This is a genomic window from Subdoligranulum sp. DSM 23681 (assembly GCF_057005535.1).
Genome location: NZ_CM168050.1, coordinates 628,175 through 858,860 on the forward strand (window position 1 = coordinate 628,175; position 230,686 = coordinate 858,860).

188 protein-coding genes, 1 tRNA gene and 2 pseudogenes (2 of these 191 cut by a window edge) are annotated in these 230,686 nt (G+C 59.9%); 39 read left to right on the forward strand and 152 right to left on the reverse strand.

The annotated features are described in order from the left end of the window. Positions 1-887: the 5' portion of an MFS transporter gene (locus AC127K_RS03115; RefSeq protein ID WP_483721529.1), read on the reverse strand. The gene continues 346 nt to the left of window position 1, outside the view; only the first 887 of its 1,233 coding nucleotides appear in the window; the start codon lies at positions 885-887; its stop codon lies off the left edge, out of view. Next, on the reverse strand, positions 871-1,611 hold the full coding sequence (locus tag AC127K_RS03120) for a hypothetical protein (RefSeq protein WP_483721530.1): 741 nt from the start codon (positions 1,609-1,611) through the stop codon (positions 871-873). Before AC127K_RS03120 ends, AC127K_RS03115 begins: the two co-directional genes overlap by 17 nt. A gap of 264 nt (positions 1,612-1,875) precedes the next feature. On the opposite strand from AC127K_RS03120, the gene AC127K_RS03125 reads away from it, so the two are divergent. Further along, positions 1,876-1,951: transfer RNA gene (locus tag AC127K_RS03125), tRNA-Met, on the forward strand. A gap of 138 nt (positions 1,952-2,089) precedes the next feature. On the opposite strand, the gene AC127K_RS03130 is transcribed toward AC127K_RS03125, so the two are convergent. Beyond that, complete coding sequence (locus AC127K_RS03130) at positions 2,090-2,572, reverse strand: hypothetical protein (protein WP_483721531.1); 483 nt, start codon at positions 2,570-2,572, stop codon at positions 2,090-2,092. 167 nt (positions 2,573-2,739) lie between these two features. Between AC127K_RS03130 and AC127K_RS03135 the strand changes: the two genes are divergently transcribed. Both AC127K_RS03135 and AC127K_RS03140 read left to right on the forward strand, forming a co-directional pair. Then, positions 2,740-3,654, forward strand: a complete 915-nt coding sequence (locus tag AC127K_RS03135; protein ID WP_483721532.1) for a hypothetical protein — start codon at positions 2,740-2,742, stop codon at positions 3,652-3,654. A 417-nt stretch (positions 3,655-4,071) separates the two neighbouring features. Further along, the gene (locus AC127K_RS03140) at positions 4,072-4,611 is read left to right on the forward strand and encodes an S-adenosylmethionine synthetase N-terminal domain-containing protein (RefSeq protein WP_483721533.1); all 540 of its coding nucleotides are present in this window, start codon (positions 4,072-4,074) and stop codon (positions 4,609-4,611) included. A gap of 104 nt (positions 4,612-4,715) precedes the next feature. Here the strand turns inward: AC127K_RS03140 and AC127K_RS03145 are convergent, their stop codons facing one another. Together AC127K_RS03145 and AC127K_RS03150 are read right to left on the reverse strand one after the other, a co-directional pair. Next, positions 4,716-5,903 (reverse strand): IS256 family transposase, encoded by a 1,188-nt coding sequence (locus AC127K_RS03145; protein WP_483721534.1) that lies wholly within the window; start codon positions 5,901-5,903, stop codon positions 4,716-4,718. A gap of 99 nt (positions 5,904-6,002) precedes the next feature. Then, positions 6,003-6,449: pseudogene (locus tag AC127K_RS03150) on the reverse strand (transposase); the annotation flags it as partial. Between the two features lie 64 nt (positions 6,450-6,513). Here AC127K_RS03150 and AC127K_RS03155 point away from each other — a divergent pair. After that, positions 6,514-6,747, forward strand: coding sequence for a hypothetical protein (locus tag AC127K_RS03155; protein ID WP_483721535.1), 234 nt, complete (start codon positions 6,514-6,516; stop codon positions 6,745-6,747). 430 nt (positions 6,748-7,177) lie between these two features. On the opposite strand, the gene AC127K_RS03160 is transcribed toward AC127K_RS03155, so the two are convergent. From AC127K_RS03160 to AC127K_RS03170, 3 genes are all read right to left on the reverse strand, one after another. Beyond that, on the reverse strand, positions 7,178-8,869 hold the full coding sequence (locus AC127K_RS03160) for a hypothetical protein (protein ID WP_483721536.1): 1,692 nt from the start codon (positions 8,867-8,869) through the stop codon (positions 7,178-7,180). 328 nt (positions 8,870-9,197) lie between these two features. Then, positions 9,198-11,255: an N-6 DNA methylase gene (locus tag AC127K_RS03165; protein ID WP_483721537.1), complete on the reverse strand. Its 2,058-nt coding sequence runs from the start codon at positions 11,253-11,255 to the stop codon at positions 9,198-9,200. Further along, positions 11,252-14,356, reverse strand: a complete 3,105-nt coding sequence (locus AC127K_RS03170) for a type I restriction endonuclease subunit R (protein ID WP_483721538.1) — start codon at positions 14,354-14,356, stop codon at positions 11,252-11,254. Before AC127K_RS03170 ends, AC127K_RS03165 begins: the two co-directional genes overlap by 4 nt. A gap of 1,197 nt (positions 14,357-15,553) precedes the next feature. Here AC127K_RS03170 and AC127K_RS03175 point away from each other — a divergent pair. Then, positions 15,554-16,429, forward strand: coding sequence for a DUF4238 domain-containing protein (locus AC127K_RS03175; RefSeq protein WP_483721539.1), 876 nt, complete (start codon positions 15,554-15,556; stop codon positions 16,427-16,429). Between the two features lie 94 nt (positions 16,430-16,523). On the opposite strand, the gene AC127K_RS03180 is transcribed toward AC127K_RS03175, so the two are convergent. The 3 genes from AC127K_RS03180 to AC127K_RS03190 all read right to left on the reverse strand — a co-directional run bounded on the left by AC127K_RS03180 (position 16,524) and on the right by AC127K_RS03190 (position 19,460). Continuing rightward, positions 16,524-17,573: a tyrosine-type recombinase/integrase gene (locus tag AC127K_RS03180; RefSeq protein WP_483721540.1), complete on the reverse strand. Its 1,050-nt coding sequence runs from the start codon at positions 17,571-17,573 to the stop codon at positions 16,524-16,526. 376 nt (positions 17,574-17,949) lie between these two features. Further along, on the reverse strand, positions 17,950-19,062 hold the full coding sequence (locus AC127K_RS03185) for an RNA-guided endonuclease InsQ/TnpB family protein (RefSeq protein WP_483721541.1): 1,113 nt from the start codon (positions 19,060-19,062) through the stop codon (positions 17,950-17,952). Continuing rightward, the gene (locus tag AC127K_RS03190) at positions 19,059-19,460 is read right to left on the reverse strand and encodes a hypothetical protein (protein WP_483721542.1); all 402 of its coding nucleotides are present in this window, start codon (positions 19,458-19,460) and stop codon (positions 19,059-19,061) included. Before AC127K_RS03190 ends, AC127K_RS03185 begins: the two co-directional genes overlap by 4 nt. A gap of 180 nt (positions 19,461-19,640) precedes the next feature. Here AC127K_RS03190 and AC127K_RS03195 point away from each other — a divergent pair, with 180 nt between their 5' ends. Continuing rightward, complete coding sequence (locus tag AC127K_RS03195) at positions 19,641-19,853, forward strand: helix-turn-helix domain-containing protein (RefSeq protein ID WP_295341990.1); 213 nt, start codon at positions 19,641-19,643, stop codon at positions 19,851-19,853. 100 nt (positions 19,854-19,953) lie between these two features. Here the strand turns inward: AC127K_RS03195 and AC127K_RS03200 are convergent, their stop codons facing one another. From AC127K_RS03200 to AC127K_RS03245, 10 genes are all read right to left on the reverse strand, one after another. Next, positions 19,954-20,583, reverse strand: a complete 630-nt coding sequence (locus AC127K_RS03200; RefSeq protein ID WP_483721543.1) for a DUF1643 domain-containing protein — start codon at positions 20,581-20,583, stop codon at positions 19,954-19,956. A gap of 56 nt (positions 20,584-20,639) precedes the next feature. Further along, positions 20,640-22,157 (reverse strand): site-specific integrase, encoded by a 1,518-nt coding sequence (locus AC127K_RS03205; RefSeq protein WP_483721544.1) that lies wholly within the window; start codon positions 22,155-22,157, stop codon positions 20,640-20,642. After that, positions 22,157-23,833, reverse strand: coding sequence for a hypothetical protein (locus tag AC127K_RS03210; protein ID WP_483721545.1), 1,677 nt, complete (start codon positions 23,831-23,833; stop codon positions 22,157-22,159). Before AC127K_RS03210 ends, AC127K_RS03205 begins: the two co-directional genes overlap by 1 nt. A 376-nt stretch (positions 23,834-24,209) precedes the next feature. Then, entirely contained in the window at positions 24,210-25,394 is a 1,185-nt protein-coding gene (locus AC127K_RS03215; RefSeq protein ID WP_483721546.1) for an IS3 family transposase, read from the reverse strand. Between the two features lie 740 nt (positions 25,395-26,134). After that, entirely contained in the window at positions 26,135-26,647 is a 513-nt protein-coding gene (locus tag AC127K_RS03220) for a hypothetical protein (RefSeq protein WP_483721547.1), read from the reverse strand. Further along, entirely contained in the window at positions 26,644-27,177 is a 534-nt protein-coding gene (locus AC127K_RS03225; protein WP_087183219.1) for a hypothetical protein, read from the reverse strand. The genes AC127K_RS03220 and AC127K_RS03225 overlap by 4 nt, the downstream gene beginning before the upstream one ends. Before the next feature lie 17 nt (positions 27,178-27,194). Further along, on the reverse strand, positions 27,195-27,641 hold the full coding sequence (locus AC127K_RS03230; protein ID WP_483721548.1) for a hypothetical protein: 447 nt from the start codon (positions 27,639-27,641) through the stop codon (positions 27,195-27,197). A gap of 244 nt (positions 27,642-27,885) precedes the next feature. Further along, positions 27,886-28,317: a hypothetical protein gene (locus AC127K_RS03235; RefSeq protein WP_087308269.1), complete on the reverse strand. Its 432-nt coding sequence runs from the start codon at positions 28,315-28,317 to the stop codon at positions 27,886-27,888. A 29-nt stretch (positions 28,318-28,346) separates the two neighbouring features. Beyond that, positions 28,347-29,495 (reverse strand): DUF5104 domain-containing protein, encoded by a 1,149-nt coding sequence (locus AC127K_RS03240; protein WP_483721549.1) that lies wholly within the window; start codon positions 29,493-29,495, stop codon positions 28,347-28,349. An 18-nt stretch (positions 29,496-29,513) separates the two neighbouring features. Further along, positions 29,514-30,809, reverse strand: coding sequence for a hypothetical protein (locus AC127K_RS03245; protein ID WP_483721550.1), 1,296 nt, complete (start codon positions 30,807-30,809; stop codon positions 29,514-29,516). Positions 30,810-31,140: 331 nt separating this feature from the next. Between AC127K_RS03245 and AC127K_RS03250 the strand changes: the two genes are divergently transcribed. The 5 genes from AC127K_RS03250 to AC127K_RS03270 all read left to right on the forward strand — a co-directional run bounded on the left by AC127K_RS03250 (position 31,141) and on the right by AC127K_RS03270 (position 34,766). Beyond that, a complete protein-coding gene (locus tag AC127K_RS03250) occupies positions 31,141-31,368 on the forward strand; it encodes a hypothetical protein (protein WP_346667961.1) in 228 nt (75 codons plus the stop codon). A gap of 613 nt (positions 31,369-31,981) precedes the next feature. Further along, complete coding sequence (locus tag AC127K_RS03255; protein ID WP_483721551.1) at positions 31,982-32,230, forward strand: hypothetical protein; 249 nt, start codon at positions 31,982-31,984, stop codon at positions 32,228-32,230. Between the two features lie 13 nt (positions 32,231-32,243). Then, positions 32,244-32,402 (forward strand): hypothetical protein, encoded by a 159-nt coding sequence (locus AC127K_RS03260; protein WP_483721552.1) that lies wholly within the window; start codon positions 32,244-32,246, stop codon positions 32,400-32,402. 367 nt (positions 32,403-32,769) lie between these two features. Beyond that, positions 32,770-33,438: a lysoplasmalogenase gene (locus AC127K_RS03265; RefSeq protein ID WP_483721553.1), complete on the forward strand. Its 669-nt coding sequence runs from the start codon at positions 32,770-32,772 to the stop codon at positions 33,436-33,438. A gap of 335 nt (positions 33,439-33,773) precedes the next feature. Next, positions 33,774-34,766 (forward strand): helix-turn-helix transcriptional regulator, encoded by a 993-nt coding sequence (locus AC127K_RS03270; RefSeq protein WP_483721554.1) that lies wholly within the window; start codon positions 33,774-33,776, stop codon positions 34,764-34,766. Positions 34,767-35,410: 644 nt separating this feature from the next. On the opposite strand, the gene cas2 is transcribed toward AC127K_RS03270, so the two are convergent. The 9 genes from cas2 to AC127K_RS03315 all read right to left on the reverse strand — a co-directional run bounded on the left by cas2 (position 35,411) and on the right by AC127K_RS03315 (position 45,401). After that, a complete protein-coding gene (cas2, locus tag AC127K_RS03275; protein ID WP_483721555.1) occupies positions 35,411-35,731 on the reverse strand; it encodes a CRISPR-associated endonuclease Cas2 in 321 nt (106 codons plus the stop codon). Then, on the reverse strand, positions 35,724-35,966 hold the full coding sequence (locus AC127K_RS03280) for a hypothetical protein (RefSeq protein ID WP_483721556.1): 243 nt from the start codon (positions 35,964-35,966) through the stop codon (positions 35,724-35,726). Before AC127K_RS03280 ends, cas2 begins: the two co-directional genes overlap by 8 nt. A gap of 1 nt (position 35,967) precedes the next feature. Then, positions 35,968-36,249, reverse strand: coding sequence for a CRISPR-associated endonuclease Cas1 (locus tag AC127K_RS03285; protein ID WP_483721557.1), 282 nt, complete (start codon positions 36,247-36,249; stop codon positions 35,968-35,970). Between the two features lie 12 nt (positions 36,250-36,261). Then, positions 36,262-39,498: a type II CRISPR RNA-guided endonuclease Cas9 gene (gene cas9, locus AC127K_RS03290; RefSeq protein ID WP_483721558.1), complete on the reverse strand. Its 3,237-nt coding sequence runs from the start codon at positions 39,496-39,498 to the stop codon at positions 36,262-36,264. 468 nt (positions 39,499-39,966) lie between these two features. After that, positions 39,967-40,491, reverse strand: a complete 525-nt coding sequence (locus AC127K_RS03295; protein ID WP_483721559.1) for a hypothetical protein — start codon at positions 40,489-40,491, stop codon at positions 39,967-39,969. A gap of 146 nt (positions 40,492-40,637) precedes the next feature. After that, a complete protein-coding gene (locus tag AC127K_RS03300; protein ID WP_483721560.1) occupies positions 40,638-41,198 on the reverse strand; it encodes a GNAT family N-acetyltransferase in 561 nt (186 codons plus the stop codon). A 176-nt stretch (positions 41,199-41,374) separates the two neighbouring features. Next, entirely contained in the window at positions 41,375-42,451 is a 1,077-nt protein-coding gene (locus AC127K_RS03305) for an ABC transporter ATP-binding protein (RefSeq protein ID WP_483721561.1), read from the reverse strand. Position 42,452: 1 nt separating this feature from the next. Beyond that, complete coding sequence (locus AC127K_RS03310; RefSeq protein ID WP_483721562.1) at positions 42,453-44,168, reverse strand: ABC transporter permease; 1,716 nt, start codon at positions 44,166-44,168, stop codon at positions 42,453-42,455. Positions 44,169-44,246: 78 nt separating this feature from the next. Beyond that, the gene (locus AC127K_RS03315; RefSeq protein ID WP_483721563.1) at positions 44,247-45,401 is read right to left on the reverse strand and encodes an ABC transporter substrate-binding protein; all 1,155 of its coding nucleotides are present in this window, start codon (positions 45,399-45,401) and stop codon (positions 44,247-44,249) included. A gap of 331 nt (positions 45,402-45,732) precedes the next feature. Here AC127K_RS03315 and AC127K_RS03320 point away from each other — a divergent pair, with 331 nt between their 5' ends. Both AC127K_RS03320 and AC127K_RS03325 read left to right on the forward strand, forming a co-directional pair. Next, a complete protein-coding gene (locus tag AC127K_RS03320; protein ID WP_483721564.1) occupies positions 45,733-46,785 on the forward strand; it encodes a M42 family metallopeptidase in 1,053 nt (350 codons plus the stop codon). A gap of 91 nt (positions 46,786-46,876) precedes the next feature. Further along, positions 46,877-47,125 (forward strand): hypothetical protein, encoded by a 249-nt coding sequence (locus tag AC127K_RS03325; protein ID WP_483721565.1) that lies wholly within the window; start codon positions 46,877-46,879, stop codon positions 47,123-47,125. Positions 47,126-47,245: 120 nt separating this feature from the next. Here AC127K_RS03325 and AC127K_RS03330 read toward each other — a convergent pair whose 3' ends face one another. The 3 genes from AC127K_RS03330 to AC127K_RS03340 all read right to left on the reverse strand — a co-directional run bounded on the left by AC127K_RS03330 (position 47,246) and on the right by AC127K_RS03340 (position 51,370). Beyond that, on the reverse strand, positions 47,246-48,625 hold the full coding sequence (locus AC127K_RS03330; RefSeq protein ID WP_483721566.1) for an aldehyde dehydrogenase: 1,380 nt from the start codon (positions 48,623-48,625) through the stop codon (positions 47,246-47,248). Next, positions 48,582-49,838 (reverse strand): iron-containing alcohol dehydrogenase, encoded by a 1,257-nt coding sequence (locus tag AC127K_RS03335; RefSeq protein ID WP_483721567.1) that lies wholly within the window; start codon positions 49,836-49,838, stop codon positions 48,582-48,584. Before AC127K_RS03335 ends, AC127K_RS03330 begins: the two co-directional genes overlap by 44 nt. Positions 49,839-50,071: 233 nt before the next feature. Next, a complete protein-coding gene (locus AC127K_RS03340) occupies positions 50,072-51,370 on the reverse strand; it encodes a lactate racemase domain-containing protein (RefSeq protein ID WP_483721568.1) in 1,299 nt (432 codons plus the stop codon). Positions 51,371-51,670: 300 nt separating this feature from the next. Here AC127K_RS03340 and AC127K_RS03345 point away from each other — a divergent pair, with 300 nt between their 5' ends. Further along, a complete protein-coding gene (locus tag AC127K_RS03345; protein WP_483721569.1) occupies positions 51,671-52,213 on the forward strand; it encodes an RNA 2'-phosphotransferase in 543 nt (180 codons plus the stop codon). 92 nt (positions 52,214-52,305) lie between these two features. On the opposite strand, the gene AC127K_RS03350 is transcribed toward AC127K_RS03345, so the two are convergent. Continuing rightward, positions 52,306-52,914 (reverse strand): DUF1349 domain-containing protein, encoded by a 609-nt coding sequence (locus AC127K_RS03350; RefSeq protein WP_483721570.1) that lies wholly within the window; start codon positions 52,912-52,914, stop codon positions 52,306-52,308. Positions 52,915-53,158: 244 nt separating this feature from the next. Continuing rightward, positions 53,159-54,073, reverse strand: a complete 915-nt coding sequence (locus AC127K_RS03355; RefSeq protein WP_483721571.1) for a radical SAM mobile pair protein B — start codon at positions 54,071-54,073, stop codon at positions 53,159-53,161. Positions 54,074-54,302: 229 nt separating this feature from the next. On the opposite strand from AC127K_RS03355, the gene AC127K_RS03360 reads away from it, so the two are divergent. Beyond that, the gene (locus tag AC127K_RS03360; protein WP_483721572.1) at positions 54,303-54,668 is read left to right on the forward strand and encodes a winged helix-turn-helix transcriptional regulator; all 366 of its coding nucleotides are present in this window, start codon (positions 54,303-54,305) and stop codon (positions 54,666-54,668) included. Positions 54,669-54,738: 70 nt separating this feature from the next. Here AC127K_RS03360 and AC127K_RS03365 read toward each other — a convergent pair whose 3' ends face one another. After that, positions 54,739-55,431 carry a DUF6198 family protein gene (locus AC127K_RS03365; RefSeq protein WP_483721573.1) on the reverse strand — a complete coding sequence of 231 codons (693 nt, stop codon included), beginning with the start codon at positions 55,429-55,431 and terminating at the stop codon, positions 54,739-54,741. 575 nt (positions 55,432-56,006) lie between these two features. Between AC127K_RS03365 and AC127K_RS03370 the strand changes: the two genes are divergently transcribed. From AC127K_RS03370 to AC127K_RS03390, 5 genes are all read left to right on the forward strand, one after another. Next, on the forward strand, positions 56,007-57,698 hold the full coding sequence (locus tag AC127K_RS03370) for a peptide ABC transporter substrate-binding protein (RefSeq protein ID WP_483721574.1): 1,692 nt from the start codon (positions 56,007-56,009) through the stop codon (positions 57,696-57,698). Between the two features lie 126 nt (positions 57,699-57,824). After that, positions 57,825-58,760 carry an ABC transporter permease gene (locus AC127K_RS03375; RefSeq protein ID WP_483721575.1) on the forward strand — a complete coding sequence of 312 codons (936 nt, stop codon included), beginning with the start codon at positions 57,825-57,827 and terminating at the stop codon, positions 58,758-58,760. 1 nt (position 58,761) lies between these two features. After that, positions 58,762-59,862 (forward strand): ABC transporter permease, encoded by a 1,101-nt coding sequence (locus AC127K_RS03380; RefSeq protein WP_483721576.1) that lies wholly within the window; start codon positions 58,762-58,764, stop codon positions 59,860-59,862. A 13-nt stretch (positions 59,863-59,875) separates the two neighbouring features. Beyond that, positions 59,876-60,979, forward strand: a complete 1,104-nt coding sequence (locus AC127K_RS03385) for an ABC transporter ATP-binding protein (protein WP_483721577.1) — start codon at positions 59,876-59,878, stop codon at positions 60,977-60,979. 1 nt (position 60,980) lies between these two features. Next, positions 60,981-61,913: an ABC transporter ATP-binding protein gene (locus AC127K_RS03390; RefSeq protein ID WP_483721578.1), complete on the forward strand. Its 933-nt coding sequence runs from the start codon at positions 60,981-60,983 to the stop codon at positions 61,911-61,913. Positions 61,914-62,034: 121 nt separating this feature from the next. Here AC127K_RS03390 and msrB read toward each other — a convergent pair whose 3' ends face one another. The 8 genes from msrB to AC127K_RS03430 all read right to left on the reverse strand — a co-directional run bounded on the left by msrB (position 62,035) and on the right by AC127K_RS03430 (position 73,178). After that, positions 62,035-63,024, reverse strand: coding sequence for a peptide-methionine (R)-S-oxide reductase MsrB (msrB, locus tag AC127K_RS03395; RefSeq protein ID WP_483722169.1), 990 nt, complete (start codon positions 63,022-63,024; stop codon positions 62,035-62,037). A gap of 268 nt (positions 63,025-63,292) precedes the next feature. Next, entirely contained in the window at positions 63,293-63,859 is a 567-nt protein-coding gene (locus tag AC127K_RS03400; protein ID WP_294542599.1) for a 6-carboxytetrahydropterin synthase, read from the reverse strand. A 26-nt stretch (positions 63,860-63,885) separates the two neighbouring features. Then, positions 63,886-64,281 (reverse strand): Fur family transcriptional regulator, encoded by a 396-nt coding sequence (locus AC127K_RS03405; protein WP_483721579.1) that lies wholly within the window; start codon positions 64,279-64,281, stop codon positions 63,886-63,888. A gap of 404 nt (positions 64,282-64,685) precedes the next feature. Then, positions 64,686-65,804: an MGDG synthase family glycosyltransferase gene (locus AC127K_RS03410; protein WP_483721580.1), complete on the reverse strand. Its 1,119-nt coding sequence runs from the start codon at positions 65,802-65,804 to the stop codon at positions 64,686-64,688. Beyond that, positions 65,792-66,409 (reverse strand): glycerol-3-phosphate acyltransferase, encoded by a 618-nt coding sequence (locus AC127K_RS03415; protein ID WP_483721581.1) that lies wholly within the window; start codon positions 66,407-66,409, stop codon positions 65,792-65,794. The genes AC127K_RS03410 and AC127K_RS03415 overlap by 13 nt, the downstream gene beginning before the upstream one ends. 144 nt (positions 66,410-66,553) lie before the next feature. Then, positions 66,554-70,147 carry an ABC transporter ATP-binding protein/permease gene (locus AC127K_RS03420; protein WP_483721582.1) on the reverse strand — a complete coding sequence of 1,198 codons (3,594 nt, stop codon included), beginning with the start codon at positions 70,145-70,147 and terminating at the stop codon, positions 66,554-66,556. 330 nt (positions 70,148-70,477) lie between these two features. Beyond that, the gene (locus AC127K_RS03425) at positions 70,478-71,959 is read right to left on the reverse strand and encodes a glycoside hydrolase family 32 protein (protein WP_483721583.1); all 1,482 of its coding nucleotides are present in this window, start codon (positions 71,957-71,959) and stop codon (positions 70,478-70,480) included. A 130-nt stretch (positions 71,960-72,089) separates the two neighbouring features. Then, positions 72,090-73,178: a type 2 periplasmic-binding domain-containing protein gene (locus AC127K_RS03430; protein WP_483721584.1), complete on the reverse strand. Its 1,089-nt coding sequence runs from the start codon at positions 73,176-73,178 to the stop codon at positions 72,090-72,092. 362 nt (positions 73,179-73,540) lie between these two features. On the opposite strand from AC127K_RS03430, the gene AC127K_RS03435 reads away from it, so the two are divergent. Both AC127K_RS03435 and AC127K_RS03440 read left to right on the forward strand, forming a co-directional pair. After that, positions 73,541-75,541, forward strand: a complete 2,001-nt coding sequence (locus AC127K_RS03435; protein WP_483721585.1) for a glycogen synthase — start codon at positions 73,541-73,543, stop codon at positions 75,539-75,541. Between the two features lie 182 nt (positions 75,542-75,723). After that, on the forward strand, positions 75,724-76,233 hold the full coding sequence (locus AC127K_RS03440; RefSeq protein ID WP_483722170.1) for a class B sortase: 510 nt from the start codon (positions 75,724-75,726) through the stop codon (positions 76,231-76,233). 63 nt (positions 76,234-76,296) lie between these two features. Here AC127K_RS03440 and AC127K_RS03445 read toward each other — a convergent pair whose 3' ends face one another. Continuing rightward, the gene (locus AC127K_RS03445; RefSeq protein ID WP_483721586.1) at positions 76,297-77,172 is read right to left on the reverse strand and encodes a LysR family transcriptional regulator; all 876 of its coding nucleotides are present in this window, start codon (positions 77,170-77,172) and stop codon (positions 76,297-76,299) included. Positions 77,173-77,295: 123 nt separating this feature from the next. On the opposite strand from AC127K_RS03445, the gene AC127K_RS03450 reads away from it, so the two are divergent. Continuing rightward, positions 77,296-77,883 carry a chromate transporter gene (locus AC127K_RS03450; protein ID WP_483721587.1) on the forward strand — a complete coding sequence of 196 codons (588 nt, stop codon included), beginning with the start codon at positions 77,296-77,298 and terminating at the stop codon, positions 77,881-77,883. Next, complete coding sequence (locus tag AC127K_RS03455) at positions 77,880-78,437, forward strand: chromate transporter (RefSeq protein WP_483721588.1); 558 nt, start codon at positions 77,880-77,882, stop codon at positions 78,435-78,437. Before AC127K_RS03450 ends, AC127K_RS03455 begins: the two co-directional genes overlap by 4 nt. 68 nt (positions 78,438-78,505) lie before the next feature. Here the strand turns inward: AC127K_RS03455 and AC127K_RS03460 are convergent, their stop codons facing one another. Genes AC127K_RS03460 through xylB form a run of 4 tightly spaced genes read right to left on the reverse strand, consistent with a single transcriptional unit; the run spans position 78,506 to position 84,587 of the window. Further along, positions 78,506-80,878 carry a phosphoketolase family protein gene (locus AC127K_RS03460; protein WP_483721589.1) on the reverse strand — a complete coding sequence of 791 codons (2,373 nt, stop codon included), beginning with the start codon at positions 80,876-80,878 and terminating at the stop codon, positions 78,506-78,508. A 39-nt stretch (positions 80,879-80,917) separates the two neighbouring features. Then, positions 80,918-82,408 (reverse strand): L-fucose/L-arabinose isomerase family protein, encoded by a 1,491-nt coding sequence (locus tag AC127K_RS03465; protein WP_483721590.1) that lies wholly within the window; start codon positions 82,406-82,408, stop codon positions 80,918-80,920. A gap of 32 nt (positions 82,409-82,440) precedes the next feature. Continuing rightward, positions 82,441-83,082 (reverse strand): DUF4867 family protein, encoded by a 642-nt coding sequence (locus tag AC127K_RS03470; protein ID WP_483721591.1) that lies wholly within the window; start codon positions 83,080-83,082, stop codon positions 82,441-82,443. Positions 83,083-83,102: 20 nt separating this feature from the next. After that, positions 83,103-84,587: a xylulokinase gene (gene xylB / locus AC127K_RS03475; protein ID WP_483721592.1), complete on the reverse strand. Its 1,485-nt coding sequence runs from the start codon at positions 84,585-84,587 to the stop codon at positions 83,103-83,105. A gap of 232 nt (positions 84,588-84,819) precedes the next feature. On the opposite strand from xylB, the gene AC127K_RS03480 reads away from it, so the two are divergent. Continuing rightward, a complete protein-coding gene (locus tag AC127K_RS03480; protein WP_483721593.1) occupies positions 84,820-85,953 on the forward strand; it encodes an ROK family transcriptional regulator in 1,134 nt (377 codons plus the stop codon). A 62-nt stretch (positions 85,954-86,015) separates the two neighbouring features. Here the strand turns inward: AC127K_RS03480 and AC127K_RS03485 are convergent, their stop codons facing one another. Next, complete coding sequence (locus tag AC127K_RS03485) at positions 86,016-86,645, reverse strand: DUF1643 domain-containing protein (protein WP_483721594.1); 630 nt, start codon at positions 86,643-86,645, stop codon at positions 86,016-86,018. An 84-nt stretch (positions 86,646-86,729) separates the two neighbouring features. Here AC127K_RS03485 and sfsA point away from each other — a divergent pair, with 84 nt between their 5' ends. Beyond that, positions 86,730-87,410 (forward strand): DNA/RNA nuclease SfsA, encoded by a 681-nt coding sequence (sfsA, locus tag AC127K_RS03490; protein WP_483721595.1) that lies wholly within the window; start codon positions 86,730-86,732, stop codon positions 87,408-87,410. 74 nt (positions 87,411-87,484) lie between these two features. Here the strand turns inward: sfsA and AC127K_RS03495 are convergent, their stop codons facing one another. Together AC127K_RS03495 and AC127K_RS03500 are read right to left on the reverse strand one after the other, a co-directional pair. After that, positions 87,485-88,699 carry an NADP-dependent isocitrate dehydrogenase gene (locus AC127K_RS03495; protein WP_483721596.1) on the reverse strand — a complete coding sequence of 405 codons (1,215 nt, stop codon included), beginning with the start codon at positions 88,697-88,699 and terminating at the stop codon, positions 87,485-87,487. Positions 88,700-88,865: 166 nt separating this feature from the next. Next, the gene (locus AC127K_RS03500; RefSeq protein WP_483721597.1) at positions 88,866-89,048 is read right to left on the reverse strand and encodes a hypothetical protein; all 183 of its coding nucleotides are present in this window, start codon (positions 89,046-89,048) and stop codon (positions 88,866-88,868) included. Positions 89,049-89,262: 214 nt separating this feature from the next. On the opposite strand from AC127K_RS03500, the gene AC127K_RS03505 reads away from it, so the two are divergent. From AC127K_RS03505 to AC127K_RS03515, 3 genes are all read left to right on the forward strand, one after another. Continuing rightward, positions 89,263-90,498 carry a hypothetical protein gene (locus AC127K_RS03505; RefSeq protein WP_483721598.1) on the forward strand — a complete coding sequence of 412 codons (1,236 nt, stop codon included), beginning with the start codon at positions 89,263-89,265 and terminating at the stop codon, positions 90,496-90,498. Positions 90,499-90,652: 154 nt separating this feature from the next. Continuing rightward, positions 90,653-91,423, forward strand: a complete 771-nt coding sequence (locus AC127K_RS03510) for an ATP-binding cassette domain-containing protein (protein WP_483721599.1) — start codon at positions 90,653-90,655, stop codon at positions 91,421-91,423. 72 nt (positions 91,424-91,495) lie between these two features. Further along, positions 91,496-93,868: a hypothetical protein gene (locus AC127K_RS03515; protein WP_483721600.1), complete on the forward strand. Its 2,373-nt coding sequence runs from the start codon at positions 91,496-91,498 to the stop codon at positions 93,866-93,868. Between the two features lie 78 nt (positions 93,869-93,946). Here the strand turns inward: AC127K_RS03515 and AC127K_RS03520 are convergent, their stop codons facing one another. Further along, complete coding sequence (locus AC127K_RS03520; protein ID WP_483721601.1) at positions 93,947-94,702, reverse strand: 4Fe-4S binding protein; 756 nt, start codon at positions 94,700-94,702, stop codon at positions 93,947-93,949. A 200-nt stretch (positions 94,703-94,902) separates the two neighbouring features. On the opposite strand from AC127K_RS03520, the gene AC127K_RS03525 reads away from it, so the two are divergent. After that, positions 94,903-95,358, forward strand: a complete 456-nt coding sequence (locus tag AC127K_RS03525; RefSeq protein WP_294541141.1) for an Rrf2 family transcriptional regulator — start codon at positions 94,903-94,905, stop codon at positions 95,356-95,358. A gap of 57 nt (positions 95,359-95,415) precedes the next feature. Here the strand turns inward: AC127K_RS03525 and AC127K_RS03530 are convergent, their stop codons facing one another. Continuing rightward, positions 95,416-95,961, reverse strand: coding sequence for a flavodoxin family protein (locus AC127K_RS03530; RefSeq protein WP_483721602.1), 546 nt, complete (start codon positions 95,959-95,961; stop codon positions 95,416-95,418). A 126-nt stretch (positions 95,962-96,087) separates the two neighbouring features. Here AC127K_RS03530 and AC127K_RS03535 point away from each other — a divergent pair, with 126 nt between their 5' ends. The 3 genes from AC127K_RS03535 to AC127K_RS03545 all read left to right on the forward strand — a co-directional run bounded on the left by AC127K_RS03535 (position 96,088) and on the right by AC127K_RS03545 (position 100,224). After that, positions 96,088-96,432 carry a winged helix-turn-helix transcriptional regulator gene (locus AC127K_RS03535; RefSeq protein WP_294541146.1) on the forward strand — a complete coding sequence of 115 codons (345 nt, stop codon included), beginning with the start codon at positions 96,088-96,090 and terminating at the stop codon, positions 96,430-96,432. Positions 96,433-96,623: 191 nt separating this feature from the next. Then, positions 96,624-98,135 carry a GTPase gene (locus AC127K_RS03540; RefSeq protein WP_294541148.1) on the forward strand — a complete coding sequence of 504 codons (1,512 nt, stop codon included), beginning with the start codon at positions 96,624-96,626 and terminating at the stop codon, positions 98,133-98,135. Then, entirely contained in the window at positions 98,128-100,224 is a 2,097-nt protein-coding gene (locus tag AC127K_RS03545) for a dynamin family protein (protein ID WP_483721603.1), read from the forward strand. Before AC127K_RS03540 ends, AC127K_RS03545 begins: the two co-directional genes overlap by 8 nt. 48 nt (positions 100,225-100,272) lie before the next feature. Here AC127K_RS03545 and AC127K_RS03550 read toward each other — a convergent pair whose 3' ends face one another. The 45 genes from AC127K_RS03550 to AC127K_RS03770 form a co-directional block, all read right to left on the reverse strand. Then, a complete protein-coding gene (locus AC127K_RS03550) occupies positions 100,273-102,264 on the reverse strand; it encodes an ATP-binding protein (RefSeq protein ID WP_483721605.1) in 1,992 nt (663 codons plus the stop codon). 31 nt (positions 102,265-102,295) lie between these two features. Further along, positions 102,296-104,839, reverse strand: coding sequence for an eCIS core domain-containing protein (locus tag AC127K_RS03555; RefSeq protein ID WP_483721606.1), 2,544 nt, complete (start codon positions 104,837-104,839; stop codon positions 102,296-102,298). A gap of 40 nt (positions 104,840-104,879) precedes the next feature. After that, a complete protein-coding gene (locus tag AC127K_RS03560) occupies positions 104,880-105,980 on the reverse strand; it encodes a phage tail protein (RefSeq protein WP_294538522.1) in 1,101 nt (366 codons plus the stop codon). A gap of 15 nt (positions 105,981-105,995) precedes the next feature. After that, positions 105,996-108,074 (reverse strand): baseplate J/gp47 family protein, encoded by a 2,079-nt coding sequence (locus AC127K_RS03565; protein ID WP_483721607.1) that lies wholly within the window; start codon positions 108,072-108,074, stop codon positions 105,996-105,998. Between the two features lie 55 nt (positions 108,075-108,129). Further along, positions 108,130-110,997, reverse strand: a complete 2,868-nt coding sequence (locus AC127K_RS03570; protein ID WP_483721608.1) for a baseplate J/gp47 family protein — start codon at positions 110,995-110,997, stop codon at positions 108,130-108,132. A gap of 20 nt (positions 110,998-111,017) precedes the next feature. Further along, on the reverse strand, positions 111,018-111,434 hold the full coding sequence (locus AC127K_RS03575) for a GPW/gp25 family protein (protein ID WP_294538515.1): 417 nt from the start codon (positions 111,432-111,434) through the stop codon (positions 111,018-111,020). 40 nt (positions 111,435-111,474) lie between these two features. After that, positions 111,475-112,263 (reverse strand): phage baseplate assembly protein V, encoded by a 789-nt coding sequence (locus tag AC127K_RS03580; protein WP_483721609.1) that lies wholly within the window; start codon positions 112,261-112,263, stop codon positions 111,475-111,477. Further along, a complete protein-coding gene (locus tag AC127K_RS03585) occupies positions 112,260-113,360 on the reverse strand; it encodes a phage late control D family protein (RefSeq protein WP_483721610.1) in 1,101 nt (366 codons plus the stop codon). The genes AC127K_RS03580 and AC127K_RS03585 overlap by 4 nt, the downstream gene beginning before the upstream one ends. Before the next feature lie 21 nt (positions 113,361-113,381). Next, positions 113,382-114,197, reverse strand: a complete 816-nt coding sequence (locus AC127K_RS03590) for a CIS tube protein (protein ID WP_483721611.1) — start codon at positions 114,195-114,197, stop codon at positions 113,382-113,384. Positions 114,198-114,200: 3 nt separating this feature from the next. Beyond that, a complete protein-coding gene (locus tag AC127K_RS03595; RefSeq protein WP_483721612.1) occupies positions 114,201-116,996 on the reverse strand; it encodes a hypothetical protein in 2,796 nt (931 codons plus the stop codon). 29 nt (positions 116,997-117,025) lie between these two features. Further along, positions 117,026-117,451 carry a phage tail protein gene (locus AC127K_RS03600; RefSeq protein ID WP_483721613.1) on the reverse strand — a complete coding sequence of 142 codons (426 nt, stop codon included), beginning with the start codon at positions 117,449-117,451 and terminating at the stop codon, positions 117,026-117,028. Positions 117,452-117,535: 84 nt separating this feature from the next. Next, complete coding sequence (locus AC127K_RS03605; RefSeq protein ID WP_483722171.1) at positions 117,536-117,691, reverse strand: DUF6760 family protein; 156 nt, start codon at positions 117,689-117,691, stop codon at positions 117,536-117,538. Positions 117,692-117,711: 20 nt separating this feature from the next. After that, positions 117,712-118,083, reverse strand: a complete 372-nt coding sequence (locus AC127K_RS03610; RefSeq protein WP_294538501.1) for a phage tail assembly protein — start codon at positions 118,081-118,083, stop codon at positions 117,712-117,714. Between the two features lie 76 nt (positions 118,084-118,159). Next, complete coding sequence (locus AC127K_RS03615) at positions 118,160-118,609, reverse strand: phage tail protein (protein WP_294538498.1); 450 nt, start codon at positions 118,607-118,609, stop codon at positions 118,160-118,162. A gap of 39 nt (positions 118,610-118,648) precedes the next feature. After that, positions 118,649-120,334, reverse strand: a complete 1,686-nt coding sequence (locus tag AC127K_RS03620; RefSeq protein WP_483721614.1) for a phage tail sheath family protein — start codon at positions 120,332-120,334, stop codon at positions 118,649-118,651. 101 nt (positions 120,335-120,435) lie between these two features. After that, positions 120,436-120,831 carry a DUF4280 domain-containing protein gene (locus AC127K_RS03625; RefSeq protein ID WP_294538493.1) on the reverse strand — a complete coding sequence of 132 codons (396 nt, stop codon included), beginning with the start codon at positions 120,829-120,831 and terminating at the stop codon, positions 120,436-120,438. Then, positions 120,816-121,520, reverse strand: coding sequence for a hypothetical protein (locus tag AC127K_RS03630; RefSeq protein ID WP_483721615.1), 705 nt, complete (start codon positions 121,518-121,520; stop codon positions 120,816-120,818). Before AC127K_RS03630 ends, AC127K_RS03625 begins: the two co-directional genes overlap by 16 nt. 44 nt (positions 121,521-121,564) lie before the next feature. After that, a complete protein-coding gene (locus AC127K_RS03635) occupies positions 121,565-122,143 on the reverse strand; it encodes a Pvc16 family protein (protein ID WP_294538488.1) in 579 nt (192 codons plus the stop codon). Between the two features lie 7 nt (positions 122,144-122,150). Next, entirely contained in the window at positions 122,151-123,980 is a 1,830-nt protein-coding gene (locus tag AC127K_RS03640) for an MORN repeat-containing protein (protein WP_483721616.1), read from the reverse strand. Positions 123,981-124,008: 28 nt separating this feature from the next. Further along, positions 124,009-126,678 (reverse strand): HAMP domain-containing protein, encoded by a 2,670-nt coding sequence (locus tag AC127K_RS03645; protein ID WP_483721617.1) that lies wholly within the window; start codon positions 126,676-126,678, stop codon positions 124,009-124,011. A gap of 21 nt (positions 126,679-126,699) precedes the next feature. Next, positions 126,700-127,593, reverse strand: a complete 894-nt coding sequence (locus AC127K_RS03650) for a hypothetical protein (protein ID WP_483721618.1) — start codon at positions 127,591-127,593, stop codon at positions 126,700-126,702. A gap of 40 nt (positions 127,594-127,633) precedes the next feature. Then, the gene (locus AC127K_RS03655; RefSeq protein ID WP_294538479.1) at positions 127,634-129,442 is read right to left on the reverse strand and encodes a hypothetical protein; all 1,809 of its coding nucleotides are present in this window, start codon (positions 129,440-129,442) and stop codon (positions 127,634-127,636) included. A 45-nt stretch (positions 129,443-129,487) separates the two neighbouring features. Continuing rightward, on the reverse strand, positions 129,488-136,825 hold the full coding sequence (locus tag AC127K_RS03660; RefSeq protein WP_483721619.1) for an FN3 associated domain-containing protein: 7,338 nt from the start codon (positions 136,823-136,825) through the stop codon (positions 129,488-129,490). Next, positions 136,822-138,648 (reverse strand): ATP-binding protein, encoded by a 1,827-nt coding sequence (locus AC127K_RS03665; RefSeq protein ID WP_483721620.1) that lies wholly within the window; start codon positions 138,646-138,648, stop codon positions 136,822-136,824. The genes AC127K_RS03660 and AC127K_RS03665 overlap by 4 nt, the downstream gene beginning before the upstream one ends. Then, on the reverse strand, positions 138,620-139,456 hold the full coding sequence (locus AC127K_RS03670) for a hypothetical protein (RefSeq protein ID WP_483721622.1): 837 nt from the start codon (positions 139,454-139,456) through the stop codon (positions 138,620-138,622). The genes AC127K_RS03665 and AC127K_RS03670 overlap by 29 nt, the downstream gene beginning before the upstream one ends. A 103-nt stretch (positions 139,457-139,559) precedes the next feature. After that, a complete protein-coding gene (locus AC127K_RS03675; protein WP_483721623.1) occupies positions 139,560-141,032 on the reverse strand; it encodes a helix-turn-helix transcriptional regulator in 1,473 nt (490 codons plus the stop codon). Positions 141,033-141,357: 325 nt separating this feature from the next. Further along, a complete protein-coding gene (locus AC127K_RS03680; RefSeq protein ID WP_483721624.1) occupies positions 141,358-142,554 on the reverse strand; it encodes a LuxR C-terminal-related transcriptional regulator in 1,197 nt (398 codons plus the stop codon). A 342-nt stretch (positions 142,555-142,896) separates the two neighbouring features. After that, positions 142,897-143,727, reverse strand: coding sequence for a Cof-type HAD-IIB family hydrolase (locus tag AC127K_RS03685; RefSeq protein ID WP_483721625.1), 831 nt, complete (start codon positions 143,725-143,727; stop codon positions 142,897-142,899). A 6-nt stretch (positions 143,728-143,733) separates the two neighbouring features. Then, positions 143,734-144,024 carry a hypothetical protein gene (locus tag AC127K_RS03690; RefSeq protein ID WP_483721626.1) on the reverse strand — a complete coding sequence of 97 codons (291 nt, stop codon included), beginning with the start codon at positions 144,022-144,024 and terminating at the stop codon, positions 143,734-143,736. A 115-nt stretch (positions 144,025-144,139) separates the two neighbouring features. After that, the gene (locus AC127K_RS03695) at positions 144,140-144,967 is read right to left on the reverse strand and encodes a PTS system mannose/fructose/sorbose family transporter subunit IID (protein ID WP_366776578.1); all 828 of its coding nucleotides are present in this window, start codon (positions 144,965-144,967) and stop codon (positions 144,140-144,142) included. 2 nt (positions 144,968-144,969) lie between these two features. Then, on the reverse strand, positions 144,970-145,815 hold the full coding sequence (locus AC127K_RS03700; RefSeq protein ID WP_294538462.1) for a PTS mannose/fructose/sorbose/N-acetylgalactosamine transporter subunit IIC: 846 nt from the start codon (positions 145,813-145,815) through the stop codon (positions 144,970-144,972). 23 nt (positions 145,816-145,838) lie between these two features. Further along, on the reverse strand, positions 145,839-146,330 hold the full coding sequence (locus AC127K_RS03705) for a PTS sugar transporter subunit IIB (RefSeq protein ID WP_204648031.1): 492 nt from the start codon (positions 146,328-146,330) through the stop codon (positions 145,839-145,841). A gap of 43 nt (positions 146,331-146,373) precedes the next feature. After that, positions 146,374-146,799: a PTS sugar transporter subunit IIA gene (locus AC127K_RS03710; RefSeq protein WP_294538459.1), complete on the reverse strand. Its 426-nt coding sequence runs from the start codon at positions 146,797-146,799 to the stop codon at positions 146,374-146,376. A gap of 294 nt (positions 146,800-147,093) precedes the next feature. Next, a complete protein-coding gene (locus AC127K_RS03715) occupies positions 147,094-148,404 on the reverse strand; it encodes an ABC transporter substrate-binding protein (RefSeq protein WP_483721628.1) in 1,311 nt (436 codons plus the stop codon). Next, positions 148,401-149,069, reverse strand: coding sequence for a response regulator transcription factor (locus tag AC127K_RS03720; protein WP_294538455.1), 669 nt, complete (start codon positions 149,067-149,069; stop codon positions 148,401-148,403). The genes AC127K_RS03715 and AC127K_RS03720 overlap by 4 nt, the downstream gene beginning before the upstream one ends. Beyond that, a complete protein-coding gene (locus tag AC127K_RS03725; RefSeq protein ID WP_483721629.1) occupies positions 149,066-150,391 on the reverse strand; it encodes a sensor histidine kinase in 1,326 nt (441 codons plus the stop codon). Before AC127K_RS03725 ends, AC127K_RS03720 begins: the two co-directional genes overlap by 4 nt. After that, a complete protein-coding gene (locus AC127K_RS03730) occupies positions 150,391-151,362 on the reverse strand; it encodes a substrate-binding domain-containing protein (RefSeq protein WP_483721630.1) in 972 nt (323 codons plus the stop codon). The genes AC127K_RS03725 and AC127K_RS03730 overlap by 1 nt, the downstream gene beginning before the upstream one ends. A gap of 172 nt (positions 151,363-151,534) precedes the next feature. Next, positions 151,535-152,266: a YoaK family protein gene (locus AC127K_RS03735; protein WP_483721631.1), complete on the reverse strand. Its 732-nt coding sequence runs from the start codon at positions 152,264-152,266 to the stop codon at positions 151,535-151,537. A 135-nt stretch (positions 152,267-152,401) separates the two neighbouring features. After that, positions 152,402-153,679 carry a glycoside hydrolase family 125 protein gene (locus AC127K_RS03740; protein ID WP_483721632.1) on the reverse strand — a complete coding sequence of 426 codons (1,278 nt, stop codon included), beginning with the start codon at positions 153,677-153,679 and terminating at the stop codon, positions 152,402-152,404. Positions 153,680-153,686: 7 nt separating this feature from the next. Continuing rightward, positions 153,687-154,787, reverse strand: coding sequence for a GntR family transcriptional regulator (locus AC127K_RS03745; RefSeq protein WP_294538446.1), 1,101 nt, complete (start codon positions 154,785-154,787; stop codon positions 153,687-153,689). 27 nt (positions 154,788-154,814) lie between these two features. Then, positions 154,815-156,689, reverse strand: coding sequence for a hypothetical protein (locus tag AC127K_RS03750; RefSeq protein ID WP_483721633.1), 1,875 nt, complete (start codon positions 156,687-156,689; stop codon positions 154,815-154,817). Continuing rightward, positions 156,670-159,201, reverse strand: a complete 2,532-nt coding sequence (locus AC127K_RS03755; protein WP_483721634.1) for a beta-mannosidase — start codon at positions 159,199-159,201, stop codon at positions 156,670-156,672. Before AC127K_RS03755 ends, AC127K_RS03750 begins: the two co-directional genes overlap by 20 nt. Positions 159,202-159,268: 67 nt before the next feature. After that, complete coding sequence (locus AC127K_RS03760; protein WP_483721635.1) at positions 159,269-160,762, reverse strand: extracellular solute-binding protein; 1,494 nt, start codon at positions 160,760-160,762, stop codon at positions 159,269-159,271. Positions 160,763-160,847: 85 nt separating this feature from the next. Further along, positions 160,848-161,729, reverse strand: a complete 882-nt coding sequence (locus AC127K_RS03765) for a carbohydrate ABC transporter permease (RefSeq protein WP_294538438.1) — start codon at positions 161,727-161,729, stop codon at positions 160,848-160,850. Then, a complete protein-coding gene (locus AC127K_RS03770; RefSeq protein ID WP_294538436.1) occupies positions 161,729-162,655 on the reverse strand; it encodes an ABC transporter permease in 927 nt (308 codons plus the stop codon). Before AC127K_RS03770 ends, AC127K_RS03765 begins: the two co-directional genes overlap by 1 nt. Before the next feature lie 365 nt (positions 162,656-163,020). On the opposite strand from AC127K_RS03770, the gene AC127K_RS03775 reads away from it, so the two are divergent. Further along, positions 163,021-163,524, forward strand: coding sequence for an HD domain-containing protein (locus AC127K_RS03775; protein ID WP_483721636.1), 504 nt, complete (start codon positions 163,021-163,023; stop codon positions 163,522-163,524). Between the two features lie 78 nt (positions 163,525-163,602). Here AC127K_RS03775 and AC127K_RS03780 read toward each other — a convergent pair whose 3' ends face one another. Continuing rightward, a complete protein-coding gene (locus AC127K_RS03780; protein ID WP_483721637.1) occupies positions 163,603-164,592 on the reverse strand; it encodes a Gfo/Idh/MocA family protein in 990 nt (329 codons plus the stop codon). Between the two features lie 157 nt (positions 164,593-164,749). Between AC127K_RS03780 and AC127K_RS03785 the strand changes: the two genes are divergently transcribed. Further along, positions 164,750-165,514: an EFR1 family ferrodoxin gene (locus tag AC127K_RS03785; protein ID WP_483721638.1), complete on the forward strand. Its 765-nt coding sequence runs from the start codon at positions 164,750-164,752 to the stop codon at positions 165,512-165,514. Between the two features lie 42 nt (positions 165,515-165,556). Here the strand turns inward: AC127K_RS03785 and AC127K_RS03790 are convergent, their stop codons facing one another. Further along, positions 165,557-166,906, reverse strand: a complete 1,350-nt coding sequence (locus AC127K_RS03790) for an MATE family efflux transporter (RefSeq protein WP_483721639.1) — start codon at positions 166,904-166,906, stop codon at positions 165,557-165,559. A gap of 219 nt (positions 166,907-167,125) precedes the next feature. After that, complete coding sequence (locus AC127K_RS03795) at positions 167,126-171,376, reverse strand: EAL domain-containing protein (RefSeq protein WP_483721640.1); 4,251 nt, start codon at positions 171,374-171,376, stop codon at positions 167,126-167,128. A 164-nt stretch (positions 171,377-171,540) separates the two neighbouring features. On the opposite strand from AC127K_RS03795, the gene AC127K_RS03800 reads away from it, so the two are divergent. Continuing rightward, positions 171,541-172,347 (forward strand): MerR family transcriptional regulator, encoded by an 807-nt coding sequence (locus AC127K_RS03800; RefSeq protein ID WP_483721642.1) that lies wholly within the window; start codon positions 171,541-171,543, stop codon positions 172,345-172,347. 63 nt (positions 172,348-172,410) lie between these two features. Here the strand turns inward: AC127K_RS03800 and ptsP are convergent, their stop codons facing one another. The 15 genes and pseudogenes from ptsP to AC127K_RS03875 form a co-directional block, all read right to left on the reverse strand. Beyond that, positions 172,411-174,090 (reverse strand): phosphoenolpyruvate--protein phosphotransferase, encoded by a 1,680-nt coding sequence (ptsP, locus tag AC127K_RS03805; RefSeq protein ID WP_483721643.1) that lies wholly within the window; start codon positions 174,088-174,090, stop codon positions 172,411-172,413. Between the two features lie 83 nt (positions 174,091-174,173). Beyond that, a complete protein-coding gene (locus AC127K_RS03810; protein WP_294539052.1) occupies positions 174,174-174,431 on the reverse strand; it encodes an HPr family phosphocarrier protein in 258 nt (85 codons plus the stop codon). Between the two features lie 213 nt (positions 174,432-174,644). Then, on the reverse strand, positions 174,645-175,490 hold the full coding sequence (locus tag AC127K_RS03815) for a Cof-type HAD-IIB family hydrolase (RefSeq protein WP_483721644.1): 846 nt from the start codon (positions 175,488-175,490) through the stop codon (positions 174,645-174,647). 98 nt (positions 175,491-175,588) lie between these two features. Continuing rightward, positions 175,589-177,031 carry a glycoside hydrolase family 1 protein gene (locus tag AC127K_RS03820; protein ID WP_483721645.1) on the reverse strand — a complete coding sequence of 481 codons (1,443 nt, stop codon included), beginning with the start codon at positions 177,029-177,031 and terminating at the stop codon, positions 175,589-175,591. A gap of 101 nt (positions 177,032-177,132) precedes the next feature. Further along, entirely contained in the window at positions 177,133-178,839 is a 1,707-nt protein-coding gene (locus tag AC127K_RS03825; RefSeq protein WP_483721646.1) for a PTS transporter subunit EIIC, read from the reverse strand. Between the two features lie 251 nt (positions 178,840-179,090). Continuing rightward, on the reverse strand, positions 179,091-179,447 hold the full coding sequence (locus AC127K_RS03830; RefSeq protein WP_483721647.1) for a PRD domain-containing protein: 357 nt from the start codon (positions 179,445-179,447) through the stop codon (positions 179,091-179,093). Between the two features lie 46 nt (positions 179,448-179,493). Beyond that, positions 179,494-179,697, reverse strand: a pseudogene (locus AC127K_RS03835) (hypothetical protein); the annotation flags it as partial. 85 nt (positions 179,698-179,782) lie between these two features. Continuing rightward, the gene (locus AC127K_RS03840; RefSeq protein WP_483721648.1) at positions 179,783-180,559 is read right to left on the reverse strand and encodes an HAD family hydrolase; all 777 of its coding nucleotides are present in this window, start codon (positions 180,557-180,559) and stop codon (positions 179,783-179,785) included. A 1-nt stretch (position 180,560) separates the two neighbouring features. Continuing rightward, positions 180,561-181,100, reverse strand: a complete 540-nt coding sequence (locus AC127K_RS03845) for a gamma carbonic anhydrase family protein (protein WP_483721649.1) — start codon at positions 181,098-181,100, stop codon at positions 180,561-180,563. Positions 181,101-181,216: 116 nt separating this feature from the next. Continuing rightward, the gene (locus AC127K_RS03850) at positions 181,217-181,876 is read right to left on the reverse strand and encodes a vWA domain-containing protein (RefSeq protein ID WP_294539037.1); all 660 of its coding nucleotides are present in this window, start codon (positions 181,874-181,876) and stop codon (positions 181,217-181,219) included. A 101-nt stretch (positions 181,877-181,977) separates the two neighbouring features. Continuing rightward, on the reverse strand, positions 181,978-182,982 hold the full coding sequence (locus AC127K_RS03855) for an O-acetyl-ADP-ribose deacetylase (RefSeq protein WP_483721651.1): 1,005 nt from the start codon (positions 182,980-182,982) through the stop codon (positions 181,978-181,980). Positions 182,983-183,109: 127 nt separating this feature from the next. Then, the gene (locus AC127K_RS03860; protein ID WP_483721652.1) at positions 183,110-183,826 is read right to left on the reverse strand and encodes an amino acid ABC transporter ATP-binding protein; all 717 of its coding nucleotides are present in this window, start codon (positions 183,824-183,826) and stop codon (positions 183,110-183,112) included. After that, positions 183,813-184,580 carry an amino acid ABC transporter permease gene (locus AC127K_RS03865; protein WP_294539074.1) on the reverse strand — a complete coding sequence of 256 codons (768 nt, stop codon included), beginning with the start codon at positions 184,578-184,580 and terminating at the stop codon, positions 183,813-183,815. Before AC127K_RS03865 ends, AC127K_RS03860 begins: the two co-directional genes overlap by 14 nt. A 100-nt stretch (positions 184,581-184,680) precedes the next feature. After that, positions 184,681-185,559: a transporter substrate-binding domain-containing protein gene (locus tag AC127K_RS03870; RefSeq protein WP_483721653.1), complete on the reverse strand. Its 879-nt coding sequence runs from the start codon at positions 185,557-185,559 to the stop codon at positions 184,681-184,683. Between the two features lie 254 nt (positions 185,560-185,813). Then, complete coding sequence (locus AC127K_RS03875) at positions 185,814-186,476, reverse strand: response regulator transcription factor (protein ID WP_483721654.1); 663 nt, start codon at positions 186,474-186,476, stop codon at positions 185,814-185,816. Positions 186,477-186,733: 257 nt separating this feature from the next. Here AC127K_RS03875 and AC127K_RS03880 point away from each other — a divergent pair, with 257 nt between their 5' ends. Next, on the forward strand, positions 186,734-187,861 hold the full coding sequence (locus tag AC127K_RS03880; RefSeq protein ID WP_483721655.1) for a Gfo/Idh/MocA family protein: 1,128 nt from the start codon (positions 186,734-186,736) through the stop codon (positions 187,859-187,861). A gap of 71 nt (positions 187,862-187,932) precedes the next feature. On the opposite strand, the gene AC127K_RS03885 is transcribed toward AC127K_RS03880, so the two are convergent. From AC127K_RS03885 to AC127K_RS03920, 8 genes are all read right to left on the reverse strand, one after another. After that, positions 187,933-188,790, reverse strand: coding sequence for a DegV family protein (locus AC127K_RS03885; protein ID WP_483721656.1), 858 nt, complete (start codon positions 188,788-188,790; stop codon positions 187,933-187,935). Between the two features lie 129 nt (positions 188,791-188,919). Next, positions 188,920-189,438: an HdeD family acid-resistance protein gene (locus AC127K_RS03890; protein WP_483721657.1), complete on the reverse strand. Its 519-nt coding sequence runs from the start codon at positions 189,436-189,438 to the stop codon at positions 188,920-188,922. Between the two features lie 60 nt (positions 189,439-189,498). Next, positions 189,499-190,902 carry a DNA recombination protein RmuC gene (locus tag AC127K_RS03895; protein ID WP_483721658.1) on the reverse strand — a complete coding sequence of 468 codons (1,404 nt, stop codon included), beginning with the start codon at positions 190,900-190,902 and terminating at the stop codon, positions 189,499-189,501. 87 nt (positions 190,903-190,989) lie between these two features. Further along, on the reverse strand, positions 190,990-191,385 hold the full coding sequence (locus tag AC127K_RS03900) for a DUF3592 domain-containing protein (RefSeq protein WP_294539014.1): 396 nt from the start codon (positions 191,383-191,385) through the stop codon (positions 190,990-190,992). Positions 191,386-191,401: 16 nt separating this feature from the next. Further along, the gene (locus AC127K_RS03905) at positions 191,402-192,262 is read right to left on the reverse strand and encodes a serine hydrolase (RefSeq protein ID WP_483721659.1); all 861 of its coding nucleotides are present in this window, start codon (positions 192,260-192,262) and stop codon (positions 191,402-191,404) included. 23 nt (positions 192,263-192,285) lie between these two features. Beyond that, complete coding sequence (locus AC127K_RS03910) at positions 192,286-193,278, reverse strand: dipeptidase (protein WP_483721660.1); 993 nt, start codon at positions 193,276-193,278, stop codon at positions 192,286-192,288. 3 nt (positions 193,279-193,281) lie between these two features. Next, complete coding sequence (locus AC127K_RS03915; RefSeq protein ID WP_483721661.1) at positions 193,282-194,370, reverse strand: dipeptide epimerase; 1,089 nt, start codon at positions 194,368-194,370, stop codon at positions 193,282-193,284. Positions 194,371-194,411: 41 nt separating this feature from the next. After that, positions 194,412-195,452 (reverse strand): DmpA family aminopeptidase, encoded by a 1,041-nt coding sequence (locus tag AC127K_RS03920; protein WP_483721662.1) that lies wholly within the window; start codon positions 195,450-195,452, stop codon positions 194,412-194,414. Between the two features lie 88 nt (positions 195,453-195,540). Here AC127K_RS03920 and AC127K_RS03925 point away from each other — a divergent pair, with 88 nt between their 5' ends. Beyond that, entirely contained in the window at positions 195,541-196,161 is a 621-nt protein-coding gene (locus AC127K_RS03925; RefSeq protein ID WP_294538998.1) for a C39 family peptidase, read from the forward strand. A gap of 86 nt (positions 196,162-196,247) precedes the next feature. Here AC127K_RS03925 and AC127K_RS03930 read toward each other — a convergent pair whose 3' ends face one another. From AC127K_RS03930 to AC127K_RS03950, 5 genes are all read right to left on the reverse strand, one after another. Beyond that, entirely contained in the window at positions 196,248-197,117 is an 870-nt protein-coding gene (locus AC127K_RS03930) for a putative manganese transporter (RefSeq protein WP_483721663.1), read from the reverse strand. A 147-nt stretch (positions 197,118-197,264) separates the two neighbouring features. Beyond that, complete coding sequence (locus tag AC127K_RS03935) at positions 197,265-197,669, reverse strand: transposase (RefSeq protein WP_294538992.1); 405 nt, start codon at positions 197,667-197,669, stop codon at positions 197,265-197,267. 19 nt (positions 197,670-197,688) lie between these two features. Beyond that, positions 197,689-201,480: a hypothetical protein gene (locus AC127K_RS03940; RefSeq protein WP_483721664.1), complete on the reverse strand. Its 3,792-nt coding sequence runs from the start codon at positions 201,478-201,480 to the stop codon at positions 197,689-197,691. Between the two features lie 57 nt (positions 201,481-201,537). Beyond that, positions 201,538-202,329 carry a 23S rRNA (guanosine(2251)-2'-O)-methyltransferase RlmB gene (gene rlmB / locus AC127K_RS03945; RefSeq protein WP_483721665.1) on the reverse strand — a complete coding sequence of 264 codons (792 nt, stop codon included), beginning with the start codon at positions 202,327-202,329 and terminating at the stop codon, positions 201,538-201,540. 219 nt (positions 202,330-202,548) lie between these two features. Continuing rightward, positions 202,549-202,770, reverse strand: a complete 222-nt coding sequence (locus tag AC127K_RS03950; RefSeq protein WP_294538984.1) for a hypothetical protein — start codon at positions 202,768-202,770, stop codon at positions 202,549-202,551. A gap of 302 nt (positions 202,771-203,072) precedes the next feature. On the opposite strand from AC127K_RS03950, the gene fba reads away from it, so the two are divergent. After that, positions 203,073-203,936, forward strand: coding sequence for a class II fructose-1,6-bisphosphate aldolase (gene fba / locus AC127K_RS03955; RefSeq protein WP_204646767.1), 864 nt, complete (start codon positions 203,073-203,075; stop codon positions 203,934-203,936). Positions 203,937-204,050: 114 nt separating this feature from the next. On the opposite strand, the gene AC127K_RS03960 is transcribed toward fba, so the two are convergent. From AC127K_RS03960 to infC, 22 genes are all read right to left on the reverse strand, one after another. Continuing rightward, positions 204,051-205,391, reverse strand: coding sequence for an MATE family efflux transporter (locus AC127K_RS03960; protein ID WP_483721666.1), 1,341 nt, complete (start codon positions 205,389-205,391; stop codon positions 204,051-204,053). A 22-nt stretch (positions 205,392-205,413) separates the two neighbouring features. After that, positions 205,414-206,373, reverse strand: a complete 960-nt coding sequence (locus AC127K_RS03965) for a glycosyltransferase family 2 protein (protein ID WP_294538978.1) — start codon at positions 206,371-206,373, stop codon at positions 205,414-205,416. A gap of 70 nt (positions 206,374-206,443) precedes the next feature. Beyond that, the gene (locus AC127K_RS03970) at positions 206,444-208,021 is read right to left on the reverse strand and encodes a glucosyltransferase domain-containing protein (RefSeq protein WP_483721667.1); all 1,578 of its coding nucleotides are present in this window, start codon (positions 208,019-208,021) and stop codon (positions 206,444-206,446) included. Positions 208,022-208,025: 4 nt separating this feature from the next. Further along, positions 208,026-210,332, reverse strand: coding sequence for a hypothetical protein (locus tag AC127K_RS03975; RefSeq protein WP_483721668.1), 2,307 nt, complete (start codon positions 210,330-210,332; stop codon positions 208,026-208,028). A 75-nt stretch (positions 210,333-210,407) separates the two neighbouring features. Beyond that, positions 210,408-212,945, reverse strand: coding sequence for a leucine--tRNA ligase (gene leuS, locus AC127K_RS03980; RefSeq protein ID WP_483721669.1), 2,538 nt, complete (start codon positions 212,943-212,945; stop codon positions 210,408-210,410). A 35-nt stretch (positions 212,946-212,980) separates the two neighbouring features. Then, a complete protein-coding gene (gene rsfS, locus AC127K_RS03985; protein WP_294538967.1) occupies positions 212,981-213,343 on the reverse strand; it encodes a ribosome silencing factor in 363 nt (120 codons plus the stop codon). Between the two features lie 34 nt (positions 213,344-213,377). Next, the gene (locus tag AC127K_RS03990; protein ID WP_483721671.1) at positions 213,378-215,375 is read right to left on the reverse strand and encodes an LCP family protein; all 1,998 of its coding nucleotides are present in this window, start codon (positions 215,373-215,375) and stop codon (positions 213,378-213,380) included. Positions 215,376-215,447: 72 nt separating this feature from the next. Continuing rightward, entirely contained in the window at positions 215,448-216,023 is a 576-nt protein-coding gene (gene yqeK / locus AC127K_RS03995; protein ID WP_294538961.1) for a bis(5'-nucleosyl)-tetraphosphatase (symmetrical) YqeK, read from the reverse strand. 307 nt (positions 216,024-216,330) lie between these two features. Beyond that, a complete protein-coding gene (nadD, locus tag AC127K_RS04000) occupies positions 216,331-216,951 on the reverse strand; it encodes a nicotinate (nicotinamide) nucleotide adenylyltransferase (protein WP_483721672.1) in 621 nt (206 codons plus the stop codon). 3 nt (positions 216,952-216,954) lie between these two features. Further along, positions 216,955-217,266, reverse strand: coding sequence for a YhbY family RNA-binding protein (locus tag AC127K_RS04005; RefSeq protein WP_294538957.1), 312 nt, complete (start codon positions 217,264-217,266; stop codon positions 216,955-216,957). Between the two features lie 27 nt (positions 217,267-217,293). Then, positions 217,294-217,926 carry an RdgB/HAM1 family non-canonical purine NTP pyrophosphatase gene (gene rdgB / locus AC127K_RS04010; RefSeq protein WP_483721673.1) on the reverse strand — a complete coding sequence of 211 codons (633 nt, stop codon included), beginning with the start codon at positions 217,924-217,926 and terminating at the stop codon, positions 217,294-217,296. Then, positions 217,923-218,870 (reverse strand): signal recognition particle-docking protein FtsY, encoded by a 948-nt coding sequence (gene ftsY / locus AC127K_RS04015; RefSeq protein ID WP_483721674.1) that lies wholly within the window; start codon positions 218,868-218,870, stop codon positions 217,923-217,925. Before ftsY ends, rdgB begins: the two co-directional genes overlap by 4 nt. Positions 218,871-218,913: 43 nt before the next feature. Continuing rightward, a complete protein-coding gene (gene smc / locus AC127K_RS04020; protein ID WP_483721675.1) occupies positions 218,914-222,471 on the reverse strand; it encodes a chromosome segregation protein SMC in 3,558 nt (1,185 codons plus the stop codon). 22 nt (positions 222,472-222,493) lie between these two features. Further along, positions 222,494-223,165: a ribonuclease III gene (rnc, locus tag AC127K_RS04025; protein WP_294541648.1), complete on the reverse strand. Its 672-nt coding sequence runs from the start codon at positions 223,163-223,165 to the stop codon at positions 222,494-222,496. 19 nt (positions 223,166-223,184) lie between these two features. Then, entirely contained in the window at positions 223,185-224,201 is a 1,017-nt protein-coding gene (gene plsX, locus AC127K_RS04030; RefSeq protein WP_483721677.1) for a phosphate acyltransferase PlsX, read from the reverse strand. Further along, positions 224,198-225,520, reverse strand: coding sequence for a methylenetetrahydrofolate--tRNA-(uracil(54)-C(5))-methyltransferase (FADH(2)-oxidizing) TrmFO (gene trmFO, locus AC127K_RS04035; protein WP_483721678.1), 1,323 nt, complete (start codon positions 225,518-225,520; stop codon positions 224,198-224,200). The genes plsX and trmFO overlap by 4 nt, the downstream gene beginning before the upstream one ends. A 1-nt stretch (position 225,521) precedes the next feature. Further along, entirely contained in the window at positions 225,522-227,612 is a 2,091-nt protein-coding gene (topA, locus tag AC127K_RS04040) for a type I DNA topoisomerase (RefSeq protein ID WP_294541640.1), read from the reverse strand. 22 nt (positions 227,613-227,634) lie between these two features. Continuing rightward, positions 227,635-228,735: a DNA-processing protein DprA gene (dprA, locus tag AC127K_RS04045; RefSeq protein ID WP_483721679.1), complete on the reverse strand. Its 1,101-nt coding sequence runs from the start codon at positions 228,733-228,735 to the stop codon at positions 227,635-227,637. 6 nt (positions 228,736-228,741) lie between these two features. Next, positions 228,742-229,527, reverse strand: a complete 786-nt coding sequence (locus tag AC127K_RS04050; protein WP_483721680.1) for a TrmH family RNA methyltransferase — start codon at positions 229,525-229,527, stop codon at positions 228,742-228,744. 72 nt (positions 229,528-229,599) lie between these two features. Further along, positions 229,600-229,953, reverse strand: coding sequence for a 50S ribosomal protein L20 (rplT, locus tag AC127K_RS04055; protein ID WP_294541632.1), 354 nt, complete (start codon positions 229,951-229,953; stop codon positions 229,600-229,602). 61 nt (positions 229,954-230,014) lie between these two features. Then, positions 230,015-230,221 carry a 50S ribosomal protein L35 gene (gene rpmI / locus AC127K_RS04060; protein ID WP_204646712.1) on the reverse strand — a complete coding sequence of 69 codons (207 nt, stop codon included), beginning with the start codon at positions 230,219-230,221 and terminating at the stop codon, positions 230,015-230,017. 24 nt (positions 230,222-230,245) lie between these two features. Continuing rightward, a protein-coding gene (infC, locus tag AC127K_RS04065) for a translation initiation factor IF-3 (RefSeq protein ID WP_483721681.1) crosses the window boundary here: on the reverse strand, positions 230,246-230,686 show its 3' portion. Its footprint extends 168 nt past the window's final position; only the last 441 of its 609 coding nucleotides appear in the window; the start codon falls outside the window, past its right edge; its stop codon occupies positions 230,246-230,248.

Here is a 230,686-nt window from a genome sequence, read left to right on the forward strand (position 1 = left end):
AGAGCCAGTACATGCCAGCGACGGCGGCGCGGGAGCGGCACCAGGGCCATCAGGACGGTGGCCGCCAGCATGGCGGCGCTTTCCGCCCCCAGGAACAGGCCGTACTGGGGAATGTCCATGCCCTTATCCAGGCACCAGGCATACACAATGCCGGTAAACCCGCCGCAGGTCAGGTTGACCGCGGCTCCCGCCGCCATCATGCCGGTCAGGCCGGGATGCTGTTTCAGATAGGCAAATTCATCGGCGAAATCCCGGATAAAACTGCGATGTTCTGTCTTTTGCCCATGTGGGATCTCCGGTACCTGGATGAACCATTCGGTGGCGGAGGAAAAAAGAAAGGTGGCCCCGTTGAACAGGATGATTCCCGGCACGCCGAAGATCACCACCAGAAATCCCCCCGCTGCGTTGCCGATCATCTGAATTGCCGACTGAGTGCTCTGCATCAGGGCAGAGGCCCGCATCAGGTTATTCTGCTCCACCAGTTGGGGCAGCAGGGCGTTCATGGCCGGATACAACACCGCGCTGCACACCGAGCTGATGGCCGCCACCACCAGCACCTGCCAGACCTGCATCTTGCCTGCGAGAGCCAGCGCTCCCAAGAGCAGCATGGTCACACCGCAGACCGCATCACTGCCGGCAGCCAGGTTGCGGCGGTTGAACCGATCGGCCAGCACTCCGCCCAAAGGCTGCAGCAGCATGTTGCCGAAATAGCTGATGGCGGTGGTCATGCTCATCCAGGCGGCGGAGTCGGTTTTGTCGTACACCCAGATGCCGATGGCGATGGCATACAGTACGCTTCCGATTTTGGACTCAGCCATGCCTTGCCAGACCAGAAACAGATTCCGGTTGAACCGGCGGCGGGGTGCAGTGTCAGTGTTTGCCGTCATCTTCCTTTACCTCCCCTGCCCGGTAAGAAATCACGTCGAACCGGATCGGCGCCGTTCCCGGGCGCGGTTGGCTGTGCTTATGAAGGTAATCTCCCATCAGGTTCCGCAGTTCCAGCGCCTCCTGCCGGGTAAGATGGATGACGCCGTTGGTCTCCAACAGGCCCCAGGCATCGTCCCAGTCCTGGCTGGGGCTTTCCTGCCAGTCCTTCATCATCTTCAAGGCACCTTCCCGCACCTGTCGGGCGTTTTCTTCCAGCAGAAGCCGGGTGGGGTCCCACAGACCGGTGTTGCACACATTCAGCGAGATGCACTTGTCGGTCATGCGGTAGTAGGTAGCCAGGATACCGTGGATCAGCTCCTGCTGGTCCTTTTCCACCACCCCGATGGATTCCAGCTTGAGCATATGGTGTCGGGCCGAGCTGGGCGCGATGCCCAGTTCGTCAGCCAGCCGCTTGGAGGTCACCGGCTCCGCCAGGATCATCATCTTCTCCAGCATGCGCTGACGCAGCGGGTGCATGAAGATGGACACGTCCTTCTCATCGCTGAGAATCAGCATGTCATCCCGGAAGCGGGGTTTGCAGCCTTTCCCGCCTTCGGCTGGTGTTGCCGGTCCGTTTGCCCCCGCACCCGGTGCATCCGGGACAACCGGCTCCTGTGTCCGTTCTGTGCTGACTTTGGAATCGGTCTTGCAGGAAGTGTCCCTGTGTTGATTTGCCTTGTTCATTGGTATGCCCCCTTCATTACATAAATTATATCGTTACAAATATTGTAATGTCAAGAGGACGGCATCTGTTTTTCCAACCGGATTTCAAAAAAGACGGTCTCCACCGTGTGCAAAATAGCCCCATCACGCCTCATGCAGCGGCCTTTTTGGCCGTGGAAGTGCCCACCGTAAAACTTTTTCATTTTTTTAAGCAAAAACTATTGACAAACCTTAGTGCGTATGGTATATTGATTAAGCTATCTCGAAAGAGACGAAACAAAATATCGCGGGGTAGAGCAGATGGTAGCTCGTCGGGCTCATAACCCGGAGGTCGCAGGTTCAAGTCCTGTCCCCGCAACCACATTGATTGGCCGATTTTACTGTCGGCCAATTTTTTATTGTTGAATCGTCAAAATACGACGTTTTGGAGCCTGCTGAGTGCAGGCTTTTTCCATTACTGTCGCCACCGCTGTCAGGCGGTTTTGGCAGGGATTTCCGTCTATAGAAGGCCGTCAGGCTCCCCTCTTCTGGGAGTTTGGCGGCCTTTTTCGGTTTTAGGCGAAAAAATCGCCGCAGAAGTATGGAAAATTTTCCGGCAGGATTTTGTTGGTTCTGCCGGTTTTCTGATTGCGATAGTGATAACAGCAATTTCATATACGTCTTTATTTATGGCCTGGTATCCGGCATCAGCTGGAGACTGGGCCTTTTGTTTGCTTACGGCACCTTTTTCCTTTGCGGTGAGGATGGCGAGAATTTTTGCAGCCTGACCAATGAACAGGTGGAGCGGTATCTCGCACGATTCCGGGAGCCGGAGATCATCTGTGACATGCCCGATGCAATCATTTGCTTTCCATGCTCCCCGCAACGGTACAGACGATACATGGAGGGGTTGAACATTGGAAATGGGCTGGAGCGACCCGACCACCGGGACAATTCGTCCCGCTGACGTTCGACCATCAGGGGGGCGCAGCCAGGGTGGCATCTTTCAGCGTGCTCCCCCGGTATGCATTTTCGTCGGAAGTTCTTATCGTACTTTCTGCCAAGAAAGTATGGAAAAGTATGGCCGAAGCACCGCCCCGGATCTTTTGCCTCGGGGGTTTCTCTGCGGGCGAAAATGCGGTATAATAGGGGAAACGAGGAGGAAAACCTATGAAATACTGCGACAATCACGGCGCCCCGCAGCGGGATGCCGCCCTGCCTGACCGCTGCTGCAGGGCCAATGTCCCGACTTCCGCCATGCCGGCCCTGTTGGCCTGCATCCTGGCCCTGGCGCTGTGCCTTGGAGGCTGTACAGGTCAGCCCGCCGCCGGGGACACCAACGAGACGCCTGGCAGCGGGTCTGCGGCGGCAGAAATCCCGCTGCCGGAGGAAACGCCCGCCAGCCCGGCGCCGGCATCCCCGCCCCCCGCCGCTTCCGGTGAGGACGGCCCCTCGCCGATGTCCCAGCCGGTGACCACCGAGATGGCGGGCCTGGTACCCGCCTCCAAGCCCTGGCAGGGCGCCTGGGTCAACGCGAAGGACAGCGACGACTTCTTCGTCTTTGAGAACGTCTCCAACGTCAGCGACACCCCCGTCGACAACGGCGACGGCAGCTACTTCATCTACCGCGCCCGCCTCGAGGACAACGCGCTGACCGACGCCTTCCTGTTTGAGCGCAACGACGAACGGGAAATGCTGACCCGGATGGACGCCGCGGGCGATCTGGTGGGCTACTATGTCCGCCCCACCTACGACAGGGCCCCCAGCCCGCTGCCCACGGAGGACTGGGGGATGTACACCCTGGTGACGGATTACACCCAGAGCGAAGAAAACCCGGAGGGCACCCCCAACCCGTTCGGCCCGTTCGACGTTTTTATGATCGACGCGTTCCGCTTCGGCAGCCGCCCCTACCAGCGGCTGGTGGACAACGGCGGCGGGTCCTGGACCTGCGCCTGCGATTTCCCCGAGGGGGAGAACGATCTGGAAGTTAACTTCCGCTTTGAAGTCCAGGGGGACGATCTGTACATGACCATCTACGACGCCGCCGGCAACGCGCGGTATCTCTATGTGCTCGCCGGTCGGTAACCCCCGCCCCGGGCCTGCCCACACCCCAAAAAAGCACGCCCCACGGGACGCGCTCAATCTGTTGAAAAAGGCCACCGTCCGGTGGCCTTTTTTCTCGTAATAGGGAGCAGAATGATGAACACTATCTACGCAATACAGAGGTTTGGCACAGGTGACGAACTGGGTGAAACTTAAATTTGCTGCCAGGAATTTGAAAAAGATGGCCACAAAGAAGCGGAAAACCAAGAAGCCCCCTCACACAGGGAGCTGCAAACAAGCGGTTTTTCTTTCCAAACTACAGCTTCCTTTTCCGGTCTTTTCACCCATTTTACCAAAGTCCGCCTTAGCCCGATCTGGCCATGACGGACTTTTTCGACGAACTGAAGGGGCGCAGTCAGGGCGGCTGCGCCCCAACATTATTATAAAAGGAGAAATTTTATGACCCATTTTTATTCCGCCGAATCGGTGACCGCCGGTCACCCTGACAAACTCTGCGACCAGATCGCCGACACGGTGCTGGACGGGTGTCTGACCCTTGACCGCAACGCCCGCGTGGCCTGCGAAGTGCTGGCAACCAAAGGCCACATTGTCCTGGCCGGCGAAATCAGCACAACGGTCATGCCGGATCTTGGAAAACTGACCCGCGAGGCACTGGAAAACGCCGGATACAATCCCAAGGATTTTGAGATCGAAAGCCTGATCCATCCCCAAAGCCCCGACATTGAGGCCGCCGTCAACGACCCGCTGGACGCCGAATCCGACCCCAACGCCATCGGCGCAGGCGACCAGTGCGTGGTGGTGGGCTATAACCGTGTATATTCGTCGATCGCGGTATACTGGTATAGCCATTTATCTAGCTTTTGCCAAGGATCTGAGCGAGACTATCGATATCATAAATGTTATGTTATATCACAAATTTGTGGACTTGAAGCCGAAAAAGCAATGAATGTCAGTAAAACCGGCCAACCAACACACTAAAAGAGCGTTGGAACGCAAAGTTTCAACGCTCTTTTCTTTTTGCCTATTGGGGAAAAGGCTGCGTCAAGTATTGTTCACAAAAAGGGTTCCTGTAAAACAAGAAGTTAAGCCGCCGGTTGCAGTATGGCTTGAACAGACTGTTCGCTGAGGTACGCTCTGGAGGCGGACCAGTCTTCCGCATATTCCATGAGGTAAGTAGTAACCAGTCTGGTGTAGGCATCTGCACTGGGAAATATTCCTACCACACTGGTACGGCGACGGATCTCCCGATTCAGCCGTTCCAACACGTTGGTAGAAGAAATCTTTCTTGCATCCAACTGTGGAAAAGTATAGAACAACAAAGAGTCCTCCAAACCGTCTTCCAGGCAGCAAATGGCTTTGGAAAAACGGTGCTCGTACCGCCTGCAGATTTCTTCAGCCAGTTTGCGAGCTTGTTCTCTGGTGGGAGCCAGCCAGATAGTCTTGAGATTCTGAGCAAAGGCATCTTTGTCCTTGTGAGGAATATGCGCCAGAATATTACGCATGAAATGAACCTTGCACCGTTGCCAGCTTGCTCCTGGGAAGCCTTTACGGATAGCCGCAACAAGTCCGGCGTGCGCATCTGAAACAACCAGTCGAGGCGTACAAAGTCCTCGTTCCTGCAATCCTCGAAAAAGCTGAAGATACACTTCTTCCGACGCTTCCAACATGGGCTCTATCGCCAGAATGTCTCGCTGGCCATGCTCATCCACACCACAGACCACCAGTATCGCCATACTTACAATTCTGCCGTCTATACGAACTTTTTCGTACAGAGCATCCACCCACAAAATGGGATAACTGCTTTGGGAAAGAGAGCGGCTGCGGAAAGCATTTACCTGCTCGTTCAAGCCTTTTGTCATCTCACTGACCTGACTGCGGGACAGGCTTTCAATTCCCAGGCTCTTGGCCAGTTTTTCCATCTTACGAGTGGATACGCCCTGCACAAATGCCTCCTGCACCACTTGGATCAGTGCCGCTTCACTGCGTTTGCGCTCCGTAACAAAGAACGGTATGTAACCGCCCTGACGTACCTTCGGCACCATGAGATACATGGTGCCCATTCGGGTATCTAGTCTGCGAGGCCGGTAGCCACAGCGATACCCGCTGCGGCTTTCGGCGCGTTCGCTTTTCTCCGCTCCCAGCTGCTGGCTTACTTCGGCCTCCATGAGCTGGGCACACAGCCATTCCAGCATACTCAGCATGGGATCCGGTTGTGCTACACATTGCAGTAGCAATTCGGTCAGATTTGTGGTATGATTCTTTTGAGCCATTAGGGTTTTCTCCTTTGTATCGTGATTGTCTGGACAACTTTCATTTTACAGGAGCCCTAATGGCTTGTCTATTTTTTATTTGCTTTTGCGAACTCGATTATACGCTATCATCTGCTCGTTCAAGCCTTTTGTCATCTCACTGACCTGACTGCGGGACAGGCTTTCAATTCCCAGGCTCTTGGCCAGCTTTTCCATCTTACGAGTGGATACGCCCTGTACAAATGCCTCCTGCACCACCTGAATCAGTGCCGCCTCACTGCGTTTGCGTTCCGTAACAAAGAATGGGATGTAGCCCCCATGCCGTACCTTCGGCACCATGAGATACATGGTCCCCATCCGGGTATCCAGTCTGCGAGGCCGGTAGCCACAGCGATATCCGCTGCGGCTTTCGGCACGTTCGCTTTTCGCCGCTCCCAGCTGCTGGCTTACTTCGGCTTCCATGAGTTGGCTGCACAGCCACTCCAGCATACTCAGCATGGGATCCGGCTGTGCCACGCATTGCAGTAGCAATTCGGTCAGATTTGTGGTATGATTCTTTTGAGCCATTAGGGTTTTCTCCTTTGTATCTTGATTGTCTGGACAACTTTCATTTTACAGGAGCCCTAATGGCTTGTCTATTTCTTATTTGCTTTTGCGAACTCGATTATACGCTATCAAAATGTGTGTTGGCCCTGATAAGCAAAGTCGTTTTGTTATCAGAGATCTTCCGGAACTGCTATTCCGTTTGCTTGATTTGCCAGAACTAACTGAACAAGAGCGTACAGACTTTTTATCGTTATTTGATTTGGCCTATCAGCATTCTGCAATTACGACCAACGACCTTCTACAGAAAACGCAGAAGTAATAGCCGTTCTCCTTGAGGAACATACTCTAGTTTTGTCTATAAGGTAGAATAAGTTTCGCAAAATAAAAGACATGGTTTACAAATCTCTGGTTGAATGAAGTTGCTACACTAACCATTCGACAGGAGAAAGCAAACCATGTCTCTTTTTATTCACTTTTCGATTTGCAAAACTTATTGTGCCTTATCTGATAAAGGAGGTTACCACAGAGCGAGGATAGAAAAAAATACCATATCGAATTCGTGGCAAAGTACCACTGGCAAAGTATCAACAAAAAATCAAAGTGGATATAGGAAATCACGCAAGAAAAGGAATGGAGAGCATGGAGGCAGCGTGCTGTCAGAATCATATATACCTTTGTAAGAGACACTATTGCATTCTAATATAAAAGAAATTTTCCAACACAAAATCTTTTTCATTTTTAAGTAGCCATTATTGGCTTGATGCGACCTTTTGGTACATGATATCTTCGATGACTGTATAGTTGGTTGTGTTTATATAGGTGAAAGGAACGTCCGAATGTTCTAATTTCTCCATCAGCTTATAATACGTGGAATGGCTCATATTCTGTACAAAAATAAATACATGGTCCGCGTGCTCTATTACTTGAAAATCCTGCGTATTTAAGGTGCCATCTAGAACAAGAAATGTTGGATACATTTTTTTTAATTGCTTTCGAAATTGTATGTGCCCTCCTACTGTAACAATTCGTTTCTCCGAAAGTACTCGTTTCCTTTCTGTGCTCACCTCCATGTCGTCAGACACAAAACGATCCGCTTCTTGTAGTGAAAAGAAGAAATCTCTTAGTTGCAGCAGCTCCTGACGATTTCGCTGCAAGAAAGATATTTCTGTTTGCATTTCTGAAATCCTTGTTTTGTAATTGTTTTCCAACCCCCACTGTTGCATACGGGAATCTTTTTCATATCCATGCAACTTTTTGTTTGCAACTTCCAACTCGAAATTCAGAGATTTATTTTTTGCTTTTTCTTGTGACAACTGTTCTTTCAATAACTGAATCTGATCCTCTGCTAGATTCAATGCTAATTTTTGACTCTCAGGGTTTAGTTTTCGATAATCTTCTTTCAGGGCCTGATATTTTCGGATAACACATACTAAACTATATAAGCACGTAAAAAGTTCCGGATCAAATTCATAAGCATTTTTCTCTTGGGAATATCGGCTACTGAATTTTGCGGCTTGTCCATTGGCTCCATCGAATAATTTATTCTCGCTAAAAAAACGCCAGTGGTTTATTCCTTCAAGCTCCAAAAGGCCATGAATTCCTTGAGTTGCAGAAAAGGTTTCTGCCAAAGCGTCCCTGTCGGAGAAAACAGATTCTTTATATCTTTCTAATGCTTGGGAAAGGTCTCCATATACAACATGTTTTTCCTGATAAGGATCATGATAGCCTAACGAAAGAGAAAACAGATCTTCTGGATTATGGGGTGTATTGATAACGATATTCTCCGACTCACTGGTTGGATATCGTATTTTTTGAATATATTTTTCTGTTTGCGAAGAACTCATTTGGAGGGCATTATGGGAAACGATTTCTAGGATTTCGTCGCAGCGGGTTCGGATCACACTCCATGCCAAACGCGAATCGGAAAAAGAAGCAACATCAGCGAGTTTTCTTTTGGCTAAATTTTGTAAATCAGAAAAGGAAGGGCTTTTCATCAAGCGATCAAACTGGTCATCTGACAGCAGCTTGTCTGCAAGGTAAATAGTTATGCAATCTGTTGAGTGAAGACCATACACCGGTGGACTGGACATGGAAAACTTAATGGCTGTCTTATTATTGAATTTTGAAAAGAATTCATAACAGACAGGATCAAGATGTTTGATCACCTTTAGGATTTCCTTTTCGGCCTCAGTACATTGTTCTGCGGTATATAAAACGCCCAACGCTCTTTTAATGTTTTCTTCTGTCAAAATAGGATAGGATGTAATTTCACTACAAGAATAGTAAGGTGACATCTGAGCGTTTTGATAGTATAGCAATGGATTCGTATCATAGATTTTGTTGATCATACGAACGGAAGCGTTGGAGGAAGCAATTATTTCTGCGATGTTAAGCAATGCATACGCCCATTCTTTTTCACTCAACCCCATTTTGTGAGACATAATGTAGCCCTCCTTATTATAAATATAAATTTTAATAAAAATATTTACATCCTTATGGCTAGTACCGCTGTTTTGAATTGATATAAAGTATGCTTGAAAGCCATTTGTCTTAAACATTGGAGCGGGGGCTTGGAGGCAATAGCAGCGGGAGAAATTTGTGGTACAGGTCCGTTGGGTCCCCATGCGTTCACAACCATGTCCGAATTTTATGAAGGAAAATCCCCCCGGCCAGTATTGCGCAATCAGAAATACTCCGAATAGTTTCGAGGCAATTCTAAACTTTACTTAGAAAACACCCTAATTGCCTGAAAAGTATGGTCACCTGTTTTTATGCTTCCAATCCCAAGTATGGGCCAAGATTCTCTTGCAATTGTTCCAGAATATCTTTAAGTTCTGTCGCCGCAATCCATTGTACAAAAATTTCCTCAATCATATGAGAAAACTCTGAATCTTCTTCGCTCGGCAGATTAAACTCGAATCCTAATATATCATCGGTTCGAAAACGATTTTGGCCAGATGCACCTCGAAGAAGTTTTTTGGCGTTCTGGACAGCATATAACACTACAAAGAACAGGATTCCCATGCCAATCTCAGAAGATTTTTTCCGTAATACAAGTAAATTTGTATTATAGACAGCAGGAAGATCGCACTCCCTCGTTAGCGCCATCTTTCCGATAGACGCCCCCGTTCCGATATTAGCAATCATAATATCATTTGGTTGCGCCAGATACTTTTCGAGTTTGTGGGGTTTAACGAAGTCATTTCTAATCCATGCAACCGTATCACGGTTTGTCAGTCCAAAGTTGAAATTACTGATTTTCAGGTATCGTAAACTATCTCCAGACGGCATAGACTCTACCACTTTTCCTGGACCTACCACAGGTATTAACTCTACAAACTCTGAAAGCACTGCTCTTCTGCCACTTAATTGAACCTTATTTTTACCGCACAGTAATTTTTCAATTTGGTTGCCAAGCGCATTTTGTTCAAATTTTGAGGAACATCTTTGATATGCTGTAAGTAGTTCCGAGGCTTCGAAATCAGAATTCTTTGAAGAAACGACGTATCTTGAGGGTTGAAGTAAAAACGAGTGTTGCTTTACTTCCTCTAAAGGAACGCTACGGCAAAAATCAGTCTCATCACAGTAGTTCTCCCCATTTTTCCACGCACGATACTTGTTTACGATTCGATGAATGAGAGACTCTGTAAGGATATATTTGGAGGGGGAAATCTTCTCACCGAGAGCCGAAGCATCCACAAATAAGATGTCTTGTGCACGCGTCGTCCTTCTTTCCTTGTTTCGGGACAAAATCCAAAGGTTGCAGCCTACATTAGTATTCGAGAACAAATTAGATGGAAGTGCAATGATACACTCAAGTCGATTGTCCCTTAAAATTCCGGCTTTGATATCACTGCACCATTTCTGTACTTCCGCCCCGCAACTTCTGCTGGTAATAACAGCTGCTACACCTGCAGGACTAAGCTTAGACAAAACGTGCTGAATCCAGGCATAATTTGCATTTCTTTCCGGTGGGCGGCCATATACCCAACGCGAATCGTCAGCAACCTTGTTTGCATCCCAGGACTGCCCGAAAGGAGGGTTTGCAAAAATGTAATCTGCCTTTAGCAGCTTGTGCAAATCATTGGTGAGAGTATTATCAGGATTACTGCCAAGATCCCCATCAATGCCGCAAATTGCAAGATTCATTTTAGCAAGTTTCCAGGTGGCAGCATTGATTTCCTGACCATAAACATGAATAGCATCTGTACGGTGGCGGTGAGCCTCTACAAATTTTGCTGAACGCACAAAAATACTACCCGAACCAAAACAAGGATCGTAAATTCGTCCAGAATATGGTTCTAACAATTCAACCATAAGATCCGCCAGACAGGTCGGGGTATAAAATTCACTTTCTTCTGTACCAAAGCGGTGGAGCAAAAATTCGTACATGGTTCCGAGAACGTCCCCGCCTTCCTTTACTTCAAAAGAAAGAAGGTCGATTAAGTCTCCTAGCTGAGAAGCACGAAGTTCTGGCCGAGTATATATTGTCGGCATCACACCTTTGAGCGTATTGTTGCAGCGTTCAATCTGTATCATGGCATCGTTGATTTTTCTGCCTATTTCGGGGGTGTGAGCCTCGGCGCGGAGAACACTCCAACGAGCTTGCGGCGGAACAAAAAAGATGTTATCGGCTAGATAAGCATCTTCGTCCTCCTCAAAGCCCTCTCCTTCATCGAGAAGAATATAGTATTTTTTTTCAAACACTGACGAAATATAGCGCAGAAATACTAGCCCCAATATAACCGACTTATAGTCTGATCGATCAATACTGCCTTGCAGTTCTAGGCTCTTGTTCCATATATACTGCATCATTTCCTGATTCATATCGTATTTTCCTCATATACTTCTTCGTATTGCTTGACCAGCATTTCTGCCAGATGGTTAAATTCTTCTGCGGAATATCCGTGTTGTTTAAGTAAGCGTTTAGCAGCCATCTTCATTCTGGCACGGACATTCCTACGGGAGATCCAGTCAATGCAATAAAATTGCGAGAGCGTTTGATCCACTTCGACAGAAAGTGCACTGGCATCCTCGCCGGGTCGGTTCTCTTCAAGAATTGACCGGAACGCCGATTGTGTTACGGTCAAGCCATCTGCAGCTTGTTCATCGTATTTTTCTTTCATCTGCTGAGCAAGATTGAGTAGATCCTGAAGAGTTTCTGTTATGGAGACGGACCGTATCTGATACTTCTCTATAGCCTTCGCCAATAGTTCTGTAAAACGGTGGCGCTGAGCCATATTTCTTGAGAACATATCCGAGATGGATTGCTTCAGAAGTTTATGAATCGCATAAACCGCTAGGTCCTTCTTTTCCAACTGTTTAATGACCTCTTCTGAAAGTGCTGAAATATCAAGCACATCGGTACCATACGGCCCTATAATGTCAATGATTCCAGAGGATGCCACCGCACGGGATAGAAGCTGGTTCATCTCGAAGTCCAGTTGAGTGCTCGTCTTTTTGCGCCCGTTGTCTTCTGTCACCAACTTAACAATTCCCGCCTTTACTGCTCGGTAAAAGCTTATTTCTTCATTCAAACTTGTGCAGCGGGAAGAGGCAGCACATAAAGACCAACGCTTTAGTACTTCCTCTGTTAGGCGCAGAAAGTCATTTTTTCGAGTTTCACCGAGTGACAGTACAAAATCAATTGCTGTCGCAAGCGCAGTAAATCGACTGCTCGGATCTTCAGAAAAAAATCCTTCTACAGGGCAGCCATGCAAAAGCTCCCGCAAAAGTTGGCACTTTTCCTCCAACTGGTTTTCTACTGCGGAAATGTCTGATTTTTCGTTAGGGTCTTCTCTGTCGCGATATGTATAGGCAGAGATGGCTTTTTTTAGCGACTCGCCAATTCCGATGTAATCAACAATTAGCCCGCCATTCTTGCCTTGAAAAACGCGATTCACCCGCGCGATTGCCTGCATAAGATTATGCCCTTTCATTGGCTTATCTATATACATGGTGTGCATACTCGGAACATCGAACCCTGTAAGCCACATATCCCGGACGATAACCAACTGAAGTTCATCGCGCGGATTTTTCATCCGTTGCGCCAGCGTTTCACGACTGGCTTTATTACCGATATGCCGCTGCCATTCTGGTGGATCGGAAGAGTTTCCGGTCATTACAACTTTGATCACGCCATGGTTTAAGTCGTCACTATGCCATTGTGGCCGAAGCTTTATGATCTTATTATAAAGCTCCACGGCAATTCGGCGGCTCATCACTACAATCATTGCCTTGCCACCATTGTACTCCTGCGATGCCTGGCGCATTTCAAAATGGGCAACAATGTCTTCTGCAATAGCGGATAAGCGGGCCTGTGCGCCAGCAATAGCTTCCATGCTTGACCACTTGGCCTTTAGTGCTTCTCGCTGAGAATCTTCTTGTTGACTGGTGATTTCCTCGTATTCCTCATCGATTGAGTCAATCATGTTTTCTGGAAGTTGCAGTGAAGCCATCCTACTCTCGTAGAACAGACTGACAGTAGTTCCATCTTCAATGGAGCGGGACATATCGTAGACGTCAATATAGTCACCAAACACAGAAACTGTATCGTGATCACCTTGAGAAACAGGTGTTCCTGTAAAACCAATGAAGGATGCATTTGGCAAAGAGGCGCGGAGGTAATGCGCATAGCCGTAACGAAGCGCTGCGTTCCCATTTTCAATTTTCACTTTCGCAGAAAGTCCATACTGGGAGCGATGCGCCTCATCAGCGATGACAATTACATTGCGACGCTTTGTGAGAGGTTCTACTGATTCGCATCCCCCATCTGGTTCGAATTTCTGGATAGTGGTAAAGATTATCCCACCGCTGGTACGGCCACGTAAGAGTTTTTTTAATTGTGCTCGGCTTTCGGCATGCTGTGGTTGCCCTAGTAAATATTCAGAGGACGACGAAAAAGTTTGAAATAGTTGATCGTCCAGATCATTTCTGTCAGTAATTATTACCACTGTCGGATTGGAGAGGGTTGAATCTGCAAACAATTGGCGAACATAAAATACCATGGAGAAACTTTTTCCGCTTCCCTGTGTATGCCATACAACACCAATACGTTGGTCTCCACCTTCCGCTACAGCGCGTCTGGTTTGTACAAGGGCTTTTTCTACAGCGAAGAACTGGTGATAAGACGCAAGAATTTTTCGTGGACCAGAAGATGTATCTTGAAAGAACAGATATGAACTAATGAGACGAAGAAAATGCTCTGGCGTAAACATACCTTTGATCAGAGTTCGATAACTGGGGGTACTACGGTCATCTCTACGCTCTCCGTCTATACTTCTCCAGGCCACAAATCTATCCTGCGGAGAGGTTATTGTCCCAACGGTAGAATTAATCCCGTCACTCACAACTAGAAAAGCGTTGCTAAAAAAGAGTGTTGGGATGCTGGACATATAAGTTTGGAGCTGATTATAGGCTTTTGTTAAATCTGCTTGTTCATTACCTGCGTTCTTAAGCTCCCACACAGCTACAGGTAGCCCGTTGAGGAAAACTACTAAATCGGGCCGTTTTACGGCCGATCCATTTTGTACGGTAAATTGATTTACCGCTAAAAAGTCATTGTTTTCAGGATTTGAAAAATCGACAAGCCGACAATAGTGTTCTGATACTTCGCCACTCTTCTGGTTTTGCTCACGTACCGGTACACCGGAAATTAAGAAGTTGTGAAAACGGCGGTTTTTATCCAAAAGAGTGCCAGAGTTCAACTGCAGAGAGCGGATAGCTTCGCGAATAGCTGCTTGAGACCGCTCTGGATTGAGGCGACGCAATGAGCACAGCAAACGTTCCTCTAGTATTACTGATTCATAGGACTCTCGTTCAGGTGATTCTCCTCCTTGGCTAATCTCTGGGCCATATGCTGTTTCATAGTTGACTAAGTGAAACTCTTGGAGTACAGCTTGCTCCAAATCGTTTTCTGAAATCGGCATGGAAATTTCTCCTCTCCCAAAGTGACTTGATTACTTTATGATTCAGTTAGAATTTTACATAGACAAAAGATATTGTTTTCTCGCATCGTGTAATACATATGATACATGGTCTAATAGATACTGACATTTACCAAAGGATAGAAGTTTTACCGTAATACTGCGGGCTCATTTTTGATAGAGTTATTATTTTGTGCCTACTATTTACGATAGCCGACTCGTTTTTACTGCACAATTGATTGCAGAAACGCTGTGATATAGGCTATAATCTTCTATGAAAAAGTGAGATAAAAAATCCGATGGAATTTTTACTAATATTATTGGATCAGGGTGATTTTTGGTTATTATACTACCACTTTTTTATAAAACAATAAAGCAAAATAAATCATGTCGTGCTACCCTCATCTTCCGACTACAAACTAGTGGTAGTCCTTCCTCAGAAGATATTCTGTGGTTTAAATACTAGAGTACTTCCCACGGCGGTTATAGATTCTGAATAAGGTACATCAACACATGTCAACTCAATGGAACGTTTCACAAATAAACGCGAGAAATTTGATCGTTCCCCAAATAGCACACCCCGCGATATACAAAAAAAGGATGAACAGAAGCTTTTCCTTCATTTTACTACTCCTTTCAAGAAATCAGACAATATCTACTATTTACATTTATTATAACAGATCAACAATCCTTTAATTCGGACTTTTATCTACTTTAATAACGATTTTTCGGCAGTTCTCGTTTGTTTCTTATTTATTCCACTGCAGTTCGTTATGTACAACTAGAAAGAAGTAAAACATGTATTTCAACCTCATCAAGTAAAACTTCGATTCATATGCACAGAACGTTTTCTTCCTTATGGAAATCTATTTCGCCCGGATGTGTAATCGCCTCCATCCCAGATTTCGCCAAACTATAAATCTTTATCGACACCGGTGGCAATGCCGAAACACATGATAATTTTGGCTGTTTGATTTAGGGAAATCAAATCATCGCTTATGCCTAATTTCTGCGTCTAATAGAAAACCTCAGATTTTATGTGGATGTCCGGTTGAAATATTGTCTAGACAAAGATGGCACCACTGAAGCCGTAATCTTGTTGAATTTCAAGCAATTCTGTGATAAATTTTAAAGATATTTTGATAGAAACCGGAGGTTTTTAAAACGGGGAAATGCAATAATCCTATTAGGCAACATCATGTGCCTAGAGCATATCTTAAATACTTTTGTGCTCCTGATAAGTCTATTTCCGTTCTTGATACTAAGACGGGGAAAATATTCACTACTGGTATAGAAGCAGCTGGTGTAGAAAATAATTTTTATACTCTAACAGGTGCGGAGGATCCTTTTTGTTGGGAAAAAAGTTATGCTCAAAGCGTAGAGCCGCTTATAAGCAAAGTTTTACCACAAATAATTGCACCCTCCAACATCATGGCGCATGATGGACAATATGTTATTACTGAAGAAGAAAAGGCAGAGTTGGCAACAATTATGATTGTACAGCTGCTTCGTGGCAAGCAAAGTAGAGAATACGAACGTGAACTGTTTCATAAGTTGATACCCGAAGTGATTGAAGAAACCCAAAAACGATTTGAAGAATTATCATCATCCCAGCTGAAAATGTTGCAAAGTTTGGAACAAAATGAAACACTGTTTCGCGCACTGGAAATGGAGGTCTCTCTGGATCCAAAGAGAATTATTCGCTATTCACAAGAACTTTGTAAAAGAACTTTTATAGTTTTTAGGTGCGCAATGAAAGGCGTGGAATTTGTCACAAGTGATAACCCGGTGATGTTTATCAACAGTGAAACCGCAGATGCGACGCCATATACAAATGGAATCATTTATCCCAAAACACTGTTATATTTCCCTTTAAGCCCCTATTTGATATTGGCTGCTTATCACCCTGATTCTTTTTTTGGAAAACTTCAGTCATATGATCGTAAGTTGATTGATTTAAGGGGGGATAGAAACAGGAGCTTTATAAAAACAATAAACAGAAAACAAATGGAGCAGTGCTATGGGCAAGTCTATTCAAAGAAATCAGTAATTCTTCAAAAGCTCAAAATGAGTTAAAATAAAGATAGACACCACCCCTTTTGAGGTGGTGCCTATTTCACGTGGATTTGTCGAAATTCAAATTAAGAATTGTTAGGCTTTAAGAAAACGTTTATGCTCCGTTCCCGAATTTCGCTGTTCCTACCGGTACGATGCCACGCATAGCGGCTCGCATCGCTTCATCCCGAGGATGAACATAGAAGTGAGTGGTAGTTGTCACATCGGCGTGGCCTAGCAGGCCCGATACTGTTGCGACGTCGATGCCGTTTTCGATAGCACGTGTCGCAAACGTGTGTCGCATGGCGTGAAATTTGACATGCTCCAGGTGAAGCTGGCGAAGAATCCGAGAAAAATAATGGCTGAGGTTGTCCGGGTCCATCACACGGCCGCAACGATTAAAAACGATAAAATCTTCGTCGCCGGCTTCATGACCAAATTCTTTTGCGAATCGTTCGCGCTGCAACTTTAACAATTGCTGTACTACATCAGGCATATATAACTCTCGTTCCGAGGAAGTGGTCTTTACAGAACCGAATACCAGTTGTGTCTTTGGGGCTGTCGGGCTTGAGTCGATATCACTGATGCGGCGCACGGTACTTTCAACTGAGAGCATCCCGGTGGATTCCTGATAATTTTTCCACCGCAGGGCGCAGATCTCGCCCAAACGCATACCCGTGTACAGTGCCAGTAGAATGCCGGCTTCTTTGTGGCCGAAATGTTCAAACAGATATGTTTCCAAGGCCCTCTGGGAGTCATTGGTCATGATTTGAACCCGGCGGCTTTTCACAGACTTGATTGCGGTCAGCGGGACAGGATTGCTAGGCATCAATTCTTCGGCCGTAGCAAGCTTCAATGCAACATCCAACACGGCCCGCATATTGCGCAGGCTCTTTGTGGACAGCGGTCCCCCGGTACGAAGATTGCCTGTCCGTGCCTGCTCGTTAAAAAAGCGCTGCAACACGCGTGGCGTCAAGTTTCCGAGCTGGATTTCTCCGATTGCGGGGATGATGTGTTTTACGCAATTATCTCGATAGTGCTCATAGCCGGACGGTTTGGAAACGGGCTTTACATAAGCATCAAGCCAATACAGCAGCCAATCTTCCAGAATGGTTTCTTCGGAAAAGTCAAGAACACTATTTCCATTGTCTTTTGTAACCTTCATAATGTGTACTCCTTTTATCGGAAAACACACGGCACAGGTCAATTTGTGAAACAAACACATCAGCCTTGTCATACCATAAGAACGCTGCTATACTGAATTCGGTACGGTGCAGCAAGTCTGTTGTGTAGGTGGTCGCATCACCTGCGCAGGTAAACGGGAGGGTCCAGCTTCCGCTTACCGCCGTGCTGTTTTTGTGCTTATAATACGAATTGTATAGAAACGTGAGCGTATAACTATTCGGCGTTTCGTTCGCATGGCTCACTGCATGCGCGTTTTACCCGGAACGCCCGGGCGAGCAGGCAGAATTCATTCCGGCACAATTTCGCACGGCCTGCCTGTGCGCAAAAGTTCCCATGTGCCCAAGGAATGGAATTTCTTATTTTGCCTGACGCAGTCCCTCATGCAGAATGTTTTTGGCGGCATTAAGATCCCGCTGCATTTGCGTTCCACATTGTGGGCAACGAAAAACGGAGAATGCCAAGGGAAGTTTGCCAAGATGTGCACCGCATGCCGAGCAAATTTGCGAGCTCGGATAATAGCGGTCGACTCGTACGACACGTTTTCCCTGCATGATAGCTTTACTTTGCAGCTTTTGCAAAAAGGCGGGGTACTGATTATCTTCTATTTTGGGGGTAAGGCGAGGATTTTGACGCTTCATACCCACAAAATCCAGATTTTCGGTGGCAATGAGGTCGTGATTCTGTAGGAGACGCTTAGATTGTTTGTATTGCCAATCACGACGTTGATTTTGAGTATGGCGGTCCAACTTGGCCAGTTTGGCGCGCAGGGCACGCCAGCGTCGGCTGCCGGTGTGTGCACGGGACAGAGCTTGCTGCAAGGCTTCCCGTTTGGGTTTGGATTTTGCCGCGAATCCGGGATATTCGGCACTGTGACCATTAGAATCACGGTATAGACCGTCTTGTGCGTAATCCAGACCGATGGCCCGGTCATAGAGCACAGGCGTGATAGGGACCGGCAATTTTGCCGTGTACACGATAAGTATATGAGCGTAGTAGCGCCCTTCATAGGTGCTGTAAAAGATTTGGCCGCTGAGTGCTTTTGCACCGGCCGGGAGCGGGCGATGAGTATCGCGCAGGATTGTCCCGATAGTGGGAACAACAATATGGAATTCGCTGACCGCCATTGTTTTGAAATAGAAGCAGCGCTGATTCCGTGTAACCGGGCGCAAATAAATCTTGTTGAAACTTCCCTGCCATAATTTTTGCACTGCCTGGTACAGTTCCTTTCGGGTGTGATCCAGGGAGCCTTGGTAGTCGATACCGGGGCAGGAAATACTATATTGGCGAATAGCAGTTTCTGCATCGCTTTTGTGGGCTCGTTTCCCATACAGCTCGTTAATGCAGCGTGCCATGGCATTGTAATTTTTATCTTCAAAGTCAAACCGCTCGGCAAGCATAGCCTGCTGCTCGGCGGTAGGATAGAGGCGATATACATAGGTCCGATACAGGACCGTTTCCAATTGATTCATAAAGAGTAGTCCTCCACTTGTGTTTTGAAATTGTGTGTTGTACAATGGAGGCAGGAAATCGTGACGCAAAAATGATTTTCCTGCCGAGCGCAGATCCATGTTGCCGCATGGGTTTGCGCTATTTTCTTTTTTTGATACTTTCTGGTCCAATATTTGGGGTCATGACCGCAATCACGGCGCATATGCAATGCAAGAGTGTCGGTCGAATTCATTGGGAACTGAAAATAGATATAAGCAGACATTTTCATAAAGCACACCTTTCCGGGCGTAATGCCCTTTATCAAAAAGAAAAATAAACAGGAGCAACATAACCATCTGACGGCAAAGCCGGGGTTGCCGGTATGAAGGCGATTCAGATGAATGGGAACATTCAAACGGTCAAGAATAAATACTTTCATGGTACTATCTCCTTTTTGTAACTGTTGAGTTGTTTTCGTAACTCTATGATTTAATTATATCCTGAAAAGTTTCTTTTGTCAACTACTTTATTCACTTTTTAATTACTTTTTTCAGCCGAAAGATTGACTTTGTGTACTTCTGAAGGTATACTGTTAAAAAGGAAAAGGATGGTGTTATCGATGGCAATGACAGAGAAAATTAAAATTGCTCTCATAAAAAAAGGAATGTCGGTAAAAGATCTTGCTGCCAGCCTAGGGTGCACCTCACAGAATATCAGCGGAAAATTCAAGCGCGATAATTTCAGTGAAAAAGAGCTGCAGGAAATTGCTGACGCGATGGGCTGCGAGTTCCGCGGATTGTTTATCGATAAAGAAACTGGCGAAGAAATTTGAAACGGTGTTTTTTATGATGGCGCATTTATGAAACCTAAAAGCAAAGCCCCCAACCTTTGACGATGGCCGACAAAGGTTGGGGGCTTATTCTGTGATGGGTTTATTCTTTCGAAAGGCAATTTTTTATGTATTGTTGAACATCAAAAGGGACAAGTTTACTATCTCCGCGTAAATACAAAGGATGATGCGGATGCCCTTTTTTAGAATGAGGACCTGCGCTGTACCAACAAGCATGGAACTCTTGCCCCAAAAGAAGCATATCGCGGAGACAAGAGGAAAGATAGGTACGCTTTTCAATAAGCGTTCCCCAAGCGGCCCAAATGGAAGGCGAATCGGACTTGGTTTGAGACAGGGCCCACCGAAAAGCGTTCATGTTTTCTCGATGAAGTATCGCGTTACATTTCGGATCCAAATCGTCCGGCTGTGTAGCGCGTTGAGCATACACATTAAACATGATAAAACTATCAAAGCCGTTGGCAACGGCAATTCTCTCTACGGATTTCATGGTGGGGTCTAGCATATTGGGGGTTGCGGTGGAAGGGTTGATGCCTACACAAATCAAAGGATTTTCGCCTACAGTACCTAAAACGTAGCGATAGTCACAGTATATAGGGGGAACGTACAACCAATGAGCAGGATCGTAATCATGCTTTATATTCCGTGATTCCTCTAGTGCCAAGGAAAATGGTTGGACATGCTCTTGTGATGTATTCAGGGAAGAAATATGCATAGGGGCCTCCAAATAAAAATGAGCACCTAAATTATTTTTGGAAAAAGCAGAGGAGACTACGGGTGGGCCTTATTTTTTGTGCGTCCCGCGCTCTTATTGGCGGACTTCTCTAGTGCTCTGTGGTAGGCGCTGTCAAAGCGAATCATAGGAGGAAGATTTTCTGCAATCGGACGGTAATCGGCTTCATACAGTACTGTGCCTTTTACAGTGCGGGATTCTGCTTTGACACTGAGTGTCAGTGCATCGGCGGGGCAGGTATTCCAGATGTCGATTATGAATTCGGGATTGCCGCCTTGGAAATCTGTATCAATAAATCGAATAGAGGCTTCTGATATATTTTCTGGGAGAGAATCTTTTGAGCTTGCCAAATCGGATTGGGTCTCCGTGAAAATGTGACGGCGATTCAGCTTGTCATACATATGAAGCAACCAATCCGTATCCAGCAAATCGAAGTGCCGAATATCGGCGTTGCGGATATCATGCCCCATCAAATATTGCAGTTCTTCTTCAGTCATCAAACAGACGCTGGAAAGAATGGTGGCATAGTGTCTTCGCAGCAAATAAGCGGTGGGGCTTTCTTCTTTTACGGATTTGTTTGCCTCGAGAAGACGAGAGGCGTAAACCAGACTTTCTTCATTGGTACGGATGCTGCGAAGCAAATTCCTGATTGTGTCGCCGAAATGCTTGCGGGTGCAGAATTTTGTACAGTCCTCGGGAGAATTTACAATGGGAAAATCCTCCAAGCAGCCGTTGGGATGGGATTTCTGAATGTATTGCATACGCTCTTGCAATAAAGAATCCAATTCGGCCGGTATGGGTAACACACGATAGGCGTTTTTGGTTTTGAGTTGATTTTTGCTTTTATTCGACGTATCCAAGGCGCGATAAATATAAAGAGCCTTTACGTTTTTCGTCAGAGGTTGGATTGCGCGATAAGTCAAACCACAACATTCACTGGGACGTAGTCCCAGATAGAGCATCAGTAATCCACCGATGAATACACCGTCAGGACTGTTGATCCCCTTGCGAAGAACTTTGGCAAATTTGATTTCTTCGCGAATTTGTAAAGAGCGAGGAAGTTTTACGATTTCCTCAATTTCTTGCTCTCGAAGTTGTCTCAGCTCCTCTTTCTTCCCGGCGGATCCTCTTTTAGGCAGGGCTGTTTTGTGATAATTCCAGATAGAACCCCAGCATGGATCAGAGTACGAGGGCAATTTTTCGTGTACAAAAGAGGAAAGACTTTTTAAAATGCTGCAAAGTTTATCCTTTGTAGCATCGGAAACTTCGCCACTTTTTGATTTGGCTTTGGATTGTTGAACGTACGCATCAACAGCTGCTGCAAAATGCTCGAACTCCAGGTCGCCGAAGGTAAGTCCTAAAGAATCAAAATAGAGCGCTTGCATTTTTTCCATCATACGGTGATAAGTTGCCTGGGTGTTTGCGTTCCACAAACGGGCGGTAGATGAATTGGTGTTTGGCTTTGTAGCCATTGCCTCTTCACAATAGGTGAATAGACTTAGGGGACTTTGGTCCAAGTCCTGCCAAGTCAGTGTCAGAGATTCTCGGATTCCCATCACAAACAGCCTTCTTCCGTTTTTATGGTGACCCCATGTGCAGAGGTAATGGTAACCGTACAAGGGCGGCGGATGTGTAGTCTGGTGTGCAGAACATGATTAAACACGCCTTCAATATGGCACTTTCTCTCAAGCGAACCTTTTGGCATTTTGGGAGGAAGGGCGCCTGGAGCAGCTACTGCCATAAGCCCGTAGCTCATCTGCACACACATATGATATTGTTTATGCGCGTTATTGAAGTCAATGTAATGTTGTCCGGCGGTATCGATTTGAGCCAACCCGCCCAAGTAACGGATCTCGTTCTGCTGCAGCCCACATAGAAATTGCCAAAAATGGCGACAACTTTGCCGGTAATTTTCTGGGCGAAAAGAAACCTGTATACTAACAGCTTGCCCATCATCACGGTGATACTCAAGAAAACTCTTTTTAAAATTACGGAACAGTTTTCGGAATTCCGCTTGCAATACATTTACCTTCATACGTTGCCCGGATTTATCGTCGCAAAACAGAGGCTTCTGCGGAGCTTGCGCAGATTGTAAAATCAGTTTCACCAACAAAAATGGAACTGGCACATTTCGATAACTTTCTGAATTGGGAAGTTCGCTAGATACGATATAGTTTTTGTGGTTATCGTTCTTCTTTATGGGAACGCAGCGTTTGGTAATACGGAGCTGGTAGGCACGATAATTGGGAATTGGAAGTAAATCTTCGCCGTCCAGAGCACAAACTTCCTCGGCTGTTAAACCTAAAAACAACATCAGCAACTGCGCCAGTGCCAGTGGATTGTGGGGCTCCTTCGTAAGGCTTTTCCATAAAAGTCGGTAGTCGTCTACACTCAAACTTTTGGGACGTAACCCTTTTCCCATCTTGACACCTACGCTGGAGCGCACAGTGAATTGCTTTTTAAATAAAGACAGAATTTGATTCTGCTGCTCATCGGAAATGCTTTGGAGGAGTAGATACTCACGAAAAACTTTTTGAAGAAGAGCGCCATAATCATACAGACGTTGGGTCACGTTCTGGTCTTCCTCGAGGACATCAAAGTCGGCAACAGATACAACAGACTTGGACAAACTTTCTTGAATTAACATATAAGCTCTGCGCTCGACGACTTTTCGCAAAGTGGTGAAAACGTAAGTGCAGAGAAAAGGCAATTCCTCTTCGTGCAATAATCTCGAGAGATCCAAATTTCCCAAGCATAGAATAACCTGTGCCATCATTTTCCCAAGGGAAGATGCCTCATTGCTGTTTTTTGAATATTTTGTTTGAAAAGAAGACTGCTTTTGTAACCAGAAGACTGATAGTTTTGCGGAGAGCGCGGATGCCTCTTTCGGCGTCTTTGTCAAATCGCTCTCTCGCAGTTCTTCATTTTTTGCAAGTAGTTTTTGCACGCCTTCCAGAATCTTTTCCGTAGGCGGATTATGCCGCTTCCTGTTTGTCTTTCGTACTTTTTTGAGCGGCGTTGTATAACGCAGACGAACATCGGACCCTACTTTTCTTTTTAGTGAAGAACTGTAGAGGTACAACTTGATTTGATTCGCTGTGTTCCCTCGCTTGCGATTGGCGACGGAGATGGGGGAGAAAGTGTAATGTACAGATAGACCGTCGCAAAGTTCTAATGTGTGAGGCGGCTGCCGAACACGTTTTTTGGTGGCAGATATGGTTGCGGAATCCATTTGTATCCTGTCCCTCCCGAATATAGAAAACGGCTTTGTGAGGTAAAAATCTACGGAAAATTCTTTGTTCGGACGGGGAAGGAGAAATAAGATTCCCCAATGCCCCTTTTTCTATTTATAGTGTACCTAAAATTGTTGACAAAGGCAATAGAATCCTATATAATTATCTTAAATTAAGGTATACAGAAAATGAGAAATTTCACAAGCATATAGAGAAAATAAAATACGAATTATCGAAATAAAAAAGAAGAGGCCTTGCCTCCAAGCTCATAACCCGGAGGTCGCAGGTTCAACGTAGTCCTGTCCCCGCAACCACTGATCCGTAGTTGGATTTTAAGAGTTTTCACTCTATAAACCAACTACGGATTTTGTAGTTTTATAGGTTGTCGGCAGGAAGCAGGCGGTCAGTCAATGTACTGGCCGCCTGTTTCGTTTTATACAGCTGTTCCATCTCCTCCGGTGTCTGGTATCCCAACCGGCTGTGGGGGCGTTGCCGGTTGTAAAAGAGCAGGTACTGCCGCAAGGAATCCAACAGTGCGCCGATGCTTTTATAGAAATACCGGTGGTATTCTTCTTTCTTCAGGCTGGCAAAAAAGGATTCCATGACGGCGTTGTCATAGGGGACGCCGGGAGCCGAAAAGGACTGCCGGACACCGAACTCCTCCAGCAATTCCCGGAAGTAATCCGAGGTATATTGCCGGCCCTGGTCGCTGTGAAAAAGCAGCCCGCGGGGCCGTCCTCTCCGGAGAAAGGCGGTTTCAAAGGTCCGGGCCACCAGGGCGGTGTCATTCTGGCAGGAAGCCCTGGCTGCCAGGACCTTGCGGGAGAATAGGTCCAGCACAACGCACAGGTAGAGCTTGCCGCCGGCATAGTGCAGCTCGGTGATGTCGCTGACCCAGGCCTTGTTTGGGGCCTCCGGATTGAACTGGCGGTCCAGCAGATTGAGATGGCAAAAGCGGCGCCGGGCTGCCGCCGCAGACATACGGGCAGAAGTGGTCCCCTTGTCTGCCTTCCATTCCCGCAAGAAGGAAAGAACCTTCCACTTGCTGATGGAGATCCCCTGGCCCAGCAGCTTCTGCCGGATTGCCTCGGAGGAAATCCGCTTGCCGGAGCGCAGGTAGAGTTTTTCCACCAGCGGGCGCAGCACTTCGTCCCGATGCTGGTTCTGGGTTTTGGCGGGACGACGCTGGGTGCGGTAGTAGAAGTTGGATTTGCGGATGCCGAAAAGCCGGCAGGTCAGGTTGGGACCATAGACGGGAATCCAGCGGCAAGCGGCCTGAAAGCGGGTGAACTCCGGAAGAGCCTGCTGCACGATGGTGCGCACTGCCTTCAGCTCTGCGGCGGTTTGCCGGTGCTGCTCCCGCAGCGCACGGAGTTCTTGCTGCAGCTGCAGCAGGTCCTGGTTGTCGGGACAGGACAGCTGGGCGTCGAAAGCGCGAAACCATGCGCGCAGGGGCTTGTCGGTGATGCCGGTTTCATCCTGCAGCTGCGTCAGTGTCCGGCCCCGTCGGTGCCGGACGTAGAGTTGCCACTTCTGGGCATCGTCATAGAATTTCGACATGGCTGCCCTCCGCCACGAAAGGAACCTCCGGCTGCCGGGGCAGATACTCGGTCTGCAGCGGCTCACAGCTGATCAGTCCCATGGCGTCCATCATCTGCCGGATGCGCTTTTTGCCTACACCAGACTGGTTACTACTTACCTCATGGAATATGCGGAAGACTGGTCCGCCTCCAGAGCGTACCTCAGCGAACAGTCTGTTCAAGCCATACTGCAACCGGCGGCTTGACTTCTTGTTTTACAGGAACCCTTTTTGCGAACAATACTTGACGCAGCCTTTCATTCATATTCCTGCCTCCTATACGGTTTTATAGATTTATTGTATAGGATGGGCATTTTGCACCGGGAAATTACAGATATGTGCTTATCTGTCCCATGTCCTGCCGCAGTATCGGCTCTTTTTCCGTTCGTGGGCATAGAAAAAAGACAGCCGTTTTTCCCGGCTGTCCCTTGCAGGCAGTTTGTTCGGTTTTGTTGTGATAAAGGGCCTTTTTGTACGGACCTGAAAACAGCCCTGTGCAGCAGGTATGGCGCTAATGATTATCTTTCCTTCATAATGATTTTTTCCGGAGCAACATTTTCCGTTATATAGGACTCCATCTTTTCATAGCCCGTCATAAGGGTTTCCACCGAGACATGTCTGGACTTTGTATATATGGTCGTTTTGTTCAAGATCCCTATCCCGGTGTTTCGATTAACCCTGCGTACCACTTCCCTTATGCTGTCGTAGCAATAACTTCCTCTCAGCGTGCCGACACAGCCCGTCCGGTATGCTCATAATACACAAGAACCGCAGTTCCATTTCCTGTCTGGCTCATCATCGTATAGTCATCTGCTGATATTTCCACACGGGTCCTTAATCCCTGAGAATCCGTCCCCATCAGATAATAATGATACGAAAAAATGCTGGTATGCGCTTGTGTTTCACTTACTTCTATATCTGTCAGCGTGACCGTCTTCGTACCCGACGCCAGATCAGCGGCAAAATCCTTCGTAAACCACATGCAGACTGCCGCACAGAAAACCGCGATGATCACTCCTGCTGTTTTGTTACTTTTTTCCCCTGTTTTCCAGTTATGTATGACCCGCACGACCACATAGATGCACACGATCCATATGACGGATATATTGCAGAATTCATCCAGTAACACCAGCTCTCCTGTCTTAGGCAGAAGCAGACCGGCAACTATGACCGCCAGTACAAGAACACAGAGAATGATCTCATATTTTGTTATTTTTCTTCTCACTTTGCTCATGATTCGGTTCCTTCCATTAGACTTACAAGATCATTTCTCCATGAAAATTCCTTTGCATAATCAATGCATGCTTTCCCAAAATTGTCTTTTTCATAGATATTTGAACCGTGATCTATTAAATATTGATATACCGGCATAGCCGTCTCTGTCGGCAGCTTTACAACAGTAATCGCATAATTAAGTGGAATTGCCCCATATTTGTCTTTGGCGTTTATGTTCACCCCAGCCTCAACCAGCAGCTGAGTTACTTTTAATATGTACTGTGGATCGGGCCTCATAACCGAAAAGTAAAATATATGCAGTGCATTTCTTTGATCTTTTGGACTTTTAAAGTTAACATCCGCCCCCTCAGATATTAAAAATCGAATCATCTTTATTTTTTCGTCTGTGTTGTGGTCATTGACAAACAGTAACTGAAACAAACTTAATCCTGTATACTTATGGAATAGATTCGGATCACCTGTATAAAACTTCCGGAAGTCCGAATAAGTTGCGTCTCTTACCGCATCAAAAATGTCTGTAATCCTCATAAATCTCACTCCTAAAATCACTCAATCTTGCTCAATAACTTTATCGTCCGTTTCCTGCAAATATCTTTCTGTAAGATCACAAGTTCTTTCGGGATATATCTTCCATTGATCCGGAGCCAGCAGGCACTTTCAGCAAAATCTGTCCGCCGCAGCGATCCTGACTTTAACTCGGTGATCGTCTCAAAATTTTCACACTCGAGCAGCTCCTCCTGCTCTTTTTTTGTAAGCCGCCGGTTCAAAGCGGGCAGACACTGATATGTAGTTCTGTAATATCCAAGCAGGCGCGGCAGCGAAAGGACTGCGCCCGCCAATGCAAGAACACACGCTGCCAGCGACGGAATATTCTCCGGACGCGCCAGTATCCCGGCGAAGCCTGCGAGCGCCAGCACTCCCCATGCACACAGGGCAAGGTTTTTCTTTATGGGGTATCCTCTCCGCCATTCTGTTTTTCTCAACTGTTTCATTATTTTCCCTCTGACAGCTTCGCAATTTTATCTATCTCAAAGAGTATAGGACTTTGATAATCCGTCGTTTCGTCAGCAAAACACCGCGCTAGGCTGTTCCAGTGGATATCCGGGAGTTCATTAACATTATCGCAGGATATGATCTGCAGCATAACGTCGTATATTTTTTTGATTATTCCCGAATACTGTAACTGCGTACTATAATCGGAACGGAGTATCTGTATGACTTTTTCACAATGCTGTTTTATCTCTTCCATGTGCTTTGGCGAACCTCATCTAACCACTTCATAAAAATCTCGCTTGAATCTGTCCCCGTCTTTGCGGAACAGATACTTTCATACTTATATTCCGTGTCTATTTTACCGCTTTTACAGTCATAAATCATTCTTAATTCCGTGGGGACAGGTTTTTCGTAATGTATGCATATTTGTCTTATCTTCTCAAGATCCGCTTCCCCAAGATCCAGAAAATCCCATATCGCGTCCGGATCGGCAGCTATATTATTTGTTGTTTTTATCTGACCATCAATCTTGAAAAATGCATTGAACGAAATACTGCTTTCTTCGATAGAGCCATAGGCATAAACTTTATCAGTCCTATTCCCCGCAAATTCGACACATAGTGAAATAATCCGTGACTGCGCATCCATAAATTCATCTTCAAACACTCTATCCATAGCGTCCCCCTTTGAAACAAAACTCTTTTTTAACTTCCGCTGTATTCTCCTGACAGAAGCATTTCTTTCACTTCATCGTATTCGTCCGGCAGCGCCTGCGACAACAAGCCGGACGCTTCTACACGGAAGACCGTTCCGTCATCATATAATACAGCCAGCACCATATGCTGGGGATCTGTAATTTCCTCTTCACCCGTTCCGGATTCCCAGCCAAAAACACCATACTTGTCTAACGCCTCAACAATCTGCTGTCCATCCGCATAATATCCGCCCTGTACCTGGTGGAGATCATCAAAAAGATACGCATCCGACGTTCGATACCTTTTTCTGTCCGGCAGATCATAATATACACATTCTGTACTTGTATTCTTATTTTCCATAAAAGCTACAGCATATACATTTTCTGTAAAATCAGATGTGCGTTCTTCTATGCCGTCTTCAATGAGATAACTTACATCATACATGCCGAATTTGCGTTCCGGTTCGTATTCTTCCAGGAGCAAAGGTATGTTGAGCGTATCCACATCTTCTGTCGTGATGTCAAAATCCTCAATAAACTGTTCCAGATCAACTTTGCTGTACTGTTCTTTTGTAAGTCCTGCCGCCCGGATCAGTTCTTCCGGAGTGATCAGCCTCTGTTCCGAATACGTCTCTTCCCCGGTTTCTGTCACATAGATACCCGGTTTCTGATCCAGACTCCAGAGAAATTCATCCTTGTTAAAAGTTTCTTCCGTAGTGATCTCTATCGCAGTAAGCCCTTCTTTATCCGGTTCTTCTCTGTAAAAAGGAATATAAATATATGCGATTTCATATTGTGCTTCATCTGTAATAACCGAATAGTGCCCTCTCAATTCCCGCCATGTTATTTTTCCGTGTTCACTTTTTTCATGGGAACTTGCATTTCCTTTCCAGCTTTTACATTCGCCCTGAAAAAACTCTATGAATTCTTCCGCCTGTTCCGTTAAGTTTAGCGTACTGTCCCCGGCATACTGCGAAAATAATCCCGTCAGCGCTTTTGCATCTTCCTTCTCTGCGCACCCGATAATGTTTTCTATCATTTCATCCGCCAATTCTTTATCAGAACGATATGCATTGGATGATCCCCGCCTGAAAACGATGCATCCGCTCAAACTGCATACAAGGGCGCAGCATACGATAAGCAGTAATACCTTCCTCATAAATTCTCTTCCTTTCAGCTAATATACGGTCACTTTCCCGCTCCCGGATATCGCGCACTCCGCCTCTTCGGTATAGATATCTTCCCGGAGCTTATCCTCATAATCAGATCTGCCAATCTGTTTCCACGCTTCAGACTCTGCCATGCGCAGATAGATCCCGGCCGGCACGTCCTGACAGTTCTCCGTCAGCCAGTCCGGCACAGCCTCCAGAAACGCCTCGTACTGTTCTGAACACAGGGCGTCGTCCATAAAAATATACGTCACGGCGGAAACCTCGTTCAGTATCGCTTCTTCTTCTGCCGCGCCGCTGCCGCCGTTCTTTATCTCCGTGTATATCTTTATCCCTTCGGAAGGCAGATACTGCTCTGCAAATGCGCGTACCTGCTCTTCATAGGCGGGGCGCATCAGGATCGCCCCGTAATCGTCTTCATACCGGTACATGCCGTTTTCATATGTGCGGTACACTGTCACAACATCCGATTCACCGCCCTGTTCCGGATACACCTTTAGGTGTTCCTGCTCGACGGCATCTCCCGGCGCGTAGGATATATAATGAAACTGCTGCTCATATTTCCCTTCGATCCAGTCCAGCATCTGCACGACAGATGTAACGACCCCTTTCTGTGTATCGGTCAGTTCCTCATAAGGCCCGGTAAGGCCTGTCATGTCCATAACCTCTTCCTGTCTGGCACCAAGCCATGCGCCGTCGTCATAGCTGGCCTTCCATTCGTCGGGCCCGAAGGTGATGCTCCCGTCCGGAAATGTGCCTTCACCGACAGTCAGCCCCGTATGGCAGTTCACGATCTTTGCGCTGACACTCCAGTTTGGATCCCCTGTTTCCATGATTCCGGTCAGGACATCCGATGTCGTGATCGTCAACAGCATCTTTGCCTGTAGAATACCGTCGATATTCTCGTCGATATGATATATGAAACGGCTGTGATCGGTATCCGCCTCTACATAATAGCCCTGTTCGTCTTTCTCCATATCTTCCAGCACATCGTCAATGGACCCGGCGTACATCTCTATAAGTTCTTCTTTCTGCGTCGGCGTCACTTCCAGAATTAGATCATCCCCGTCACGCCTTACATCGGTACAGTAATCTTCAAAAGCCTCCATGTTGTCCTCGATATCTGTATTGGCAAACTTAAATATCGAGGCAGGTATGGTAATCTTCTCTGTCATCTTCGGCAATGTTTTTCCGGCATCCGGGTCCTGGACCTGATCTGCTGCCGGAGCGCCCGCACAGGCGCTGCAGACGAGTACCGAAGCAGCTGTCACCGTTGCGAGCACTGTTTTATATAGCTTGTCCATCCTCTCACTCCTCTGAAAACACATTTCTATGCTGATAATAATACCATATTCAAGCTGTAAAAGTTACCGTTTTTATAGATTTTTTCATCTCAGATCTGCTGAGAACGGCAACACCCCAGGCAGTCAGGGTATCTGTGCGCAATGTATCTCCACTCTCTGTCCTGACAACTGTTCTTCCATGATTAGTACGAGTGCTCCACCGCCTTCTTCTGACTAGTATCCGGTCACTACTGCCGTGATCTCATATTCATATATGATGCCTCTCCAGACTATAAAGTCTGGACTGACGATGGAACAAAAGAATGGTGCCTAAAAGAACCAGGAGCCTTATATGACTTCATTGTTGCCGGCACTTGAAAAGAAGGTGAAAAACAAAATGAATCAAGCGGAAACCCTGCGGCAACTCCTGAAAGAAATCGAGGAACTGCTGGAACGTAACATAAACGAAGACGGCGAGTGCCAATTCAGTTATCTCAAGGAAAAGATTGTACTTGAGATGGCCAAGGAAATAATCACAGACGGAGTTCCCGACCCTCCGATGTGCTTTACATCTTGCTGAATGAAGAACATCATAGATGGGAAAGGATGATTGCGAATATCGGATGAAGTGCTGAAGCAAGTGGTCTTTGATTCGGGCGATTGGGCCTCGATGCGTGAATTGTGTAAGAATCACGAGCAGTACCCTGTACCGCTCCTTGGGAAAACATCAATCGGAGAGGATATCATTATTGAGGTTCTGTCCGATCGTATCATTACGGAAGTCTACCAAGAAAACGGTTGGGTGCGAAAAAACTTCTATTACCCTGAAGAATGTACTACCGAAGAACTCTTCCAAGGGAAGTGGAAGCAGAGTCAGCAGCCCAGCAAAAAAAGGGCTCGTGGAGAACGATAACTTGAAGTAAAAGTGTTGTGTTTTCTCCTTGTACATGCTATAATTTAAGTGCAAAGAATAGGTATTTTGGCAGAGGATCTGGTCGGAGGATGTCTGGCAACAGTTGATTACTCCAAAAAGGCCGGTTTTCCAAGAATTGCCAAATATATCTATTCTGTTAACTCATGCCAACGAAAGCACCGATTCATCTGAATCGGTGCTTTTTCTGTATTGCACGGGAGGGCAAGGCTGGATTCCAACTCTGACCTGTGATACAATCAAATAAAAGGGGTGGGACTGCATGGACTGGGCTTTGATGGCGCCGGGGATCGCACTGTTGGTGGCTTGCCTGCTTTATGTCCTATATCAAAACGGCTACGGGACCCTCAACTTCAAAGCGGCTTTGACGTATATGGGTTATCCCCGATGGGGAAAACAAAAAAAATGTATCCAGGCCAGCTTTGCTGCCTGCAGTGGTTTTACCAAGCGGGTGGTGCGCCTTTTGCCATCCGAACAATATCAGTTTGTTTTTTTCCTCCCGGCTTACTAAAGGAAGCGTATCGGTGGAGATTTATGCAGACCGCAAGGAGCTTCTTGCTCAATTGAATGAGGAACACCCTACGGTAATTATTTCGACGGACACCCAAACGCGTTTTCGCGTTGTTACTCGATTCAAAAAAGCAGACGGAGACTATTCCCTTGCATGGAGCAAGGCGGAATGATTTTGATAGCACTGCTGCGAAATACCACCCGACAACAAAAGTCCGATATCCTTTTGGTACTGCAAACCGGTCAACCTTTGGTTGGCCGGTTTTTTTGTTAAAAATCATAGCTGTTTTGCAAGAACAACCGCCAATGGCACAGGTGCAGCATAATCGATGACTTACAGAAAACAGGGCGGGCTTATCTTGTTTTTCTGCTGTATCTTATGCTTTATCGATGAAATTGTCCTGTTTTCTGCAGGACCCGGAAACCGGAGCTTTGCAGGGTGTCCAGAGGCTCTGCCGGTTTTTGGGGCAAGGCACAAATTGACGGCCAATCGTTTTTTGCCTATACTGAAAGTGAAGTAACGCAAAGGAGGTGCGGCCCATGAAGATACCATATATCGTCGGAATAGGCGTGGCCTACACCGCCGCCCTATGGCTGCTGGTGCGGCGGCTGCGCCTGCCGGGTCGGGGCTATCTGCCCGAAAAAACACTGTGCAGCCTTTGCTTTGTGGCCGTGGCGGCGGTGTGCGCTGCTCTGGGCAGCCGTCCCGAAGCTTTTTGGAGATTACTGCCGGCACTGCTATGCTGTTTGGTGGGGGATGTGGTGCTGGCGCTCTACAACAACCTGCGCCGTCCGGGCCTGTTTTTGGCCGGACTGGGAGTCTTTCTGGCCGGACACACCCTGTTTGTGTGGGGCCTGTGCCAGCTGCAGCCCATGGGCTGGCCGGTACCGCTGGCCGCGGTGCTGGGGGCTGGCGGCGCGGCGGCGTTGTCCGGCATACCGGGAATGCAGACCGGGCGGATGCGCCCTTGGGTGGTGCTTTACGCAGCCTTTGTCTCGGCACTTTTGGGCAAGGGACTGCAGCTGGCCTTTGGCATAGGCCAGACCTGGTGCTTTCTGGTGTTGGCAGGGGCGGTTCTGTTTTGGATTTCGGATCTGCTGATCCTGTTCCTGTATTTTTACCCTTCAAAGCACCCTGCCGTGCACGTGGCCAATCTTTTGACCTACTACTATGCTATGTTTCTGATCGCAGCCAGCCTTGCGTTCTGAGAACGGGGACATTCCTTAATTTTGCAGCAGCCGCCAGAACGGCGGCGCTGTGCCCAAGAAGAAAGCCACGAAAACTTCTGCAACCATAAGATTCCGTTGCCAACTTGCGCAAACTTCTGTTTTGTGCCCTGCAATCCCGGGATGATTTGCCGCACCGGACACTGACTGCGCGGGAAAACATATGGGTATATGTCGGGGAAACCTATTATAGAAAAACAGCACAGCCGTATCCGATCGATGCGGCTGTTTTGCTTTTTATTTACAAAAACATGTATAGCATATACATGTCATGTATGATATGGTGTTATCAGGAAGCGGATGCGGAGGTGGCCCTTATGAGCAAGGAAAATTTTCAGCGGATTTTCGCTTTGAAATTATATGAAGTCTTACATGAGGAAAGCGACGAGGAGCATCCCCTGTCTTTGGCGGAGCTGCGGGAATTGCTTTCCATGCGCGGGTATCCTTGTGATACCCGCACTGTGCGGACAGCTTTGAAAGCTCTGGTTGAGGGCGGATACGATATCCAACAAGAATTCCAGTACCCCAAAAACGTGTACTGTTTGTTGGGGCGGGATTTTGATATAGCAGAGCTCCAGATTCTGGCGGATGCGGTCCGGTCTGCCACCTGTATTACAGAAAAGAAAACCCGTCAGCTGGTGGATAAGTTAGCACGTTTGGCCGGACGGCACTGTGCAGAAGTATTGGAACACAAGCATCGGGTATACAGTGTTCAGAAGTCAGGCAACGAAAACATTTTCCGCTACACCGACCAACTGCACCAGGCCATACAAACAAACCATCAGGTATCCTTTTTGTATCTGCGCAATCGACAGCTCCGCCGCGAGGAAGACGGCGTCCCAAAGCGGTATCTGGTAAGTCCGGTGGGGACTGTTTTCAACGATGGATTTTATTATCTGGTTGGTGAATCGGAGGATCACCCCGATGTGCTGGTCAGCTACCGAGTAGACAGAATGCAAAAGCTGGAAATTTCGCCCTTATCCCGCACCTTAACGGATGTCGGCCGCCATTTCAGCAAAGACCAATATCAAAAACGGGTATTTTCGATGTATACCGGACAGCCAACCCGTGTTACGCTTCAAATTATTCCAGAATGGATTGATGCTGTTACGGACGCCTTTGGCCCGGTGGTACCGAAAAATCCGGAGCCGGATGGTTGGTACCTAGTTCCTGTGGAAGTGGACATCAGTCCCACGTTTTTTGCCTGGTGCTGTCACTTTACTCATGGCTTCAAAATTGCTGCACCAGACAATGTTGTTCAGCAGATGAAGGAACATGTCAGGCAAATAGCTGACATGTATGCTGAATAAGCCTACTACTATTTGTGTGGGTGCAGTTTACTGACAGTTCTTGATGTGGTATAATCGACGAAGAATTCAACGTCGCCCACTGTGCGTTGTAGCTCCCCGACAGTTCTTGGTATGGTATAATGCCGCCGTCGATGCTGCCGCTGGTTTTGGAGTTGTAGCTCCCTGACAGTTCTTGGTATGGTATAATGAATATCCTGAACAGAAGCATCCTCTTTGGGTTGTAGCTCCCCGACAGTTCTTGGTATGGTATAATCTAAAGAGACAGGAGCGTGCAAAGAATGGCAGTTGTAGCTCCCCGACAGTTCTTGGTATGGTATAATCATGGAAAACTACACTCTTTCCGACATTGCGTTGTAGCTCCCCGACAGTTCTTGGTATGGTATAATTGTATAAGGCGGTGATACAATGCGTGTAGACGTTGTAGCTCCCCGACAGTTCTTGGTATGGTATAATACGGTGCCCGTCGGATAGACAGTTTGTTTGAGTTGTAGCTCCCTGACAGTTCTTGGTATGGTATAATCGGTCGAGTGTTTACAGATGGAATATATTAGTTGTAGCTCCCCGACAGTTCTTGGTATGGTATAATAGACTGTCAAAAAAGCGCTTCAGCATCACGCTGAAGCGCTTTTTCTTGTTGCTATAAATCACAGGATTGTCAGCTGTTGGCTCTCAAACGGCTGGTCTGCATCAGACAAATGGCCTAGCAGAATTTCGATGGAAGCATACTGCTTTTCTGTAATAACCAAAAGGCGGACAGCTCCGTTATCCGGCAAATGATCATACAAACGGACACGATGTTTTTGTACGGCATCAGCGCCGTTACAGATGCGGACATATACCGAATACTGCAACATATGATACCCATCTTTCAACAAAAAATTCCGGAAAGCGGTGGCATCATGCCGCTGCTTTTTTGTTTTGACGGGCAGGTCAAAGAGAACAACCAATCGCATGAATCTATTCATACCTGTGTTGCTGCAATGGCACCAAACAGGGAAGGAACAGTTCTTTACTGCCGCTGCGCAGGCTTTGTACCTGTCGCTCCATGGCGTAGGCGACACTGTACCGCTGCTTTCCGCAGAGGATATCCATATTCAACAAGTTGAACAGACAACTTTTCAATTTGGTATCCAATGCCGCCTCCTCCCCTATCTGCGATGCCACAAACAAATCGACCACCGGACGATACGGTTCCATCATATCATCTGCCAGATTCCAGGCATTTAATGTACTGCTGTGATGCAGCCCCAGCCAAGGAATAAACCCATAGAATATGCTTTTCATCACAGAGAAAAACGGTTATCCCATTTTTCGCCAATGCAGAAAGGGCTGCTGTCGTCACGGTACATTGACGGCTTTCGATCAACAGGGAGAGCAGATCCTCCAAGGGAAAGCTGACATTGGTTTCCCCTTGAATAATCACCTGCTCCCGCTGGCAGCTGATCCGGCAAGGTGTCGTGATCATCACATTCCGGTAGGCCATAAGATCACCGCCTTATCGAAAAGATCGACGCTCTTCTTTTTTCACCTCTCTTACATTGCCAAGAATATCCACTTCATATTTTTTCAGACAATTCAGTGTTTTAACTCCCAAACTAGATAATATATAGGCACTATCATGACTGCATACAGTCACGGAACCAGCGGCTATATTCATTCCCGTATAATAGCACAATGTCTCTTTTGTTTCCCATCTGGACGGCAAGGTACTCTCCTTATTGGAAATCGAGAATATAAGCCCTTTTTTGTGTTCTACCTTGATTAAGTCATCCGCATACAGCGAGAACAAGAAGTTCTTTTCCTCCATCACCTTCCATGCAGAGAACTCCTTATGTGCCACCACAGCCCTGTTGGGCAGTTCTTTCTTTTTGGTGTCGGAAACGTAAATGGGAACCATGTAATACCCGTCCCCCGGGACAAAGAACACATCCACGCGCACCATGCTGTCGTTATCGGCCGCACCATTTCCGCCATGAACCGGCACACACAGACTGGCCTTTTCGCACAGCTTGACCTTGCGCACCAGCGGCCCCGGCGTGCCGTCCGATTTTGGCTTGTAAAACGGTTCTGTGAAGGCTTTCTTGCCATCCCCGCCAAATTCCAGCAACCGGGCGCGAAGCGCCTCATACAACAGCTTGTCGCTGGACGGCTGATAGTACCCTTCGATCTCGCCGGTCTTTTTATTCAATTTCAAATCCGTCAGAGGATGTTTGACTATCAGGAGACCATCCTGCAGGGCTTTCGGGCTTTTGATGGTTTCCTTGTGGGCCGCCCCGGTCACCTTATGCTGCGGCATACGCGACACAAAAACAGGCCGGATCGATTCCACATCAAAATTGGAATAAAACACCGGATTCCACTGCATCAGATTTTCCTGTGGTTTCTGGCTCAAACGCTGGATCAGTTCATCCCGGAAATGCGGCCACGGGGCCGGGAAGACTTCGCCTGTACGGGTATGCACGGAATAGGTGCCATCAGAAGACTGCTGATACTCACCTTCAATGCGGTGATAATAGCCGGAGATCTGTTGCACCATGCCCCGGGTAGCGCAGGCAATGACTGCCGCATCCAGTGCGTGATGAAGGTCACCGTCTGCCCGTACTTTTGTCAGCCCCCAACGTTTGCGAAGATGGCTGGTAACCGCACCTGCCAACGCCATGACCCCCTGTTTGCCCGCAGCCGGATGATCGGCAAATGCAAGGTGATCCTGAATGTAATTCAGCAAAAAGCGAGCCATATGCTGTGTGTCTTGCAGATTGCGCTGCTTGAAACCGTTTTGTTCTTCTTCGCTCAATGTTTCCCGCAGCAGATTTTTCTGTTTGCGATAGTTGCGGACCTGCGACTTCGTCCACACAATAAATTTTTCGCGCCGCTCTCCCTGAAGATATTGCAGCGGCAGCCGATTTCCCTTCTGATGGTTTTCCGCCGCCATCACCAGCACTTTGTTGCTGCGGGAATCATCAAAACTGATGCTGTACGGCACAATATGATCCACCTCAGCATAGCCGGTTTCAAACAGCCGTTCCGCCGCAATGCTTTGCTGAGAATAGGCACAGATCCCATCCTGCTCTTTCCACAGACGGTACTTGATCAAATCCTGTCCCGTAGGGTTCAGTTTGTGGAAGGTATCCCGGATCTCCTGCATCAGGCATTCATTCTGTCTGGCGTTGTCTTCCATGGATTTCTGGTCCCTGCGCCGCTCCTCAAACGTACGGTTCAGTTCCCGGGCCAGTTCAATATGAATCCACACAGGCGGCTGCCCCATTTCGCGGATGATGGCATTGACCAGTTTGATGGTCTGCGACACTGCACGGCGCACCACCGGGCTGGTGATGTCTTTCAGCTCCGGAGCCGAAGCCGGCAGCTTAGGCGTTTTTTTGATATTGCTATGACCGCGAAAATCCAATCCGGCCTTGCTGCATGCCTGATCATACTTCAGCCCCTGCAGCAGCCACGGCTCCAGCATCTGACAAGCCTTCAGGGAAATATGCCCCACACCGGAAAAATCCAGGCCGAGAACGGCTTCCACCTGTTCCGCGGTCAGACCTTTTTCTTCCAGCAGTTTTTTCCGGACGCCTTCATCCCGGTGAGATGCCAGAATGGTAATCACATCATCCCACAAGGGAAGCTCTGCCTGCCGCGTGCCCAGAGCCTTGCGCAGAGCATGATATCCCTTCATGGGCGGGAGTTTGCACTTTTTTTCTGCTGCTTCCGGTGCGGTATCCACATCATACCGCACATCGGCAAACCGGATGGTCTGCGGCCATTGCAGTTCTTTGCGAATCAGGGTATACGGCACAGTCTCCACACGATACGCCAGGTCCATTATTTTCTGACGTTCTTCATCCGAAAGTGCCCGGGTCTGACCGGATTCCACGATCCGGATGTTATTGATCTTTTGCAGTAAAGTAAAACGCTCAAAGCTGTATGTGTTTTTGAACGCACGTTTTTCTTCCGGCAGCAAAGTACAAGGGCCAACCCGTTCCGCCCAGCCGCCCTTGTATGGGCTGTTCCCGCCGGGGCCCTGATCAAAGGAGCGCTGACGCAAAAGAATGGACAGGTACTCCGCTTCCAGTTCCGGCGTTGCCCAGTCCCGGCCTTTTTCGCGCTGCGCCGCAAAGAGCAGCTGCGCTTCATTGGCAATTTCTTCCCGACTGACTGTGGAAAGATAATTTTCCCCCTTGTTGCGCTTGCACGCTGCAAAAAGCGGGTCTTTATACAGCATCTCGCCAACAGTCCTATAGCCATTTTCCTGCATGCGCAGTTGATTTTGTGTTACCGCCTGGAGAAGTGCTCCGTCTTTTTTCGACTTACCTGCCAGACGGTTGCTTTTGAATCCACGCCGCTGCATCAGATGCAGCAGAATGCGCGCAAATTCCTGCGGTGTCACCGCCTCGTCCAAGGCCCTGGTGCGCAGCGCGTAAATATCCTCCAAACCGCCTGCCGCAAACAGCCGGGAGAGTTCTTCCTTGTCCGGCAGATGATTTTTTTCCAGAAGCTGATAGAAATCCTGTTTGCGCAAAGCTCTGCGGCGCAAACGCCGACGCATGCCGCGGGCCTCCCGTCTTGGTGCAGCCAGACTTTCTCCTGTCTTCGGCTGCTCTGCGCGCTTGAACACACGGCTCCCCAGACGAATCAAGCCACAGGGCTGCGCTTTTTCATCCAGGGCAACAGTGGCCCATCCAATCGAAGCAACACCAATATCCAGTCCGATTCCATAAGGCCATTGCATTCGTCTCAACCTCCTATTGCGTATAAAAAAAGATGACGCCCTGCAAGCAGGGCGTCAGAGCTTTACGGTATACTACCTTATTGTAGCAACCATGACAGTTCTTGGTATGGTATAAGAACTGTGTACAGTATAGCAAAATTTCGCCCCGTTGTAAAGATGTGCATTTTATTAAACTGATGCTGAAATCATGATATCATGCGGCCCGGGCAATTGCTATACCCATTTTGGAATACCAACGTTCCTCGATTTTTCGGCCGGACAATTGGTCCGTTCCTGGCACTTGCAATTTGCCAGGTGAATAAGGCTCCGCCCTATTTTACACGCCAGACGCAGGCGGCAGAAAACAAACAAAAATCAGGGGCCGATGATAGTGAATTTGAGCCGGCCAAAAGAAATCCCCCCTCCCCTGGAGGTCGGTGGAAAACCGTTTGCATTTTCCATGATTCATGACCGGAACGGCCCTTGCGCTTATCTGATTTTTTCCGCCTTTTTTAACGCTTTCCCGTATTGGTTCTTTACACCGTTTTCCGTTTCTTGTTCGTACAGCTTGGTGACTTGTTCAAACAGCGGTCCCCTTGCATATTGCGGGATTATCACAATGCGGGATAAGGCATAAGCGCTTGCCCATCGGATCACCGTTCCATCCTGGTGCGCATTCTGCAACAAAGCGGTTATGGCACGGTCAAGTTTGGCCGGAAAAGTAGCCGCAAGATTTCCAACAATTCGGGAAGCTTCCCTTTTGCAGGAAGGATCCGAAGACAAAATATATCTTTCTGCCAGAGTCAGGTAATCCTCTCCCAGGGAAACCTCTTTGGAACGGCTAACTTCTTCAATGGCTTCCAGTAAAAGGGAAATGTTTTTCTCAGGCAAAAGTGAACAGGCCGCAGAAACTGCGGAAAAATCGAGGCTTCCGTTGACGATGCCTTCAACGATAAGCTTCCTCTTTTCCAGCCGCTTCACGGATTTGTCGTCGATGATTTGTTTGATTGTCATGGTTGTTTTCTCATGTAAATCAAAATACAAAGAAAGTATGATCGTTTTTGTTGAATGCCTTTCCGGGTGAGCTGCGCTGATCGGGGAGCACACATCGGTGCCGAGCCGGATTTTCTTTATTGGGATTGATGCTGGCTGCAGATGGCCTAAAAGACATATACCATCTCTATCATCCTGCATACACTGCCCAGCACATGCTTATCATAGCGATTCACTTCACCAAATCCCGCTTTCTGATAACAGCGGATTGCTCTTTTGTTGAAATCCCTCACTTCCAAATACAGGGCTTTGATTTTTCTCTGTCTCGTGTATGCCAGGATCTGCCCCACAATGTCCGCGCCCTTGCCTTTGCCGCAGAATTCCGGCAGAAGCCCCAGACCAAGGAAATATTTTCCGTCAGGTTGGGTCTTAAACAGTCTAAAATAAGCCACAATCTCATTTGCATAACAAATAATGCGAAATTCTTGCTTTCGCCTTTCCGGGAGGGTAATAGCCCATTTGCCTTCTTCCATGGCATCCCAGGCCGGAAAATTGTACACATCATAAGGAGAGGGATACTTCCATTCTGCGATTTCCTTGGCTTGCTGCAAGCTCATATTTTCCACATGGTACATGTCCACTTCACCACACTTTTTCTCCGCCAAGCAAGATTGCATTTGGTTTTCTTCCCATTCAAATCTTGCCGGCAGCTTTTCAAGATTGAACATACCACAAATTCCAGCGTTCATCAACGGATATTTGCAGCATACATTTAGATAACCAACATTTTTTTGCAAACCGGCATCAGGAGCCACAGACAGGCCAAAAACACGCGGATGCGTCCTTCCGGATACACCCGCGTGTTTCTTATTCTTGTTTATATCCGGACACTGCCGATTTGCTTTTACAGCAGGTGGACGTTTTCTTTTTCAAAGGCGACCCAGGCGCTGTCGCCCACGTTGTAGATCTTCTTGTTCTTGGGGTTGAAATCGGTGATCTTCACCATGGTGCTGCCCACCATCACATGATAGTTCTGGTAAGCTCCCATGAAGCAGGACATAATGACCTTGCAGGGAAGCTGCCCCTGTTCGGCCAGAACAGCAGACTCCGGCCGGAGCACCAGGGTGCACTCCTTCCCCTCTTCCAGGCCAGAGGCCCCCACCACATTCACAGGGTTGCCTTCCACCGTCACAACAGCGGAATCCCCCTGTTTGCCGGACAGAGGCCCCCGCAGGAAGTTGGCCTCGCCGATGAAGTCTGCCACAAACTCGTTGGCAGGATGGTAGTAGACCTCCTGCGGTGTGCCGATCTGCGTGACAACGCCTTTTTCCATAATAATGATCTTGTCGGACAGGGCCATGGCCTCGGACTGGTCATGGGTCACATAAATGGCGGTGATCCCGGCCTCCTGCTGGATGCGGCGGATCTCGGTGCGCATGGACACACGAAGTTTGGCATCCAGGTTGGAAAGAGGCTCGTCAAACAGAAGCACGCCCGGTTCCAGAACCAGGGCACGGGCCAGGGCCACACGCTGCTGCTGGCCGCCGGAGAGCTGGTTGGTCATTCGCCCTTCCATCCCTTCCAGACCCACCAGTTTCAGAATATTGGTGACCTTCTCCTGGATGGTGTGCTTGTCCAGTTTGCGCAGCTTCAGGCCATAGGCCACATTGTCGAAGATATTGTAGTGGGGCAGCAAGGCATAACTCTGGAACACCATGGCGGTGTCCCGCTTATTGGGGGTCAGCGCATTGATGGGCTCTCCGCCCAGGTAGATCTCCCCTTCGTCGGGGCTTTCAAAGCCGGCGATCATCCGCAGGGTCGTGGTCTTGCCGCAGCCGGAGGGGCCCAGCAGCGTCACAAACGAACCGGGCTCGATTTCCAGGTCGGCGTCCTTGACGGCGTAAAAATCCTTTCCGGTTTTGGGGTCCTTATAAATCTTGGAAATATGTTCCAGGCGTACGCCCTTTTTTTCTTTGGCCATTTCACTCTACCTCCTTGAGCTTGTGGCTGGTACCGAAATATTTGATGACCAGATTCATCAAGAGAACGGAGCCATAGGTAATGATGATCAGGATCGTGGCGAAGGCACAGGCAATGCCATAGGAGCCCTTCTCCGCGAATTCGTTGATCTGCACGGTGATGAGCAGGAACTGCGGTGTGACCAGCAGGATGATGGCGGAAATGGCGGTGATGCTGCGCACAAAAGCCGTGACCAGACCGCTGAGGAAGGAGTCCTTGATCAGCGGCAGCGTGACCGTCATGAACACCTGGAAACTGTCGGCGCCCATATCGTATGCGGATTCCTCAATGCTCTTATCGATCTGCCGCAGGGCAGAGATGCCGCTGCGGGTGCCGGTGGGCAGGGAACGCACGATAAAGACGATGATCAGGATGGCGGCGCTGCCATAGATGCCGGACAGGAAACCGGTACCGAACACACCGTTTACAAAGCCCCGGATATAGCCCACGCCCAGGACGGTGCCGGGAACAGCCATGGCCAGCATGGAGACGAACTCGATGAAGCCTTTGGACCGGAAGTTCCGCTTGACCACCAGGTAGGAGATGATCATGCTCAGCAAGGCTGTAATGGGAGCCGAAGCCAGCGACAGCAGGAAGGAATCGCGGAACGCCTGCAGACCCTTGTATTTTTCAAAAACCCGGATGAACCACTTGGGCGTCAGGGTGAAATCGTACCCCCAGGTATTGAAGCAGGCGCCCAGGGGAACGCAGATGTACATCAGGACCACGAACAGCGCCACCAGCGAGCACAGCACGGTCAGGGGCAGGGTCACGCTCTTGTCCTCAATGAGCATGCGAGCCCGGGACGCCTTGCCGGTAAGGGTGGCAGCGGTCTTTTTCTCCAGCACATATTTCTGTACCAGATACATGAGCATGGTGATGCTCAGCAGCACCACGGCCATGGCGGCGGCACCCTGTTTGTCGTACGCGCCCGTGATCTGCAGATAGATGGTGGTGGCCAGTGTATCGTAGGAACCGCCGATGATCATGGGGTTGGCGAAGTCGGCGATGGATTCGATGAAGGTCACCAAAAACGCATTGCCAAGCCCCGGCAGGATCAGCGGCAGGGTCACGCTGGTAAATACCTTGAACCGGGAGGCACCCATATCCCGGGCGGCCTCTTCCAGGCTGGGGTCGATGTTCTTCAGAAGACCCTTGAGCATCATGTAGCAAACGGGAAAGAAGGTCAGGGTCTGTACGATGGAGATGCCCCCGAAGCCATAGACGCTGTTATCGTAGATCTTGAGCAGATAACGGGTGATGATGCCCGCCTTGCCGAACAGCATGATCATGGAAAGGGACAGCACGAAGGGCGGCGAAACCACAGGCAGCATGGAAACCACCTGGAACAGTCTGGACGTGAACTTTGTGCGGATCTTGACGTAGACTTCCACATAGGCAAACAGCAGACCGATCATGGTGGACAGGATGCCCACGGTGAACCCGACTTTCAGGGTGTTGGTGATCGCCTTGCGGAAGCTGGGCATCTGGAAAATCCGCTCAAAGATAGACAGGGTGAGGCCGGTTTCCGGGCCGTAGACGCTGTCTACCAGCAGAATTGCCAGAGGGTAAAGAATAAACAGAGTCAGGAAGGCAATGAGAACGATGATGGTCGTGACCATGATGGGGTCTGCCATCAGCTTTTTCCGGTCCAATGCCGCGCTCTGACGACTGGCCATAGGGGGTTCCTCCTTTCGGAAGCAAACTATAAGGGGATGGAGAATTTCTCCATCCCCCGAAGGTGTTTGTCGGCGCGGTTATTCTGTTTCGAAACGATCGTCGCCGCCGCCCAGGGCGTTCATGACCTCTTCCACATAGGTGGTGGTGTTCTGCTTGGCGTCCTCAAAGTCATAATCCATGACGTTTTCGGGGTCCAGGCCGAACTCACTGGCAATGGCGGGCTGCGTGGCGTTGTCGATGACCAGGAACTGGTAGGAACCGTTGTCCTGGGCCAGATTGACGCAATCGGGGCTCAGAGCGTACTCAATCCACAGCTTGGCGGCGTTTTCGTGCTGGGCGCCCTTGAAGATGGCGGTGGCACCGATCTCATAAGAAGTGCCGCTGGAGGGGATGATCAGTTCAATGTTGCCGTAACCGTTGTCCACGATCTGGGTAATGCCGTCGTGCAGGAAGCCGATGCCGATGACGCATTCACCGGTGCCCACGTTCTTGGAGGGGCCGGAGCCGGACTTGGTGTACACCTGCACGTTCTTGTCCAGATCCACCAGGTACTGGATGCCTTCATCATGGCCGTACTTCTGGATCATGGTATTGATGACCAGCTTGGCGGTGCCGGCGGTGTTGTAGTTGGAGGTCCAGATCAAGCCCTGGTATTCAGGCTTGAGCAGGTCGGGCCAGTCCTTGGGAGCTTCCAGGTTCATCCGTTCCAGCTCGTCCTTGTTGACCATAAAGCCCAGGATGCCTTTATAGATGCCGTACCAGTTGCCGTCGGCGTCACGGTAGGCGTCGCTCATCAGATGGGAGGCATTCTGCGCCTCGTAGGGCATCAGCAGGCCTTCCGCGGCACAGACGTTGTAGGGATCGGTGGTGCCGCCGAACCAGACATCGGCAGAGGGATTGCCGTTTTCTTCTTCGATCTTGCTCTGCACCTCACCGGTGGACAGACGCTGATACTGGACATCGATGCCGTACAATTTTTCAAAGTTTTCGCAGGCCACGGCCAGGTATTCTTCCTCACAGGAGCCGTAGACGATCAGTTCACCTTCGGCCTGGGCCGCGGCGATGAGTTCGTCCATGGCGGAACCGGTCTCGGCAGTACCCGTCTCCGCGGTGGTGGCAGAGTCGGTGGCAGCCTGGGAGTCACCGGTATCGGAAGATGTACCGGAACCGCCGCAGGCCGCCAGGCTCAGGACCATCGCAGAAGCAAGCAACAGGGATGTAAGCTTTTTCATGTATTCGTACCTCCTCTGGTAGAATCTTTGAGAAAAGTATATAATTTGCGCAATCATTTGTCAACAACTATGATTAAAAATGTACAAATCGCGATATTGTGACGAAGTGTGTTTTCCGTTATCCGGTATGGAATCCTGTTTGATACCATGTACTGCCGCAGATGCCTCCGGCAAAGGATGTTTCTCACTGCCTTTTGGGGCATACCGGGCCCCCGACTGCGCCGCTTGTTCTCCGGCAGGTGCGGATCCCGACGGGCTTTTCCCCTTGCCAAGGGCGGATTTTTTTTGTAAGATGGAATCGGATATTTTTCGCAAAGAGAGGATAGGAAAAATGACAAAGGAAACGATGCAGGAACCGGCCCGTCAGGCTTTCCTGGTAGATACGCTGCAGAAACTGCTGGGGCAGGACAGCCCCACCGGCTTTACCGAAAAGGTTGTGACGGTGGCCGAGGGCATTGCCCGGGAACTGGGTTTTGCCACCCGGCGCACCAACAAGGGCAACCTGGTGGTGACGGTGCCCGGTCGGGAGGCCGGCCGCAAGGTGGGACTGTGCGCCCATGTGGACACCCTGGGCCTGATGGTGCGCTCGGTCACCGCCGACGGCATGCTGATGGTCACCAAGGTGGGCGGCCCGCTGCTGCCCACCCTGGACGGCGAATATTGCCGCATCTACACCCGCGAAGGCAAGGTATATACCGGCACAGTGCTCAGCCTTTCGCCTTCGGTCCATGTGCAGGATGACGCTGCCACCCGCCCCCGGGACGAGAAAAACATGGCCGTGCGCATTGATGAGAAGGTACACAGCAAGGAGGACGTTCTGGCCCTGGGCATTGCCGCCGGTGACTACGTCTGCTACGACCCCAAGACCACCGTCACCGAAAGCGGATTTGTCAAGTCCCGCTTTCTGGACGACAAAGCCAGTGCCGCCTGCCTGCTGACCCTGCTGTGGCAGATGCGTGAAACCGGCGTCCGCCCCCGGTTCGAGACCTATTTCACCTTCACCGTTCATGAGGAAGTGGGCCACGGCGGCGCCACCCTGCCCACGGTGGACGAATTGCTGGCGGTGGACATGGGCTGCATCGGCGAGGACCTGAGCTGCACTGAGTATCAGGTCTCCATCTGCGCCAAGGACAACCGCGGCCCCTACGACTATGGCATGGTCAGCCGGCTGGTGCAGCTGGCCAAAGAGCAGGGCGTGGACTACGCGGTGGACATCTACCCCCACTACGGTTCGGACGTGGGCGCCGCCTGGCGTGCCGGCATGGATTGTCGGGCTGCCCTCATCGGCCCGGGGGTGCATGCCTCCCACGGCATGGAGCGCACCCATCTGGATGGCCTGAACGCCACCATGCACTTGGCGGCACTTTACCTGGAACTGGCCTGATTTCTGCCAACGGGAACCGCCGTTGTACCCAAGGAAATTGCCGGCGGTGCGGCCCGCAGTACGCGCTGCGCATGGAGAGGAGAGAAAGTCCATGATTGCCATCACCGAAGATGATTTTCAGGCAAATCTGGATAAGATGCTGGCAGCGGCGATCCTATCCCACGAGGTCCTGAAGGTCACCACGGAAAACGGAAACGTCCTGGTGATGAACCAGCAAGACTTTGAAGACAGCACGGCGGCACTCCGGTGCCCGGAAGACGCCGGACTGAGAAGCAAACTTCTGGAAAGGCTGCACACCCCGCTTGACGCATGCCTGCCGGAAGAGGATGTGGATTGGTAAGGACCGCGGGCGCCGGTGCAAGAGAGGACCATGCAGGATCAGACCGGGCTCTGCCTGCGAGAGACAGAAAAAAAGAGGCTTTCCTCCGTACAGAGGAAAGCCTCTTTTTTTGGCACCGGATCACTGCAGGAAAAACCGCAGCATCTTGTCTTTCTGTTTGGTGTAAGGCTGGTAGCGCACCGGCATATCCAGCCAGGTCTTTTTGTCCACAATGCTGCGCAGGTGGCTGAAGGCTTCAAACCCGGCCTTGCCGTGGTAGCCGCCCATGCCGCTCTCCCCTACGCCGCCGAAGGGCATTTCGCTGGTGGCCAGATGGATGATCACATCGTTCAGGCAGCCGCCGCCGAAATGGCAGCGGTCCAGCACCTTGCGCTGCACGGCCTTGTCCTCACTGAAGAGGTAGAGGGCCAGCGGATGGGGCTGGGACTCGATATCCGCCAGCGCGGCGTCCAGGTCGGTGTAGGTCAGGACCGGCAGGATGGGTCCGAAGATTTCCTCGCCCATGACGGCATCCTCCCGGGTCACGTCCTTCATGACGGTGGGGGCAATGCGCTGGGTCTTTTCGTCCCCGGTGCCGCCGCAGACCACCTTGGCTGGGTCGATCAGGCCCATCAGACGGCGGTAGTGTTTTTCGTTGATGATCTTGCCGTAGTCCTCATTGGCCATGGGGTCGGCACCGAACTGAGCGGTGATCTCCTTCTGAATGGCGTCGATGAGCTCGTCACGAATGGAGGCATCGCAGAGGATGTAGTCCGGGGCCACGCAGGTCTGCCCGCAGTTCAGGTACTTGCCGAAGACGATGCGCTTGGCGGCCAGACCGATCTTGGCGGACTTTTCCACAATGCAGGGGCTCTTGCCGCCCAGTTCCAGCACGGCGGGGGTCAGGTACTCAGCGGCGCAGCGCAGCACCTCCTTGCCCACAGCCTTGCTGCCGGTAAAGAAGATCATGTCAAACTTCTGGTGCAGCAGAGCCTGGTTTTCGACACGGCCGCCGGTGACGACGCAGACATGTTCCGGCGGGAAGCACTCCTCCACGATCTGCTGCAGCACCGCACCGGTGGCCGGGGCATAGGCGCTGGGCTTGACGATGGCGGTGTTGCCCGCGGCGATGGCGTCGATCAGCGGGTCCAGGGTCAGCAGAACCGGGTAATTCCACGGGCTCATGATGAGCACATTGCCGTAGGGAGAGGGAGAGCGGAAGCTGCTGGCCGCAAACTGGGACAGCGGCGTGGACACCCGGCGGTTCCGCATCAGGCGGCGGACATGGCGGATCATCCAGGTAGCTTCGGACAGGGTCAGTCCGGTCTCGCACATATAGCTTTCGGTGGCGGACTTGCCCAGGTCGGCCTTGAGGGCGCGGGCCAGATCCGCCTCATGGCTTTGCAGGGAGGCCTTGAGCTTTTTCAGCGCCGTGATGCGGGCTTCGGCGGGCAGGGTATATCCGGCAGCAAAATACTCACGCTGCCGTTTGAGAATGGCTTGAATCTCCAGTTCCGTCATGGGTGGAAACCTCCTGAACTTGTTTGTACATATCTTCCAGCTTGTCGGGGCCCCACAGAACCGGAACCGGGTACAGCGGGTTGGCCTCGTGGTCGGCATAGCGGGCCAGCTGGGGGATGTCCTCGGTGCGGATACCGGGGAGGGTCTCGGGGATGTCCATTGCGGCGTTCATGGCGTCGATGTAGGCAATGAATTCCTTGGCGGCCGCCTCATCGCTGGTATCCTGGCTGACGCCGGAAGCCCGGGCCAGTTCGGCCAGCTTTTTCCAGGCGGCGCTGCCGTAGGCTTTCAGCACGATGGGCAGCAGCACGCTGTTGGCCAGACCGTGGGCAATGCCGTACCGGCCGCCCAGGCTGTGGGCCACGGCATGGACATACCCCACATAACTCTTGGTGAAGGCAGTACCGGCCAGGTAGGCAGCGCGCAGCATGTTGGCCCGGGCTTCCCGGTTATGGCCGTTGTAGTAGGCCTCCGGCAGGTTGTTGAAGATGAGCTGCACGGCCTCGATGGCGGCGGCCCGGGTGCCCTTGGTGGTGGAGCGGCCAATGTAGGCTTCCACTGCGTGGGTCAGCGCATCCATGCCGGTGGTGGCGGTCAGCTGCCGGGGCAGGTTGAGGGTCACGTCTGGATCGAGGACTGCATAATGGGGGATCAGCGAGAAATCGTTGATGGGGTATTTGTGGTGGATCTTCTCGTCGGTGATGACGGCGGCCAGGGTGGTCTCGCTGCCGGTGCCGGCGGTGGTGGGCACTGCGATGAGCAGCGGCAGACGGTGCATCACATGAAGCAGGCCTTCCATCTTGTCCAGAGACTTACGGGGCCGCACAATGCGGGCCCCCACCGCCTTGGCGCAGTCCATGGAGGAACCGCCGCCGAAGGCGATCAGCCCCTGGCAGCCCTGTTCCAGGTAGAGGGCGCGGGCTTCCTCCACATTGGCCACGGTGGGGTTGGCCACGGTGCGGTCATAGACCACGCAGCGGATGTGCTGGGCCTTGAGGGTCTCCTCCAGACGGGCGGTGAGACCCAGGCCGTGGACCCCGGCATCAGTGACCAGCATGACGCAGTCAATGCCGTGCTCCCGCAGCACGGCGGGAACGCCGCTGACCCCCTCGATCAGTTTGGGTTCACGGTAGGGCAAAAAAGGCAGGGCAATGCGCATGCCAAGCTGAAAAACGCGGCAATAAATCTTCTTGAAAACGTTCATTTTTCTCATCCTTTCCCACTATGGACGCTATGATAAAGGATAAGACAAAAAGCAAGACAATGTCAAGTAAAACTTTAGGTAAATATTTTTCGAAAACTGTCAAAATTGACGAAGTACCGTGCAGCGGCTTTTCTCATAGCCGGAACAGGGCAGACAGGCCGCTGCACTGCCGCACGAAAGATCCCCCCTGCAAAAAAGCTCCCCCGGACTTTGCGGAGGAGCTTTGTGCATCATGAGAAAAATCAGGCCTGAGGCAGGGGGAAAGTACTGCCGCCGTGGGGCATCAGGGTGGTCTCCACCCCGGCCAGACTGCCGCCGTTTTCCTGTGCGGCCAGCGCCAGGGCCTCGTCCAGCGTGCGGGCCACCCGGATGCCGGTGTGAACGAACCGTTCACCGGGAATGTCCGTGACCAGAATCATGTGGTAGTTTTCCGCTGTTTCGGCGAAGAGGAAGCCCACGAAGCCGCCGATGGAGAAGTTGGCGCGCAACGCCTTCTCCCGGGCTTCCATGCTGTCATAGTTGCAGATCTGGGCTTCGCAGTCGGGATCGCCGAAGCCCTCCCGGCACTGGGACAGCAGGATCATGGTACCGCCGGGTGCCACCGCCGCCAGAGCGTTGGAGAGGGTCTTGGAAGTCTGATACAGGTTGATGTCCTTGGGATAACCGCCCGCACTGGCGATCACCAGCGGTGTACGGCGGGGAATGGGCACGCCGTCCAGCTGCTCCACCGCCTTGGCGGCCGCCGCGTGGGCCTTGCGCCAGTCACCGGCAAAGGCACCCACGATCTGGTAGTTGTCGTCCACGATGACGTTGAGCAGGTAGGCGGGCTTGGCAAACGCGGCACATTCCATCAGGTCACTGTGGAAGGGGTTGTCCTCCGACATATTGCCGTTGCAAACCCGGGGATTGGAACCGCTGCCCAGGCCCTTGTTCAGGGCGTTGTTGTGGTTGGTGTTGATGGTCTCCCGGCCTGCAATGCCGGGGACGATGGATTTGCGGCCGCCGCCGAAACCGGCCAGGAAGTGGTAGACCACACCGCCGGTGAGGATGATCTTGTCACAGGACATGGCGTAGCTGTCCAGCCACACCGGCGTGCCCCGGCTGGTGGTGCCCATGTAGGTCAGGTGCTCCTTGTCGTCGCACTGATGGTCGATGAACCGGATGCGGCGGTAAAGGTCCTCCCCTACCAGCGAGATGTGTTCTTCCTCCGTCTGCCTGCGGTGGGTGCCGGTGGCGCAGAGGATGAGAATGTCCTTGTCGGGAATGCCGGCCCGATTGAGCCGCTCCACCAGGATGGGCAGATAGGCGCTGGGCTGCTGCCAGCGGCGGGTGGTGTCGGAGATGAGGATGCACACCGTCTCCCCCGGCCGTACGGCCTCCTCAATGGGACCCGCACCGATGGGATGGTCCAGGGCATATTCGATATGCTCCCGCACCGTGCGCTTGGGAAAATCCACCGTGTTGGCGTGAACTTCCGCCACCACCTGGCTGGGGTCCAGGGACACAGCAAATTCGGTATCGCTGTATTTCATCTTTTCCATATATCGTCGCCTTCTCTGATTGTGGTATCTGAGATCGCTGTCAAAAGATACAGGTATACTCATGATGGTAGCACTTTGCACCCCAAAAATCAAGAAAGGCGGGCCCCTGCCATGGATGCGTCTGCAGCCGTCCCGTATCCCCAATGTCCCACCCCCCCTGTTTTCAAATCATTCTGACGGCATCACGGAAAATTGCCTGTTATGGTACTTGTTGACTGATACGGGTTTTCTGCGATACACTATTATTATATGGAATTTCTGTTTCACCATTGCCCGAGACAAGAAAGAGGGTCGCATACGATGGATATGATCAAGGCAAGCCGGTTTCTCTGTCTGGTGCTCCGGCACAAACCGGAGACGGCCGGCATCCGTCTGGACGAACACGGCTGGGCCAACGTGGAGGAGCTGCTGGCCGGCGTGGCCCCCCGGTATCCCCTGACTAGAGAACAGCTGGAAGAGATCGTGCGAACCGACGACAAACAGCGGTATTCCTTCAGCGAGGACAAAACGATGATCCGGGCCAACCAGGGACACTCCATCCCCGTGGACGTGGAGCTGGAGCGGGTACAGCCGCCGGAATTTCTGTGGCACGGCACCGGAGAAAAGTACACCGATTCCATCGATGTCCAGGGGCTGCTTCCCAAAAGCCGGCTGTATGTACATCTTTCGGGGGACGAGGAAACGGCTGTGGCCGTGGGACGGCGGCACGGGAAACCGGTGGTGTACCGGGTGGCCGCCGCGCGGATGGCCGAAGACGGTTTTGCCATCTACCGGTCCAAAAACGGTATCTGGCTGACAAAACGGGTGCCGCCGGAATATCTGGAAAAGCAGACACAGCCGTAACCCCCTGCCGGTCCTGTGCCGCATAAAAATAGCAGCCGCTCTTCTGGATGCGGCTGCTTTTTTCTTCCGGTTCTGTTCCGGCCGGTACGGATTCATTCTTCGGCGTCGGGCGCCTGCCCGTCATGGGCCTTCCACAGGCATTCGGTCATAGCCATATGGGTGAAGGTGGCGGTGAAGGAAGAGTCCTCGGGGCTGCAGGCGTACAGGCCGAAGCGGATGGAGCCACCGCCTTCCAGCAAATGGCAGATGCGCATCTGGCGGAACGTCACCCCGTCTTCCGAGCATTCCAGACAGAAATCGTCCTGCCGGCGGCTCAGCCGGTACCACATGGAGCGGACGCCGGCATCGATCTCGGTGGTGGCCCAGTCCGACCAGCCGTGGTTGGTCACCACGCTGCCCAGATGCTGAAATTTCTCGTTCTCATATTCGATGGAGGCCTTGAGCCAGTTTTCGCTGTCCAGATACACCACCACACCGCACTGGTCAAAGCGATGGTGGCTGTCGAACTCGGTTTTCACCACAAAGGAGAAAAACTTTTCCGTCGTTTCCATCTGCAGCACCGGTGCGCTGTCGTTGCGGAAATGGTAGTAGGTCCGCTGCCACAGATCTGTGTGGGGCCGGGTGGTGATCCGGATCTTCTGGGGTTCAATGGTATACTCGGCCGGTTCCCGGGTCCAGCGGAGCAGGGATGTGTCAAACATGGGGATACGCCTCCTCAGAATTTTTAGGAAGGGACAGCAAGCGGCCTGTCTCAACATGCAAGTGAATCCTGCCCGGGGTGGGGCATCGATGACCTTGTCCGATGAACCGCCTTGCCTGTACAGCATGTTCCCGGCATACGCAGGGCGCCCGGAGCCAAGGGATGGATCCTCGCAGAAAAGCCTTCCTTTATGCTTCCTATGATATACCCATGACCGGCAAAACACAACAAGCAGTCAGATTCCATCAGCGTCCGGCCCGCCGGCCGGTGTTTTGGGAACCGCGGATCTCTTCATGGTAAAAATAATCCACGATCACAGGATGACCCGGAACGGCCCGTCCGTAGGGCAGTTCGTTGTCCACAAAGGGACAGTCGTTGTCCCGGGCCAGAAGGCGGGCTTCCTCTTCCAGCGCACGGAAAAAGCTGCGCTCCCGCCGGCGGTAGATGTCATCGTACAGCGGAACCAGGTGCGGGTAGCGTTCCCGGATGTAGTCCAGGATTTCCTGCTTGAATCCGCCCCGCAGGTTGAGGTTTTCCAGCCAGACCAGGTCGCACTGGTTCTTTACCCGGGCGAAGATAGACTTGAAGTCGGTGATGCCCGGAAAGACCGGAGAGATAAAACAGACGGTGCGGATGCCTGCATCATAGACCTGCTTCATGGCATCCAGACGCCGGCGGATGCTGACTGCGTGGTCCATGTCCGCCCGGAACTCTTCGTCCAGCGTGTTGATGGACCAGGAGACCGTGACCTTGCCCATCTGCCGCAGCAGATCCAGGTCCCGCACCACCAGATCGGATTTGGTGCAGATCAGTATTTCGGCGCCGCTGTCCTGCAATTGTTCCAGCAGTTTACGGGTGTTGCGGAAGATCTCCTCCTGGGGCAGGTAGCCGTCGGTGACCGAGCCGATGACCACCCGCTGGCCCCGGTATTTTTGGGGATCGCGGATGGCAGGCCAGTGCTTTACATCCAGAAAAGTTCCCCAGGGTTCGGTGTGGCCGGTAAACCGCTTCATGAAAGACGCATAGCAATACCGACAGCCGTGGGTGCATCCCACATAAGGATTGACTGAATACCCGCCCACCGGCAGACTGGATCGCGTCATGATGTTTTTGGTCTGCACATCCCGGATGAGGATGTTCTGCTGCATGATTTCTGCCATCTTTTCTGTTCCTCCTGCCCCCGGCAGAACGCCGGGACAGCTGTTGCATCATCGTTGCCTGTACTCCTCCGCAACGCCGGAGCAGACTGCCACGGCATCCCTTCCTTTTTCCTCGTTGACAGAAGGTCTTTGCCCCGATACAATTATTATACTAAGAACAGATACAGGTTCAAGTACGCAGATTTTTTTGACCTGGTACGGAAAAACTGACCGGAAAGGCAGCACGATCATGAAACCTTCCATGACCTACGAAGAATTCAGGGAAAAGGTGGGTAGGGGCATCCTGACCGAACAGGGCAACTGTCCGGTGACACCGGTTGTCCAGATGCTGCAGGGAAAATGGAAACTGCAGATCATCTACGAGCTGTGCATCCAGTCTCCTCTGCGGTTCGGACAGCTGAAAAAACTGCTCACGCCCATCACCAACACCATGCTTACCAGCGCTCTGAAGGAGCTGGAGAGCGACGGGCTGGTGCGCCGGGAACAGTTCAGCGAGATACCGCCCCGGGTAGAATATTCCCTGACCGAAAAAGGGCAGGACCTTCTGCCGGTATTTTACGCCATTGCCCAGTGGGGCCTGACCTATATCCCCTGAATGCAGAACCTATCCGCAACAAAAAAGGACGGCATGAACTGTCATGCCGTCCTTTTTCTATCTGTCCTGCTCAGTGCGCCGCCTGACCGGCCTTGTGCAGGTGCAGGCCGGTGGCAAATGTGAAATGGTCGTCCATCCAGGTACCGATGATGCCGATGGTCTTGCCCATGGTCAGAGCAGCCAGCACGGTGCCGATGCCCAGGCCCATCACATGGCCCAGGAAGAAGAAGGTCATGCCCGCCGTGACCACCAGACAGATGGCGTCAAAGGAGATCTTGATTTTGGGATAACCGATGCCGGTGATCTGAGACAGTTCCCGGGGGAAAAGGTCGGTGGGGATGATGGGCAGGCCGCAGCGGTTGGAAAGGGCGATGCCCACGCAGATAAGCAGGTAGCTCACCACAAAGTAGAGCACCTGGCAGGGCAGATTCTTGGGCAGGACATCGATCCACATCTCATGCACGTCCAGCAGTTCACCGAAGAAAAATCCCACCACAAAGCTGAACAGGTAGGACACCACGAACCGGCGGCGCAGCACCATCAGGCTGAACACCAGCGCCGCCTGGAACAGATAGGTCCAGGTGCCTAGGGTCAGGAAAGGGAGTACCTCCGAAAAAGCGTACGGCACACTGGAAATGGCCGAGATACCTGCCCCGGAGTACAGCATCAGGACGACGCCGAAGGAATTGATGATGACCGCAATGACCAGTGCGATCTCGCCGCGGAACAGCGGCAGATGCTTTGCGCTACTGTTACTATCCACAAAACAAGCCCCCAAAATTTGTTTGTTATTCCCATTCCTTTGCAGAATGAACCGTTTTTTATTGTTGTCCCTTTTCCATAAGAAGTCAATGCAGAATCTTTTGCCCCGTTGTGCCCCTTTCCTTGTCACATCTGCTCAAAGCGCATCTCCGGGGGAGAAACCCGGTGTATGTTTTCTTCTGTTTTAAGCATAAAAATACAGTACTGTTTTTAGGGACACCGGCAATCCGGCCGGAATCTGTATTTGCAGCAAATACAGTCAGACAGACAATCCAGCAAGCAAGCCTCAGGCTGTCTTTGTATAAAATACACTTTGTCAAATTTTGTTGTAATATTGGCGAATCCGAGGCGTATATTTTTCCCTCGGTTTGTACAATCCACAGAAAAAGAGCCCCGGAGGCACAAAATGGAGGAAAAGGGCTTTTCTTTTGCCTGCGGGAGGACTATAATGACACCCGAAGTACAAAGACGTACGGGATAGCTCCTGTACGTCTTTGTGCTTTTTTATTTTATATTCTCATGGATGCCGTGCCTGATGCACGGCCGGGTGGGAATGTGAGAGGAATGGTAAGACAGATGAAAAACGCAAAATCCGTGCTGGCTTTTGCCATGGCCGCCGCTATGGCAGTGACCTCCACCGGCTGCGGCGCTTCGGGCGGCAGTTCCACTGCGGCCGCCACCGGCGAAGCCGCTTCCGCCGATTCCACCGGGGCTTCGTCCTCGGCGCTGAACGTCATGCTGGAGACCCCTGTGCAGTCTCTGGACCCCCAGGTGGCCACCGACGGCACCTCCTTTGAGGTCATCGCCGACTTCACCGACGGTCTGATGCAGATGGACGCCGCCGGTGCCGCCGTGCCCGCCTGCGCTGAAAGCTACGAGGTCAGCGAGGACGGCAAGACCTACACCTTCCACATCCGGGAAGATGCCAACTGGTCCAACGGCGACCCCGTCACTGCCAACGACTTCGTCTTCGGCTGGCAGCGCGCCGTTGACCCGGCCACCGCTTCCGAATATTCCTACATGCTCAGCGACATCGGCCAGGTGGTCAACGCCGCCGACATCATCGCCGGCACCAAGGACGTTTCCGAACTGGGCGTCACCGCCGTGGACGACAAGACCCTGCAGGTCCAGCTGAACGTGCCCGTCAGCTACTTCCTGAGCCTGATGTACTTCCCCACCTTCTATCCTGTGAACCAGGAATTCTATGAGAGCTGCGCCGACACCTTCGCCACCAGCCCCGAGACCGTCCTGTCCAACGGCGCCTTCACCCTGACCAGCTATGAACCCGCCGCCACCGCTTTCACCCTGGAAAAGAACGACAGCTACTATGACGCCGACAAGGTGCAGCTGTCCGGCCTGAACTACCAGGTCATCCAGGACAGCCAGCAGGCCCTGATGAGCTACCAGACCGGCGCGCTGGACATCACCCTGGTCAACGGCGAACAGGTGGACCAGGTGAAGGATGACCCCGCTTTTGACAGCCGCGGCGCCGGTTACCTGTGGTACATCAGCCCCAACATGGGCAGTGTGCCCGAACTGGCCAACGAAAACCTGCGTCTGGCCATGACCTTCGCCCTGGATCGTGAATCCATCTGCAGCGACGTCCTGAAGGACGGCAGCGCCGCCACCTTCACCGCCGTGCCCCCGCAGTTTGCCACCGGTCCGGACGGCAGCGACTTCAGCGCCGACCAGACCAAGTATTCCGACGTTTGCACCTATGACCCCGACAAGGCCCTGAGCTACTACGAGACCGCCAAGCAGGAACTGGGTGTGGATACCTTTGAGTTTGACATGGTCGTTGACTCCGACGACGCGCCGCAGAAGGTCGCCCAGGTCGTGAAGGAACAGCTGGAGACCACCCTGCCCGGTATGACCATCAACCTGGTCATCGAACCCAAGAAGCAACGCGTGGAAGACATGCAGAACGGCAACTTTGAGCTGGGCCTGACCCGCTGGGGCCCCGACTACGCCGATCCCATGACCTACCTGAGCATGTGGACCACCGGCAACTCCAACAACTACGGTCTGTGGTCCAACGCCGACTACGATGCCATCATCGAATCCTGCACCACCGGTGATCTGTGCACCGATCCGGAAGGCCGCTGGAGCGCCATGTACGACGCCGAAAAGATTGTTCTGGACGAGGCCGTCATCTTCCCGCTGTACACCCAGTGCAACGCTGAGATGATCAGCCCCAACGTCACCGGTATCGAGTTCCACCCCGTGGCCCTCAACCGCGTGTACAAGAACGCCGTGAAAGCCGGCTGATAACCGCAAACTGACCGCGCAGTGGCCTTGCCGCACGCTGCGCGGCTTTTTTGATTGACAGGGGAATCCCGTGCTGTTGTGCGCAGCGCCCCTCTCCCCCGTTTGCAGAAGGAGGAATCTCCCGCCGTGAAGAAATACATCCTCAAGCGCATCCTGACTTCGCTGTTTACCCTGCTGGCAATCCTGCTGGTGCTCTTCATCCTGATGAAGCTGATGCCCGGTTCGCCCTTCAACGACGAAAAACTCACCGACGACATGCGCGCGGCCCTGTACGCCAAGTACGGCCTGGACCAGCCGGTCATTGTGCAGTTCTTCAAATACGTGGGCGGTATGCTGCGGGGCGATCTGGGTGTGAGCTACAACATCTCCAAAAACACCCCCATCAGCCAGCTGATCCAGACCCGGCTGCCCATCTCCATCCAGATCGGCGGCATGGCCGTGCTGCTGGGCGCTGTGGTGGGCCTGGTCCTGGGCATCATCGCCGCCCTCAAGCGGGATACCATCTGGGATACCCTGGCCACCATCATCTCGGTCATCGGTGTTTCGGTGCCGTCCTACGTCTTTGCCCTGGGCCTTTCCTACACCTTCGGGTTCCGGCTGCAGTGGTTTCCCATGCTGTTCACGGTGAACGATATCACCGAGTCCAGCGTGCTGCCCAGTATCTCCCTTTCCATGTTCACCATGGCCTCCATCGCCCGGTTCACCCGCAGCGAGATGCTGGAAGTGCTGGACAGCGACTACATGCTGCTGGCCGAAAGCAAGGGCATTTCCGGTCCGGCGTTGATCTTCCGCCATGCCCTGCGCAACGCCCTGATCCCCATCATCACCGTGCTGGCTCCCCTCATCGTGGACCTGATGACCGGTTCCCTGGTGGTGGAAAAGATCTTTGCCATTCCCGGCGTGGGCAGCCTGCTGGTCAACGCCATCCAGTCCAATGACTACAATGTGGTCATCAGCCTGAGCTTCATCTACAGCGCCATGTACATCGGCATCATGCTGGTCGTGGACATCCTGTACGGTGTCATCGATCCGCGGATCCGTCTTTCGAAGGAGGGGAACTGATATGGCACAAGCAGCCGCCGCCCGTGTGAAAATCGACACGCCCAACGACGTCGCCGCCGTGAACACCGCCTTCCCGGAACACACCTTCACCGGGAAGGACTTCCAGCTGAAAGGCAACGCCGACGACATTCAGATCGACACCAACTTTGCCTCCCAGAGCTTCTGGAAGGACGTGCGCATCCGCTTTTTCCGCAAGAAGAGCGCGGTATTCGGGCTCATCATGATCGTGGTCATCACCCTGATGGCCATTCTGGGCCCCGGCATGAACGAATACACCTACTCCGGCCAGGAACTGAGCCAGAAAAACCTGGCGCCCCGCATCCCCGTCATCGAGGATCTGGGCATCTTCGACGGCAGCGAGACCATCGCCACCACCACCGGCACCAGGGTCACCAACCAGTATGAGGAAAAAGGCCTGGACGATGTGTACTACTGGTTCGGCTCCGACAACTTCGGCCGTGACATCTGGACCCGCACCTGGGAAGGTGCCCGGGTCAGCCTGATCATCGCTGTGGCCGCCGCGGTCATCGACATGGTCATCGGCATGTCCTACGGGTTGATCTCCGGCTATTTCGGGGGCAAGGTGGACATGCTCATGCAGCGGTTTCTGGAGATCGCCAACGGCATTCCCCGTCTGGTCATCTGCACCCTGCTGCTGTTGGTGCTGCAGCCCGGTATCCTGACCATCGTCTTTGCCCTGATGCTCACCGAATGGGTGGGCATGAGCCGCATCGCCCGCGCCGAGATGCTCAAGCTCAAGGCGCAGGAGTTCGTGCTGGCCTCCCGCACCCTGGGTGCCGGCAGCTTCTTCATCATCTTCCGGGAAGTGCTGCCCAACATCATCGGACCCATCATCACCCAGGTCATGTTCAGCATCCCCACCGCCATCTTCACCGAGGCTTTCCTGAGCTTTGTGGGCCTGGGCATCCCGGTGCCCCAGTGCTCCCTGGGTTCGCTGATCAACGAGCTGTACAACAGCTTCACCACCCATCCCTACCAGATCATCCCGCCCATTGCGGTGATGGTGCTGCTGATGCTCAGCTTCAACCTGGTGGCGGACGGCCTGCGGGAAGCCCTGGACCCCAAGATGAAGAGCATGTAAGGAGGCACGCACAATGGCAGAACAACAAAAAGAACGGGTGCTGGCAGTGCGCGACCTGGACATCACCTTCAAGACCACCGCCGGTCCGGTCCACGCCATCCGGGGCGTGAACATCGACCTGTACCGCGGGGAGACCGTGGCCCTGGTGGGCGAATCCGGCTCCGGCAAGTCGGTGACCATGAAGGCGGCCATGGGCATTCTGGCCCACAACGCCACCATCAACGCCGGCTCCATCGAATTTTCCTACCACCATGCCGACGGCTCCCCCGAGACGGTGGACATCCTGAAAAAGGACAAGAAGTGGATCCGCCGCCACATCAACGGCAAGCGGATTGCCATGGTGTTCCAGGACCCCATGACCAGCCTGGACCCCACCATGCCCATCGGCAAGCAGATTATGGAAGGGATGCTCTGGCATTTCAAGATGAACAAGAAGGAAGCCTGGCAGCGGGCCATTACCCTGCTGGAGGAAGTGGGCATCACCGACGCCGAAAAGCGGATGAAGAACTATCCCCACCAGCTGTCCGGCGGCATGCGCCAACGGGTGGTCATTGCCATCGCCCTGGCCTGCGACCCCGACCTGCTGATCTGCGACGAACCCACCACCGCCCTGGATGTGACCATCCAGGCCAAGATCCTGGAACTGATCCGCCGCATCCAGAAGGAGCGGGGCATCTCGGTCATCTACATCACCCACGACCTGGGCGTGGTGGCCAAGGTGGCCGACTATGTGGACGTGATGTACGCGGGCAAGATCGTGGAGACCGGCACCATCGACGAAATCTTCTACGATCCCCGGCACCCCTACACCTGGGGTCTGCTTTCGGCCATGCCCGACCTGGACACGGCGGACGAGCGGCTGTACACCATCCCCGGTTCCCCGCCCAACCTGCTGCATGAAAAACCGGGCGACACCTTTGCGGCCCGCAACCGGTTTGCCCTGAACATTGACGAGGAACTTGACCCGCCCATGTTCAAGATCACCGATACCCACTATGCCGCCACCTGGCTGCTGGATCCCCGGGCCCCCAAGGTGGATATGCCCCCCGAGCTGCGCGCCCGGGTGGAGCGGATGAAAGAAGAAGCCCGCAAGGTTGCGGCCAAGGAGGTGCTGTAAGATGGTCAACAAGGAACAGGCGCCCCTGCTGGAAGTCAAGGGCCTCAAGCAGTATTTCCGCGTCAACCGCAGCTTTACGGTCAAGGCCGTGGACGATGTGAGCTTTGCCATCCGCCCCGGCGAGACCTACGGTCTGGTGGGGGAATCCGGCTCCGGCAAGTCCACCATCGGCCGCAGCGTCATCCGGCTGTATGACCCCACCGCCGGACAGATCACCTTTGACGGCCACGACATCAGCGGCCGTCTGGACAAGGCGGCCAACAGCCGTCTGCGCACCCAGATGCAGATGATCTTCCAGGATCCCATGGCCAGCCTGAACCCCCGCAAAAAGGTGGAGGACATCATTGCCGAAGGGCTGGACATCCACCACATGTACCGCTCCCGGGAGGAACGCCGGGAGAAGGTGGAGAAGATCCTGGCCAAGGTGGGGCTGGCCCCGGAACACGCCGAGCGCTATCCCCACCAGTTCTCCGGCGGCCAGCGCCAGCGGGTGGGCATTGCCCGGGCCCTGATCATGGACCCCAAGCTGATCATTGCGGATGAGTGCATCTCCGCCCTGGACGTTTCCATCCAGGCCCAGGTGGTCAACCTGATGAAGGATATCCAGGCCGAGACCGGCACGGCGTACCTCTTCATCGCCCATGACCTGTCCATGGTCAAGTACATCAGCGACCGCATCGGTGTGCTGCATCTGGGGCATCTGCTGGAGACCGGCACCACCGAGGAGATTTTTGAAAATCCCATCCACCCGTATACCCGCAGCCTGCTTTCGGCCATTCCCCTGCCCAACCCGGTGGTGGAAAAGCGCCGCACCGCGGAAACCTACGACTACGCCACCTCCGGCATTGACTACACCAAGGGCACCGACCATCTGGTGTCCGGTACCCATTATGTCAAGTGCACCGATGAGGAATTTGCCCGCTGGTGCCGCTGAGGCAGCGCGTTTCCCACACCATTCTCCCATTTTTCGGGTTTTACTATCCTCAGAAAAGGCGCCCCGGCCTGACGGTCGGAGCGCCTTTTCTATCTCTCAGGAAGGATTTGGGAAACGCAGTTTACTTCTCCAACAAAGGCAGCAGATAGCCATAGCCTTCCTCTTCCATTTTTGCGTAGGGAACAAACCGCAGGGAGGCACTGTTGATGCAGTAGCGCACCCCGTTGGGGGATTCCGGGTCGTCGGTGAACACATGGCCCAGGTGGGAGTCCCCGGCACGGCTGCGGACCTCGGTACGGTGCATGCCGTGGCTGTTGTCCGGCAGTTCCACCACCGCCGGGGCCTCGATGGGCTTGGTGAAGGCGGGCCAACCGCAGCCGCTCTCGAACTTGTCGGCGGAAGAGAACAGGGGTTCCCCGGTGACCACATCCACATAGATGCCCTTTTCAAACTTGTCCCAGAATTCGTTGAGGAAGGGGCTTTCAGTGCCGCTTTGCTGGGTGACCCGGTACTGCTCGGCGGTGAGCTTGTCCCGGATGGTTTCCGCCGCCGGTTTGCGGTAGTCGCCGGGGTCGATGCGCAGCTGGGAGAAGAGGGCGATCTCGTCCCGGGGGATGTGGCAGTAGCCGCCGGGGTTCTTTTCCAGGTAATCCTGGTGGTATTCCTCCGCCGGATAGAAGCTGACCAGCGGACCGATCTCCACCATGAACTTCTCGCTGCGGCCCCGCTCGATGGCGGCAATCCGTTCCACCGTCTCCCGGGCGGCTTCGTCGGTGTAATAGACTCCGGTCTGGTACTGGGTGCCCCGGTCATTCCCCTGCCGGTTTTCCACCGTGGGGTCGATGACGTAGAAGTAGGCCAGCAGCAGGGCGTCCAGGCTGACCTGGTCCGGGTCATAGGTCACCCGCACTGTTTCCCGGAAGCCGGTGGTCCCGGTGCAGACGGTGCGGTAGTCGGCATCCGCTTCCCCGGTGCCGTTGGCGTAGCCGCTGGTGGCATCCAGCACACCGGGGATAGACTGCATCAGGTATTCTATCCCCCAAAAGCAGCCGCCGGCCAGATAAATCACATGTTCGGTAGTATCCATGGTTGTCATCTCCTCCTGGGGCATGCCCGCTGGCTGCCCTGTTTCCTTGGTTGCTTCGGTCCGGTCCGCCGGAGGCAGGGTGTCGCAGTTTGCGGCGCATCCGCTCAGCAGCAGGGTACCGGCCAGCAACAGGGACAATGTTCGTTTTATCAGGATGGTCACCTCCTGTTCCGCTTTATTCAGCGAAAAAAGTCATACGCCGGACCCAGGCGCATAAGCCAGGACCCGGCGCATGACTTGGTCTGAAGGGCAATCACCGGAGGTGCGCAGGGCGGCGATCACCGGGAGAGGGTCAGTTCTTTTTGTAGCCGCACTTGGGGCAGACGCCGTTTTCATTCAGGGCGATGCCGCACAGCGGGCAGCGGTCGATCTGGTTGTGGGTCTCGAACTCCGCGGAGGCAGCGTTCACACCGCTGGTGAAGGTGATCTTGGCAATGTTCAGCTTGTCCTTGAGCAGGTCGTAGACGATCTTGATCATGCCTTCCACCGTCAGGGTCTCCTTGGTGACCACCAGACGGCATTCCGGGTAGGCGGTGGCCAGCTCGGTCTGGAAGGCGGGGCCCTTCATCTGGTTCTGGGGTGCGCCGTCGCGGATGCCCTGCTCCTCGTACACCTTGAGGATGGCAGGCAGCAGCGGGTCGTCCTGGCGCAGGATGAGGGCGTGGTCAAAGTTTTTCAGAACAGACCAGGCGGTTTTCTGGATCTCATTGCAGGGGAACACCATGTTGACCCCCGGCTCGACGGTGTCCTCCACCTCGATGGTCAGAACGCCGGTGTGGCCGTGGAGATACTGGGCTTCGCCCTTGAAACCGTAGAACCGGTGGGCGTATTGCAGGTCCAATTTCGTGATGCTTCTCATGGTAAAAACCTCCCGTTTATCTATATTTACAAGTCCTGGGACTTGCATGCTTGGTGGGCCGCCTTTTCTTTGGCGCGGCATTGGGGACACAGGCACCGGATCTTGAGGTCATACCCTTCAATGGCAAAGCCGGTCTGACGTTCCAGTTCCCGGGTGAGATCGGACAGATGGATGTCCAGCAAAGCCCCGCACCGGCGGCAGACCAGATGGTCGTGCCGGGTGTTCTTGTCGTACCGGTCCGGGTAGCCGGCCACGCTGATCTTGCGGATCTTTTCCTGGGCGTAGAGGGTGTTCAGGTTGTTGTACACCGTGGCCAGCACCACCGAAGGGCACTGCTGCTTCAGGGCAAAAAAGATCTGTTCCGCCGTCATATGGCTTTGGGAAGAGGAGATGATCTCCAGGATCGTATCGGCATATCTCATACTGTATCACCAAATTTAGAATTATTCTAATTCCAATATACAGAGGCCGGCCCTGTTTGTCAAGCAAAGCGGGCAACTGGGCAAGAAGCGTCCGTTTCTTTCGTTTCAGCGAAACTTCATCATATATTTTCCTGAAAGCGAGCCGCCGTTTTCTCAACAAGGACACGCTCCTGCAAAGGCCGGGGAAGCTGCCGGCCTGCTTCCCCTTCCCGGTATTTCCCGGCCAGTATATGCCTGTGCGGCAGCCCGGTTTCCCCGGTCAGGCAGTTGTGCAAGGGCGTTTTTTTCCTCAAGCAGAGAGAAAGGACCGACATATATTGCGGTTTTCTAGGCTCATGGCACAGAAAAAGGCAGCGGAATCTTCCACTGCCTTTGAAATGCCGGAAAGGAAAAGGGCCGGGGTCTCAGTTGCCGGCTGCCATGGTTTGGGCCAGATCACAGATGCGGGCCGCGGCGGCACCGTCCAGCAGTTCATGCTGGCGGCGTACCATTCCGGCACAGGTCTCCGGGTCGGCCAGCAGAGCCGCCGCCCGGGCAGCCACCTCCCCGGCGTCGCTGCACACCACGCTCATGCCGTGGGCGGAGAAATAGTCCGCATTGTAGGTCTCGCAGCCGGGGATGCCCGCCGTATGCAGCATGGGAATGCCGCAGACCGCCGCCTCGGTGGACGAGAGGCCCCCGGGCTTGGTGACAAAAAGGTCAGAGGCCCGCATATAGCCAGCCATATCCTCGGTATGGCCCACCACCACGACCTGCGCGCTCTGACGGGGTGCCAGTTCCTCATACAGGGCGCGGTTGTTGCCGCATACAAGCAGCAGGGCGGTGTCGGGATGGTCGGCGATCCCCGCCATGAGGGCGCGGATGGCGTCCCGGATGGTACCGCCGCCCATGCTGCCCCCCGCTACCAGGATATACCTTTTATCCGGGTCCAGGCCCAGGCGGGCGCAGGCGTCCTTCCGGCTTTCCGGCCGGGAAAAGGCCTGACTGGTGGGGATCCCCAGGGGGTACAGTTTTTCCGCCGGCATCCCCCGCCGGATATAGTCGGGTGCCAGGTCCCGGGCCGGAATGGCATAGGCATCGCATTCGGTCTCCTCGGTGAAGGGAATGCAGACATAGTCGGTGGAGACGTAGAGGGTCCCGGGGATGGACACCCCGCGGTCCTTCAGATTGGTCATGATCTCAGCCGGGTACAGGTGGGTCAGGATGACCACATCACAGGGGTGTTCCCGCAGATAGCCTTCCATGATGGGGACCATGCCCCGGTTCACATAATACACCGGAGACCGGACCGGCAGATTCCGGTACAGCTGGCCCGCCCGGTACATGGCCCCGAACAGCCGGGGCTGCTTCTGCACCATGGATATATAGGAGCCATCGATCTTCTGGGCCAGCCGGATGCTGTACAGGGTATAGGGATTGAGCACCCGGGCCTTGTGGCCACGGCGTTGCAGTTCTTCGGCAATGGCACGGGCGGCGGAATTGTGTCCCCCGCCGGTGCCGCAGGACAGAATCAGCGCTTCCACAGCGGCTTCACCTCCGGTTGTTCTTTTTTCTCCTTGCTGGTCAGCATCCGCCACAGCACCGCAAAGGAGATGAACCAGAACCCCACGCCAATGGCCGGGGGCCTGACCACAAAGGGCATGCTGGCCAGAGAACAGATATAGGTGGCCAGCGTGCGGTAATAGTTCGGTGTGATCCGAAGGACCACCGAAAACAGAAGGAAAAATGCCGCCAGCACGGCAAAGGGCTGCCACAGCGGCAGAAGCCCCAGCAGACATCCGAAGGTGACGGCGATGCCCTTGCCGCCGTGAAAGCGGTGGAACGCCGAAAAGGCATGTCCGATCACCGGGGCGGCCATCACCAGGGCGTATGTGTAAGGTTCATGCACCGGGCCTTCCACAAACAGGTGAACGGGCACAAACCCTTTGAGCAGGTCACAGACCAGGGTGAGAACGCCGCACCAGAATCCCCCGTACCGGAACGCATTGGCCGTGCCGGGGTTGTGGTCGTCGCTGATCTCCGCCAGATCCCGGCCCGTGAACCATCTGACAAACAGCTGGGCATAGAGCACGCTGCCTGACAGGTATCCCAGCAACGGGAACAGCAGCATAGGCAAATCAGGTTTCATAGCAGGTCACTTCTCTGTTATCGGCTGGGATGCAGCCGGATTCTTCTTTTCTTGGTCCCGCGCCCCGCAGGATGCCGGGAATACAAAAAGCAGAACCGCCAAAGCACGGGTCCGCCGGACTTTGGGCATGGTTCTGCAGGGGGATCACTCGGTGCGCAGCGCCGCCACGGGGTCGCTCTTGGCCGCCTTGCTGGCGGGGATCAGACCGCCCAGCAGGGTCAGCACCACGCTCAGGGCAATGAGTACCACCGCACCGCCGATGGGCAGGACGGCGTTCACATCGTTGGAGTTGGCCAGATGGTGGATCAGGGCGTTGCCGGGGATGAGGATAATCAGGGTCAGCCCGATGCCGATGAGTCCCGCCGTCAGGCCGATGATGAAGGTTTCGGCATTGAACACCTGGGATACATTCTGCTTGGAAGCACCGATGGCACGCAGGATGCCGATCTCCTTCTTGCGTTCCAGCACGCTGATGTAGGTGATGACGCCGATCATGATGGAAGAGACCACCAGGGAGATGGCCACGAAGGCAATGAGCACATAGCTGATGATATCGATGATGTCGGTCACCGAGGACATCAGGGTGCCCACCGTGTCGGTGTAGGTGATGACCTGGTCTTCCTTGCCCTCCGCCGTCATGCGGTCATTGTAGGCGGTGAGCAGATCAGTCACATGTTCCTTGCTCTCGAAATCCAGGGGGTAGATGCTGATGGTGCTGGGGTCCGCAAAGTCCACATAGTCCAGGGAGCTGAGGTTGCTCTCATAGGTGGCACCCTGGGAGAAGCTCATGGACTGCAGCAGTTCCGAAAGGTCTTCCGCATCCATATTCATGGAGAAGGCGGAAGCAAAATCCTCCGGGTCGAACTGGAAGGCCTCGGCCAGGTTTTCGCCCAGCTTCTGCACCACGCCTTCCATGGCGGTCTGGATGTTGTCGGCGATCTGCTGCATCACCTGCTCCATCACCGAGGCCATGGCCGTCTGGATGGAACTGCCCAGAGACTGGGCCACAGACCCCATGAGGGTCTGCATGTATCCGGTCATAGTGGAGGCCAGCTGGTCCTGCAGGCCGGAGGCATCCACCATGGAGGCGATGCTGCCGGTGAGCAGGGTCTGGGCCTGCTCGGTGCCCATGTAGTCGGCAAAGTAGGCGCCCATCTTGGAAGGATCGGGCAGGCCCTGGGCCACGGTGTAGGCCTGGTAGCCCGCCGCCAGGTCATTGGCCAGGTTGGTCAGCTGCTCCTGGGTGATGGTCCAGTCCTCGGCATTGGGGAAGGTGTCGTTCAGCCACTGGGTGATGATGGCCTGGGCCTGGGGGGTGGCCAGATACTCGGCCAGATAGGTTTGCAGCAGGGCCTGCAGCTCCTCCTCCGTCAGGGTCTGATCGAAGATGTCCGAGTGGTTTTCTTCACAGTAGGTGAAGAATCCGGTGATTACCTCGTTGAGCAACGCTTTGACCTGCTCCTGGGTGGGGGCGGTGATGCCGTTGGCGTCCAGGATCTCCTGCAGGTTCTCGCTGAGGATCCTGCCCCCCTCCTCGGTTTTCAGGAAAGCCAGGAAGCTCTCCCCCATGCCGGTGTAGTCGGCTTCCGGGTGGGCGGCCATATAGTCGTTCCAGCCGCCCACCAGCCCGGTGACCAGGTTGGTGATGGATTCCTGAGAAACGTTGAACTTGACTCCCTTCATCAGGTCGGCCATGTTCATCTGGGGGAATTCCGGGATATCCAGCTGCAGGCTGTTGGGGTCGATCATGCCGGACAGATCCACCGATCCCATGTCGATGCCGCTCATATCCATGCTGCCCATATCAAAGGAGCCGGACAGGCCGTCGGTCAGGGCGCTCTCATCAAAGGAGAAGAGGTTTTTCAGCGCGTCCTCGTCCACGCTGACCAGGGACTCCATCTCAAAGCCGCTCTCCCCTTTTTCCTCCCCGAAGGGTTCCCCGGTGAAGACGTTGGTGTGGGGGTCGGCCAGCTGGTCCTGCACGATCTTGCTTTGGGCGGCTTCCTCGGCCACATGGCGGGTCAGGGCGGGCAGGTAGGCAATGCCCGACTGCATGAGCATGCCGCCGTCCTCGGTGGGCTGGACAATGCCCACGATGGTCAGGTCCTCGCCCTTGTTGATCAGATCCTGCATATAGGCGTCATCGTCCCGCTTGTCCCGCCAGACGCCGTACTCGCTGTCGTACTCATAGTAATCCGGGCTGCTGACCAGCTTGAAGGTGATGCCCAGGATATCGTCGTAGGTATAGGTGCCCATGTCCTGGGGGGTGGTCACGTCCTCCTCATTGACAAACTGATCCACCATCTTGTCCAGTTCCTGGGAATCCCGCAGCCCCAGGGTGTAGAGCATGAAGTCGCTCATGCCGCCACCGGAGGTCAGTACCAGCACGCATTCGTTGTAGTTTTCCGGCCAGCGGCCCGCCATCACCTGGTACTGGGTGCGGTAGAGGTCCTCGTCGTCCGGCATCTCGTAAAAGACGTCGGTGCCCATCATGGATGACATCATGCTGCTGGAACTCATGGAGGAGCCCAGGCCCATGGCAGCGAAGGAGCTGTCCGGGTTGACCTGGCGCACCCCGTCCTTCTGCTGCAGGTAGACCTGGGGCATGATGTCGTAGGAGTATTCCACCGCGCTGGTGTACTGCTCGATGCCGCTGGTACCGCTGTCCAGCCAGGCCTTGAGGGATTTCAGGTCATTGGAGTTCATGGTGGAGAACATGTTGGTGACCATGTCCAGGATGGCCACCTCCCCTTCCCCGTGCTGGGAGCTGCCGGTGGGTTCGGCCAGCAGGGAGGAAAGGTCAAATCCCGCACTCTGGATCTGCAGAGGGTACTCGGACAAAGTCTCCCGCTCCACATCCTGGATGTACTGGTTCACGCCGGTGGACAGGGACAGAATCAGGGCAATGCCGATGATGCCGATGGACCCGGCAAAGGAGGTCAGGATGGTGCGGGCCTTTTTGGTTTTCAGGTTGTTGAAGCTGAGGGAGAGGGCGGTCAGCAAGGACATGGAGGATTTGCCCATGTTCTTGTGCACCGCTTCGGGCAGTTCTTCCTCCGGCTGGTAGGGGTCGGAGTCGGAGCGGATCTTGCCGTCCCGCAGGTTGACAATGCGGGTGGCGTACTGTTTGGCCAGTTCCGGGTTGTGGGAGACCATGACCACCAGACGGTCCCTGGCCACCTCTTTCAGCAGGTCCATGACCTGCACGCTGGTGGCGCTGTCCAGGGCGCCGGTGGGTTCGTCAGCCAGCAGGATGTCCGGGTTGTTCACCAGGGCCCGGGCGATGGCCACCCGCTGCATCTGGCCGCCGGACATCTGGTTGGGCTTTTTGTGCAGCTGCTCCCCCAGCCCCACCTGCTGCAGGGCCTGGATGGCCCGCTGGCGGCGTTCGGCCTTGCCCACGCCGGAGATGGTCAGGGCCAGTTCCACGTTGGCCAGCACCGTCTGGTGGGGGATCAGGTTGTAGCTCTGGAACACGAACCCGATGGTGTGGTTACGGTAGGAATCCCAGTCCCGGTCCTTGTACTTTTTGGTGGAGATCCCGTTGATGATGAGGTCGCCGGAATCATACCGGTCCAGCCCGCCGATGATGTTCAGCAGGGTGGTCTTGCCGGAACCGCTGGGGCCCAGAATGGCCACGAACTCGTTGGAACGCAGGTTGAGGGATACATGGTCCAGGGCTTTCTGAATGAAATTGCCGGTCTTGTATTCCTTGCAAATGTCTTTGATCTGAAGCATGGGCTTGTCTCCGTATAAATAAGGAAGGTCCGGGGATGCGGACAAGCACAGGGGGGTGGCTGTACGGCCCCGTGGGAACCGATGGGAAAGAGGTTCGGTAACGACAAAATCCCCGGAAAGTCGATGTAATCAATCGTATTACAATATGGATAGAATACCATCGGCAAAGCGCATTGTCAACCGGAAGAGGGGGTAGTGCACCGGACGGAGCACTGCACCAAAAACCGGCAAGACCCGCCGCACTGCGCTGAGCACAGGTGCGGCGGGTCTGCCGGTTTACAGGCATGGAAGGGAAACACTTTGGAAGGAATACGGCACAGACATGCCGCCTTATCCCAGGTGGTGCTGCACCACATCCAGGCAGGCAGGGCCTCCGTCCGCGGCAAAGAAGATCTTGCCGGCGGGCAGCGGTGTGTCCAGCACCGCCGACAGCGCCCGCTCCCCGTCATTGACAAACAGTTCGGCGCAGTCCTTGTCCAGGATCAGGCGCAGGGTCAGTTTGCCGTCCCGGGGTTCGGCCTTGATGTGCCGGGTATGGGGAATATCCCGACGGCTGCCGCCGTGGCTGCGGTCAAAGGCCAGCTCGCCCCGGTCGATATCGCAGCGGATCTCATTGTACAGGACATCGTCCGCCGCGAACCGCAGGGTAAAACGCCGGCAGGCCGGACTCTGGGCGGTGTGCACGGTCACGGTCAGGTCCAGGCTGCGGCCTCCGATGCCGGGAAGCGCGGTGGGTTCCTCCACCTTCACCCCGCGGAGCAGGGCGGTATCACGCCACATACCCTGCAGTTCCCGCACCGGCTGCTGGTACAGCCGGCCATCCCGCACGGAAAGTTCCCGGGGCAGGGTCATCCGGCCGAACCAGGGGCGATGCGCCGGGTCATGGTTGGCCGTGGCCCAGCTCTGCATCCAGGCCACCATGATGCGGCGGCCATCCGGGGAAAGGGTGGTCTGGGGGGCATAGAAATCCAGGCCGTAATCAATGACCTGCACCTTGTGGCGGGCAAAGGCATGGGTGGCGGCATCGTACCGCCCCAGCAGGGCCACGGTGCCTTCCCCGGCGTGGAACTCACTGTCGGCGGTGGCGCGCATCTCCTGGGGGCTCACCAGCAGCACCTGCACCCCGTCCAGGGCAAAAAAGTCCGGGCACTCCCACATCTTGCCGTACTCGTCGTGGTTGGCGTCGATCACGCTGACAAACTCCCAGCGGTGTCCGTCCCGGCTCCGAAACAGCAGAATGGTCCCCTGCTCCGTCTTATGCCGATTGGAGAGCACGCAGTAGTACTGTCCGTCCTCCACCCAGATCTTGGGGTCGCGGAAATCCACCTCGCTGTATCCCTCCGGGAGCATATCCGCCGTGATGACCGGGTTGGCTTCATCCTTCACAAAGTCCCGGCCGTCCCCCACGGCCACACACTGGGCCTGACGCTCCTTGTGGTCGGTGGTGGCGGGCTGCACACCGGTATACAGCAGCAGCAGACGCCCGTCCGGCATGGGCACCGCACTGCCGGAGAAACAGCCGGCCGCGTCGGCGGCCATGTCCGGGGCCAGAGCACAGGGCTGGTATTCCCAGTGCAGCAGGTCTTCGGTCACGGCATGGCCCCAGTGCATGGGCCCCCAGACGGTGTTGTAGGGATGATATTGGTAAAACAGATGGTACTGTCCATTATAGTAGCAGAATCCGTTGGGATCGTTCATCCAGCCCACAAGCGGCGTCAGGTGAAAGTGCAGGCGTTCGCTTGCCGGAATTTTGGCGGCTTCCTCCCGCTCAAATTTGCGGGCGGCCTCCAGTTTGCTCATAGTGCGCGGCATGGGAAAGTCCTCTCTTTATGGTGTGATGGTGTGGATGCCTTTCCGCCAAAGGCCGGCGCACCGTCCGGGCGTCCCGGTCTTCGGTGCGCCGGCTTGGCGGCAAGGCGGTTGTTCTGGGTGGGTTGCAGACTTACTCTGCGGTTTCGGCAGTGGCCACGGCAGCGCCCTCGGTCTCCAGGGTCTGCACGTAGCGGTCATAGGCAGCCTGGTACACTTCCAGCAGCTTGTTCATGCCGTAGCTGTTCAGGTTGTCCTTGTAGGCGGCCCAGGATTCATCGGTGATGCCGCCGTCCCGCAGCCAGGCAGCTTCCTGCTCGGAGACAAAGCCTTCAAAGTCCACACGGTAGCGGTCGATGGTGTCCAGCTCATCCTGGGTAAAGATGCAGTCGATGGGATAGCAGGTGGTGTCGGAGACGAAGGGCATCCAGTAATCATACAGGTCATTCAGACGTTCCTGGGCGCGGGGTTCCATCTCGAAGGTGGTGGCGTAGTAATCGGAGAGGATCAGCTTGGGACCGGCCACTTCGTATTCGCTCTTCAGCTTGCCGGCGCTCTTGCCGAACTGGGCCTGGGACTCTTCATCGGTGATGCTCTGCCACAGACCGTTTTCGTCCTGCCCGGTGAAGTAGACGCCGATGGGGCCGTACTGCAGCTGCATGACGTTTTCGGGAGCGTACCACTGATCGTAGAATTTCAGCAGGTTGATGGGGCTTTCGCAGGCGGAGGTGATGCACAGGTTGCCGGAGGTGATGCCGCCGCCGTCACGCACGGTGACGTTGTGGGTGCCGTCGGGGCCGTCCAGAACGGGCAGGAAGACATAGTCGTCGGACTTGTCGCCCATGAGCTCCTCGATGTACCACCAGGTAGCCACGCCCACGCGGCCCTGGGAGCACTTGGCCATGTACTGGGTATCATCCTGGCTGAAGGCTTCCTGGTCGATCAGGCCCTCGGCGAACCAGTCGTGGAAGTATTCCAGGGCGGCGCGGTAGTTGTCGTCATCGCTGACGAAGTTGACCTGGCCGTCCGGCTGCAGGATCAGGTCCATGCAGACGTCGTTGGTCCAGTTGGTGAAGCCGAAACCGGCGTAGAAGATGTTGTCCACCGCCGTTTTGGTCAATTTCTGTCTTTCAAACAGATTGTACAGCGTTCCCTTGAGCCCTTTTGCCTTGGTGCTGTACTGAAACTGTTTGCACAGCTGTTCTGCTTCGATCACAGCCATGGAAGGCCCCTCTTTCTCCCCTTGGATCATCTCGTTTTTCGTCGACACTTCGATATTTTTTGTCTTATTCTTCAGTGCCGCTCCTCAAACTTGGAACAATATAGCACAGCCACTGGCAAATTGCAACGGGTTTACTTCAAAAAGCTGCAAAAGGGCAAAAGTGACAAAGAATATCAGCTTCAGCATTGAAATTTCAACGAATATATGCTAATATTTCCTATAGCATCCCAAGGGCGGGCATTTACTGCCGTTTTGCCCCCGATGACTGCCCCAGCGCAATCAAGTATCGCGGGACCGCTCCCCTATAAGCGGTCCATCGACTTGCGGTACCAGTGAAGGAAGAATCGAAAGGACACGATGTTATGGCACAGAAAAAAGTGCAACCCAAAAAGCAGGCGAGCAAGGCAAAAGCCGCTCCGGCTGCCGTGACCAAACCCGCCGCTGCTGCCGAAAAGGCGGAACCCGCCGCCGAAAAGGCCGAGCCCGCCGCCGAAAAGGCCGAGTCTGCCGCCGAGAAGGCAAAGCCTGCCGCCAAGAAGGCCGAGCCTGCCGCCGAGAAGGCAAAGCCTGCCGCCAAGAAGGCCGAGCCCGCCGCCAAGAAGGCCGAGCCCGCCGCCAAGAAGGCCGAGCCTGCCGCCAAGAAGGACGAGCCCGCCGCCGAGAAGGCAAAGCCTGCTGCCAAGAAGGCCGAGCCCGCCGCCGAGAAGGCCGAGCCTGCCGCCAAGAAGGCGGAGCCGGCTCCCAAGAAGGCAAAACCCGCTGCCAAGAAAGCAAAACCCGCTGCCAAGAAAGCGACTCCGGCCCCCGCAGTCAAAGAGCCGAAGCCTGTTGTGGAAGAACCGGCCCCCGTTGTGGAGCAGCCGGTTCAGCCGAAGGAGGAAGCACCTATGGAACAGCACTATGATACCCCCCGCAGAAGTGTGGCGTTTATCGGTTCGGAATGCCATCCCTTTGTCAAGACCGGCGGTCTGGGCGACGTGATGTACGCCCTGCCCCGGGAACTGGTCAAGCAGAACTGTGACGTGCGGGTGATCCTGCCCCGGTACGCCTGCATCCCGCAGAAGTACCAGGATCAGATGGTTTACCGCGGCGAATTTTACATGGACCTGGGCGAGACCGGCCGGGAATATTATGTGGGCATCATGGAGTATGTCCACGACGGCGTGGTGTATGACTTCATCGACAACCAGGAGTTCTTCTCTGCCGGCAATCCCTACATCGGCCTGGTGGACGACATTCCCAAGTACTGCTTCTTCAGCAAGGCGGCGCTGGCGGCCCTGAACTGGATGAACTGGATTCCCGACGTGATCCACTGCCATGACTGGCAGGCAGCCCTGGTGCCGGTGTATCTGCGCACCATGTTCCAGGATACCCCCGTGGGCCACGCCCAGACGGTGCTGACTATCCACAACCTGCGCTTCCAGGGCATCTACAACATCCCCACCCTGAAATACTGGACCGGCCTGCCGGACGAAGTTTTCAACATGGGCGCCATGAAGCAGGGCTACGAGGATGCCAACATGCTGAAGGCCGGTCTGGCCTACGCCGACCGCATCACCACCGTCAGCGGCACCTACGCCTGGGAGATCCAGACCCCCGAATACGGCGAAAAGCTGGAGGACCACCTGCGCTATCACAGCTACAAGCTGCGGGGCATTGTCAACGGCATCGACTACGAAATGTGGAACCCTGCCACCGACCCGGCCCTGGCCGTGAACTACGACATCACCAACGTGCTGGACCACAAGTGGCAGAACAAGCTGGCCCTGCAGGAAGAACTGGGCCTGGTGCAGGATCAGGGCAAGTTCGTCATCGGCCTGATCTCCCGCCTGACCAACCAGAAGGGCCTGGATCTGGTCAACGCCATCGTACCCGAGCTGATGGACGGCAACACCCAGGTGGTGGTGCTGGGCACCGGCGACAAGGAATACGAGGATACCTTCCGTTACTATGAAAACGCCTACCGCGGCATGTTCTGCGCCTGCATCCAGTACGACGAAGCCCGCGCCCACCGCATTTATGCCGGCGCCGACGCCCTGCTGGTGCCTTCCCGCTTTGAGCCCTGCGGCCTGACCCAGCTCAACGCCATGCACTACGGCACCCTGCCCATCGTGCGGGAGACCGGCGGCCTGAAGGACACCGTGGAACCCTACAACGTCTTCAACGGCGACGGCAACGGCTTCACCTTTGACCGGTACGACGCCGGCCTGCTGCTGGATGCCATCAACCGCGCCAAGACCGAATACTTCGTCAACCGATATCACTGGGACGAAGTGGTCCAGCGGGATATGGCCAAGGATGTTTCCTGGGAGAATTCCGCCCGCCAGTACAAGGACCTGTACCTGGAACTGACGCCGTGGTAATCCCCGGGGCGCGGTAAAAGAATCTTTACATCAGCCAAACGTGCTTTCGGACAGCCGGTGCTTGTCCGGGAGCACGTTTTTTATAGTCAAAAGAAACCCGGATATAAAAATAAAAAAATTGGTTTTTGTTTCCATATTGTTGCCGTTTCGCTGCCCAAAAGATAAGAATTGATTACCCCGTGATGTACACGCCGGACGACCCGCAATACTATCTCCGTCGGGCATTTGACCGCAGTGATGCCATGAGCGGCAGCCTGTTCATTTCGTATGGATGCACGCCTGACGGCGTCCACATCCTCATCTATGGACACAAGATGCAGGACGGGACCATGTTCGGCACCTTGAACCGGTATTCTGATCCAGACTACGCTACCGCCCATCCGGAAATCACCTATGACCTGATCCAGCCGGACGGCAGCTACGAGCGGCTGACCTTTACTGTGATGGCTGCCTTTTACAGCCGCATTTACGCTGCGGATGAAGAGAATGTATTCCGGTATTATTATGCCACGGATCTGTCCTCCCCGGAGGCCTTCCAGTCTTACACAAACCAGGTCCTGGCCGCCGCATTGTATGACACAGGCGTACGGGCAGAGCCGGGTGACCGGCTTCTGACCCTGTCTACCTGCAGTTACCACACAAAGGACGGCCGCTTTGTGGTAGTGGCCCGGTACCGCCCCGGCGAAGCCTGAACAGAATAAAAAGCGGCCTTCTTCGTATGTTACGCAAGAAGGCCGTTATCTGTATTTTGTATCTCATCTTTCGGTCTGGCACAGCGTGATAAACCGCTGCATGGATCCGGTCAGGTACTTGTCCCGGTGCCATGCCAGGACCCGGCGGCGCTCAAAAGATGCCCCGGACACCGGCCGGGTACATACAAGACCTTGCCGCACCGCAGCCGTTACGGTCTGCTCCGGCAGGACCGCTGCACCCAGGCCGTGCAGGACCCCCTGGAGCAGTGAGGCGGTATCGGTGCTTTCCCACACCGGATCCAAAGCAAAGCCGTGGGCCTGCAGGGTCTCTTCCAGCAGGGCGCGGGCGGTGCTGCCCGGTTCCCGCACCAGCAGGGGCAGCGCAGCCAGCTCCTCCACCGTTACCTCCGCGCCGGATGCCAGGGGATGGGACAGGGGCAGCACCAGACAGAGGCGATCCCGTCCGATGCCTTCACAGTGCAGGTTCCGGTCACTCACCCGGCCTTCCAGCAGCGCCAGGTCCAGCCGGTTTTCTTCCAGTGCGGCGGCCACGGCATCCCCGTTGGCCACCGTGACCCGCACCTCCACGTTGGGGTTCTCCTGCCGGAAGCGCTGTACAAGACCAGGCAGCAAAGTGCCGCCCAAGGTGACCGTGGCCCCCACACGGACCAGGCCCTGCTCCTCCCGGTCCCGCAGTTCCTCCTCCATCCGGTCGAAGGCTTCCAAAATGTGATTGGCCTGGGGAAACATCCGCCGCGCTTCGGCGGTGGGCGAAAGGCGGCGGCGGATGCGTTCAAACAGCGGCAGGCCGTAATGCCGCTCCATCTCCTGCACGGCCCGGGTCACCGCCGGCTGGGTCAGGTGCAGATTCCGGGCCGCCGCCGTCACACTCTGGGTGCGGAAAACCTCGGTAAAGATACGCAGATGACGCAGGGTCAAGGGGAGCCCCTCCTTTGTGTGATTCATGCAATAAAGTTATGGATTTTATAAAACAATAGCATTTTACACATAAGGATGCAAGGGGTATACTGGGAACAAAGCGTTTGAAAGGAGTTCGGAAAGATGGAAAAGGATCAGCCGTCCCTGACCGGGACCCAAAAGCTGCGGACCCTGTTTTTTGCCACCCTGTATATCAGTGCCTTCACCTTCGGGGGCGGATACGTCATCGTCACCTTCATGAAGCGGAAATTCGTGGATGAACTGCACTGGCTGGAAGAAAAGGAAATGCTGGACATGACCGCCCTGGCCCAGTCCACCCCCGGCGCCATTGCGGTGAATGCGGCCATTCTGGTGGGATGGCGGGTGGCCGGGTTCCCGGGCATGGTGGTGGCGGTGCTGGGGTCCATCCTGCCGCCCATGGTCATCCTGACCCTGATTTCCTTCATCTACCAGGCTTTTGCCGCCAACCCCTATGTGGCTCTGGTGCTCAAAGGCATGCAGGCCGGTGTGGCTGCGGTCATCCTGGATGTGGTCTGCGATCTGGGAGGCGATGTGCTCAAGACCCGCTCTCCCCTCTTCATCGGGCTGATGGTGGCCGCCTTCCTTGCCAGTTTTGTTTTCAACGTCAACGTGATCCTGATCATCCTGGCCGCCACCGCCTTCGGGGTGGTGCGGGCTGTCTGGCAGCACAGAAAGGCGGCGCGGTCATGATTTACGCAGAACTCTTTTTCACTTTTCTCAAGGTGGGGCTGTTCAGTGTGGGCGGCGGTTATGCGGCCATGCCCCTGATCCAGAGCCAGGTGGTGGAGCAGCATCCCTGGCTGACTTTGCAGGAATTCACCGACCTGATCACCATTGCCCAGATGACACCGGGCCCCATCGCCATCAACTCGGCCACCTTCGTGGGGGTGCGCATTGCGGGCATTCCGGGGGCTATCGTGGCCACCCTGGGCTGCATTGCCCCTGCGCTGATTCTCGTTTCCCTGCTGGCTTATATTTACAACAAGTATCAGAACCTGTCTATATTACAGAACGTACTGGCATGTCTGCGGCCGGTGGTGGTGGCCCTGATCCTGGGGGCCGGACTGTCCATTCTGGCCATGGTCCTGTTCAACGGCAGCGCCCCGGGCCTTGAAACCCTGAGCTGGATCGATACCGCCCTGTTTGCGGCCGCCTTTGTGATCCTGCGCCGGTTCAAATGGGACCCCATCCTGACCATGTGCCTGTGCGGGGCGCTGGGACTGGCCGCCCACACCCTGCTGTGAATTCATTACAAAAAGCCCGCCGGAACCAATGGGTCCCAGCGGGCTTTTGCATTGTGATTACAGGCAGGTCATTCCTGGGGCAGGTGCCACTTCCAGTTCAGGATCTCGGGCATGTCCTGGCCCACTTCGTGGATATAGTTCTTGTGAGCCACCAGTTTGTCGTTCATTTCCTGGATCAGGTAGGCACCCCGGTTGCCCAGCTGGGGCAGATGCTGGATGACATCCTTGACCAGATGGAAGCGGTCGATCTCATTCTGTACCCGCATATCGAAGGGGGTGGTAATGGTGCCTTCCTCCTGATAGCCGTGCACGCTGAGATTGCGGTTGAACCGCTCATAGGTCAGTTCATGGACCAGGGTGGGATAGCCGTGGAAGGCAAAGATGATGGGTTTGTCCCTGGTGAACAGGGCATCGTAGTCCGCATCGGTCAGGCCGTGGGGATGCTTGGTGCTGGGTTCCAGCTTCATCAGGTCCACCACGTTGACCACCCGGATCTTCAGTTCCGGCATGGCATCCCGCAGGATGGTGACCGCGGCCAGGGTCTCCAGGGTGGGGGTGTCGCCGCAGCAGGCCATGACCACATCCGGTTCCTGGCCGGCATCATTGGAAGCCCATTCCCAGATGCCCACGCCCTGGGTGCAGTGCTTGACCGCCTGCTCCATGGTCAGCCACTGGGGACGGGGATGCTTGGAGGTGACCAGCACGTTCACATAATCCCGGCTGCGGATGCAGTGGTCAAAGCAGGAAAGCAGGCAGTTGGCATCCGGCGGCAGGTACAGGCGCACCACATCGGCCTTCTTGTTGGCGATGTGGTCCAGGAAGCCGGGGTCCTGATGGGTGTAGCCGTTGTGGTCCTGCTGCCAGACGTTGGAGGACAAAATCAGGTTCAGGGAGGCAATGCTCTGGCGCCAGGGCAGCTGGTTGCAGACCTTGAGCCACTTGGCGTGCTGGGCCACCATGGAGTCCACCACCCGGATGAAGCTTTCGTAGGAGGCAAAGAACCCGTGGCGGCCGGTAAGCAGGTACCCTTCCAGCCAGCCTTCACACAGATGTTCGGAGAGCATGGAGTCCATGATGCGGCCGTCATGGGCCAGGAACTCGTCGCCCTCCACCATGGTGGAGTTCCAGTCCCGGTTGGTGGCCTCAAAGCACTTGTACAGCCGGTTGGACATGGTCTCGTCCGGTCCGAAGATGCGGAAGTTCTTCGCGTCGGCGTTGAGCTTGAACAGGTCCCGGATATAGCCGCCCAGTTCGATCATATCCTGCTTTTCCACGCTGCCGGGGGCGGGCAGGTCGATGGCGTAGTCCCTGAAGTCGGGAGTACGCAGGTCCCGCAGCAGTTTGCCGCCGTTGGCGTGGGGGTTGGCTGCGATGCGGCGGTCGCCCTTGGGAGCCAGTTCCTGCAGTTCAGGGATCAGGGTGCCCTTTTCGTCGAACAGCTCTTCGGGATGGTAGCTGCGCAGCCATTCCTCGATCTGCTGCAGGTGTTCTTCCTGATGGGGCGTGCCCAGGGTGATGTCGATGGGCACCTGATGGGCCCGGAAAGTGCCCTCGATGGGCTTGCCGTCCACCACCTTGGGGCCGGTCCAGCCTTTGGGGGTGCGCAGCACGATCATGGGCCACTGGATATGGCCCATCTCCTCCCCGGCGCGGGCGCGGCGCTGGATGTCGTGAATTTCCTCGATGACGGTGTCCAGGGTGTCGGCCATCCTGGCGTGCATCGTCATGGGATCGTCACCCTCCACGAAGTAGGGCTTCCAGGAGCAGCCCAGGAAGAAATGTTCCATCTCCTCGTGGGTCATCCGGCCGAACACTGTGGGGTTGGAGATCTTGTAGCCATTCAGGTGCAGGATGGGCAGCACCGCGCCGTCGCCCTTGGGGTTCAGGAACTTGTTGGACTGCCAGCTGGTGGCCAGGGGGCCGGTCTCGGCTTCGCCATCGCCCACCGTCACGGCGCAGATCAGGTCGGGGTTATCGAACACGGCACCGAAGGCGTGGGCGATGGAGTAGCCCAGCTCGCCGCCTTCGTTGATGGAACCGGGGGTTTCGGGGGCCACATGGCTGGAAATGCCGCCGGGGAAGCTGAACTGTTTGAACAGCTTTCGCATACCTTCCTCGTCCCGGCTGATGTTGGGGTACACCTCGCTGTAGGTGCCGTCCAGGTAGGCGTTGGCCACAAAGAAGTTGCCGCCGTGGCCCGGGCCGGAGATAAGGATCAGGTCCTGGTCGTATTTTTTGATGATGCGGTTCAGGTGCACATACACAAAGTTCTGGCCGGGTACGGTGCCCCAATGACCGACGATCTTCTTTTTCACGTCGTCCCGGGTCAGGGGACGGCGGAGCAGCGGGTTATCCAGCAGGTAGAGCTGACCGGCTGCCAGGTAGTTGGCCGCCCGCCAATAGGCGTTGATGCGCTGCAGTTCCGTCTGAGAAAGGCTCATGGGAATCCATCCTCCTCTATACAAATGGCTGTTACAAAATCAGGCCCAGGGGTTCTCGGTGGGATAGGGCAGGGTCTTGGGCTGGTTGTAGGCAATATCGGCAATGCCCAGGTACTTGAAGACCTCGAACAGGGCCTTGCCGCAGTGGCTGAAGGCCACCGCACCGTGGTGCGGATAGCGCTTCTGGATCAGCACATGGCGGTAGAAGCGGCCCATCTCGGGGATGGCGAAGATGCCGATGCCGCCGAAGGAACGGGTGGCCACCGGCAGCACCTCGCCCTGGGCAATGTAGGCCCGGAGGGTGCCCTCGCTGTCACACTGCAGGCGGTAGAAGGTGATGTCGGACGGCGCAATGTCCCCTTCCAGGGTGCCGCGGGTGAAATCGGGTTCGCTGCCGGCGGGTTCCAGCAGACGGTGCTGGATCAGCTGGTACTTCACCGCACGGTCGGCGCACATCTTGCAGGACGGCGTGTTGCCGCAGTGGAAGCCCATGAAGGTATCGGTCAGCTTGTAATCGAACTTGCCGGCGATCTCCTCGTCGTAGATGTACTTGGGTACGCTGTTGTTGATGTCCAGCAGGGTGACGGTGTCACCGGAAACGCACATACCGATATATTCGCTCAGGGCACCGTAGATATCCACCTCGCAGGAGACAGGGATGCCGCGACTGACCAGGCGGCTGTTCACATAGCAGGGCTCAAAGCCGAACTGGGACGGGAAAGCCGGCCAGCACTTGTCGGCAAAGGCCACATACTTCTTGCTGCCCTTGTGGGCTTCGGCCCAATCCAGCAGGGTCAGTTCGAACTGGGCCATGCGGGCCAACAGGTCGGGGTAATACTTGCCCTCGCCCATCTCGGCGGCCATGTCGGCGCAGACCTCGGGGATGCGGGGGTCATCCTTGTGGGCCTGGTAGCTGACCAGCAGGTCCAGCTCGGAGTTTTCCTCGATCTCCACGCCCAGCTCATACAGACCCTTGATGGGGGCGTTGCAGGCGAAGAAGTCCTGCGGGCGGGGACCGAAGGTGATGATCTTCAGATCACGCACGCCCAGGATGGTGCGGGCGATGGGCAGGAATTCGGCCATCTTGTCGGCCAGTTCCTCGGCGGTGCCCACGGGGTATTCGGGGATATATCCCTTCAGGTGGCGCATTCCCAGGTTGTAGGAGCAGTTCAGCATGCCGCAGTAGGCATCGCCGCGGCCGTTGATCATGTCGCCGTCTCCTTCGGCGGCCGCCACGAACATGCAGGGGCCGTCAAAGTATTTGGCGATGAGGGTCTCGGGGGTTTCGGGACCGAAGTTGCCCAGGAACACCGTCAGCGCATTGCAGCCGGCGGCCTTGACCTCTTCCAGGGCTTTCTGCATATCGGCTTCATTCTCCACCGTAATGCTGCATTCATAGGGTTCAAAGCCCTTGGCACCGCAGGCGGCCACGATGTTCTTGCGGCGCTGGGTGGACAGGGCAATGGGGAAGCAGTCGCGGCTGACGGCGACGATGCCCAGACGGACTTCGGGGATATTGGCGGATTTCATGGCAGGTTCCTCCCTTATGTACAATGGTTGGTTTACAGGTCCTGTGCGATGTCAATATTGATGCCGGTCAGGGCAGCCTGGGCGCCCTGGGCGGCTTCGGACGATTCGGGGTGGGCCAGCAGCCACTTGTTGCAGGCCCAGAGGCAGGCATCATCCCCACCCCGCACCGGCAGGTCGGGCCGGGGCGTGTTGGTGCCTTTGGGCAGGGCCACCAGCACCTTGAACCCTGCGGCGGGATCGGTGTGGCAGGGAGCATAATGCAGGGTGGTGGCGTAAACTTCCACCAGCGTACCCGCCGGCACCCGGAAGGCCTTGACCCTGGCGGTGTCCAACTTTCCGTTTTCGATCTCGTCCTCCTTGGCCAGCAGCAGAATGAAGTCCTGGGTCCCCAGGTTGAATTCACTGTCCCGGTGGTATTCCAGGCAGTTCAGTCTGGTGTTGTGGCCGTTGCACCAGCCCATCTGAAAGGGCATGCCCCCGAAAAGGGCGGCCCCCAGGACCGATGCTTCGGGCAGGTTCTGCAAGGCCGGTTCCTCCGGCACATAGCCGGTGGCGTCGGGCAGCGGGGTGGAGGTGCGCAGCGCCCCCACCACAGCGGCACACTCATTCTCATAGCCGGTGATGATGCGCCCGTAGGGGGCAAATTCCGGCGCGGTAACGGGATAGATGGTCATGTATGGTTCCTCCCTCTGGCTTACTTGGCCAGCTCTTTGAACAGAGCCTTGCAGGCCGGATAGATCTGCTTGAATTTCCGGTACCGTTCCTCATACCGGGCGGTCAGCTCCGGGTCCGGCTCAATGGTGCGGCTCACATGGACCAGGGCGTCGGTGGCCTCCTGCACGGTGGCATACCGGCCGCAGCAGACCATGGCCAGCAGCGCGCCGCCGTAGCCGGGGCCCTGTTCGGTGACCAGGATGTCCAGGGGGATGCCCAGCACATTGGCCAGGATGGTGCCCCACAGCGGGCTTTTGGCCCCGCCGCCGCAGAGGTTGGACCGGGGGATGGACACCCCGATGGATCTGGCCACCTCCACCGAATCCCGGATGGCGAAGGCCACCCCTTCCAGCACCGCCTGGGTCATGTCCGCCCGGGTGGTGTCCATGCTCAGCCCGAGGAAGGTGCCCCGGGCGTCGGTATCGTTGATGGGGCTGCGCTCGCCCATGAGATAGGGCAGGAAGAAGACCGGGTTGTGCCCCAGCCTGTCGGCCGTGATGGGGGACTGTTCGGCGGGATAGTCCCGATCGGTGACTTTGAGGATGTCCTCCATCCACCATTTGTTGCAGGAAGCGGCGGAAAGCATGCAGCCCATCAGGTGCCAGCCGCCGTCCGCATGGGCAAAGGCGTGCAGACCGTTGGTGGCATCCACCCCAAAGGTCCGGCTGCTGATGAAGACCGTGCCGGAGGTGCCCAGGCTGATATTGCAGCGCCCGTCCCCCACCGTGCCGGTGCCTACGGCCGCGGCGGCATTGTCCCCTGCGCCCGCGCACACCTTCACGGTCTCCGGCAGGCCCAGGGCGGCAGCCGCTTCCGGCAGCAGACAGCCCACAAATTCCCAGCTTTCGTACAGTCTGGCCAGCCAGGAAGGATCCACGCCGCAGACCTCACACATTTCCTCGCTCCAGCACTTGTGCTCCACATCCAGGAGCAGCATGCCGGAGGCGTCGGAGTAATCGGTGGCATGCACGCCGGTCATGCGCCAGACAAGATAATCCTTGGGCAGCATGATCTTGCGGATGCGGGCATGCAGTTCGGGCTCGTTCTCCTCCATCCACAGGATCTTGGGCGCCGTGAACCCCGCAAAGGCAATGTTGCCGGTGTAGCGGCTCAAGGTTTCCCGCCCCACCACATTGTTCAGGTAATCGGTCTCCTTGGCGGTGCGGCTGTCGTTCCAGAGAATGGCCGGACGGATGACCTGCCCTGCCTCATCCAGCGCCACCAGACCGTGCATCTGGCCACCCACGCCGATGCCCTGCACCTGGGCCGGATCAAACCCCTGCAGCAGGGCGGGGATGCCGTCCAGACAGGCCTGCCACCAGGCGGCGGGGTCCTGCTCACTCCATCCGGTGTGGGGCATGTGCAGCGGGTAGTCCCGGGTGACCTGATGGCAGACCTTGCCGGCTTCATCCACCAGCAGGAATTTGCAGGCAGAGGTCCCCAGGTCCACACCGATATACAACATGGAAATTCCACCTTTTCCTGATACTTTAGTAAAGTAATTTTATGGAAATTCTTTTTACATCATACCCTGCCCGCGTTCCCCTGTCAACCGCCAGAATCCACAAAAGATAGGGGGATTTTCTGTAGCTTATCGGCAAATGAGCAACTTTTGTTGACTTTTTGCGCCGGCTCCGCTAGGATGAAAGAAGCAGCATTCTACCAAGAACATTTACAAAAGGCAAAGAGGAATTTTTATGGAAAAGCTCCACGAGACGGCCACTGAACGCCGCCGTCTTACCAGAAACAGCATCTATCGGTATCTGTATGATGCCCCGGGCGGACGCTCCAAGCAGGAGATTGCCGAAGACCTGGCCATGAGCCTGCCCACCGTGCACCAGAATCTCACCGAACTGCTGCGTGCGGAGCTGGTGCGCCCCGACGGGATGAGCGCTTCCACCGGCGGGCGGCGGGCCCTGCGCCTGACCGTGGCGGAAAATGCCCGGTTTGCGGTGGGGGTATCGGTTTCGGGCGATCACTTCCGCATGCTGGCCGCCAACCTGCGGCTGGAAGAGATCGCCTACCGCAAGAGCAGCCATCCCCGCACCGCCGGACTGGAAGAACTGGGGCGGTATCTGGTGGCAGAGCTGGAAGCCTTTCTGACAGATTTCGGCCTGAACCGGGACAAGCTGCTGGGCGTGGGGGTGGCGCTGCCCGCCATTCTCAACGCAGAAGGCACCCGCATTCTGGCCGCCCCCACCATGCATCTGCAGAACGCCGACCTGCAGCCGCTGACCGATGCCATCCCCTACCCCACCCTTTTCCGCAACGACGCCACCTGCGGCGGCTATGCGGAATGGTTTGCCCGCAAAGAGACCGACAGCATGGCCTACCTGTCCCTGGAAGGGGGCGTGGGCGGTGCGGTGCTCATGAACGGGGCCCCCTATACCGGGCAGAACGGCCGCAGCGGCGAGTTCGGGCACATCTGCGTGCAGCCGGGAGGGCTGCGCTGCCAGTGCGGCAAGCAGGGCTGCCTGGAAGCCTATTGTTCCTCCGCCCGCATCTCCTCCGACCTGGGCATCACGGTGGAACAGTTCTTTGCGGGTCTGGAAGAAGGCAATGCGGCGTATGTGACCCTGTGGCAGGAATACCTGCAGCATCTGGCCCAGGGGCTGTGCATCATCCGCATGACCCTGGACTGCAACATCGTCCTGGGAGGCTATCTGGCCCAGTATCTGCCGCCTTATCTGCCTGAACTGCGCCGGCTGACCGCCCAGCTGGACCCCTTTGCGGAGAACGCCGACTATGTGCACCTGTGCCATTACCCCAAGCATGCCGCTTCCCTGGGTGTGGCGCTGAATTTCATCAACCGGTTTCTGGAACAATTGTGATCGCTCCATACAAAACGCCGCCGCAGGCTCCGGGCACTGCGGCGGCGTTTTTCGGTTCGGTATCAAAGGAGGGGCAGGCTTTGTTCCAGGTAGGCTGCCACGTCAAAGTCATCCAGGGTGCAGTCCTTGCGCAGGTACAGGGGATGATGGGGGTGCCCCTTTTTGGAGCGGGCCCCGGCGGAATACCAGCGGGCCCCCAGTTCCTCCCCGATGGCGATCATATCCCGCAGGCAGGCCGCCAGGTAGGGACGCTTTTCGATGATGGTGCCCCAGGCGGCCCACACGGCGGGCGCACCGGTCCGGGTCTGTTCCAGGGCCCAGCGGAAGGCGGCCATGTTCTCCCGGTGCAAGACGGGGTTGCATTCCTTTTCCATGTCGTCGGGGCGGGTGGCCCGCTGGGCATAGACGTTGAACATGATGAAGCTGTCGTACCCGTTGCCCAGCGCGATGCGCTCCACCGATTTGAGGGTGTTGTCCAGATCATTGGGCGCGGCGGTGGACGGATTGATGCCCACGCAGATCAGGGGCTTTTGACCGGCGGTGCCCAGGATATAACGGTAATCACAGTACATACTGGGAACATAGAGCCAGCGGCTCACATCGTAATCCTCATGGGGCAGGCGGGCTTCGGCCAGGGCCTGGGCAAAGGGCCGGACGGGCTGCCGGGCGGTGTCCTGTGTGGGAATGTGCATGAAAAGACCTCCTTGGGGGCGGCTTGCACACGCCGCCGCCCGATGCTATACTCACCCTATCAGGATACAGGCGGGAGAGAAACAATGCAATACCAAACCGTAAAAGAAGGACGTTTTTTGTCGCGGCCCAACCGGTTCATCGCCCATGTACTGGTGGACGGCGCCGAGGAAGTGGTCCATGTGAAGAACACCGGCCGCTGCCGGGAACTGCTGCTGCCGGGTGCCGCCGTCTACCTGGAGGAGGGCCGCAGCCCCCACCGCAAGACCCGGTATGACCTGATCGCGGTGCAGAAAGGGCCTTTGCTGGTGAACATGGATTCCCAGGCCACCAACCGGGTGTTCGGGGAATGGGCCGGGGCCGGACAGTTCCGGCCCGGTCTGACCCTGCTGCGCCCCGAAAAGGTGTGGGGCAATTCCCGCTTTGACTTTTACTGGGAAGCCGGGGACCGCAAAGGATTTGCGGAGGTGAAGGGGGTCACCCTGGAAGAAAACGGCCACGCCCGCTTTCCCGATGCGCCCACCCTGCGGGGGATCAAACATCTGGAGGAACTGGTCCGCTGCCGCGCCGAGGGGTACGAGGCCACCGTCTGCTTTGTTTTGCAGATGAGCGGCATGGTGGATTTTGCCCCCAACGATGCCACCCACCCGGCTTTCGGGGAGGCGCTGCGCCGAGTCGCCGCAGCCGGGGTGGAGGTGCTGGCCATGGAATGCGCCGTCACCCCGGACAGCCTGACCATCACAAAACCGGTGCCGGTACGTCTGTGAACTGCCGGCCGGATACCAAAAACAGCCGCATCCCGTTTGAAGGGGTGCGGCTGTCTGTATTTTTCGTCAGGAAATCAGGCCAGAGCCTGTTCCATCCGGGCGCGGATCTCCTTGAGGAATTCCAGGGAAGTGACCTTGCGGGCCGGGGTCTGTCCTTCCCACATGGCGCACAGGTCGCCGGTCATGACGCCGGACTCGATGGTGTCGATGGTGGCCTTTTCCAGCACATCGGCGAACTTGCCCAGGGCGTCGATGCCGTCCAGCTCGCCGCGCTTGCGCAGGGCGCCGGACCAGGCAAAGAGGGTGGCCACCGGGTTGGTGGAGGTTTCCTCCCCCTTCAGGTACTTGTAATAGTGGCGGGTGACGGTGCCGTGGGCGGCCTCATACTCATAGTTGCCGTCGGGAGAGACCAGCACCGAGGTCATCATGGCCAGAGAACCGAAGGCGGTGGAAACCATGTCGCTCATCACGTCGCCGTCGTAGTTCTTGCAGGCCCAGATGAAGCCGCCCTTGGAGCGGATGACGCGGGCCACGGCGTCGTCGATGAGGGTGTAGAAGTATTCGATGCCCAAAGCCTCGAACTTATCCTTGTATTCGGCGTCGTAGATCTCCTGGAAGATGTCCTTGAAGGTGTGGTCGTACTTCTTGGAGATGGTATCCTTGGTGGAGAACCACAGGTCCTGCTTGGTGTCCACGGCAAACTGGAAGCAGGAACGGGCGAAGGAGGTGATGGAGCTGTCCTTGTTGAACTGGCCCTGGATCACGCCGGCGCCGTCAAAATCGTTGATGGTCTCCCGGAAGGTGGTGCCGTCCGCACCGGTGAAGACCAGTTCCGCCTTGCCCGGGCCGGGGACCCGGTATTCGGTGGCACGGTAGACGTCACCGAAGGCGTGACGGGCGATGGTGATGGGCTTCTGCCAGGTGCGGACCACCGGAGAGATGCCCTTGACCATGATGGGCGCGCGGAAGACGGTGCCGTCCAGAATGGCACGGATGGTGCCGTTGGGGCTCTTCCACATCTGGGTCAGGTTATATTCCTGCACCCGCTGGGCGTTGGGGGTGATGGTGGCACACTTGACGGCCACGCCATACTTCTTGTTGGCGTTGGCGGCATCCACCGTCACCTGGTCCTTGGTCTCCTCCCGGTGGACCAGACCCAGGTCATAGTATTCGGTCTTCAGGTCCACGAAAGGCAGAATGACTTCGTCCTTGATCTGCTTCCACAGGATGCGGGTCATCTCGTCGCCGTCCATCTCCACCAGGGGAGTGGTCATCTTGATTTTTTCCATTGGCACTTTCCTCATTTCTGTCGGACCGCAGGGGCCTGCCCCCTGATCCGTTACTGATTCCGGGTTCTGCAGCCCGGATATGGCAAAGGCTGTTTTTTCCGATATACCCAATTATAATGCGTGGGGCGGGATTGCGCAAGCCAAAAGGGCGCGGAAGCCGCCGCCTTTATTCCTGTTTCCGGTACAGGTAAAGGGCCAAGGCGCCCAGCAGGATCGGAAACACCACCGAGCCGTAATTGACCCCCCACACCCCGCGGGCCGCGATGCCCGCCGCCACATAGGGGATGCCCCGCAGGAACAGCGTCATCACCGCAAATACCAGAAGGGCCAGACAAAGTTTCTTTTTCACAGCTGTCCACCTCCGCTTGTGCCGGAAAAGTCCCGGTTCTTTCTGTCAAAAGTATACCATAGAAAAAGGCGGTCTGTCATTGGGCAAGGGGGGATTTTTTCTTTCCGGCGTCGGATATGGGTACCGTCCGGCGCGCCGATGTGTTAAAATAAAACAAATCATTCCTGTTTTGATGCCCTCATGTTCCCATCCGACGACCGAAAAGGAGATTGCCATGCCCAGAAAATGGATTTTCCTGTCCGCTGCCCTCTGTCTGCTGTGTCTGGCGGCGGGCTGCGGCCCTGCGGAAAGCGCCGAACCGTCCGCCCCCGCCCCGCAGACGGATTCCCTGCCCCCCGCCGTGTCCGAACCGGCGCAGACCCACAATGCGGCAGGCTCCCCGGACAACGACCTGCTGTATTCCCGCCCCGGCGGAGCGCAGACAGCGGACGGATTTTACACCATCCGCACCTACGACGACTGGACCGGGCTGCTGGTCTTTTACGACTACGCTTCCCGGCAGGCGGTGCCGGTGTGTGCCCAGCCCAACTGCGAACACCACGACGAGACCTGCCCCGCCTGGTTCGGGGAGAACATTCCCCGTCTGCTGACCAACGGGGAGCAGCTGGCGTTCTGTTACCTGAACGCGCCGGCCCGCATCGAGACCGCCAACCTGGACGGCAGCAACCGCCGGGTACTGTATGAATTTGCCTCCAACGAGACCCCCGGGGACGGATTCTGCATGGATGAGGGCGCGGTGTACCTTCTGTCCACCAGCGTGGACAGCGGGCAGGAAGGCAGCCAGGACCTTGTGCGGATCGACCTGACGGACGGCAGCTGTACGGTCCTGTGGAGCGAATCCATGTCGGATGGCACCTATTCCTTCCTGACAGGGTGCCGGGATCATTTTCTGGTGCTGAAAGAGATCCGGCGCAACACCCAGGCGCAGGATACGGCGGAACAGCTGGCTGACCAGACCCATACCCTGCTGCTGGCGGATCCCCGCGACGGCAGCACCGCCCCGCTGTATGAATGGCAGCAGGGGGCGGCCCTGGAATCCGCTGTGGACGACACCCTGTACTGCATCACCGACGATCACCGGCTCTGCGCCTTTTCCGGCGACGGTCAGCTCACCGAGCTGGCCCGGGATGACCGGTTTCTCCCCTCGGTGACTGTGGTGCAGTACGCCGATGATGCCGCCCTCTGGTTCACCGCACCGGAAAACGGGACGGAGGGCGAAACCTGCCTGTACCGGCTGGATCTGGCCGACGGGACCATAGCGCCGGTCCCCCTTTCCCGGGAGCGTTCTCTGACCGTGCTGGGCCGCTGCGGTGACGCCCTGTTTGTTCGCCTGTCGGCGGATGACAGCCTGCAGGCTTCCCTGGACTTCCAATATGCCCTGGTTCCTGAGGAGCAGCTGACTGCATCGGACAGCGAAGCGGCGCTGGAACTTTTCACGGAACTTTTCTGATCGCCGCGGCTTTCTCCCGGATCCGGGAGAAAGCCGTCCGGCCCCGGCGCAGAACGCCGCCGATGTTTTTCCGAACGGGATGGCTCCGAAATGGTTTTGACACAACCATCCTGCATGCTATAAGTACACCACTTTATCACAGGAAGGCCCGCCTATGCCCACACTTGTACTGGATTCCCTGCGCAAGAGCTATCCCCTGCCCGCCCCGCTGTTCAAGCGGCAGGGTGACGGCACCCCCAAAGCCAAACAGGCCCTGGCCGGCGTGTCCCTGTCCCTGGGCCCGGGGCTGTACGGCCTTCTGGGCCCCAACGGAGCCGGCAAGAGCACGCTGATCCACATCATCACCGGCACCCTGGCGGCGGATTCCGGCCGGGTGTTGTGGGACGGCCGCCCCGCCCGGGGCATGGCCTTCCGCCGGGTACTGGGCTACATGCCCCAGCAGCAGGGATTGTACGACAGCTACACCGGACGGCGGTTCCTGGCCTACATGGCCGCGCTGAAGGAGATTCGCCGCGCTGATACCGCCGCCGAGGTGGACCGGGTGGCGGCGGCGGTGAATCTGACCGGGGAACTGGACAAACGGCTTTCGGCCTATTCCGGCGGCATGAAGCAGCGGCTGCTGCTGGGGTCTGCCCTGCTGGGAGACCCCAAACTGCTGATTCTGGACGAGCCCACCGCCGGACTGGACCCCAAGGAGCGGGTCCGGCTGCGGGAGCTGCTGGCCGCTATGGCCGCCGAGCGCATCATCCTGGTGGCCACCCATGTGGTCAGCGATGTGGAGACGGTGGCCACCCGGGTGATCCTGCTGCGGGCGGGGCAGATCGTGGACGCCGCCCCGGTACCGGACCTCATTGAAAAATATGCCCCCGGCCATGGGCTGGAGGATGTGTACCTGCAGGTGTTCGGCGAGGAGGACGGGAAATAAGTTTTCCTGACAGCGGGCAGACCGGCAAAGCGGCCGGCCTTTCCCCTATATTTCAGGCAAAGGAGGAACAGGATGAGTCTGCTTTTTGCCGAGCTGCGCAAGGTATGGGGCAGCCGGATCTTTCCCCTTTTGCTGGCTGTCCTGGCCGCCGCCAATCTGCTGTTGCTCTGGATGGGCACCCGTTCCACCGCCAGTCAGCCCCCCGCCGCGGCCTACAAAGCCGTAGGCGCCGCCATGGAAGGGATGACCATGGAGGAGAAAGGTGCCTTTCTCCATGACAAGGCCACCGAATACGAAAGCCTTCTGCGCATTGATAACTATTACCGGCAGCTGGCCTACGGAGGCAGCCCCTATCTGCAGACTTACCGGCAGGAAAATGCCACCCTGTTTGACGATTACGAAGAGGAATACAAAAGCAAAAATTACAGTTTGTATACGGACACTCTGACTCTGGAGTACCAGTTGTTCAGCCAGCTGTGCAAGGAATACGACACAGTGGCCGGATACGGAACGTTCCTGGACAGCGTACAGACCAAGGCCACCCAGCTGGCGGGCATCTCCATCTTTCAGAAGGATTCCACCGGCTACGACCTGAAAAATATCCGGCTCACGGCCCGGGTCTATGCGGGACTGCAGGACATTGCCATCGATTATTACCCGCAGAAAGGGCTGTACACCGCCCTGTCCTATGCCTTTACCGACCTGATTCTGCTGGCAGCCATGCTGTTGCTGGCCCTGCTGCTGGTGCGGCAGGAGCGGGACAGCGGGCTGCTGGCCCTGGTGCGCAGTCTGCCGGGTGGGCGTCTGCAGACTGCCCTGGCCAAGCTGGGCGCCTTTGCCCTGAGCCTTCTGGCGGTGCTGATGCTGCTGTACGGGGTGAATCTGGCCTACTGCGGGGCATCCTTCGGGCTGGGGCCCCTGACCCGCACCATCCAGAGCGTACCCGCTCTTCTGCGCTGCACCATGCAGATCACGGTGGGGCGGTATCTCTTCCGGTTTCTGCTGGCCAAGTGGGCCGGGGCTTTTGTGATGGGGCTTTGGGTCATGCTGGCAGCCCTGCTGGCCCGTCGGGCCGCCCTGGGCTGGGTGAGCGCCCTGGCCATGCCTCTGGCCATGTATGGCATCCGGGCGGCCATTCCTGCCACCAGCCGGCTGAACGTGGTGAAATACGCCAACCTGGCCAGTCTGCTGCAGACCAACGAACTGCTGGGCAACTACCGCAGCCTTTACTGGTTCGGCACCCCCGTCGGGCTGCCGCTGGTGGAATGGACCGCCGCCCTGGTGTGGGGCGTTGGGTTTGCGTCGGCTTTCTGCGCCGTTTTTGCCAAAGCCCCGCTGCTTCCCGCTCCCAGACGGGGATTTGTGCTGGTCCGGCAACGCAGGACCCGGGCCACCGGCATCCTGCGGGAAGAGAGCCGGAAGCTGCTGGTCCTGAACGGAGCAGCGGTCTTTCTGGCGGTGTTCACGGGGTTTGCCGTCTGGCAGGGTGTGACGGCCGAGAGTTATCTTGGCGCCGACGAAATTTATTATGCCTGGTACATGAAGGAGATCTCCGGTCCCTATACCCAGCAGACCAGGACCTGGCTGGAACAGCAGGGAGAAGAATTTGCCCCCATGCTGGAAGTACAGAAAAAGGTGGCGGCCGGGGAACTGAGTGCCGATGCACTGCTGGCTTATTCCGCCCTGCAGCAGAAATACAGCGTGTACCAGAAAATCATCAGCCAGAACATCAACTACTATCTGAACCAACATCCCCGGGCGTGGCTGGTATATGAAAGCGGCTACCGGGAACTGTTCGGATTCAGCGGCACGGCGGACGTGCAGGACACCCTGTATGCGGGGCTTCTGTGCGCCTTGTGCTTTTCCGGACTGTTCGCCATGGAGCGCAAGGGCGGCATGGAGGAGATCCTGTGCACCACGCCGTTGGGCCGCAGACGCACGGTACTGGCCAAGATGGCTGTCAGCGCCGCGGCGGCGGTGCTGATCGCCGCCATCACCAGTCTGCCCCACCTAATCCAGGTACTGCGGGACTACGGATTGCCCGTCCTGTTCGCTCCGGCCCTCAGCCTTTCGGAATTTGCCGGTCTGCCGGCCATCTTTACCCTGTCCGATGTGCTGCTGTTCTGGTTTCTCTGCCGGGTGGCGGCCTGCCTGTGCATGGGCTGCCTCACCCTTTGGCTGGGACAGCGGTTGGGCAGCCTGCTTCCCGCTTTGTTCGTCAGCGCGGTGGGGTATTGCCTGCCGGCGCTGCTGTGTCTTTCCGGCATGGCCGGCGGCATTGAGTGGCTGGGCTTCTGGCCGCTGTTCCATGCCGCCGCCCTGCTGTCTCTTCCCTACGGCTGGCTGGCACCGGTGCTGCTGGGCGCCGCCGCAGCGGTGGGCGCCGGCCTGATGGCCGACCTGGATTTCCGCTATGAACACAAGGGACTTGCGTCCGCCCTGTGACCCGTCCCATACAGAAAGACCGCCCGCCGGAAGGCAGTTTCCGGCAGGCGGTCTTTTTTGGTACGGGATACACCGCTGTCACACAAAAAGTTCGTTTTCCTTGCGGCCGGCACAGGGCTTTTTCAATGCCGCCCCCACCAGCGCCAGCATCAGGCCGTTGGCCTTGCGGGCATGCTGCGGGCAGACCGAAATGCAGCGCATGCAGGAGATGCAGGCCTTGCCATCCACCTTTTTGGGGTTCTGCGGGTCGATGGCCCGGGCAGGGCACTCCCGGGCACAGACACCGCAGGCCGTGCAGGCCGCGGTGGGTTTGGGCACCAGTCCGGCGCCGCCCGCCTTTTTGTAAGGGCGGTTTCCGGGCAGAGCGGGCGCAGTGTTTTGGCCTTCAGCCAGTTTCCGGGCAATCTGGCGGGCAAAATCCGTCAGCTGCCGACAGTCGTCGGCGTCGGGGCGGCCCGCCCCATACTGCCGTGCGATGGAATGCTCCGCCACCGCTGCAATGCCTGCCGTTACCCGGAATCCGGCCTTTTCCGCCAGGTCCTGCAGTTCTGCCAGGGTATCTTCATAGGCACGGTTGCCGTAAACGCAGACCAGCACCGCCCGGGCACCGTGCCCGGGCAGCCCCGCCAGCTGTCCGGCAGCCAGAGCAGGCACCCGCCCGCCGTAGGAGGGCACTGCCAGAATGGCCAGATCCTCTTCGGTCAGGCAGAGAGACGCAGGGGCACGGACCGTCAGGTCCACCGGGACCGGGGCTTCGGACAAAGCCGCTGCCACACAGTCCGCCACCCGTTTTGTCCCGCCGGTGGGGCTGAAAAAAATTTCGTATGTTTTCATTGCGCAAACCTCCCATGCATAAGCCGCGGAATCCCCTTACCCGGAACGCCCCCGCCGCAGCCGGGGCTTGTGTTTTGGGTCCGAACCGGGTACAATAGGTGTAAAGAATCGCATTACATCCAACGTCACTATAGCACGTCGGACATGTAACGTCAAGATTTACATGTACAGCCGGCTTTTTGCCCGGAAAGGAAGCAGCCATGCAGCTCAGCATGAAATGTTCGGTGGCCATCCACTGTCTGATCTTTATGTGGGAAGCCCGGGACAAGGTCCGCGTGACCAGTCCCCTGCTGGCCCAGAGCACCGGATGCAATCCGGTCATCATCCGCAACCTGCTCAGTGCCCTGAAGAAGGCCGGCCTGATCACGGTGGAGCGCGGACAGGGCGGCGCGCAGCTGTGCCGCCCGCCGGAAGACATCACCCTGTACCAGATCTATATGGCCCTGGAGCCCAGGGGTCTGACCTCCCTCATCGGCATCCACCCCTGCCAGGGACGTTCCTGCCCCGTGGCGCAGAATATCCGGGCCGTGCTGCAAAAGCCCTATCACCGGGTGGAGCAGGCCATTGCCGATACCATGCGGGACATCACCCTGGCTTCCATGATCCAGGACTTTGAACAGCTGGCGGGCCAGGCCCCCCAGCCCGATGCCCAGTGAACAGCGATACAAAAAGGCCGGCGCCCTTTTCCGGGCACCGGCCTTTTTTTGCGGCATTCAGATTTTGTCCGCCAGTTCGGCGGCCTGACGGCAGCCGTCGGTCTTGTGGATGTCACCGGGGTTGAGCACGCCGGGTACCAGGACTTCGCCTGTCATGGTCCACTTGTTCAGGGCCGCGGTGCGCTCCATGGGGATGCGCACCCCGTCCAGCACGGTGGGGTCTTCCTCCTCGCAGCAGGCGATGAGGGCACATTCCTTGCCGGTGATGTCCTTGCCGCCCACCACCAGAGAGTACAGCCGGTCAATGACCGCCTTGATCTGGGCGGGAATGGAGTACCAGTACACCGGCATGGTGAAAACCAGCACATCCGCTTCCAGCACCGCCGGTGCGATGCGGTTGAAATCGTCGTCAAAGGAGCAGGGCTTGCCGGTCTTGTAGCAGGTCTCGCAGGCGCGACAGCCGCCCACCTGCATCATGGCGGCGTCGAACCGGGTCACCGTGTGGCCTTTTGCTTCGGCGGCCCGGATAAAACTTTCGGTCATGGCAAAACTGTTCCCGTTTTTGCGGGGACTGCCGGTGATCACAAGGACTTTTTTGCTCATGGGGATTCCTCCTGTTTCTGATGGGATTGACGCCTGCAGGTTCTTTGATTACAATCATAGCAAGAGCAGGAATTTTGACAAGTACGCACATTCAGGTGCAATACTTACCCAAAGGAGAGTGTCATCATGGAAAACCAGGCATACCGCCCCTGCATCGCTGGCGCCAATCTGGCCGGGACCGGTTTCAGCTACACCCTGTCCCTGATCCAGGGCAAGTATAAGATGACCATTCTGTACACCCTGATGTGCTTTGGGGTGGTGCGGTTCAACGAGATGAAAAAGTACATCGGCACCATCTCTTACAAGACTCTCAGCGCCGCCCTGAAAGAGCTGGAGGCAGACGGGCTCATCCACCGGGAGGAATATCCCCAGATCCCGCCTAAGGTGGAGTACAGCCTTACCGAACGGGGCCGGTCCCTGATCCCCATTCTGGACCAGATGTGTGACTGGGGAGAGAAAAACCGACGGTAAGGCACCGCCTGTTCTGATGATGGATCCAACGCCCACAGGAGCCCTGTGTTCCGGTGGGCGTTGTTCTGTTCATGGTGTGCCGTTTTTCCAAAATATGCCGCAGACAGACGGAAAAGGTGGCTTTTCCGGGTGGGTTCCTGTATAATAGAAACAAATCGACGGTCTTCGGCCGTTGCAGGGAGGTGCCACGCGTGGAGGAACTGGTGCGCCGTCTGACACAGGCGGCCGGCTTGTGCCGCAAATACGGTCTGGCTGCGGAAGAATTGGACCATGATGCCGTTCTTGTGCAGGATTATCGCGTCCGTGTGGCCCTGCTGGGGGCTTTCAACACCGGCAAGAGCGCCCTGCTCAACGCATTGCTGGGTACCCCGCTGGTACAGGTTTCGGTGCAGGAGGAGACCTCTTTGCCTGTGGAGGTATTTTACGGCACCCAGGGGATCACCGTACAGCGCGGCGGCCGCGCCTGTCGGGCGGACCCCACCGTGCTGCGCAGCGGCGGTGCGGCCCTGGACGGTGCCGAGATGGCCCGGGCCTGTCTGCCCTTGCCCGCCCTGGCGTCCCTGCCCGGGATCAGTCTGCTGGACACCCCCGGCATCGGCACGTATCCGGCCGCCCACAATGCCGGCCTGCCCGCCCTGGTCCGGCAGGCCGGCGCCTATATTCTGGTATTCGGCGCCGACGCCCCGGTGATCACCGAGAGCATGGCGGCCTTTCTGGCCACCCTGCCGCTGACCGAAAAGCCCCTGCTCTGTGTGCTGACCAAGGCAGACCAGTTCAGCCCGGGTCAGCTGGACGCCATCACCGAATATCTGGAACACAGCCTGAAGGAACAGCTGGGCGTACAGGCCCGCCTGTGCCGTGTCTGCTGCACCGCCGAATCCCGGCTGGACGGGGTGCCGGAATTTCTGGCCGCCCTGCAGGTCCGGGCCGGAGAAATGCAGGCCGCCGAAGCACGGCGCTGTCTGGCAGCCGGCATCACCCCGCTGATCCGGTATCTGGAAGAACGGCTTCAGAACAGCCGCCTGCTGGAACCGGAACTGGCCCGCAAGGCTGACCTGCTGGATGACCGTCTGGCCCGTCTGCGGAGCGTGGTGGACGATATGAACGAGCGGGCGGCCCGCCTGACGGAACAGGCCGCGGCAGACGCCGCTGACCATTGCCGGGAGACGCTGGCCCCGCTGGCCGGTCCCCTGGCCGAGATGCCGGCGGCAGGACAGGACCCGGCTCCCTTTGCGGACGGGACCTTGCTGAGCGTGCTCCGCGCCGAGGCGCGCAGCCGGATCTTTCCGGTGCTGGAATCCTATGAAAAAGCCATGCACCGTCTGGCCAGTCTGTACGGCCTGACGCTGCCCGACCGTGACAGCGGCCGGGACGCCTTTCCGGACAGTGCCTTTTCCGGCACCGGTCCCCTGTTTGCCGGCGGAAACACCGACCCCGCCGCCCTGCTGGACGCCCTGCAGGGGCTGGTGCGGGACTGCCTGACAACCGGCAGCCGGCAGGCCTTTGCTTCGCTGCGGGAAGCGTTGTCCCGCCCGCTGTACGACCAGCTTGCTTCCCTGCGCAAGGCGCTGGAGGACACCCGTCGGCAGCAGCATGAGCAGGCCGAGGCCAGCAGCCAGTCTCTGGAAGAGCTGCAGGCAGACCTGACACTGCTGCACGAGATGATGGCATTTGCCGGGGAGGAGGGCCAGAGCCATGTTTGACCGCACCCAGGAGGCCCGGGACCGGGCTGCCCGTTTTGGGAAAACGCTGGATGAGCTGTGTGACCGCCTTGCCCCCTGGCCGGAGGAAGCCGCCGCGGTGCGGGAACTGCGGGAGGCTTACCGGCGCAAAAGTGCCGACTTTTTTGCCGATACCCACACCTTCAGTCTGGCGGTGATCGGGCAGGTCAAGGCCGGCAAGTCCACCTTTTTGAACACCCTGCTGTTCGGCGGCCGCGGGCTGCTGCCCCAGGCGGCCAGCCCCAAGACCGCCGTGCTGACCCGCCTGGAATATGCCCCTGAACCCAGCCTGACGGTGGAATACTACACCGAACAGGACTGGGAGCTGCTGCGTCGGGCGGCCGCGGTACCGCTGGAAAGCCCTGCGGCCCGGGGAGCCCGGGACATCCTGCGCGCTGCCGAAGGGCGGGAGGAAGAGCGTACCCGGTGTGCGGCGCTGGGCACGCAGGTCTTTTCCTGCCCCGGGGAGGACGCGCTGGCTGACCTGTTGGAAGACACCGCCGGAGGGCGGGGACCGCTGGCGCCGTTTGTCAAAAGCGTGACGCTGGCCCTCTGCCGGGAGGAACTGCGGGGCGTTTCGGTGGTGGACACACCGGGACTGAACGACCCGGTCCTCTCCCGTTCCCAGCGCACCCGGGAATTCCTGGAGGTGTGCGACGCCGCCTTCTTCCTCAGCCACAGCGGGTATTTTCTGGATGAGACCGACCTGGCCCTGCTTTCGGCCCAGCTGCCGCAGAAAGGTGTCAAGCAGCTCTTGCTGGTGGGCAGCCGCTTCGACGGTGCCCTGGCCGATGTCCGTGCCGCCGAGGGGCCGGTCTCCGCACAGGAGGTGCGCCGCCGTCTGGAGGCCCGGGCCGCACAGAAGCTGGACGAGATACTGCGGGTCCTGCAGCGCCGGGGCGCGCCTGCACCGGTGCTGGAAGTGATCCGCGGCTGCCGGACGCCGATTTTTGTTTCCGCCATGACGCAGCGCATGGCGGAAAAAGACCCCGCCGATTTTACCGAAACCGAGCGGGCGGTGGCCGCCTGCTTGTTTGACGGTCCGCCTGACTGGGAGGAGCTGCGCCGCATCGGCGGCATGGAGCAGGCCCGCCAGCAGTTTGAGCGGTTTGCTGCCGAGAAGGACGCCACCCTGGCCCGCAAAGCGGACAGTTTTGCCGCCGTGGCCCAGGCGGAGCTGAAAGACCTGCTTGCCAAGCTGTGCCAGCGGCGGCGTACCCGGGGGCAGGCCCTGCACGCGGCCGAGCAGCAGGCGCTGGACAGGAGCGCCCGTCTGGCGGAGGATACCCGGCGTATCCAGGCCCAGACCGCCCGCCTTTTTGATGCCTATCTGGAACCGCTGGACACCCTGATGCACAACGCCCGCACCGCGCTGGAAAAGATGGGGCAGGCATCCCCCGCCCCGGCCGAGCGCACCGACGTGACCCTGCACAGTCAGGCCCAGACGGTATCGGACACGGTGCTCTGGAAGCCCTGGACCTGGGGGCGGAGCCACAAGGAATACACGGTCCGCCAGACCGCCAGTTCCTACTGGGAAGTGGAGGACACGCTGGATTTTCTGAAAGAATTTCCCCGGGAATTCGGGCTCTTGTGGGAAGGCATCTATACCCCCATGACCGACACTGCCCGCCTGCACAACTGTCTGATGCTGTATGCCCGCAACACCCTGGCCGAAATCGGCACTGACCGTTCCGGTGAGGAGGTGCAGGAGATGGTGCGTCGGGCCCTGAGCCACCTGTACACCCCGCGCATGACCCTGGGCACCGAGGCGCTGCGCGCCCGCCTGCAGGCACAGTTTCCCGCCCGGGCCTGCGATGAGGCCGCCCGCACCGCCCTGGAGGAAGGCTGCCGTGCTGCCGCGGCGGAGGCGCTGACCGCCGCCCGCCGGGAACTGGACGATGGCCTGCAGCGGTTCGTGCGCACAGTCCGGGCGGCCCAGGAGGATTTCTGCACCCAGCTGCTGGAACCCGTTGCCGCCCAGCGGCAGCAGGTGGAGACCCAGCTGACGGAGATCCGCCGGGAACAGGCCCGCTGCCAGGAATTTGAGGAGACCGCCCGCCGCTTTGCCTGAACTTATGAAAACAGGCCCCGCGCCTTTTGGCGCGGGGCCTGTTTTTGTTCACTGCATCAGGGGTGCATATTCCGCAAAATCCTGGGCCAGCATGGGCTTGCCCATTTTGAGGTTTTCGTCCCGGAGGCTTTCCAGGATATGGCGCATGGTCACGGGACCGCCGGTGCCCGCCGCCAGGAAAACGGCGTTGAGGGCCACATTCTTGATGCTTCCGCCGGCCAGCTCAAACTGGCGGGCCAGATAGGCAAAATCCAGGTCCTCCGCCGGCACTTCCGGCGGGAAGCAGCCACGCCAGATCTCTTCCCGCAGTTCCCGGGTGGGCAGCTGGAATTCCACCAGATACCGCATCCGGCGCATGAAGGCTTCGTCAATGTTGCGCTTGTAGTTGGTGGCCAGGATCACAATGCCATCGTACTGTTCGATCCGCTGCAGAATGTAGCTGACCTCGGTGTTGGCATACTTGTCCTTGGCGTCGTTGACCTCGCTGCGCTTGCCGAAGATGGAATCCGCCTCGTCAAAAAAGAGGATGACGTTGCTTTTTTCCGCCGTATCAAAGATTTTTTCCAGCCGCTTTTCGGTCTCGCCGATGTACTTGTCCACCACCTGGGACAGGTCGATGCGGTAGAGCGGCAGGTCCAGCATGTGGGACAGCACATGGACCGCCATGGTCTTGCCGGTGCCGGGTGGCCCCACGAACAGGGCCGACACATTGCGGCCGTAGGCAAACCGGCTTTCCATGTTCCATTCATCGTAGACCCGGTGCCGCCAGAGCACATGGTCCGCAATGTTCAGCAGTTTCTGTTTTTGTACCGCGGGCAGTTTCAGGTCATCCAGGGTATAGCTGGTGCGGATACGCCGGATGCCGCCCTGGTCCGGGGGCGGCAGCACCTGGCCGCAGACCCGGGCGATCTGGGCCTGGGTGGGGTTGGGGGCGGTGCTGGCCAGCTGTGCCACCGCGATGCGGATCTGCCGGGGGGTGAGTTTGTACTTGGACCCGCACTGCACCGCGTCCAGCTTCACCCCGTCCTGCCCGGAGAAGCCCTGCCACAGGGTGATCTGTTCCCCGCGGGTACAGTCGGGAAATTCCAGCTGCCGCACCGGCCGCCCCGCCCAGGGCAGGAAGCTGGCCGGACCGTCGGTGCAGATGCAGACGGCGGCCCCTTTTTCCAGCAGCGGCGCAGCACACAGATGGTAAAACCGTTTTCCCCAGGCTTCCGGTTCCGCCTGTTCCGGCTGGGCACGCTGCACAAAGCAGTCCGCATGGCGCAGGCAGATGCAGGCGCCATAGAAGAGGGCTTCCCGCCGGATGCAGTCCACCATCTTCCAGATGGTGGGCAGCGGGTTGGCCGCCAGCATGCGGCAATCCACCGCCAGCAGCTCCACCCCGTTGCGGGCAGCGGCATGGGACAGGGCAAAGAATTTGCCGATCCCCTCCGCCCCGCTCAGATGCAGCAGGTCCCCGGTCTGGCGGGCATCCGCCAGATCCCGGGTGAGGGTATCCGCCAGCGCGGTGCGGATCAGAAGGTCCTCCCCCGGCCCGGTCCGCGCATAGGCGGCCACCTCTTTCAGCAGAGAGTCGATCTCATCCCCGCCGCCCAGGTAGCCCAGCAGGCGTTCGTCCGCCTGCAAAGGCGCCAGAAAGCTGTCCGGCTCTTCCGAGAGCAGGAACAGGCGCAGCTGGGCCAGCGTTTCCCGGGCTGTGTCCGGGGTTTCCCACACACTGCATCCACAGGCCGCCTGCCACACCCGGGCAAAACACAGGGGTTGCCCTTCCGGGATCAGGCGTGCTTCGGTGCCGGAGTGCAGGGCGCAGGCCACCGCCAGACCCAGGCCCAGAGCGGCAGCTTCCTGCCCCGGTCCGGCACAGTACTCCCGTGCCAGCAGTGCAAACCGCTGCAGGGGCAGACTGTTTTGCATGTCTTTGTGGTCTTCCTCCTCCAGGTCAGCGTATTCCTGCCACAGCGGGTACAGGGGGTCGCTGCTTTCAGGCGGGTCCCAGGCACCCAGCGCCCGGGCTGCTATATATTCTATCGGATTCATGGGTCACGCAAATCTCCTTTTGTCCGTCCTGTTATGCGAAGATGGGAGTCGCGGTGGGGGCAGTGTTCTTTTTCTTACTCGGCGGCAGCCGTTTGGCGATACCGTATTTCTGCATGTAGGCCATCTGCTCCTGGTGGCGTTTTTCCTCTGCCGCCTTGCGCTCGGCTTTCTCCTTGGGCAAAGGCCGAACCACCGGCTGCCGGGGCTGTTCCTGCCTGGGAAGCTGTACATCGCCTTCCCGCAGGGTCTGGAGGGTATTGGCCATATACCGGTTGTAGGTCTCCCCGTTCCCCCGGTTTCTGGCACTTACCTCTGCGGCTTTGATCGTTGCAGCCCGGATCTCGGCTTCTTTGGCTTCCTGTTTCGCCGCCTTTTGCTCTTCCCGGTTGACGAGTCCCTGCTGGGCCGACACCACACCGCCCAGCCGCTTGTTGAGCAGCTCCAGCGGCACGTCTCCGTACTTCTCAGGGTCGAAGCCGGCCGCCTGCAGGACCTGGTCATCATAGCCCGAGAGCTGGCCATCCCCCATATTCTGATGCAGGCGGACGGCCTGGTGGGCGACCATACGGTTATACAGCTGCTTTTCATCCTTCGCATGGCTGGCCCGGGCCATGGCCTTGACCTTGTCCTTTTCATCCAGAGTGGAGGTATTCACCTGCTGTTCGGCCCGCTGTACATCTTCTGACGCCATCAGATCGCCCACAACCTTTTTCCGGGCATAGTGCTGCATTCCCTTGTCGGTAGCAGCCTTGGCCACTGCTGTGCCTTTGCTGACAGTGGACAGGGCCAACCCCACCGGCTGTGCCCCCGGGACCACGGCTGCCACGTTGCCCGCCGTTCCCATCACGGCACCCGCCAGCTCCACCGCGGCGGTGGCTTCGTTCTTTTTGGCGTTATATCGTCCCAGATTGGCCGCCTCGTAAGCTTCGACCTGTTCCGGGTCCTCAGAGTCATAACTCACGCCCTCTTGATTTCTGATGGCATCAAACCGCTTTTTCCGCTTGTGGGCTGCATGCAGATCCGAACCGGCCCGCACCGCAGTAAGGACATTCTGGACGACCGCCGCGCCCGTGGCAGCTTCCGCCGGGATGACCATATTGGCCGCCCCGCCCAGGCCGTCCTCCCCGAATGCGGAGTAAAAACTCTGCAAAGCACCGCTTCCCTTGGCCATAGAGTCCAGGGTGTGGTGAACCTGTCCTTCCCGGTCCCCGGCAAGGGCGCTCTGTCGGGCCTGCACAGCGGATTCCGCTGCATCCAGCCCGCTGCTCACCACGCCGGCCATGCTGGTCAGACCGGAGGCATGGGCGGCCGCCGTGCTGCCGGAGAACTGCTCATAGGCCTTGCCGCCGTCAATTCCCACCGCCTGATGGGCTTTCCGCACCTTTTCTCCGGAGCCCAGCGCCACATCCGCCACGGTGGCTCCCTTGTCCGTATAGCTGGCCGCCTTGTTCAGTCCTTCGCTGCGCTGGCCCAGCTGTTCATAACGGCTGAGAGAGTCTTGACCGGCGGCTTGTCCGGCCGCAGGGTCGGCCTTGATGACCTGGGTGTGGCCCCCGCCATTGTCCACAAATGTTCTTGTTGGTGCATCGTATTCGCCCTGGTTATCCTCTGCGGTCAGACGGCGGGCCGTCTTGGATTTTGCAAAAGACTGTTGCAGCGCTTCTTTCTGGTTATGGCGCCGCGCCTTGTGGATGGCGGCCCGCAGTTCCTTTTCGTCGGGGTCGCCGACACCGCCCAGTTGCTGCAGGAGCATGTCTTCCATCATCTGATCGTTGGTCTGCTTGTGTTCCTCCAGCTGCTTTTCCAGCTTTTCCTTGGCCTTCTTGCGTCTGTGCCGCTCCCGTATGCCGATACCTTTTTCCTCCGGATCGGGCAGGGCCTTGATCTGATTTTCCAGATGGATTTCGTACGGCGACTTGGGCCTGGTGAGCTTGGCTTCCATGGCCGCTATCGTATCCGCAAAGAGTTTCTTCTGGCGCTCTCTTTCTTCTTTTTTATCCTGCTTTTTGAGTTTGTGTCCGGTCCACCACCTCACGTTCTTCAGCACTTCTTCCTTTGTCATGCCGTGCTCCTTGGCAATGCGCTCCAAAGTGGTGCCGTCCCGCTGCATGGGGGCACCGGCGGGGGCGGAGGGCATGGGGACCGGTGCGGCGCCGGGGGCAGCGCCGGACTCCGGCGCACTGAACCCCCGGTCCGCCGCCTGTTCCAGGGCCGGCGTTTCGTTGATCTGGCCCGCGAAGTTGGGGCGCACCTCTCCCCTGGCCTGCTGCACCGTATGGCTCAGTTCGTGCATGAGCACCCGGCGGCCTTCCGCATCGGCGGGGTGATAGCCGCCCCGGGGGAAATGGATGGTGCTGCCCTGGGTGACCGCGTTGGCATAGGTTGCCTGGGGCAGATCGGATTCCACCACCCGCACATTCCGGGCGGAGTACCCGCTGCGGGATTCAAAGTCCGAGCGAACATCCTCCGGCAGGCTTTTTTCGGTCACGGGGCCCCGGGCATCGGCGATGCGGGACCTGAGCAGGTCCTCCAGCTGTTCCGACTGCGACTGTTTTCGTCTGGTATATTCCGGCATAGGGTTCTCCTCCTTTTCGGTACGGGTCCGGCAGCGCCGATCATCCGATGGTAAAGTATCCGCCCAGGGTCACGCCGTCCACCGCCGCCATTTCGGGCGTGGACAGACAGCTGTTCACGTCCAGGTAGCAGTGGGTGTCGGTGTAGCTGCACCGGCGCAGAAACACCAGACGGTGTTTCGTTCCCAGCATACTGTATGCTTCCACCAGCCGGTCCAGCTGGGCCTCGCTGACCGGCAGGGGACCGGGATGGGCCGTCATGTTCAGAATGACGCAGAAGGTGTTGCCGTCCCCGCCGTACAGTGTCTCATACAGACGGCGGCGGGCGGCAGGCATGGGCAGGCGGCTCCACTGGAAATACTCCACGATCTGCGGGCGGATGCCGCAGACAAGCTCCACCACCTTTTCCAGGGCGGCCCGGGTCCCCTTGCCGCCCTGGTAGAGCTGGCTGTCCCGGATCAGGCTGCGCAGCTGGTCCGGCCCGAACAGCCCGCCGGCGGTGTCGATGCCCAGCCACCCGGCCAGGGTCTCTACCTGATCGTCGGCGGCGCTCTCATAATCCAACAGACGGGGCACCTCATCCACCCGGCTTTCCAGGTCCAGGTACAGCGACTGAAACACCGCGATATAACGGCGGAAAAAGTCGTCCTGCTGATAGATCTCGGGGAAGTACTGGGTGAAGCTGTACCGGGGGAATTCCAGCCGCAGTCCCCGCAGCACACAGTCAGCGCTGTCCTGAGGCAAAGCGCAGATGCCAAGGTACACCCACCGCCCCTGCAGGCTGTGCAGCAGGATGTCCTGCCGGTCCACCGCCCGCAGATGCCGCAGGGCGGTGAGGCGGGCCAGCTTTTCCGCCGGGGAGGCTGCCGACGCCAGAAAGGCCGCCAGACTTTCCCCCGTGGGCTCGGTGTCCGTGGGGCTGACCGCCACCAGGATCTCCAGCTTGCTGCCCCCGAAGTCGCCTTCCACCACCAGACGGTTGTAGGTACTGTCCGCATCGGCGGTGTCAAAGGCGGCGAACCAGGCGCCGCCCCCGGCGTCCTGCAGATGCAGGCACAGTTCCGCATCCGGCGTAAAGCCGTGGAAACAGCCCGCCATCAGCGCGCGCTTATAGAAGTTGACTTGTTTCAGCGGCTGCTTCACGCGGCACGCCCCCTTTTACATGTATTCGATGCCGGTCTCCAGCAGATAGGTCAGGCAATCCGGTCCGGCGGTGATGTCCCCGTGTTCGTTCTTGCCGCCGCCCCGTCCGATGTATTCCAGAGAGAGGCGTTCCACCCGCTGTACGCAGGGTTCCAGTTCCAGGGCCGAGAACAGCCGTCCGCAGTCCACCCCGCGGCCGTATTCTCCCGTATGCAGGGTCTCCACCGCCGCCCGGATGACCGCTTCCACCCGGGCACGGCCTCCGGTCTCCCCGGGGCGCAGCCAGAGCCGGCCGTATACGCTGACGCCGATGTACTGGGCGGGTACCACCCGGACATCGGTGGTCAGGATGCGGCAGCGTTCCAGCTGGGCTTCCACCGCCCTGCGGTAGACCTCGCTGAGTACCGGCAGGCGCTGTTCCCAGCGGGGTTTCACCGCCACCACCACCGTGTTGATGGCGTCGGGCAGGCCGTAGGTGCGGCTGTATGCGGCCATGGGGATGACCGCCACGCTGTCCAGCATCAGGCCGGGTGTGGCCATGGCAATGGCCCGGTAATCCTCCGCCGTGACGGCGCGGGTGGGGCGGGTCATCTTTTCATCCAGTTCGGTCTGGAGCTGGGCGGCGGTCTTGCGGCAGCAGCCTCCCACCGCGGGGGCCGGGTTGTACACCCGCTCCACGCCGGTCATGGGGTCCTGGGGCTGGGTGACGCTGCCCGCCACCACGTTGCCGCCCTCAAACCGGGAGGTACAGAGTTCCACGGCCCACACATCCCAGCCGGCTTCCGGCTGGCGGCCCCGGCGGCTGTCCCCGAAAACCACCTGCCGCTGCTGCTCATCCAGCCAGAAAACGCAGTCGTCCCAGCCGGCTTCCATCAGGTCATCACAGGCATGCCACAGCCGGCAGACCGGCCGTCCGTCCGGGCCGGGACGGACCAGCGCCAGGGTCAACGCGCTGATGTTCTCCGCGTTGATATCCAGCCGCAGGCCGGAGCAGCCGTCGGTGCGGCCCAGGTACGCCATCTCCGCCGCCTGGGGGGACAGGGCGGTGACCAGGATGCGGTCCCCCGCCCGGGGCGCAGTTTCAAACCGGATGCGCGGCCGTCCGCTGACAGCAGGCAGTTCCACCCGGGCCAGGGCATCTGCCCCGGCATGTATCCCCGCCCACTGGGTATAGGCGTCTTCCCCTTCCCGCCGGACATAGACCGAAATCAGCGTATCCCGGCGCACCTGGAAGTCGGGTTCCAGAACGTCGGACCCGTCACTGACGAACATCTCCGTGCGGGCCCAGGTCCTGGTCTGCACGGCCCGCACACAGGCGGGCAGGACCCGCCCCAGACGCGGGGTCAGGTCATACTGATTTTTCACAAGCCGGCAGCGCAGGCAGCAGCCTTCGGCAGTGCCGGCAGGCTCCGGCAGGGTCAGGGTCAGAAAACCGCTGCGCAGAAAGCCGCAGGTCTCGTCCCCTTCCGGCTGCACGGCCTGCCATGCGCGGCCGTCAAAGGCCTCCCACGCCAGTTCCGCCAGCCGGAAATCCTGTTCAAAGGGGGTACGGGGCTGGGGGGCCAGTTCCAGGTACAGCCGCACCCTGCCGGACAGCGGCTGTGCAAACCCCAGATACAGGCAGGTCCCCGCCGGACTGGCAGGGCTGAACAGCGGGGCAAATCCGCCGTCCACACCGGCCCGGGGGAACAGATCCACCCGCCGGCCCTGCTCTTCCAGGTAGAGGGCCGTCAGGCGGTTGGCCTGTCCCCGCAGGGATTCCACGGTTTCAAAGGAGATATCCCCCGCGTACACCCGGGTGCCTTTGGGCAGATCCAGGGGGCCGGGGCCTTCCAGTGCCAGCACACATTCCGCTTCCCGGCGGACAGGGCGGATGCCCAGCAGTTTGAAATATTTGAGCCGGTGCACCTCCCCCGAAGCATTCATGTAATAATGCAGGGTATCAAACAACCAGGCAAAGGTCTCCAGGGTGGTGATGCCGGGGTCCGCCGCGTTGAAGTTGGTCCATTCTTCGGTGAGAGTGGGGATGCGGGCCTTGGCACGCTCAAAGATGGATTCGTAATCGTCGCCGTCCAGGCGCGGCACTTGCAGCATAAAACACCTCCGGGGCGTCCGCCCGTTGATTTTGCCGGCGGCGGTCCGCCCGCCTTCAGCTCAGGTCCACGTACACCGTATGGGTACCGTTGATGGCCATGACAAAGGGATCATTCATGCGGGTCAGGAAATCATCGTCCACCGCATATTCCCGGCCGCCGGCCCTGGCCACCATGGCCATGCGCTCCACACGCAGGGCGCTGTCCCGCATTTTCAGGCAGGCCAGCAGCTGCTGGGGCGTGGGCAGGGAGCCGATTTTCCAGCCCCGGCCGTCAAATCCGCCTTCCAGCGGGTCCAGGAACCGGCGGATGGTCTGTTCTGTACGGCGCTGTATCTCGTACACCTTTTCCATATCGGAGCAGCGCAGCCAGATGCGCACCGAAAACCGCACAAACCGGGGCTGGCAGAGCACCAGGGTCTTGCCCAGGGGCACCATGCCGCCCGCGTCGGTCAGGGCCTGACGCACAGCATCCTTGACGGCGGAAAAGATGTGGCTTCCTTTTTCGTATTCGTCGATGAGCAGGGCCACCGTGATGGTGTCGGCGGCGGGGCGGCCCTGGCGGTCGATGCCGCTGCAGCATTTGATCTGCCGCACGCCGCAGCCCAGCTGGGCGATGATATCAAAGTAATCCCGCTCGCTGACAGCCCTGCCCCGGGTACGCAGCAGGTTGGAGACCAGTCCGGCGGCCACCTGTTCATCCCCCGCGTCGGTACCGCCGTACGCTGCCATGGGGTTGCTCACATGGCTGATATACCGGATGGGCTCCGCCATGGTATGGATGGCCCCCGCCGGCACATTGCCCTGGGTGCCCTGGTAGCTCTGGTATTCCACCCGCACGGCGGGAGCGCCTTCGGGCGGGGCGTAGACCGAGAAAGTATGCCGGTCAAAGAGCACCGCACCGGCGGCGGTGTCCAGTTCATAGAACCGCCCCCGCTGGGCGGCGTAGGTGCGGCGCTGCCACAGGACCCAGTGATCCCGGCCGGGATCTTCCGGCTGTTCCTCATTCACATAGACCCGGGCCATGAGGATGTGATTTTCCCCCAGTTTGAACCGCACCGCCGCCCGGGGATCGTCCACAAAGAAGGTCTCGGTGCGGGTGCTGCGGTTTTCCACCCGGGCCATGTTCAGGGTGATGCCGCGCACCACCGGCAGACCGGAGCGCTGGGTGAGATCCCCCCCGCACACCATCCGCAGCCAGTAGCGGTCCTTGCCGTACAGCACGGCGCGGGCGGCATCGGCCGGGATCAGGGCCAGCAGGGAGCCGGAGTACAGCAGGCCTCCGGTACCGTCCTGGGCCTGCACCGGCACGAAACCCGTGGGGGAAAGATATTCCACCCCGTAGTTCAGGGGCAGGTCCTCATGGTTTTCCACCTCAAAGTAGAGGCTCAGCGGGCTGCCCTGGGGACAGGCGTCAAATCCCAGATACAGGCAGGCGCCCCGCCGTTCGCTGCAGGTAAAAAGAGGAGTGCCCCGGCCCTGACGCCACAGGGGCAGCAGATCCTGCTCCGCGAAGTTGTTGCGGGTTTGCACCGCGCAGGGTTCCAGGGGCGCGGATGCATAGCTGTAGGAGAAACACAGGCCGGTGATGACCGGTACATGCTGCCGGCAGGGCAGCTGGTACAGACCGTCCGCCCGCAGCAGGCGCAGGCGCAGGCGGTATCCTTCCGGAAGCTGGTCGGCGGGAAGCAGGTCCCCGGGGCAGCGGAAGGAAAGCGCCAGATGGCCCCGGGCTGACCCGTTGAAGAGCAGGGCCGCGTGTTCATCCGGCAGCAGCCGTTTCCAGCCGCGGGTGCTCAGGTATTCGATCAGGACGTAGTCCGGCTGCACATCCCGCATTTCCGGGCGAGGGGTCTGGGTGACCTTGCGCATGATCACCTTGTAATCCACCTCGACCTCCACCTCGGGCAGGGTCTGTTCCACCGTCTCGAAGTCCAGGTCGAATTCCATGGTCACATCGGCGCCGGGACGTTCCAGCGCTGCCGGACACTCGATGCCGCATTCGGTATACAGTTCCAGCGGCGACCCGAAAGGATAGAACCGGCCGGGAGACTGGGTGATATCCGCGCTGCGGACCTCCTGGGGGACCAGTCCGGTGCGGGAAAAGACCAGGGCCGCGCCGCACACGCTCAGTTCCATGGCATGGCGTGCCCGGGCGCACAGCCGCCAGCGCGGGGCGGTCTCGGGCGGTGTACAGGCGGGCCAGCTTTCCTCCAGACGGAACCACAGGATGTCCTCCTGTACCCGGGGACGGGGCAGGGGCAGCTCGGTTCCCCCTTGTCCGGACAGGGTGAAGGATACGTCCTCCTCCCCCAGCCGCTGGGCGGCCGCCGGGGCATCCTGCGGGTCCGGGGTACGGATCTGCAGGCCCAGCTCCCCTGCCTCCAGGGTACTGAGCCCCCGGTCAAATTCCAGTGTCAGCAGATGGTGGGCTTCACTTTCCGGTTCCGGGTCAAAGGCGGTGAAGACACAGTGCTCGGCGTCATCCCCGTCCAGCACCGTGACAATGTGATCCTGTTCCCGCCGTGCCGCCACGATGGCCGTCAGACGGGCGGGCGTTGCGGTGATGCCCTCCGTGGTTTCAAATACCAGGGAGGGGCTGCCCTGGGCGTCCTCCGCCAGAAGCGCGGTGCCCCGGGGCACATAGACAGGCTGTTCCACCCCGGCCACCGGGTCGAACCGCACATAGCTGCGGGCCGAGAGGGCCGGGTCCGGCCGCAGGCGGTCAAACAGGTTCAGGTAATGCACCTTATGCATGCGCAGCACATCGGCGAAGCGTTTTTCGCTGTCGGCCAGCATATCTTCCAGCAGCAGCGCCGCCGCCGAGCCCGGGTCCGGGTCCTGCGGGTCGAAGCGCCATTCGGGCACGTAGGCGCCGGCCAGCTGCTGCAGCCTGCGGCGCAGTGCCTGGTTCTCCTGTTTCATACGCGCTTCCTCCCTTGCGGTCACAGTTCGTCCCCCACGCCCTCATACAGATAATAGGGGAACACCAGATTGTTGGGGTTGTTGGTGGAACGCACGGTGTAGCCGATGGTGAAGGTGAGCACGCCGCGGCCCAGGTCGTGCATGTCCACATCCACCGCAATATCCATGATCCGCGGTTCCCACAGAGTCAGGGCCTCCACCACCTCCGCCTTGATGCGGGTCAGGGCCGAGAGGTCGGGCAGTTCGAACACATAGTTATGCAGGTTGCAGCCGAAATCCGGGCGCATGGCGCGCTCCCCGCAGCGGGTGGTCAGGATGATGAGCACCGACTGGCGGATGTTTTCCTCCTCGCTGCTGGTGGCCAGACGGCCGGTCGCCGCGTCCACCCGGGGGGGAAATGCCCATCCCGTACCCAGAAAATCCCGTGTGCCTGCCATGTTCGGCTCCTTCCTCCGGTCCCGGCGGGGCCGGTTTTTCTCAGTTGATCTTGACCATGCCGCCGGAAATTTCGGTCATGGCGCCGCCCTTGACCTGGACGGTCTGTTTGCCTTCGGCCTTGAGCATCCCGCCGGACAGCTGCATCATCTGGTTGGCCGACACGTTGGCCTGCTGGGTAGCTTTGGCCGTCAGGCGGTCACATTCCAGCTTGAGTTCCCCGCCCCGGCCGTCCAGGGTGACGGTGCATTTGCCGGTCTTGAGAACGATTTTGGCATCGGCGTTGAGCTGGGCTTCCCCGGATTTGCAATCCAGACGCAGCAGGTTTTTTCCGTTTTTGTCCGAAAGGGTGATGCACTGCTTTTCATCGTCCAGACAGGCGGTCAGCCCTTTGGGCGTGGTGACGGTGCAGCTTTCCTTGCCTTGCTCGTCCCGCAGCACGACCTCGTGTCCGCCCTTGGTGCGCAGGGCCTTGACATTGTTCTTCTTGTCAAAACAGCTGCCGGGATACTGGGCTCCCGCCGGATACAGTACCCCCAGAACAAAGGGGCGGCGCATCTCGGCACCCATAAATCCCACCAGGACCACGTCCCCGATTTCGGGCACGGCGTAGGCGCCGTAGGCTTTTCCGGCATACGGGTGCAGCAGGGGCATCCATTCGCAGATGTTGCTGCCGCTTTTCCAGGAAAGGAACTCCACCTTGACCATGCCGGGGTTGTTTTTGTCTGCGTTGTCGGTCACCTTGCCCTGCACAAACTGAGGCGGACGGCGCAGGGTCGGGTCCCGGGCGAATTCCCCGCCGGGTTCCAGAAGTTGGGTAATCTCACTCATAGGCTGTTGATCCTCGCATCAAAGGTGGTGGTAAAGCCGTTCTGGGAATAGACATGCCGCACATCGGTGATATAAAAGCCGGTGTCGGCTTCGGGGACAAGCCCCTTGATGTTGATCCAGCGGCCCGGTACCAGCTCCGGCAGACCGATGCACCGGCAGCTGAGGACCCCGAACTGCTGCTGGATGCCGCCCATCAGGACCTTGGCCCGGTCTGCGGCATCCCGGGCACTGGCTGTGCGGGGATCAAAGTAGGTGCGCTCGGTGCCGGAGAGCATCCGGTTGGGGCCTGCGCCCTTGCCGAAGCTGCCCTGGGCCGTGGCGCTGCCGGATACCGGTTCGTCGCTGGTGGGGTCCACCCCCACCACCGTCACCTTTTTGACCAGCGGCGCGCCCCGCAGAGAGAAGCTGGCCCGGGAGATGCCCTGCCGGGGTTCCAGGGTCATGATGGGCGTAGAAGCGGCAGGCGGGCGGCGGAAGTAGGCCTTGCCCGCAAAGATGAAAAACTCACATCCGGTGTACTGGGCCTGCCGCACCAGAAAGTCGTAATCGCTTTCCATATTGAAGGGCAGCGGCTCCCGTTCGGCTTCCTGCAGCTGGACGGTCCGCCCGCTCAGATAGGTGCTGACAGGCTGGGCCCCCAACAGGGCATTGACCACGGGCGCGATCTTTTTTTCGCTGCGGATCTCCAGGCGCTGCATCTTCATGAGCAGGCATTTGGCGTCCATACATTCGATATGGATATAGGGGGCGTCGTCCTCCTCGAACTCATACCGGACCTCGGCAATGAGGCCGCTGAACACCGTTTCGGTACGGATGTACCCCAGCTGCAGTTCCACCCGCGCGCCCAGCTGCAGTACCTTCACCGCGCCTTTGGCGGAAAAGGAGGTCTGCTCATAGTCGTATTCCCCCATCACATCAAAGGAGACCCCCGATGCGGCATACCCGCAGGTAAGATCGGCGGTGACCCGGGACAGGCGGGTCTTGAGGCTTTCGGTGATATCGGTGCCATCCACCAGGATCCGCACGGTGGGGGCGCGGAAATCCTGATACTTGCTCTTGAGCTGCTGGTAACTGGTGCCGGCTGTCATCAGGTCCATGGGGCGCCCCCTTTCCGGGTGTTATTTGATGGACGGTACCTTGAGCACCACCGCCCGTTCCAGCCGGCGGGGGTTGAGGATGCCGTTGGCTTCGGCAATGACCTTCCACTGGCCGGGATCATCGTATTCCTGGCCGGCGATCATCCAGAGCTGGTCCCCCTGGGCCAGGGTCCGTTCCTTGGTGCGGTTGGGGGATTCATTGGGCTGCTGGGTGCTCTGCTGGATCACCGCCCGTTCCTCCCCCACAATGACCAGCTGGACCCGGGCCTGCACCGGCGTGCCGCCCGGTGCGAACATGGTATACTGCGCGGTGGCATTTTCCACCACCCCGATGAAATCCAGGGTCCCCCACAGGAAATTCACCTTGGGGGGCTGATGGCACTGGCGCACGAATTTCACCAGCTGCATGATCTCAGCACAGGCAGCGGCCGGGTTCTCCTTGGAGCCGGCTGTGGCGGATTCCCGCAGGAGCGGCACCAGGCCTTCGGCACCGCTGGCCGAGCTCTTTGCCTCCGACGTGCCCAGGGCCGGCAGTTCGGTCACTGTATCAAAGTACAGGGGCACGATGAGGCGGGCCGGCTCTCCCGCCGGGACCTGGCCCTGGTCCGGGCTGCCGTTGTTGCCCAGGCTCTGCCGGCGGGACAGATGCGCATGCCGCTCAATGGTATATTCCGAAGGGTTGAACTGCACTGTCACCGTCTTTTTTTCGGTGGTGGTGCGGGCGTTGGACCCGGCTATGATTTCCAGGCGTGCCTTTTCCAGTTTGGCGGGGGTCAGGGTGTTGGACCCTTTGGTGTTGTTGTTGGCCGCAGGTTTGGCGGCGTCCGGTGTCAGCATGGGTCACATCCCCCTTCTCATCTTTTCACTGCGCAGGCGTTCTTCGATCTGCCGGTAGACCTTGTCGGCGATCCGCTCCACCTCGGTGGGGCCCAGGGTCCGGGATACCGGAGCGGAGAGGGTCTCTCCCGGAAGGCGGACCGTGGCATCGGTCGTGGGCTGCTGTATGGTCTCCCGGTGTACCGTCCGGGTGCGGTGCACCGTCCGGATGCCGTCGGATTGCCATTCTGCACTGCCTGTCGGGGCCGTGCCTTGGGCAGGGACCGGGGTGCGGCGCAATTCCATGGGCGCCGGACTGCCCGCCGGTATGGCGGGCGGCATGCCGGTTCCTGCGCCCCCCTGCGGCAGGGGCATCAAAGGTGCCTTGTCTGCCGGGGTCTGGCCGGCCGGGATCACCGGGGAGGCGGCGGCCAGCGGCGCCATCGGCACCGCCGGAGGGGTGAGGCCCGCCGTTGTACGGACCAGGGCTGGTCCGGCGGCTGCCCCTGCGGGCAGCCCATATCCGGCTTCCGGCCGGGGGACAGTACCGTTCCCGGAAAGGACCGATGCCATCCCCCCGCGGGGGATCATGGGCGTGCGCACAAAATCCGGCAGGGTGCGCAGCGGGGCGGCATCCCACCGGGCGGCGGGCCGGTTGTTCTCTTCCGTCGTGGAAACGATACTGCCTTCTTCCGCCTTCCGCCCATCGGGGGAAGGGGCGCGGGACATCCCGCGGGAAGCAGCCGGCGCAGAGACGGCCGGCACCCGCTCCGGCATCGGAAAGGAGATTGCCGCCGGGGCGCGGACATCCGGTGCCTTCCCCGCGGCGGATTCCCGGGCACCGGCCACTTTTTCCTCCGCCGGTGAGAGGCGGTGGAGCAGCGGTGCGGCTGTCATGGCGGGAACGGAAGCGGTGCGGGCAGGCAGGTCGGTTTCCGGGGCCGCCGCCTTTTCCGGGCGGATGGACCGGTCCGGGGTCCGGACCTCTGCCGTCCGGGTGCGGACGGACTCCTCATTTTTAGGGGTGCTGGGGGCATCGGTTTTCCGGAGACTGTCGGGGGGCTTTCCCCCTCCCTCCCGGAGCCCGGATGCAGGCGCCGGCAGAGGTTCCGGGGCCCGGATCTGCCGGGTTTCAGCGGTCTGTTCCGGCGGCATTTGCTGCCGGGGCAGTACCCGCTGTGCGGCAGGGATACCGGCCGGGGATGCCGGCGTGGGCGCCCGCAAAGGCGTCCGGCCGGTCTCTCCTGCGGAAAAGCCCACCGACGGATCTCCGGGAACCGGCAACGAAGCGGCCGGCACAGCGGAAGGCCGGGGAGAAATCTTCTGCCCGGGCCGTTGTTCCCATACCGTGGGCGTCGGTGCGGCGTGCACCAGCGATGCCGCCTCCACCGGAGGCGCCGCGGAACGGACCGGCTGCACCGGGACCGACAGGCTTTCTTTTTCCTGCCGGGGTGCGGCAAGTCCGTCCCGCCGGTCACTGTGCCGGGGTTCCTCCTGTGACGCAGAGTGTGCGGCCGGGGAAAGGGCCGGTGCGGCATGGACCAGCGGCGCGGTGCGGATGGCAACCCCTTCCCGGGGTTCCGGGCTTTCCGACAAAGCCTGGTCTTGCGCCGCTGCCGACGGCTGCTGCCGGATGGTCGGAAGCGATCGGCTTTCGGGTTTGGGCATTGGCGCCGGACTGTCCGTCCGGGCTGCGGAAGCGGAAACGGCGTGCGCTGTTTCCGGGGTCTGGCGGGGTCCGTCCGCCCGCACGGGGGCCGGCGGCCGGGTAGCTGCGGGCGCGTCCTGCCGGGTTGACGCCCGTTCCGTCACGTCTGTGCGCAGGATGCGTCGGGCCGGTTCCGGCCGCTGCAGACGTGCGGGACGGGGATCGGGCAGGGGCGCCTTCCAGGCGTCCCGCTCATCGGGTTCTGTATGTCCCAGAGGAACGCGGGGAGAAGCCGCGGCGGCGGATGCGGGAGACGGGGCTTTTTCCCCGGGAGCCGGGGCGGAGGGGGCCGCCTTCGGCGCGGAAGCCCTGCCGTGGGAATCGGCGGACAGGGGCTGCCGGCGGCTTTCCTGCGCTGCGTTGTTTTCCGGTGTCGGCGGTTCCTGCCGGGGCAGTACCCGCTGTGCCGGCATCATGGGAGATACCGCCGCCTTGGGCTCCCCCGGGGGAAGGACACCCGCCGGGGCAGACTTCGCCGCCGGGACCGGCAGCGGACCGCCTTGCGGGGCGGAGGAAGTACGGATTTCCGTCACCGCCGTGCCAGATACCGGCATGCGGCCAGGGTGGGGAAAAACCGTTTCCGCCGGGACAGGCGTCCGGCCCGATGCCGGGGCCGTCCCCTGCTTTTCCGGTGTTTCCGGCTGGGGCAGCAGCGGCCAGGGGGCTTTTGCCGCCAGACGGGCGTTCTCTACCACAGACCGGACATCGGCGGGCCGTGCGGCCAGGTCCGGTCCGCGGGAGCGGCCCCCTTGGCGGCGGGGGGCGGTGCGGAGGGCGGCTTTCAGCCGGCCGCTCTCCTCCCGCAGGACGGTGACCTGCTGTTCCAGCATCTGCATGCGCCGGGATTCGGTCCGGCTTTCCTGTTCCACAGCCGAAGCCAGCTGCAGGGCCAGGAACCGCAGATCCAGCTGCAGGTTGATCAGATAGTTTTTGCGGATGGCCTGTGTGACCTGGTGCAGGTTTTCCACATAGGTCTCATACCGGGCAGGCTGTGCCGCCGCGGCGGGGGCCAGGTGTTCCATGGGAGCGGGTGCCCCCACCGAACCGGCAAAGGTGGTATAGCGGGCAAGGATCTCTCTGCTCAGAACAGGGTCCAGCACAGGCCGCAGCATATCCCCACCTCCATTTCAATCCTGCCGGGTCACACATCCCCCGCCCTGACCGAGGCCAGGGACCGTCCGGCCAGATTTTTGCTGACGGGACAGGTTTCCAGGGTTTCGTAGGTCAGTTCGAACCGCTCGATGACCACCTGGCTGTTCAGGGCATCCAGTTCCCCCAGGCTCCAGCGCTTGATGACCGCACCGTGCACCTGATAAATGTTGCTGACAGCGCCGCCGCGTCCGCCCACCATGATCAGGATATCGGGCAGGATGCGCCGGCCCACGGCGGAACGCGGGCTGAGCAGGTCGGTCACCTGACCGCTGTTGCCCAGTCCCCGTTCCAGCACAAGGGTCCGCTCGGCGGAGGCGGGACGGCACAGGGAGTACACGCGGTCGTTGACGCCGCCTTCCTGAAACGCCTGGGTCTCGATGGATTCCTCGATGTTGGTCACTTTGGAAAAACCCATGCGGATATTGCTGACAAAAACCTGAAACTGATAGCCCGAAACCGGTTCCGGCCGTTTGTTCGGTGTGTTGGCATTCCCCATGGTTTATACCTCAAAGATGTTTTTGGGCGTCTGGTTCAGTTCCTTGTGGATGGCGGAGATCTCCGCACAGAACCGGCGCCGGGTCTGATGGTCCAGCGTCATAACCGTCTTGTAATCCCAGTGGTAGTAGTAGGCCAGGAAGGAGACCTCCTTGTACAGTTCCTGCTCGGGATAGAGGGTTACTCCGCTGAAGTAAAATTTACCTGATGCTCAAAGGTATGGCCGCACTCCGGGCAGACACAGGTCTCCACGATGGGCTCCACTGCGTTGATGCGCTGGTACATGCTCTGCAAAAACGCCAGGTCGGAGGAGTAGAGCCGCTCGATGACGCGGGGGTCGATCTTGGGAACGGTGCCCAGACTGGTGATGACCCGGGAAAGCAGGATGATGGTCAGGTAACCGGGATTCTGCACCACCCGGGGGTCCCGCAAAGGCAGGATCTCGTCCGCCGCCGTGGCCAGACGCATGACCCCGTGCTTGTGCAGGGTGCCGGCCGCATCGATGTACCCTTTGGGCAGATCGAACTCAAATTCGGTGGCAAAATCTTCCATGGTATCTTCCTTTCAGTCCCGCACCCGCGCGGCACCGGGGCCGCGCGGGGATCCGGGACGCAGTGGCGCAGGCCGGTTACTGGTCTCTGCGCATTTCCTCAAAGGCCAGTTCCACGCTCTCGAAGGCGATCTCGCTGGAGGAGGCGTTGAAGTCGGGGGCGGTGTACTTGCAAGGCCAGGCATTGACCAGGGTCCAGCTGGCGATGTCGTTGTGGGCGTCATCCTGCAGGTAGATGGTGATGTCCTGGACACGGTCCTCGGCGGCGGCCTTGGAACCGTCGGAGATGCCCGCCACCCATTCATAGAAGGACAGGTTTTCGGTCATGCCCCATTTCAGGGTGACGTTGCCGTACTTGGTCAGACCGGGCATCTTGCGGGGGGAGTTGATGGGATCGGTGCCTTCGCGGTATTCGATGACGTCCACGCTGGCATCAAAGCCGCTGACCTCCGAGAAGGCCGCCACGTCGATGCTGTCGATCTCCACGCGGTAGTTGTATTTCTTAAAGGGATAGGTATTGACTGCCATGGTTATGTTCCATCCTTTCGTTCAGCTTGCCCGGGGGCGTCACTCTTTCATGTTCTGGGTGATGCGGAAGATGACGAATTCGGCAGGACGGCTGGGCGCGGCACCGATCACGCAGATCAGGCGGCCGTTGGCGATATCCTGCTCGGTCATGGTATCGCGGCCGATGTTGACGAAGAAGGCCTCGTCCTCGGTGGCACCGACCAGCGCGCCGGAGCGGTACATATCCCGCAGGAAGGAAACGATGGTGCGCTGCACGCGCAGCCACAGGACCTCGTCATTGGGCTCGAACACCGCCCAGCTGGTCTGGGTGCGGATGGTCTCTTCCAGATAGATGAACAGACGGCGGACGTTGACATACTTCCACAGGCTGTTGCTGGAGCAGGTGCGGGCGCCCCACACCCGGATGCCCTGGCCGGGCAGCGCCCGGATCAGGTTGACGCCGGCGGGATTGAGCAGGTCCTGCTCGCCCTTGTTGTACATGCAGGACAGGCCGATGCAGTTGTTGACCACCTCATTGGCGGGCGCCTTGTGCACGCCGCGGGTGTTGTCGCTGCGGGCATAGATGCCGCACACGGCCCCCGAAGGCGGAATGTAGGCAGGACGCTTGGCCGCCATATCGTACACTTCCAGCCAGGGATGGTACATGGCTGCGTAGTCGGAGTCCACGATCTCCCGGTGGGTCAGCAGATCCTGGGGTTTGGTCAGTTCCAGGGGCATGTCCAGCACGGCAAACCGGCTGGCCAGGTTCTGGCAGTGGGCCACCAGCGCCAGCTGCACGGCAGGGCTGGTGATGCCGGGGATGGCCATGATGCTCACGTTGCTGACTTCCTCAAAGGCAGCCAGACCGGTGCGCTTGCCGGGGGCGTCGCCGCCGCCGATGTAGATGGCATCTTCCATCTTCCGGCAGTCGCCGTCGGTGCCGCCGGACAGGGTGAAGACCGCCTTTTCCCCGGCTGCGTCGCCGGTGAGGGCCAGCATGGGCGGGCAGACATCCTCCACCGGGGTGACCTTGACCGAGACCAGGGCCGACCGGGCCAGCTTGTTTTCGATGTAGCTGGCATCCTGGGGATTCAGGGAAACGTTCTCATAGGTTTCGGCCACGTCTTCGCAGCTGATCTCGATGTTCACTTCGCAGCTGGCCAGGATACGGCGGGGCACCAGACCGGTGTCCACGATGTCCTGCTCGAACTCGTTTTCAAAGGAGACCTCATTGCCCTGGACGCGGGCCACCCGGTTGTGACCGGCCAGACGGCCGCTCTCATACAGGGCCACCACATCGCCCACGCTGAAGACGGAGGCATTCTTGAGGGTGTAGGTCTTGGCGGCGGCCGCATCCTCAGTCACGGCCACGGCCTGGGTCTTGCCCTTGGAGGCCGCGGTGACGGTGACCCGGATGCCGTTGCCCCACTTGCCGGGGTTCTTGGCGGTGAGCACCACGCAGCTCATCACCGCACTGGCGGCCTTGGCGTCGGCGGGGGCCACGCGCATGACATAGCAGCGGGCGCCGCCATTGGCAAAGAACTGCTCCACCGCGTAGGGCAGGAAACGGTTGCCGCCATGGGTGTTTTCGGACAAATAGCCGCCGAACTTGCGTTTGTAGTCGGCAAAGCTGGTGAGGAATTCCGGCGTGCCGACCACGGGGCCGCGCTCCGCCATGCCCACGAAACCGGCGGTGCTGGTGCTGACGCCTTCCATGGCGCGCATGCCGGATTCAAATTCTTCCACGTACACTCCGGGGGATAAATACTCAGCCATAATCTGTCTGGGTCCGGCCGGTCATGCGCCGGACCACTCCTCCTTTTCGATTTGTTTTTTTGTTGCGTGGGTCAGTTGCCTACGGTCGTTTTTATCTGCCCGGGGGATACGATCTGGATCACTCCCCCGTAAGCGCACATCAGTTTGCAGGTACTGTTCAGTGCCGGCATGCCGCCCAGCAGCACGGTGGTGCTGCCCGGTACCCAGGGTCCGGTGATGACCGGCACGCAGGGCATGGGCGTGAGCACGCCCATGGCGGCGGAAGTGGCCGAGGCCACCGTGGGATTGGCCATTGAGCTGCACATGCCAAAGGGCACGATGTTGGTCATGGGTTTCATATCCATGATGTTGGCTGCGGGCGGACCGCCGCACAGGACCTTGTTCTGCGGGGTGACCACCAGCGCGGACGGCGCCATGCCGAAGCTGCACATCAGCTGGGCACCGGCGCAGACTAGATTTCCTGCCATCGCATCGCCTCCTCATCATACCAGCGGACAACGGGATTCCTGTCCGCCCATCCCGGCGGGATGGGAACACTGCAGCGTCCATCAGGCTGGGCCGGAGCGCAGGCCGTCAGATAGACGGGCGCCCCTTCCTTCCAGCGCTTCCGGGCGGGATGATCCACCCGGTATCCGCCGTCCGGCCGGCGGGCCGTCAGGGTAAACAGCTCCGCTTTGGAGCCGCTGCCCACGCAGATACGCCGCCAAACCAGATTGGCCGCCATGTACCCGCGCAGGCTGATGGCCTCTCCGTTGCCGGAGAAAGCTTTCAGCGCCAGGGGCGGGTCCTCCCGGAACAGGAGCGCGGCCAGCCTTCCCGGCGGGCCCTTGGCCTCAAACCAGTCACAGTCAGCAAACCCGCTGTGGGGCCGGCGGTACATCTGGACCAGGCGCAGGGGCATGTCCGGGGGCAGCTGGTCCGACCGGACGGACAACGTCCTGGCAAAATAGCGGGTGCTTTCGATCCGCACTTCCCAGCCGTCGGCCGGTTCCGGTCCGGGGGCGGACTCTGCGGTGAACACAAAGAATCCTTCCGGCTTGCGGATGGGACGGACGGGCCGGCCGTTGACAAAGAACCGCTGCCCGCCGTCCGCTATGGTCGCACCGCTGAAATCGTCTTTCAGCAGCAATGCGAAACGCAGGGAAATATGAATCAAAACACATCACCTTCTTTCGGCGGACGCCTTGCGGCGCGCCGCCCTCACAGAGGACGTTTGCCCCGTATCTCCACCTCACGCACACGGGCGAAGGATTCCTCCCGGCGGGAGGAGAGCATCAGCGGCGACACGGAAAAGTAGATTCCCAGCTGATAGGGGGTGGACAAGGCCGCCCAGATCTTGGTTTTTTCCTCAAAGGTCAGGGTCAGCAGGGAGATGGCGGCGGCCTCCTCCGGTTCCGGGGAATAGGGATGGAGTTCGTTCACATCCACGGCGGGGTAGTCCGACAGCACCTGCAGCGCCCTGCCCAGGATGCGCTGTTCCGCCTCGGCACCGGTGGCCATCTGCGCCTTGCTGTTGAGGAACAGCATGTAATGCAGCGTCAGCGGACGGGGCGGACGGCGGCGGATGTTGTCCGCCCCGCGCTGCAGGGCCCCGGCCCGGTATTCGCCCAGTTCCCGCAGATCGTACAGGTACAGCCCCAGCTGAAAGTCCCCGTTTTTGTCGGTGGGGGCCGCCAGCCGGATGGACTCCGGGGCACTGACCGGGGAGGGGCACATCTGCGCCCGCAGCAGCCGGAGCAGGCCGGCGCTCACATCGGCCACAACGGAAAAATCTGCCATGGACGCATCACCCCTTTCGGATGGAATAATACATGGGCGCGGTGCCGGCGGCGTCGGTATCCAGCACGGTGCCGGTGTCGTAGGGATAGCAGTATTCGTATACAAGACCATCCTTTTCCAGCCCGTAGCGCTGGATCTGGTTGGCATAACTCACGCCGCTGACCTCCACAAACAGCTTGTTCTGCTGGTCCAGCTGGAAGGTCACATTGGAAAATGCCGTGGCCTCGTCCCGGCGCAGGCGCTCAATGGCCACGCAATCCTGGATGGCCGGAGGCCGGTCCTCCTCATACACGTCCGCGGAAAGAGTTTCCAGCGGGATGTTGTCCGCACATACCGTGACCTCGCTGACAAAGACCTTGGTCTTGTCCAGGTCGGCCTCCGCCTGCCAGATGTTGCTGTCGATCTCAAAATACAGGGTCAGGTTTTTCTGGATGAAATCCGGGGCCGCAGCGGCCGACGGCACAGGCGACGGGGTGGGCGACGGGGTGGGGGTCGGATTGGGTGTCGGGCTGGGGGTCGGCGCGGTGACCGAAGCCGCGGTACCGCCGGAAGCGGTGCTCCCGGACGGGGCCGTCGCGGCGGGGACCGACGTGGCCGGCACCGCCGTGGGAGCCGGGGTGGCCGGTGCCGGGGTGGCGGAAGTCCCGCCGGAAGAGGATTCCCCGCCGGAATTCACCCACCCCACCGTGCGGATGCCGGTTCCGCCCTGGGCGTGTACCGCCCGCACCGTGGCACCGGTTGTCTGCACCGAGGCGGGCATGTAATACAGCGGGGCACTCTGGTCCGCCGCGGCGTTGGCGTTTTCCCACACATCCACCCGGACCCGGCAGTCCACTGTAATGACCACGCCGGCTTCCTGGTAGAGGAACACGCTTTCGGTGTCGTTGTAGTAGATGCAGGGGGTCTCGGTGAAGGCCGCTTCCAGGTCGGCCAGTGTGGCCCCCACCAGGGCGCTGTAATTGATCTTGCCGGCGTACACCGAGCCGGTGTAGAGGGCACGTCCCTGGGTACTGTACAGGGTGCCTTCGCCCTGGGGTTCCCCGCGGAAGAACTGGCCGGTGTAGGCAATGATGCCGTTTTCGTAATATTCCGTGCCGGAACCGTGGTAGAGGTCCTCCGCGAACTCGCCCTCATAGAGCAGGGTCCCAGATTCCCCGTACGCTTTGCCGGTACCGTCCCGCAGGCCGCCCTTGAAGCTGCCCGCATACAGGACCGTGCGGCCGTCCTCCGCGTACAGGACCCCTTCCCCGCTGTACTGGTTTTTCTCAAACCCGCCCTCGTACATGGGATTGCCGGAGGGCCAGTAGCGCACCCCCTGGCCGCTGTACTGATTGTTTTCAAAGCCGCCCTCATACACCAGGCGGCCCTTGCGGTCCCGCAGGGTGCCGTTGCCGGTGCATACGCCGGCCACCACATCCCCCACATACACCACGGTGCCGTCCGCTGCCCGGATGTTGGCCACGCCCGTGTAGTCGGCCAGGGCCATATCGTCAAAATCAAAGGTCACCGTGGTCATGACCTGTTCCGGCTGGGAGGGTTTGGGTGTCACCTTTGGGGCAAACATGGAAAAGTACAGGAACACCGCCGCACACAGCACCAGGATCAGGGTCAGGAACAGCTTTTTGTAGACCCAGTACCGCCCCACACTGAAATAATCCTGGGGCGACTGGGGTTTGAGGGTGACCAGGGCCTTGACCTTTTTGGTAAGAGGCGGGATGAGCTTGGCCGTCAGGATGTTGACGTTGAACATCCGCTGGATCCGCACGACCAGCATGCGGAAGGGGTTGGTGACGGCCGTCACCACACGCTTGAAAATACTTGCCAGCAGCTTGAACAAAGGCTCACCCCCTTCCGGTCAGAATGTATCACAGCCGCTTTTCGCAGCGGAAAATGTAGGTGCGGGAAACGTTGTCATACTGGTTCTCCCGCAGAACCACCGCAAACATGTTCTTGGCGTCGTACCAGCGGCCTTCCCGGTACAGTTCCATCGCCTTGTCGAAGGTCTCCCGGGTCTCGTTGATCAGGCGGATCTCTTCCGGCGTACAGCTGTCATAGAAGTCATACAGACCGAAGCGGGTTTCATCCGCGCCTTCGGGACAGCCGATGAACCGATGGAAGTAGTGGCTCTCGTCCATGCCTTCCAGAGCGGCCCGGGTGACCACCAGACGGCTGGAGAACTGCCGGAGCTCTCCGGCCTGCGCGGCCAGGGCGTCCATCTCCCCGCTGATCATGGCGGGCACCAGACGCTTTTCGTCCCCGCAGATGCCGTAATACACCTCGGCCCGGTGGACCAGGAAGAAGGCTTCCATCCGGCTCTGCACCGGTGCTGCCACATTGACGCTGTCCAGGCGGGACAACGCCGCCAGGGCGATGTCCACCGCGCTGTCCCCGCCGGAGGGGCAGATCACCTGCAGACGGCGCAGGTTGACGCTGTCGGTGAGAAGGACGGCGCCGTACTCCTCGCACAGCTCATCCACAATGGCAAAGAACCGGTCGGTGCGCTCCTTGACCTCGTCCTGGGCCAGACGGGCGCTCAGGGTCATGTCCACGCTCAGGATGTGGTAGGAAGCGTGCTTGCCGCTGGCCAGGTCCAGATCGCCCAGGTTCTCCTTGCCCAACAGCTGGAACACCTTCTGGGGAATGAACCGGAAATAGGTGGCGCTGGTCTGGCGCAGGTTGTAGATCTGGACGTCGATATCGCCGGCCATCTTGTTGAAGACCCGCACGATACCGGAAAATTCCTCCGAATCGTCATCTTCCAGGCGCACGTTGCGGTTGCCCTGGGCAAACTGTTCCAGGCCGCTGCGGATCTTGCTCAGCGGACTGAGCACCCGGCGGAACACCAGGGCCAGCACGGCGCTGACCGCTGCCAGGAACACCGCCCCCACCAGGCAGAAGCCCAGCAGGTATGCCCGGGTGTACTGCCGGACGTTGTCCATCTGGATGCCGGTTTCCAGCAGATAGACGGTGCTGCCCGACATGCCGCCCACCGGCGTGACGCAGACCAGCCGCTCCCCGTTTTTGTCCCGCAGGACGCCGGTCTGGGCTGCGCCCGTGTAGGCGGCCTTGAGGTACAGGGAATCCGCTTCCGCGTTCATGTTGACGGTGAAGGGATAGAAGCAGGGGGCATCCCGGTCCACGCCGGTGTACAGCATGCCCCGCTCATAGTAGGCGGTGCGGGTGTAGACCGAACGGGTGTTCATCTGGTTGAGCAGATACCCGTAATCGTCGCCGGTATAATCGTAGGGATACTCGATGCCGTCAAAGCTCTCGGTGCCGAAGAGGGCCATGAGCATGTTGCCTTCATCCACCACCTGCTTTTCAAAGCTCTGGCGGATGGCGTTGGCGTAGGTCCGGTAGGCAAAGGCACCGAACAGCACCACCGACAGCGCCAGGAGCGGCACGGCGGCCACCATGAGTCTGGCGGCCAGGGTCCGGCGGCTGCGCAGGGCGTTCAGTCCCGCCGGCAGGAGCACCGCCCCTGCGGCGAACACCAGCAGCCAGATCACCGTCCACAGCAGGGTATTGCCCAGCAGGATGGGAATGCCGGGACGCACCGTGGAGATGACTTCCACCTGCCCGTCCACCGACAGGATCAGTTCATACCGGTTTTCCGTCTCATTTTTCACCACGCCCACAAAATTCTGCTCGTTTTCTATGGACGCCTGCACCAGATCCGCCGGCGCATAGCTGGCAGAACCGGCAAAGGGTTCGGTGCCGGATTTGAGCACGGTGGTCTGCCGGGTGGTCAGGTCGATGGAAAGCAGATCGCCGCTTTCCTGCTCGCCCAGATACATGGTGCCGGTGTCGATGGGCGAAGCGTAAATGGGATACATGACCTCTTCCAGCACGCGGGCGGGATAGATCTCGGTGGTGCCCTGCCCTTCCTTGGCCAGGAACAGCTTGCCGGAACCGGAGATATAGGCGGTGTCGCTGCCCATGGCCCAGGCACGCCAGATGCCCTCGTCAGGGTCGATGGTGTAGCCCCGGTTGAGTTTGGCGGTCAGGTCTCCGCCCTGGGTGAGGGCGGCGGGTTCGTACACTTCCCGCACCAGGCTGCTGCCGTCGGCGGTGGTGCCCATGATGCTGACCGAACTGGTGACGGACAGCCAGCGCCAGCGCACGTTGGTGGCGCCGGGATCCAGGGTATGGGACGAAATTTTGGGAAAGAGCAGCCGTCCCGGCCGGTATACCTGCAGCTGCTGGGAAACCGGACTGCCGGACAGCGGATCACTGAGTTCCAGCAGCAGATAGACATTGCCCAGGGTATCAGCCGCCATATCCTGAAGGGATACCCGCTTGCCGCCGATCTTTTCCGGGACCGTAAACCGCTGGGAAACCGTCGAGTCCGGTTCCACGCGCTCCACGATCAGGCCGTTCTCCCCGTAGCGGGCCAGCAGCGCGCCGCCTTCCGTGTACTGTACGGCGGCCAGATTGGAATAGCTGTGGGATGCCAGCACAATGTTCTGCACCACACTCAGGCACAGCGCCAGCACAAACACCGCAATGAGGATGCCTCTGCCTTCCTTTTTCACCTCTCGTCCCCCCTTTCCCTTTTACTCATTTTCGTCCATCAGGGACACTTCCCCGATGGTCTGCATGCCCCCGTACGCCGTATTTTCTTTGGCGGCGCTTTGGGCAGACATCCGCAGGGTGATCTGGTACACCGCATAAACCAGGGTGAGGCAAACCAGGGCCGTCAGGAAGATGGCCATGGAATGGCGCCGCACAAAGGCCCAGAATGCCAGGACCCGGTCCCACAGACGGCGCAGCCCCCGGTGGGGCGGTTCCGGGTTGTCGGGCATGGCCCGCACCGCCGCAAGGATGGCACCCACCGTGGTAAAGCCGCCGGCCTGCATCTTTTTGTAAAAGGCCACCAGCTCCCGGGGATAGCGGGAAAGCTGCCCTTCCGCTTCCGGTTCATAGGCCTCGCTGAGCAGGGCAAACACCTTTTCGGCGGCGGCCCGACAGAAGGCGGCCATGTCCCGGCCGGGGCGGTAATCCGCCAGATCGAAGAAATAGTTGAAATAGACTTCCCCGGTTTCGCTCAGGTTCACACAGCGGTTGTGGAGCAGAAGCAGGGCCAGGGACGGGGGAAGCTGGGTCTCGGCGCAGGCGGCCAGGAGCCGCTCTGCCATGGCGCGGCGGTGGGGAAAATCCACACCGTAGATGGATTCCCGGCTGGTGAGCAGGCTTTCGGGCCGGTAACGGAACACCAGGTGCAGCGCTTCCCCCTGGGAGGCACTGCCCAGGAACTCTCCGTTTTGTCCGAAAGCATCCCCCGCCACCAGGGAGGCCATTGCCCGACGCACCGCCGGGGCCGTGACCGACACCACCGTGTACAGCACGCCGGACGCACGGCGACGGTCCTCGCAGACCTGGATGCGTTCCACTTCATTGGCCAGCACCAGACGGACCGGTTCCAGGTCCATGTTCAGCACCGCGATCATCCGACGTTCTTCCCCCTTTCCCGGGATTCAGCCCGGAAGTTCAGGTCTCGGGCTGTTCTTTCTTTTTCTGGCTGACGATGGCGAAGGCGTAAGCGCATACCGTCGGGTCGCTGACCGCTTCCACGCGGATCTCGTACACGCCTTCCCGCGCCGGCGCGGTGTAGGTGCCGTTGTTGTCGATGCTGCCGCCTTCCGGGTCACGGATGGAGAAGTTGCAGGCCTCGCTGGGCATGTTGATGAACACCGGTGAGATATGCGCCGTGGCCTTGGGCTGCAGAACGATGGTATCCGGGTTGACCAGCAGCATGGGCTCGCCCGCCCGGTGCTGCTGGAACTGCTTGTCCAGCTCCCCGGCACGGAAGGCAAACCAGCGGATGCGCAGGCTGATCAGGCCGGTGTCCTCCAGCAGGCGGAGCCCCACCACAAAGGTGCCCCGCTCCGGCAGGACCTTGACGGCGGTGCTGAGCTGGTAGACCCGCTCGGCGGCACTCTGGCGGTGTTCCCCCGCGAAGATGGAGGTATCACCGAACAGCAGTTCACCGGTGGTGCCGCCGTGGCCGTCGGCCGTGATGTATTCCACCCCGATCTGCACGCAGACCGGGCCGGGTCCCAGCCCGTGCATGATCTCGTCCGAGAACAGTGGCTGCCGTGTGGAGCCGCCCATCCCCAGCGGGAAATCAAACACGCCGCAGGAAGTGCTGCGGGCCGGTTCCGGGCGATCGGCGGCCACACCGGGGCGCGGAGGCGCAACGCCGGGATCCGCGCTGACCGCGGGGGCCATGGACTGGGGCGGATAGTATTCCGACAGACGCCGCAGCATCATGAGCTGCTGGGCGTTGTAGCAGTACTGCCCGTAAGGGACCGGTTCCACCCGGTCGATGATGACCGCGTTGCCCTGGCGGATCAGCCGCACACGGGCCAGCCAGAGCCGCTCGTCGTAGCTTTCTTCCAGCTCGGTGTCCATGGAGCGCTGGTAGTACTCCGCCAGGTACCGGTTTTCGATGTCGCTGTCCACCGGCTTGAGGGCGATCTCCATGTTCTGGTTGAGCACGAAGGTTTCGTCATTGCGGCGGATGGCAAAATCGCTCAGGGTCAGGGCCGCGCTGTTGCCGCCCCACAGGTATTCTTCCGGTGTGAGGACGGTGTAGACGGTGTATTCCTCCCCCTGGGCCAGACGCAGGTTGTTGCAGGCGACTTCGGCACCCGCGCCCTCCGGACCCGTAAAGCCCGGTGCATCCAGCCGGTAGGCGAAGGAGTATTCCCCCGTGCCGGCGCCGGTGCGGCGGATGGTGGTGGCTATCCGCACCAGGCTTTCCCGCGCCACATACAGCGGGGTGTCCTGCACCACTTCCACCTCCTGATCGGAGTAGATCACCGTGGTGCCCACAAATCCGGACAGCGGGGTGGAAATGGCGGGGGCCAGGTTTTCATCCAGCAGCATCAGGCTGTACTGTTCCCGCACCCGGTTGTAGCGCGTCTCCCCGCTGGGGTCCATGACGGCGTACATCTCCTCGGCGGGCTGTTCATCGTACCGGATTCCCAGCAGCGCACAGGAGGTGGCCAGCTGGGCGAACCCTTCGATGGTGGAAAGCTTGACCACCCGGGTGGCCGGGACCACGATCTCCCGCCCGGAGGCGTCGTAGGCACAGCCGGCCTGGATCACCAGGGACAAGTCGTCGGCCCGGATGACCCCCAGACCGGCCACAATGCCGTTGGCCCCCGTCAGGCGGTTGCCCAGACGGCGCTTGTCGTTGTAGTAGCGCTGCTCCTCCTCAAAATCCCGGGCGGTAAGCAGCTTGCCGTAATAGTAGTTGTTGCGCTGGAACGGAAAATATTTGCGATTCAGCATCGGTCCGCCTGCTTTCTGTGTGAATGGATGGAAAGGGTGGTTCCCTTATTCGGTGGACGTATGGTCGGTTCCCACAAAAAACTCCGCCAGGTTCTGGTATTCCGGGTCGGAGGAAACCGGTTCCGGTTCTTCGGCCTCCCTGCGGCGGCGGCGATACCACAGCAGCAGGAACAGGCCCAGGAGCACGGCCCCCACCCCGCCGATCCACAGCAGGATGCGGGCGATGGGCGAAACCGCGCCTTCGGTCTGGGGAACGCTGAGGGCGAAACGCCCCATCTCGCTGGTCTTGATGTAGGCCATACCGCCCGAACGGCGGGCCGTGAACTGGGTCAGGGTCCCGTCATCGTTGATGCGGCTGACGGTGACCACACCGTTCTGGTATTCGGCAGGTATGGCGAATCCCAGTTCCACCTCGCCTGAAGGCCGGACCGTATCCCCGTCCAGGGTCAGCTGTGCTTCATACACCAGGGCGATATTCTGGCCCAGGCTGCTCCGGACCGAGGTCTGGTCGCTGCGGGTGGGTTCCACCTGCTTGACGCTGAGCAATGCGCCTTCCGGGACCACGCCGGTCTGTGCCGAAAGGACCGTGTTGCTGGCGCTTTCCCGCAGCACCACGTCCGAGTAGGACGGTCCGTCGTCCACGCTGTTGTAGGTGCGGCGGCTGGTCAGGCGGTCGGTCACGGTATTCTGTACGGGTTCGGAATCGGGATTCTCGGTGGGCTGGGGCTCCGGCTTGCGGACGGTGTAGGTGGCCGACTGTACCGTGCTCTCATCCAGCTTGTCACTGACGGCGATGGCCTTGATGGTCACCGCACGGGTGATGGTGATGGGGGCCACATACATGGTCAGTTCCTTCACATTGTCCGCCGTGGGTTCGGTGCCGTCGGTGGAATAGTAGATGACCGCGTCCTGGGTGGCACTGGTGATGGTGACGGTGGTGCCGGTATCGATCTCCCCGGAAGGAACGCTGAACACCGGGGCCGCCACCTGGCCCGCACGGGTGTAGCGGAATTCCGCCACCGCGCTGGGCGCTTTGTTTTCCACCACGGCCATGGCCCGCAGCACGGTGGTCGCCGCCCCGGACACGTCAATGGGCGTGCTGTAGATGGCGGAGGAGGTGCTGGGGGTGCTGCCGTCGGTGGTGTAGTAGATGGTGCCTTCCTTGGCGGTGAGGGTCACGGTCGCTCCGTCAAACACCACCGCCCCCGTGGGGATGCTGGCGGTGGGTGCGGCAGCCTGGGGCTGGAACCGGTAGGTGAAGGTCTTGACCTGACCGCCGTCTCCGCCGTTGGTCACCACGATGGCCCGCACGGTCACGGTGCCGTCCGGTGTGCCGGACAGGGTGAAGCCGCTGCCCTCAACGGTGGAGGAGGAACCGGCCGCCCACTCATAGGTGGTGTAGTTTTTGCCGGTGCCGTCGGAAAACACATTGGTGACCTGGGGCGTGGAGCCGTCCAGGGTGTAGAAGATGCGGCCATTGGTGATGGCGGTGCTCAGGGTGACGGCGGTGTTGTCGGCAATGACCGAACCGCTGTCCACCGAGATGTTCAGGTAATCCTCCTCCGCACAGATGGTGTAGCCCAAGGAGACCGTATCGCTGGGGGTATACCCGTCCCGCTGGATGTAGGCCCGCACCGTCAGGGTGGTGCCGTAGCTGCCGTCCAGGTTGACGGTGCTGCCGTACAGCTTTTCGCTGTCGGCTGCCTTGGGGTCGGAACCGTCCAGGGTATAGACCACGGTGCCCTCCCCGGACAGTTCCATCCGGGTTCCCTTGGGCACCACGCTGCCGCTGGGCAGGGAGGGTGTGGGGGCGTCCGCGGTGGGCGCCACCGTGTAGTGATAGGTGGTGACGATGCTTTCCACATTGCTGCGCACCGCCACGGCCCGGATCCAGACTTCCTGGGTGATGGAGATGGGTTCGGTGTAGCCCAGGTCCTTGTTGACCACCGGCACATCCCCGTCAGCGGGGGCGGAGGTATAGACCTTGTAGAAGATCTGGGCGTCCTCGGTGGCACAGCTCAGGGTGACGGCGGTGCCGTATTCCACCGAGCTTCCGTCCACCGGGCTGGCATAGACTGCCTGGACCGGGGCCGGGGGCTGGTAGCTGATGGTCACCACATCACTGGCGGCCCGGGAACCGTCCGTCACCACGGCAACCGCCCGCAGGGTCAGGAAGGTGGTGATGGTCTTGGGCATGGTGATGCCTTCCGCCGCGTCATAGGGAATGGTGGAGGGTTCACTGTAGCGGGTGCTGCCCACGGTATACCAGCGCAGGCCTTTGGCGTCGGTTCCGCGGCTGGATTCCGCTGCGGCGCTCCAGCCCGCGTACCATTCGGCGTAAGCCTTGTCCACGGCGTCCGTGTCGGACAGATCCGGCATGGTGGTATCTTTGGTGTAATAGATTTTGGCCCCCACCGTACCGCTGGTCAGCACAATGGTGGTGCCCGGTTCCACCACCGCCACCTGGGCGGAAGTGGTTTCAGGGCTGGAGGCAGGCGCCTCCACCTGTGCCAGACGGTAGACGTAGCTGACGGCTTCGGACACCGACGACGACGGCGCCACACGGTCCCTGTCAATGGCCAGGGCGGTCACCGTGAAGAACTGCTGGGTCTCGGTGGCGCTCATGGAGATCCCCTGCTGCACGTCATAGATACGGGTGGCAGGTTCGGTCTGCTGCACGCCGTCCCCGTCCGTGTACCAGCGGGTGCCGTCCGCATTCTGGCCCTTGTCCTCCGGGGCAGCGGCGGCATAGGCGGCATCCCAGGCATCCCGGGCGTCGTAGTTGGGCACGCTGCCGTCGGTGGTGTAATAGATGTCGGTATTGAGGGTGCTGGTGGTCAGGCTGATGCGTTCCCCGTTGGCCAGCCGGGTGGGATTGCCGGCGTCGGTGGTGGGGTTGGCGCTGGGCGCAGCCGCCTGGGGCAGCGGATTGACGGTGTAGACAAAACTGGCCAGCGGGCTGTTTTCCAGCGAATCATTCACCGAAACCGCAATGGCGTTGAGGATGAACAGTTTGGAATCGGTGTTGGGGACCTGCAGGTTTTCCGCATACCGGATGGTGCTTTCGCTGGCCGGTTCCCAGTGTCCGCCCGAGGCGGTTTCCGGGGTGGCGGCTTCCACCCAGACCACCTGGGGCTGGGTGCCGTCGGTGGTGTAGTAGATCTCGGTATCGGCCGCACCGATCAGGGCGATGCGCTCGCCGATATCCACGGCGGTGCTGCCCTGGGCGTCGGTCTGGGGCACCGACTGCGGGGTGGCCACCGTGCCGCGGATGGTGTAGGTGAAGGTGGTCTCCGCGCCGTCCAGATAGCTGGTGACGCTGCTGGGGGCCAACGCCGCCGCCCGCAGGGTGAGCTTGTCTCCGGAAGCGCCTTCCAGAAGGATGGGGTCCGGATTGGTGTAGCGGATATGATGGGTGACCTGGTCCTGGGTGTCGGTGGTGGTCCAGACCTGGCAGACCGCATAGCGATACTGGGTGCCCACATCCGACAGCACGCCGGTCTCATCGTTGAGCAGGTAACGGATGTTGGGCAGTTCGCTGCTGCTGACGCTGGTGCCGGAATCCACCACCAGGTAGCGCACCCCCTCGGTGGGGGTATCGGAATTTTCGGCCACGGTGTAGGACTCATAAGCGGCAAACACCGGAGAGTCGGCGGTGTATTCGGCATACTGGACCGACACAAAGTTGGCCAGCTCCGGCAGATTGGACACAAACTCCTGGGACAGTTCCAGGGCCACCTGCTGTCCGGGGCGGACCTGGGAACCGGAGGACACCGAGGCGGTCAGTTTGCCCGCATCCCCCAGCCGCTGCACCGTAAAACTGGCCACGCTGGACTGCACCCCGTAGCTGGGGTCATAGACGATCGCTTTGATGACCAGTTCGCTGGACAGGTTGAACTGCAGGGTGGGCGGGTTTTCGGGGTCATACCGGCGGGAATCGCTGCCGGCCACCGGGTCGCTGCCGTTGGTGGTGTAGTACAATTCATAGGGTTTGCCCTGATCGCCTGCCGAGGTGGCGTCATAGACGAACCGGAACACTTCCCCTTCCGCATACAGATGGCTGCCCACATAGGCACTGCCGTCGCTGCCGATCTGCAGTTCCGGCGGATCGGGCGCGATCAGGTTGCTTTGGGTGTAGGTCACGATGTCCGCATTGCTGGGCAGTTTGCCGGAATCGTCGGTGGGATATGCCATGGCCACCACCGTGACCATCTTGTAGTTGCCTTGGGGATACGGGATCTGGGTGCCTTTGGTGTACAGGATGCCGCCGTTGTCGGCACTGGGGTAGTCCGACGGGGACACGGTGCTGGTGTTGGTGTAGATCTGGTAATAGACCGCCACGTTTTCCTGGTCGGGCACATCGATGGTGAAGTAGTTGCCGGTGAGCTGCCCGTTGGCGTTGGGCTGGATGGTGGGCTTGAGTACCGCATCCCCCACCGCCACGGACTGGGTGGTCTCCACGATCAGGTCCGTGCCCTTGTTCTGGTAAGTGCCGCTTGCCTGCCGGACGGTGACGGACACTTCCCCGGTATCCAGACTGGTATATTCCACCAGGCTGGGGTCCGCCTGCGCCAGAAGCTTCAGGACGGAGGTGGGCTGGCCTTCCACCTGGCCGTTGTCCACGGTCCACTGGCCGGTCACAACGATATTGCTCTTGGGTTCCAGGCCGCCATCCGCGGGATAGTCGTCCAGCGCTGCCAGATACAGGCTGCCGCTGGCTTCGGTCACGTTGTAGCCGGCCACACTGCTGGCCGCCAGGTCCCCGGCACCGGTCTGCCGCATCCACAGGCAGAGTTTGCCTTCCTGCAAGGCCTTGACCTGCTGGGCGTTGAGGGTGACGGTGGAGGCATCCGCCCCCAGGCTCTGCCATCCGCCGGAGGGCGCCGGTTCGGCACTGTCGGCGGTGATGGTCAGCTGATACTGCCGGTTGGCGTCCCCGGCGGGGAACTCCAGCCGGTACGCCGCCGAGGAGGTGGTGTCCAGCTGGGCGGTGTTCCGGGTGCCGGCCACCGACTGCATGGTGACCTGTTCATCCGCTGCAGAAGGCACCGGCAGGTCGTTCACGGTAACGGCCACCTCCGAGGTCCAGGTAACGGTCTCGGTGCCGCCGCCCTCCGTCTTGCTGAAGGTGAAGTCCTGCGCGACCCTGACCGTTGCCGCGCCCGCCTGTGCCGCCGTATAGATCTTCTTGCCGCTGGGCGAACCGCTGTCGGTCAGGATGTTGGTTTCGGCACAGGTATAGGTGGTCTGGATGGTGGGTTTTCCCGTGCAGCCCTCCGGCGCGGCGGGTTCCCGGGACTGTTTCAGGGTCAGTTCCAGCTGCTGGCCGGGGACCAGTGATGCCTGCACCTTTTCTCCCGCCGCGGTGGGGGTGACATCCCGCTTGGCGGATTCGGGGGTGGCGAAGGCCGCCACCTGAATGGTGGTCTGCGCCGTGGGAACCAGCGTTTCCTCTCCCGGCTTCACCCCCTGCACGCTCAGGGTGGCAGAGATTGTCAGGGTGGTGCCGGCCGGTTCGGCGGGGTCTACGGTCAGGACGCCGTTATCGTCGATTTTGGTTCCGTCCTTCACGCTGCCGCCGGTAGCGGATACCGTCCATTCGATGGCATCGGTGCCGCTGCCGGTGAAATACCGCTGGATCCGGACGCCGAAATCCACCGAACCGCCCTGCTGTACCGAAGATACGGACGCAGGCGTCAGGATGGTGAGGTTGGCCGGACGGATGGTGATGGTGCTGGTATCGCTCTTGCCGCTGGCAGTGGCTTTCAGGGTCAGGTCCCCGAAATACCCCTCGGCCACGGTCAGTTTGCCGGCAGCGTCGATGCTGGCTGCCGGGGTACCCCCGTTCATGGGCACATTCACCAGTTCCCAGCTGACGGGGGTATTTTCGGCGGTGAGGTTGGTGCCCGTCACCTTGGCATAGAACTGATAGCTGCCGCCGCTGTAATAGGTCTGGCTGCCGGGTTCGATGTCATTGCCGGTGGTGCGGCTTTCCCGGATATCCACCGACGCCACCGAAGGAACATACCCCTTCTCCGCCGTGGGTGCGGCGGGGGTGGCATTTTTCCCCTGCAGGCTGGCCTGCAGGGTGTATTCCCAGGTGGTCTGCCCGGAACGGACGGTGATCGGTTCTTTCTGGGAGACGGTGACCTTGACATCCCGGTTGTTGTCATCGTGCTCCATGGTGATCTGGGGGACCTGGTACATCCAGGAAAGGCCCAGGCGGCCGTTGCTTTCGATCAGCCAGGTGGTGCCGTCTCCCACCAGCGTCTGCTCCGCCTCACTCAGGGCGTTCTGTCCGGTGGTCGTATGGTCGGGCGTGAAAAGGCCGCCGTTCTTCATGGTCGTGCCGTTGTACGCAAAGCATCTGGTAACAAAGACGCTGCTGCCCGACCGGGCATAGGCCAGACCGGTGGTTCCCCGGTTGTTGCTGTTGAGTTGAAATCCGTCCACCGGGGTGTTTTCCGGTGCGGTGGTTTCGGCAATGTCATGGGAATAGACCGTCATCCCATCCATGACACAGTTGTCGATCATGGTGTTGCTGGTGATCTCCCCCACCAGGGCGGCTGCCTGCCCTATGCTGTTTTCCTGCCAGTCGGGGTTGGAATGATAGTTTCTGATCTCGCAGGAGGTGACCATGCAGTTGGTGATGGAGTTGTTGTTCGTATAGCCGATCAGGCCGGCGGTGCGCAGCTTGGCCTCATTGCCGGAGTCCACCATGCGCCAGCCCTGCACGTTGATTCCCACATAGCACTGGTCCACGATGCCCCCGTTGGAGCCGCCGCACAGGCCGCCCACATTGGCATCCTGGGTCTGCCACCGGTTGACGACGGCCCGGAAGGTGCCGCCTGTGGGTCCAGCCATCACGGCCACTCGCCGGATCTCGGAATTTTCATTGGTCAGGCCCGCCAGCACACCGATGTGAATGGCCGCCTTGTCGGTTTCGTTGCCCGCACTGATCTTCATCGAAGTCAGGGAGGTGCCGTTTACCATACCGTCCACCCGGATGATCAGGTTCTCCACCTTGCCGCCGCTGTTCAGTGTGCCAAACAGCCCGATCTGGGCCTGATTCGACGCAGTGGGGCGGAACACGCTGCCGTTGGCCAGGGTGATGGTGTGGCCCTGCCCGTCCAGCGTGCCGCTGAAATTTGCCTTGGAAGGGATCTCACCTGTCAGGGTGATGTCCGCCCCCAGCACCACGGTCCCGGTCTCGGGGCCGCTCCTGGCAAATGCCTTCCACTCCGCCTCGGAGGAAATGGTCACAGGGTCTGCCGCGTAGGCGGTGGTCAGCGGAAGCACCGCCGCCAGTTCCGCCGGGACCAGCACCGGCAGCATGAACAGCGCCAGCAGCAGGCTCAGCATTCGTTGCCAGATCTTTTTCATCCCTGCATACTCCTTTCCTGCGGATAGATTGCGTCCAGTCTGGGCGGGAAGGCTTTTCCCTCTTTTTCGTATTCCCGGCGGGCCGCCCGGACCACCAGGTCCATGGTCACCGGTGCCTGTGCTGCCGCGGCCAGACAGGCCGCATACACCGCGCAGGACCGGATGCCGGCGCCGGACAGTTCCAGCTGTGCCGCCAGCAGTTCCCGGTCCAGGCCTTCCACCGGCGTCCGGGGCGGGAAGGCCGCCTGCCACAGACGCAGGCGCTGGGATTCATCGGGCAGGGTGAAATGCACCATGAACCCGATGCGGCGGCGGAAGGCTTCATCAAAATTCTGCAGCAGGTTGGTGGCCAGCAGGATGATGCCGTCATACTGTTCGGTCCGCTGCAGAAGATAGGCGATCTCGGCGTTGGAATACCGGTCCTGGGCGTCGGAGGCGTCCGACCGGCGGGCAAACAGGGCATCTGCCTCGTCAAAGAAGAGCACACAGTCGCCCCGGCTGGCCCCATCGAAGATGCGGCCGATATTTTTCTGGGTTTCCCCGATGTATTTGCTGATCAGTTGGGACAGGTCCACCCGGTACAGTTCCAGGCCCAGCTCATTGGCCACCACGCCGGCGGCCATGGTCTTGCCGGTGCCGGAAGCGCCGTAAAACAGAGCGGTGATCCCCCGGCCGGCCCCGGATTTGTGTCCGAAGCCCCAGTCGCCGTACACGGTGCCCCGGACCCGGGCGAAGGTGCAGATCTCCCGCAGCTGGCGTTCCGCCGGCGCCGAGACCACCAGGTCGGCAAAGCGGTAGCCGGTGGCCAGCTTCTGGGCACCGGTGCGCAGGGCGGCACCGTTTTCCTCCCGCAGCGCCTGCAGGAAGGCGGATTCCTTCTTCTCGCCGCACAGGGCCCGGGCTTCGGCCCGCCCGCAGGCAGCCAGCAGCCGGCCCACTGCGGGGCGGCAGACCCGGGCAGCCTGGGCCCACACGGCCGCCGCGTCCTTTCCGCAGCGGTCTTCCACCGCCCGCACACTGTCCGCCGGGGTCATGGGCTGCACCGTGCAGCACAGGACCGTCCGGGCCGGTGCCGGCCCTTCCAGCCCCTGCTCGGGGGCGGTGTACAGCGCCAGGGACAATCCGGCCAGTTCCGGCCATGCGCTCCGGGCGTTGACGGCACAGGGAAGCGCGTTGTAAATGCGGCTGTATACTTCCAGATCGGCGGCGGACAACGCGTCCGGCGTTTCCAGAAGCAGCAGGGAAAATCCCTGGCGGACCGCCAGCTGTTCCAGCAGGAACCGCCGGCCGCTGCCGTCGGGACCGCACAGCACCACGGCTGCGGTATCCGCCGGCTGTTGGGTGCGGGTCAGGGCCTGCACAAACCGCTCCATCCGTTCCAGAACCTCCTGGGAATGGTAGAGGGTGTCCGGCGTTCCCAGGACCAGACGGGCCCCCGGCCCCGGCCGGGGCGTGCGCTGCAAAAGAAAATCCACCGCCGCCGGGTGCAGACAGCCGCCATCGGCGCCGGGGACAAACAAACCTGCCGTTCCCTGCCAGAAATCCTGACCGAAACCGGCCAGCAGCGAGGCGGCCTGGGCCCGACCGGGCAGAGGCTTGCCTTCGGCCAGACAGGCAATGCAGACATAGAGAAGCAGGGTCTCCGCCCGGGTAAGGCCCCAGGCATCCCGCAGGTGGGCCGCCGGCAAAAAGCACTGCGCGCCCTGTTCCAGTTCGGCCAGAGCGCGCAGCTCCGCGGAAGCGCTGCCGCGCTGCGCGGCACGTCCGGCGGCGCATACAGCCTCCATGTACTGTTCAGTTGTCACGGCGGTCGGTGTTGGCATTGGGGTTTGTCTCCTCGGTACCCGTCATGGCACGCGCTTCGGCCGCACGCTGGGCACGGCGGTCCCGCACGCGGCGGTAATATTCGAACATTTTGGCCTTCTGCAGGTCAAAGGCAATGTTGATCTTGCGGAAAAACAGCTGGCTCTGGGTCTGTTTGCGGGCCAGCAGCGCCCCCAGCGTGTCCTGCCGGCGGGAAAGTTCCCGCTCCTGCAGGCGCAGGGCCGCCACCGCCGCCCCGTCCCCTTCCCGGAGTTTGCGGCGGATCTGCTGCTCCAGGCGTTTCTTTTCCTGCCGTCCTTCCTCCCGGTCCCTGGCTTCGCTGCGTTCCAGGAAGGGCATGGTCTTGCGCAGGGTCTCCAGGTTGATCCGCTTGAGATACGGGGCGATGGACTGTTCGGACCAGGGCTTGTTTTCCGCCTTGTACAGCAGCACGGTGCTGTTGCGCCAGCGGCGGGAACTGTACGCCATATTCTGGGTGCCGCTTTTCAGCGCCCGCATCTGCTGGGTCTCCTTCATGCGGTGCTGGTATTCCGAGGCCGCCGTATCGAAGATGGAGGTCTTGATGTTGGCAAACAGAAAGCTCTGTCCCCGGCCCGGGTGGTATCCCATCTGGATGCGGCCGTACAGGGTGTCCATCTTCCACAGCCGGTCACAGCCGTAAAACTCCGGAACCGCCCGGTCCTGCTCGTAGCCTTCGATCCTCTTGTGCTCCTCGAACCGGGTGGTGGTGAGATGCTGCGGCGCGCTCAGCCGCGCAGCGGTTTCCCGGGCATCTTCCCGGGCGGAAGTCGCCTTCTGCACAGCCACGGCCCCATCCCTCCTTTTCCGCTGTTTGCTTTATTTTACAAAAATCGCCGAAACCCGTTAACTGTCCAAAAGTATAGGTTTCGGCGATTTTTATAATTTTTTTCTACAAAAGCCCTTGTTTTTTGGCCTCAGCAACAGCCGCCGTCCGGTTGGCTGCTCCCAGTTTTTCGCACAGGTTGTGGATATGGAACTTGGCCGTGGGCAGCTTGACGCTGAGGGTATCGCATATTTCCCGGTTGGTCTTGCCCTGGGCCAGCAGGTGCATGACCTGCACTTCCGTGCGGGTGAGCTCCGGCGGGTCCGCCTCCTTGGTGACGGGCTGGTACAGCGCCGGATGCAGAAGCGACATCTGCCGCGCGGCTTCCACACATTTGCGCCAGAAAGGCAGCTGCTCTTCGGGCAGAGGGTCTTCCCGGGCACAGCGGTCCAGCAGGGCCAGCATGGCGGCGCCGCGGTCGGCAAACAGGCGCACATACCCGTAAGGCTGGGCCAGGTCCAGGGCACTGCGCACCTTGCCGGCAGCCGCGGTCCCATCCCCCATCCGTTCGCAGGCCAGAGCCCCGTCCAGCAGATACTCAATGCGGTCAATGGGGCGGCAGTCGCCTTCGATCATATGCAGAAGGTCCTCGGTAAGCATGGCCGCTTCCCGGAAGCGTCCCAGCGCCAGATAGGCCTGGGCTTTGGTGTGCACCACATAGGCATTGTCCGGACAGCAGCGGTCCAGTTCCACTCCGTCATACCGGTCCAGCCACTGTTCCACCTGGTCCAGACGTCCCCGGCCGATATCCAGGCGGGTGATCAGGGCCTCGGCGTTGGGCAGCAGCCAGTCCGCACCGGCTTCCCGCAGGGAGTCCGCCATGCGGCCCGCCAGTTCTTCCGGCTGTTTGGCGGCCGGGTCCAGGCGATGGAGCTGGATGGTCACGGCCAGACCGGCAAACCGGATCTCCGGGTCCGGGGAGGATTTGGCGGCCGACACCTGCAGGGCCGCGTTGTTGATGTCATTTTTCAGGTACAGCAGTTCGGCGCAGGCCGCCGCCGCGGCGCCTTCCCCGCCATGGGGCAGAAGCGCCCCCAGCATGGGCCGCACGATGCTGCTGACCGCCCGCCAGTTGCGCCCCCACTGGGACAGGTCCTTGGCGCCGCTGAGCACGCTGGGACGTCCGGCGGTGGCGCTGAGCACCACCTGGGGGGTCTGGCCGTGCAGTTCGTTGTACAGAACAGAGAGGGTCAGCAGCAGCTGGGCGTTATCGATCCCCCGTTTGAGAAGGGATGCCGCACTGAGAAGGTTGTCCAGCTTCCGGCGCTCGGGGGTGTTCTCCCGGCTGCGCTCCCGCAGGGATGTGAGAACGGAAAAACCGCGGCGCACCTCTTCACGGTCACCGCGGCCGGCCCCCAGCTGGATCCGGCGCACACTCAGAAGCGGCATGCGCAGATACAGCTCTTCCGGCAGGGTCCCCAGGACCTGGGCGGCGCGCTTGCGTTCCGGCCAGGGCAGTCGCTGTACGTCGGTGCATTCCAGAAGAGCGGCGGCTTCGGTCCATTCTTCCTGTTTTGCATATTCTTCCAATTGATCCATAAACATTCCGCTCTTTTCCATCTCCGACCTCCTGACTGCGTCCGCCGTACTTTTGCGCGGCAGCCATACCACGGCTGTCTGTGCCGCCTCCGGCCAGGACCCGTCCTGGTCGAAAAACCGACTGTTTTTTCCAATATATCACAAAAGAAAATCTTTGCCATCACCCATTCAGGGGGGTAAAACGGGCCGTATACGGCGGGTTGGCCGCCGCAGGACCTTCTACTGAAAATGCATAAAAAATACCGCGGGGCACCCTGTTCCGGGTACCCCGCGGCACGGAAATATACAGAAGAATCCTTCCTGCAAAGCGCAGAAAATGCGTTGCTTACTGCAGCATATACTGCTTGAGATCCTGGCGCTGGCTGACGTTGAGCTTTTGCAGCACCAGAGAAATATAGTGTTTGACCGTGTTGGGGGAGATGTTCATGTGCTCCCCGATCTCCTGGTTGGTCCAGCCCCGGGCCGCCAGCATGGCCACGGCGAATTCGGTGGTGGTCAGGTTGTCCGCCACATCATGTCCGGTGACCGGGTTGTGGATGCGGCGCCACCCCGCCGAGAAGCGATAGGTGATGTTGATGATGCGCTTGAAATCCTCCGGCCAGTCTTTCTTGATAACGGCTTCCAGCATGCCGCCCAGCAGGCCGTGGTGCTCGCCGAACCCTTCGATCAGGTTATCCGGTCGAGCCAGGTCCCAGGCCGCCAGCAGGTGGGTTTCCGCCTGTTCGGAGCTGCGCAGGCTCATGCAGTCCATGACCGCCACCAGATGCAGATAGATGGCCGGAATGGGACATACTTTGGGCTGCATGGCCAGCGTGGCCTCCACCACCCCCAGGCTCTTGGCATACGCCCCCTGCAGGTACAGATAGTGCGCCTGTACGTACATCGCAAAGGCACGAAGCCCCGGCGGCAGAAGCGGAAGAAAGGTTTCCGGAGCGGGGGTGGATTCCGGCAGCGGCAGGTGCAGCAGCACCATGGCCGCGGTGCCCACAAAGGCCATGGCCGCCTGCAGCTGGGGGGATACCTCCGATGCCTGGGACAGGGTGCGCTTGAGTTCCGCCAGGGTGTAGGAGGCCCGCTGGATCTGGCCCAGGGAAAGGTTGGCATAGGCATAAATCAGGCAGGCGGAAAGGCGGATCTCCGCGTCCCGGTCCATCAGGTACAGTTCCGTATCCTGGACCGCCTGCTCCGCCTGACCGCTGAAATAATGGTATTCCGCCATGGCGATATCCCGGCGCGGTCCCACCGGAAGGGACTGCACGAATTCCAGGCAGTGTCCGGGCGCAAAGGGGGTGTTCATCAGCGGCATCAGGCCGGATTCATTCCCCACCCCCGCCGCTGCCGCTTTGGGCTGCGCTGCCTTTTCCCGGCGGGGGTCCCCCGGTTTCTGCGCATCGGCCGGTATCTCCCAGGAAACGCCGAACTTGCGGGCACCCGCAATGCGCCCTTGTGCACAGTATTTCTGCACCAGCCTTTCCGAGATTTCCCATCGCTCTGCAGCCTGCCGCACTGTGATGTATTCCATGCTGTCTCCCTCCGTTACATTTTCACATGTTCCAGGTTCGCGGCTCCGCACACTTTTTCCCCCCGGAATGTGTGCGGTCCGCACCGCTTTTTTCCTCCCGCAGTACCCGAAAATTCCGCTTTTCCGGCCCCACAGAAGCCCTTTTGTCCGGGGGCCGCTCTTTCTGTTCGGAGCTGCGTATAGTTATATTGTACACCTTTTCGCCCTTTTTGGGCAAGCCGCGACAATCCGGCACCTGGGTGCAAAATCAATTTCCCGCCCGGACCACATTGCTTTTTCGCTTACCAACAAAAAACAGCCTCCGGAACCGTATTTCCGGAGGCTGTTTTCTTTGCTCTTTCTTTACCGGCGGTCCTGTTCCTCCGGGCGGGAGAAATGCAGGCGGCTCAAGGCCACATACACCCCGTCCTGGTCATTGGAGGACGTGACGAAATCGGCGGCGGCCTGCACACCGGGCACCGCATTGCCCATGGCGACCCCCAGGCCGGCCAGACGCAGCATGCCGGCGTCCACCTCGCCGTCTCCGCAGGCCACGGCCTGACTGGCGCTGAGCCCGTAATGTTCCAGCACCGCAGCGGCGGTATGCTCCTTGCACACACCGGAGGCCACCACTTCCAGATAGGTGGGGTTGGACCGCAGCACCGTCAGTTCCGGGAACTGGGGTCCCAGGCGGCGCTGCAGGTCGGTGATCGCCTGTTCCGGACCGATGCACAGCAGTTTGTGCACGCTGCCCAGGCGTTCGGCACCACTGCCCAAGGAAGCGGCCAGCGCCTCGCAGCCGGTGATGGAGGCCTCGTTGCGGATGGCCGGATGATTGGGATCCGGGGTCAGCCAGGCGTCGTACAGATAGGCGCTGAGGGCGACCTGCGGCCAGCCGTCCAGCACCGCCTGCTCAAAGCGGGCGGCGGTGGCGGCGGGGATGCCCCGGTCATACAGGATATGCTGGTCGGGCATGACCGCCAGCGCGCCGGCACAGCAGATGGCCGGTCCCTGAAAGCCCAGCTGCCGGTAGATGGGTTCCAGCCCTTTGGGCGGGCGGGCACTGGCCAGCACCACCGGCACCTTTTTGCGGTTCAGACGGCGCAGCAGGTCCCGGGTGGGTTCCGAGACGCGATGGCTGCTGTCCAGCAGGGTCCCGTCCACATCCAGAAAAACAATGGAATAATGCGGCATAAAAACTCACCCCTCGGAAGGCGCCTTGGAACCCGGTTCCAGGGATGCCAGAATAGCCTCCACATTTTTCTGGCCGCGGACGATGCTCAGGTGTACCACCATGGTCAGCACCATGAAGGCCAGCCCCAGAACGACCCCCGCAATGCCCGCGGCGATCACCCCGGCGGTGAACCCCCAGGCGGCCAGTGCCACGAAGCAGGCGGTAAACACAAACAGAATGGTGCGCCAGCCACTGATGGTGCGCAGGGCTTTTTCCTGGCGGCGCGCTTCGTCCAGTGCCTGTTTGGTTGTGAGCATGGGAAAAACCTCCTTGGTGTGATCCACACAAAAGCGGGGCGGCCGGCCGGATGCCTCCTGACCGGCCGCCCCTTTTTGAGAGATGACGGGATGCCGTTTCAGAATGGATACGGGATCAGTAGCTCAGACCCGGATCGAAGAAGCCGACCAGAACGCCGACAAACGCGATGACGACCAGCAGAAGCATGACCACGATGGGGCTCATCTTCTTCTTGCTCATCAGCCACCAGCACAGCAGCACGAACAGGGCGGACAGGATGTGGGGATAGACGGTATCCAGGGTGCTCTGCAGATCGACGATGGTCTCGCCGTTGCTGCCCACCATCTTGAAAGCGGTGCTGATGGAGACCCAGCTGGCGGTGACGCCGCCGATGACCATGGTGCCGATCATGACGATGGCTTCGCGGATGGCGTTGGCCTTGTCGCCCACCAGGAACTCCACGGCCTTGCCGCCCATTTCATAGCCCTTGAAGTAGAGCAGGCGCATGATGAGGAACATGCCGATGTTCCACACCAGGATGTAGAAGATGGCGCCCAGGGGAGAACCGCCGCCGGACAGGCTCAGGGCGATGCCCAGCAGGATGGGGATGACGGTGCCGACCACCAGGGAGTCGCCGATGCCGGCCAGGGGGCCCATCAGACCGGCGCGGATGCCGTTGATGGTCTCGCCGTCCACCGGCTCGCCGTTGGCGCGGGCTTCTTCCATGCCGGCGGTGATGCCGACGACGACCGAGCCGACCTGGGGTTCGGTGTTGAAGAAGGCGGTGTAGGTCTGCATCTTTTCGGTCTGTTCTTCGTTGGTCTCATACAGATCCTGCAGGATGGGCAGCATGGCCAGCATGTAACCGAAGGTCTGCATATGTTCCTGAGAGAAGCAGGTCAGATGGCCATAGAACCAGTTCAGGAACGACTTGTTCAATGCCTTTTTGGAAAGCTTTTTCATGGTCAGATATCCTCCTCGTCATCATCGTCCCCGGAGGCGGTGCCGACGGCCGCCGGACGCAGGGCAGCGCAACTGATCTGGTACTTGATCAGGGCGAAGAAGCCGGCCACGATGGCGCAGCCGATCAGGTTCAGGCCCATGCAGCCGCACAGGGTAAAGCCAAAGAAGAAGGTCAGGAAGTCCTTCGGGCTGGTGACGACCTGCTTGAGCAGGATCGCAACACCGACGGCCGGCAACAGAGAGCCGACAGTGAACAGGGTCTTCATGATGATGCCGTCCATGGGCAGGTAGCTCTGGATCAGCTGGACCATGTTGGAGCCGAAGTAGCAGATGATGAAGGTGGGGATGAAGGAGCACAGGATGTGGGAGATCCAGGGGAAGACCATATCCACCAGGTACAGGCTCTTCAGGTTGCCCTTTTCCACATTGCGCCAGCCGATGTGCTGCCACACCAGGTTGACGGTGGCGGTGCCGTAGAACAGCACGGTGCCCAGGGTGCCCACGGTGGAGGCCAGGGTCACGGCCATATCCTGGGCGGCGGAGGTGGCGGGGTCAAGCCCTGCAGCGCTGACATACAGCATGGCCAGAGGGATGCCGATGTAGGAGATGGCGCGCACGTCCGCAGAGACCGTGCCGCCGGGGGTGACCAGCGCGATGTAGACCAGCTGCACCGCAGCACCCAGGAAAATGCCCATGGGCACGTTGCCCAGGATCAGGCCAACGACCAGGCCGGCTACCAGCGGACGGCCCAGGGTATAGTTACCGAAGGTCGTGCCGCCCATGCCCGGCATGGACGACAGGCAGGCGCACAGGCCCAACAATGCCGCCTGAAATACATTGATCGTCATGGAAATTCCTCCTCAAGAAATGATTATTTGTAGCCGAACTGGCCGCGGAACTTCTTCCAGTTGCCAATGGCTGCTTCCTTGATGAGAGCAAACTCGATGTCGTAGCCGGCGGCCATGAGCTTTTCAAAGGCAGCGGCCTCCTCCGGGGTGACACTCTGGTTGTTGCCCAGCTTGATGGCCCCGGGACGGTCGTTGCAGGGGCCGACGATGATGGTGTGGATGCCGGGGTCAAAGGGCTGGTCCAGCAGGACCTTGGCCATATCCACCGGGTTCTTGGTGATGAGGAAGTACTGGTCCTTGCTGGCGACCACCTTGTCCTTCTTCTTCTGCCAGGCATCCAGGGTCCAGACGAAGGTCTTCTTGTCGCAGGCGTTCTTGTAGGCGGCGGACAGGATGGAGTTGTTGGCGGCGGCGTCGTTGACGGCTACCAGACCGGTGCAGGGGTATTCCAGCGCCCAGCGGGTGCAGGTCTGGCCATGGATCATACGGTCGTCGATACGAATGAAGCTGATCATAACGGGATTTCCTCCTTCTTGCTTGTATACGGGTGTAAGGGGCTCAGATGTCGTCGTCCGCGTCGGAATCCACCGCGGCGGCAAAGGGGCGGATCTGTTCGGCGGCTTCGGCCTGGATGGCGGTGACCGCTTCGTCCAGACCCATGTCCTCGGCTTCGCAGGCCGAGATGGCCATGGGCAGGTTCATGCCGCCGATGGCCCGGACTTTGTCCAGACCCACCTTGGCATCCAGCTGCTCCATCAGGCCGGTGAGGGGGGAACCGCCCATGAGGTCGGCCAGGACCAGCACCTCATCGTCGGCGGTGACGGGGGCAATGACCTGCCGGATCTCCGCCTTGAAGTCATCCTGGGTCATGCCGTCGTGGAAGGGAATGTCCAGCACATCGTCGCGCTCCCCTTCCAGCATGTTGAGCGCCGTGTGCAGGCCCGGTGCGAACTCGCCGTGGGCCACCAGCAAAAGATACCGCATTACTCATCTCTCCTTTATTTTTTTGCCTTGCGGCGGCTTTCTTTTGTTGTCTTTATTGTAGAAAATCCGGGCCGTGATCACATCTGAAGTTTGTCACGACTTGGGCGTGACAAATGTCACGCTTTTTCCGATTTTTTCCGTGAAAGTGCCGGATTGACCGTATTCCGCTTTTGCTTTTTGTGCAGAATGCACACCCCAGGACCGTTCCCGGGCAGAAAAAGAAAGCCCCGGTTCCTTTTGCGGTACTCACAAAAGAAACCGGGGTGCGGTTTGTCTTCAGTTTTCGGGATGGGTTCAGCCCGTATTCTGCAGGTAGAGGTCGATCTCCCGCTGGGCGGCCGCCAGAGAGGTGGTCAGGGAGGCATTGTCCGCCAAGGCCCCGGAGACCGCGGTCTCCGCCATGGCAGCGGCCTGTTCCCGGGCGGCAAACTGGGGCACCGTGGCGGCGGTGCGCATGATCTCGCCGATGGCGGCGCTGTTGAAGGTGCTGGTGCCCTGGGTCTCGGCAAAAATGCGGTTCAGCAGGGCGGTGTTCTCGGTCACGTCCCGCAGGGGCGAGATCCCCTGGGACTGCAGGAAGAGCTGCCCCTGGGTGACTTCATCGGCACACAGGCTGCACAGCAGTTCCCAGGCAAGCTCGGTGTGGGAACTGCGGGCACTGATGCCCACCTGCACCGTATGCAGCTCACTGGTGTTGCCGCCCTCCGGGCCGGCGGGCATACGCAGGCAGTCCCACACAAAGCTGGAATATTTCTTGACCCGCCAGGGATAGGGCTGGTAGGCCCGATACTCACTGAACAGGAAGGGGCGGAAGGCCACATGGCCGGTGTCGAAGTCCTGAGCGGTGACGGTGTAGCCGGCGTCCAGGGCGTTCAGCCCCTGGACAAACTGGATGGCTGCCGTCACCCGGCTGTCGGACAGGTAACACTGCCTGCCATCCTCCGAAAAGAGGGTGCTGCCGTTGGCGTACAGCGCATTCTGCCAGGTATAGCCGTAGATGCCGTAATCCCGCTGGGTACTGTCCGGCTGGGCGGTGGCGATGGTCCGGCAGATGGTGTACAGATCATCCCAGGTCCAGTCATTTTCCGGCATGGGGATGCCGTATTCTTCCAGCAGCGTCCGGTTGACGAACATGACCATGGCCGCGCTCTCATAAGGCAGGGCCAGCTGGCTGCCCTCATACAGTCCCGCCTGCAGGCAGGCGTCATAGTAGATGCTGCGGTCCAGCCCGTTCTGGCCGTCGATCAGCCAGTCCAGCGGGGCCAGGGCCCCGGTCTCAGCCAGCAGGCCAAAGTCTTCCGGCAGCACAAAAAAGAGATCCGGCTCTTCCCCGGCCAGCAGTTTGCCGGACAGCCACTCACTGTATTCATCGGTGGGGATCCCGCTCTCATACTCCACCCGGACCCCCGGGTGGCTGGACTCAAACCGGGAGATGGCATCATCCAGCACCTGATAGCTGCTGCCGTTGGGGGTGCCCCAGTAGCTGCCCGAAAAGACACCCAGGTGCAGCACCGTGTCTTGCCGGGGGCGGCAGAGTACAGCTGTTATCCCGACTGCCGCCGCCACCGCCGCGGCCCCCAGCAGGACCGCCGTGCGCCGCTTCACGGGATGTCCCGGCGCCGCAGGCCGGTCTCCACCGCCCAGATGGCCAGCTGGGTGCGGTCACGCAGCCCCAGCTTGCCCAGCACGGTGCTGATGATATTGCGCACCGTGCCTTCCGACAGGCAAAGTTCGGCGGCGATCTCCTTGTTGGAAAGGCCGCGCCCCACCGACTGCACCACCGGGATCTCCCCTTTGGTCAGGCTGGCAGCCCGCTGGTCCTCCACGGGGATGCCCCCTTCGCCGTGGGCCATGCTGGAAAACAGCTGGATCATCTTGCTGGCGATATTGGGGTTGACCATGGCGCCGCCGCTGTGGGCCACCCGGATGGCCTCGGCCAGTTCGGTGATCCCGGCACCCTTGAGCAGATAGCCGCTGGCACCGTTCTTCAGGGCCCCGAACACATACTCATCATCCGCAAAGGTGGTGAGCACGATGACCTTGGTGGCGGGGTATTTTTCCTTGATGGTGCGGGTGGCTTCCACCCCGTCCATCACCGGCATGCGGATGTCCATGAGCACCACGTCGGGGCGGTGTCTGGCCACGCTTTCCACCGCAGCGCCGCCGTCCCCCACCGTGTCCACCACTTCCATATCGGGGTTGACGTTGAGGACGATCTTCAGGCTCTGGCAGAACAGTTCCTGATCGTCCGCGATCACCACACGGATCATATGTTTTCCTCCCCTTTCTGCCGCGGCTGCAGGCGGGCGGTCAGTTCAAAACCGCCGCCCTGCTCCGCCGGACGATTGCCGTACCGCAGACTTCCGTGCAGCAGCTCCAGCCGCTCCCGCATATGCCGCAGTCCGAAGCCTTCCTTTTTGCCCGCCGGCATGCCGATGCCGTCGTCCCGGACCGTGATGGTCAGCTGATCCCCTTCCCGGTCCAGCCGCACTTCAATGTTGCGGGCCTGCCCGTGGCGCACCCCGTTGGTCAGGCTTTCCTGAATGACACGGTAGATGGCCTCCTCCTCATCGGGGGCAAAATCCAGTTCTCCCGCATTCTGCACATAGGTGACCCGGGCCGAGGTGGTCAGGCAGAACTTTTCGATGGTATTTTCCAGCGCCTCGGCAAAGTCGCTGTGTTCCAGGGCATCCGGCCGCAGGGCATTGATGGAGCGGCGCACGTCGTTGAGCCCCTCCCGGGCGGTCCGGTTTGCCAGCTGCAGCTGCTGTTTGGCCTGGTCGGGCGCCGCATCCATGAGCACCAGGCTGGCGTCGGTGGTCATGATGATCCCGGTCAGGGTATGGCCCAGGGTGTCGTGGATCTCCCGGGCCAGCCGGTTGCGCTCCCGCAGTTCGGCCATATGTGCGGTCTTGTCGGCGTATTCCTGCAGCTGACGGTAGCTTTCCTGCAACTGGGCGTTCAGCTGCTGTACCCGGGTGTTTTCCGCCTTCTGGCCCAGGAAAAGCAGTACCAGAAAGACCACAAAGAGCAGCACATGCAGGGAGGTGAGCAGGCTTTCCACCCCGCTGAACCAGCTGTGGTATCCGTCGGTGTAGTACGAAAGGTACTGCCGCATGGGGATGCTGGGAAAGACCGCCGAGGCGATGTCATAATCCGACAGGGCATACAGCAGGGTGAGCACCGCGATGATGCACACCCGGCCATAGCGTTCCTGCACGGTGGAGACCAGGTCCGCCAGCACCATGAGGAACAACGCCCGGTAATAGAAGTCCAGGGTGATGACCTCCGCCGCCGCCAGCAGGATCTCGGCGGCAAACACCGAGGCACGCAGAGCCGGACGGTCCGCAGGCAGATGGTCCTTGCCCAGCATGAGCACCGCCAGGGGGATGAACACCCCCAGGGAAAGCACGGCCATCTGCCAGGGCGGGGCCGGGACCATGGCGGCCTGCGCCAGAAAGTCCCGGGCTTCAAACCCGGCTGCCACCCGCAGGGGGGTCAGGCCGCGGATGAGGGAGTAATACACCACCAGCACCAGATTGATGGCCAGCATCAGCCCGCGCAGGGTGCGCAATGTCTTATCCTGCTTCATCACTGCCACCCGCCTGTTCCGTAATCAGCCACATTGTCCCGGGTGAGCAGGGTGACCGGCAGCACGATCTCCTTTTCCGGCGTGCCGCCGTCCAGGGCCAGATAGGCCTGTTCCACGGCGGTCTCAGCCATTTTGCCCAGCATCTGGGCGCTGGTGGCGGTCATCAGGCCGTCGGCCACCAGGACCTTGCCTTCCGGGGAACCGTCCACCCCGTACACCAGGAACCTGTCGCTGAGACCGGCGCCTTCAATGGCGGCCAGGGCGCCCAGGGCACTGGGGTCGTTCAGGGCCATGACCACGTCCGCCTCCGGATGTTCGGCCAGCAGCTGCTCCATCACCGGCATGGCGTTTTCGATCTGGCCGTCGGAGGAGCCGGCTCCCACCACCGCAAAGCCTTCGTGTCCGGCAATGGTGTCCAGGAATCCCCGGATGCGGTCGGCGCCGGAGCGGGCGGTAATGTGTTCCAGCAGCAGAATGTTGGCGGAATCCCGCACGCTAAGCAGATGCTCGGCGCACTGCACCCCCGCCTGGTAATTGTCCGAAAGGATGGTGGAAGCCACCAGGCTGTCATCCTTCACCGGGGCGTCGATGACGATGACCGGCACCCCGGCCTGTGCCGCCATCTGCAGCCCGTCGCTTACCTTTTCCCAGTCCACCGGGTTGAGAAGGATGGCCGACACCCCCATGTCCAGCAGGTCGGCGATCTCCTGGTTCTGGCGGTCCTGGTCCATGACCCCGTCCCGGGTCAGGAGACGGTCGCCCCGGGCTTCCACCGCCGCCTGCAGCCGCACATCCAGTTCCTGGTAAAAGGGATTGTTCATGGTCATGTAGGTCGCACCGATCAGCCGCTGACTTTCGATCTGGTCGGCGGAGTGGTCCCCCGGCAGCCACAGCAGCGGTATCAGGATCGCGGCCAGCATCCCCACCACCAGCAGCCCGCCGATGGCCGGAAGCATCTTCTCCACTTTCATCTGCCGTCCCCTTGTCTGCAGTTCCGGGCTCCGCCCGACTGCACCTTGCTATGTTTTATTATAGTACGCCGGACGGGAGATGCGCAAGGGCAGCCTTTGCCGGACCGGCCCGGAAACAACCGAACCCATGAAAAAAAGGCAGGGAGAAGCTCCCTGCCTATTGCTGCGGCCGTCAGTGGCCGGAAGGTTTCTGTTCCACCAGGGCCCGCTCGGTGGTCAGGTCCGCATGGAGGAGGGTGACAAAGATGAAGCACAGGGGCAGCAGCGTGACCCAGATGGACCGCCCGCCCAGCAGGTTGCCGCAGACGGTGCCCACCACGGCGCCCGTGATGAAGAAGAAGAGCATCCCTGCATGGCGGCCCCATTTGCGGCGGTGGGACTTGTCCGGGTTATGCCGGTGACGCAGCTCGGTGGCCAGCCCCACCCCCACCTGCCGGATGTGGTTGGTGACAAAGGTGGTGGCCACCGCCACCCCTTCCGCCTGCCGGAAGGTATTGTACTGCATGGAGGCGATGAAGTTGATGACCACCTGGGAGATCTGCACCGGGGCGGAATCGGGCACAAACCCCAACGCCAGCACCGCCAGCATCTCAATGAAGATGAGGATGGTGTCCCACCGGACCTTCAGCCGGTGTTTGAGAGGATTGGGCAGCAGTTCGGAGACGAAGGCTCCCAGGATATACGCCGAGATGGGCACCAGGTAATACAGGGCCTTGCCCCACTGGGCCGAACCCAGGGCCAGACCCATGAGCACCACGTTGCCGGTCTGGGCGTTGCAGAAGATGCCCCCGCGCAGCAGATAGGTATAAGCCCCCCAGAACCCCGCCACACAGATCAGGGTGAAGTAGACCCAGTTTTTTTCACAGGTCAGAAAATGTTTTTGCATATCGTTCTTTTTTGCCACAGGAAGCCTCTTTTCCACAACACATGTCAGGTGATTTCCATTATAGCACGTTTTCCCGTTCTGCCAAGGGGCGCACGGGGACAGAACAAAAGCCGGTGACGGCAGCGTCACCGGCCTGGTTTTCTGGCAGGATGTTCAATCCAGCATTCCGCTCTCCCGGATGCGGATCAGCAGTTCGGCAAAGAGGCTGTTGGCCCAGGCAAACCAGGAACGGGTATAGCGGGCGGGATCGTCCACATGCACCGACTCGTGCATGTAGCCGGTGCCGGCGTGGCTGGCCAGCAGCAGTTCCAGGCAGGAACGGATCTCCGCCGGGTCCCGGCTGGTCAGCGCCTGCATGGTGATGCCGATGGGCCACACATGATCCCGGGGGGTGTGCGGACTGCCCACGCCCCGCAGGACCTGGCCCCGGAAATAACAGGGATTTTCCTCCGAAAGGATAAAGGCGCGGGTGTTGCGGTACACCTCGTCCTCCGGTGTGGTGCAGCCCAGATAGGGCAGGGAGAGAAGGCTGGGACAGTTGGCGTCGTCCATGAGCAGAGAATGGCCCAGGCCGTCCGTCTCATAGGCATACATGCGCCCGAACCGGGGGTGATCCACCAGGCCGTACCGGCGCACACCGGCTTCGATCTGACCGGCGAGGTCTGCGCAGCGGGAAGCGGAGGACTCGTCCCCGTACACCGCCCGCAGCATCTCCGCCCCGAATTCCAGGGCTTTGACGGCCATGAGCTGGGCGGGGATCAGATACCCGTACACGCAGCGGTCATCCGAAGGCCGGAACCCCGACCAGGTCATGCCGGTGTACGCCACCGGATTGCCCCGGCCGGCACAGGGCAGCGTGTCGGTCTCCACACAGCCGGTGCGCTCAAAGGAATAGGCGGAATTTTCGTGATGCTGTTCGCAGGCAAAGACTTCCCGGATACGCAGGATCATGCGGCGGATGTCCCCATCAAAAATTCCGGTGCAGCCGGTGGTCTTCCAGTACAGGTGCAGCAGATACAGCGGTGCACACAGGGAATCCACCTCGTATTTGCGCTCCCACACCTGGGGATGGTGCTCGGTGCGGTCCCGGGCAAAACAGTGGCCGTTGGGCGTTTCATTGAAGGCGTTGGCATAGGCATCCACCAGCACCATGCGGGCCTGACGGCGCAGGACCCCCTCCACGATCTGCCGCAGGTCCGGGTCCTGCCCCGCATACCGCACATAATGGGAGATCTGGGAGGTGGAATCCCGCAGCCACATGGCCGGGATATCCCCGGTGATGACGAAATAATCATCCCCGGTGTGCTTGACGGTGGTCTCGATGGTGTTCAGGAAGCACCGGCGGACCAGCGGTGCCGCTTCCGGCAGCCGGCTGAGATAGTATTGTTCCAGTTCCATGGCTTTTTGTTGCAGGATTTCGGGTATTTTCATGCCCGTGTTACCCCCAGTTTCGTTCGTTTCGTCGGATAATGCGATAGGGAGCCAGCACAGCCATGGGACGGTCCTGCCCCCGGATGGTTTTGAGCAGAAGTTCCATGCTGGCACGGCCGATTTCCCGTTCTCCCTGCGCCACATGGGTGAATTCCGCTTCGCCCAGGAACACTTCCGGCCCGTCGAAACAGGCGATCATATCCTCGCGGTAGCGCCCCGCCTTTTCCAGGCAGTATTTCAGGATCCGCGCCAGATTGTATTCACTGGCCATGAAGGCCTCCGTTTCGGGATGGCTGCGCAGGTATTCCTCCACAATGGCAATATCCTGTTTGCCGTATTCCTCGCCGGTGCTTTCCGGCAGGGTGGAGCGGAGATTGGTGATCCAGAGAGATTCGTCGGCAATGAGGCCGTAATCGTTGAACGCCAGCTGAAAGCCGGTCTGGCGGTCCAGCAGGGTGATGGTCTCGTGGGCTTCGGGCCGCACAAAGGCGATGCGGCGGAACCCCTGTTCCAGCAGCCCGCGGGTCAGTTCCCGGGCGGCGCTGACGTTGTCGGTGCCCACAAAGGGGACGGAAAGCCCCTTGAGCTGCCGGTCGATGGTCACCACCGGGAATTTGTCAATGACCAGCTGCAGGATGCGCTCGTTGTAGTTTTCATTATGTACGCACATGATGATCAGACCGCGGACACCCAGGGCCACCAGGTCTTCGATGGCTTTGGTCTCCCGTTCCAGGCTGCCACCGGAACAGCGCAGCACCAGGCTGTAGCCTTCCTCCTCGCACACCGACTGAATGCTGTGCAGGATATGGTAGGCAAAGCTGGGGCTGAAGCCGTCCAGGATCAGACCGATGAGCGGGCATGGCCCCGCCGAAGCCCCCGGCAGGGCCGCCGTATGGGCGGCCACAAAGGAGCCCTTTCCCGGCATGCGCACAATGCGCCCGCTTTCCGCCAGCAAATTCATGGCCTTTTTGGCTGTGATCCGGCTGACATGGTAGATTCCTTCCAGTTCCTTTTCAGAGGGCAGTTTTTCCCCGGGAGGATACACCCCGGTATCAATCTGGGTCAAAATCGTGTCGTGAATCTGTTCATATAGCGGAACCTGTTTCATACAGATACGCCCCCTGTCGGATTTGGTTCAGTGGCTGCCTGCGGTGACGATGCTGCGCCATGGCGGAGAGACCACCGCTTTTTCCCTGCATTGGCTGCCGTAGAAAGGCAGCGGCGGTTCTTCCAGTTCTTCCAGGCGCGTCACCTTGCCCCGGGTGAAGGATTGGAGACGGCGGGCGGCAAAGGTCAGCCGCTCTTTCAGGCCGCCCAGCTGCAGCTGGAGTACATCCAGACCGAAGATCTTGTTTTCCCGCAGCCACTGTTCCTCCACCGCGGCCAGCAGGTCTTCCACCTGGGGCAGCAGGGCCTGGATCTTTTCCCGACATTGCAGCAGGGCCCGGATATCCCGGCGGGCGTAGGCGTCCCGGATCTCCAGACCCAGGGTGCACTTGTCCGCCAGCAGCGTGTCCAGCACGCGCTGGGTCTCAAAGAGATACTGCCAGCGGCGGGGCGCCCGGTCCCGGCATTCCGCCATCCGGCGGGCACAGGCCTGCAGATAGGCCGGCTGGGCCGCGTCGGCATGGGCGTCGAACAGACCGCCCAGCAGGTCCTGGTACAGCAGCGCCCGCACGGGGTTCACCCCGCATCGTCCCGGGGCCGGATTGTCCGGCATGACGGCGGCATCCCCCAGGTGCAGGAAATCCCGGTACGAACCGCCGGTGCAGGTACGGAAGCGCCGCTCCAGCCAGGATTCGTCCTCGTTATCATCAGTATAGCACAATTCCGCCCACTGTTGAAAGGCCGGCAGCACCGCATACACCGGGCATTCGTCCCCGTTGTCGCCCCAGGCGGTGACAAGGACCTGCCGGACACCGTTTTTGCGGCAGCTGCGGTGGGCCACCGGTGCCACCGCGCGGCTATACCAGGCGTTGGGGCAGGGACCTTCCCATTTCCAGGCGCCGCCCGCAAAGGCCAGACGGTCACAGATCTTCTGGTGGCTGGCAAACATGCGGTCGTACTTTTCCCCTTCCAGGGTATAGTAATCCCAGTACACCAGGGTCACATCCCCGCCCACCAGGTCCCGGACAGTGGGGTCGATGTCCAGTTCCCCATCGGTATAATATTCCCCATGGGTGGCCAGACGGAAAAACATATCCGACCACATCATGGGTTCATATCCGAACTCGTGGGCGATGTCCACCACCCGGCAGTAGTGGCGCAGCATGATCTGCATGCGGTCCCGGTACCCGAACCGGTCCAGGTATTGCCCCAGACCCAGCATATGGGCCTCGTCCATGCCGATGTTGATGCGGCGGCTGCGCAGGCTGCCGGCCATCTGGGCGAACATCCGCCGGATCAGGTCGTAGGTCCGGGGTTCGTCCGCCAGCAGAATGTTGCCCAGGTCCCGCACGTCCTCATACTCTTTCCAGCGCAGCACGCAGTCCAGATGGGCCAGCGTCTGGATGCAGGGCACCAGTTCCACCCCGAAATCCGCTGCATAGGCATCCATATCAGCCAGTTCCTCCCGGGTATAGGCCCCCCGCTGGTACCCGAAATAGGGCTGCCCGTCGATCCGGTAGGTATCTTCGGTGTACAGCTGCAGGGAGGTATATCCCATCAGGACCAGCAGGCGGGTCAGGTCCTTCACCGCTTCGGGGGTGAGCACCCCGTTGCGGGAGCAGTCCAGCATGGCACACAGTTCCCGGTACGCGGGGGTCTCGGTGCGGTCAAATCCGGCACCACAAGCGGCTTCGGCGCACAGGATGCCCAGCTGCCGCCAGATCTGTACCCGGTGGGCATACCGCAGCACCCCTTCCCCCGCCTGCAGGGCACAGCCCGGGGAGGCCGCCCTGCACAGACGCAGGGGCATGCCGTCCTCGGCCCGTTCCAGCCCCAGGAGCGGGGCCAGCTCATCCAGGCAGCGCAGATCCCGGGCATTCCAGTCAATGGGATGGATTTTCATGGCAGTTCCTTTCCGGCGCAAAGCCAAAACAGACCGGGTCCCCGTTGGCGGCCCGCACCCGCACCCGCATCCAGGCGGGAGGTGGTTCACTCAGCCGGATATGCACCCGGCGGGAATCATTCTTTTCCAGGCAGAAGGCATTGTCGGAGTAATATACATCCGCATCCAGAATCTCCACCATGACATCCTGGGCAAAGGCATCCGTCCGGATGGACAGCGCGTACTCCCGCTGGCTCAGGCAGCGCAGTTCCGCCTGCAGCGTGGCCCTGGGCAGGCAGACCCGGTCCCAGGTCCCGATCTCGGTAAGATGGAACAGGTTGCACAGCCGGCTCTCGCCCCCATCAAACTCCGCCGCCGCATAGCAGCGGAAGGGCGGCGCCGAAGCCAGCACCCGGGCCGGGAAGCACCCCAGCACGGCGGCACTGTCCGCCGGCAGGCAGGCGGGCTGGCGGCAGCTCCACAGCAGGCGGCCGTCGTAGTCCATCAGCCGCAGCGTCAGCTCCCCGGCCAGGTCCTGCTCCGTCTCGGAACAGCCGTACACGCACAGGCTTCCGTCGGCTTCCTCCCGGAAAGCCAGGATCCGGTCTTCGTAGGCACGGCGGGCATAGTAATAGGCCATTTTGGGAAGGCCGTAGAAGTCCAGCGAGGACATGAGGGAGGGAAACAGCATATCTTCCCGGTTGGGCGCCACGGGGTCGTTGAACTTCCAGTACAGGGACCCTCCGCAGTGCCACTTGAGGGACCGCAGATACTCGATCCAGTATTTCAGTCCCTGGGCGTGGGTGAACTGGGAATAGTAGAGGATGGGGTCCTTCTCCCCTGCCTCCCCCAGGCGGGCCAGCCAGTCCAGCTGGGCCAGCCAGGGGTTGCGCACCAGGTCCAGCGCCCCCCGCCGGAAATTGAACCGGGAGTAGGAGGGTTCGGACGGCAGGCTGCTGAACCCGTACTCGCTGAGGAAGCGGGGTTTGTATTCCAGGATCTTTTTGTAGTAGTATTCATCCCCCTGTTTGAAGCGGGTCAGATACAGGTGCATGTCCCCCTGCCGGTCGGAGTTGGGGTCATCGCCCCCCTCCTCTTCCGGGAAGGGACTGCAGGGCGAACTGACCAGGAAGGGCCGGGAGGAATCGTTTTCCAGCACGGCCTGCCGCACGGCTTCCCGGTTGACCCGGTTGGTGGGGAATTCGGGCAGCTTGTCGTACCAGCGGTAGGCCTCATCCAGCTCGTTGTCCGCCGACCAGATCACGATGCAGGTGCGGTTGTAGCAGTGGTCCACCACCTCGACCACCTCCTCATACACCTGCTGCAGGAAGCGGTCGTCCTGGGGGAAAATGCCGCAGGCCAGCATCATGTCCTGAAAGAGCATGATCCCGTTTTCATCGCACAGGTCCAGGAAATGTTCCGACTCATAAATACCGCCGCCCCAGACCCGCAGCATGGACAGGTTGGAGTCCAGGACCCGGGCAAAGGCGCGGTCGTAGTCCCGGTCGGTAATCTCGGCATACACGCAGTTCAGCGGCACCCAGTTGGCGCCCCGGATGAACAGGCGCCGGCCGTTGATGCGGAACACAAACCCCCGTCCGCCCTCGTCCCGGTCCTGCAGCAGTTCGGCGGTGCGTATCCCGAACCGGAAACGGCGCTCCTCCCACAGGGTACTCCCCTGCCGCAGGGTGACCCGCACATCATACAGGAAAGGTTCCCCGTAAGGCCGGGGCCACCACAGGCGGGTCTCCGGCAGCACAAAATCCAGCCCGGATGTGCGGGCACCGGCAATGCGCCCGCTGTATACCGGTTTTCCTGCCGCCGTCAGTTCCAGTTCCGCCTGGCAGTCCTCCGGCGCCCGGGCATCGCACTCGAACCGGAGGCAGGCCTGCCCCTCGCTCAGGGACAGGGTGGTCAGGCGGGTCTTGGTCAGGCAGGGGGTGTCCCGGCTTTCCAGGCAGACGGATTTCCACAGGCCCGTGGTCAGGCAGTGCCCGCAGAAATCCCAGCCCCAGTTCATCTGGGACTTGCGGAGTAGCATCCGGGTGGTGTCCTCCTGGGGATAGATCCCCTCCCGGCTGATGCCGGCGGTGCAGTTCACCGGGGAAAGGACCTGCACCACCAGGCGGTTCTCCTGCCCGATGCGCAGGGCTGCGCCGGCATCAAAGGCGTAGCGGCGGAACATATTGCGGCACACACCCAGCAGCCGGCCGTTGAGAAAGACACGGGCGACGGTATCCACCCCTTCCAGGCACAGCGCACAGGCACGGCCGCGCCAGCTTTCGTCCACCGTGAAACTGCGGTAATATACCCAGTCCTTCTCATCGATCCAGCGTTCCTTGTCCAGATCCTTGCCGTAGTAATGTCCGTCGATATACCCGTACCGGCGCAGCGCCGTGCGCACGTCCTCCGGCACCTGGGTGTCGATCCAGCTGTCGGGGAAAAAGTCCGGGCGCATCACATCCTGGATTTGGAAGGTCTCGTGGTCAAAATAGTTGAGCTTGTAGCTCCCGTCAAGACACAGGCGGTCCATAGGCTTCCTCCGGAATGCGCCCCAGTCCGGCCGCAGCCGGACTGGGGCGGTTCTCATTCAAACGATCTTATTTGCCCAGATAGGCATCCAGCTGCTTCTGGTATTCCTCAATGACCTTGTCGATGCCGGCGGCCTTCATCCGGGCCAGGGCATTCTCGTAGCCTTCCTCATAGGAGACCAGACCCAGTTTGATGGGGTAGATGCTCTGCTCCACCTCCGCCTGACAGGCGGCGTACTCATCGGCCACATTGGCGGGGTCAAAGACAAAGTTGAGGGCCACGCTGTTGACGGCGTCGGGCTTTTCGATGCCCATGATCTCGATGAACTTGTCGTAGGTGCCTTCCTGATACCGCACATAGTCCAGGTTGCCGATCATCCAGTCGGCGTTGAACTCAAAGGCGGGATCGTTCTTGGTGTACAGGCCGTTGCCCGCATCGTTCCAGGTCAGGCCTTCCACGCCGTAGACCATCAGGTCATAGTTTTCCTGGCTGGAATACATCCAGTCCATGAATTTCACCGCGGCTTCGGGATGTTCGGAGGTGGCGGAGACGGCGGTGTCGTTGCGGAAAGAGCTGGAACGGAACTGGGGCGCGTCCTGATTCAGGTAGATCGTATCCAGCTGCACGCCGGGGATGCGCTCTTTCCAGACCTGCTCGGTATCCCACAGCTGGCACTGGTCCACCCAGATGAAATCGCCGGTGAGCATGGTGTTCCAGCTGGACCATCCGGCGGAGAGCACGTCCTCGGGCACATAGCCGCCCTGGTACAGTTTGTGGAAGAAATCCGCGCACTGACGGAATTCATCGGTCTCCATCCAGTTTTTCACGTTGCCTTGCTGGTCGATGAAGATCAGGTCCTTCTGCACCGTGAAGGGATAGGTGTCCAGGGTGCGGAAGAGATAGGTAAAGGGTTCCTTGTACAGAGGGATGACCACCGGCTTGTTGGGGCCGTCCCAGTTTTTGGTGAACACTTCACACATGTTCAGCAGGTCATCCATGGTCTGGGGGTCTTCCAGGCCGAACTCTTCCAGCTTTTCCCGGCGGATGGTGATGCAGTTGTTCTGGTCGGCCTGCTCGCACCAGTTGGCGGGGATGGTGTAGATCTCCCCGTTGATGGTGGCGGCATCCCACATATAGTCGGGGATGACACGCTTCAGGTTTTCGGACTGATTCACATACTGGGTGATGGGCATGATGCCTTCACTGGCCACAAAAGAAGTGAAGGGCTTCTGGTCTTCCATGACGCACAGCAGGTCAAAGGCTTCCCCTGTGGAAAGCATCAGGCTGACCTTGTCCTGGAACACATCCGAGGGGATGTACATGATTTCCAGCTGCAGGCCGGTGCCGTCGGCGTCCAGCTTGTCGTTGATGGCCTGTACCAGCTCGGCATTGTGGTCCACCTCGGTGCCGGGGCGCAGGTAGGTGACAACGGTCTTTTCCCCCGACGCGGCAGCCGCGGCGGCGTTTTCGGTGGTGGCATTGCTGCTGCCCGACTGGCCGCAGCCTCCGAGCATCGCCGTGCACAGTCCGGCGGTCAGCACCATAGCAATGGCTTTTTTCATGGATAAGCTCCTCCTTGAAGATGATCAGTTTCGCCCCGTTCAGGGTCACGGGGCCGGGTCTGCGCGGCGCGCAGCAGGGAAAGAATCAGCCTTTCACACCTCCTATCACAAGACCTTTCACGATATATCGCTGCAAAAATGGATACAGAAGGATCAGCGGCCCGATGGTGACCACCGCGGTGGCCATCTGCAGGGATTCGGTGGGCGGGAAGCCGCCGCCGATGCCGCCGCCCTGCAGATTGCGCATGAAGTTCAAATCGGATTTCAGTTTCATCAGGTAATACTGGATGGTGTACATATTGGAATTGGACACCAGCATGATGGAGTTCCACCAGTCGTTCCAGTAGGCGATGCCGTAAAACAGCCCCACCGTGGCCAGAATGGGTTTGCACAGCGGGAAATAGATGCGGAAGGCGATCTGCCCGTCATTGGCACCGTCCAGCTTGGCCGATTCCATCAGGGAGAGGGGGATCTCCCGCATGTAGTTGCGTACCAGGAAGAGGTTGAAGGGGCTGAACACCAGGTTGGGGATCAGCAGGGCGAAGTAGTTTTCGGTCAGGCCCACCTTGGTGCAGATCATGTACCAGGGCACCATGCCGCCGTTGAACACCATGGTGACAAAGAAATACATGGCGATGCCGTTGCGGTATCTGACCGAGGGGTTCACCAGGGAATAGGACGCCATGGAAGTGACGATGACCGCCAGCACGGTGCCCACCGCCGTGATCCCCACCGAGTTGAGGTAGCAGCGGGCAACTTCGGCGCCGTTTTCAAACAGGGTCCTGTAGGCATCCAGGCTCAGTTCCGCCGGGAAGAAGGAGTACCCGTTGCGGACGATGGCCTGCTCGGAGGTGAAGGAGACAATGACCATCAGCAGCAGGGGCAGCAGGCAGAAGGCCGCCGCCAGGGTGGTAAACAGATAGAGCAGCACCTTGCCGAAGGTGACTTTTCTGGCCGCGACGCCCATCAGAACAACGCTCCTTCCTCAAATTTCTTCTTGGCAATGTAGTTTGTGCCCCACACGCAGAGAAAGCCCATGATGGCCTGGAACAGCCCGATGGCCATGGCCTGGGAGGGATTGCCGGTGGAACGCAGAAGCCGGAACACATAGGTGTCGATCACGTCGGTGGCGTTGTACAGAACACCGTTGTCCCCCACCAGGGCGTAGATCATGCCGAAGTCCCCGTAAAACACCTTGCCGATGGACAGGATGCCCAGCATGATGACGGTGGGCATCAGCATGGGAAGGGTGATCTTCCAGCACATCTGCCATCGGGTGGCACCGCTGACCGCCGCCGCGTCATACAGCTCATCGTCAAAGCCCACCAGGGTGGCCAGATAGATGACCATGTTCATTCCCAGGTCCTTCCACACCTTGGCCACCACCAGGATGGCGGTCCAGTACCCGGGGGCGTTGTAGAAGTTGATGGCAGTGCCGCCGAAGAATTCGATGACCCGGTTCAGCAGACCGTACTTGCTGCCGATGATGCCGTACAGGATGTAGTTGACGATGACCCAGGACAGGAAATAGGGCAGCAGGTAGGTGGACTGGGCCACCTTTTTGAAATACCGGCAGCGGATCTCGTTGATCATGATGGCCAGGGCCACCGCCGCCAGGATGGTGAAAAAGATGAACAGCAGATTCAGCTTGAGGGTGTTGCCGATGATCCGCCACGCGTCCTGGGAACCGAAGAAGAAGCGGAAGTTGTCCACCCCCACCCAATCACTGCCGAAGATGCCTTTCCGGTAACTGAATTTCTGGAAGGCGATGACCATGTACGGGATGGTGCAGTATCCGAAGATAAAGGTGTACAGCGCCGCCGGGATCAGCATGGCATAGGCTGCCTTGTTTCTTCGGATGTCGGTGAATATGGTGTACCTGTTCGTTTTCATTTTCCTCGACCGCCTTTAACATATCATATATATCATTTGCGGATCATTCCTTCTTTTCAGGGAAGTCATTTTCCGGCCGGACGCCATGGTTTTCTGGAACATTCGGGGCATTTATTTGAAATATCGACTATTTTCTGTCACCAGGGTGCCATTGATTTTGTGCAATTTCAAGCCTTATACCCAATATTTCTTATTTTATACTCTTTATATCATTTTCTCGTTTTCCCCTCTTTGCGGCAGGCAAGGGCCGCCGGGGCAATACTGGGAATTCCTTTTGCTCCGGTCCGGGGTTTTGAACTTTCGGCCAGTTTGCGCTATCATAGGGGTACGGGAGAAACGGTCTCCCGCCGGAAAGGAGCTCAGCCATGGACACCACACAACTGATCGATACATTGACCCGCAAAATGCTGGCCTTCAACGCGGCAGACGCCAAGCGCATCCAGCACCTGATGAAGGTGCACCGCTTTGCCCAGCTCATCGGCCGCATGGAAGGGCTGGACGACCACACCCAGATGGTGCTGGAATGTGCCGCCCTGGTACACGATATCGGCATCCGCCCTGCGGAAGCCAAATACGGCAGCTGCACCGGAAAGCTGCAGGAGCAGGAAGGCCCCGCCTACGCCCGTCCCATGCTGGAAGAGCTGGGGCTTGCAGCCCCCGACATCGACCGCATCTGCTATCTGGTGGGCCACCATCACACCTACACCGGCATTGACGGCCCGGACTATCAGATCCTGGTGGAGGCGGATTTTCTGGTCAACCTGTACGAGGACGGCGTGGGTGAGGAGGGCATCCGCCATGCCAGGGATACCATCTTCCGCACCAGGGCCGGACGGGACCTGTGCACCGAGATCTACGGGGTGAAGTGACCCGCCTTTTCCCGGATGCCAAAACAAAACAGCCCCCGACGGACGGATTCCCGTCCGGCGGGGGCTGTTCTTGCAAGGTCAGCCGATCTCTTCGCAGGGGTAGCGGATGCCCATCTGGGCCCGCAGATGGTCCATCTGCTCCATCATGTGGATGGTCTCGGCATGGGGCATGGAGGGACATTCGGTCAGGCCCTTCCGGATACAGTCCACCGTTTCCAGCACTTCATACTCATAGCCGGTGAGCTGGGCAGGGCAGTTCAGGCTGTGGGTCAGCCGGTTCTCGGCGTCATAGACCCGCAGGCCCTGGGGATTGTTGATGTTTTCCACCATCATGTATCCCTTGGTACCGTAGATCACGCCGTACCGGTCGGACACCGAATTGGCGGCAGCGGTCAGGTTGGCCACCCGGCCATCCTGCCAGGTCAGGGTGATGCTGTCGGTCAGGTCCACCCCGTTCTCATTTTTGGTGCACAGCCCGTGAAGGGAATCGGGCCGGCCGAACACCATCTCGGCGAAGTTCAGGGTGTAGACCCCCACATCCAGCAGAGCGCCGCCGGCCAGTTCCGGCACCACGATCCGGTGATTGCCGGTGATGAAATATCCCAGGTTGGCCGTGAGCAGCCGGGGTTCGCCGATGAGTCCGGCGTCCAGGGTCTCCCGGATCAGGCGGCGCATGGGCTGATAGCGGGTCCAGATAGCCTCGGTCACCAGCACGCCCTTGCCCCGGGCATACCGGATGGCGTCCTCCGCCTGGCGGGCGCTGACGGTGAAGGCCTTTTCGCACAGAATGTGCTTGCCGTGGTCGGCACAGAGCTTGATATGACCATAATGGTGAGAGTGCGGCGTGGCAATGTACACCAGATCCAGCGCCGGATCGGACAGCATCTCCTCATAGCTGCCGAACGCCTTCTGCACCCCGTTGGCGTCGGCAAACGCCCGGGCGCGGGACAGGTCCCGGGCCCCCACGGCATACAATTCCACCTCCGGGTGGCCGTTCTGATTGAGCATGCGGACGGTCCTGGCCATGACGCCGGCGATCTGTCCGGCCCCCAGAATTCCCAGTTTCATTGCGGGTTCCTCCTTGTTGCGGTCCTTGTGTTCCGGTCTGCTCCCAGTATACCACGGGGCGGACGAAACGGGCAACCTCCGCCCCTTGACGCGCCCGCTGTCCCGATATACAATGAAGCCGTTCCCGGGATGGGAACTTCTGACGGGAGGGAAAACTATGATCGTCTATTTTACCGGCACCGGCAACAGCCGCTACTGTGCCGAGTTCCTGGCGGACAGGCTGGGAGATGTGTGCACCGATGCGTTCCGCTTTATCCGGGAGGGCATTGCCGCCGACTTCACCTCGGACAAGCCCTGGGTCTTTGTGTCCCCCACCTATGCCTGGCAGCTGCCCCGCCTTTTTGTCCGGTTTATCCGCAGCGGCGAGTTCAGCGGCAGCCGGGACGCCTATTTTGTCATGACCTGCGGCAGTGAGGCGGGCAGCCCCGAACCGGCCAACCGGCTTCTGTGCCGGGACAAGGGACTGGTGTACCGGGGCACTTCGGCCATCGTCATGCCGGAAAACTACATTGCCATGTTCGGCGCCCCCGAACCGGAGGAAGCCCGCTCCATCATCCGGGCGGCACACCCGGCCCTGGAAGCGGCCGCTGCACACATCCGGGCCGGTCAGGACTTCCCCACCCTGCCGGCAGGTGCGTTGGACCGGCTGAAATCTGGGCTCATCAACAAGGCCTTCTACCGGTTCCAGATCAAGGCCAAGCCTTTCACCGTCTCCGATGCCTGTGTGGCCTGCGGCCGGTGTGAAGTCCACTGCCCCCTGGGCAACATCCTGCTGCAGGACGGCAAACCGGTCTGGGGCGACCGCTGCACCCACTGCATGGCCTGCATCTGCGGGTGTCCGGTCAATGCCATCGAGTACGGCCGCATCAGCCGGGGCAAGCCCCGCTACCAGTGCCCGCCCTACCAAGCCGAATCAAACTGACAAAACCCGCCCGGGATCTTGGGTCCCGGGCGGGTTTTTGTTTTACAGATGGTCCGTACCTGCGCACACAGCGGTCCGCTTGCGGTAGACGCGGTATCCCACCGCGGCGGTGACCACCTCGGTGATCCAGAAGGCATGCCACACCCCGTTTGCCTGCCAGACGCGGCTGAGCAGGAAGGCCGCCGGAATGATGAAGACGGTATACCGCATGAGGGAGATGATGAGGGACGCCCCGCCCATGCCCAGGCCTTCCAGCGCGCCGGAAGAGATGACCGATACCGAGGAGATCAGGAAGCCCAGGCTGATGATCCGCAGCGCGGTGCTGCCGGCGGCGATGGTCTGGGCATTCTGGGAAAACAGGCCGATGAGCTGCCCGGGCACAGCCCAGCACAGCAAGGTGCCCACCGCCATGATGGCTGCGGACAGCGCCAGGGTGACCCGGTAGATCCTGCGCACCCGGTCATGCTCGCCGGCGCCGTAGTTGTAGCCGATGATGGGACGCATGCCCTGCACGATGCCGTTGGCCGGCAGATACAGGAAGGTCTGCAGCTTGTAGTAGACCCCCAGCACCAGCACATACACCTGGGAATATGCCGCCAGGATCACGTTCAGCGCCGAGATCAGCAGCGACGGCAGAGCCAGGTTCAGCGCAGCCGGGACCCCCACCGCGTACAGGCGGCCCAGGATCTTCCGGCTGGGGCGCAGGGCCTTTGCCCGGATGCGGATATTCAGCGGGCGGAAGGTATAGAAGAGCAGGTAGAGCACCAGGCTGATGACCTGCCCGATTCCGGTAGCCCACGCCGCGCCTTCGATGCCCATGCGGGGCACCGGGCTCAGCCCAAAGATCATGATGGGGTCCAGCACAATGTTGGCCACACAGCCGCAGAGCATGCTGACCATGGTGAGGACCATCCGGCCTGCCGCCTGATAGATCTTTTCAAAGGACATGGCCAGGGCGATGACCACCGCAAAGCTGAAGGCAATGCGGGAATACCGCACCCCCAGGTCGATGACGGCGGTGTCGGCGGTGAAGCAGGCCAGAAAGGCCGGCATGCAGGCAATGCACCCCACCGTCAGCACCAGACCGTGCAGGGCGTTGCAGGCCATGCCCTGGGTGGCGGCCTGTCCGGCACGGTCGGGCTCGCCGGCGCCCAGGTAGTAGGAGATGACCGCGTTGATGCCGATGGCAAATCCGATGGTGACCGCGTTGATGAGGTTCTGCACCGGAAACACCAGGGAAAGGGCGGTCATGGCCTGCTCACTGATCCGGGCCACAAAGTAGCTGTCCACGATGTTGTACAGCGATGATACCATCATGGACAGGACCATGGGCAGCGACATGGACAGCACCAGGGGCAGAACGGGTTTTTGTTTCATGAAGGTCTGTTCCATAAGGACGGGTTCCTCTTTCTGTTCGGCTCAAAAAGGCTGACAGGCAAAAAAAGCCACACGGGCTGCCCGGAACGAAGGGCATACTCGTGTGGCGAAAAGTAACCTGTTTTACCTAAAATCCACATCCGTTCCCGAGAGGGACGGTTTAACAACGGTATACATGGTACAGCCCACGGCGGAAAATGTCAAGGGCTGCGGACGCGGAAAATTCTGCCGGTCTCAGGGATGGATGTCCTCATAGAAGGTATAGCTGTTTTTGCCGTTGCGCTTGCTGTGATACATGGCATTGTCCGCCCGGTCCACCGAACGGGCATAGTCGAAATGTTCGCTGGTGACGCAGGTGAGGCCCATGCTGCAGGTCAGCACATTGTTGGAACGCAGGCGCAGCTGTTCCAGGAACTGGTTCAGGCGCTGTTCCAGGCTTTCCCGGGGGATGCTGCCCCGGATATACACCAAGAACTCGTCCCCGCCCATGCGGCCGATCACATCCCCTTTGCGGAAGGTCTGCAGCAGCTGTCGGGACACCGTCTTCAGCATGGCGTCTCCTTCGATATGCCCGTGCAGGTCGTTGATCTGCTTGAAGTTGTCCACGTCCAGCAGCAGCAGATACCCGCAGGGGCTGGCGGTGGACTCGATGATGCTGCGGGTCATCTCCCGCTCAAAGGCCGTGCGGTTGTAGATCTCGGTAAGGGGATCCCGGTTGGCTGCGTCCAGCTGGGCCAGTTCCCGCTCCTTCTCGGCGTTCACATCCTTGAGGTACAGCAGGGCGTACACACTGCCGGACAGCTGCTCCCGGAACAGGTAAACGGTGAGCTCCACCCAGTGCAGTTCGTTGCCGATGCAGCGCCGGTAGTAAAAACGGTGGCTCAGGTTTCCTTCGGCAAAGAAGGTTTCCCGGGCGGCGGGGTCCGCATAGTCATGCAGGACCTTCATCTCCGCCTCGTTCAGGCCCTGGGACAGCGCCCTGGACAGCTCCTGGAAGAAATGGCGGCCGGTATGGCGGTAGTCCTTCTCATAACAGCGCCATATACCGCCTGCCGACTGCAGATCGTCCCGGTCCAGGTCCACCTCGGCGTAGGCGATGGCCTCGCCCAGCAGCACCTGGTAGAACCGCCGCATGCGCATGTATTCCAGTTCCTGGGTGCGCTCGGTCCCCATGGGCTCCACCAGGACCAGCACGGTGTCCAGGTCCTGGATCTGCTGGCTGAGATGCTGCAGTGTCAGGCGGAACCATTCATATTCCCCGCTCTTGCCCCGCAGCTGCAGCTGCAGCTGCCCCGGCTCATCCTGCAGGCGAAGGCGGGAAAAAGCCTGGGTAAAGCTGGCGGCAAAATTGGGGTGCACCAGCCCGCTTTCGACCCAGCAGCCGGGGAAATTCTGCTCCTGCTGGGCATCCCCCTGCAGCAGAAGCCGCCGGGTGTGGAAGAAAATGCTCCCGTTGAGATCGTTATACTCAAAAATATCCCGGTCACAGGCCGCGGGAATGTAGGGCAGCATCTCGATATCATCCACGATGCGGTGATACCCTTTCAGGCAGATCATCCCGTTTTCGTCGGCGGTGCGCACGCCGGTGCAGCGCACCATCACATCCCCCCGCTGGGGATGCTTCCAGGTATATTCCACCTGGATGACCTTGCCGGAATCCACCATGTTCTGTATCGACCGGTCCACATATTCATAGTAGCCGGGGTTGATGCGGGTATACCAGAATTCGTAGTATTCGGCCTCACTCAGCGTGCCGGATGCCCCCAAGGCCCGGTTCATGGTGTCATCCCCCAGCATGGTGCGCTGACCGGATTCCGGGTCCATGTAGATGACCCAGAGTCCCAGCCCCAGACGGGCGAAAACATCCTGGCTGTCGGTGTGCAGCAGGCGCCGGTAACGCCGCTCGCTGCGCTCCTGGTGCATGCGGGTGATGAGGAAGTGGGCCAGCACCCGGATCTGGGAATCGTCCCGGATGGAGACCCGGGGGTTGTCCACCCCGATGAAGCCGATGGTGCGGCCGCCGTCCCGCAGGGGCACCGCGATGAGCCGGGTGATGTCCTGGGCGTGCAGGGTCTCCCATTCGGCCGGATTCTGGGCCCGGATGAGGTCCAGGTTCAGGATGAGGACACTGCGGTCCCGCTCGAACTGGTCCATCCAGCGGCGGACCGCCTCGGGCGGCACCTTCTGCAGATTGCCGTGCTGCGGTGCCACGCCGGGGGCACACCATTCAAAGGTGTTGTCCCAATACCCGCGCTTGGCCGGTGTGGGCTCAAAAAGGTAGGCACGGTCGGCGTGGTAATACTGTCCCACCGAAGCCAGCACCTTGTCCACCGCTTCCTCATAACGGCTGTCCCCGGAAAGGATGGCGGTGTTCTCCACGATTTTCTGGGCAAAGGCCAGCCGTTCGCCGGTATCCCGGCTGACGTTTTCATGCTTGGTGATGTCCGAGGCGATTTCCAGCCGCATCGGCCGGCCCCGGAATTCGATGAGCTTGTCCCGCAGCAGGAAATGCCGCTTGCAGTATTCGTTATAGTGGTCCCATACGTAAAAGCCGTCCTGGCGCAGCTGGGAATTGGTGCAGTTGGGGCAGGGCGTGTCCCGGCCCTGCAGCACACGGTAGCATTTGCGGCCCTGGTAATCCCGCACCCCGAACAGACTCTGGCCCGCCGGGTTCAGGTAATACAGCTCGTAGGTCTCGGGGTCGCTGATATAGTAGATGTTGCTTTCGGAATTGAGGACCTTGAGGGCCAGTTCGCTTTCATTGCAGGCATCCTCCGGCAGTGCGGGAGCCGCCGCGCTGCGGGCCGTCATGTTCCGGATCCGTTCCTGGCGTTTACGGCAGGCCGGATCATTTTCGTCCAGGAAAAGGGCTTCCAGCTGGGCCGGGGTGCAGGGACGGGCGATCAGGTACCCCTGCAGCAGCATGGGGCCCAGTTCCTGCAGGACGCGCAGTTCATCCTCCCGCTCCACCCCCTCACAGCACACCCGGATGCGGCTGCTGTCCGCCAGCTGGATCATGTTGCTGAGCAGGCGGTAATTGTAGGCGCTGCGGTGAATGTTGCTCACAAACATGCCGTCGATCTTGATCTCGTCCACTTCCAGCTCCTTGAGCCGGCTCAGGCCCGAATACCCGGTGCCGAAATCATCCACCGAGATCTCGATGCCGCTGAGTTTCCATTGGCGGAAGATCTCATTGATGCGGGTGTACTCCACCAGTTCCAGGCTTTCGGTGACTTCCAGGGTCAGGGCATTTCCAGGCAGACCGCTCTCGTGCAGGGCATCCAGCACATCCCGGGCGATGCTCTCCTGATAGAGCTGGGCGAAGGAAAGGTTGACGCTCATCCGAAATTCCGGCGCCTGCTGCCGCCATTGACCGCACTGGGCCAGGGCCTGCCGGAGCACCCACAGCCCCACCTTGCCGATGAGGCCGGACTGTTCCAGCAGCGGGATGAATTCGGTGGGCGGGACCTCTCCCCGCTGTTCCGACCGGTAGCGCAGCAGGGCTTCGGCCCCATACAGGCGGAAACTGTCGGTGCGCACCTGGGGCTGATACATCACCGAGAAGCCCCGGAATTCCTGTTCCACACTGCGTCTGAGCTCGTCTTTCAGTTCCAGGACGCTGAGTTCCTTTTCGTAATCGTCCGCCGAGAAGAACACGATCTTGTCCCGCCCCTGCCGCTTGGCGGCAGCCAGCGTCACCTCTGCGTACTGGTACAGGGTCTCGGCGTCCGGGATCTTGTAGGTCAGCAGGGGCACACAGCCGGCAGAGAGGGTGCAGCAGTCGGCCATGCGCTTCTGCACATAGCGGAAGACCTCGGTGGCCTGGGCTTCATCGGTGTAGGGCAGGACCGCCGCGTAGCAGTCCCCCACCGTATGGTAGACGCGCTGCCGGCCATAGACCGCCTCCTCAAAGGAGGCATGCAGCTGCGCCAGCACCGAATCCCCGTACCGGCGCCCATGCTTGAGGTTGATGGAGCGCAGGTTGTCCACCCCGATGACCAGCAGGCTGGCGGGAGTCTTTTCTTCCAGATAGATCTCCGCATCCTGTTTCAGGCGGTTCAGATCGAATACATCCGGGCGGGATTCTACTTCGGATTCACAGGGGGCAATGCGCCCGATCATCCACTGCGGGCGGCCTTTCGGCCCGATCTGGCTTTTTCCGCAGCTGCTGACCCACACATATTCCCCCGTGTGGGCCCGCAGGCGATAGCGACCTTCGTAGGTGGTGTCCTCCCCCCGGGACAGGCGCCGGTACTGCATGGTCACGATGGGCCGGTCCTGCGGGTGCACGATCTCATACAACTGGCGGGGGGTACAGGTTGCCTCCCGGGAGGGCGGCAGGGCGAACCGGTCCCACATGTTGCGGGAAAACACCGCTGTTCGGTCATGAAAATTGTAATAGAAATAGTATTCGTGAGAACTTTCTCCCAGAAAGTTCAGAGCGTCGCGGGCTTCCTGCGTCAGCTTTTTCAGATCGTATTCCATGACTTTCTCCCGGGCCGGTCGGGCATGGCAGAGCCTTCCCGTTGTACTGTGCAATATTACGTTTTATTATAACAGAGGTACCCGGGCCATGCAAGGCAGCAGGTCTTGCCGCCCCCCTGCCCCGGTTGCTATAATGAAAGGGACACAGGAAGGAGGCGCTTTTCATGCCCCGCTTTTACCGCATCGGCGAGCTGGCCCGCCTGTACGGCGTCAGCCCCGACCTGCTGCGCTATTACGAGGAGCAGGACCTGCTGCGGCCCCAGCGCACCGAAAACGGGTACCGGGCCTACAGCATCGAGGATGTATGGCGGCTGAACGTGATCCGGGATCTGCGCACCCTGGACGTGCCGGTGGAGACCATCCGGGCGTACCTGCAGGACCACAGCGCCGCCACCACCCGCCAGCTGCTTCACGACGAACTGGAACTGCTGGATACCCGCATCCGGCGGCTGCAGGCGCTGCGCCGCACCGTATGCCAGCGCATGGACAGCTGCCAGCGGGCCTACAGCCTGCCGCTGGACACCTGCTTTGTGCAGAAGTTTCCGGCGCGGCGATGCCATGCCCTGCACCAGGCCTACCGCACCGATGCCGAGATGGACCCGCTGATCCAGCAGCTGCGGCGGTTCGACCCGGACCATCTGTATGTGTGGGGCAACGACGGCATCGGGTCCTATCTGGACCTGAACGCTGCCGGACAGGGAGACTGCCAGCGGTACACCGGCGTGTTCATCCTGCACCCCCGGGGAGAGAGCACCCTGCCCCGGGGAGAATACCTCTGTCTGGCCTACCGGGGCCCCAACAGCCAGAACGCCGAGCTGGTTCCCCGCCTGCTGGCCGAAGCCGGCCGACAGGGCTATACGCCCCAGGGGCCGCTGCTGGAATTTCTGCTGGCGGACATCCACATTTCCGGGGACGACGCCGACCATGTGACCGAACTGCAGCTGCGGGTGCACCCCAGACCCGAACCATAAAAAACAGGCCGCTCCCCTGCCGGGGAACGGCCTGCTGTTTTACGGACCGGCGGGTCCGGTTTTTCAGTTGTTGGTGTACTCGTCCGCCAGGGCCGCCAGGATGCGGGGGCTGGTCTCCCGGGTGTCGGTCATGCGGATGGCGTTGCGCAGCGGCAGCACCGCACGGGGAGAGACGGACAGCTCATCAATGCCGATGGCCAGGAAGGTCTCGGTCAGGGTCAGGTCAGCACCCAGCTCACCGCAGATGCCGGTCCAGATGCCGTTCTTGTGGGCGTTGTCGGCCACCATCTTCAGCATGCGGAGCACCGCGGGATGATGGGGGTCATAGAAACGGCCCAGGTCGTTGTTCTGACGGTCGCAGGCCAGGGTGTACTGGGTCAGGTCGTTGGTGCCCACGCTGAAGAAGTCCACTTCCTTGGCCAGACGGTCGCTGAGCATGACGGCGGCGGGGGTCTCGATCATGATGCCGATCTCCACGTCCTCGCTGTAGGGGATGCCCTCGGCCTTCAGTTCCCGCTTCACGTCCTCACACTGACGCTTGGCTTCCCGCACTTCCCACACGTTGGTGACCATGGGGAACATGATGCGCAGCTTGCCGAAAGCGGAAGCACGGTACAGCGCACGCAGCTGGGTGTGGAAGACTTCCGGACGGGTCAGGCAGATGCGCAAAGCGCGCATGCCCATGGCCGGGTTTTCCTCATGAGGCAGGTTGAAGTAGCCGATCTGCTTGTCCGCGCCGATATCCAGGGTGCGGATGATGACTTCCTTGCCGTCCATATCGGACAGGACCTGCTTGTAGGCTTCAAACTGCTGGTCCTCGGTGGGATAATCCTCGCAGTTCAGGTACAGGAATTCGCTGCGGAACAGACCAATGCCGCCGCCGTCGTTGACCTGCACGGCGTGGACATCCTCAGGGCTGCCGATGTTGCAGTAGACCCGGATGCTCTTGCCGTCCTTGGTGATGTTGGGCTGGCCCTTCAGGGTCTCCAGCAGGCGCTGCAGGCGCAGCTGCTCTTCCCGCTTCTTCATCATCTTGTCCCGGGTCATATCGTCGGGATCAATGACCACGCTGCCGGTGGCACCATCGATGATGGCCAGGCGGCCTTCATACTCCGGCTTGAGGGCGTCGCCCACGCCCACGATGGCGGGGATGCCCATGGTGCGGGCCAGAATGGCGGTGTGGCTGGAGCCGGAGCCGCCGGCGGTGATGAAGCCCAGGATCTTGGACTTGTCCAGCTGAACGGTCTCGGAAGGAGCCAGATCGTCGGCGGCCAGCAGCACCGGCACGTCGGAAGCGATACCACCCTCCACGGCACCGCCCAGGATGGACAGCAGCCGGCGGGAAACGTCCTTGACGTCAGCGGCGCGGGCCTGCATATAGCTGTCGTCCATGGCCTCGAACATCTCGGCAAACTGCAGGGAGGTATCGGCAATGGCGGCCTCGGCGTTCATCTTTTCGTTGGTGATGCGGTCCTCGATGGCCTCTTCATAATCCAGATCTTCCACCATCATCTGGTGGGTCTCAAACAGCATGGCGGCCTCGTCGCCTGCTTCGGCGCGGGCCTTTTCGGCCAGCTCGCCCAGCTGCTCGATGGCGCCGGTCTGGGCGCCCTTGAAACGATGCCATTCGGCATCGGTGTCTTCCACGGTGTAGCGCGGAATGGCGGTCTTGGCGCGATGGTAGAAATACAGCGGACCGATGCCCACACCGGACGATACGCCCTTGCCCTGAATACTGATCATTGGCTTACACCTCATTCAATCCATAGAAATACGAAAAAAGCGGCCAGCCAGGTGGCTGGCCGCAGACGGAGTCTTGGCAGAAATTACAGGTTGGCCTTGAAGAAAGCTTCCAGAGCCGGAGCGGCGGTCTCCTCGTCGGCACCCTCCACCTTGACGGTGACGGTATCGCCGCACTTGACGCCCATGCCCATCAGGGCCATCAGCTTCAGGGCGTTGACAGACTTATCGCCCTTGGTGATGGTGACAGTGCTCTGATATTTCTTGACTTCCTTGACCAGCAGGCCGGCGGGACGAGCGTGAATGCCAACGGCTTCCTGGATGGTATAAGTGAATTCTTTCATACTTGTTTCCTCCCATACGCACCGGTGTTTCCGGTGCCAATGTATCACTAATATAGTAGCATGTTCGGGCCGCAACGTCAACCAAAAGCGGGCACAAACTCTGTCGCTTTTTCGTCCTTTTTGTACATTGGTGAAATTTTTGACAAAAATTTCGGCTGAAAAAGCCCCGCCGGTGCCCTGCCGTTGTCCGTATAGACGGTCTTTACCGGCGTCTCAGCCTTCGATGAGGCCCAGGCGGACAAAGGCATTGTACAGGACGTTTTCCTCCACATCGTCGGTGACAAAGTCGGCGGCGGCGCGGATCTCCGGCCCGCCGTTGCCCATGGCCACACCCACGGCGCAGGCTTCCAGCAGCGGCAGGTCCACTTTGGCATCCCCGAAGCCGATGGTGTCGGCCCGATCGGCGCCCAGGTGGTCCAGCAGGACCTGCACCGCGTGGGCCTTGGTGATGTTCTTCACCCCCAGGTCCCCGAAAAGGGCGGTCTCTCCCCTGCCGCCCCAGGTCCCGGGCTGCAGGTCCGGGAAGTCCCGCACCGAGTCCAGGTGGTCCTGATAGCTGTGGAGAATGAAGCTGATCTTGTTCACATCGTCCCGGTAGAGCTGTTCCCCCTGCAGGCCGAACTGCAGGTCGGGAAAGATCTCCCGCACCGTCAGCCCTTCCACATCCTTGCCCTTGCGGCGGATATATTCCAGCAGGGTGGGCAGGGCCACCTCCTCAAAGCGCTCGCTGGCAAACAGGCCGTTGTTGCTTTCCAGGTAGAATTCCAGGCCCCGGGCGTGGAGCCAGTCCACCACCCGGCGGCACTGGTCCAGGCTGAGCAGCTGGTGCATGATGACCTGTCCGTCGTCCTCCACATAGCTGCCGTTGCCGCCCAGCAGGCCATTGATCCCCAGCTCCCACAGGTTGGGATAGATCTCGGCCCTGCTGCGGCCGGTGCACAGGTAGACCCGGTGGCCGTTGGCCCGGGCCTTGCGCACGGCCAGGGCGGCGGAGTCCGGCAGACGGTTCTGGTAATCCACCAGGGTGCCGTCCACATCCAGAAAAATGATCTTGGACATCAGCGGTGTTCCTTTCCTTTGATGAAAAAACAGCGGGGCGCATCGGGCCCACGGCCCGGTGCGCCCCGTGCTTTTATGATGAAGCGGAGAATGTCGGATCAGGTCAGGTCCTCGCCGTTGGTGGCGATGACCTTCTTGTACCAGTAGAAGGAATCCTTGCGCAGGCGGCTGTAGTCGCCGGTGCCGTCATCGTACTTGTTGACGTAGATGAAGCCGTAGCGCTTGGCCATCTCACCGGTGGAAGCGGAGACCAGGTCGATGCAGCCCCAGGGGGTGTAGCCCATCAGGTCCACGCCGTCCTTGACGGCCTCGGCCATCTGCTCGATGTGCTGGCGCAGGTAGTCGATGCGGTAGCTGTCGTGAACCGTGCCGTCGGCTTCCAGGGTATCCCGGGCGCCCAGACCGTTTTCCACCACCATCAGGGGGATGCGGTAGCGGTCATAGATCTCGTTCAGGCTGTAGCGCAGGCCCTGGGGGTCGATCTGCCAGCCCCACTCGGAGGCCTGCAGGTAGGGGTTCTTGAAGCCCTGGGCCACGTTGCCGTCGGTCTTGGCGGCATCCTTGTGGGTGGTGATGCAGTTGGACATGTAGTAGCTGAAGGTGTAGAAGTCCACGGTGCCTTCCTTCAGGATCTCGGCGTCGCCGGGTTCCATGTGGATGGTCACGCCCAGGTCCTCCCACAGGCGCTTGGCAAAGGCCGGGTATTCGCCCCGGACCTGCACGTCGGAGCAGTACCAGTTGGTCTTGCGCATGGCCTGCTGGTTGGCCAGGATGTCCGCCGGGTCGCAGGTGTAGGGATAGCTGGTGATGAAGCAGTCCATGTTGCCCATCTTGTATTCGGGGTAGTTGTCATGGGCGTACTTCACAACCAGGGCGCTGGCGATGAACTGATGGTGCAGGGCCTGCAGGCGGGTCTGGGGGTCGTCGGGCATGGCCACGGCGGGGCCGCGGTAGCCCTGGCAGGTGCCCAGGGAGAGCACGCCGCCGAAGGGCATCATGCCGGCGTTGATCTCGTTGAAGGTCAGCCAGTACTTGACCTTGCCCTGGTACCGGGCAAAGATGGCCTTGCAGTAGTTCATGAAAAAGTCCACCAGCTTGCGGTCCGCCCAGCCGTTGTACTTTTCCACCAGGGCGTAGGGCAGCTCATAGTGGCTGATGGTGACCAGGGGTTCGATGCCGTGCTTCTTGCAGCAGTCGAAAACGCGGTCATAGAAGGTCAGGCCGGCCTCGTTGGGCTCGGTCTCCTCCCCGGTGGGGAAGATGCGGGTCCAGTTGATGGAAGTACGGAAGGTCTTGAAGCCCATCTCGGCAAAGAGGGCGATGTCCTCCTCGTAGTGATGATAGAAGTCGATGGCCTCATGGCTGGGGTAGAACTTGTCCGGTTCAATGGTGGGGGTCAGCAGTTTGGGGGTGGTGTGGGTGCCGTTGGTGCACATATCGGGGATGCTGGGGCCCTTGCCGTCCACATCCCAGGCGCCTTCGAACTGGTTGGCGGCACAGGCACCGCCCCACAGGAAATCTTTGCGAAAAACCGAAGCCATAACAGAATACCTCCCGATTTCGGTGGATTATTTGCCGGACCGCGCAAAGGAGCCGCCGCTTTCCGGCGGCTCCGCGGTCAGAACAGGTTCAGGAAAATTGCTTACTTCTTGGCGGGTTCATCCTTGTACAGGACCCAGGTGAGCACGAAGCCGATCACAGAGGCGATCACGGTGCCGATGAGCACATAGATCAGGTTCTGGATGCCGGTGTCGCCGATGGTGTCGATGTAGCTGGGCAGACCGAACAGGCCCAGGCCGCCCATGGTGAAGCTGCGGGTGCCCATGAAGCCGATGAAGGCGCCGCCCACGGCACCGCCGATGCAGGAGTAGACGAAGGGCTTCTTCTTGGGCAGGGTGACGCCGTAGATGGCGGGTTCAGTGACGCCGAAGATGCCGGAGATGAAGGCGGGCAGAGCGACCTTCTTCATCTTGTCGTCACGGGTCTTGAGCAGCATGGCCAGAACAACGAAGGTCTGGGCGAAGGAGACGCAGAAGTAGGGGCTGAGGATAAAGTCATAGCCCAGGTTGGAGTAGTTGATGAGCGCCAGAGGAACCAGGCCCCAGTGCAGGCCGAAGATGACCAGGACCTGCCAGAAGGCACCGATGAGAATGCCGGCGATGAGGCCGCCCACCAAGGGGATGCCGTAGATGGCGCTGAAGATGGCAGTGAGCAGGTTGCACAGGACGGTGGCGACGGGGCCGATGACCAGGTAGGTCAGGGGGACCATGATGACCAGGGTGATGAAGGGCACGACGAAGAGCTTGATGACGTCGGGAATGACCTTACGCAGCCATTTTTCCAGCATGGCGCCCACGCCGCAGGCGATGATGATGGGCACGACCGAGCTGGTGTAGCCGGAAGCGGGCATGATGACCGGGATGCCCAGGAAGGTGGTGTAGTAACTCATCTCGAAGGCAGTGCCGGTGAACAGGGAACCCAGCACCTCGCCGCTGGTGATGTTGACCATGTTGGGATAGCACAGGGCGATGCCGATGGCCATGCCGATGAATTCGTTCATCTTGAACTTCTTGGCGGCGGTGTAGCCCAGGATGATGGGCAGGAAGTAGAAGAAGCCGTCGCCCACGGCGTACAGCACCTGGTAGGTGCCGCTGGTCTCGGGCAGGATGCCCAGGAAGGAGAACAGAGCCAGCAGGCCCTTGATGATGCCGGTAGCGGCCAGCACACCCAGGGTGGGCTGGATGACGCCGGAGATCATATCAATGAGGATGCTCACGGGGCTCTTCTTGCCGCCGTCGGAATCGCCGTCATCGGTGGCGTTGCCGTCCTCGTCCACGGTGCCGGCACCCTGGAAGTGACCCACTTCCAGCACGGCGTCGTACACGTCGGTGACGCTGTTGCCGATAACGACCTGATACTGGCCGCCGGACTGCATGACCTTGATGACGCCGTCGGTGGCTTCCAGGACTTCCTTGTTGGCCTTGGATTCATCCTTCAGCTTGAAGCGCAGGCGGGTGATGCAGTGGGCCACACTGTTGATGTTGGATTTGCCGCCCACGTTCTGGATGATAATGCGGGCGAGACCATCGTATTTGCTGGGCATAAGACGATTCTCCTTTACTGTTTGGTGAGACTCTTCGGTCAGTTCGATCCGCACACGGCCGTTTCGTACCGTGCAGACCGCCACTCCCGGCAATGCTGCCAGGGCGTGGGGGTCCGTCAGGCTCTGGTCCTTGACGGAGACCGAAAGGCGGCTGCCCCGGCGGGAGGCGTCCGCAATGTTGGCCGCACCGCCCAAAGGCGGCAGGAATTCCGCGGGCAGATGGCCCGGGGTCCGGTTCGGCTCCATAGCAGATCACCTCTCAAAACAATCATACGGGGATGCCGCGTGACTGCGGAAAATGTATATGCACCGCCCTCGCGCGCCGGGCGTAGACATACCAACGGGAAGACAAGACAGGTTCCGGCAAAAAAAGGACCCAAAACACAATTTTCGCACCGGCAGTACGGCCACAGGGGTCATACGGCTGCGGGACAGTGTTTTGGGTGACGCCCCGCAAGCTGAGTACGGGTAACGATCCTAGAATTGTCCTGGAAACTTTATTCGGCGTCCTTGTCGGGCTGCTGCTCCGACTTGACGCGGTGGATGTGCATGGTCAGGTGCAGTTCCTCTTCCTCGGTACAGGTCCAGCCGTAGCGGTCCTTGAGGTAGCGGGAGACCTGCCGGGTGCAGGTGTAGATTTCGGGGTACTGGCGCCGCACGGCTAGAAACAGGTCCCGGCTGCCGGCATCGGCGGGAAGGGGGCTGCCCTGCATCATCCGCTGCACCAGATACCGCAGGTGCATGGCGAAGCGGGAATAGTTGAAGCTGTCCCGGTCCAGGGTGATGTCGAACGCCTTTTCCACGATCTCGGTGAGCTCGGTGATGATCTGCGCGCTCTGCATGGTGGCGTGCATATCGCGGAAACCCGATTCCCTTGCCGAACACAACCACTTCGTGGCCCTTGGCATCCCGGGCCAGGGCGCTGTTGTTGTTGATCTTCTTGATGATTTCCATGCGATCCCACCTGGTCAGAATGTTGGCTGCAGGCTTTTTTGACAAAAAAATAACCTCAAAGGCATATACGCCAGCCGACACATTCAATTCCATGGGTCGCTGTGTACAAGTAATGCCTCGGAGGTGAGTAACAACCTTGTTTCTGTACATATGATACCCGTTTATTCAAAATTTGCCCATACCTTTTCCATAACTTTTTTGAACAAATTTATAAACGGTGATTTGTTCAAATTGATCATAGGCTTTGCAGCAAGCGACGGATCGTCTCCTCCGGCCGGGGGGTGTGGTCGGCGTAGCGCCCCCGCAGTTCGGCGGCGGCCGTCTCCATGATATAGGGGTGTCCCACCAGGTCCAGCATGGCCACATCGTTGTAATTGTCCCCGAAAGCCATGACCTCCGCGGGAGAAAAGCCCAGGGCATCACACAGGCTCTGCACCCCTATCCCCTTGTTGGCCAGGGTGGTGTCGATCCAGTAAGGCCCCGCCACTGCGGCGTTGGCCTGTTTCCATTTGGGCACGAACCGGTCAGCGTAGGCCCCCACCCCGTCGGGCAGGTAGACGCTGACCTTGATGATCTCCTCCGGGATCTGGGCCGGATCGGTGATGACGGTGTGGTTGTTGCCGATCTCATGGATGCGGTGGTGCATGCCGATGCCCCGCTCCATGAGGTAGCTCATGTTCTCCCCCGAGAGCATGACCTCCCCCCGGCCGTCGGAGTTGTTCCACATATCCCAGGCGATGGCTTCGGCCAGGTCCCGGGGCATGGGGGTCTTGGCGATGGCCTTGCCGTCCTGAAAGACGATGCCCCCGTTTTCGCACAGGAACACACAGTGTTCCGCCACCGGGGCAAAAAGCTTGCGCAGGCTGGTGTACTGCCGGCCGCTGGCCGGACAGAACAGGATGCCGCGGCCGGCCAGTTCCCGGATCTCCTCACAGATCTCGTCGCTGATGGCGCTCTGCCCGTAGGGCAGCAGTGTGCCGTCCAGGTCGCTGCAGATCATCTTCACTGCCATCTTACTCTTCCTTTCCCGCTTTCCCTTTTCCGCAGGCCCGGGCATGGGCCCCGGCCAGATCACAGTATTCCCGCACATTATGGATCAGTTCCGCCGCCTTTTCCGGCGTGACGGTCCCCCGCACCTTGCCGGGGACCCCCATGACCAGACTGTGGGGCGGAATGACGGTGTTTTCGGTGACCAGGGCGCCCGCGGCAATCAGGCTGCCCTGCCCCAGCACCGCCCCGTTGAGCACGGTGGCGTGCATGCCGATGAGGCAGTCGTCCCCCACGGTACAGCCGTGGACCACGGCGCTGTGGCCGATGCTCACCCGGTCCCCGATGACCACATCCAGGTCCGGGCCGGTGTGCAGCACGGCGTTGTCCTGCACGTTGGAGTCCTTTCCCACCCGGATGCGGCCGGTGTCCGCCCGGAGCACCGCTCCGTACCAGACACTGCTGCCTTCTTCCAGGGTCACATCCCCCGCCAGCACCGCCGTGGGTGCCACAAAGGCGGCGGCTGCCGCCTGCGGGGCCTGTCCGTTATACTCGATCTCGGGCATCTTCCCATTCCCCCTTGTTCCGGTTTCTATGATACAATACCCGGACACACCATGTAAAGTGTCTTGTTCCCCAAAGGAAAAGCCGGGGCACAAGCCCCGGCCTTCCCGTAAGGTGCTCAGCGCCTGCCGCGCTGCTCCCGTTTCTGGTAATCCTCATCGATCCGCATCTTCCAGCCGGCATCCAGCGGGCAGTCGCAGCGCACCGCGCTGACCGCATCGCTGAGCACGTCGTAGTTCAGGCGGGTGCCGGCGGAGTCGGCGTGGTAATTCACCGCATGGTCCGCGCCGATGCCGAACCGCCGGGCCGTCCCCACCGCGTCGATGTTGGCGCCCAGGAACAGGAACTCCCAGCCGTACACCTTCTGCTGGCGTTCAATCATGCTGCGCACTTCCGGAGCGCTGTAGCGGCGGCTGGCGTTTTCCATGCCGTCGGTGGTGATGACGAACAGGGTGTGCGCCGGCACGTCCTCCGTCCGGATGTATTTGTGCACATTGGAAATGTGGTGGATGGCACCGCCGATGGCATCCAGCAGGGCGGTGCACCCCCGGACGGTGTAGTCCCGCTCGGTCATGGGCCGGATCTCCCGCAGGTCCACCCGGTCATGAATGACCTGGCTGACATTGTCGAAGAGGACGGTGGAGACCAGCACTTCCCCCGGCTCCTTCTTCTGCTTTTCGATCATGGAGTTGAAGCCGCCGATGGTATCGGCTTCCAGGCCGCTCATGGAACCGCTGCGGTCCAGAATGAACACGAGTTCGGTCAGATTTTCTTGCATGGGATTTTCCTCCGTTTTGGTGTGAATGGGTTGGATTGCCTGTCCTTGTGCATCCATCATACCGGATCACGGAGAAAAAACGGTCGCCCGTCAGGCGACATTCAGCCGCCCAGCAGGTTCTGGTCAAAGGCGAACAGGGCCTCGTTGATGGCAAAGATATCATAGTTGCCGTGTTCGATGAAATATTCCACAATGATATCCGCCTTGCTGCTGCGGGAGAGGGCAAACCCCGCTTTCATCAGCAGTTCCCGGGTCTCCTGCAAAGGCAGTTCCAGGGCAATGGCAAAGGCCAGCGCCGTGGCCTTGCTGGGCCGGTACAGCTTGTGGCTGCGGATCTTGGAAAACAGCTTGCGGCTGATGTTGGCCTTTTTATAGCACTGCACATCGGTCATGCCCTTCTCGTCGATCTTGCGCAGCAGCATCTGGGAAAAGCTTTCATCCAGGCCGTCCAGGGCCTCTTCCAGGGAGGCGGACATGGCCGCGCAGGGCGGCGCGTCGATGGACGGTGCGGCCTGCGCCATATCCTCCAGAAGCGCCCGGAGATGGCGGGTGTGCTCGGCGTAGGAGGTGGCGTGCACATCCTCGTACCGGTCATCGATATAGGAGCGGAGATCCGTGAAGAGCTGCTGTCCGATGGTGGTGGAGTCCCGGTCGAACAGGACCATGTAGACGGTCATTTCCCGGTCGGCCAGGAAGTCCCGGATGGTGTCCACCGCCACCTGCAGGGCCTGGACCTTGGGATAGCCGTACACCCCCGAGGAGATCAGGGGAAAGGCCACCGTTTCACAGTCGTGTGCGGCGGCCAGTTCCAGGGAGGTGCGGTAGCAGGAGGCCAGAAGTTCCCGTTCCCCGTGGGTGCCGCCCCGCCATACCGGCCCCACCGTGTGAATGACGTACCGGCAGGGCAGCGCATATCCCCCGGTGATCTTGGCGTCGCCGGTCCTGCAGCCGCCCAGGGTGCGGCATTCGGCCAGCAGCCCCGGTCCGGCGGCCCGGTGGATGCAGCCATCCACCCCGCCTCCGCCCAGCAGGGAGGTGTTGGCGGCGTTGACAATGGCATCCACCTTCATCCTGGTGATGTCGTTCCGGACGATCTGCAGCGGCATAACGGGTTCCTCCTTACATCGGGACGGTTTTGTCTTTATTGTAGACGCCCCGCCCCTTTTTGTAAACGGGCATGGACGCCGCACAACAAAAAAGCAGCCCCGCCGACCGGCGGGACCGCCCACAGCGTCACAGGACCTTGGACAAAAAGGCCTTGAGACGCTCGTTCTCGATATGGCTGAAAAATTCCTGCGGGGGCTTGTCCACCTTGACCACGCCCTCGTCGATGAAGATGACCCGGTTGGCCACCTCCCGGGCAAAGCCCATCTCATGGGTGACCACCACCATGGTCATGCCGCCCCTGGCCAGCTCCTTCATGAGTTCCAGCACCTCGCCCACCATTTCGGGGTCCAGGGCGCTGGTGGGCTCGTCAAAGAGCAGCACTTCCGGGTTCATGGCCAGGGCACGCACAATGGCAATGCGCTGTTTCTGGCCGCCGGAAAGCATGTTGGGGTAGGTATCGGCCTTGTCCGCCAGACCGATGCGTTCCAGCAGTTCCATGGCCTTGGCGTCGGCGGTGGTCTGGTCCATCAGGCCCAGGTGCACCGGGGCCAGGGTGATGTTCTTCTTCACCGTCAGGTGGGGGAAGAGGTTGAAGTGCTGGAACACCATGCCCATCTTGGCGCGCAGGGCGTCGATGCCCTTCTCGGTGACTTCCTGGCCGTCCAGGGTGACGGTGCCCTCGTCCGGCTCTTCCAGCCGGTTCAGGCAGCGCAGGAAGGTGGACTTGCCGCAGCCGGAAGGCCCGACCAGCACCACCACATCGCCCTTGTTGATGGTCAGGTCCACACCCTTCAGGACCTGCAGACCATTGTAGCTTTTCTTCAGTCCCTTAACGACGATCACTCTGCGCCAGCCTCCTTTCAAACTTGCCCAGCAGCCAGGTAAAGATCATGACCAGCACCAGATAGATGACGGCGATGCCCAGCAGCGGGTACATGCACTCATAGGTGCGGCTGTAAATGCCCTGGGCCGCATACAGCAGTTCCTTGCCGCCGATAACGGTGATCAGGGAGGTATCCTTGAGCAGGACGATGAACTCATTGCCCAGGGCCGGCAGGATGGAGCGGATGGCCTGGGGAATGATGATCTTGACCATGGTGGTGATGTAATTCAGGCCCAGGCTGCGGCCGGCTTCCATCTGGCCGGGGTCCACGGCCATCAGGCCGCCGCGGATGATCTCGGACACATAGGCGCCGGAGTTGATGCCCAGGGTCAGGGCGCCCACCATGGTGAAGTTGCGGCTGGAGGCAAAGATGACCATGCCCATGATCAGCAGCTGCACCATCATGGGGGTACCGCGGATGACGGTGACATAGACCTTGAACGCGCCGTTCACAAAGCCCAGGAGCGCGTTGCGGTGGTGGGGGCGCTGCTGGTCGTGGGCCACACGCACCAGGGCCACGGTGCCGCCCAGGATCACGCCGATGGCCAGGGCCACCGCCGTGACCACCAGGGTGGTGCCCACGCCTTCAATGTACTGCAGCCAGCGGTCATTGGCCAGGAACGCCCGGTAGAACTTGAGGAATCCGTCCTGCCAGGCAGTCAGATCCCCGCCGTTATCGGCCAGAGCCGACAGGATTTCAAACTGTTGGGTCAGGTATGCCATGAAGGAGCCGCCTTTCGTTGGAATGTGTAAAACCACAAAAGAGGCGGCCCTTCCGGGGCCGCCCCGCGGCGCTGTTCACGCCGTTGTGTGCTTATTCAGCCGTGCTGCTGGCAGCGTCGCCGCTGTCGGTGTTGATGTACTTGGCAACGATGGAGTCCACAGTGCCGTCAGCCTTCAGTTCGGCCAGGGCGCCGTTGATGGCATCCAGCAGAGCGGTGTTGTCCTTGTTGACGCCGATGGCGTAGTCCTCATTGGCGTACTCGGTGTCCAGGATCTTCAGACCGGGGTTGGCCTTGACGAACTCCTGCGCAGGAGCGTTGTCGATGACCACGCAGTCCACCTGGCCGTTCATCAGAGCCTGCACAGCGGTGATGCCGTTGTCGTAGGCGATGACGTTGTCCTCACCGAAACCGCCGTTTTCCGGGGTGTCGGAGCAGTAGATGTAACCGGTGGTGCCGGCCTGGGTGCCGATGAGCTTGCCCTGCATGTCATCGATGGAGGCGATGTCGGAATCTTCCGGCACGATGACGGACTGGATGCCGTTGGCGTAGGAGTCGGTGAAGTTCATGACAGCCTTGCGCTCGTCGGTGACGGTGACGCCGGCCATGACCATGTCGCTCTTGCCCTGCTGCACAGCCAGCAGAGCCGCGTCAAAGTCCATATCGTCGATCTGCAGTTCCAGGCCCAGCTTGTCAGCGATGGCGCCGGCGATCTCCACGTCGATGCCCTCGAAGTCACCGCTGTCGTTGGTCATCTCGTACGGGGGGAAGGCGGCGTTGGTGGACATGGTCAGCACGCCGTCGGTGACGGTGGTGAACTCGCCGGAAGCGGTCTCGGCGGAAGCAGTCTCAGCGCTGGCAGCCTCGGCGGTGCCGGTCTCGGTGGAAGCGGTACTCTCAGAGGAAGCGCCGCAGGCGGTCACGCTGAACACCATGCCGGCGGCCAGCAAAACGGAAAGAAGCTTTTTCATGTGATAACCCTCTTTTTGTACAATGTTCTGTTCTTTTCCCTCTTGAACCGGCGGACATGCGCCGCCGGGATACCCTTTAGTATAGATTTGTATTTATTCATTGTCAATGAATAAATATTACATCCTTCTATTTTCAGCAGTTCGTGCAAAAGGCTCCGGGTCCCCCTTTGCTTTTTTGGCAGTTTTTGCACGAAAAAAGCCCGCTCCGGCAAAAGAACCGGAACAGGCATGCTCTCATTTCCTGCGAAGGCGCGTCAAACAGCCCCGACTTCCTCCCGGGTGTTCAGGCGGTAGCCGATCTTGTACACGGTCTGGATCTCCTTTTCCAGGCCCAGCTTGCGGCGCAGGCGCTGGATATGGACATCCACCGTGCGGGTGGCGCCCTGGTAGCCGTAGCCCCAGGCGATCTCCAGCAGCTTAGTCCGGCTGAGGGCCAGGTTGCGGTTGAGCACCAGGGTTTCCAGCAGGGAGTATTCCTGGGGGGTCAGGGCCACGGTATGCCCGCCCCGCAGCACCTGACGGCCGGCCATGTCCACCTCGATGTCATGGAAGTGGAATTCCTGCCCGGACGCCGCCCCGGCACCCAGGGTATGCTGCACGGCCCCCACCAGTTCCATGACCTCAAAGGGCTTGGCCAGACACCGGGCGCGCAGCGCCTCCGGGCAGGAGGACAGCCGGGACTGGGACGCCAGCACCAGTGCGGGATGGCCGTTTTCCCAGGCATGCACACCTTCAAAACCGCCGGAACCGGGAACATCCAGGTCCAGGATCACCAGATCGTATACCTTGCGGCGGTCCAGTTCCGCCGCCTGCTGTGCCGTTTCAGCCTGGTCACAGTTATGTCCGACCAGGTGCAGATTCACCGCCATGCGCTGTGCGATGGCGTGTTCGTTTTCAACAATCAGGATCGTTGCCATACTTCAACAGCCTCTTTACATAGATATTCCGCAATCTTCCCCCGCAAATCCGGGCGGAGTTTCTCTGCCGCAAGGAAAACCCCGCTTATACTATATAACGATTCATGTATCGAAGATGTTACAGCCCAAGGGATTTTTTGTGTGTTTTTTTCGTTTTATGACAATATTTGCACGTTTTTCTTTTGTTTTGCCTTCTTTACAGGCCCATGGTATAATGGGGAAAAACGCGGCCCGGGGCCGTGCAGGGAGGTTTTGCCATGCAGCAGGTAAGGATGGTTCTGATCGGGTTTGGCGGCATGGGGCGCAAGTACGCCGCCATGCTGCGGGACAAGGAAGTGGAGGGCATGGTGCTCGTCGGCGTATGCTGCCGCAACGCCCCCGGGCAGCAGCTTCTGCGGGAGGAATACCCGGGGGTGGCCATCTACCGGGATGTGGAGGACACCCTGGCCCACGCCGGGGATTTTGATGCCGCCCTCATCGTGACGCCCCACACCAGCCATGTGCAGATCGCACGCCGGATGGTGGCGGCCGGCAAGCACATCCTGCTGGACAAGCCCGCCGGCGTATACGCCCGGGATGTGCGGGCGCTGGTGGACCAGGCCCGCACGGCGGGGGTCAGCTTCGGGATGATGTTCAATACCCGGGCCAACGCGGCTTTCGGCAAGGCGCGGGAGCTGCTGCAGGCCGGCGCCGTGGGGACCCCCGTGCGGGCGGTCTGGGTGTGCAACACCTGGTTCCGCACCCCGGCGTACCACCAGTCTTCGCCCTGGCGCAGCAGCTGGCTGGGAGAGCGCGGCGGTCTGCTGATCAACCAGAGCCAGCATTATCTGGATATCTGGCAGTGGCTGCTGGGGGCACCGGACGGGGTGTACGCCGACCTGTCCTTCGGGCGGTATGCGCCCATCACGGTGGATGATGCGGTGGACATGCAGCTGTACTATGACAACGGCCTGCACGGCACCTATATCAGTTCCACCGGGGAAAATCCGGGGATGAACCGGCTGGAGATCTGGGGAGAAAAGGGACGGCTGTGCGTGGAGGACACCGCCCGCCTCTTCCTGGATGAAAATGAGATGACCACCACTGAATACGCCGCCGTCAACCGGGAGATATACGGGAAGCTGGCCCATCACAGCCGGGAGATCCCGGTACAGGCCAACCCGGAAGTATACCAGACGATCCTGCAGAATTTCTGTGACCATCTGCGCAGGGGTGTGCCCCTGATCGCCGACGGGGAGGATGGCCTGCGGACGGTGGAACTGACCAACGCGGCCTATGTTTCGGCCTGGCAGGAGCGCAAGGTCCGCCTACCGGTGGACCCTGCCGTATATGAGGAACTGCTGCAGAAGCGGATGGAGGAAGAGCAGGGCCTTGTGCAGGGCTGAACAGTCCGGCCCGTCCAAAGAAAAAGCGCCGTCCCAGTGATGCCGGGGCGGCGCTGCTTTTTTATGGGAACTTATTCGGCGTCGGCTTCCTTGGCCACAAAGACCAGGGCGGCACAGCCCGGTCCGATGTGGGTGCCGATGGCAGCACCCAGGCGGGCCACACGGCCGCCGGACAGGTGCAGGTTTTCGTGCATATAGCGATGGATGGGGGCGGTGATGGTCTTCTGGTCGGAATAGAGCAGCACATAGCCGTAGCGCGCATCCACCCCGCCCAGCTTGTCGATCTGCTTGAACAGGGCCACCATGGCGCCGGGACGGCCCCGGGCGGTATCGGCCAGCTTGATCTCGCCGTCAATGACCGACAGCACCGGCTTGATGCCCAGTGCGCCGCCCACCAGGGCCACGGCAGCGGGCAGACGGCCGCCCTTGTGCAGGTGTTTCAGGCTGTCCACGATGCCCAGGATGCGGATGCGGCCCTTGAGTTCCTCCAGGGCATCGGCGATCTCATCCAGGGTCTTGCCCTCCTCCCGCAGGCGCAGGGCCTCCCGGATGAGGATGGCTTCGCCCTGAGACGCGGTGCGGGAATCCACAAAGCGGACGTTCTCGAACTCGCAGGTTTCGGCGGCCAGACGGGCGCACTGGTAGGTGCCGGACAGATTGGAGGAGATGAGCACCGCCAGTACCTCGTCCCCCGCGGCGGCAGCCTCCTCAAAGAACTGGATGAAGGTGTCCGGGGAAGGCTGGCTGGTGCGAGGCAGCTTGGCCTCCACACTCAGGCGGGCGTAATATTCGTCGCCGGTCATGTCCACCCCGTCCAGGATGGTTTCACCGTCGGCAAAGAGCACGTGCAGGGGTACAATGGTCACCCCGGGACGGTTGGCGTCGGCGGGGGTCAGGTCAGCGGCGGAGTCGGTCAGGATGCGGATCATAACAGCAAGCCTCATTTCTCGGCGCAACCGTGCAGACTGCAAAAGGTCCACCGTTTGTTTCTTTTTATTGTAGCATATTTTTGCGGGATGTCAAAAATTAAACCGCTGTGCAAAGTTTTTTCCGGGGATTCAGTCGTGCCAGGTCAGCACCGCAAACAGGTTCACCGCACTGGAGCACAGGATCATGATTCCCACCAGCCGCATGACCATGGCGGCGGAGGCCCCCGGCGCAAACAGGGCATACAGGCCCAGCAGCACACAGACGATGCCCACAGCCAGGGGTACCCACCAGGCCCGGTCCCCCCAGGCACGGCGGGCCATGGCGGCCTGGATGTTGCTCATGCCGGTAACCAGCAGAAAGACACAGACGATGGTGCCCACCAGGCTGACCAGCATGCCGGGGCTGAGGATGAAGAAAAAGCCGATGACCGCCGCGCCCACACTGAGGGGCAGCAGCGGGCTGGAGATGAAGGTGGCGCGCTGGAAGGCCAGGGCGTTGACGATGCCGCAGATGCCGGCCAGCAGGATCAGCCAGCCGATAAAGCTGCACAGAGCGGCGGTGGCGTTCCAGGGACGGGCCACCAGGAAAAGACCCAGCACCACCCCGGCCACAGGCATGACCAGACGGTCCCATTGCAGATGTTTCATGGCAGATTGCCTCCTTTGATTTTCCCGGCAGAGGCCGGGATCGTTTCCGGTCCGGCAGGATCAGGAATCGCTGTCCCGGCGGCGCAGGCGGGGTGCCCCACCGGGGGCGGGGTCCACATCCAGCCCCAGCAGGTCGGCGGCCTCGGTGGGTTCCAGCTGCTGCACCGATTCCAGCTTGCGGGTGATGGCCCGGCTGCGGGTGCCGATGAGTTCTTCCAGATCGCTGCCGGTCTGGTTCAGGTGCCGCTGCATGGCCTGCAGACCGGTACCGAACTTTTCAAATTCAGTCTTGACCGCTGCCAGCACCTGCCATACCTCGCCGGAGCGTTTCTGGATGGCCAGGGTGCGGAATCCCATCTGCAGGGCGTTGAGCAGGGCCGCCATGGTGGAGGGGCCCGCCACGCTGATCTGGAATTCCCGCTGCAAGGTCTCGGTCATGCCGGAGGAGACCACCTCCGCATACAGCCCCTCAAAGGGCAGGAAGAGGACGCCGAAAGCGGTGGTGTAGGGCACCTCGATGTACTTGTCGTGGATGTCCTTGGCTTCCTGGCGCAGCACCGTGTCCAGCTGCCTGCGGGCAGCGGCCACGGCGGCGGCATCCCCGGAATCCCGGGCCTGCACCAGCTTGGCGTAGCTGTCCCCGGGGAACTTGGCGTCGATGGGCATCCAGACGGTGCCCCCCTGCCCCGGCAGCTTCACCGCGAATTCCACCCGGTTGGCGCTGCCCGGAACGGTGGCCACATTTTCCGCATACTGACCGGGCGCCAAAATCTCCTGCAGGATGGCCCCCAGCTGCACTTCGCCCAGCATGCCCCGGGTCTTGACGCCGGACAGGACCCGTTTCAGGCCGCCCACGTCGGCGGCCAGGGTCTGCATCTCGCCCAGGCCTTTGTACACCTGTTCCAGCTGGGCGCTGACGGTGCGGAAGGATTCGGAGATCCGCTTCTGCAGGGTGTCCTGCAGCTTCTCGTCCACCGTGCCCCGGATCTCATCCAGCTTGCGGTTGTTGTCCGCCCGGATGGTGTTCAGCCCCTGGACCAGGGCCCCCCGCATGCCGTCCAGACGGGCGGCGTTGGAGTCTTCCAGGCCTTTGAGCCGGTTTTCCAGCAGGGCCAGCTGGGCGGCGGTGGCATCGCCGGCGGCTTTCTGGCGGGCAGCCCCCGCCTTGTCGATGGCTTCCAGCCGCGCGGTGGCAGCGGCACTGCTCTGGCGCTGGCTTTCGGCCAGAATGGTGCCCAGATCCCGCACCGATGCCTGGGTGGAGCGGGCGGTCTCGGCCTGGGTGGCGCGCAGCTGGTCGGCCAGCAGGTCGGTCTCGGATTCGATGACCTTTTGCAGGGTACGGGCCAGCTGCCCGTCATCCCCCTCCTCCCGGCTGCGGCGCAGGGTCAGCACCAGTACGGCGGCCAGCAGGACGTCCCCCACCAGGGCCAGCACCAGCAGCAGATAAATCAGCGGTTCCATATGTGTTCTATCTCCTCTTGTTTGATGGGTTCAGTATACCACAGGGAGCCGCCCGTTACAACCATTTGTTGTTCTTTCACAAAAAAATCAGCGCAGCCCCAGCCAGAAAATCACCGCAAAGCCCATGGCAATGAACAGGGCGCCCAGCAACTCCGCTTCCAGGCTGCGGCGCTCCACCACTTCGGGGGTGGCGGGGTTGTACCAGATCTCCACCACCGTGCCCACGCTGTTGGGGCGGTCAGCCCAGAAGGAGTCATTGGTGGGGGCCACATGGCGGATGCCGTCGGGGGAGGTGAACTCCACCACATAGCAGTATCCCCCGCCCCGTTTGCGGCGGGAGGAGCCCACCCGGCGGCATTCCAGCACCCGGGCGGGCAGGCACATACCGCCGCGGACCACCCGGTATTTTTCCCACAGGCAGGCAGCGCCCAGCACGATGAACACCGCACCCAGCACACAGTACACAAAATTCAGGATCGTCATGGCAGGCACCTCCGGGTCAGGTCAGGGAAAAGCTGCCTTCCAGCGCCAGATACTGGTCGAACAGCAGGCGGCTCACGCGTGCGCCGTACAAAAAGGCGGGATGGTCGTTCACTTCCAGCTTGTTGGCAAAATCCTTGCACATGAGCACCACCACATAGTCGCCGTAGGGGGTGTGGACCAGGCCGCCGTCATTGCGGCAGGCGTCCATGCTGCCGCTCTTGCTGGCGGTGTAGATCAGGTCCGGATCGGCACCGGATTCCTCGGCGTCGGTGTAGTAGGGGGGCAGGTTGCCGGTGAGCATGGCGTTGTAGTGCTGCTGGCGCAGGATGGCGCGCATGGCCGCACTGGCAGCGGGGCTGACCAGCTCGCCCCTGGCCAGCAGGGCAAAGAAACGGCCCATGTCCCGGGGGGTGATGGTGCCCAGAGGCTCCCCCCAGTTGTCCGAGGCCAGACGGCGGTGGAGGGTGGTGGCCCCGCAGCCGATGGAACGGATGAAAGCGTTGATGGTGTCCAGACCCAGGTAGTCGATGAGCATGTTGGTGGCGATGTTGTCGCTGCAGATGATCATGAGGGTGGCCACATCACCGGCCCGCAGCTTGGCCCCGGGGCCTAAGGAGCGGATCATGCCGGAGCCGTCCACAAAGTGCCGGTCCTCATAGGTCAGCACCTCGTCCAGGCTGGCCTTGCCCTGCTCCGCCCGGTCATACAGGCAGCCCAGCACAAAGATCTTGATGGTGGAGGCGGATTCAAAGGGTTCGTCGGCGCCGCGCTCCACCACATGGCCGCGCAGGTCGTCGGCGTAAACGCACATGGTGGCATCCAGGCCGCAGAGTTCGGCGTCGATGCGTTTTTCCAGAGTGAGGGATGGATGAGGCATGGGGATTCTCCTTCATATAAAGCTCAGAGGTTTTCGGCAAAGAAGCGGGCGGCGTTGTTCCAGAAGATCTTTTCCACCTGGGTCTCGGTGAGGCCCGCCCTGCACAGGCCTTCGGCCAGACGGGGCATGTCCTGGGCGCCGGCGATCTCCAATTCGCCGCCGATGCCGTCGAAATCACTGCCCAGGGCCAGACAGTCCTCCCCCGCCAGGTTCATGATGTATTTTGCGTGGCGGGCCATGTCGGTGACCCGGCTTTTCAGATTATGGCGTTCCGGGCTGTCGTCCAGGAAGGCCGGACAGAAGTTCAGCCCGATGAGGCAGCTCTTCTCTCCCATGGCTTTCAGCAGGTCGTCGGGCAGGTTGCGCACATGGGGGCAGCAGGCCCGGGCGTTGGAGTGGCTGGCCACGAAAGGCCGGGTGCTGTGCTGCAGCACGTCCCGGATGCCCGCGTCGGACAGATGGGCCACGTCCACCAGCATGTGGAGCCGCTCCATTTCCCGCACGAATTCCACGCCCCGGTCGGTCAGGCCGCCGGTGGTGTTGGGGGCCACCGGCCAGGTGTCCTCGTTGTAATCAGGGCCCACGTTGGGTTCGGCCAGCTCGTTCTTGTGGTTCCAGGTCAGGGTCATCATCCGCACGCCCAGGCGGTAGAAGTCCCGCAGGATGGCCGGGTCCCCGTGGCAGGTGCCGCCCTCCTCCACCGTGAGCATGGCGCCGATACGGCTTTCTTTGGCCAGATTCTGTACGTCCTCCCCGGTGCGCACCCAGACCAGATCATCGGGGTACTGGGCCAGCAGAGTGTGGAAGATGTCCATCTCCTGCAGGGCGGTGTGCATGGGGTCTTCGGGAGCGCCCAGGTCCACAAAGCAGGCAAAGCACTGCAGCCCGTAGCCGGACTGTTTCAGCCGCTGCAGGTCGATCATCAGGTCGTTGTGGGCAAAGCTCTTGGGGGCGCCGCTGAGCTGGGCATGGCGCAGTTCGGACAGGGTATCGCAGTGCAGGTCCCAGACTTTCACGGCTTACACCTCCTCAAACCCGGGCACACCGGTGATGCCGATGCCCGGGGTCTCGTTCATCACAATGCGGGCGCCCTCGTACACCGGGCCGCCGGTGTAGGGGTCCACGCTGCACAGGCTGGGGCCGTCCAGGTCCACGCAGGTGATGACCGACCGGGCCGCCGCCAGATGGGCCGCCGCCGACACCGCCAGCTTGCTTTCCAGCATGCAGCCCATCATGCACTGCACGCCATAGACCTCCGCCGCGGCACAGATCTTCTGGGCCTGCCAGATGCCGCCGGTCTTCATCAGTTTGATGTTGATCATGTCGGCGGCATGGCGCTGGAGCACGTTCAGGGCATCCTCCGGGGAGAAGACGCACTCATCCGCCAGGATGGGGGTGGTCACCCGGTTGGTGATGTATTCCAGGCCGTCGATGTCATGGGCAGGCACCGGCTGTTCCACCAGTTCCGGGTTGACCCCGGCATCCTCCAGGGCGGTGATGATCCGCACCGCCTGCTTGGCGGTCCAGCCCTGGTTGGCGTCCACCCGCAGGGCCACATCGGGGCCCACGGCCTCCCGGATGGCTTTGAGCCGGGGGATGTCGGCCAGACCTTCCTTGCCTACCTTGACCTTGAGCACACGGAAGCCCTCGGCCACCGCAGACTTGGCATCCGCCACCATTTCCGGCACCGGATTCACCGAGATGGTCAGGTCAGTTTCCAGGGTGTTGCGGGCACCGCCCAGCACTTTATACAAAGGCTTGCCGCAGCTTTTGGCAAAAAGGTCATAGATGGCCATGTCCACAGCGGCCTTGGCGCTGGTGTTGTGCACCATGCAGCGTTCCAGCCTGGTCATGACCGTGTCCAGGTCTTCCACCTCCATGCCGGTCAGGGCCGGGGCGATGAACTCCTCCACGGCGGTGTGCAGGGACCCCAGGGTCTCGCCGGTGATGACGGCGGTGGGCGGCGCTTCGCCGTAGCCCACAGCGCCGGTGTCGGTCTCGACCCGGACCAGGAGATCGTGCACGCTGTCCACCGTGCGCAGGGCCGTCTTGAAGGGGGTGCGCAGGGGGATCTGACATTCGGTGGTGGTGATGTTGGTGATTTTCATAAAGATGCACCTGCTTTTTATGGTAAAATGACGGGCCGCAATCAGCCCAACAGATCGGCAAATTCGGAGAGGGCATGGCAGACGGTGCCGTCGTATCCCACCATGGGCACAGCGGCGGCCAGGGCGTTGAGCACCGATTCCTCGGCGGCTTCGGCGGCGGCCAGGAAGAGGGGATCCAGCTTGTCCTCATTGAAAACGGCACGGGTGGCGATCTCGGCGGCATCCCCCCGGTGGATATCGTGGGCGGTGGTGAAGCCGATGGTGATATCCCCGCTGCCGTGGCCCCAGTAGCTGCCCACCCGGGCCAGACCGGCGGCACACCGGCGGCAGACCCGGCCCAGCTGACGGCTGGACAGGGGCAGGTCGGTGGCCAGGACCAGAATGCAGCTGCCCTTGTCTTCCGGGCGGGGTTCGCCCTGGATGCGGCGGCGGATCTCCGCACCCACATGGCGGCCCAGGATGTTCAGCTCCGAAAGCTGGCCGTGGTTGCACAGGGCCAGCACCCCGATGCAGAAATCCCGTCCGGCCACCTTGACCATCCGGCTGGCGGACCCGATGCCGCCCTTGAGTTCGTGGCAGATCATGCCGGTACCGGCCCCCACACAGCCCTGCGCAAAGTCCGGGGAGGCGGTCTCGATGGCGTGGAACACCTCCCGCCGGCCGATGACCCGGTCGGTGATGTCGCTGAGGGTGCCGTCGTTGCACTCCCCCACCACCGGGTTGAAACTGCGCAGCTTGCCGCCTGTTTCGGCACAGGCATCGGCGGTGTACTGCACCAGGGCGTCGTACACCAACCCCACGTTCAGGGTGTTGGTCAGGGCGATGGGGCTTTCCAGCTGGCCCAGTTCCTGGATCTGGACCAGGCCGGCGGTCTTGCCGAAGCCGTTGATCACATGGGCGGCGGCGGTGCAGCGGTGGGTATATACGTCCTGCCGGGGCAGAATGACGGTGACACCGGTGTGATGGCTGCCGGCATCGACGGTGGTATGGCCCACCCGCACCCCGGGCACATCGGTGATGGCGTTGCGGGGTCCGGCAGGCAGATGCCCGGGTACCAGACCGTAATCGCGGATGGTGGGCATGGATGCACTTCCTTTCCAAAAAGGGATATGATACAATGTAAAAAGGAAAAAATCACAAGTCCCGGCCCCGCCGGGCGGGGAGGAACCCATGACCGAAATCTTGCTGAACGTGCCTCAGGTATTGCAGAACCCGGAACTGCCCAACGGGTGTGAGATCACCAGCTGCTGCGAAGTGCTGCGCTATCTGGGCTTTGAGGCGGACAAGTGCGACCTGGCCGACCACTACCTGCCCCGCAGTGAGCGCTGGTACGGCGCCGACCCGGACGAAGTGTACATGGGGGACCCACACAAGGATGACGGCACCCCCGAGGAGGGCTATTACTGCTTTGCAGGGCCCATTGTGGAAGCAGCCAACACCTATCTGGCCCGCCACGGCGGCGGGTACACCGCCCACGACCTGACCGGGGCGGAGGAAGCCGACCTGGTGGCGCAGCTGCAGAAGGGGCGGCCGGTGATCTTCTGGGCATCGCTGCATTTTGATGACATCGGCTTTGCGGATGTGGCCCCCTATCCCCTGCCCAAAGGCGGCGTGCACCGGGTATTCCACACCCTGCACTGCATGGTGCTGTGCGGGGCCACCGACACCCATTTCACGGTAGCGGACCCCCTGGATTTCAATCGCACCGTGCCCCGGGACCGCTTTATGCGGGTATACCGCCAGCTGGGCTCCCGGGCCGTGGTCTTTGTCCGCCAGGGCGAAGCGCTGTAAGACCGGAAACATGATATAATAATACCCCGCCCGCCGTAAAACTGCAAGGTTTTTGCGGCGGGCGGGGTATTGTTGTCAGAGAGGGATCACAGGGGCAGGAACTGCAGCACAATGCCGCAGACCGAACCGCCGGCCCACAGCAGGCCGGTCATGAACAGGTTCTGCTTCCAGCTGGGGTTGACCCGCCAGAGCACAGCCAGACCGATGCCCGCTCCGGCGCACAGGCCTGCGAACAGGCTGCCGAAGCTGATGGCCCCCTGGGCGTACAGCTGGGCCAGCAGCACGCTGGCCGCACAGTTGGGCACCAGACCCACCAGGGCGGCGGCCATGGGCTGGAAGATGCCCATGCCGGTGAGGAAGGCGGTGATGGTGTCCTCCCCGATGAGTTCAAAGGCGAAGCCGATCAGGAAGCTGAACAGCAGGATGAAGAGGAAGATCTCCACCGTATGGCGCAGGGCGGCCAGTAAAACGCCGCTGTGTTCCTCGTGCTCCTCGTGGCAGTCGATTTCGTCGGCATGGCCGGCGTAGCCGCCGTACAGGCCGGCGGGCAGGATCCTGCGCAGGGGAACATCCAGCAGGAAACCGCCCGCCACGCCGGCCACCACCTTGCCGATGAGCAGCAGGGGCAGGGTGCCCCACAGGCTGGGCTCGGCGGCCAGCAGGGGCACGGCCTCGTCACTGGTGGCCACAAAGACGGCCAGCAAGGCGCCGGGGGTGATGACCCGGCTGGCGTACAGGTTGGCCGCCAGCGCGGAGAACCCGCACTGGGGCACGCAGCCCAGCACAGCGCCCGGTACAAAGCCCCAGCGGCCGCCGCCGGCCAGGGCGTTTTCGATGCGTTCGCCGTGGTGGCGTTCCAGCCATTCGATGAGCAGATACGCCAGGAACAGGAAGGGCAGCATTTTGAGGCTGTCCTCAAAAGCATGTTCGATGGTGTGCAGAATGATGTGTTCCATGTGATTTCCTTTATGGTTGCGGGGTAAAATGCGGAAAGAGTGGAAAACGGCGGTGAACGTGGCCGCCGTGACGGCATGGGAAGTCCCGGCATACCGGGCACAAAAAGCCAGGGGCGTGTTCAGCGTCCCTGGTCAGGAGAAGCGGGTTCAGTCCTCGGCCTCAAACCGGCGCAGCAGCCGCACCGCCGCCCGGACCTTGTCCGCCGGGATGCGGGTGCGGAAGCGCTCCATACTGCGGGAGGAAAAGGGCACCGTGTCGGTGAAGGCGTCGAACCCCAGGAAATATTGCAGATAGGGGCTTTCCCGGATCAGGGCCACCGTCTCCCGGTCGGACACGCCGCAGGCGGCCCGGACGATCAGGCAGCCGTAGGCCACCCGGGCGGGGACGGCCACCTTGCCCACATGGCCGAAATGACCGCTGTATTCTTTTTCAAAAGCATCCCAGTCGATGGCATCGGCCAGACGCACCCAGCGGTTGCGCTCGGCCAGTTCCCCATGATAGGGCGGCAGATAATCATAAATGCTCATCTGCTGTTCGCTTGTGCGGTACAAAGACCACGCCCCCTTTGATTTAGTAACGTTGCAGCATCGGGAAAATCAGAGCCAGCACGGCCCAGGCTGCCTGGTACAGGACCAGTGCGGGCAGCGGCAGGGCCGCAATGCCCCCCGCCAGCACCATGATCACAGCCAGCACGCAGGACAGCAGCACCGACATGGACAGGATGGTGGCGGCTTTGCGCTCGCCTTCGGCGGCGCCGGCAGCGGCTTCCAGGCCGCCCACATAACTCACGAAGCTGCCCAGATGCAGCATGTTGCCTTCGCTTTCGGGCAGCCATGCAATGGCCGGTTCCAGAGCCTTGCGCGCCGTGCCGTCCAGCACCCGCACCGTGCCGGTGGGCAGGGTGTAGGCGGCTTCCAGCAGGGCTTCATCACAGTTGAAGTCGTCACAGTCCACGATCAGGGACATGCCGCTGCGGCGCAGGCCGTCCAGCACGGCGGCGGTATCCCGTTCCGCCTGGTAGACCACCTGGAACATGCTGTACAGTTTGCCGGACACGGCCAGATAAATGACCCGGCGCTGGTTGACGGTATGGCGCTGCTCATATTCCAGGCTGGGCACCGCCACATCGAATTTTTCCATCAGACGGCGGTTGCCGGCCAGCACACGTTCGCCCTTGATCCAGCCCACATACCCCATGCCGTAGATGGTCTCGAAGTCGTCCACCTTGTCCAGCAGCTTGCGGTTGTCCCCGATCATGCCCAGGAAAACGTCCCGCAGGGTGGGAGCGCCCTGGGCCATCATGGAGGCCGCATAGATAATGGCCAGATCGATGGTCTCCTTATTCACCGGCTTGATGCCGCAGAGCTTGACGCAGCCCCGGGGGAACAGATCCTGGGTGGAGACCTGGATCACATTGATGCGGCCCAGCTGACGGATATCCCGCCAGCCGGGGATGACCGCGCCCACCTGGGCGGCGCTGCGCTGCATCAGCCGCGCAGGCAGGGCGCTGAGCAGCGTACCTGCCAGGGGTGCCCCCAGGCAGAGCACCGCGGCCATGGCGGTGAAGGCCAGACCGGCGTCCTTGCGGTAGAGCAGCGTAAACAGCAGGGCCGCCACAGCCACGCCGGCCACCAGACGGCCCAGCTGCTGCTGGTTCTTGTCGGATGTGCGGTGGGAACTGCTGGAGGAGAGGAAATCCTTCATCAGCAGGGTGGGACGACTGACCAGCACGCTGGGACGGGGCTGGTCCAGCCCCCGGGTGACGGCCCGCAGGATCCCGGTGTCTTTCAGGCGGTAGGCCACCGCGTGGTCCACCTTGGCGCTGACCAGCTGGAAATTTTCCCGGGTGGTGAGGGCGTCCAGCCGCTTGCCGATGGCATTGAAGCAGAGCACCAGCGCCGCGGGTCCGGCCAGCAGGCAGAGTTTTTCGGGATTATACCATTCCGGCTGGATGAGGAACGCCGCCAGCTGCACCACCGCACCGAAGGCCGCCAGCGCGGACAGGGTATCGGCAGTGGGGCCCTTGAACAGACCCTTGAGTCCATCCAGCATGGTATGCCAGTTCAGCGCGCAGCAGAACAGCAGCAGTACCAGCAGGGTGGCCAGCAGCGGCGTGGCCCCGGTCAGGGGGTCCAGCGGCGCGGGCATGGGCAGACCGCCCCCTGCCGCGACGCCCAGGTAGAGCATCACCACCGCGGCAATGCCCGACACGATGGCGGCGACGGTCAGCAGCAGGATCTGGTTGTTCAGGTCCCGGCGCACCGCCGGCGCATCTTCCACATGTTCGTATTCCCGATGGCGGGAAGGTGCGGCCGCTTCCTCCTCAAAAGGCGCTTCGCCTTTTTCCCCGTCGCCGGTTTCATCATCCGGCTTGCCGGTCAGGCGGATGCCCGCCTTGGTACGGTGGGCGGTGGGTTCGTCGATCTCGGAGGTGTCGGTGAGGATGCCGGCGGCCTGGGCAAAGCGGTCTTCCGGCTCGGCCTCCTGGTCCTCGTCGTTGATGGACTGCTCAATGCCCTTCACAAAGGCACCGGTGTCCGGACGGGGGCGGGGCTGAGCGTCCAGCTGGGCCATGAAGTCCGCCGTGTCGGGGCTGACTTCGTGGGTGCCCGCGTGGGCCAGATCCGCCTCGAAGGCAGAGGTATCCTCCTCTGTACGGCCGGCCGCGATGTCGGCCAGACGCACCTCTCCGGTCATGGAGACGGCATCATCCCGGGAGATCTCCTCAAAGGTATCTTCCCGGGCAGGCTGTTCCGTCCGTCCGCCCGGCGGGGCGGGAGTGTCCTGCCGGGGCTGGGTGCGCTGCCCGGAAGGCAGGTCCGCCCGGTCCTCCCCGCCGCGGGCCGGAGTGACCGGCGCGGAAGGCTGGGGCCGCGGCGTCTGCCGGGCGACCCGGGAAGCCAGTTTGGCCGCGGATTCCGAGGCCGCTTCCAGGTCTTTGAGGAAGTCCTTGGTGTCCTCCGCCTCTTCCTCCTGGGTCAGCGAAACATTGAAGGATGCGGTGCCGGATGTAACGTCGGCGGTGGAGGTCATGACCGGCTCCCCCACCGGTTCCCCGCGGGATTTCTCCCCCGGGTCGGGTTCGGGGCTGCGGGCCAGCTTCTGGCCCGGGGTGAACTCGATGGTATTGCGCTTCTTGCGGTAGATGGTCCCGGTGGCGCCGGAGGCGGCATTGCCCCGCAGCACGTCCCGGATATTGTTGAAGGTGATGCTCACCGTGTTGCCGCCCAGTCCCCCATGGCGGGTCCCGCCGGGGATGCCGCCGGTGTGCTGGGAGTGGTAAACGGTCTTTTTGTCCGCCGGCGGCTCGGGCTGCGGCTCCGGCTCCGGTTCTGGCTGCGGTTCCGGGGCGGGGGTCTCCGCCTCCGGCATGACGGCTTCCCCGTCATCAAAGGCGTCGGCGTCCTCCGCGTAAGTCTGTTCCGGCTGTGGTTCCGGCTGGACATAGGTATCCTCTTCCGGTTCCGGCTCGGGTTCTTCCCGGCGGCCGCCCAGGGAGATATTGATGGGCACGAACTGCCCGGAATCCTCCGCACGGCCCAGGCCGAACAGGCCCCGCTTGCGATGGGTGGAAGGGTCTTTCAGTTTGCCGTCCGCACCGGGGACAACCGCAGCCGTCTTTCCGAAGAACTGCTGGAACTGTTCCTTGCCCTCATTCAGGGCATGGGTGTTGGCATGGTCGGCGCCGGGGGCCATCTTGAGAAGGAAATTCTTGATGACGCTGGTGCTGGTGGTATCGGTGACCGTGCCGGTCCTGCCCCGGCCGGTCCCTGCAGCGGGTTTCGGCTCCGGGTCCGGGTTGGCGGGCACCGTCCGCGCAGGCTGCTCGGTGCGGCCGGCGGGGCTTGTGCGGTCCCGGCCGGCATCCGGCTGTCCGGAAGGCTGTTCCGGTTGGGGTGCCGGCGCCGTGCGGGCCGACTGCTCCGGCTGCGGCACGGTGCGGACCGGCTGTTCCGGCTGCGGCGCCGTGCGGGCCGACGGCTGCCGGCGCGCGGGGGCTGCGGGACGGACGGGCTGCTGGGCGGGCGCCGTGGACACCGGCTTGGACGGCGCGGTGCGCGGGGATTTTTTCTTCAGCAGTTTCATGCTGGGCAGGTCCCCCAGCAGGTCATCCAGCACCGTGGTGGAAAAACGGTCTTCCGCCACACCGCCGCTGATCTCCACCTGGGGCAGATCTTCCGCACCGATGGGGCCCAGCGAATCCTGGGAAGATCCGGGCGCAGCGGTATCGATGCCCACGCTTTTCAGGATCTCATCGACCTTTCTTTCATTGACACTGTCCCGCACACCATCCCTGGCCTGCTGATGGCTCAGTTCCTGCAGAATCTGTTCCACCGAATCGTTGGTGCGTTTGCTTGGCATATCCTTCTCCCCTTTTTCCCTGCCCGCAGCGCGGGCGACGGCACCGGCGTCCGGTGCTCAGTGCCCGCGGCGGCACTGCATGATGTGATACAAAAGGATTCCGGCGGCTACCGAAACGTTGTAGCTGTCCACGCCGCAGTCCCCTGCGGCCATATCCAATGTGACGACACCGTCACACAATTTTCGAGTCAGCGCCGAAGGACCGCTGCCTTCGCTGCCCATGACCAGGGCCACCGATCCGGTAAGGTCGGTGCGGGCGGGGGATTCGCCCCCCAGATCGGCGCAGTAGACAAAAACGCCCCGCTCCTTCAGGGTGCGGATGGCCTGGGCCAGATTGGGCACCCGGGCCACCGGAATGCGGGCGGCTGCCCCGGCACTGGCCTTCATCACCGTACCGGTCACGCCCACCCCGCCGCGGCGGGGAATGACCACCCCGTGGGCCCCGCACAGCAGGGCCGAGCGCAGGATGGCGCCCAGGTTGTGGGGATCCTCAATGCCGTCGCACAGGACCAGGAAGGGCGGTTCGCCCTTGGCGGCTGCGGCATCCAGAAGGTCTTCCAGCTCCGCATACTGGATGCGGGCGGCCCAGGCCGCGATGCCCTGATGATCGGGGGTGCCGCAGAGCTTCTGCAGCTTGCCCGAGGGCACCCGCTTGATGACGGCCCCCGCCTGTTTTCCCAAGGCGGTGAAATAGGACACGGTCCGCGGGTCCAGGCTGTCCGCCAGCAGCAGGGTATCCACCCCGGTGCCGGCGCGCAGCAGTTCGGTGACGGGATTTTTGCCCCAGACGAGGGTGTCGGGGGTATCGGACGGGTTGACCCGGCTGTCCGGGCGTTCCGGTTTGTTCATTCTGGTTCCTCCGGCGGGGCGGCATGGCCGCCCCCGTGAAATTCTGTGCCGCCGGTCCCCGGACCAGGCGACAATTATACGGATTATAGTATACCACAAACCGGAAGCCTTTGTCACCTGCAAACCCGCGTCAAAAGTGCAGATTTTTTGCTTTTTCGCCAGGGAGGTTTTGCGCTGCGCCGCGCTTTATACAAACCGTAATTCCACAACGGCCGGAGTTCATTGTTGAAAACCCTGTTGAAAGTGTGGAAAACCCGCCCACCATGCGATTTTTCCACCAAATGGAAGGATGTTTTCCACAGCCTGTTGAAAATTTTTCCACATAACAGTTCGGATAAACCCTCGTGTCAAGTTGGCAAAGTTCTGATTTTCCTGCCAAAACCCTCCGAAATTCCCACAAAATGCCCAAGGATTTCCAGGCTCCGGGTTTTCCACATCCATCGGGGTGAAAAGTTCATCCCGGCCCCTGCATGCCCGCACAACCCCGGAGCACCGCCTTTTTTTCCCGCCGTGCCGCCGCGTCCGCACACCGGGAACGGTTGCCCGCCGCCCATGGTCAAATCATCTGAAATCATCTGTACATCGTCAAAATAGTCCTGTCTGGAAGAAGCAAAATATTTTTGTTGCTTTTTTGTCAATGTCAGGCTATAATGAAGCTATACCCTGGTGACGCGCGGGGCGCACGGCCCCACGCGGATTTTTCCTGCAACGGAAACAGAAGAACATTGGGAGGTATCTTCACTATGCTGGTAAACGCAACCAATATGCTGCTGAAAGCACGCGATGGCCATTACGCCGTCGGTCAGTTCAACATCAACAACCTGGAATGGACCAAGAGCATCCTGCTGACCGCGCAGGAGATGAACAGCCCCGTCATCCTCGGTGTTTCCGAGGGCGCCGGCAAGTATATGACCGGTTTCAAGACCGTGGCCGCCATGGTCCGCGCCATGGATGAGAGCCTGGGCATCACCGTTCCCGTGGCCCTGCATCTGGACCACGGCACCTACGAGGGCGCCAAGGCCTGCGTGGCCGCCGGCTTCACCTCCATCATGTTCGACGGCAGCCATTATCCCATCGATGAGAACGTTGCCAAGACCACCGAGCTGGTGGCTCTGGCCCATGACCACGGCCTGTCCATCGAGGCTGAGGTCGGCTCCATCGGCGGCGAGGAAGACGGCGTCATCGGCGCCGGCGAAGTGGCCGATCCCGCTGAGTGCGCCAAGATCGCTGCCCTGGGCATCGACTTCCTGGCTGCCGGCATCGGCAACATCCACGGCAAGTATCCCGCCAACTGGAAGGGCCTGGACTTTGAGGCTCTGGACAAGATCCATCAGGCCACCGACAACATTCCTCTGGTCCTGCACGGCGGCACGGGCATCCCGGCTGATATGATCCGCAAGGCCATCACCCTGGGCGTTTCCAAGATCAACGTCAACACCGAATGCCAGCTGAGCTTCGCCGATGCCACCCGCAAGTACATCGAAGCGGGCAAGGATCTGCAGGGCAAGGGCTTTGACCCCCGCAAGCTGCTGGCTCCCGGCGCCGAGGCCATCAAGGCCACCGTGCGCGAGAAGATCGAGCTGTTCGGCTCTGCCAACAAGGCCTGATTTTTTCCTTTCAAGAAACAGCAGGCGGGTCCGTCCACAGCGGCGGACCCGCTTTTTGATGCAAAAAACCGGAAGGTGGTACACCTTCCGGTTTTTGTTTTTTGGGGAAGAAAATCAGGCCGCGGCCTCGCCTTCCCGTCCGCGCATGCGCAGAAAATACAGGGGGATCTCAAACAGCAGCATGACGATCCAGCCGCCCGCGCAGGCAAAGGCGATGCCGTAAATCCCCATCCGGGGGGCCAGCAGCACGGTGAACACCACCCGCAGGGAGGTCTGGGTCAGGGTACCGGCCAGGGTGATACCCATCCGGCCCATGCCCCGGTAGTATCCCTGGAACCCGTTGGTAAAGGCGGGCAGGATGTAGAACACCGCCATGGCGGCCAGATACCGGCTGCCCAGGGCCGTGACCTGCTCCGCCCCTTCCCCTGACACGAACAGGGAGACAATGGGCGTACGGAAAAGGGCCGTGATACTGCCGATCAGAATCCAGTACCCGAACTCCATGAGCAGTCCGGCCCGGAACCCGGCCCGGATGCGGTCATACCGGCGGGCACCCCGGTTCTGGGCAATGAAGGTGGTGATCCCCTGGGCCACGCTCTGTTCCGGGATACAGGCAAAATCATCCATGCGGGTGACGGCGTTGTACGCGGCCATCACATCCACGCCCAGCAGGTTCACCTGGCCCTGGATCAGCACCTTGCCGATGGGCTGGCAGGCCTGCTGCAGGGCGGTGACGCTGCCATAGCGCATGGTCCGGCCCAACAGCGAGCGGTCGATCCGCCACTCTTCCCGCCGGGGACAGAGTTCCGGCAGACGCCGCACCAGGTACACCGCCGCCAGCAGGGCGCTGACCCCCTGGGCAAAGACAGTGGTGGCCGCCGAACAGGCAATGCCGAAATCCAGCGCCCCGATGAGGACCAGATCCAACATCACATTGAGCACAGAAGAAAAAATCAGGAAGCGCAGGGGCGTTTTGGCATCCCCCACACTCTTGAGGCCGGCGGCCAGCGCGTTGTAGAAGCAGGTGAAGGGCGCCCCCACAAAGGTGATACGCAGGTAGACCACCGTGATGGCAAAGATATCGTCGGGAACCGCCTGCCAGCGCAGGATCTGCGGGGTGAACAGGATGCCCAGCACCGCCACCGCCAGGGAAAAACATGCCCCGGCAAGAAGGGTGGTGGCCAGTTCCCTGCGCAGCTGTTCCCCGTCCCGGGCACCGAAGAATTCACTCATGAGCACCCCGGCGCCGATGGTCACCCCGGAAATGGCCAGGATCACCAGATTCATCACCGGGGCGGCAGCGCCTTCCGCCGCCAGGGCATCCTTGCCGATGAACTGTCCCACAATGATGGAATCCGCCGCGTTGTAGGCCAGCTGGAACCAGTTGCCCAACATCAAGGGCAGTGCATACTGCCACAGATGACGGTACGCACTGCCCCGGGTCATATCATTCATAAACAGACCCCCCTGCCCTGTTTTATTGGCAACGGCGGGCGTCGCGGTCCGCTTCGGTCTCACGCTCAATGTAGATGGGGCGATGTTTTACTTCCAGGTAGGTCTTGGCCAGGTATTCGCCCACGATACCCAGGCAGAACAGCTGCACGCCGCTGCACAGCAGCATGATGCAGACCATGCTGGGCCAGCCGGAGGTGGGATCGCCGAAGACCAGCGCCCGCACCACCACAAAAATGATGCCCACAAAGGCCGCCAGACAGAAAATCACACCGGCGCCCGCCGCAATGACCAGCGGCGCGGTGGAGAAGCCCACGATCCCTTCGATGGAATACTTGAACAGGCCCCAGAAATTCCATTTGGTCTGGCCGGCCACACGCTCGATGTTTTCGTAATCAAACCACTTGGTCTTGAAGCCCACCCAGCTGAAGATGCCCTTGCTGAACCGGTTGTACTCCGCCATGGAGAGCACCGCATCCACCATCTTCCGGCTCATGAGCCGGTAATCCCGGGCGCCGTCCACGATCTCGGTGTCGCTGAGGCGGTTGATGATCTGGTAGAACTTGCGGGCAAACCAGCTGCGCACCGGGGGTTCCCCCTTGCGGGTGGTGCGGCGGGTGGCGGCACAGTCAAAATCCCCGGTGAGCAGGGCGTCCAGCATCTGGGGCAGCAGGGCGGGCGGGTCCTGCAGGTCGGCGTCCAGGGTGGCCACATAGTCCCCTCTGGCCGCCTTCAGGCCCGCATAAATGGCGGATTCCTTGCCGAAGTTGCGGCTGAAGGAGACATACCGCACCCGGGGGTCCCGGTCATGCAGTTCCCGGGCCACACGCAGGGTGCCGTCCCTGGACCCGTCATCCACAAAGATAAATTCAAAATCGGCGCCGTGGCTGGTTTTCATTTCGGCCGCCACGCGGGACGCCTCCTGATAGAACAGCGGCATGGCTTCCTCTTCATTGTAACTGGGCACAACGAGGGAGATCAGCATAGGGGTGAACCACCTTTCGGGCAGAAAACTTTCTCTTATTATACAGCAGTGTGCAGCGCTTCGCAACGGGTCAGAAGCAGACCAGCAGATAGCCGTCCTGCCTGGTGACACCGGCGGGCATCGTTTCGGCCAGGGCGTCCCCCGCCGCCTGCTGTTCGCCGGTGGGACGGGGATACACATGACCCAGCTCCTCCATGAGCAGGTACATCTGTTCATGGCTGCCGAAGGCCGTCTGGGCCCAGTTGATGACCAGGGTCTGGGGGTTTTCGTACCGGTACAGAACCCCCTGGGGCCCATCCAGCGCCGTGGCAATGACCCACGCCGCCGTGTAGGCGGGGCTGCCCGCCGGGATCTCCGCCCGGGCTTCCAGCTCGGGGGAGAGTTCCACCTCTCCCGTAAAGACCACCGGCACAGTGCCCGTCGGGTCCAGAGCCGCCAGATCGGCGGCGGTCTGTTCCAGAAGGGCCTTTTCATACTGCCAGCGGTCCCGGTCAAAGCGCAGGTCATCGGTCAGTGCCCAGGCCTCGGTGCCCAGCAGGGCCACAGCCAGCAGAGAGCACAGGGCGGCCAGGGGCAGGCTGCGGCGGCTGTCCAGGGCTTTGCCCAGCCACAGCCAGACCACAAAGGGCACAAACACCGCAAAGCACTGGCAGGCCCGGGCCATCTGGGAGCCAGTGCCCTGCAAAAGTCCCAGGGAAAACTGGGAGAGCAGCAGGCACAGCGCCCACAGCCGGCGGCCGCGGCGGGGCAAAGCCCACGCCACCAGGGCCAGACAGGCCAGCAGCAGCAGTCCCAACGCCGGCACGGCCAGCGCCTCGGCCCCGTATTTGGTCAGGAATTCCCGCACAGGGATGAGGATAGCATCCCGCACGCTGTCCCGCCGGAACCAGAAGATGGTCTTGGAGGCGCTGCCGTTTTCCCCGCTCACCCCCATCAGGGCACGCAGGGCCGCGGCCATGCCGCTGCGCAGCACCAGGGCGGCAGCCAGGGGCCACAGTCCCCGCAGAGCCATGCCCAGACCGGCCCGCAGGGACCGGGGCGGGGCCACCAGCAGCAACAGGAACACCAGGGTGAGCCAGACCGGGGCGAAGGACTCATACAGTCCCAGGGCAAACATCAGGCAGAGCGCGGCACCCGCCCCGCCGGACAGGCCGCGGCGCCAGCCTGCCGCCATCCCCGGCCAGACCAGGCAGGCCCCCAGCACGCAGAGCAGATACCCCAGCCCCACCCCGCACTGGTTGGAGTACATGAGGATCTCCCCATGATAAGGCCAGAGGAGTAGCCCGCCCGCCAGAAGAAGCGCTCCGGGCAGAGCCGGCTGCCGGCCGGAAGCCGTGTATACCAGGGCCGCCAGCAGCACCCCGGCCAGGAGCAGGCAGAGGGCAAAGAAGAATTCCGGCCAGAATCTCTGGTAGGTCATGATGCCGGTGGCCGCCTGGAGCAGCCAGACGGTGAACCGCCCCTGGCGCAGGAATTCCCCGCCCTGCTGGTAGGTGGCAATGGCCAGATCGTCCATGTCCACGGCGGGCACGGCCATGGCGTAGCCATAGCCCAGAACGGCCAACGCCGCCAGCACCGCCCACAAAAGCGGACGGCGGGCCAGGGCGGCCAGGTTGGACCAAACCGGATTGTGTTGTGTCTGTTTCATCCTTTTATCCTTTGGCCGGAACGGGGGTCCGGGTGTTTTTGCGGCGGTATGCGCCCAGGGCGATCAGGCCCGCCAGGGTCAGCAGACTGACGGCCTCGGCGGCGCGCCAGAACCAGGGTTCGGCATAGGACACCCGGATGGTGCCGCTGTATCCCGCCGGGACATCCACCCGGACCATCTTGCTCTCCGGGTCCTGGGTCACGGTCAGGGCATTGCCCGCCTCATCTCCGGCCTGATAGTAGGGATAGTACAGGATGGGCACGGTGACGGTGCCCCCGTCGGTACTCTGGCAGGTGAAGGTGGCGGTCAGGCCGCTGAGGGAGCTGTCGGTGAGCGTCACCCCGTCGGCCTCGATGGTCCGGGGACCGCCGAAGTCGGTTTTTTCGGTGCCGGCAGGCAGGTACTCCCCTGCCCCGGCGTCACAGGAATCCAGGGCTGCGGCGCTGTAGCAGAACAAGGTCTCGTTGTCGGTGAGGGCGGTCTGCACAAAGCCGCCCCAGCTGAAGAGGGTGAGCACCAGCAGCACCCCCGCCGAAAGATTGCGCAGGTCCGGCCGGTCAGCCAGCAGGCAGAGGGCACAGGCCCCCGCCAGGGCCCAGAACCAGGTGGCCGGACTGAGGAACCGCCAGACATACTGCACCATGGCCACCAGCTTGCCCAGGACCGGGTTCAGGTTGTACAGGTTGTCCCAGGGGAAGATGTCGCTGGCCAGGACCAGACAGATCAGGCCTGCCCACAGTCCGAAGCTGCCCAGGCGCCAGACGGGATTTTTCCGGTCGCCCCGGCCCATGGCGGTGACCAGCACGAAAAGACCCGCCGCCAGCAGCAGGGTCAGGCCCAGGCCGATGGCCATCTCCTCATAAGTACCCTGGTCCAGGCCCAGGTTGTACCGCTCGGCCACGCCGCTGAAGGAAAGGCCCAGCATCTGGCCCAGGAAGGCGGCGGTGTTGTGGGGGCCGGAGCTTTCCTGGGTGGTGATGACCAGATTCCCCCGCATGTAATCGAACAGGGGCAGCAGGAACCACAGGTTGAGCAGGGCGGTGATGCCCACCACCTTGCACAGCGGGAAGAAGGTGTTTCTGCGCAGGGTCCGGCGCAGCAGCACCACACAGCTGCCCAGGGTGAGCATGCCCACGATCTCACAGCTGAGCAGATGGGTCTGGATCAGGCCGGTAAAGCCGATGACCGCCGGCAGCCAGACAAGGGGGGCGGCTTTGGCGCCGTCCGGCTGGGTGAAGATCTTCCACAGCCCGTAAAATACCAGGGGCAGGAAGAGCATGGCGGTGTATTCCCCCACGGCCCCCCGCAGATAGATGTTGATGATGCGGTAGATGGACAGGGTGTACAGCACGCTGCCGAAAAGGGCGGCCCAGTGATTTTTGAGCATCCGGCGCAGGCAGAACCAGCTGACCAGGGCGGTGCCCATATTCACCGCCACCACATACACCTTGTAGGCTCCCTGCACCGTCACCCCGAAGAAGCGCAGCAGCGCCGGGAAGTAGAGGAGCAGTTCCCCGTAAAAGACCGACACCGCATACCCCCGGCCGTCCAGCCAGAAGGGCTGGATGCGCACCGGCAGCTGTCCGGCGGCAATGCCCTGGGCCAGACCTTCGATGCGGTTGAGGTGGAACTGCAGGTCATGCCCGGGGATGAGCCCGCCGGTGAGCAGCGGCAGGGAGGCAATGAGGGCCGCCCCGCCCAGGCCCAGGGCCGTGACCGAAGCCCGGGGTCCGCCGGGGAGCACCAGGCGCCCGGACCAGAGCAGCCAGATCAGGTCCGCCGCTGCGAAAAATACCAGCCGGCAGAGCAGATTGTACCAGGAATAGGCCTGACTGTAGGAAATGACGATGCTTTCCAGGGTAAAGCCGCTGCCGCCGGTGGCGATGCGCAGGGTGGCCTGCTGCTGGTCGCTGGGCACCAGTGCCTGGAAGGTCACCGCCCGCATGCCTTCCCGCAGGGTAACGGTATCGGCCTGGGCGGTGGATTTGTAGAAATAGCAGGTCACATCGTCCCCGCCGCCCAGGTAGGCCACGGTGACGTTGTACATGCCCGGTTCCAGTTCCAGCCAGCGGGTGGCCAGCACTTCCCCCGAAAGCCCCGCCTCCACCTCGGTGCCCTGGGTGGTATGGGTGATGCCGTGGTCCAGCATGTCCCCCATGCTGTCGCTGAGCAGGGTGGTGGTGCCCCGCACCGCCCGGTCCTGCACAAAGCCGCCCACCAGAAAGACCGCTTCGATGAGGATGACCGCCCACACCAGCCAATGGCGCGGCAGCCGCTTCTGCAGGGCCGCGCGCAGGTTTTGCCGCATCAATATACTTCTCTCCTTCAACGGGATATTTGCCATGATATGCGAAAAGAGCCCCCGTGGCTGCGGGGGCTCCGTGTTTTATTTCGCGGCCAGATTGACCAGCTTGCCCTTGACGTAGATCTCCTTGACCAGCGTCTTGCCGGCCAGGGCTTCGGTCACGGCGGGCTCCGCCTTGGCGGCGGCGATGGCATCGGCGGCTTCCACACCGGCGGGAACCTTGATGCGGGCCTTGATCTTGCCGTTGACCTGCACCGCGATCTCGATAGTCTGCTCGGTGCACTTGGCCTCGTCGTACTTGGGCCAGGGGTGGTAGGCCAGACGGTCTTCGTGGCCCATCTGCTCCCACAGTTCCTCGGTCATATGCGGGGCGAAGGGGTTGAGCAGCTGCAGCAGCACCTCGTACTCGGGACGGGTGGCGCCGCCGGCATCGGACAGGGCGTTGACGTAGATCATCAGCTGGGCGATGGCGGTGTTGGCCTTCAGGCTGTCGATGTCCTCGCCCACCTTCTTGATGGTGCGGTGCATCAGGGATTCCAGTTCGGGGCGCACGCCGCCCTCCACCAGCTTGTCCCCCATGGCCCAGATGCGGTCCAGGAAACGCTTGCAGCCCTTGATGGAGGAGGTGTTCCAGGGCGCGGCCTTCTCAAAGTCGCCGATGAACATCTCGTACAGGCGCAGGGTATCGGCGCCGTACTCGTCCACCACGTCGTCAGGGTTGACCACGTTGCCCAGGCTCTTGGACATCTTGACCACCGGGTGTTCGGCCATTTCGCCGTACTGTTCCACCAGGTGTTCCCGGGCAGCCTTCTCGGAGCCGAACTCCGCCACCAGCTTGCGCTGTTCTTCGGCGGGCAGGTTCACAAAGCTGTGGGGGTTGAGACCCAGGATCATGCCGTGGGAGGTGCGCTTGGCGTAGGGTTCCTTGGTGGGGACCACGCCGATATCATACAGGAATTTGTGCCAGAAACGGCTGTACAGCAGGTGCAGGGTGGTGTGCTCCATGCCGCCGTTGTACCAGTCCACCGGGCTCCAGTATTCCAGGGCTTCCTTGCTGGCGATGGCATCCTTGTTGTGGGGATCCATGTAGCGCAGGAAGTACCAGCTGGAACCGGCCCACTGGGGCATGGTATCGGTCTCCCGCTTGGCGGGGCCGCCGCAGCACGGGCAGGTGGTGTTCACCCATTCGGTGTGGCGGGCCAGGGGGCTTTCGCCGTTTTCGCCCGGTTCAAAGTCCTTGATCTCGGGCAGGCGCAGGGGCAGCTCGCTTTCGGGCAGGGGCTGCCAGCCGCACTTTTCGCAGTAGACCATGGGGATGGGTTCGCCCCAGTACCGCTGACGGCTGAAGACCCAGTCGCGGAGCTTGAAGTTGACCTTCTTGCAGCCCTTGCCGTTCTCTTCCAGCCAGGCGTACATCTTGTTCTTGGCATCCTCCACCGACAGGCCGGTGAGGAAACCGGAGTTGACCAGGGTGCCGGTGGCCACGTCGGTGAAGGCACCCTCGTCCAGGTTGGCCGGGGTGGTGCCGCGGACGACCTCCACGATGGGCAGACCGAACTTCCTGGCGAACTCCCAGTCACGGGTATCGTGGGCAGGCACGGCCATGATGGCGCCGGTGCCGTAGGTGGCCAGGACGTAGTCGGAGATAAAGATGGGCACGGTCTGGCCGTTCACCGGGTTGACCGCCTCCACGCCCTGGATGCGCACGCCGGTCTTTTCCTTGTTCAGCTCGGTGCGCTCGAACTCGGACTTGCGGGCGGCTTCCTGCTGGTAGGCGGTGATCTCGTCGGGGTTCTTGATGAGCCCCGCGTCCATCCACTTCTTCAGGTAGGCGTGCTCGGGGGAGACGACCATATAGGTGCAGCCGAACAGGGTGTCGGCGCGGGTGGTGTAGACGGTGAGCACATCACCGGCAGTGGTATCAAAGTTGATCTCGGCACCGTGGCTGCGGCCGATCCAGTTCTTCTGCTGGGTGGAGACGCGCTCGATGAAGTCCAGGCCGTCCAGATCGTCGATGAGGCGGTCGGCATAGGCGGTGATCTTCAGCATCCACTGGCTCTTGACCTTGTGGACCACGGGGCTGCCGCAGCGCTCGCACACGCCGTTGACCACTTCCTCGTTGGCCAGGACCACCTTGCAGCCGGTGCAGTAGTTGACGTTGGTCTCCTTCTTGTAGGCCAGACCCTTCTTGTACAGCTGCAGGAAGATCCACTGGGTCCACTTGTAGTACTCGGGGTCGGTGGTGTTGATCTCACGGTCCCAGTCAAAGGACAGGCCCAGGGCCTGGAGCTGGCTCTTGAAGCGGGCCACGTTCTTGGCGGTGACGATCTCGGGGTTGATGTGGTTCTTCAGGGCATAGTTCTCGGTGGGCAGGCCGAAAGCGTCCCAGCCCATGGGATACAGCACGTTGTACCCGCACTGCCGCTTTTTGCGGGCCACAATATCCAGGGCGGTGTAGCTGCGGGGATGCCCCACATGCAGGCCGGCGGCGGACGGATACGGGAACTCTACCAGCGCATAGAATTTCGGCTTGGAATGGTCGATCTCGGCGTGGAAGGTGTGTTCATCCTGCCACACCTTCTGCCATTTGGCTTCCACAGCTTTGAAGTCGTACTTCACGGTTGATCTCTCCCCACTATTTTACAAAATGGTATTTATTCGGCCGGTTTCATCCATTCGGCGGCGGGCATTTCGGCGGCGTCGGCCCAAAGGTGTTCCAGGTCGTAATAATCATGGGCTTCCTTGGTGAACACATGCACGATGACAGTGCCGTAGTCCAGCAGCACCCAGCGCTTGCCGTCATGGCCTTCGCTGCGCAGAGGATGCACCCCCTGCTGGGACAGAGCAAAGTCCGCCTCGTCCGCCAGGGCGCCCACATGGGTGGTGGAAGTGCCGGTGGCAATGACGAAGTAATCGGTGACGGTGGTCAGGTCCTCGACCTTGAGCACGCGGATGTTCAGCGCCTTTTTGGCGTCCAGGGCGCGGGCCAGTTCGATGGCCAGGGTCTTGCTATCCATAAATCTGTTCTCCTTTTATTTTGCATGCAGGCGCTCAGGCGGCCTGGTCCTCGCTGGAGGAGTCGGCGGAATCGGTGCCTTCCTCTGTGGAGGCAGCGTCCCCTTCAGGAGCTTCGGTCGGGGTGTCGTAGACATACTCGCTGCTGGTATCCACGCCGGATTCCTGCGCAGCGTCGTTGACCTGCTCGTTGATGGCGGCCATGAACTGCACGTTGGGGTCGGAAGCTCCTACGCCGCTGACATCCAGCACGTTGTCCACCACCTGGAGCTCGCTGGCATCCACGGGACCGGTGTTTTCACGGTAATAGGTGTTGAGCAGGTCGGCGGTTTCCTGGCGAGCCACCACGACCACGTCGTTTTTATTGTAGCTGATGCCGCCCATATACACCGGCACCTGGGCCAGCATGATCTTGTCACTGGAAACGCTCATCAGGCTGACCGCCACACTGATCAGGTCGGAGATGCTCAGGCTGGTATCCACCATGCTCAGGTAGAAGGGCAGGTTCTTGGCGATATCCCACGCGGTCATGGAGCGCAGCTTGGCGAACATGGCGGCGTAGAAGTAGCGCTGGGTGTTCAGACGGCCCAGGTCGCTGTTGGCGTAGCTGTGACGGTTGCGCAGCAGGAATTCCGCCGCGGCGCCGTCCAGGTTGCGGTAGCCCTGTTCCAGGGCACTGCCCTTGTAGGACATATCCTGGGGAATATAGCAGTACACACCGCCCAGGATATCCACCAGTTCCACCAGTTTTTCCAGCCGGATGCTCACATAGCCGTCGATGGAGACCTGGAACTCCTTGCTGACCTCCTCGCACAGGGCGTTGAGGTTGTTGTAGCCCTTGGAGCCCTGGGTCTTGGCAATGGCGTTGATCTGGTAGTTGCCGGAATAGCTGGCGTCGGTGGTGACGAAGATGTTGCGGGGGATCTGCAGCATCTTCACTTCGCCGGTCTCATTGTTGAAGTGCATCCACATGATCATGTCGGTCATGCCGTCATTGCTCTGGGAGTCTTCCCCGGAGCCGTCCTCGGTGGAACGGTCGATGCCCACCAGCAGAATGTTGATCTCCTTGCCAGCAAATTCCTTGGGGGTGTTCAGCAGCTGGTTGAAGGTGATGTTGCCGCCGGTTTCGGGGCGCAGGGCGTTCATGATCAGGGCCACGGTGACACCGAAGATGAGCACCAGCACCAGCAGGGTGGACAGCAGGATCTTCCACCAGGTACCCTTTTTCTTTTTCTTGCCGCCCTTTTTGCCGCTGCCGTCATCGCCGCGACCTTTGCGGCCCTTGCCGGGGCCCTTGGGGGGCTGTCCGCCGGCGGAAGCGCCGCCGCTGCGGCGGCCGGAGGCGGAGGAGGCGGAACCGCTGCGGGCGGAACCGGACGTGCTGCGGGAGGATGCCCGGGCCGCCGGCTGTTCGGCCGCGGCGGCCGGCTGGGCGGCCCGGGCGGCCTGACGGGCCTCGAACTCGGCGTCGCCGTCAAAATCATAGGCAGGGCGCTCGCCCTGGGCGGAACGCAGGTCCAGATGCTGCACCTGGGCCCGGGCGCCGGCGGACGCCTGCTTGGCGGCGGCCTGACGGCGCAGGGCCATGGCCTGACGCTGCGCCATGGTCAGGTTTTCTTCTCCGGACTGGGGCTGGGCCGCACGCTGTACCGGCCGCTGGGGCTGAGCCGCAGGCTGGGCCGGCTGGGCGCGGTGAATGGTGCGCTGGGGCTGGGCCTGCTGACGGGGGTCGGCAGGCTGCTGGGCATAGCGGGCCGTGTGCTGCACCGGCTGATGGATGGTGCGCGGGGCCGTCTGCGCGTTCTGTGCCTGACGGGCAGCCTGATACCGCTGCACATCGGCCGGCTGTACCGGCGTAAACTGGCGGCTGCGGCGGCTGCTTTCGGCAGCGGCCATGCGGGCGCGGCGGCGGGCTTCCTCCAGCTGGCTGGAAGAGGCGGCGGCGCCGGAGGTGCGGATGGTGCGCTGTGCGTCGCCGGCATGATACACCGTGCGCTGGGCGTCACCGGTGTTCAGTTTGCGTGGTTCGCTCATGGGCGTCCTCCCTTTTTGGTGGCGGGGTGCGGCGGACGGGGCCGGAGCATCCCTTTTGGGAATATGGTATGTTCATCCTTTTTGGGCGATGCGTTCCTGCAGGTCCTCACAGGCCGCTACGGTCTGGGGGTCCAGTTTTCCGCCCTTCTTTTTCACAAAGGCAATGCTCTGCTGCAGACTGTGCAGCAAAGCCAGATCCAGGTCCTGCATCTCTTCCTGCCGCAGCCGGTCCACGCCGGGGTAATCCCGCTCGGCGCTGGTGGCGTCCGCCATGTAGATGATCTTTTCCAGCAGGGTCATGTCGGCTTTGCCGGTGGTATGACACTCGATGGCAGAAAGGATCTCCGGGTCGGTAACGCCCCATTGGGTGGCGCACAGGATGGCGGCGGCAATGCCGTGCCAGACCGGCGTGGGCCGGGACGCGGCATTTTTAGCCATTATAGCATTGTCGGAAAAAATCTGCAACATTTCCTCTTGGGGCAATTCCTTCGCACTGTCATGCAAAAGTGCCGCCAGTGCGGCCTTTTCCTCGTCCGCACCGTAGCGGCGGGCCAGTTCCACCGCCTTATTTTTTACATTTACGGTGTGCTTGTACCGTTTGCGGGACAAACGGCCTTTTACCAGTTCCTGGGCTTCTTCACAGGTCATGTATACTTCCCTCTTTGTCAAAAAAGTTCGGTTGGGGGCAGGCAGGCTGCCTCAGACTGTCAAAAAAATCCAAATCCGTCTCCATCGGCGGACCAGCGCCGACGATGGAGACACCGACAGGGAAATTTTGCGGCAAATTGTGTGCAAGGAGCAAAGCGACGCGTGCGCGGTTTGCCGCAAAATTTTGTCGAGGGGGATTTCAAAAGGGGGAATAGGCCCGTCAGGCAATTGCCGTGCGGGACTGTTCCCCTTTTTGCAGCGTGTCGAGTCTCTCGACACGCTGTGGCGGCAGGCAGGCGCCGGGGCTTTACACCCGGTCCCCCAGGCCGTAGAGTCCGTTCTGGCGGATGATGCCCCGCACGGATGCGGGCAGAACCTGCCGCAGGGTGTCGTCATCCAGGGTGCCGGCGCGAATCTGGCTGGACGCGCAGGGCACCGGCACGGCGTGGGCAAAGAGTACCCGCCCGCCGCAGGGGCGCAAAGCGTCGGCGGCAGCGTGCAGGTCGGCGCTGTCGCCCCCGGCCCGACTCTGCACCACCAGGGTGGCCAGGGCCAGGATGGCCTGCCACCGGTGCCACCTTGTAAAGCTGAGCAGCATGTCACTGCCCAGGGCCAGGTACAGGGCCGTTCCCGGGTTGGTGTCCCGCAGCATCTGCAGGGTATGCACGGTGTAGCTGCGCCCTTCCCGGTCGATCTCCCACCGGCTGACCTCCACCCGGGGGTCCACGGCGGTAAAACAGCGGCACATGGCCAGACGGAGTTCGGCGGGGGTGGCGCTGGCGGCTTTATGAGGCGGGATGCCCGCGGGCATGACCAGGACCTTGTCCGGATGCACCGCTTCCATGGCCGCCCGCAGATTGTTCATATGCCCTTGGTGCGGCGGGTCAAAGGTACCGCCGTACAAAAGCAGCTTGCCCACCGGTTCCATCAGTCAGCGGGCCGAGGCCAGCAGAGCGGTAAAGTCGGAGTCCTTGTCCTTCTGCAGGAAGAGCACGAACTTGCGGCCGATGACCTGGACGCACTGGGCGCCGGTGGCTTCGGCCAGGATGGCGGCAGCCTCCTTGGCGGAGTATTCACTGTTTTCCAGCACCTTCACCTTGATGAGTTCCCGGGCGGCCAGACACTTACCCACCGCTTCGATCATGGCGGGGCCGATCTCCCCTTTGCCCACCTGGAACACGGGGTCCAGAGTGTTGGCGGCGCCGCGCAGGGCCGCACGCTGTTTGCTGGTCAGAGTTTTCATATCAGAAATCCTTTCGGTGTTGGTTGTTTATTCCCCCAGGAAAGCGGGCAGCGCCTGTTCCAGGCGTTCCATGGCCCGCCCCCGGTGGCTGATGGCGTCCTTCTCCCCGTCCGCCAGTTCGGCGTAGGACCGCCGGGCGGTGTTGGGGGCGGTGGAACCGTCGGGCAGGCCCACGCAGTCGGGGACAAAAAGCGGATCATAGCCGAAACCGTTCTCCCCGGTCAGGCCGAAGGCCACGGTGCCGGGGCACTCCCCTTCCACCGTCAGTTCCCGGCCGTCGGGCAGCATGAGGCAGACGGCGGAGACAAACCGGGCGGCCCGCTTGTCCGCCGGGATATCCTTCATGGCATCAAGCAGTTTCCGGTTGTTGGCGTCGTCGTCCCCGTGCACCCCCGCATAGCGGGCGCTGTACACCCCGGGAGCGCCGTTCAGCGCGTCCACGCACAGGCCGGAGTCATCGGCCACGGTGGCAAGGCCGGTGGCTTTGCAGAAAGCTTCCGCCTTGATGCGGGCATTTTCGGCAAAGGTGGTGCCGGTTTCCTCCGGGTCCAGGGTGACCCCCAGCTCCCGCAGGCTTTTCACCGTATGACCGGCCCGTTCCAGGATCCGGCGCAGCTCCTTGAGCTTGCCCTGGTTGTTGGTGGCAGCGCAGAAGATCATGCCTGTTCCTCCTCTTTCTTGGGCAGTTCGGGCAGCAGGGCCTCGGAGAAATCAGTGGCGGAGAAGAAGATCAGGTCGTCGATCTTCTCGCCCACCCCCACAAAGCGGATGGGCAGGCCCAGCTTTTCGTGCACGCCCAGGATGCAGCCGCCCTTGGGGGTGCCGTCCAGCTTGGTGAGCACCACGCCGGTGGCCCCCGCCGCCCGACAGAATTCCTGGGCCTGGCTGATGGCGTTCTGGCCGGTGATGGCGTCCAGCACCAGCAGCACTTCCAGGCTGGCTTCGGGGCTGGCCTTCTTGACGCTGCGGGCGATCTTGGAAAGCTCGTCCATCAGGCCCTTCTTGTTGTGCAGGCGTCCGGCGGTGTCGGCAATGACCATGTCATAGCCCCGGGCGTTGGCGCTCTGCACCGCGTCGAAGATGACGGCGGCGGGGTCGGCGCCCTCCCCGGCCTTGACCAGGGGCACCCCGGCCCGCTCGGCCCAGGTTTCCAGCTGCTCGCTGGCCGCGGCGCGGAAGGTATCCCCCGCCGCCAGCATGACCCGGTGGCCCAGGTCCTTGTACAGGTAGGCCAGCTTGGCGATGGTGGTGGTTTTGCCCACCCCGTTGACCCCGATGACCAGGACCACCGCCGGGTGACCGGTCAGGTCCATCTCGTCATGGGGAGAGATCTCCAGCCGGATGATCTCCCGCAGGGCCTTCAGGGCCTGCTCGCCGGTCTTGAGGTGGTCACGCTCCACCACGTCCCGCAGCTCATCCACCAGCCGCACGGCGGTGGACGGGCCCACATCTGCCAGGATCAGCTGTTCTTCCAGGTCGTTGTACAGATCGTCGTCGATCTGGGAATTGGTCAGGGTGTTGACGATGGACTGGAAAAAGCCGGTGCGGGTCTTTTCCAGGCCGTCCTGCAGCTTTTTCTTTCTAAAACTGTCAAACAGGCCCATAGGGCACACCTCCGTGGGATATGTAGGATGAAAACCGGCAAGGTCAGTTGACCAGGTCGGCGCTGACGTTGTTCAGGTCCAGGCGCAGCAGCTTGGACACGCCGTCCTCCTGCATGGTCACGCCGTACAGGACATCGGCGGCTTCCATGGTGCCGCGGCGGTGGGTGATGACGATGAACTGGGTCTTGTCGGTCATGCGGCGCAGATACTGGGCATACCGGGTGACGTTCACGTCGTCCAGGGCGGCTTCGATCTCGTCCAGGATGCAGAAAGGCGAGGGGTTGACTTCCAGGATGGCAAAGTAGATGGAGATGGCCACCAGCGCCTGCTCGCCGCCCGAAAGGGCGGACAGGTTGCGGATGACCTTGCCCGGGGGCGAGACCTCGATCTCGATGCCGGATTCCAGGACGTTGTTTTCATCCGAGAGGTAGAGGCGGGCGGAGCCGCCGCCGAACAGTTCCCGGAAGATGTGGCCGAAGTTGCGGTTGATCTCCTTGAAGCTCTTGGAGAACATCTCCTCCATCTCGCCCCGCAGCTCCCCGATCATCCGGGTCAGCTCGGACTTGGAGCGCTCCACGTCGTTCACCTGGGCTTTGAGGAAGTCGTACCGTTCCTTGACCTCCTTGTATTCGTCGATGGCGCCCACATTCACGTTGCCCAGGGCACGGATCTTGGCCCGGACTTCGGTGACCTGACGGCGCAGGTCGGTGACGTTGGAAAATTCCACGCACAAGCCTTTGGCTTCCGCCTCGGTGAGCTGGTACTCATCCCACAGCTTGGCGGCGGTGGTGTTCAGCTCGCTCTCGGCGGCGGCGCGGCGCTCGGCCAGACGGGCCATCTCCCCGCTCATCCGTTCCCGCTCGTCGGTGAGGGCCCGGTTTTCCTGGCCCATACGGGTGACGGCGGCTTCCTTCTCCATCCGGGCGGCGTTGGCCGTGCGGATGGTCTGTTCGGCGGCGGCGATCTTTTCCTTGGTCTCGGCGCGGGCCCGCTCGATCTCAGCCACCCGCAGCTCGTTGGCTGCGATGGTCTGCTTGGCGGCCTCGATATTGGCCTGCAGTTCCCGGGCCCGGGCTTCGGCTTCCCCGGTGCGGCCCCGCAGGGTCTCCAGGGCAGCCTCATGCAGGCCGATGTCCTTCTCCCCGGTGAGGCGGTTCATCTGGGCTTCCGAGAGGGAGGCGGTCAGGGCTTCCCGGCGGCGGCTGAGTTCGCCGGTGCTCTCGCCCAGCTGGGACAGCTCGGCGTTGTACTTGTCCAGTTCGGTCTGGGCGGCGGCGGCCCCGGTCTCGGCCTGGGCGCGGGCGGTCTCGTTCTCCTTCAGCTGGTCTTCCAGCTGCTTGATCTCGGCGCCCCGGCGCTGGGCCGCGGCGGCGCCCTCCTGCACGGCGGCGTCCAGGCGTTCCAGGTCCAGGCTGGCTTTCAGCCGTTCGGAAGCGGCGTTGACGCTCTCGCTCTCCGCCCCGGCCAGCTCGGCGGCCAGGGTATCCGTTTCCGCCTGACGGGCCTTGGCTTCCCGCTCGGCGTCCGTCCGGCGCTGTTCCAGCTTTTTCAGCTTGACACGCAGTTCTTCCAGTTCCTGCTTGCGGCTGAACACACCCGCGCTGCGGGCGGTGGAACCGCCGGTGAAGGAACCGCCGGCGTTGATGACCTGACCGTCCAGGGTCACGATGCGGTTGCGGTAACCCAGGTTTTTGGCCACGGCGGACGCCTCTGCCAGGTCCTCCACCACGATGATGCGGCCCAGCAGGTTGTCAATGATATGGCGGTAGCGGTCGTCCGCTTCCACCAGGTCTGCGGCCACCTCGGCGGTGCCGGTGAGGCGGCCGTTGAACCGGTTGCCCTGGACGGTGTCCAGAGGCAGGAAGGTGGCGCGGCCGGCCCGTTCTTCCTTCAGGAAAGCGATGGCGGACCGGGCGCAGCGCTCGTCCTCCACCACGATGTTCTGCAAGGCAAAGCCCAGGGCCGTCTCGATGGCGGTCTCGTAGCCTTTGCGCACCGTGAGGATGCCGGCCACCGGGCCGATGATGCCCCGCAGCCGGTTGGCTGCGGCGGCCCGCATGACCGTCTTGACGCTCTGCTGGTAGCCGTCCAGGTTGCGTTCCAGGTCTTCCAGAATGCGGATGCGCTGGGCAGTGTTGGAGCGATCCCGGTCGGCCTTCTGCAGGGCGTCGGCGGCCTCGGCCTGCTGACGGCGGCGGCTTTCCAGCTTGAGTTTCAGTCCGGCCTTGATGTTGTCGCAGCGGGTGACCTTCTCCTCCGCCTCTTTCAGGGCCTGGGCGGCCAGTTCCCGCTCGGCGTTCAGCCGGTCGGCGGCGCCGGAGGCCGCGGCGGCCTGGTTGCGCAGGCCGTCCAGCTGGGCGCGGGAAGCTTCGGCGGCGGAGGTCAGGGAGGCCGCCCGCACCTTCATGGCGGTGGCGGCATCCTGCAGGCGGGCAATGGCGGCTTCCACCACGTCCCGGCGCTCGCCGCTCTGCAGGGCTTCCTGTTCCAGGGCGTTCATCCGGGCCCGCAGGTCGGAGATGGTCTTGTCCGCCTGGGCCAGCTGGGCGCGCAGGGCCTCGATGGCGTCCTGGTGCTCTTTGGTCTCGGCCTCGATGCCCTTGGCGCCCTCCCCGGCCCGGGCCAGTTCGGCCTCGGCATCCTGGATCTGGGCCCGGGCGTGCTCGTTCTCGTTGTGGAGAACGGCGATCTGGCTGTCGCTGCCCGCCCCGGCTTCGGTCAAAGCGCGGATGTCGGCGTTGGCCTGCTCCACCTGGAGCATGAGCTGCTGGGCTTCCTCCCGCAGGGCTTCGGTCTTCTGATCGAACTCATCCAGCTGGCGGGAGAGGCGGACGTAGTCGGACTCGGCGGCCTCATACCGGCGCTGCTGGTCCCGGGCGGCGTCCTGGGCCCGACGGATGGAGTCCACCCACAGGGTGACCTCCAAAGATTTGCGGGTCTCGGAGTATTCCAGGAACTTCTGGGCCTTCTCGCTGTCCCGCTTCAGGGGGCCCACCCGGCCTTCCAGTTCGCCCAGGATGTCCCGCAGGCGTTCCAGATTGCCCTCGGCGGCGGCCAGACGGCGCTCGGCCTCGTTCTTGCGGTAGCGGAAGCGGGCGATGCCGGAGGCTTCCTCAAAGATCTCCCGCCGCTCGGCGCTCTTGGCGCCCACGATCTCGGCCACGCGGCCCTGGCCGATGATGGCGTAGCCGTCCCGGCCCAGACCCGTGTCCAGCAGGAGTTCGTAGATATCTTTCAGACGGACGTTCTGCCCGTTGATGGTGTATTCACTTTCGCCGCTGCGGTAATACCGGCGGCCGATGGTCACTTCCTCCGCGTCCATGGCCAGTCCATGGTCGGCGTTGTCGATGGTCAGGCTGACGGCGGCATAGCCCATGGCCCCGCGGGTCTGGGTGCCGCCGAAGATCACATCCTCCATCTTGCCCGCGCCGCGCAGCTGCTTGGAGCTGGTTTCGCCCATGACCCAGCGGATGGCGTCGGAGATATTGCTTTTGCCCGAACCGTTGGGGCCCACCACGCCGGTGATGCCGGCGCCGATGGCCACCTTGGTGCGGTCCGGGAAGGACTTGAAGCCCTGGATCTCAAGTTCTTTTAAGCGCATGCAGGCGGGTTCCTTTCCGTAATCAGGGATTCAGGGCGGCAAGGGCCTGCTTGGCGGCCTGCTGTTCCGCCGCCTTCTTGCTCCGGCCTTTGCCGGTGGCCAGGGCCTTGCCGTTCAGGGTGACTTGCACCTCAAAGGTCTTGTCGTGGTCGGGGCCGGACTGGCCCACCACCGCGTACCGCAGTTCGGCGCCGGGTTTTTCCTGCACCAGTTCCTGCAGTTTGGTCTTGTAGTCGGGGTCCGCGGTCTTGCCCTCGGTGATGAAGGGCAGGATGAAGTTGCGGGCCACCTCCATGCCGCCGTCCAGATACAAAGCGGCAATGAGGGCCTCGAAGGCGTCGGACACCACGCTGGGGCGGGTGCGGCCGCCGCCCAGTTCCTCGCCGTGGCCCAGGCGCAGATAGCTGCCCAGGTCGATCTCGGCGGCAAAGCGGAAGAGGGCTTCCTCCGAGACGAGAGCCGCCCGCATGCGGGTCAGCTCGCCCTCGGGGCGGGAGGAATGGTGGAACAGGTAATCCGCCACCACCACCGACAGCACACTGTCGCCCAGGAATTCCAGGCGTTCGTTGTGGTGGGTGGGCACCTTGGACTCATTGGCAAAGCTGGTGTGGGTCATGGCAATGCGCAGCAGTGCCGGATTCTTGAACTGATAATGCAGCACCTGTTCCAGCTTTTCAAAAGAGCGGTTCGGCATACAGGGTCCGTCCTTTCACTCATTCCTGGGCGGCAGCCATGGTCTCGGCCAGAGCCTTCTCCATGGTGCCGCACAGATCATTCTCCACGCAGGTCTTGGCCTGACGGATGGCGTTCTTGATGCCCCGGGCCTTGCTGGAACCGTGGGCCTTGATGACCGGCTTGGCAGCCCCCAGCAGGGGCGCGCCGCCCACTTCCTCCGAGTCCATCATCTTTTTCAGCCCGCGCAGGCCGTCCTTGATGGTCAGATAGGCCAGTTTGGTGAACAGGTTCTTCAGGAAGATGGGCTTGAGCATGCCCAGCAGGCTGGTGGCCACGCCCTCGGTAAGCTTGAGCACCACGTTGCCCACAAAGCCGTCACACACCACCACGTCCACCTTGCCTTCCGGGATGTAGCGGGGCTCGATGTTGCCCACGAACCGGATGGAGGGGTTGGCTTTCAGCTTCTGGTGGGCTTCCCGGTACATAGGGGTGCCTTTGTGGTCCTCGGCGCCGTTGTTGACCAGGGCCACGCTGGGATTGCTGCGGCCCATGACCTTCTGGGCATAGACGCTGCCCATGGTGCCGAAGGCGTTGAGCATGTCGGCGCGGCATTCGGCGTTGGCGCCGCAGTCCAGCAGCAGGTAATGCTGCTGGATACCGGGCATGGGAGTGGCCAGAGCAGGGCGCTTGACCCCCTTGACGGTGCGCACGATGAGGCTGGTGGCCACATGCAGCGCACCGGTGGAGCCGGCGGAGACGAAGGCGTCGCCCTCGCCTTTTTTCAGCATGGTCAGGCCCTTCACCAGGCTGGAGTCCGGCTTGTGGCGGGCGGCCTTGACCGGGTCATCCTCCATGGTGACCACCTCGGTGCAGTTGATGATCTCGAAAGGTGCCAGGTCGATGTTCAGCTCGGCGGCCGCCTTGCGGATGACCTCCTCCTGGCCCAGCAGGGCGATGGTCATGCCCTGGCCGAACTCCTTCACGGCGTCGGCGGCGCCCTGCAGCACGGCGTTGGGGGCGTTGTCGCCGCCCATCACATCCAAAAGAATCTTCATTCCACGTCCTCCTGTCGGGCCACCCAGTCGGCCATGGCGGCCTGGGCGGCGTTGGAAAGCGCCAGATAACGTTCCCGCTTGTCCCGGATGGAGGTGATCTCCGCGGTGCGGGGCAAGATACCCATGTTGGCGCCCATGGGCTGGAAATCCTTGTTGGGAGTCATGAGATAGTCGATGAGCGCGCCGCACATGGTGGAGGCCGGGGGCGGCGTGTAGGGTCTGCCGTTCAGACGGACAAAGATCGACCGCGCCGCCAGCAGGCCGCTGGCCGCGCTTTCCATGTAGCCTTCAAAGCCGGTGATCTGGCCGGCGAAAAAGACGTTGGGGTGCTGTTTCAGGCTCTGGTCGGGGGCCAGGACCTTGGGTGCGTTCAGGAAGGTGTTGCGGTGCATGACGCCGTAGCGCACAAACTCCGCATTTTCCAGGCCCGGGATCATCCGGAACACCCGCTGCTGCTCCCCCCATTTCAGGTTGGTCTGGAAGCCCACCAGGTTGTACAGGGTCCCGGCGGTGTTTTCCTTGCGCAGCTGGACGTTGGCCCAGGGGCGGTGCCCGGTGTTGGGGTCCTTGAGGCCCACCGGACGCAGAGGACCGAACCGGATGGTATCGGCCCCCCGGGCGGCCATGACCTCGATGGGCATGCAGCCCTCGTAGACGGTCAGGTCCTTGTCGGCGTCGTGGCGGGGGGCCCGCTCGGCGCTGATGAGAGCGGCGTGGAAGGTCTCGTACTCCTCTTTATTGAAAGGGCAGTTCAGGTAGTCGGCCTCCCCCCGGCCGTACCGGGAAGCGGCAAACACCTTATTGTAGTCCAGGCTTTCGGCGGTGACGATGGGGGCCACCGCGTCGTAGAAGTTCAGTTCCTCCCCGCCGGAGAGAGCCGCCACGGCCTCGGCCAGGGCGCCCTCGGTGAGGGGGCCGGTGGCCACCAGGATGGGGGCATCCTCCGGGATTTCGGTGACTTCCTGCCGGTGCACCGTGATGCCCGGGCAGCTTTCCACCATCCGGGTGACCTCGGCGCTGAACCGGTCCCGGTCCACGGCCAGAGCGCCCCCGGCGGCCACCCGGGCCGTCTCGGCGGCCTGGAGCAGATGGCTGCCCATGGCGCGCATCTCCAGCTTGAGCAGGCCGGAAGCGGAGTCCGGGCGCTCGGCTTTCAGGGAGTTGGAGCAGACCAGCTCTGCAAAGCCCTCGCTTTTGTGGGCGGGGGAAAAGTGCACCGGTTTCTGCTCGTACAGGTCCACCTGCACCCCGTGCTCCGCCAGCCAGAGGGCGGCTTCGCACCCGGCCAGACCGGCGCCGTATATCGTAATCTTGTGCATGTTACTCCTTCTTGGGGGCGGCTTCCTTCACAAAGCCGCAGCCTTCCTTCAGGCAGATGAGCTGCCCCTTGCGCTTGAACAGGGTGCTGTTGCACTGGGGGCAGCGCTCGGTGACCGGTTCGTCCCAGGTCATGAAGTTGCAGGTGGGATAGTTGCCGCAGCCGTAATACACCCGGCCCTTGGCGCTCTTGCGCAGCAGCATGTGGCCGCCGCACACCGGGCACAGACCGCCGGTGTCCTTGACCAGGGGATGGGCGTTGCGGCATTCCGGGAAGCCGGAGCAGGCCACGAACTTGCCGTACCGCCCCGACTTGATGACCATGGGACGGCCGCACTTGTCGCAGATCTCATCGGTGGGGATGTCCGCCACCTTGACCTTCTTGCCCTCCATGTCCTTCTCGGCCTTTTCCAGGCTCTGGGCAAAGCCCTGGTAGAACTCGTCCACCGTCTGCACCCAGTCGGCCTGACCGTTTTCCACCACGTCCAGCTTCTTTTCCATCTCGGCGCTGAAGGTGGGGTCCACGATGTCGGGGAACTCTTCCAGCATGACCTGGTTCACCGCCTGACCCAGCGGGGTGGTCTTCAGTTTCTTGTTTTCCTTTTCCACATAGCCCCGGTCGATGATGGTGCTGATGGTGGGGGCGTAGGTGGAAGGACGGCCGATGCCGTTCTCTTCCAGGGCGTGGATGAGGGCGGCTTCGGTGTACAGCGGCGGCGGCTGGGTGAATTTCTGGTCCGCCGTCAGCTTGTACAGGTCCAGAGGCTGTCCCGCTTCCAGGGGAGGCAGGGCGGTCTCCTTCTTTTTGGTATCGTCGGTGGCTTCCTCGTACAGGGCGGTGAAGCCGTCGAAGGTGACGGTGTAGCCGGAGGCACGGAAGAGCCAGTCCCCCGCGCCCACCGTCACCGACATGGTATCCATGAGGCAGTCGGCCATCTGGCTGGCCATGAAGCGGGACCAGATCAGCCGGTACAGGCGGGCGGTATCCCCGGAGATGCTCTTTTCCACCTCATCGGGGGTGAGTTCGGGCATGGAGGGACGGATGGCTTCGTGGGCGTCCTGGGCCGCGGTGGCGGAGCGGGACTTCCAGTGGCGGGGGGTGGAGCAGACATACCGCTCCCCCCAGCGCCCGCCGATGAAGCTCTTGGCGGCGGCCACGGCCTCGTCGGAGATGCGCAGGGAGTCGGTACGCATATAGGTGATCAGACCCACGGTGCCGTGGCCCTCGATGTCCATGCCTTCGTACAAAGTCTGGGCCGCCCGCATGGTGCGGGTGGCGGAGAAGCCGAAGGCCCGGCTGGCGTCCTGCTGCAGGGTGGAGGTGATGAAGGGCGGGGCGGGCGCACGGCGGCGCTTGCCCTTGTCCACCTTGACCACGCTGTAGGCCTTGCCTTCCAGGGAGGCCAGGATCTTGTCCGCCTCCTCCTTGGTGCGCACGGTGATCTTTTTGCCGTCGGCGGAGGCGGAGAGCCGTGCCGTGAAGGAAGCCCCGCCGCCGGCGGGCTTCACGTTGGCGTCAATGTTCCAGTATTCCTCCGGCACAAAACGCTCGATCTCCAGTTCCCGGTCCCGGATCAGGCGGACGGTGACGCTCTGCACACGGCCGGCGGAAAGCCCCCGGCGCACCTTGCGCCACAGAAAGGGGCTGAGCTTGTAGCCCACCAGACGGTCCAGTTCCCGGCGGGCCTGCTGGGCGTTGAACAGGTCCATATCGATGGCCCGGGGATGGGCCATGCCTTCCTTGACGCCCTTTTTGGTGATCTCGTCAAAGGTCACCCGGTTGGGCGCAGCCGGGTCCAGGCCCAGCAGATTGGCCAGATGCCAGCTGATGGCCTCCCCTTCCCGGTCCGGGTCGGTGGCCAGCAGAACGCCGTCGCACTTTTTGGCTTCGGCTTTCAGCTCTTTGACCAGTTTCTGCTTGCCCTTGATGGTGATATATTTCGGGGTATAGCCGTGTTCAATGTCAATGCCCAGCTGGCTGGCCGGCAGGTCGCGCACATGGCCCATGCTGGCTGTGACTTTGTACCCGCGGCCCAGGTACTTGCCAATGGTCTTGGCCTTGGCCGGGGATTCCACAATGACTAATTTTGGCATAGCTTCGCTCCTGAATAAAGGTTTACCGCTCGGCGGTGTACAGCTGTCCCGGGTGGGAGGCAGCCGCCCCCGCAAATTCCAGTTCCATCAGTGCCGCCAGTACCCGGGGCATGGGCAGGGCGGTGTCCGCCGCCGCCTGGGCGGGGGTGCGGGGCACCGGGCCCAGGACTTCCAGCACACGGCGGGCGTCCTGGCTCAAAGAAAGTTCCCTTTCCGGGGCAGACGGCCCTGGGGCGGGTGCATCGGGCAGGTCCAGCGCTTTCAGCACGTCGGAGGCCTGACACAGCGGGTGGGCTCTGCCCTCCCGCAAAAGATCGTTGGTGCCCTCGCTGGTGGGGCTATAGATGCTGCCCGGAACACTGAACACCGGACGGCCGTACCGCACCGCATGGGACACGGTATTCAGCGTCCCGCTGCGGCGGCGGGCCTCGGTGACGCAGACCGCCTCCGAAAGGCCGGCGATCAGCCGGTTGCGGGCCAGAAAGGTCCCGGTGGTCTTGCCCTGGTAGTCGGGCGGATATTCGGTGACCACCGCCCCGCCCCCTGCTTCGATGGCATACCGCAGGTCGGCGTTGGCGGCGGGGAAAGTCTTGTCAATGCCGGTGCCCAGAAAGGCCACGGTGGGGGTATGCGCCTCCACGGAGGCCCGGTGGGCTTCGGCGTCCAGGCCGTCGGCCAGACCGCTGACCAGCACCACCCCCGCCCGGGCCAGGTGCAGGCCCAGGTCATGGCAGGCCTGCTGGCCGTAGCGGGTGGGACGGCGGGTGCCCACCATGCCCACATACCGCCCGCCGTTGAGGCAGGCAATGGAACCGGTGACGTACAGCATCACCGGCATGTCGGGCAAAGTGCGCAGCCGTTCGGGGTAGTCAATGTCCTGGGGGGTGAGGATCTGGGCCCCCAGGCGGGCACAGGCTTCCAGCCGGGGCTGCAGCGCGGCAGGGTGGGTGGCTTTCAGTCGGGCCAGGGCCGTCCTGTGCAGGGCTTTGGGCAGGGGCAGTTCCCGGGCAATGCGCTCATGCAGCGTCCGGGGGTCCGGACACTGCCGCAGCAGGTCCCTGGCCTGCCGGTAACCGGAGCCCAGCCCGTCGGCCAGCCACATCCAATACAGGACGGTATCCATTGTACATCAAACTCCTCTGAAATGCCACAGCAAAACACTGCCGGCCACCCCGGCGTTCAGGCTTTCCACCCGGTCGGTCATGGGGATGCGCACGGCGGCGTCGCAGGCGGCCACGGCGGCATCGGTCAGGCCCTGGCCCTCGCTGCCGATGACCACGCACACCCCGCCGGACAGATCGGTGCCCATCGCATCCAGCGGCCGTGCCTGATAGAGAGCTGCCGCCAGACAGGTGACCCCCCGGGCCCGCAGTCTTTCCAGCGCGGCGGGCAGGTCATGGCAGACGCCCACGGGCATCCGCCCCGCCGCCCCCATGGAGGACCGCAGGACTTTGGGAGAGAAGGGCGCGGCACAGCCCGGGCCCAGCAGCACCCCGTCAAACCCGAAAGCGGCGGCGCTGCGCAGCAGAGTGCCCACGTTGCCCGGGTCCTGCACCCCTTCCAGGGCCAGGATCCGGCGGGCGGTTTGCAGCAGAGGGGCCGGGTCGGTGTCAGGGGCTTTGAACAGCCCGAACACGTCCTGGGAAGAGCGGGTCCCGGCCAGCTTTTCCGCCACATGGGGCGCAATAAGGGTGGTGCGGTCCCCGAAGGCAGCCAGGGCCGGGGTGTGGTCCAGGGCTGCCTGGGTGGCGTAAAGTTCGGTCAGGGGGCAGTCCTTGGCCAGTTCCAGACAGAGTTTGGGACCTTCGGCAAAAAGAAGGCCTGCGGCGGTGCGCTGTTTTTCGCTGTCACGCAGGGCGCACATCCGCTTGATGCGGGCATTGTCCCGGCTGGTGATCACAGGTAAGATGTCCATAAAATTGCTCACAATTCCAAAAAAGACGCACGCGCATGTGCGCGGGCGTCTTTGGGTGGGTTATGTTCTTGATTACAGAGCCTTCTTGGCGGTCTCCACCAGAGCGGTGAAGCTGGCGGGATCATGGATGGCCATCTCGGACAGCATCTTGCGGTTCAGCTCCACGCCGGCCTTCTTCAGGCCGTTCATGAAGGTGGAGTAGTTCATGCCCTGGGCACGGACCGCATTGTTGATGCGGGTGATCCACAGGTTGCGGAACTGGCGCTTCTTCAGCTTGCGGCCGACGAAAGCGTAGTTGCCGGACTTCATCACGGCCTGCTTGGCCATGCGGAAATGCTTGGACTTGGAGCCGTAGTAGCCCTTCGCCAGTTTCAGGGTCTTGGTGCGACGCTTGTGCGTCATGGTAGCGCCTTTGATACGAGCCATTGTATTCTATCTCCTTTTATACAGTCATATTCAAACCGGTGGTTTCGTGCGGGGTGGGCAATCAGCCGCCGTAGGGCATCATGCGGCGCACGGTGGCCTCGTTGGTCTTGTCCACATAGTGGTTCATGCGCAGACCGCGGGTCAGCTTGGTGGTCTTCTTGGTCAGGATATGACGGCGCTTGGACGCATTGCGCTTGATCTTGCCGGTGCCGGTCATCTTGAAGCGCTTTTTGGCGCCGGAGCAGGTCTTCAGTTTGAGCTTTGCCATTTTGTTTTTCCTCCTAATATTGGGTTACTTGACGGGCGCGGGCGACATGAACATCATCATGCTGCGGCCTTCCAGCTTGGGCTGCTTGTCAACAACACCCTTGCCTTCCAGCTGCTGGGCAAAACGACGATGCACGTCCAGGCCCAGGTTGGTGTGCGCCATCTCACGGCCGCGGAACCGGATGGAAACCTTGAGCTTGTGGCCCTGTGCCAGGAACTTGGCCGCCTGATTGACCTTGGTGTTGAAGTCGTTGGTATCAATGTTCAGGGAAAGACGGATCTCCTTGACTTCCACGACTTTCTGGTTTTTCTTGGCTTCCTTTTCCCGCTTCTGCATTTCAAAGCGGTACTTGCCGTAATCAAGGATCTTGCACACCGGAGGCTTGGCCTGCGGGGCGACCTTGACCAGATCCAGGTCCTGATCCATGGCCATGCGCAGCGCGTCACGGGGGGACATGATGCCCAT

What these genes read in the sequence shown, in the direction of transcription:
- AC127K_RS03120 (WP_483721530.1), bottom strand. Translation starts at nt 1,611, where the DNA reads ATGAACAAGGCAAATCAACACAGGGACACTTCCTGCAAGACCGATTCC.
- AC127K_RS03130 (WP_483721531.1), bottom strand. Translation starts at nt 2,572, where the DNA reads ATGCCACCCTGGCTGCGCCCCCCTGATGGTCGAACGTCAGCGGGACGA.
- AC127K_RS03135 (WP_483721532.1), top strand. Translation starts at nt 2,740, where the DNA reads ATGAAATACTGCGACAATCACGGCGCCCCGCAGCGGGATGCCGCCCTG.
- AC127K_RS03140 (WP_483721533.1), top strand. Translation starts at nt 4,072, where the DNA reads ATGACCCATTTTTATTCCGCCGAATCGGTGACCGCCGGTCACCCTGAC.
- AC127K_RS03145 (WP_483721534.1), bottom strand. Translation starts at nt 5,903, where the DNA reads ATGGCTCAAAAGAATCATACCACAAATCTGACCGAATTGCTACTGCAA.
- AC127K_RS03160 (WP_483721536.1), bottom strand. Translation starts at nt 8,869, where the DNA reads ATGTCTCACAAAATGGGGTTGAGTGAAAAAGAATGGGCGTATGCATTG.
- AC127K_RS03165 (WP_483721537.1), bottom strand. Translation starts at nt 11,255, where the DNA reads ATGAATCAGGAAATGATGCAGTATATATGGAACAAGAGCCTAGAACTG.
- AC127K_RS03170 (WP_483721538.1), bottom strand. Translation starts at nt 14,356, where the DNA reads ATGCCGATTTCAGAAAACGATTTGGAGCAAGCTGTACTCCAAGAGTTT.
- AC127K_RS03180 (WP_483721540.1), bottom strand. Translation starts at nt 17,573, where the DNA reads ATGAAGGTTACAAAAGACAATGGAAATAGTGTTCTTGACTTTTCCGAA.
- AC127K_RS03185 (WP_483721541.1), bottom strand. Translation starts at nt 19,062, where the DNA reads ATGAATCAATTGGAAACGGTCCTGTATCGGACCTATGTATATCGCCTC.
- AC127K_RS03190 (WP_483721542.1), bottom strand. Translation starts at nt 19,460, where the DNA reads ATGAAAGTATTTATTCTTGACCGTTTGAATGTTCCCATTCATCTGAAT.
- AC127K_RS03195 (WP_295341990.1), top strand. Translation starts at nt 19,641, where the DNA reads ATGGCAATGACAGAGAAAATTAAAATTGCTCTCATAAAAAAAGGAATG.
- AC127K_RS03200 (WP_483721543.1), bottom strand. Translation starts at nt 20,583, where the DNA reads ATGCATATTTCTTCCCTGAATACATCACAAGAGCATGTCCAACCATTT.
- AC127K_RS03205 (WP_483721544.1), bottom strand. Translation starts at nt 22,157, where the DNA reads ATGGGAATCCGAGAATCTCTGACACTGACTTGGCAGGACTTGGACCAA.
- AC127K_RS03210 (WP_483721545.1), bottom strand. Translation starts at nt 23,833, where the DNA reads ATGGATTCCGCAACCATATCTGCCACCAAAAAACGTGTTCGGCAGCCG.
- AC127K_RS03215 (WP_483721546.1), bottom strand. Translation starts at nt 25,394, where the DNA reads ATGTCGAAATTCTATGACGATGCCCAGAAGTGGCAACTCTACGTCCGG.
- AC127K_RS03220 (WP_483721547.1), bottom strand. Translation starts at nt 26,647, where the DNA reads ATGAGCAAAGTGAGAAGAAAAATAACAAAATATGAGATCATTCTCTGT.
- AC127K_RS03225 (WP_087183219.1), bottom strand. Translation starts at nt 27,177, where the DNA reads ATGAGGATTACAGACATTTTTGATGCGGTAAGAGACGCAACTTATTCG.
- AC127K_RS03230 (WP_483721548.1), bottom strand. Translation starts at nt 27,641, where the DNA reads ATGAAACAGTTGAGAAAAACAGAATGGCGGAGAGGATACCCCATAAAG.
- AC127K_RS03235 (WP_087308269.1), bottom strand. Translation starts at nt 28,317, where the DNA reads ATGGATAGAGTGTTTGAAGATGAATTTATGGATGCGCAGTCACGGATT.
- AC127K_RS03240 (WP_483721549.1), bottom strand. Translation starts at nt 29,495, where the DNA reads ATGAGGAAGGTATTACTGCTTATCGTATGCTGCGCCCTTGTATGCAGT.
- AC127K_RS03245 (WP_483721550.1), bottom strand. Translation starts at nt 30,809, where the DNA reads ATGGACAAGCTATATAAAACAGTGCTCGCAACGGTGACAGCTGCTTCG.
- AC127K_RS03250 (WP_346667961.1), top strand. Translation starts at nt 31,141, where the DNA reads ATGACTTCATTGTTGCCGGCACTTGAAAAGAAGGTGAAAAACAAAATG.
- AC127K_RS03255 (WP_483721551.1), top strand. Translation starts at nt 31,982, where the DNA reads ATGGACTGGGCTTTGATGGCGCCGGGGATCGCACTGTTGGTGGCTTGC.
- AC127K_RS03265 (WP_483721553.1), top strand. Translation starts at nt 32,770, where the DNA reads ATGAAGATACCATATATCGTCGGAATAGGCGTGGCCTACACCGCCGCC.
- AC127K_RS03270 (WP_483721554.1), top strand. Translation starts at nt 33,774, where the DNA reads ATGAGCAAGGAAAATTTTCAGCGGATTTTCGCTTTGAAATTATATGAA.
- cas2 (WP_483721555.1), bottom strand. Translation starts at nt 35,731, where the DNA reads ATGAATAGATTCATGCGATTGGTTGTTCTCTTTGACCTGCCCGTCAAA.
- AC127K_RS03280 (WP_483721556.1), bottom strand. Translation starts at nt 35,966, where the DNA reads ATGATGGAACCGTATCGTCCGGTGGTCGATTTGTTTGTGGCATCGCAG.
- AC127K_RS03285 (WP_483721557.1), bottom strand. Translation starts at nt 36,249, where the DNA reads ATGGCCTACCGGAATGTGATGATCACGACACCTTGCCGGATCAGCTGC.
- cas9 (WP_483721558.1), bottom strand. Translation starts at nt 39,498, where the DNA reads ATGCAATGGCCTTATGGAATCGGACTGGATATTGGTGTTGCTTCGATT.
- AC127K_RS03295 (WP_483721559.1), bottom strand. Translation starts at nt 40,491, where the DNA reads ATGACAATCAAACAAATCATCGACGACAAATCCGTGAAGCGGCTGGAA.
- AC127K_RS03300 (WP_483721560.1), bottom strand. Translation starts at nt 41,198, where the DNA reads ATGTTCAATCTTGAAAAGCTGCCGGCAAGATTTGAATGGGAAGAAAAC.
- AC127K_RS03305 (WP_483721561.1), bottom strand. Translation starts at nt 42,451, where the DNA reads ATGGCCAAAGAAAAAAAGGGCGTACGCCTGGAACATATTTCCAAGATT.
- AC127K_RS03310 (WP_483721562.1), bottom strand. Translation starts at nt 44,168, where the DNA reads ATGGCCAGTCGTCAGAGCGCGGCATTGGACCGGAAAAAGCTGATGGCA.
- AC127K_RS03315 (WP_483721563.1), bottom strand. Translation starts at nt 45,401, where the DNA reads ATGAAAAAGCTTACATCCCTGTTGCTTGCTTCTGCGATGGTCCTGAGC.
- AC127K_RS03320 (WP_483721564.1), top strand. Translation starts at nt 45,733, where the DNA reads ATGACAAAGGAAACGATGCAGGAACCGGCCCGTCAGGCTTTCCTGGTA.
- AC127K_RS03325 (WP_483721565.1), top strand. Translation starts at nt 46,877, where the DNA reads ATGATTGCCATCACCGAAGATGATTTTCAGGCAAATCTGGATAAGATG.
- AC127K_RS03330 (WP_483721566.1), bottom strand. Translation starts at nt 48,625, where the DNA reads ATGACGGAACTGGAGATTCAAGCCATTCTCAAACGGCAGCGTGAGTAT.
- AC127K_RS03335 (WP_483721567.1), bottom strand. Translation starts at nt 49,838, where the DNA reads ATGAGAAAAATGAACGTTTTCAAGAAGATTTATTGCCGCGTTTTTCAG.
- AC127K_RS03340 (WP_483721568.1), bottom strand. Translation starts at nt 51,370, where the DNA reads ATGGAAAAGATGAAATACAGCGATACCGAATTTGCTGTGTCCCTGGAC.
- AC127K_RS03345 (WP_483721569.1), top strand. Translation starts at nt 51,671, where the DNA reads ATGGATATGATCAAGGCAAGCCGGTTTCTCTGTCTGGTGCTCCGGCAC.
- AC127K_RS03350 (WP_483721570.1), bottom strand. Translation starts at nt 52,914, where the DNA reads ATGTTTGACACATCCCTGCTCCGCTGGACCCGGGAACCGGCCGAGTAT.
- AC127K_RS03355 (WP_483721571.1), bottom strand. Translation starts at nt 54,073, where the DNA reads ATGGCAGAAATCATGCAGCAGAACATCCTCATCCGGGATGTGCAGACC.
- AC127K_RS03360 (WP_483721572.1), top strand. Translation starts at nt 54,303, where the DNA reads ATGAAACCTTCCATGACCTACGAAGAATTCAGGGAAAAGGTGGGTAGG.
- AC127K_RS03370 (WP_483721574.1), top strand. Translation starts at nt 56,007, where the DNA reads ATGAAAAACGCAAAATCCGTGCTGGCTTTTGCCATGGCCGCCGCTATG.
- AC127K_RS03380 (WP_483721576.1), top strand. Translation starts at nt 58,762, where the DNA reads ATGGCACAAGCAGCCGCCGCCCGTGTGAAAATCGACACGCCCAACGAC.
- AC127K_RS03385 (WP_483721577.1), top strand. Translation starts at nt 59,876, where the DNA reads ATGGCAGAACAACAAAAAGAACGGGTGCTGGCAGTGCGCGACCTGGAC.
- AC127K_RS03390 (WP_483721578.1), top strand. Translation starts at nt 60,981, where the DNA reads ATGGTCAACAAGGAACAGGCGCCCCTGCTGGAAGTCAAGGGCCTCAAG.
- msrB (WP_483722169.1), bottom strand. Translation starts at nt 63,024, where the DNA reads ATGCCCCAGGAGGAGATGACAACCATGGATACTACCGAACATGTGATT.
- AC127K_RS03400 (WP_294542599.1), bottom strand. Translation starts at nt 63,859, where the DNA reads ATGAGAAGCATCACGAAATTGGACCTGCAATACGCCCACCGGTTCTAC.
- AC127K_RS03405 (WP_483721579.1), bottom strand. Translation starts at nt 64,281, where the DNA reads ATGAGATATGCCGATACGATCCTGGAGATCATCTCCTCTTCCCAAAGC.
- AC127K_RS03415 (WP_483721581.1), bottom strand. Translation starts at nt 66,409, where the DNA reads ATGAAACCTGATTTGCCTATGCTGCTGTTCCCGTTGCTGGGATACCTG.
- AC127K_RS03420 (WP_483721582.1), bottom strand. Translation starts at nt 70,147, where the DNA reads ATGCTTCAGATCAAAGACATTTGCAAGGAATACAAGACCGGCAATTTC.
- AC127K_RS03425 (WP_483721583.1), bottom strand. Translation starts at nt 71,959, where the DNA reads ATGCCGCGCACTATGAGCAAACTGGAGGCCGCCCGCAAATTTGAGCGG.
- AC127K_RS03430 (WP_483721584.1), bottom strand. Translation starts at nt 73,178, where the DNA reads ATGGCTGTGATCGAAGCAGAACAGCTGTGCAAACAGTTTCAGTACAGC.
- AC127K_RS03435 (WP_483721585.1), top strand. Translation starts at nt 73,541, where the DNA reads ATGGCACAGAAAAAAGTGCAACCCAAAAAGCAGGCGAGCAAGGCAAAA.
- AC127K_RS03440 (WP_483722170.1), top strand. Translation starts at nt 75,724, where the DNA reads ATGTACACGCCGGACGACCCGCAATACTATCTCCGTCGGGCATTTGAC.
- AC127K_RS03450 (WP_483721587.1), top strand. Translation starts at nt 77,296, where the DNA reads ATGGAAAAGGATCAGCCGTCCCTGACCGGGACCCAAAAGCTGCGGACC.
- AC127K_RS03455 (WP_483721588.1), top strand. Translation starts at nt 77,880, where the DNA reads ATGATTTACGCAGAACTCTTTTTCACTTTTCTCAAGGTGGGGCTGTTC.
- AC127K_RS03460 (WP_483721589.1), bottom strand. Translation starts at nt 80,878, where the DNA reads ATGAGCCTTTCTCAGACGGAACTGCAGCGCATCAACGCCTATTGGCGG.
- AC127K_RS03465 (WP_483721590.1), bottom strand. Translation starts at nt 82,408, where the DNA reads ATGAAATCCGCCAATATCCCCGAAGTCCGTCTGGGCATCGTCGCCGTC.
- AC127K_RS03470 (WP_483721591.1), bottom strand. Translation starts at nt 83,082, where the DNA reads ATGACCATCTATCCCGTTACCGCGCCGGAATTTGCCCCCTACGGGCGC.
- xylB (WP_483721592.1), bottom strand. Translation starts at nt 84,587, where the DNA reads ATGTTGTATATCGGTGTGGACCTGGGGACCTCTGCCTGCAAATTCCTG.
- AC127K_RS03480 (WP_483721593.1), top strand. Translation starts at nt 84,820, where the DNA reads ATGGAAAAGCTCCACGAGACGGCCACTGAACGCCGCCGTCTTACCAGA.
- AC127K_RS03485 (WP_483721594.1), bottom strand. Translation starts at nt 86,645, where the DNA reads ATGCACATTCCCACACAGGACACCGCCCGGCAGCCCGTCCGGCCCTTT.
- sfsA (WP_483721595.1), top strand. Translation starts at nt 86,730, where the DNA reads ATGCAATACCAAACCGTAAAAGAAGGACGTTTTTTGTCGCGGCCCAAC.
- AC127K_RS03495 (WP_483721596.1), bottom strand. Translation starts at nt 88,699, where the DNA reads ATGGAAAAAATCAAGATGACCACTCCCCTGGTGGAGATGGACGGCGAC.
- AC127K_RS03505 (WP_483721598.1), top strand. Translation starts at nt 89,263, where the DNA reads ATGCCCAGAAAATGGATTTTCCTGTCCGCTGCCCTCTGTCTGCTGTGT.
- AC127K_RS03510 (WP_483721599.1), top strand. Translation starts at nt 90,653, where the DNA reads ATGCCCACACTTGTACTGGATTCCCTGCGCAAGAGCTATCCCCTGCCC.
- AC127K_RS03515 (WP_483721600.1), top strand. Translation starts at nt 91,496, where the DNA reads ATGAGTCTGCTTTTTGCCGAGCTGCGCAAGGTATGGGGCAGCCGGATC.
- AC127K_RS03520 (WP_483721601.1), bottom strand. Translation starts at nt 94,702, where the DNA reads ATGAAAACATACGAAATTTTTTTCAGCCCCACCGGCGGGACAAAACGG.
- AC127K_RS03525 (WP_294541141.1), top strand. Translation starts at nt 94,903, where the DNA reads ATGCAGCTCAGCATGAAATGTTCGGTGGCCATCCACTGTCTGATCTTT.
- AC127K_RS03530 (WP_483721602.1), bottom strand. Translation starts at nt 95,961, where the DNA reads ATGAGCAAAAAAGTCCTTGTGATCACCGGCAGTCCCCGCAAAAACGGG.
- AC127K_RS03535 (WP_294541146.1), top strand. Translation starts at nt 96,088, where the DNA reads ATGGAAAACCAGGCATACCGCCCCTGCATCGCTGGCGCCAATCTGGCC.
- AC127K_RS03545 (WP_483721603.1), top strand. Translation starts at nt 98,128, where the DNA reads ATGTTTGACCGCACCCAGGAGGCCCGGGACCGGGCTGCCCGTTTTGGG.
- AC127K_RS03550 (WP_483721605.1), bottom strand. Translation starts at nt 102,264, where the DNA reads ATGAATCCGATAGAATATATAGCAGCCCGGGCGCTGGGTGCCTGGGAC.
- AC127K_RS03555 (WP_483721606.1), bottom strand. Translation starts at nt 104,839, where the DNA reads ATGCCGGAATATACCAGACGAAAACAGTCGCAGTCGGAACAGCTGGAG.
- AC127K_RS03565 (WP_483721607.1), bottom strand. Translation starts at nt 108,074, where the DNA reads ATGCTGCAAGTGCCGCGCCTGGACGGCGACGATTACGAATCCATCTTT.
- AC127K_RS03570 (WP_483721608.1), bottom strand. Translation starts at nt 110,997, where the DNA reads ATGAAACAGGAGAACCAGGCACTGCGCCGCAGGCTGCAGCAGCTGGCC.
- AC127K_RS03575 (WP_294538515.1), bottom strand. Translation starts at nt 111,434, where the DNA reads ATGGCAGGCACACGGGATTTTCTGGGTACGGGATGGGCATTTCCCCCC.
- AC127K_RS03580 (WP_483721609.1), bottom strand. Translation starts at nt 112,263, where the DNA reads ATGAGTGAGATTACCCAACTTCTGGAACCCGGCGGGGAATTCGCCCGG.
- AC127K_RS03585 (WP_483721610.1), bottom strand. Translation starts at nt 113,360, where the DNA reads ATGGACCTGATGACAGCCGGCACCAGTTACCAGCAGCTCAAGAGCAAG.
- AC127K_RS03590 (WP_483721611.1), bottom strand. Translation starts at nt 114,197, where the DNA reads ATGCTGACACCGGACGCCGCCAAACCTGCGGCCAACAACAACACCAAA.
- AC127K_RS03595 (WP_483721612.1), bottom strand. Translation starts at nt 116,996, where the DNA reads ATGCTGCGGCCTGTGCTGGACCCTGTTCTGAGCAGAGAGATCCTTGCC.
- AC127K_RS03600 (WP_483721613.1), bottom strand. Translation starts at nt 117,451, where the DNA reads ATGGGTTTTTCCAAAGTGACCAACATCGAGGAATCCATCGAGACCCAG.
- AC127K_RS03610 (WP_294538501.1), bottom strand. Translation starts at nt 118,083, where the DNA reads ATGGAAGATTTTGCCACCGAATTTGAGTTCGATCTGCCCAAAGGGTAC.
- AC127K_RS03615 (WP_294538498.1), bottom strand. Translation starts at nt 118,609, where the DNA reads ATGGCAGTCAATACCTATCCCTTTAAGAAATACAACTACCGCGTGGAG.
- AC127K_RS03625 (WP_294538493.1), bottom strand. Translation starts at nt 120,831, where the DNA reads ATGGCAGGAAATCTAGTCTGCGCCGGTGCCCAGCTGATGTGCAGCTTC.
- AC127K_RS03635 (WP_294538488.1), bottom strand. Translation starts at nt 122,143, where the DNA reads ATGGCAGATTTTTCCGTTGTGGCCGATGTGAGCGCCGGCCTGCTCCGG.
- AC127K_RS03650 (WP_483721618.1), bottom strand. Translation starts at nt 127,593, where the DNA reads ATGATCGCGGTGCTGAACATGGACCTGGAACCGGTCCGTCTGGTGCTG.
- AC127K_RS03655 (WP_294538479.1), bottom strand. Translation starts at nt 129,442, where the DNA reads ATGCTGAATCGCAAATATTTTCCGTTCCAGCGCAACAACTACTATTAC.
- AC127K_RS03660 (WP_483721619.1), bottom strand. Translation starts at nt 136,825, where the DNA reads ATGAAAAAGATCTGGCAACGAATGCTGAGCCTGCTGCTGGCGCTGTTC.
- AC127K_RS03665 (WP_483721620.1), bottom strand. Translation starts at nt 138,648, where the DNA reads ATGCCAACACCGACCGCCGTGACAACTGAACAGTACATGGAGGCTGTA.
- AC127K_RS03675 (WP_483721623.1), bottom strand. Translation starts at nt 141,032, where the DNA reads ATGGATCAATTGGAAGAATATGCAAAACAGGAAGAATGGACCGAAGCC.
- AC127K_RS03680 (WP_483721624.1), bottom strand. Translation starts at nt 142,554, where the DNA reads ATGGAATACATCACAGTGCGGCAGGCTGCAGAGCGATGGGAAATCTCG.
- AC127K_RS03685 (WP_483721625.1), bottom strand. Translation starts at nt 143,727, where the DNA reads ATGCCGCATTATTCCATTGTTTTTCTGGATGTGGACGGGACCCTGCTG.
- AC127K_RS03690 (WP_483721626.1), bottom strand. Translation starts at nt 144,024, where the DNA reads ATGCTCACAACCAAACAGGCACTGGACGAAGCGCGCCGCCAGGAAAAA.
- AC127K_RS03695 (WP_366776578.1), bottom strand. Translation starts at nt 144,967, where the DNA reads ATGAAAAAGCTTTCCAAAAAGGCATTGAACAAGTCGTTCCTGAACTGG.
- AC127K_RS03700 (WP_294538462.1), bottom strand. Translation starts at nt 145,815, where the DNA reads ATGACGATCAATGTATTTCAGGCGGCATTGTTGGGCCTGTGCGCCTGC.
- AC127K_RS03705 (WP_204648031.1), bottom strand. Translation starts at nt 146,330, where the DNA reads ATGATCAGCTTCATTCGTATCGACGACCGTATGATCCATGGCCAGACC.
- AC127K_RS03710 (WP_294538459.1), bottom strand. Translation starts at nt 146,799, where the DNA reads ATGCGGTATCTTTTGCTGGTGGCCCACGGCGAGTTCGCACCGGGCCTG.
- AC127K_RS03720 (WP_294538455.1), bottom strand. Translation starts at nt 149,069, where the DNA reads ATGATCCGTGTGGTGATCGCGGACGATCAGGAACTGTTCTGCCAGAGC.
- AC127K_RS03725 (WP_483721629.1), bottom strand. Translation starts at nt 150,391, where the DNA reads ATGAAGCAGGATAAGACATTGCGCACCCTGCGCGGGCTGATGCTGGCC.
- AC127K_RS03730 (WP_483721630.1), bottom strand. Translation starts at nt 151,362, where the DNA reads ATGAAAGTGGAGAAGATGCTTCCGGCCATCGGCGGGCTGCTGGTGGTG.
- AC127K_RS03740 (WP_483721632.1), bottom strand. Translation starts at nt 153,679, where the DNA reads ATGAAAATACCCGAAATCCTGCAACAAAAAGCCATGGAACTGGAACAA.
- AC127K_RS03745 (WP_294538446.1), bottom strand. Translation starts at nt 154,787, where the DNA reads ATGAAACAGGTTCCGCTATATGAACAGATTCACGACACGATTTTGACC.
- AC127K_RS03750 (WP_483721633.1), bottom strand. Translation starts at nt 156,689, where the DNA reads ATGAAAATCCATCCCATTGACTGGAATGCCCGGGATCTGCGCTGCCTG.
- AC127K_RS03755 (WP_483721634.1), bottom strand. Translation starts at nt 159,201, where the DNA reads ATGGACCGCCTGTGTCTTGACGGGAGCTACAAGCTCAACTATTTTGAC.
- AC127K_RS03760 (WP_483721635.1), bottom strand. Translation starts at nt 160,762, where the DNA reads ATGAAAAAAGCCATTGCTATGGTGCTGACCGCCGGACTGTGCACGGCG.
- AC127K_RS03765 (WP_294538438.1), bottom strand. Translation starts at nt 161,729, where the DNA reads ATGGGCGTCGCGGCCAGAAAAGTCACCTTCGGCAAGGTGCTGCTCTAT.
- AC127K_RS03770 (WP_294538436.1), bottom strand. Translation starts at nt 162,655, where the DNA reads ATGAAAACGAACAGGTACACCATATTCACCGACATCCGAAGAAACAAG.
- AC127K_RS03775 (WP_483721636.1), top strand. Translation starts at nt 163,021, where the DNA reads ATGGACACCACACAACTGATCGATACATTGACCCGCAAAATGCTGGCC.
- AC127K_RS03780 (WP_483721637.1), bottom strand. Translation starts at nt 164,592, where the DNA reads ATGAAACTGGGAATTCTGGGGGCCGGACAGATCGCCGGCGTCATGGCC.
- AC127K_RS03785 (WP_483721638.1), top strand. Translation starts at nt 164,750, where the DNA reads ATGATCGTCTATTTTACCGGCACCGGCAACAGCCGCTACTGTGCCGAG.
- AC127K_RS03790 (WP_483721639.1), bottom strand. Translation starts at nt 166,906, where the DNA reads ATGGAACAGACCTTCATGAAACAAAAACCCGTTCTGCCCCTGGTGCTG.
- AC127K_RS03795 (WP_483721640.1), bottom strand. Translation starts at nt 171,376, where the DNA reads ATGGAATACGATCTGAAAAAGCTGACGCAGGAAGCCCGCGACGCTCTG.
- AC127K_RS03800 (WP_483721642.1), top strand. Translation starts at nt 171,541, where the DNA reads ATGCCCCGCTTTTACCGCATCGGCGAGCTGGCCCGCCTGTACGGCGTC.
- ptsP (WP_483721643.1), bottom strand. Translation starts at nt 174,090, where the DNA reads ATGATCAGTATTCAGGGCAAGGGCGTATCGTCCGGTGTGGGCATCGGT.
- AC127K_RS03810 (WP_294539052.1), bottom strand. Translation starts at nt 174,431, where the DNA reads ATGAAAGAATTCACTTATACCATCCAGGAAGCCGTTGGCATTCACGCT.
- AC127K_RS03815 (WP_483721644.1), bottom strand. Translation starts at nt 175,490, where the DNA reads ATGTCCAAGATCATTTTTCTGGATGTGGACGGCACCCTGGTGGATTAC.
- AC127K_RS03820 (WP_483721645.1), bottom strand. Translation starts at nt 177,031, where the DNA reads ATGGCTTCGGTTTTTCGCAAAGATTTCCTGTGGGGCGGTGCCTGTGCC.
- AC127K_RS03825 (WP_483721646.1), bottom strand. Translation starts at nt 178,839, where the DNA reads ATGGAGCCGAACCGGACCCCGGGCCATCTGCCCGCGGAATTCCTGCCG.
- AC127K_RS03830 (WP_483721647.1), bottom strand. Translation starts at nt 179,447, where the DNA reads ATGCACGCCACCATGCAGAGCGCGCAGATCATCACCGAGCTCACCGAG.
- AC127K_RS03840 (WP_483721648.1), bottom strand. Translation starts at nt 180,559, where the DNA reads ATGGCAGTGAAGATGATCTGCAGCGACCTGGACGGCACACTGCTGCCC.
- AC127K_RS03845 (WP_483721649.1), bottom strand. Translation starts at nt 181,100, where the DNA reads ATGCCCGAGATCGAGTATAACGGACAGGCCCCGCAGGCGGCAGCCGCC.
- AC127K_RS03850 (WP_294539037.1), bottom strand. Translation starts at nt 181,876, where the DNA reads ATGCAAGAAAATCTGACCGAACTCGTGTTCATTCTGGACCGCAGCGGT.
- AC127K_RS03855 (WP_483721651.1), bottom strand. Translation starts at nt 182,982, where the DNA reads ATGCCGCTGCAGATCGTCCGGAACGACATCACCAGGATGAAGGTGGAT.
- AC127K_RS03870 (WP_483721653.1), bottom strand. Translation starts at nt 185,559, where the DNA reads ATGAAAAAGCTTCTTTCCGTTTTGCTGGCCGCCGGCATGGTGTTCAGC.
- AC127K_RS03875 (WP_483721654.1), bottom strand. Translation starts at nt 186,476, where the DNA reads ATGGCAACGATCCTGATTGTTGAAAACGAACACGCCATCGCACAGCGC.
- AC127K_RS03880 (WP_483721655.1), top strand. Translation starts at nt 186,734, where the DNA reads ATGCAGCAGGTAAGGATGGTTCTGATCGGGTTTGGCGGCATGGGGCGC.
- AC127K_RS03885 (WP_483721656.1), bottom strand. Translation starts at nt 188,790, where the DNA reads ATGATCCGCATCCTGACCGACTCCGCCGCTGACCTGACCCCCGCCGAC.
- AC127K_RS03890 (WP_483721657.1), bottom strand. Translation starts at nt 189,438, where the DNA reads ATGAAACATCTGCAATGGGACCGTCTGGTCATGCCTGTGGCCGGGGTG.
- AC127K_RS03895 (WP_483721658.1), bottom strand. Translation starts at nt 190,902, where the DNA reads ATGGAACCGCTGATTTATCTGCTGCTGGTGCTGGCCCTGGTGGGGGAC.
- AC127K_RS03900 (WP_294539014.1), bottom strand. Translation starts at nt 191,385, where the DNA reads ATGACGATCCTGAATTTTGTGTACTGTGTGCTGGGTGCGGTGTTCATC.
- AC127K_RS03905 (WP_483721659.1), bottom strand. Translation starts at nt 192,262, where the DNA reads ATGCCTCATCCATCCCTCACTCTGGAAAAACGCATCGACGCCGAACTC.
- AC127K_RS03915 (WP_483721661.1), bottom strand. Translation starts at nt 194,370, where the DNA reads ATGAAAATCACCAACATCACCACCACCGAATGTCAGATCCCCCTGCGC.
- AC127K_RS03920 (WP_483721662.1), bottom strand. Translation starts at nt 195,452, where the DNA reads ATGCCCACCATCCGCGATTACGGTCTGGTACCCGGGCATCTGCCTGCC.
- AC127K_RS03925 (WP_294538998.1), top strand. Translation starts at nt 195,541, where the DNA reads ATGACCGAAATCTTGCTGAACGTGCCTCAGGTATTGCAGAACCCGGAA.
- AC127K_RS03930 (WP_483721663.1), bottom strand. Translation starts at nt 197,117, where the DNA reads ATGGAACACATCATTCTGCACACCATCGAACATGCTTTTGAGGACAGC.
- AC127K_RS03940 (WP_483721664.1), bottom strand. Translation starts at nt 201,480, where the DNA reads ATGCCAAGCAAACGCACCAACGATTCGGTGGAACAGATTCTGCAGGAA.
- rlmB (WP_483721665.1), bottom strand. Translation starts at nt 202,329, where the DNA reads ATGAACAAACCGGAACGCCCGGACAGCCGGGTCAACCCGTCCGATACC.
- AC127K_RS03950 (WP_294538984.1), bottom strand. Translation starts at nt 202,770, where the DNA reads ATGGATGTGGAAAACCCGGAGCCTGGAAATCCTTGGGCATTTTGTGGG.
- fba (WP_204646767.1), top strand. Translation starts at nt 203,073, where the DNA reads ATGCTGGTAAACGCAACCAATATGCTGCTGAAAGCACGCGATGGCCAT.
- AC127K_RS03960 (WP_483721666.1), bottom strand. Translation starts at nt 205,391, where the DNA reads ATGAATGATATGACCCGGGGCAGTGCGTACCGTCATCTGTGGCAGTAT.
- AC127K_RS03965 (WP_294538978.1), bottom strand. Translation starts at nt 206,373, where the DNA reads ATGCTGATCTCCCTCGTTGTGCCCAGTTACAATGAAGAGGAAGCCATG.
- AC127K_RS03970 (WP_483721667.1), bottom strand. Translation starts at nt 208,021, where the DNA reads ATGAAACAGACACAACACAATCCGGTTTGGTCCAACCTGGCCGCCCTG.
- rsfS (WP_294538967.1), bottom strand. Translation starts at nt 213,343, where the DNA reads ATGGATAGCAAGACCCTGGCCATCGAACTGGCCCGCGCCCTGGACGCC.
- AC127K_RS03990 (WP_483721671.1), bottom strand. Translation starts at nt 215,375, where the DNA reads ATGAGCGAACCACGCAAACTGAACACCGGTGACGCCCAGCGCACGGTG.
- yqeK (WP_294538961.1), bottom strand. Translation starts at nt 216,023, where the DNA reads ATGACCTGTGAAGAAGCCCAGGAACTGGTAAAAGGCCGTTTGTCCCGC.
- nadD (WP_483721672.1), bottom strand. Translation starts at nt 216,951, where the DNA reads ATGGAACCGGTGGGCAAGCTGCTTTTGTACGGCGGTACCTTTGACCCG.
- AC127K_RS04005 (WP_294538957.1), bottom strand. Translation starts at nt 217,266, where the DNA reads ATGAAAACTCTGACCAGCAAACAGCGTGCGGCCCTGCGCGGCGCCGCC.
- rdgB (WP_483721673.1), bottom strand. Translation starts at nt 217,926, where the DNA reads ATGATCTTCTGCGCTGCCACCAACAACCAGGGCAAGCTCAAGGAGCTG.
- ftsY (WP_483721674.1), bottom strand. Translation starts at nt 218,870, where the DNA reads ATGGGCCTGTTTGACAGTTTTAGAAAGAAAAAGCTGCAGGACGGCCTG.
- smc (WP_483721675.1), bottom strand. Translation starts at nt 222,471, where the DNA reads ATGCGCTTAAAAGAACTTGAGATCCAGGGCTTCAAGTCCTTCCCGGAC.
- rnc (WP_294541648.1), bottom strand. Translation starts at nt 223,165, where the DNA reads ATGCCGAACCGCTCTTTTGAAAAGCTGGAACAGGTGCTGCATTATCAG.
- plsX (WP_483721677.1), bottom strand. Translation starts at nt 224,201, where the DNA reads ATGAAGATTCTTTTGGATGTGATGGGCGGCGACAACGCCCCCAACGCC.
- trmFO (WP_483721678.1), bottom strand. Translation starts at nt 225,520, where the DNA reads ATGCACAAGATTACGATATACGGCGCCGGTCTGGCCGGGTGCGAAGCC.
- topA (WP_294541640.1), bottom strand. Translation starts at nt 227,612, where the DNA reads ATGCCAAAATTAGTCATTGTGGAATCCCCGGCCAAGGCCAAGACCATT.
- dprA (WP_483721679.1), bottom strand. Translation starts at nt 228,735, where the DNA reads ATGGATACCGTCCTGTATTGGATGTGGCTGGCCGACGGGCTGGGCTCC.
- AC127K_RS04050 (WP_483721680.1), bottom strand. Translation starts at nt 229,527, where the DNA reads ATGGACATCTTACCTGTGATCACCAGCCGGGACAATGCCCGCATCAAG.
- rplT (WP_294541632.1), bottom strand. Translation starts at nt 229,953, where the DNA reads ATGGCTCGTATCAAAGGCGCTACCATGACGCACAAGCGTCGCACCAAG.
- rpmI (WP_204646712.1), bottom strand. Translation starts at nt 230,221, where the DNA reads ATGGCAAAGCTCAAACTGAAGACCTGCTCCGGCGCCAAAAAGCGCTTC.